A 230,686-nucleotide genomic window follows, 5' to 3' on the forward strand; every position below is an offset into this window, starting at 1 on the left:
CTCGCCCACAGGAGTGCCATGCTGCCGGCGAACGAGGCGCCGTCCGCGGCCACCCCCGTCCTGCCGACGTCCGGGGAAGGCAGCCGGCCTCGATCGACCTTGCCGTTCAGCGTGAGAGGCAGCTCGCGCAGCAGGATCAGCTGGCTCGGCATCATGTACGCCGGCAGCCGCTCCGCCGCGAACGCGAGGATGTCCTCCGCGGCCGGAGCGCCCTCGGAGCTCACCGGAACCGCATAGGCGACGATCCTCTCGCCCGCGGACGAGGCATGGAGCATGGCGAAGGCCGTCTTCAGTCCGGGGTGGGCGGCAAGGTTGACCTCGATGTCGCCGAGCTCGATCCGGTGCCCGCGCAGCTTGACCTGGTGATCGACGCGCCCGAGGAAATCGATGTTCCCGTCGGGCCGGAGGCGCGCGAGATCGCCGGTGCGGTAGAGGCGCCCCTCCTTCGGCGTCCCCGGCGGGCGGCCGTCGCGCGCCGAGCCGGTGTCGAATGGGTCGCGGATGAACCGGGACCGGGTGAGCTCAGGCCGGTTGTGGTAGCCCCGCGCGACCCCTGCGCCACCGATGTAGAGCTCCCCCACGGCTCCAGGGGGCACCGGCTGGAGTGCCTCATCGAGGAGGCGGATATGCACGTTGGCGATCGGCTTTCCGACGTGCGGAGGACGCTGGTCGCCGTCCGGTGCCTCCGCCACCCTGCCCCAGCTCGCGGCGATCGTCGCCTCCGTGGGCCCGTACAGGTTATGGAGCTCGAAGGGCACGCCCCGGGGCGCATAGGCGCGCAGGCGATCGCCCCCCACGAGCATCTTCTTCAGCGACAGCCTCGGCGGTGCGGGCTCTCGAAGCAGCGTCTCGGCGAGCGGCGTCGGCAAGCTGCAGCAGGTGATCGCCTCCTCCGCCAGCCAGCGATAGAGCGCGCCAGGCCTGCCGTAGTCGGCCCGATCAGCGAAATGCACGCTCGCCCCGCTCACGAGCGCGGGCCAGATCTCCCACACGCTCCCATCGAACGACGGCGCGAACACCTGACTCACGCGGTCGTGAGGACCGAGCCCGAAGGTCTCGATATCCCAGAGGACGAAATTGACGATCGCGCGGTGCTCGATCATCACCCCCTTGGGCTCTCCGGTCGATCCCGACGTATAGATGAGATAGGCCAGGTCCTCCGCGGCCGGCGGTCGCCATGGGTCTCGCGCTTTCGGCGCCGCCTCCTCCACCACCCCGCTCCCTTCCCCGTCGGGCCGGTCGATCCGCAAGACGACGTCGGCCTCGATCCCTCCGCGGTCCGCGAGGAGGATCTCCGCGCCTGAGTCCTCGAGCATGAACGACAGCCGCTGCTGCGGACACCGCGGATCCAGAGGGAGGTACGCGCCGCCCGCGAGCAGGACGGCGAGCTGGGCAATCACCATCTCCGGGCTCGGCGTACAGCAGACGGCCACGAAGCTCCCTGGCCGCACACCGCGGGCGCGCAGCGTCCGCGCGAGCCCGGAGGCCCGCGCCATGAGCTCGCGGTACGAGTAGGCCTTGCGGCGATCGGCGAGGGCCAGCTTGTCCGCGTGGCGGCGAGCGCTCTCTTCGACGAGCGCATGGAGCAGCCCGGTGCCTCCCGCGGCACGGGCGGCAAGTGGACGTGACGAGCCTGTGATCATGAGATCACCCGCTTTCCCTTCCTGATAGGCGTCGCCGCAGCTCAGCGCGCGCGCACGAGTCCTGTCACAAGCCCATTGATCAGGATCCCTTTCACGGGATCCGCTTCGACGCTCATGTCTTGTAACGTCGTCTCGCTGTAATCCGCGTTCGTGTCGGAGGCGAAAACACGGCTGTCCGTGCTCAAGTACTTCACGACCCCCGAGCCAGGCGGCACGCCCTCCACGACCGTCGCGGTCGTGAGCGATTCAAGGTCGATCTTCCACCACTTCCACGCAGCGGCAGCGTAGAGCGACAGCGCATCGGTCGTCGGGGAGATGGGGAACAAGCTCTCGTCGTACGCGCGCAGGTACGCCGTGCTGCCCGCGCCGGGCACGATCCCGCCGCCGGGGAAGCCCCCCGTGAGGTCCGAGACGTTGACGAAGAAGTCCGGGTCGAAGGCGTCCTCGCCCGCGCGCATGCGGATCAGGCACCCTGTCTTGCTGGCCTCGTCCCCACCGATGACGTTCAGCGCCGCGTTATAGGGGTCGCTCCCCAGGTAGAGATCGCCCGAGGGCGCGATCATCGAGTTCGAGACGCCGCCGCAGCGCTGGTCGTGCACGTAGGTCACCTCGTCCGTCTCGACGTCGATGAGGGCCGCCGAGGTCTCGGGGAGGATCTTGCTGAAGTTCTGGTCGTAGTAGAGCGCGATGACGACGAGCTGCTTGCCCCTGCGCTTGGGGATATAGTCGAAGTACGGGATCCACCCCTCGCGCTTCAACCCGCCGAGGTCGATGGCCTTCTGGATCGCCATCTCTTCGGGGTTCCAGGCGATGGCCTGGAGCGAGCTGTCATCGAGCAGGTAAGCCTTCGTCTCGGACACGAAGTGCAGCGATCGCGTCGATGCGCCCCCGGCGACGCCGTGACGATCGAAGCGGAGCTCCTGCGCCGCATCGAGCCTGCCCGACGGATCGAGATCATACCGCGTGAGCTGCGGGGTCTGCAGCAGCAGCGCATAGACCTTCTTCTCGCCGTCGATCCCGAAGAGGTGCACCTGGTCGGGGAGCTCGACGGCCTGCGCGTAGTCGACGGACTGCCCCTCATCGAGGGAGGGCGTCACGAAGAGCAGCGACGTCGCGTCCTGGCCCACCTGGAGGATCGTCGTCACCGCATAGAGCGGGCCGCTCGGGTACGCGCCGGCGCCCACCTGCTGCTCGTCGTCGGTCCCGCAACCGGCGACGCTTGCGGCGAGCGAGAGCGCCACAAGCGTCGCCTTGGTACAGCTTGTTCTGGGTGAGTCATTCATTGGCGTGTCCTCTTCGTCATCCAACGCATGGTCTCCTGCGATCCACGCGTCAAAGCTCGATCATTCCCTTGAAGTAAAATGCGCGCCCGGGCTTCTGAACACCGTAGAAATCCTGCGCCTTCGCGTCCGTCAGGTTCTGCACTTCCAACGTCGAGCTGACCGTCGTCGCGCCGTGGACCACGTACGTCAGGTCCGCCGTGTGGAGGAGCTGCGCCTCGATCACCGGTTTGTCCTCGCGACGCGCGACGCTCTCCCAGAACCGGAAGAACTCGTGCGTGTAGCGGGAAGTCCAGCCCAAGGCGAGCTGATCGCCTGGCGTCGCGACAGAGGAGAGCTGAGCGCGGGCCCTCGCGCTCCCGAACAGCCAGGGGAGGTTCGGGATGCGGTCCCCGGCCCTCTCGGCGAATTCCCCCTCGGTGGAGGTGTTGCGGAGGTCCTGATAGGTCGCGCTCGCCTCGACGCTGAAGTAGGAGCCAGGCGACACCCAGCCCGCTTGCCCCTCGATCCCGAGCGCGCGCACCGAATGCACGTTCTTGTGCTGGAAGTACATGTTGCCTCCGCGGAGGTAGACAAAATCCTCGGCCCACCGGGCGAAGGCGTTCACCTCTCCGCTGAACGCGCCGAGGCCTTTCTTCCGGCGGGAGAGCGCGAGCCCGAGGTTTCCATTGTGGCTGGTCTCCGGCTTGAGCTCGGGGTTCGGCTGGATGAGGATGCCGTTGCCAAAGATCTCGTCGGCGCCCGGCAGGCGCGTCGCGGCCTCGTACGACACCTTCGCGTAGAGCCAGTCGTTCAAATGGAGCCTCACCCCATCGCCGGCTCCCGCCCGGAGCGCGTCCATGCTCACAGGGACGAGCGCATTGCCCGCGAGCACCTGATCCGACGCGGCGTGCATCAGGTAGCCTTTCACGAAGGCGACGTTCTGCAGGCGGCCCCCGAGGAAGCTCGCGTCGAGCTCGAGGCCGCCCACGAGCTTGAGGAGATCGCGGCGGACCGCGAGGGGGTCGGGCTCGTCGGGGGCGAGCTTCGCGCGCTCCACCCCCGCACTTGTAACGAAGGTCGGCGAGACATTGAGCCGGAGAGCGCGCCGCGGTCCAGCGTGCCACGTGAGGAGCCCCCTGCCGAGAAAGCTCTCCTGCCAGATCGTTTGGTTCCGGGCCCGCCCGTCGATCTCGCCTGCCCTGCGCCGCACCCCCACGACGCGGCCCTCCCAGTCGTAGACGGCGCTGGAGATGTCCCGGAAGTCGGTCACGCGCCGCGAGCCGCTGGCGAGGAGATCGAGGTCCAGGCCATGCCACAGGGCCTCCGGCTGCGTGTAGCGGAGCGTTGCCCCGTAAAGCCCCTCACCGTAGGTGACCGCCCCATACGGCGTCGACATGAGCACGTCGTGCTGCAGGTCCTTGTCATAGTGGGAGGCGAACGCGCGGAGCGTCAGCCGCTTCACCCATGCGCGATCGACGAGGCCGACATCGAGTGAAGCGCCGCGCGCGCCGTAGGCATCGTGTCCCCGGTGCACGGTCGCGGCTCGAGGGCGTCCTGTCTCCTTGTCCGGGATCTCGGCGTCGGTAGGATAGTCGTTCCGCGCCGAGTCGATGAACGCGCTCACCGCAGCGAAGAAGCCGCTCTCCTCATGGCGGTAGCGAGCGCCCACGGTGGCACGGTAGGTCGCGAACGAGCCAACCTGGTACGATGCGTCGCCGCCCGTGTCGTAGTAGCTCTTTGGAGTGACCAGATCGACCGCGCCGCCGAGCGCGTCGGCTCCGAAGCGGATCGGGACGACCCCTCGGTAGATCTCGATGCGTTCGACGAGGTTGACCGGCACGCCGGCGAGACCAAGGGCGAGCCCCGCGAGCTCGAGCGGCACACCGTCCAGAAAGACACGGATCTGGTCGTTGTAGAATCCGTTGAGAGAGAAGCGCGCGCTGGTGCCGAGCCCGCCTGCGCGGGCGACGCTCACGCCTTGAGCCTGGTTCAAGACCTCGCCCATGTCCGCCGCCCGGCGCTTGGTGCGCGCGACCTCGAGGATCGAGACAGCCTCCGCGGACTCTCGATGCTCCTGCACTTCGCCCTTCTGCGCTCTCACCGTGACCTCTATCGGAGCGGCAGCGCCTGGCTCCGCGGCGTCACGAGCGGGTCCGGCCGGTTCGGGTCCAGGTGCAGCCTGCGCCAGCGCGACCCGAGCCGGGAGCGAGGCAGACACCGCGGCGATCACGAAACAAGCACGGGGAGACAAGGCGTTCCTCTCACGAGAGACGGTAGCACGATCTGCAACAAACGTGACACGCAATAATAGTGGTCATGGCGACGACCGCAAAACAAGGCAAAGAGAGATGATTTTCCGCTCCTTCTGAGCGGCGGGCATGGACGCACGTCGCGCGTACCGCTCCAACCGGACGGCCTCTCGGACCCGGGGATCCTCTCGAGGCCTCCAACAAAGCTGCCAAATCCGCGCGTGCGGCTGTGTCGAGCGTCACTGCCCCGGCGCGCACGCGCGCGCAACGATCCAGGCGACGCCCGTCATACCGTGTTGATTCTCTTGGCCAGTGTGCGCCTCCTCGTTTGCGTCGTCGTCTGGGGCGGGATCGAACCGCTCACGCCGAATTCGCGAGAAAGAGAGGCCTGCCGACCGCGTAGAGAACGCTGGACCCATCCAGCGGCGCGCATCTTCGTGCTCTACGGGCTCATCCACGTCGTTCGGCGCGCTGCGGCGTACCTTCGCACGCCTCACTCGACTGCCTAGCGGCTGAGCCCGTATCCCACGAATCTGCACCCCGCTATAGAAGGAGGCTTGGACAGACGCTTCGCCCCCGCGGGCGACTGGAAGACAACGCGGGGACGGGTCGGAACCGAGCCGGGCGCAGGACTACGCCGGATTCGGACCTACCCGCCTCCCTCGAGGCTTCCAGGTCGAACCGGCGTCGGATATCTCCCCGACGACCGGGCGCTGGTAGGTCTTCGGGCTCGTGAGCGTTCCGGCTACGCCGGGTTCCTACTGTCCACCGCTTCCCAGCCCGAGGGCCAGTGCTCGTCGTGGAGGTCGCTCTCACTTACCGCTGCGGGGCAGCCCCGGATTTCCACCGGGTTCCCTTTTAAGCCCGAGCCGAAGCTCAGGCACCAGCACGGGGCGGAGGATATCCTGATGCGCCTTGCACGTCAACCATGATCTCGGGCGAGGCCAAAATCTCGGGTACTGGAGCCATTGAGGAGGACGGCGCCACGTCCGGGCGATCGAGCCAGGAGCTCGGGCTCATCTCGGGAGGCCTCGACCGGTGTTCGCGTACCGAGCGGGTCGTCACGCAATGACAGTGGCAGCTCCCCGCTGCGACGCGGACATGCGGCGTACGTTTCTCTGTTCGTAAGCCGGAATCTATTCTAGAGCGACAAACACATTGAAAACCATTTAATTCCGTCAGGTTACGCTGCCTGCTGTATCAGGCGCTGGGCCGCCTCGAGATTCTGGATCGCTGCTGCGCGCCGGAGGTCGAAGAGATTTCGCCTGGCGCCGATGTAGCGTGCAGTGTGGCCCTTCCGTGCCGCGATGTGGGCGAGCGCATGCTCCACAGCTACCCGCTGGCGGAGCACGGCGCGACCTGCCCCCGTTTGCTGCAGCTTCCGGAATTTGCGCTGCAGAGTCTCGTCCTTCGCGATGGACACGGTCCGCCCCCGTCCCGAGGCGGCTTGGGTGCATCTGGCTCGGAGGGGGCACGCGCCGCACTCCTCAGGATCGAACTGGACCGTGTCGCCTGGCTCGAATACCTCGACCTGTCCTGCCGGACAGGTGATCGTCTTGGTGCGCAGGTCGATCTTGAAGTCGCGCTTGCTGAACAGGTTGGGGTTGCGAGCACGCTGTCCCCAGGGCTTCGAGAACACCTGGCCACCATCGCGGATCACATCGCCGACGACGGGACTGTTCACATAGGCGCGATCGATGTGGAGCTCGCCGACGTGCAGCCGCTGACGCCGGATGTCCTCGGCGATCGGTGCAGCCCCCTCTTCTTCGGGGCGATTCGCTGGCGTGACCGCACAGGCGACGATGACGGGAAGGTCCAGGTCGCGTGCGATGTGTTCCTTGTAGCCATCGAACCTCTTCGAGCGGCTCTTTCTGCCGTGGCGCATCTCGGCGTCCTCAATGGATACACGGCGGTCGGCTGCAACACCTTGACGGATGCGAACGGTCCCATCCTCACCCGTTTCCAGGTCTTGGTCCCGAACCTGTGTGACCGCATCCAAGTAGAAGCGGAGCGGCTGCTCGACGACGTCGTCCAGATGGCGGTCCACCCACTGATGCAGCGACGAGACCTGCCGCTCCAGGATCTGAATCGCCGCCGCCTTCTGTTTCGGGTCGCTCCAATCGAGGTCGAGCCCCGCCTTGATGCTGGGCGCCAGCAGCAGCGGAATGCCCGCCTTGCGGCAGATCTCCTCGGGCGGGCGCTCCATGATCTTCGACACGACGCGAACGATGCTGCGTGCTGCATGGCCGAGCAGGTTGATCGTGTCCTCAACCCGCCCGGCTCCCGCTAAAGGGCGGCTATCGACGGCCACGCGCAGCGCTTTGGACACCGCACGCCTCTCGCCCTCCGTCATCGCGCCGGACCGAACGAGCGCCACGGTCCGCTCCAGCAGCACCCGGTCCATCTCATGCTCGACCATCCGCTCTCGGAACCCCTGCAGCGCGCCCTGCGAGAACGCGGGCGTGGCCGCCCCCAGGCAGCCGAGCACCATCTGCCAGCGAAGGTCGACGATCGACAGCTCCACCGCCTCGGCATCCGATGCACCGACGTAGCCCTGGAGCAGCGTGACCATGCACATCAGCGCCGGCGGATGCGGCGGCTCACCTGCGCCCGTGGTCCGGTACATGCTCTCGAGCTGCTCCTGGAACGTCTCGTCGAATAGCTCGTGCCGGTGCAGCCTGAGAAAGCCGAACAGGGCTCGCACCCGGGTCAACCGCTTCATGAGCGCCTGTTCCTGCCGCGACAGCTCCACCGGTGGCAACCATCGTTCCATCCGTGCACCTCCGGATGCGGACGAGATCATGGTCCGACGAGACCGTCGAGCGCTTCCGTCGAAGCGCTCGGGATTACCACAAAATCAAACTGATCGGTCCTCTAGAAGCCGCGCTGCCGCCCCGCCGCGGCAACGTGCCGTGCTCCTTCGCGTTGCGGAAACGCGACCCTGCCCTACGTCCCGAGGCGAAATGACATCGGACACTCCAGGCCGCATCGAGCGGTGGCTTCGTCACCCGTATGCCTTCAGAGCGGTTCTTTTCGTCGCGTTCGCATTGGCGCTGCCGTCCATCGCGATCGGCTTCCACACCGACGATTACATGCTTCTCGGCTTCCTCGCGAGGTCATATCCTGGCAGTCCTCCATGGTACGATCTCTACAACTTTGCCCCTGGCGGCGCGCGCGACACACAGGCGCTCATCGAGGCATCAGGATTGCCCTGGTGGACACATCCTGAGCTCAAGCTCCACCTGTTCCCTCCCCTGGCGAGCGCCCTGCTCACCATCGAGCGCCTCGTCTTTGGCAGCGCTCCGCTCGGCTACCACCTCGTCTCTATCGCGCTCTACCTCGCGCTGGTCGTCGCCGTCGGACGGCTGTTCCGGAGGGTGCTGCCGGGCGCGACCGCCGCCCTTGCGCTGCTGCTCTTCGCCATCAACGAGGATCACGCGACCCCGTTCGGCTGGATCGCCTGCCAGCATCTGCTGCTCGCCACGCTCTCGACGGTGCTCGGGCTGCTGGCCTGGCTGCGCTACAGCGAAGCGGGATGGCGCCCGGGGCGTTACTGCGGCCCGCTCGGCATCGGCATCGGGCTCCTCGGCAGCGAGGCGGCGCTCGGGGGGGCGGCTTACTGGGTCGCCTATCAGCTCGCGGGTCCGGCGCGGCCCGGCTGCGTGGCCGGGTGGCGCGCCCGCCTCCTCCGCGCGTCCCCGGTGCTCGGCCTCCTCGCCTACTTCGCCGCCTACCGCGCGATCGATGGCGGCGCCGCGAACAGCAGCATGTACGTCGACCCGCTGTCGAGCCCCGGGGAGTTCGCGCGCGCTGCTGCCGAGCGCCTGCCCATACTCCTCGGCAATGCCCTGGCGCTCGTGCCCAGCGGCCTCTCGATCACGCAACCCAAGGTCCCTTTCATCCTCGCCGGGCTCACGGCCACCGCGTGCGTCGCGCTGCTTTACCGCGCGTGCCTACCCTCGATCCTCCACGAGGAACGGGCCGCGCTGCGCTGGCTCGTCCCGGGCGCCGTCATGGCGCTCGTCACGACCCTGGGAGGCTTTCCTGGAGCGCGCCTCCTCTTGCCGTCGAACATCGGCTTCGCGCCCTTGTTTGCCGTGCTCCTCGTGCGGGGACTCCGCCGCGGCCCTTCGCCCTGGACCTCGTCCTTGGGCCGCCGTGCCGGCGCCGCGCTCCTCGGCGTCTTGCACGTCGCGCTCGCGCCGTGCCTGTTGATCATCGGCACCCGCGCGCATGCTCAGCTCGCGCGGAAGGTCGAGGACGCCGCCCGCAACGCGGAGATCGGCGCCGCACCCGGACAGCGAGTCTTCGTCGCCGCTGCGTCCGATCCGATGGCGGCCGAGTATCCGCGGGCGGTGTTCGCCGTAAGGTCTCCGGGCGCGCTCTCCTGCTGGTCGAACCTGTCGATGGCCAAGGTCGCACACCACCTCACGCGCACGGGCCCCTCGTCGTTCACCCTCACGCCTGTCTCAAGCACCCTGCTGACTGGACCTTTCGAAACCGTCTATCGCGCTGCCGCCTCGCCGCTCGATGGGGGAGAGCGGGTCCTCCAGTGCGGCGCCACGATCCGGGTCTCGGCCGTCGAGGAAGGAAGACCGTCACGAATTGACGTCGATCTGGGCGCTCCTCTCGAAGATCCGGGACTCGTGCTCTTGGCATGGCGCGAGGGGAAGCTCCGCCGTGTCGCGCCGCCCCCCGTCGGCGCGACGGTGGAGCTCCCGTGGTCTCCAGGACCGCTCGGGCTCTAGCCTGGTTCGCGCGAGGATCGCAGACGCTCTCCCGCCGGTCGTAGAGGCCAGTGATCGGTCGGCTGCTCGGGCTGCCGGTCACCTGCTCGCGCCCTCATCGCGCCCCCGCCACGACGCGCGCGAACGCGTCGGGAGAGAGGCCCACCTCGGCCTCGCTGCGCGTCTCCAGCGTCTCGGGATCGAGCCGGAGCACCTTGCCCGGCGTCGCGGCCTGGTCGCCCTCGCAGACGATGAAGAGCCCGTGCTCCTCATCGAATTCGGCGAGGTGCGGCCTGAAGCATTCCTCGCTGATGTTCCGGGAGACGGCGTCGCGATCGTCCGAGGTCACGCCGATCCGCGCGATCGCGTCAGGCACCTGCGTCGGCACGTAGACGGCGCTGCCGCCAGGGGTCCACGCGCTGAAGTAGGGCGCGCCGATCGTGAGGATCGTCTTGGATTCGTCGAACGTTTCCGACGCGACATCGAAGAAGCGCACGTCCCTGCTCTGCGTGTTGCTCACGGCGATGGTCGTCCCATCAGGCGACATGACAGCGGTGTAGGGCCCGTAGCCCGAGGAGTGGGCGCCGGGCTTCAGGGGCGGGCCGACAGGGACGAGCCTTACCTCGGCGGCCGGGTCCGTCAGGTCGACGATCGCGAGGGCGTCCTCGCCATAACAAGCGACGTAGGCCCGGGCGCCATCCGGCCGCGAGAGGGCGATCCCGTTCGCGGCCTTGCAGACCGGGATGAGCGTCGGCTCGGCCGAGCCGCCAGGCAAGAACGCGTCTGGATCCATGACCGCGAGCGATGAGCGCGCCGCCTCGGGGTCCTCTGGGTTCTCAAGCATGCGCTTGAGATCGAAATGAGAGACGACCATGCGCCCGCCGTCCTCCGAGATCACGAGGTCGCCCGGGTTGGCCTCGACGCGCACCTGCCCGAGGACACGCAGATCGGCCAGCGCGAGCTTCTGGACATAGCCGGCCACCGTGCTCCCGCCGTGCTCCGCATGGGGGCCGCTCGAATCGGCGGTGGCAGGGTACGACAGCGTGATGTAGAGCGCGCCGCCCGCGGCGTCCACGGCCACGCGGTGAGGGCCATCGATCGTCACGGGATCGCGGCCCACGGGGTGGACGCCGAAGCGCTCCCCTGTCTCGAGCGCGATGAGGGAGATCGTATCGGAGAGGCTATCGGTCACCACACCCATCCCGCCGTCCGGAATCATGATCTCCGGACGCCGATTCGGATAGGGGTCGCCCTCGTAGACATCGTAGCGGTATTCGATGACGGGATCGGGATCGCTGCAGCTCGCCAGCGTCGCCGCCGCGAGCGCGCAACCCAGGAATCGCGCAATGACCATGGCTGACCTCGAGATGAGCGCCCCGCGGGTGCGCTCATGCATCGCGCTCCCGGAGCTCGTCGTCGAGACGCTCGTCGTACTCGTCGCGGGCAGCCGCGAGGGCGCCTCCGGACGGAGCGGCCTGCGCTGCGTTGCTCCGCCACGATCGCAGGAGGGCAAAGATCCCGAGGAAGGTCACCGCGATGCCCAGCATCAATCCCAGCGCGACCTTGCCGAGCGCGCCTGACGAGGGCGCCGCGCGGAGGCGTTCGCCGTATCGCGCCACGAGGTCCTGCTCGATGGCGTCGGCCGCCTCGCCCCGACGGAGACGCGCGTGGATCTCGCGACGAAGATCGCGCGCCACCTCCGATTCATGGACATCGAGCGTCTGATCCCAGCAGCAAGGCGCGAGCAGACGCGCCGCGAGGGCCCGCTCGCCGGGCGCCGGGGTCGAGTCGACGAGCTCGGAGGCCACCTGGCTGGGCGGCGCGGGCTCGGCCCTGCCGGTGAGCGCCATGCCAGCAACGGCCGCGGCCAGCGCCATCGCGCGGCGCCAGCGCCAGCTCCGCGGCGCTCGGACACGCAGAGGCGAACCCACGTCGCGCGCGCCGTGAGGGGAACGGACCGGGGCATTCGCAGCGCCGCGGTGCTCTCGCTGGCTCATGGCGAAACAGACTACCGCTACCGGCCTCCATGGCCCTGCGACACGATGTCGCGCTGGTCACCACGCGGCCACATGCGCGCCGGAGGTCGCGATAGGGCAGCATCGCTCGACGAGATGCGACACGGTGACGCATTGCTCGACCTGCACGGCTCGACCTACTGTCGCGCGCATGCCGCACGACGTTCTCTCCTCCTCCACATCTCCGGCGCCATCGCTGGCAGGCGCCGGAGCGCCGGTTCGCCGGCGCGGCCGCCTGCGCCCGGTGCGGATAGGGCTCTGCGTCTCCGCGCTCGCGGGGATCACCTTCGTCGGCGTGCTGTCGCGTGTGCGCGAGGCGCCCGCCTCGCCGCCCGTGCTCGGCGAGATGCCGGCGTTCTCGATGACGGATCAGGACGGTCGCCCCGTCACGCGGGAGTCGCTCCGCGAGAAGACGCTGATCGTCGACTTCTTCTATGCGAGCTGTCCCGTGTCGTGCCCGAGGCTCTCGGCGCAGATGGCAGCGTTCCAGGAGCGGATCGCCCAGCGCAGCGCGGCGCGCGGACAGGCGCTCCCCATCCACCTCGTCTCGATCACGCTGGACCCGGAGAACGACGCACCCGACGTGCTGCGACGCACGCCGCGTCCTTACGCGGGTCGAAAAGCGCAGGTGAGCCGACTGCGGGGCGGGGAGCGTGGATGGGTGGCCGCTCGATCGGAGGACTGGACGCCGGCGCCATGCACGAGCGTGGCGCCAGGAGGTCTGCAGCGCGGTAGCGCTCAATGCGCCGCTGCCCCGGTCTCCAGCATGTACTCGGCGATCTGCCGGAGGCGCTCGTCCCCGAGCGAGGCGAACGGTGGCATCTGAGGCGCATCAGCGCGCTTCTTCCCGGGTGCCCGGGCCCACGTCACGATGCCGTTCGGGTTGCCTGCGTAGATCTGAGCGATCTCGGTGAGCGACGGCCCGACGATCCGACGGTCGACGCCGTGACACGCGCCGCAGGTGTTGTGGAAGAGATGTTGCCCATCGCTGACGCCCGCGGCGGCGCGCTCACGTCCCACGCGGAGGTCGTACGCCGCTTGGGCCGAGTCATCGACCCACCGGCGAGTCACCTCCTGCATTTCCGCTCGATGCTCGGCGAGAGCCACGCCCCGGTACATGTGTCGACCGAGGGCCATGCAAAACACGGTGAGCGAGATGTACCCGACGATGAGCGGCAGACGTTTGCCATGCGGCTCAAAGACCGACAGCTCTCTCCACATCATCCAGACCGCGGGAACCGCGACGCCAGCGCCGATCAGGATCGGGGTTACGACCGACACGTGGAAGCCCTTCGAAGGGAGCGTGAATAGCACGAGCGGCCCTACGATGAACTGCGCCAGAGAGACGGCGAAGGCGACGGAGTAGAAGATGCGCCGAAGCCCCGGCCGCGTGAGCCGCTCGAAGGTCTCCTCGGCTGGAAACTTGCTCCGGCCGAAGTACCAGACTCCGAAGAGGCTCGTCAGGATGAGTGACGCGCAGAGGAAGTGAAAGTATCGAGGGAAGACGTTCGGCAGCAGAAGCGAGCTGAGAAAACCTCGAACCCCAGTCCAGCGCTCCGGGAACATCATCAGGTTCACGTTCGCCAGGAACACGAGCGGGATGACGAGAAAGAGCGCTACCGCGAGTCCGAGGATCGCGATGTGAAGCCGCTTCTGTGTCTCGAGCCGATCCCACGTGTACTTGTGGAGGTAGAGGAGGAGGAACGTCGTCGCGATCGCCGGGATCAACAGGATCCACGCCGTACCCGTGAGCGCGTTCGCTGTGTAGAAGTGGATCGTGTACAGGACGTTGATGAGCAGGAGCGGCGCGACGCCGAGCACCACGGCGAGGCTCTTGTTGACCGTGACGGTCGCCGCGAGCGCGCGTGCGAGCTTGTCGAAGTCGCGGTCACGAAGGCCACGGATCTCGAAGCCGAGCACGAGAAGCGAGCCGCCCACCATCAGGTTGACGAGCAGAATGTGGGCGATGAAGGCAATGACGAGCAGCCCCTCCAGCAGCCCCTGACTTGCTGGGAGCGGGAGGGGAATGTCTCTCGGGATGGGTGTCGGGTTCATGTCCTGCGAATCCTTGAATTCTTGAGGGGAGCGGTCACGGGTCGACGGCGAGCGTTCCGTCGCTTCGTCGCTTCGGCCGCGGTGGCGCCGCGACCCCCGTGACCTGCGCTCCTTCGATGACGTCGCGCTGGGTCTGAAGGCTCTCGAGCCACGCCGCGAGAGCCTGCTTCTCCTGTTCGTTCCCGGGGAACGGCGGCATGAAGGGCCGCGCGTTGTGCATCGCCCCGATGTAGCTGGCGATGGCATCACGCCGCCAGGGCTCCGCGTAGTCCCACGAATCGCGGTTGCTGTACATGCCTTCGAGGAGCCCGCGGATGCCGTTCACGCCGTCGACCGTGTGACATCGCGTGCATGCGAGGTTGAAGACCTCGCGCCCGGCCTCGAGCTCATTCTCCGGCGTGATCCGGCGGACCGCCGTGTACGTCGCGTGCGCGAGGAGCCCGTCGCGCTGCAGCAGCGGATAGTCTTCCTCACGGAGGCCGTTCGCGTACAGATACCCGGCGATCGCGTACGGCTTTCGAACGAACTCGCGCACGCGCTCGAACGTGCCGAGGAGCAGGACGGTGAGCACCGCGGGCACGACGAACGCCCAGCGACGGAGGCTGGCCGGACGAGCGGACCCCCAGGCCATCACGAGCGCGATAGCGATGCAGGCGCCACCTAGCACCCACAGCGCAGTGCGCGCCCATCCCTCGAGCATCTGCGTGAGGAGCGCGACGGGGATGTTCGCCTGCATCGCCGCGGGGACGACGCGCGCATACCACCAGCCGCCCGCGACGCACGGGAGCGTCCAGAACAGGGACCAGTGGGCGATCGACCTGACCGCTTGCGCGCGAAGCGCCGATCCGCGCTCGGTGACCCACAGCAACGCGGCGAGGCCGAACGCGCCTGCCATGACCATGGCGAGGGGGGTGCGGAACGCGAGCTGCGGCAGGTAGATCGGGTTGAACATCCCGCTAAAGAGCGTCCGGTCGGTGCGCCACGAGCCGGGGTCCATCATGAATCCGAGGATGGACACGATCAGCGCCATCGTGATCCATGAGGCGATGGAGAGCGCAGCGCCCAGCTTGACGTGCGCCCGCTTGCGCGGCCCGGTCCACCTCTTCCAGCTCAGGTAGTAGGCCAGGATGAGAACGACCTCGGTCACGAACACGAGCCATTCGGTGAACCATGTCCAGAAGAAGACCCGGATCAGGCTCCCGATGGCGTACGGGTTCACGAGCGACGCGGAGAGCCAGATGCCCACGCCGGTGAGCGCGCCGACGGTCGTCGTGACGATGAAGAAGAAGGAGAGGAGGCGGTGCGCCAGAGCGTCCCAGGACTCATCGCCGGTCTGGACGCCCCGTCGTTCGAGGTAAGCCACCAGCGGAATGCCACCGACTGCCATACCATGGTTGATGACCACGTGCAGCACCGCGATGATCGCGATGAGCATGCGGTTGTTGAGGAAGTCGAGGTGGAATACAGGCAGGTCCATGCCTCACCTATGTGCACGAGCTCGGCCGGCTTTTCAGCGTGGCCAAGGGTCGCGCGACGAAATGCCCATCACGGGCTCGGGCATCACGGGCTCGGGCGCTTACCGAGCTTGCGCTGCAGTGAACGACGATGCAGCCCGAGGAGCGCCGCCGCCTGGGTGATGTTGCCACCGCAGCTGACGAGCACCCGGTCGATGTGTTCCCACTCTACACGTTCAAGCGACGGGACCGAGGTCGGCGGCGGCTCGTCAGCGGGCGACCCGTCGTGGTCGAACGCCGCGACAATCTCGTCAATGTCGGCGGGTTTCGTCAGATAGTGGACGGCCCCCGACCGAACTGCGTCCAGGGCCGTCGCGATGCTGCCGTAGCCGGTCAAGACCACGACGCGGGTTGTGGGGTCGAGCTCGTGGAGCTTCCGCACGGCATGGAGGCCCGACGCGCGCGGCATGCGAAGGTCGACGACTGCGCACTCAGGAGTTTCGAGCTGAGCGCGGCGAATCGCCTCCTCGACGGAGGGCACTCCGACCGCCTCGAAGCCTCGCTCTGCGAGCGCGCGTACGAGACGGTCACGAAAGGCGTCTTCATCGTCGACGACGAGAACAGAGCGGCCCTCGTTCTCATGGGCGTGCTCACGATGCGCGGTCTGGCTCATGCTTCCCCCCGCAGGGCATCGGGAGCGAGGCAGAGCTCCACGTCGGAGCCTCCGCCTGGCCGAGCCTGGAAGAGGATGTATCCGCCGGTGCGCTCCGCGTAGGCCCGCGCGAGATAGACTCCGAGCCCCAAGCCGCCGCGGTCCGCCTTCGTCGTCACGAAGGGCTCACCTAGCTTCGCCTGGATGTCTGCCGGGAGCCCGCTCCCCCGGTCCAGCACATGAAAGCAGAGGCGCTCGCCCGCGACGATTCGCAGCTCGACAGGCGCTTCGACACCGGCGTCCTCCTGGGCGTCGAACGCGTTGCGGATCAGGTTGTGGAGCATCTGCGCGAGGGTCTTGACCGGGGCCACGAGCGCGGCAAGGCTGCTGGCGTCGTCGTCGTACGTGAGGCGAAGATGCGGGATGAGCGCCGGGGACATGAGACGAAGGAGCTCCGCAACTACCCGTTCAGGCGTCGCGCGGACCGGCATTTCGCCGACGGATTCGCCCGCGCGCGCGGAGATGTCGGCGAGGATCTCGCGACAACGAGCCACCTCGCGACACACCAGGTCGGCGTCCGCGGCCAGCCCGCTGCTCCGAGGCTCGCGTCGAAGCCCGATCGCCAGCTCCTTCGCGGCGAGGCCGATGGTGGCGAGCGGTGAACCGAGCTCGTGCGCCGCATTTGCGGAGAAGCTCGAGAGCGTGGCGAGGCGCTCGTTCTGCGCGGCGAGGCTTGCAATCTCTGCCAAGCGCTGATCCCGGCCCCGGATCGCTCGCGACACACGCCCGACGAAGTACGCCACGAACCCTGCCGCGAGGACATAGGCGATCCACATCCCGACCAGGTGCGTCGACCAAGGCCCGTGATCATGGAACGCCATGTGTTGTGACGGGATGAAGAAGAGCGCGGCGAAACCCGCGATGGTGAGGACGACAACCGTCCAGGCCAGCCGGGCCTCGAGCAACAGCGCCGCGAGCGCCACATGCACAAGGAAGAAGACCGTGAAGGGATTGCTCGCCCCTCCAGAGGCTGCCAGCATCAGCGTGAGGACGACGACATCGATCGCGAGGACCGCAGGGAGTCTCCAGGTGGTGGTAGACGGCTGTCCCCACAGCAGGAGGCCAGCGTTCGTCGCGGCGGTGAACGTCACCAAGCCGAGGAGCGGCACATACGGCAAGTCGAGCGCGAGGATCACCCGGACCAAGACCAGGGCCATGAGCTGTCCGGCAACCGCGCCCCAGCGCAGCTTGAGCAACCAGGAGAGCCCGAGTTGAAGCTCCGTTTCTTCTTCGGCAGGCGCGGCCTTCCTGCGCCGTGCCAGGATGGGAGCCGCCGAACCTGCTGTCGTGGGCGCGGCCGCATCCAAGCGGCCGACCCGCACGAGGACGCTCATGGGATGCTAGTACCGCAGGAGGTGGAGCAAGTCACCGCGGCGTTTCGTCGCGCCGGCGCGTCCCCGCGCGGCCCCTTCGCCGGCCTCGCCCCGCGAGGGCGGCGACCTCGACAGGCTCAAGCAGTGAGCGGGAGAGACTACGCCTGTCCAACAAGACGCGAGGCCGCTCCCCTCACCGCGCCTCCGCCACCACAAGCGCGCTCTTCCGCCCCATCCGGTACGTCCTTACCGGCTCTCCCCGGACGATCCGGTCGTGCTCGCTCCAGCGCGCGGCCTCCCCTTCCGCGACGCGCCGGGCGGCGCGCTCGGCGAGCCGCTCGGCGATGCGCTCCACCCCGCGGCGGACGTTCGCGCGCTGCGAGCGCTCATCGGCGACACGCACCGTGATCCCGCTCGGCCGGTGGTGGATCCGGACCGCCGACAGGGTCTTGTTCACGTGCTGCCCTCCTGGCCCGCTCGCGCGGCAGGCCGAGATCTCGAGTTCGCCGAGATCCACGCCCACGCCCACGCCCTCACCCGCCCCCGCGGCGTGGACCGCCACCCCCGCGAACCACCGCTTGCGCGCCGCCTTCCCCCGCGCCGCGCTCCGCTCGACCAGCGCGTGTGTCCCGAGCTCACCCTCCAGGCATCGCCGCGCGTCGCCCTCCACCAGGATCTCGACCGAGGCCGGCGCGTCCTCGTCGCCGTGCAGCGTGACGTCGACCACCGCGAGCCCCCGCTCCTGGCAGAGCGCCTCCATGCGCTCGGCGAGCCGCGCCACGAAGCGCCGCACCTCGACCGGCCCCCGCCCCGCGCTGATCTGCACCCACGACCGGCTCATCGCTTCACCGTGAGCACCGGCACGAGCGGCGCGACCGCCGTCGCCAGGCCGGCCTCGACGAGGCTCTCGATCACCGGCTCGATCGGCTTGTACGCGTCCGGGTGCTCCTCGAGCAGCAGCGCCGGATCGTCGCACACGACGCGGCCGCCGAGCTCCGTGCGGGTGAGCTCGCGCCGCCGGTACCTGGCCGCGATCTTCTCGCGCGCCTCGCTGCGCCCCATCTTGCGGCCCGCGCCGTGCGCGACGGAGCGCAGCCCCGCCTCGGCGTCGCGCGAGCGCATCACCCACGACGGCGCGCCGCGCGACCCGAGCACCACGGTGAAGTCGCTGCCCCGGGCGGGCGCCGCGCCCTTGCGGTGCACCCAGGCCAGCTCGCCGCCGACGGCCTCGCGCGCGACGTCGTTGTGGGTGAGGTCGAGCCCGCCCGTGATCGTCGACGCCCGCGAGGCGCCCAGCGCGCGCAGCATCCGGTAGGCGAGCAGGAGCCGGTTCGCCCGCGCGAAGCGGCACGCGCCGGCGAGCTCGCCGAGGTACGGCTCGGCCGCGTCCCCCTCGAGCACCGCGCCGCCCCAGCGCTGCCCGAGCGCGCCGCCGAGCCCGCGCGAGCCGGAGTGCGCCACGACGACGAGCTCCCCCGCGGAGAGGCCGAGGGCCTTCGCCGCGGCAGGGTCCCGCAGCGCGCCGACCCGGGCGACCTCGAGGAAGTGGTTCCCCCCGCCGACCGAGCCGAGCGCGCCCTCGTAGCCCGCGCGGTACGGCGAGGCGTCCCCGCTCGGGCGAAGGCCGTCCTCGGGCTCCGCCGCCGCGAGCCGCGCGAGCGCCTCGGGCACGCCGTCGACCTCGGCAAAGCCGCGCGCGCCGCGCTCCCAGACCCGCTCGAACACGGCCCGCGGGTCGCATTCGGCGAGCGGCTCGTCGTCCATCGCCTGCCGGGCGCGCCGCTCGAGGACGTCCGGCGCCATGCGGCCGATCGACGTCGCGACGAGCCGCACGCCGCAGCCGGCGTCGCCGCCGATGAGCTCCGGGACGACCCGGTCCGCGAAGGCGAAGGCCGCGCCGATGGGGATGCCCCGCCCGGCGTGCAGGTCCGGCATACCCACGGCGCGGACGCAGCCCGGCAGCGCGGCGACGCGCGCGAGCTGCTGGACGGCGTTGCCCTCGAGCCAGACGTCGTCGCGGGCGACCAGGCGGGCGTGGGCGGGAAGGACTGCGCTGTCAGCGGGGGCTTTCATCGAGATCTCCGGGGCAGGAGGCAAGGGCAGGCGCAAACGCGGATGCGAACGGGAATGCCCATGGGAATGCGGAGGAGACTTGCGGCTTCCGTGCCAGCGCGCGGCCCGCGGCGACGCCGGCAGAACGTCTCAACGTGGTGCGCAACGCACCAGATAACGTGGTACATAACGCACCACACCTGGTGTACGGTGCACCAGTGAATCGCCTTCTCCTCACCTGGTCGGACGCGGGCACGCTCGGGCCGGCGCCGGCGCACCACAGCCGCCGGCCCGAGGGCGATCGCGGGCCGGTGCTGCGGCTCCTCGACCAGGAAGAGAGCCGCTACGACGCCATCGTGGTCCTCACCATCCCGGCGGGCGAGGCGCCGTCGCGGGCGCTCGTCGAGCAGGCGCGGGCCCGCGCGCCGCGGATCGAGCTCCGGGTCGTGGACGTCGACGATCCGTCGGACCACGCGAAGCTCTTCCGGGCGCTCGGCAAGCTCTCGGCGCAGCTCAAGCGCGCCTTCCCGCCTGCGGCGTGGGCGACGGACGTCCTGCTCTCGGCCGGCACGCCGCAGGCGCAGACGCTCTGGGTCATCCTGGTGCAGGCGGGGATCCTGCCGGCGCGCATGCTCCAGGTGATCCCGGCGGCGTTCGTGCCGCACCCGCACCCGCGGCCGGTGCGCGAGGTCCGGCTCGATATCGAGGGTTTCCCCGAGATACGCGCCCTGCGCGAGGAGGTCGTGCGCCTGCGGGCCGAGGCGCGCACGCGCGACACGGTGCTCGTCGGCGAGAGCGAGCCGATGCGCTTCCTCCGCGCCCGCATCGCCCGGGTCGCCGCGACCGACGTGCCCGTGCTGATCGTCGGCGAGACCGGGACCGGAAAGGAGCTCGCGGCCAGGGCGATCCACGAGCACAGCCCGCGCGCGAGAGGGCCGTTCATCGCGGAGAACTGCAGCGTCTTCGCCGAGGGCGTGCTCGCGAGCGAGCTGTTCGGCCACGAGGCGGGGGCCTTCACCGGGGCCGCGGGGCGGCGGCGCGGCGTCTTCGAGCAGGCGCACGGCGGGACGCTGTTCCTCGACGAGATAGGCGAGCTGTCGCCGCGGGTGCAGGCGTCGCTGCTGCGCGTGCTCCAGGACGGGACGCTGCGGCGGGTGGGCGGCGAGGCGAAGATCGAGCTGGACGTCCGCGTCCTCGCCGCCACCCACCGCGACCTCGCGGCGATGGTCGAGGAAGGGACGTTCCGCGAGGACCTGTATTACCGCCTGCGCGGCGCCATCATCGAGGTTCCCCCGCTCCGTGCGCGGGGTGGCGACATCGAGGTGCTCGTCGGCGCGTTCCTCGACGAGGTGCAGTCGCGGCGCAAGGGGCGCGCGCTCGAGGTGACGCGCGAGGCGCTGAGGCGCCTTTACCAGCACGCCTGGCCGGGCAACGTGCGCGAGCTGCGCGCGGAGGTGCAGCGGTGGGGCGTGTTCTGCGAGCACACGGTCGACGTGGGCGATCTCGCGCCGGAGATCGCGTCGCCGGCGGCGCGGCCGGCGAGCGGCGGCGCAGGCGGGATCGCGCGAGCACCGGAGTCGGAGGCAGGCGGCGAGGAGGTCGCGCCGCTCGCGGAGGCCGTGGCGTCGGCCGAGCGCGCCGCTATCGGGCGCGCGCTCGATGTGCACGAGGGCAACCTCTCGCGCGCGGCGCGCGCGCTCGCCATCGACAGGAACACCCTGAAGCGCAAGATGGCGGCCTATCGCCTCGGCAAGGGGGCGCCTGCGCGCTCGACGATCCGAAGAAGCTGAAGCTGCCGCCGCCGCCGAACAAAGAGAAGAAGAAGACGAACGATCGCTGACAAGGCGAACGGCGCCCGGGCCGCAGGCTCCAGCATCGATGTCCTCGATGTCCCGAGGCCGGGCGCCCGAAGGCGCTCGAAGCCCGGAGAGCCGATGCCTACGCCGGGCGCACCCACGAGCGCGCGCGCCTGGTTCACCGCTTGCATTGCCCCCTCGAGCAAGCTGGGAGGTCGTGCGAATGCTGGCGCTCACATACCACGGGCCGAAGAACGTCCGCGTCGAGGAAAACCCGGAGCCTCGGGTTCAACACCCGAACGACGTGGTCCTGCGCGTGAGTCGCGCCACGATCTGCGGCTCGGATCTGCACCTCTATCATGGCTACGTGCCTGACACGCGCGTTGGGACCATCTTCGGCCATGAGTTCACCGGCGTCGTGGAGGAGCTCGGGGCCTCGGTGCAGACGCTGAAGCGCGGCGACCGCGTCGTGGTGCCGTTCAACATCGCCTGCGGGACGTGCTTCTTCTGCCAGCGAGAGCGCACCTCCGCCTGCGAGAACACGAACCCGCTCACCACGCTCGCCAGCGGGATCTTCGGTTATTCACACACGACCGGCGGCTACCAGGGCGGCCAGGCCGAGCGCGTCCGCGTCCCCTTCGCCGACGTCGGCCCCATGAAGATCCCCGACGACCTCTCGGACGAGGACGCGCTCTTTCTCTCGGATATCCTCCCCACGGGGTACCAGGCCGCGGAGATGGGGGACATCGGCCCAGCGGACACCGTGGCCGTCTTCGGCTGCGGGCCCGTGGGCCTCGTGGCGCAGCGGTGCGCATGGCTCCTCGGCGCGCGCCGGGTCATCGCCGTCGATTCGGTCGGTTACCGCCTCGATTTCGCGCGCCGGCACAACAAGGCAGAGACGCTCGATTTCAGCGAGACTACGGATGTCGTGTCCGCGCTCCGGGACATGACCGACGGCCGCGGGCCGGACGTCTGCATCGAGGCGGTCGGCCTCGAGGCGAACGGCTCGGCGCTGCACGACGTGCTTGGCAAGGCGCTCAAGCTCGAGGCCGGGTCGCCCGTCGCCCTCAACTGGGCGATCCAGTCGGTCCGCCGCGGCGGGAGGGTCTCGATCGTCGGCGTCTACGGGCCGCCCTGGAACCTCATCGACGTGGGCGCTGCCATGAACAAGGGCCTGACGATCAAGACCGGGCAGTGCGACGTGAAGCGGTACATGCCCCGCCTGCTCGAGCACATCCGCAGCGGGAACATCGACCCGAGGGCGCTCATCACCCACCGCGCCCCGCTCGAGTCGGCCGCGGAGATGTACCGGGTGTTCGCGGCGAGGACCGACGGGATCCTCAAATGCGTGCTCGTTCCGCGGGGGGCCAAGTGAGCTCTGCCATCGAGGAGGAGGCGATCATGGAAGCCGAGATCGTGCTGCCGAGGGAGCTGCCGTACTGGGGAGTCGACATTTGCCTCGAGGACAGGCCCGGCGTCCCCAGGGAGGTGCCGCCGCGCCTCCTGGAGAGCGCGCACTGGCTCGAGCCCGAGCAGCAGCCGATCGAGGGGCCGCTGCTCAGGCACCCCGGGCGCGCCCGCCCGACGCCGGTGTTCAGCACGGCATTGCCGCCGAGAGGAGCGAGCGGCGCGCTGCGCCGCATCGCCTACAAGGTCCCGGATCACCGGCTCTCCCACTGGGTCGCGCTGTTCATCGCGGATCGGGTCGACGTGATCGAGAGCCTCCCTCTCCTGTTGAAGAGGCGGGCCATCAGGGCAGGCAAGCCCAGGCGCACGGCGTCACAGCGCGCGTGACGAAAGGCGTGCTCGCGCCGATCCAGCGTGGCACACGCGATGCCGGATCGGGACCATGGCCCCCGGGGGCCATGGCAAGACGCGAGGAGCCGAGCGCATGCGCACTGGATGGATGGAAGCGGAAGGCCAGGAGAGCTCGGGCATGCGGCGCGTGATGTCCGGCGCCGCCGAGCAGGCGGCATGAACGCCGCCGACGCGCTCGTGCTCTTCGGAGCGACAGGCGACCTGGCCTTCAAGAAGATCTTCCCGGCGCTGGCCGGGCTGATCCGCCGCCGCAAGCTGGAGGTGCCGATCGTCGGCGTGGCCAAGAGCCCGTGGAGCCTCGATCAGCTCTGCGCCCGCGTCCGCGAGAGCCTCGAGCGGGCGAGCGCGTTCGAGGCCGGCGTGTACCGCGAGCTGTGCGCGCGGCTCTCGTACGTGAGCGGGGATTACGCGGATCCGGCGACGTTCCACCGCCTCCGCGAGCGGCTCGGCACCGCCCAGCGGCCGCTCCACTACATGGCCGTGCCCCCCGACCTGTTCGAAGAGGTCGTCAAGGCGCTCGACCGCTCCGGGTGCGTGCGGCGAGGGCGGCTCGTCGTCGAGAAGCCGTTCGGCCACGATCTGGAGTCCGCTCGGGCGCTCTACCGCACGCTCGCGAGCGTCTTTCCGGAAGAGGAGATCTTCCGGATCGATCACTTCCTCGGCAAAGAGCCTGTCCAGAACATCGTTTACTTCCGCTTCGCGAACGCGCTGCTCGAGCCGGTCTGGAACTCCCATCATGTCGAGAGCGTCCAGATCACCATGGCCGAGCGGTTCGGCATCGAGGGCCGCGGCCGGTTCTACGACGCCACAGGGTGCATCCGCGACGTCCTGCAAAACCACCTCCTGCAGGTGCTCGCGTGCCTCGCCATGGATCCACCCCCGTCCGGGGACGCCGACGCCGTGCGCGCGGAGCGTGTCCGGCTGCTGCGCGCCATCACGCCGCTCGATCCGGCGCACGTCGTCCGCGGTCAATACGACGGGTACCGCGGTGAGCCGGGCGTCGCGCCGGGGTCGCAGGTCGAGACGTTCTGCGCCGCGCGGCTCCGTATCCACACCTGGCGCTGGGCGGGCGTGCCATTCTGCATCCGCGCCGGCAAGCGCCTCGCGGTCACGGCGACCGAGGTGATCGTCCTGCTGCGGCGGCCTCCGCACGCCGTGTTCGACGATGTCGGGCGCGGGGATCCAGACTACGTGCGCATCCGGCTCGCCCCGGCGCCGGAGCTCGCCGTCGGCGTGCGGATCAAGGCGCCCGGCGAGCTGATGGCCGGACAGCCGACCGAGCTGCTCGTGGCGAGCGACCTGTCCGAGGCGCTGGGGCCTTACGAGCGGCTCCTCGGCGATGCGCTCGCCGGCGATCCGACCCTGTTCGCGAGCCAGGCCGAAGTGGAGGCGCAATGGGCCGTGGTCGATCCGGTGCTCGACCAGGCGACTCTGCTCTCGCCCTATGAGCCCGGCAGCTGGGGCCCAGCGGAAGCCGACCGCCTCGTCGCCGACCTCGGCGGGTGGCGGACGCCCGCCCTGGCCACCCCGGTGGCGAGGAAGGCCGCATGACCGGAATTCGCATGCTGCTCGCCGACGTGGACGGCGCGCTCCTCACGCCCGACGGCGTGCTCACCCCCAGGGCGGAGCAGGCGGTGAGTCGGCTCCGCGACGCGGGGATCGACCTCGCGCTGATGAGCAGGCGCTCGCCGCGCGGCCTGCGCGTCCTGCTCGGGCGGCTGGGGATCACGACGCCGGTCGCCGCGTTCGGCGGCGCCATGCTGGTGCGGCCGGATCTCTCGGTGATCGAGCAGCACCCGCTGGACAACGGCGCGGCCGCGGTCGTCATCGCGACCCTGGAGCGGCACGGCGCAGCGGTCTGGGTCTACCAGGGCGACGACTGGCTGGTGCGCCGCGCCGACGCGCCGCACGTCGCGCGCGAGAAGGCGGTCGCGCGGTGTGTCCCCAGGGTCGTCGAGCGCTGGGAAGGCGTCGTGGACAGGGCGGTCAAGATCGTCGGTGTCAGCGACGACGCCGAGGTGCTGGAGCGCGGCGAGTCGGACCTCCAGGGGGCCTGCGCGTTCTTCTCTGCGTCACGCCCCGTGTCGTATTGCATCGAGGTGATGCACCCGCGGGCCAACTCCGGAGAGGTCGCGAGGACGCTCTTGGCGCGCCTCGGCCTCTCCGGCGCGGCCATGGCCGCGATCGGCGAGCTGCCCGATCATGTGCTCATGTTCCGGGAGAGCGGGCTCAGCATCGCCATGGGGCAAGCGCGCGCCGTCGTGCAGCGGCAAGCCGACTTCATCACGCTGTCGAACGCCGACGAGGGCTTCGCGCACGCCGTGGAGACCTGGCTGCTCGCCACGAGCGGTGGTGGCCAGTGAGGGAGGAGCGTCAGCCGCGGTCTCCGGCCCGGGGCGCTGTCACATGCTGGCCACCGGCCGCTGTCGCGCGCTGGTCCCGATCAGCAACATCGACGTGCCGCTGACGAGGACGTTGACGCCGACGAGCAGCCCGATCGCCCACGCCGCGGTGCTCGGCCAGCGCCACCAGATCAGGACCCCGAGCGCCAGCGCGAGCAGCCCGTCGAACAGGAGCCAGCCCCAGGCGGGCATCTCGCGATGCTGGAGCGCGCGGACGATCTTGAGGAAGCCTTCCGAGAAGAAGAAGGCCGCGAGGATCAAGGTCAGCGTGACCGTGCCCGTCACCGGGAAGGCCACGATCAGGACGCCCGCGGCGATCTGGAGCAGGGCGCTCGCGAGCGACCAGCCGGCGTTGGCCCATTGCCGGTGCTGGATGGCGTGGAGGCCCTGAAAGAGGCCGCTCGCCACCAGCACGGCCCCGATGGCGACCGCCGTGACCAGCGAGGCGATCACGGGCATGAGGATCGCGAGCGCGCCAAGCACCAGAAGGGCGATGCCGAGCCCGATGAACGAGCCGCGGTTCTCCCGCAACGTATGGGGCTCGACCAGTTGCAATCCGAAGCTCGTCGTATGAACAGGGTCCTCCCAGCGATCAGCCATGTGTGCACCCTCCTCTTCCCGGAGCTGGAGTTTCGCCGTAACCGCAACCGCCAATGGAAGCCCAGCGCCTCACCGGCGTGACCGCTCGCCGCAACGAGCGCCACGCGCTCCGCCGAGAGCGCATGAGCCGGGCGGGGCACGGCAGGGGTCGGGCCACGGCGAACAAGGTGCCGCCCCCGAGCGGTGTCAAGTGACTCCCGGGCGGCCGGCCTCGCGCGCCCGTGATCGGGTGGCTCACCCCCTCACGCCCGGGGGATGGCGGGCGGCCCTCTCCGCGGCGCGGTTCTACCAGCGATCCGCGCGGCCGGGGCGCTCAGCCGGCGAGCCAGCGCAGGAGCGCCCGCCCGCGCTCACTCGTACCACGTCGGCACGATCTCCCGCACCTCGGGCAGCGCGGCGATACGACAGACCTGGTCCCATGCCGCGTCGTCGAGCGCGCCATGGCGCGCCGTGCACTCGGCGTCTCCCGTGGGGAAGAAGTACAGCGTCTCTGCCGGCACATCGCACCTGGCGCGCCCCCTCGACGAGCCGGCCCGGATCGCGGGCGCGATGCCCCGCACGCGCGCGAGGAGCGCCGCGTCGTCCGACGGCAGGCAGAACTCCAGGGATCCATCGTTCACGCACCCCGTTTCCCTGGTGAACGCGAGCTTCTGGGTCGGGCACGTCGGCGCAGGAGGCGGAGGCCCCTCGACGACCCCGTCCCCCGGCGTGGACGGCGGCGCCGACGTACAGCTCGCCAAGCACGCTATCAGCCAATGAGAGATCGCGAATCGTCGCATGAATCCACTCCCCGTGTGCTCCGGCGGCGCACCTGCAGCCGATATCATCGCAGAGACGCTGGCACTGTCAACCCGGAGGTCCTGCAGTTTGGGCTTGACGTCTCCAGGACGTTTGGGTGTGCTTTCCCCGGGCCTCGGCGGGCTTCAACCGTGACAACCGCGACGACCTCGGGCTGGTGCAAAAATGAACGAGCGACTCCTTCTCTCGCTGTCCGCGCTGGGCGCGCCGCTGCTCGTCGCGACGAGCGGCTGGGCCAAGGACTACTACGTGGCCCCGGCCCCCGCCGGCAACGACGACAACGCCGGCACCGAAGCCGCGCCGTTCGCGTCGATGGCCAAAGCGCAAAGCGTGGCCATGGCCGGCGACGTCGTCTACTTCAAAGGCGGCACGTACACGTACACGAAGGGCACCACGACCTGCTCGAGCGGGACGGCGATCATCAGCGGCGTGGTGCTGAACAAGAGCGGGAGCGCCGGCAACCTCATCAAGTACTGGGCCGCGCCCGGCGAGAAGCCCGTCTTCGATTTCGACGGCATCAAGGATTCCTGCCGTATCAAGGGCATCCTCGTCTCCGGGAATTACATTCACCTCAAGGGACTCGAGATCAAGGGCGTTCGGCAGAACAACAACCTGAACCACGAGTCCTGGGGCGTGTGGAACCAGGGCAGCAACAACATCTTCGAAGCGCTCGACGTCCACCACATCATGGGCGCCGGCATCTTCATCCAGCGCGGCAGCAACAACCTCGTGCTCAACTGCGACTCGCACGACAACTTCGACGAGCTCACGTCGAACGGCGCAGGCGAGAGCGCGGACGGATTCGGCTGTCACGTCGGCGCCCGGGAGACCGGCAATGTATTCCGAGGCTGCCGCGCCTGGTGGAACGCGGACGATGGCTACGATTTCATCAACTCCGGCGCCGCCTGCCTCGTCGAGCGCTCGTGGGCCTGGTACAACGGCTACAAGCCGGGGACGCAGACCGGCATCGGCAACGGCAACGGCTTCAAGGGCGGCGGCTACGGCGCCGATCCGGCGAAATTTCCGGCCGAGCCCGCGGCGCACACGGTGCAGAGCTGCCTCGCCGCCTTCAACAGGGCGGCAGGGTTTTACGCGAACCACCACCCGAGCACGCTCTACTTCTACAACAACACGTCGTACGGCAATCGCCCCGACTTCAACATGCTCGGGATGGATTCGAGCGGAAACGACATCACCGTCGGGGTTTACCGGAACAACCTGGCGTTCGGCGGGACGCTGTTCTCGAACCGCAACGGCGCCGACGACGCGAACAACTCCTGGACGGCGGGGGGTGTCACGGTCTCGGACGCGGACTTTCAGAATCCGTCCGAAATGGGGCTGGACGCTCCGCGACAGGCCGACGGCAGCTTGCCCGCGATCACGAATTTCCGCCTCGCGCCGGACAGCGACGCCATCGACAAGGGCGTCGACGTCGGGCTGCCCTACGCGGGCTCCGCTCCGGATTTTGGCTGCTTCGAGACGGGGATGGACGAGACCGAGACCGCCGGGGCTTCCGGCACCGGCGGAGCGGGGAGCGCTGGCTCAGGCAGCGGCGGTACCGCGGAACCGGGGTCGGGCGGCGTTAGCGCAAGCGCGAGCGGAGGAGCGGCAAGCGGAGGAGCGGTAAGCGGCGGCACGACGAGCGTCGGTAGCGGCGGAACCTCGGGCACCGGCGGCGATGGCGCCGATCCGAGCACGAGCAGCGCCGACGACTCGGCCGGCTGCGCGTGCAGCACGCCTGGCGGCCACCGGCCGGTTGGAGCGAGCCTCGCGCTCCTCAACCTCGTGCTCTGGTGCTTCAGGGCGCGCCGGAAGCGCCGAGTCCCGGCCAGCGCATGAGCGCTGCCGCGGCTCGCGTGTCGCAGCCCTTCGCCCCGTTCTCGAATTTCATACGAAGCGCGCGAGACGGCCTATTGCCGGCGTGGTAATGCTTCCACGGCATGAACCCGAGCTCCAAGCCCCAGTTCCAGACCCGACGCGGCCGCCTGTGGCGCCTCCTGTTGGCCCCGAGCGTGTTGCTGGCGAGTGCGGCCTGCTCGGACGGCGGCGCGGCTGACACTGACAATCCAGGGAGCGGCGGTGCTCCGACGAGCGGCGGCAGCTCGAGCGCAGGCGGCACCTTCGCGACGGGTGGCACGACGACGTCCGGCGGGGGCGCCACCGGCTCGGGCGGCGACGGAGCTGGCGGCGCCGGCGGGGGCGCCACCACGGGGGCGGGCGGCGGATCGGGGAGCGGCGGAGCGCCCGCGATCGATCCCGATGCGCTCTTCGCGGCTCCGGATGGCGCGGCGGACGCGTCGGGAACGATGCGTGATCCCATGACCTTGGCAGCTGCCCTCCTGCGGGCGAATGCGGGTGACACCATTTACCTGCGCGGGGGCGCCTACGCGCTCAACACGACCCTCAGCCTGAGCAAGGACGGCAGGAGCGGCTCGACCATCGAGCTGCGCGCCTACCCCCTGGACAGCGAGCGCCCCTTGCTCGACTTTTCCGCCATGGCGGAGAGCTCCAGCAATCGCGGGCTCGTCCTGTCCGGCGACTACTGGCACATCTACGGCATCGATGTTCTCCGAGCCGGCGACAACGGCATGTTCGTCAGCGGTTCACACAACGTGATCGAATACTCCACGTTCCTCGAATGCGCCGACACCGGGCTCCAGCTGGGCGGAGGGGCGGCCGACAACCTGGTGCTCAACTGCGACTCGTATTTCAACGCCGATTCCAGCCTGGAGAACGCCGACGGCTTCGCGGCCAAGCTCGACGTCGGCACGGGCAACAAGTTCGTGGGCTGCCGCGCCTGGAACAACCTGGATGATGGCTGGGACGGCTACCTGCGCCCTGCAAACAACGTCACCACGACCTACGACGACTGCTGGGCCATCGACAACGGGAAGCTCAAGAATGGCTCGGTCGGCGCAGGCGACGGCAACGGCTTCAAGTCCGGCGGCAGCGACGGCAAAGATCTGAGCCACAACGCCATCTACAGGCGGTGCATCGCCGCGGGGAACGTCAACGACGGCTTCGACCACAACAGCAACCGCGGCAGCGTCACGATCCTGAACAGCGCGGCGCACGCCAATGGCAGCAACATCAACTTCAGCGCCTCGAACATCGCGGCGTCGTTGACCATCAGAAACACGATCTCCCTGGGAACGAACGGGTCACTGTCGGCAACGACCACGAGCATCACGAACAACAGCTGGCAAGGTGGACTCTCGGCCACGAGCGGCGATTTCGTGAGCGTCGACACCAGCCTGCTCAAGGGCCCCCGCAAGGCCGATGGCAGCTTGCCGGACATCGACTATCTGAAGCTGGTGCCAGGCAGCGATCTCCGCAACGCGGGCGTCGACGTGGGCGTGGAGTTCAACGGATCCGCGCCGGATCTCGGTCCCTTCGAGAGCGAAGAATAGTCCCATCGGCGCAGGCGCGTGAGCCAATCTGCTTGGTGCCCTGAATCCATCAAGCCGGCTTGTCGCGGAGCGCGAGCCCGATCCCGACCGCGGCCGCGCCGATCACGAACGGCAGGACGCCCATCCAGGCGCCGATGTTGACGCACTGATTGGCCTCTTCCGTGCCGGCGCGCCGGATCAACTCGCGCTGCGTGGCGTCGATCTCGACGCCGGGATAACCAAGCGCCGCTTCCACGCGGGCAATTCCGATGGAGCGGCCGAGCAGCCCCACCGAGACGGCGCTGAGCCCCAGCAGCACGGCGATGGCGCCCGGGATCCAGGCCATGCCCCGCGCCTTCGTCGCCAGCATCCCCGCCCCCGCAAGGCTGATCGCGATGCCGGCTATCCCGGCCAGGAGGGCGAGCCACGCCGCCCACCCGCACTCCGTGAACGCTTCCAGCACGCTCTGCATGCTGCCTCACTAGCGCAGCGCCGGCCCGGAGAGAAGCGTCAGGTCCACCGCATGGGGCTCCTCGCTCACCCCTACCGGCATCGGTTCATCGGCGGAGTCGCGCGCGGGAGGTCGCCTCTCAGGTCGCGCGCGGCGTCCACCTGATGCGGAGCAGAGCCCCCCACCCTGCGAGTCTTCGCCTCCAGCTGACCACAGGAGGCGCCGGCGCCAGCGCCTGGCGCGTTGCCGCTGGGATTCGGCCCCGATTTCCACGAGGCAGCGCACCGGCTACGCTCCGCGCTCCGAGGTGCACCCGATGAAGGTTTGGCGAATCGAACGCATGATCGTGGTTCCAACAGCGCTCTTCGCTGCGGCGTGCGCCGCTCCAGGCCCGGACGAAGGACCGCTCGCGGCCGCGCGCGCGGCGCTCACCGTCACCGAGGATCAGAAGCTGACCGAGGAGACGCCGGCCCTCCAGCGCGTGTTCGGGTTCACGGTCGCGGGCAGCGGCGACACGGCGCTGATCGGAGCGCCGGACGAGAACAGCCTGACTCGCGGCGCCGCGCACGTCTACACCGTGACGGGCGGGGCCGCGACGCTCGACGCCACGCTCGTGCCCAGCGACGGCGAAAACGGCATGGCGTTCGGCCGTCAGGTGGCCCTCGACGGCGATACCGCCGCCGTCATGGCCAGCGCCAATTACGAGGTGCGGCCGTACGAAGAGCGCGTCTATGTGTTTGTCCGGAGCGAGGGCGCCTGGTCGGAACAAGCGAAGCTGACCGTCCCGGAGGATCCGGCGTTGAGCTTCTCGAGGATGGCTGTCGACGTCGGTGGGGACACGGTCGTCGCGAGCACGGTGGGAGAGGACATCGACATCGTGCTGGGCAAGGCATTTGCGTTCACGAGGACGGGCAACGCGTGGTCGCCGCGGGTGGAGCTCGTGCCTCAGGACAGCCCTCGGGGCTTCGGCTGGTCGGTCGCTGTGTCGGGCGACACGGCGATCGTGGGCGCGGCGGCGGATTCGCCCGAAGGCAGCGAGTTCGCCGGCTCGGCCTACGTGTTCGTGCGTGATGGGGGCAGCTGGACGCAACAGGCGAAGCTCGTGCCGCATGACATGAGCGCCCGCGCCTCGTTCGGCTTCTCGGTCGATCTCGCGGGAGACACCGCGGCGATCGGAGCCAAGAGCGCGGTGTACGTCTATACGCGGAGCGGCGGCACCTGGACCGAGCAGGCGAAGCTCGTGCCCGCCTTGAGAGGGAGCGAGGCGACAGGGGTGCAGCTCCTGGGCAACGCCGTGATCGCCGGGTTCGTCGGCGTGGCTGACAACAAGGGGATCGTGTCCGTGTTTCACGGAGGAGAAGGAACATGGACCGAGGCGCGAACGCTCGCGCCGTCGGATGGGCAAACGCTGGACTTTTTCGGGTGGAGCACGGGATACGCCGGCGAGAGCGTGGTCGTCGGGGCGCCGTACCACAGCGCCCCTCTGAACCGAAGCGGCGGAGCCTATGTGTACGCGCTCCCGTCCCTGGACGGCGCGGCGTGCGTGGCCGACGCGGATTGCCTGAGCGGCTCATGCGAGGCCGGCCAGTGCGCGCCCGGGGGCGGCAGCGGCGCGAGCAGCAGTGTTGCGGGCGGCGGCGGCTCTGGCGGTGAGGCGGGCAGCGGTGGCGCGAGCAGCACTGTTGCCGGCGGCGGCGGCTCTGGCGGTGAGGCGGGCGGCGGCGGCGCGAGCAGCACCGTTGCGGGCAGCGGCGGCTCTGGCGGTGAGGCGGGCGGCGGCGGCGGCGCGAGCAGCAGTGTTGCAGGCGGCGGCGTGAACGCGGGCAGTAGCACGGCGTCGTCTGGTACAGGCGGTCCTCGAACCGACGCCAGCGGTGGTGGCGGCTGCCGCATCGGCGGCCCAGGTCAGCCGACGCGCAGCGCTTCCACGTTCATGGCCTTCGCGCTCGCGCTCGCCGTCTTGCCGGCAAGGCGCCTCCGCGATGCGCGCCGCCGGCGGCAGGCGGCCCGGGATACGGCCCTCTCGACCTCTCCCGCATGGCGCCGACGACGCCCTCGGCGATCGCGCCGGAGCGGCTGGCGAGCTTCGCGCCCCTGCCCGCCGGCCCGGCGAATCCGCCGGACCCGACCGCCGCGGCGCAGATCAGGCTGGGCCGGATGCTCTTCCACGATCCTCACCTGTCCAGGAACCACGACCTCACCTGCGCCTCGTGCCACCCGCTCGAGGCCTGGGGCGTGGATCACAGGAAGTTATCGCGGGGGAGCGAGGGTCTCGAGCCCCCGCGAAACACGCTGAGCGTCTACAACGTCGCCGGCTACTCCACGCTGCTGTGGGATGGCCGGCAGAACAACCTCGTGGATCAGGCCAAGGAAGAGCTCCTGTCCCGGAGCGCGATGGCGTCGGCGCCCGAGGGCATCGAGGCGGCGCTGCGCTCGTCCAGAGGGTACAGGCAGGCGTTCGCGCTGGCGTTTCCCGGGCAGCCGCAGGCCGTGACGTTCGACAACGTCGCGCGGGCCCTCGCGGCGTTCGAGGCGATCGTGCTGGAACCCGGATACACAGGAAAATTGTGACCCACCTCAGCCCGGGGCTGGGATACCATCGCCCTGGAACGGTGATGGACGCGCAAAAGACCGTGGCGCTCGAGGCGGAGCTGGACGCGTTGCAGAAGGAAGTGCAGCACCTGCGCTCCCGCGTCGCCGAGCTGGAGGCGGCCGGCCGCGGCGCCCCGGAGCGCTTGCTCGACGCGCTGCCCAGCCTCGTTTACGTGCTCGATCTCGATGAGGGGCGGTACGTCTACTGGAACCGGGAGCTCGCCGATCTCCTCGGAGAGGGCGGCGGAGCCGCGGCGGGCTCGCCCCGCGGCGACGGCCTGTCCCCCCTGGTCCATCCGGACGATATCGGTCGCATCGAGGAGTACCGGGCTCGCGTGGCCGCCTCGGAGAGCGGGGAGCCGGCGACGGTGGAGTACCGCGTGCGCGGTCGCGACGGCGGCTGGCGATGGTTCGTCGAGCGAGGCGTCGCGCTCGGCCGCGATCCGGAGGGACCGGGTCGGCGGATGCTGGGGTCGGCGCACGACATCACCGCGCGCAAGCATATGGAGCAGGTGCTCGAGCGCAGTGAGAGCCTGCTCCATGGGTTCCTCGAATACACGCCGTCCATGATGGTCGCGGTGGACGCCGCGGGCCGGCTCCTCCTCGTGAACCGCGAAATCGAGTCGTATTACAAGATGAGCCGCGAGGAATTGCTGGGGCGGGTCGTCTACGACCTTCTCCCGGCGCCGGCGGCCGCCTCGATACGAAAGGCCAATGAAGAGGTGGCGGTCGCCGGACGCCCGGCCGCCTCCGAGCATGTGCTCTTCTTCCCGAACGGTCCGCGCACCTACCTGTCGACCAAGTTCCCCATCCGCGACGCCGAGGGGGAGATCTACGCGGTCGGGACGATCTCGGTGGACATCAGCCGAGCCAAGCAGGCCGAGGCCGAGCGCGCGGAGATGCAGCGGCAGCTCATCGAGATGCAGCAGGCGACGATCCAGGAGCTCATCACGCCGCTCCTGCCGCTGGCGCCCGGCGTCGTCGCGATGCCGATCGTCGGGAGCGTCGACCCCGCGCGCGCCGAGCAGATCCTGACGACGTTGCTTGAAGGGATCGCCGCCCAGCAGGCCAGGATCGCCATCCTCGACATCACCGGGGTGAAGGTCGTCGACGAGCGGGTGGCGCAATCCTTCGTCGACGCGGCCCGGGCCGCGGGATTGCTCGGCACCCGGGTCGTGCTCACCGGGATCAAGCCGCAGATCGCGCAGACCCTCACGACGATGGGCGCCGATCTGAGCGGCATCGTCACCAAAGGGACCCTGGAGAGCGGCATCGCCTACGCGCTCGGGCGCCGGCTCCGCTGGTGACCAAGCGCGCTCCCACCGAGCGACCGGGTGTACGCGGATACGCACAAGGCCTTCACCGCATTGGCGAAGCCCGCGATGACATCGGGAGAGCAGGTTCCTGGCGCCCCTGACGGTGTACTCTATGGATGACATGCGCCCGCGCCCATGACGGAGCGCGGGGCGCTGTCGGTACAACGTGCGATGTGACCCAGGAGGTTGCCTATGAAGCCTGGAGTGATGCCGTTGCGTGGCGCGATCGTGGTGACCATGGCCGTCAGCCTGGTCGCGGGGGCAGCGCTGGCCCGCGGCGTGCCGATGCTGGAGAGTTACGATCCGATGCCCGGGCCCTCGCCGTGGGGCCCTGACGACGAGGCGGGCGCCTCCAACACGCAGACGCCGGACAAGGTCCTCGAGGGCAAACGCCTCATCAAGGAGGGCAAGGTCTATCGCCTGGGTCACGTCTACGAGCCCGGGATGCCGACGTTCCCGGGCAACCAGGGGCTCTCCCTGGAGGCCGGGCCGACCGCGGTCATCCAGCAGCAGGTCACGAACTCCGAGGTGATGCACGGGGAGTTCGGCCAGATGGGGACGGAGTTCGACGCGCTGGGCCATTTCGGCTACATCCCGCCCGGGAGCACGGACCCCGCCGACGCGCTCTTCTACAACCAGTTCACCGGCGCCGAGATCCTCACGGAGGACGGGCTCGCGCACCTCGGCGTCGAGCACGTGAAGCCGCTCGTCACGCGCGGCGTGCTCCTCGACGTCAAGCGCTACGCGAACGGCGGGCAGACGCTCGCGTTCGGCCAGGAGATCACGCTGGCCATGGTGAAGAAGACGCTGCGCGCGCAGAAGATGGACGAGCGCGACATCGGCGTCGGCGACGTCGTGCTGATCTTCACGGGCTGGGAGGAGAACTGGGAGCTCGGCACCGAGGGGTATTACACGCAGCCGGGCGTGGGGCTGGCCCAGCCGGGGATCGGGATCGAGGTCGCGAAGTGGCTCTCCTCGAAGGGCATCGCCTGCGTCGGGTCGGACAACTTCGGCATCGAGGTCACCCCGCCGAAGCCTCCGGTGGCGCCGGGGGTGGTCTTCCCGGTGCACCATCACCTGCTGGTGAAGAGCGGAATCTTCATGCACGAGGTGATGGTGCTCTCGGAGCTGGCCGCGGATCTGGCCGCGGAGCTCCAGCAGCATCCCCACGGCCACAAGAGCCCCTACGAGTTCTTCTACGTCTACAGCCCGCTGCCCCTCCGGGGCGCGTCCGGATCACCGGGCATCCCGCTCGCGATCCGGTGAGCGGATCGGCGCGCCGGCGCTGAACGCGCCCGCGTCACACGGCGAAGAGTTAAGCCTCTGGACCATTCCGCCAGCCGAGCGATCCCTCGCCGCTCCTGCCCAGGATTTGCCACCGCGCGTCAGCGCGATTCATGCGGTGGAGCTCGCCGGGCAGGTTTCCAGTGCGTATCCAGGGCGTCTCTTCCGGCGGCGTCGAAGGGACAACCAGGCCACGCGGGTGAACTCGGCAGCTCCACCCGTGCTGCTCAGCTCGCTCGCTCGCTCGGCTGCTCTGGGTCTGTTAGAATGGTCGTTGGCCATGCTCGAGCTCCTCCGCAACGCGCACCACACGGTGACGATCGACCCGGTTTCGCAGATCGCGCGGGTCACGCGGAGCCCGCTGCCGTCCGAGTCTGTCGAGCAGTTCGAGGAGCTGTGGATGGAGGTGAGCCGCGCGCTCGACCGGGTCGACCGCCACCGGCTTTGTCTGCTCATCGATCTGCGCGCCGCGGTGGGGCGGAACGACCCGCAGTTCGAGGCGGCGATGCAGCGGATCCGGCCGCCCGTGATGGGCCGCTTCCGGCGCGTCGCCATCCTCGTGCGGACGACCGTGGGGGCGCTGCAGATCCAGCGCCATGTCCGCGAGGACGGCATCGATCGGATGATCGGCAGCGACGAGGCCCGGCTGCTCGACTACCTCCGAGAAGCACCCGCGCGCGTCCGTTGATGCGGGTGGCGCTCGGCGCAGCCCCCCAGACGCGCGCAGCTGCGCCGTCTGCGATCCGCATCGAGGTGTCCTCCGTCCGGCGATATCCATCGCGGTATCCCATGCTCCGTGAGGAGACGATGATCCGAAGTCGCCCCCGGCGCCGCCGCAGGGCGAACGGCCGCCAACCACGCTCCATCCCAGACCGACCCCCGGCCCGCCCTCTACAGTGCTCGGACGAGCCAGACGCGGCTCACCTTTCGTGAGCGGCCGGCGACGATTCTTGTAACCTCTCGAAAATAAACGACTTTGTTGGCCAGCGACCGGCCCGCCCACGCGGGCTCTCGGCGAGCACCTGGGCCGGCGAGAGCCGCGAGGGACGTGGCCAGTCGAAGACTGGGACGGATCACCGCTCCTGGGCCGCCGCCCATGTCCTTATGGAGCTTTGCGGCCCATTGCTCCGGTCTTCTCGTTTGTTGTGCGATGTGCTTGTCAGTTCGCGAATTCGCCGTATAGTGGACGCGAGTCGCGCCCCTGCCGTCCGCAATCTGGTCATGCGGCGTGTTGCAGCGCTCGTGTCGATCTGCCAGGTCGAGGCCCCATCCGTCCCGGTTTCGCGCTTGCGATGCCCTGGACGGTGTGTTCCGTACCGGAGAGCCACGGCGCGGTGGGAGGACAGCGAGGCATGCCTGGCGCTCGATGAGCGGCCGAGTCGAGAGATCGACAGTCTACTCGATGGGGGGAGAGGGGTATGGTGGCACAGACCGATTGCGGTATCGAGGCTCGTGTTCTCAAGGATTCACGGGCCTCCCGGCGGCTCGCCATCGCGCACGTGGTGAGCAGCTTCCAGATCGGCGGCGCCGAGCAGGTGGTCGTCGATCTCGCCGCGTCCCAGCGCGCCGCGGGTCATGACGTGCTGGCGGTCGCGATCGCCGAGGATCCAGACGGCCCGTGCGCCGAGCAGCTCCGGCGGCGCGGGGTCGAGGTGCACCTCGCGCCGAAATGCCCGGGGCTCGACGCGACGCTCACCGCCCACCTCGCCGCGCTGTTCGCGGCGAAGGGCGTCACGCTCGTCCACGCGCACAACCACCTTTCGCTCATCTACGCGGCGCCCGCCGGATGGCTGCACCGGGTCCCCGTCATCCACACGAAGCACGGCGTATCTCAGGACATGCAAGCACGGAGCTGGCTGCGCCGCGCCGCGTCCGCGTTCGTCGATGCCCATGTCGCGGTGTCGCAGCCGACCGCGGCGGTCGTCCTCGGCCGGCGCGAGGTCGACCCGCCGAAGCTGCATGTCGTCGTGAACGGCATCAATCTATCGCGGTTCGCGCCGGATCCGGTGGCGAGGGCGCGGGTGCGGGCCGAACGTGTTCGCGCTGCCGTCCCTCTCCGAGGGCCTGCCGCTCGCGAGCTGATCGCGCGGCGGAGCGCCGCCGTCGCCGAACGCTGCTGCTTTCAAACGCTCTCGAGGGGGGACGACTCATGTCGAACGCAATGCGATGGCTCTCGGATCTCCTGGCCTCGCCCTGGGCGACGCGGCCATTCACACCGATGATGCACGGCCATTCGACCATCATCGTGATGCATCGGCTCGCCGACCCGGATCGCGGGATCGAGGGCCTCGATCCGCGCGCCCTCCGGCGCGCGCTGCAGTTCCTGCGGCGCGAGCGGTATCCGCTCGTGTCGCTCGAGCGGGTGTTCCGGGGCCTCGCGGGCGAGGAGCCGCCCATCGACCGGGCCGTCGCCTTCACGATGGATGACGGCACGATCGACCAGGCGACGGTCGCGGCGCCGATCTTCGCGGAGTTCGATTGCCCGGCCACCATCTTCGTGGTGAGCGGCTATCTGGACGGCCATCTGTGGTGCTGGTGGCACCGCGTGGAGCACGTGTTCGAGGCGACGCGGCGCCGCGAGCTCAGCGTGATGGTGGGCGGCATCCACCACGTCATCCGCCTGGACGGCGGCGTCCCGCGGGCGCAGCTCGCGCGGCGCTTCATGGAGCGGTGCAAGCGCGTGCCCGAGACCGAGAAGCTCCGCGCCATCCAGCGGCTCGCCGCCGCGGCCGAGGTCGATCTCCCGGCGCGCCCTCCCGCGCGTTACGCGCCCATGTCGTGGGATGACGTCCGCGCGTGCGAGGCGCGCGGCATCACGTTCGGTCCGCACACGGTCACCCATCCGGTGCTCTCCAGGACGACCGACCCGCAATCGAAGCACGAGATCCACGCGTCCTGGGCGCGCCTGCGCGCCGAGGCCAGGCGCCCGGTCCCCATCTTCTGTTATCCGAGCGGGCACGTGGGGACGGACTTCGGTCCTCGCGAGTGCGCGACGCTTCGCCGGCTCGGCTTCCTGGGCGCCGTGACCAACTGGCCTGGCGACTACGCCACCGCCAGCGGATTCCGTAGCTCCGCGGACGCGCCGTTCTCGGTGCCGCGGATCGACTTCGGCGCGGATCACCGGAGCCTCATCCGCTCGGTGTCGGGCGTCCTGCGGACCAAGCAGCTATTGCAGCGGCAGCTCGCCCTGCGAAGCCCGGTGGCGCCGGTCGATCCGGGCCAGATGCTCGATGGGTCCCAGGACGAAGCCGAGGGCCCGCCGGCCCCGCTGGTCCAGTGATCGCGGAACCCGCGCGCGGCCGCTCATGCAGGTCGCGGACGGCGCGGCCCCCCGGCGCGCGCCCGAGCGCCAGGCGCTGCTCGGCGCGAGGGGATCGCCTGCGCCCAGGAAGCCCGGCCGGGCGCTCACTTCTTTCGATAGGCGCCCGGCGTCGTCCCCGTGCGGCGCTTGAACGCCGTCGTGAGGTGCCCCTGATTGGAAAAGCCGCACTCCAGCGCGATCTCCGCGATGGACAGCCGCTCGTCCTGGAGCATGGTCATCGCCTTCTCGATGCGGCGCGAGATGACGTACTGGTAGGGAGTCTGGTGGAAGGCGCTCTTGAACAAGCGCGAGAAATGGTCCGGCGAGTAGCCCACCAGCCCCGCCAGGTCGACGAGCCCGAAGTTCGAGGAGAGCTCGCTGTCCACGAACTTTTCGATCTGAGTTCGCTGGCTCCTCGAGAGGCTCGCGTTGCGCAGCGCGATCTCCGCCCCGGATCCCGCGCCGTACCGCGCCGACAGGTAGGAAGCCAGCGCCAGACAGAGCGACTGCACGTAGACGGCCCCGAAGTACTCCTGCCCCTCGGCCTGCGCTTGCAGGCGACGGACCAGATCGACGACATGGGCGTCGACCAGACCGAACCGCGGCTCCCGCTCCGGGACCAGCACGGCGGACGGAGACGCACAGAGCGCCAACATGGATGCTTCGGGGAAGTTCACCGACGTGCACACGGAGGGCCGCCCCAGCCACTCGACGCTGTACAGCCTGGTCCTCCGCGGCAAGAGGTCCATCATTCCCGAGAGCCGCTCGAAGGAATGCTCCCGGACCTCGCCCGAGGCCGGCTCCGCGAAGCGAATGTCGATCTGCGAGGGGCCTCCCGTCCACACAAGGACCGCGTCGCTCTGCGCCTCGAGCCCCTCGAGCCGGCCGCTCTCGGGCACATACCCGATGCGGAGGGGCAGCCCCACCCAGTCCGAGCCGGTGAGCGCCGCGCCGTACTTTGCCGAATACTCCGCGGTCATGCCTCGAGTCGCCCCGGAGCATCGTCGGCGTCGAGGAACAGGGGGGTCAAGCCCCTCGTGCGCTGGGCATGTGAGCGCACACACATCTCTGCCCACGGGCGCCGGGTGGATCGGGTCCCGCGCGTCGGGATCCTGAAAACCTTCGCCGGGAATTTGAACGACCTCTCTGCGAGCGCCACGTACCCTTCCCTTCACTTCCTCGCAGAGGCTGTGCGGGTGGTGTGGCACTGCGCCGAGCGCCCGCCCCCTCTGCTTACAACACAATTTTCTTCGGTCGCTGACCGGGAGCGGGGCTCACATGTCTACCTCGACCTCTTCGCTGCTCGTCCGCCTTGGCGCATTCGGCACCTTCGCCCGCGGGATTCCGCTCGTGGGCCTTCTCTTGGTCAGTTCCATGGCCTGCTCCAGCGCTTCCGATGGGTCGTCCGACGGCTCGGGCGGCACCGGAGGAGGTGCTTCTTCCTCCGGCGACGCCCAGACGACGAGCGCGGGTGAGGGCTCGGCAGTCTCCTCGACGACGAGCGGAGCGAGCAGCACGACGGCGACCAGCGGCTCGGGCGGTGGCGCTTCTTCCAGCAGCTCGAGCAGCGCCGGAGGGGCTGGGGGCGCGAGCAGCAGCAGCAGCTCTGCGGAGACCTCGAGCGGCAGCGGGGGCTCGCCCGAAACAGGGTTCCAGCCTTGCCCTGCGACGGGCCCTTGCAAGATCCTGCCCCTCGGGGACTCGATCACCGTCGGCCTCGGCTTCGACGGCGGGTACCGGGTCGAGCTCTTCCATCTTGCCACGCAAGACGGCCACGAGGTCACGTTCACGGGCACGCAGCAGATGAACGGCCCCGCGATGGTCGATGGCAAGCCGTTCCCCCGCAATCACGAGGGCATCAGCGGGGAGACCATCGAGCAGATCGCCAAGCGTATACCGACGGGGCTCCGGGAGATGCCGCACATCGTGCTGCTCCATGCCGGCACCAATGACATGTATCGAGAGCCGAACGGCGCCGACACCCGCCTGGGCGCGCTCATCGACAAGCTGATCGCCGAGGCGCCCGACGCGCTGCTCGTCGTGAGCAACATCATTCCTTTGCCGGGCAGCGCGAACGCCGTGAGCACGTACAACGCCAAGATCCCCGCGCTGGTCGAGGCGCGCGCCAGCAAGGGCGCGCACGTCCTCTTCGTCGATCAGTTCAAGGATTTCCCCACGTCCGAGCTCGGCGACGGGGTCCATCCCAACAAGGCTGGCTACGCCCGAATGGCGGGCCGCTGGTACGACGCGATCTCCGACTACCTGAGGTGATCCGGGCGCCAGCCCGATCGAGAGACCGCCGACCCGCTCGGGGCGCGCGGCGGGGCGATTGCCTGACATCATGAGCGTTCCGTCCCCGCGCGCGGGGCACGGCGCAGCAGTGGCCGACTGACGACCACGCTTGCGTGCGCCGGTGCGCGATGTGTACGCTCGTCCGGTGCGCGCCTCGGTCGGTGAGATGCAGGAGCACGGCGGGGCCGGCCATCTCGGCGCGTCCGTGCGGGTGTTCTTTCGCGAATTCCTGACGGACACGGGCGCGCAGCGCGCCACGCGCCAGCGGATCCGGACCGCCGCTTTCGTGAAGTTCCTCGTCGCTGCACCCATCCTGGTGCCGGCGGGACTGGCGTTATCGACATTCGCGGAGCGCGCGCCTCACCCGGTGCACGCACGCTTCGTCGTGGCCGCCTGGCTCGCCATGCTGGCGGTCTCCATCGTCACGAACGGGGCCTTGTTGGCGGTCACGCGGGGCGGAGGGCGGGACGCCTCGATCATCGCTCGCGCGCTGACGTATGTCACGCTGACCGCCGAGCTCGCATCGAATCAGCTGGCCATGCATGCCACCGGAACGCTGGTGTCACCGTCGGCCCTGTACATCGTCATGTTCGTCGCGCTGTACCGGATCTTCCTCGACTTTCGGTTCGGCCTCTTCGCTGCGGTCCTCGGCTCCTGTCTGTACTGTGGCGTGGGCACCCTCGAGCTCACCGGCGTGATCCGGCCGCATCCATTGTTCAGCTCATCTTCTCCACACCTCTTCTATGCTGAGCCGGCGGCGGCAGCGACCGTGATGGCCAACATGGCTGCCGGCATCTTCCTGGTTTTCTTTGCGTCGAACTACGCAGTGAACCAGACCGCCAAGCTCCATCGCTACCTCACGGAGTCCGTCCTCCGGCGCTACCTGCCGCCGTCGCTCGTCGAGCGCGCCGCCCACGGAGAGCTGCGGATGGACGCCGAGCCCGAGCGGCGGGTGGTGACCGTGATGTTCACCGACCTCGTGGGGTTCACATCGCTGTCGGAGAGGCTCGGCGCCGAGGCCGTCGGGCGGCTGCTCAATCGGTACCTGTCGACGGCGGCCGACGTGGCGCACGCGCACGGAGCCACGATCGACAAGTTCGTCGGTGACGCCGTCATGATCGTGTTTGGAGCCCCCGATGCCCTCGACCCGGCCGAGCAGGCGCGTCGCTGCGTCGCGCTCGCGCGCGAGCTTCAGGCCACGCTGCCGAGCGTGGGTGACGGTGTTCGCCTCGTCGCGCGCGCCGGCATCAACACGGGCGACGCCGTCGTGGGGAATTTCGGGTCGCTGGCGCGCTCGGACTACACCGTCATCGGACCTGCCGTGAACATCGCCGCGCGGCTCGAGACGGCGAGTGAGCCGGGCGGTATCCTCATCGGCGAGAGCACGGCGAAGCTGCTGGACGGCGCCGTACCGCTGGAAGCCGCTGGCGAGCTCCGGCTGAAGGGCGTAGCTGCGCCGGTACGAGCCTTCTATGTGAAGTGAGCGGTTGGCCGTCTGCGTGCCCGGTCCCGCCTGGTCCATCGATCGTCAGCGACATCGCAGGGAGTTGGATACCCCGCTCGTCGAGGAGTAGGCCGCCGCCCAGCATGAAAGGCTGACGGTGAGCCGGTGGATGCCAGCAAGCTCGGTCGTCCCCTGCTCGACCCGCTCCGACCGCGTCGTTTTCCTGCTGTGTGTGAAATCGCCACGCACATCAAAAATGTTGTTGAGCTTACGTTCTGCGCCGTGATAGGCATGCGCCGTCGTCTTGTCGTTCCTTCATCAATCGAAGAGGGGTTCATATGAACAAGGTGTCAGGCTCGGTGTCCCTGCTGTGTGCCGCCGTGGTGCTGGTGGCGTGTGGAGGAGAGCAAGGTGCGGAGCTCTCCGAGGAGATCGCGTCGAGCGAGGCGCCCCTGAGCGTCGCCGTGGCGCTCACGGTCGGCAGCACGCATGCCTGTTCTGCGCTGACCGACGGCACGGCGTATTGCTGGGGCTACAACGGCGGCGGCGAGCTCGGTGATGGGACGACCACGAGCTCGAGCAGCCCGGTGCAGGTCCCGGGGCTGTCGAGCGTCGTCGATATAGCGGTGAATTTCTACCACTCCTGCGCCGTCGCCGGCGGGGCCGTCTATTGCTGGGGGAGCAATGGTTACGGGAAGCTCGGCGACGGGACCCGTACAAGACGTTACTCGCCGACGGCGGTCTCGGGCCTCTCGTCTGGAGTCGTCGCCGTGACAACGGGATTCGAACACAGCTGCGCATTGCTCTCCGGGGGCTCCATCAAGTGCTGGGGATCGGACCTGCACGGGCAGATCGGGGATTCGAACACCGCGACCGACCAGCTCACGCCGGTGACGGTCTCCGGTATCACGGACGCGGTAGCCATCACAGCTGAGGCCTATTCCACCTGTGCCCTCCACAGCACGGGAGCCGTCTCGTGCTGGGGAGACAACTACCTCGGTCAGCTCGGAGACGGCACCCAGACGCTCAGGCAAACGCCTGTGAGCGTGTCAGGCATCTCGACGGCGACCGCCGTGACGCGCGGTAGCAATCACACTTGCGCCCTTCTGTCCGACGCGACGGTGAAGTGCTGGGGAAGCAACGGCTCAGGTCAGCTCGGGGTAGGCTCGTTGTCGCCCGTCTACAACACCACCCCGGTCACGGTCACCGGGATCAGCGACGCTGTGTCGATCAGCGCCGGTTACAGCCATGTCTGCGTGGTTCACGCCGGCGGGGGCGCGTCCTGCTGGGGCTTGAACGGTAACTATCAGCTGGGGGACGGCACATCGACCAGCAGGACGTCGCCGGTCTCCGTCTCGAGCCTCAGCAATCCGACGCTGATGGCTGGAGGATACGTGTCGACGTGCGCGGCCATCTCGGGCGGCGGAGCCAAGTGCTGGGGCACCGACACCGAGGGGCAGCTCGGCAATGGAGGCTCCATACCCGGCGCCGCGAGCAGCACGCCCGTCAGCGTGTTGCTCCCGTGAGCCGCCGGGGGGCCGGGCGGTTCGCCAAGACCTCCCGGCCGACCAAGGACGCGCTCAGGCGACCACCTGCGTGAGGGTGGCGGGCTCGCCGGTGCGGCGCGCGGCGGACGACACCCGCCCGAGGGCATCGGCGAGCGCGCCTGCCGGATCCTCCGGCAGATCGAGCGAGCGCCACGCCACGTAGCCGTCCGGGCGGACCAGCGACGCTCCCCCGGTCCCGAGGCCAAACGCCCTGCAGAACGCTCCTTCCTCGGATGGCAGCACATCCGCGCCGATGCGGATGCATTCGAGCTCGATGCCCAGCTGCTCGCCGACCTGCGCTGCGGCGGGGCGCCACCGCGCGTCCTCGGTGAGCAGCACCCAGCGTCGCTGGAGCAGATCGAGCGTCGACAGCCGCTCGCCGCCCCTCACCACCCACGCGTGCGGCGCGCGCGTGCCGGGCTGACCCGCCCATTGCTCGGGCCGCAACGCCGGCGGCAGCCCGTCGCCGGCGCCGAGCACCGCCGTCGATCGGTAGAGCTGCCCGAGCTCCATGGCGTCGTCGTCGATGATCGGCACGCCTCCGGCGGTCCCGCCCGCGTGCGCCTTGTAGTCTTCACGGGCGAAGATCTGGTGGTGCCGGAGCCACGCGATCGGGCGCCGCTCGGCGTCATACGTGTCGAGCAGATCCGGCGTCGACGCGCCGGAGAGGACCGCAGCGAGCTTCCACGCGAGGTTGTGGGCGTCCTCGATGCCGGTGTTCGCGCCGTAACCGCCCCGGTTGGGCGGCAGCGTGTGGGCGGCGTCCCCGGCGAGGAACACCCTGCCGGACGTGAATCGATCGGCGACGAGGGCGCTGATCTCCCAGCGCCCGGTGGTGACGATCTCGATCTCCAGGTCCGGCCTGCCGATCGCCCTGGAGATCAGCGCTCTCAACGTCGCCGCGTCGCGCTCCTCGTCATCCCAGAAGATCAGCACCCAGCGGCCATCGCCGTAGGTCGTGAGGAACGCGCTGAAGCCCGGCTGCTCGATCGCGAACTGCGTGACCCCCGTTCGAAGGTACTCCTCGAGCGGAGCCCGGAAGAGGACGCTGCGCGCCGTCCGGATGTGCCCTCTCCCGGCGCGCCCGATCCCGAGCGCCTCGCGGATCGCGCTGCGGTGGCCGTCCGCCGCCACCAGGTAGGAAGCGCGCAGCGCGACCTCTCGCCCGTCGCGCTCGCGCAGCCAGGCGGTCACGCCGCCTGAGTCCTGCTCGAAGCGGGTCAGCTCGGTCTCGAGCCTCACGTCGGCGCCGAGCTCGACCGCCCTGTCTCGAAGCCTGGGCTCGAGACGATCCTGGGCGATCGCGGCGCCCGAGCACGGCGAGCGCTCGATCGCCGGCGCCGCCTGCTCCCCGGGCGTCCACGGGACCTCCTCGAACCACTTCCCCGCGAGGCTCTCGACCCGAGCCCGGCGCAGCCGGAAGCCGGGCGGCACCTGCGGGATGTGCGGCCCAAGCCCGACCGCGCGGTAGAGCTCCAGCGTCCTCGGCGTGTAGCCGATCGCGCGTGGATGCGGCGAGCTGCCAGCGTGCCGTTCGACAAGCACCGTGCGCACACCTCGCCAGGCCAGGAACACCGCGGCCGACAGGCCGACAAGGCTGCCCCCGACCACGAGCACCGACGTCGATTCTACGTGCATGAGAACCGTCCTTTGATACAGTGCATTACTACGATACAGTGTATCGCGTCGGATTTGTTGTCAACCGGCTGCCGATGCGAACAAGACGAGCGATGACCGCACGGCAGAAAAAACCGCACGCGACCGGCGCCTCCCTCATCTGGGACCGCCCGGAGCCGGCGCTCCGTCCCGCTCCCGGGCCGCTGAGCAGAGACCGGATCGTGCGCGCGGCCATCGCGCTCGCCGACGCGGAAGGCCTCGCCGCGGTGTCCCTGCGCAAGATCGGGGCTTCGCTCGACGCCGGCCCGATGCGCCTCTACGGCTACCTGGACACCAAGGAGGAGCTGCTCGAGCTCATGGTGGACGCTGTGTACGGGGAGATGGCGTCCGCGGGGCCGATCCCCGGCGGCTGGCGCGAGGCCCTCCGGACGATCGCCCACCGCACCCGTCGGGCCGCCAGGGAGCACGGGTGGTTCATCGATCTGCTGGGAGGCCGTCCCCATCTGGGCCCGAACGCCCTCGCGCACCTCGAGGCCTCGCTCGCCGCGCTGAGCGGCGCTCCGGGCTTCGAGGACATCGATGCCGTCATGATGGCGGTCGGGACCGTCAACGCGTACGTGATCGGCGCCATGCGCAGCGAGGCGAACGAGCTGCGCGCCGAGGCCGCGAGTGGCATGGATCAGACCGAATGGCAGCGGGCGTCGGAGGCGTACATCCGCCGGATGATCGCCACCGGCCGCTTCCCGACGCTCGCCAAGGTGGTCAAGGACGCCACCCACCCGCCGGCCGATGCCGCGTTCGACAGGGGTCTCGACTGCGTGCTCGACGGCATCGCGGCGCGCCTCTCCTGCGGCGCGCCGTCGGGAAAAGGTCCCCGCGAGCGGCGATAGCCGCGGCCTTTCTAGAGGACCCGCAGGAACGCCGTGAGATCGGCCTTCTCCTGCGCCGTCAGCTTCGTGCCGAGCACGAGGTTGAAGAACTCCACGGTGTCCTCCAGCGTGAGCAGGCGCCCGTCGTGCAGGTAGGGCGGGCTGTCCTTGATGCCGCGCAGCGGGAACGTCTTGATGGGGCCGTCCGCGGTGGCCATCCGGCCGTTGATGAGCACGGGCTTGAAGAAGCGCTCCGCCCGCAGGTTGTGCATCAGGTTATCGGTGTAGTACGGCGCGGCATGGCACGTCGCGCACTGGCCCTTGCCGTTGAAGATCTGCTCTCCGCGGAGCTCCTCCGGCGTGGCCTTCGCGGGGTCGAGGCGCCCGTTCAACGCGAGCTTCGGCGCCGGGGGAAAGTCGAGGATCTCCTGGAACTCGGCCATCGGGTGCACCTGGTGCCCCCGGTCCAGGATGTTGATCCCCTTCTTCACGGCGATGACGATGTCACCGTCGAAGTACGCCGCTCGCTGCTCGAACTCGGTGAAATCCTCGACGGTCTTGAGCGCGCGCTGCGAGCCGAAGAGGCGCTGGATGTTCACGCCGCGCAGCGTGGGGGTGTCGAGCCGGTGACGGAACTCCTGCGGCCTTATGTCGCCCACGAGGTGGGTCGCGTTGTTCGTGTGCCCGTTCGCGTGGCAATCGAAGCAGGCGACGCCGAGGCTCGCTTTCTCCGAGCGCCGGTCCGCGGTCGCGTTGAACTGCATCTGCGGGAACGGCGTGACGAGGAGGCGGAGCCCCTCGAGCTGCTTCGGGTTCAGGATGCCGTTGAAGAGCTCGTAGAAGTTGTCGATGGTGACGAGCTGCCCCTTGGAGACGTCGCCGAGATCGGGCCGCGTCGTGAGGTAGATCGGCGGCGGGAACTCGGAGATCAGGTGATCCGGGATATCGAAGTCGAGATCGAAGCGCGTGAGATCCCTCCCCGTCTGGCGCTTCAGCTCCTCGATCTGGAGCTTCGGGAAGAGCATCCCGCCTTCCGGCTGGTTCGGGTGGGGCAGCGGCAGGAAGCCCTGCGGCCAGAGGCCCTGGTCGCGGATGGCGTCGGGCGTGAGCGCGGCGAGCGATTCCCACGTCGTCCCCTTCTCGAGCTTCACACGGACGCCCCCCTGGACGGGCTTTCCGCGCGACATGGTGACCCCGGGCGCGGGGCGGTTCGAGAGGTCGTACCGCGCGTCGAGCAGCGTCTGGTGGCGCTTCATCACCGCGGGTTTGTCGGCCTTCATCCGGGCGAGCAGCGCGGCGAACGGCTCCTTGTCGTCGACCGGCAGGTAGCTCGTGCGCGGCGTGGCGGGGCCGGGCGGCGGATACGCGTTCATGGGCGCCCTCGGGCCCGTCGGCGCGACCGCCTCGGGCGTCCCCGGCGGCGTGCCACGCGTGCTGTCCGGCTCCAGAGGTACCGCCCCCGGCGTCGAGGCGCAGTTCACGAGGCCGAGCGAGAGCGCGGCAGTGCACGCGACCACGCACGTGATATCCATTCTCTTCACAGGCATACGAGCGGCTCCTTCACGAGGAATACGTCGTCAGAAATGGCTGGCCGAGCGCCCCGCCTCCCGGCGCGCGGAGCTCCCGCCCGCTGCACACGAAGGACAGCTCGCCGGGCACACAGCCGAGGGGCCATGGGCGCTTCCGCCCGCAGGCGACTCCTGTGCCAGGGGCGCGCCCGCTGTGCGCTCCGTTCCTGATCAGGCCCGGAGCGGGGCAATTTGCGCGGGAGATCGTGCCTCCTCGCTCGGATCGGCGAACGAGCACGCCTCGCGCCATCGCGGGTCACCGCGCCCACGGAGCTCACGAGCGTGCTCCGTCCAGCCGATGTGCGGGCGGCGCGAGGCAAACTGCCACGATCCGTGGCATCATGGCTCGCGTCGCGCCGCGTGCGCGACCGGGGCGCGCGCACGCGGCGCGAGCGCGCGCCCCACGGCGGTCCGTTCAGCCGCCCTGTTCGTCCCGCTCCGCCCTGACGCGGAAGAACGGCGCCCTGACGTCCTTCGCCTCGAAGAAGAACACCCGATCCCAGACGGGGACCCGCTCCCGCTCCGTCAAATCGTACACCTCGCCTCGGGACAGGCTGCCGACGAGCTTCGCGCTCGAGTGGCCTCGCATCCTCCACCGGAACTCGTACGGGAGCAGGACGCTGGCGTCACCGAACATGCCGCGGCGCTCGGCGAAGCTCCGCCGCGCGGCCTCGGAGAGCTCCCGGGCATACCGGAGGTTCGGGGCGACGATGTAGGTCGCCGCAAGGCCCTCCTCCAGCATCTGCCGGTTGATGAGCCGACCGCGCGACAGGACGTACCCGAGGACGCGACCGTAGGCGTCGAACGGCTGTTCGTCCGTCTGGATCTCGACCTCGACGCCGTCAGGGAGCAGCTCGGACAGCCGCTCGGCGGCCAGCTCGGCCCAGTAACCTTGCGAGGCACCGAGGAAGTGCGTCTCCGGCGTATCGATGGAGAGCATACGGACAGGATGGATCACGCCGTTCTCGTCGCGCACGCGGAGCGTGTCGCCGTCGACCGTCCTCACCACCTCGGCGAGGAACTTGTCGCCCGGCAGCTCCCGGCGCAGCCCCCGCCTCCAGGCGACAAGAGACACGTAGTCGATGAACCTCCGGAACTCCGGAAGCAATCCTGCCATCGCCCCCTCCTATCATGGATAGCCGCACAGAAACCGCCGTTCGCGCATCGCAGGGACGTTCGCCCTGCCCAGGCGGACTGTTCCATGAAGATATAGAGAGGGCCCTGGCCCTAGGAAAGCGCTCGCCGCGCCTGACCCGGGGAGCGCGAGGTGGCCTGAAGCGCCGGTCGGATGGGGAGGGAGATTTGAACGCAAAGGCGCAAAGACGCAAAGGCGCAAAAAGACAAGAGGGAATATTTTTGCCTTCGCTCCCTTGGAGCGCCGGCGTTGCAATCTCCTCCTGGCGCCTTCACGAGCTTTTCTCTCTTCTCTTGGCGTCTTTGCGCCTTTGCGCCTTTGCGTTCAATTCTTCTTCATAGCACCGCTCATCCCGCCGCTTTCCGGGCGCCGCCGGCGCCGATCTCCTCCAGCAAATCATCCTCGTCCTCCCCCGCGGACACCCTCTCCAGCGCCAGCCTCAGCTTGGGCTCGGCGCTCGCCTCGGCGGCGACGCGGATCCGCTTCTCCACCGCTTCGCCCCCGTGCGGGCGCGCCGCGAGCGCGGCGGCGACGCGCTGCTCGGGCGGCGCAGAACCGTCCTCGACGATGCGCAGCACCTCTTCGAGGTCGTTCCCCGCCGTCCGGTAGCCTGCCCTGGCCACCAGCGACTCCAGCGCTCTCTTCCACTCGGCGAGCGGCCGGCCATTGCGCGCGATGACCTCCAGCAGCCGCGCCCGATCCTGCATCGCGACGGCGGCCTGAGCGGCCTGGATACGCGCGATCAGCGCCGCGGCCTCGGCGGGGCTGGCCGCCGGGACGGTGATCGACCTGCCGTCCCGCAGGCCGATCTTCACGAAATGATAGGCGCCGCCAACGCCCCCGTGGGTGAAAGTGACGTGGACGATCGCCCTGTGCGGGAAGAACCGCCGCCGGAACGCGCCCTTGACCATCACCCCGTCGGTGCCGATATGCACCCAGGTCGGCGTCACCTTGGACCAGAGCCAGGCCGCGACGCCCAGGAGCGGCGCGAGCCCGCCCATTGCCGTCATCGGACCGAGGGGCGCGATTGACCACTCCGCGATGGCCATGAACAGCAGGATCAGCAGCGCCAGCACACCCGGGGCGAGGATCAGGACGAAGATGGCCAGGAGACAGCCCGCGATCTTGCGACCGCTGGAGTCCTCGCGGTACGTGCGCATCCGCACCGCGCGCGCCTGCGCCCCCGCCCCGGCCCGCGACAAGAGGTCGATCGCCTCCTCCTCCGAGGCCTGCTCGACGGCGGCGACGCGCCCATCGGAGAACGACAGCACCGCGGCGTGGCCGTTCGGCGTCCGCTCCGTCCAGCCGCCGGCGAGGCGCGCGAGCGGCAGACGGCTCTCCTTCGCTCCCTCCGCGATCAGCAGTTGCTCGCCCTCGATCTTCACCCTGCCGTCGCGGAGGCGGCGCTCGCCCGGTCCGCGGTCCGCGCCGGCGAACGACAGCGCGCTGACGAAGTAGCTGCCAAGGCCGATCAGCGCGGCGAAGAGCGAGGCACTCTCCATCCCGAGCACGGCCAGCCCCCACGGAGCGGCGAACGTGCCGACGAGCGATGCGACGACCACGGACCCGAGGAGACGCTTGTCGCGGCGGGCGTCCTGCACCTCGACCTTGCAGAGTCGCTCGGGCAAGGCCGCGCCGGGAGCGTCCCGGCTCATCGCTTCGGCCGCATCGCCAGGATGTGCTCCCCGTGGTCCGCGGTGGTCATCGGTCGAGGTTAACCCGAGGTCAAAGAGATCAGAGAGCGAATCGCGGGCGCAGCAGGCGCGGAGAGCGGGGGAGGCCTGCGCGCAAGGGCTGCGCCGTCACGAGCGACGGTGGCACACCCGCCCACCGGGCGAGCGTCGCCACCGCGGCTTCCCTGTCGGCCGGGGCGAGGCCGCCGATGTGCGCGCCGTGGTTGGCGCCCGGCGCGAAATAACGATACGAGTCCACCGCCGCGCCGAGCTCGAGGGCCCCGGCAGACCACGGGTCGTTCTCGCCGTAGATGAACAGGAGCTCGCTGCCTTCGGTGGCGACCCAGCGCGCGACGTCCTCCATCGCGGCAGGCGAGAACTCCGGCTCGACGGGGATGCTCGGCAGGCGGTCGACCGACCCCCAGTCGAACGTGAGCAGGTCAGCGATATCATCGGTGTCGGGCAGGGGGGCGCCGAGCTCTGTATAGCATTGCCAGTAGTACGGCTCGAAGGCGAGGTACGCAGCATCGGCGCCGGCGCTCACGGGAGAGATCTGGCCGAGGGCCAGCCACAGGTCGTCGTCGGACGCCGACACATCCGGGATCTGGCCGCAGGTGGCCTCGTGCGAGTAGAGCCAGAAGTAGGATGGGAGCCAGATCACAGCGCTCTCGAGCTGCGCCTCCACGCCGAACAGGTCGTAGGTCAAGCCCAGCGCGTCCGCTTCCGTCTCCGCGCGCTCGAGCATGGCCGGGCGCCGGAGCAGCACCTCGCGCCGGAACGCGGCGATGCGCTCGCGGCAGTCGGCCTCGCCGACCTGGTTCAGGAAATCGATGTAGCGTGGATCCTCCACGCCGTGGCTGAGCGGAGTCACGTAGGCCACCGTGCCGTCGACGTCATCGGGGTAGAAACGACGATGGTAGACGGAGGTCATTCCCCCCTTGCTCGCCCCCGTGGAGATCCATCTCCCGGTGTAGATCGTGCGGAACGCCTCGACGACGCGGTGGTGATCGGCGGCCGCCGCTTCGATCGTCATCTTCGTCCAATCCGCGGGCTCCGGGCGTGACGGCGTGAAGAACCGGTGCTCGACGTAGATCTGGTTTGCGTTCAGGAGCGCGGTGGGCTCTTCGATGTACTGGTCGGGGAGAAACAGCGAGTAGCCGGTCGCGGCGAGCACGAGCGGCGCGCTCGAGTCGCGGTGGTGCAGCGCGAGCCGCTGCCGGAAGCGCTCGCCGCCCGGGGCATCGTGATCGACAGGCTGTTCAATCTCGATGACGAAGAACCGATAGCCGGGGATCTTGGACGCCTCTTCCGTGACCTCGGCGACATCGAGCGCGCGCAGCTGATCCAGGAGTTCCACTGCATCGCCGCCGCCGCCGGCCGACCCGCCCACGCCGCCAGCGCCGCCGCCACCTGTCACGCCGCTGCTGCCGTCCGTTGCGCCGCCCTCGCCGGTCGAGCCGCCGCCGGTCCCGGCGCTCGCGCTTGTGCCCGAGCTCGCGGAAGATGTCGTCGAGGCGCTCGCCTCTCCGCTGCCGTCGTCTCCGCAGGCGGCGACGGCCGCCAGCGCGAGCGATATCAAGAAGGCCGCCCTGCTGTTCTGCATCGCCCGGTCGGCCATCGTGGCGGCAGCGTGCCCGATCGGCGTGCGGAGCGGCGCAGCGCAGCAAGATTTCCACCGAGCGGGATGGGATCGAACTCTCCCTCCGAAGGGATGATCCCGCCGCCAAAGTCCGGGTCCCGGGCGTCATCCCGGCCTCCAGTGCCGCCCGAGACGTCCGGAACATCCGTGCCGCCGGCGCTGACGCCTTCCTCGGGGCCGCTCGTTTCACAGCCGAGACAGCTCACGACGGGAATTACAAGCAATCGATGTGTCCATAGCATGGACAGAGCATAGAGAGCTTCCATGCGGATCACAACGCGCCCCGCCGCGCAGGGCCCCCGGCCCCAACCCAGGTTTGGGCGACCCGGACCCGCGGTTGGGCGAGGCGAGTCACGTCGCGGATTTTCACGCTGCCCAGGCGACCTGTTTCATGAAGATAGAGAGAGAGTTCTGGCCGTCTGAAAGCGCTCGCCGCACCTGCCCCACAGGGCGCGAGGTAGTCTGAAGCGCCGGTCGGATGGAGAGGAAGAGTTGAACGCAAAGACGCAAAGGCGCAAAGACGCCAAAAGACAAGAGGGAATATTTTCTCCATCGTTCCCTTGGAGCGCGGGCGCTGCAATCTCCTCCTGGCGGCTTCACGAGCTTTTCTCTCTTCTCTTTGCGCCTTTGCGCCTTTGCGCCTTTGCGCCTTTGCGTTTAATTCTTCTTCTCTTGGCGTCTGTGCGGCTCGCAGTTCGTCCCCACACCAGGCGGCAGCCGGATGCGCGCCGCTCGCCATCCCGCTCCGGCTTGGGGCTACGCTTCCTCCGCGCTTTCCCGTTACGATGACCAGCGCGATCGCTTCAGCAGATCGCCGGGGGGGCATGGGACGTCTGCATGCGGCCCCGCGCAGGGCTCCCGGGGGCGAGGGCCACCGCGGCGAGGAGGTCTTGGATGTCGTCGCACGAACAGGTAGAGCCGGCCGATACGCCGGCAGAAGAGGGCGCAGCGAGGGCGGGGGCCGAGCTTGCGCGGCGCAGGCGCGGCCTGCGCTTCCGGCTCGCGCTCGGGGCGCTCGCGCTCGCCGCCAGCGTGACCGCGCTCGTCTTGACCCACGAGACGAAGCCCGAGAAGACAAGCTCCATCGGCGCGCGGCTCGAGCTGTCCTCGGGGGAGGTCACGCTCGCGGCGAACGCTCAGGGCGAAAGGAAGTCGACGGTGGTGTCCGGGATCCCGGTCCCGGTCGGGGCAAAGCTCGCGACCGGAAAGGGCGCGCGGGCGCTCGTCCGGCTCGCCGACGGCTCGGCGGTGTTCCTCCGCGCCGACTCGGAGATCGCGCTCCGCGCAGAGGGGCTCTCGATCGCCCAGGGTGAGGTCTGGCTCGACGCGCCGCCCGAAGGGCGCAGCGGGCTCTCGCACGCGCTCGGGGACGTCAACGTCTCGGCGGCCGACGCCGGCCTGTCGATGAGGCGCTCGGGCGACGCCGTGAGCGTGTACGTGGCGCGCGGGCTCGCCGTCGTCGCGGCCCCCGGCGGGCGCGTCGAGGTGCACGCAGGGGAACAGGCGACGGTCGCCGGCAGCGCCGCGCCCAAGGTGGCGCCGCTCGCGTACTGGGAGGACTGGACCGGAGGCATGGGCGACCACCGGCCGCTCGCAGGCGAAGGCAGCGGATCGGGCCGGATCTACGGCGTCGACCTGCAGGGCGCCCCCGGGACACAGGCGCGCACGCTCGAGATCAGCCGGCAAGCCGTGCGGGCCGTCCTGCGCGACGGCATCGCCGAGACCGAGGTGGACCAGACCTTCTCGAACCCGGGCGGACGCCAGGTCGAGGGCTGGTACTGGTTCACCGTGCCCGAGCGGGCGATCGTGAGCTCGTTCGCCGTGGAGACCAACGGCGTGCTCGTCGAGGGCGAGGTCATCGAGCGGAAGGAAGCGGCGCAGCGGTACCAGACCGCCGTGCAGACCGGCCACGAGCCGGCCCTGCTCGAGTGGGTCGACGGGCACAGCTACCGCGCCCGCATCTTCCCCGTGCCCGCCAGCGGCTCCCGGCGCGTCGTGCTGCGCTACGTGGAGCTGCTCGGCGCGCCATCAGGCAAGCTTGCTTATGTTTACCCGATGCGCGCGAGCGATCCCGTGCAGATCGGCGAGTTCTCCCTGTCCGTGGATCTCGGCCAGGCCGGCCAGGGGCTGCAGATCGCGACGCTCGCCGACGCGGTCATCGAGGACGGCGGGCGGCGGGTGAGCATGCGGCGGAGCGGCTACGAGCCGCGCGCGGACTTCCAGCTCGAGGCCTCCGTCAAGGTGAAGCCGTCGCCGCTGCGGGTGTCGCGCTTCGCCGCGGGCGAGGACCGCGCGGACTACGTGATGGCCAGGTACGTGCCCGACGTGGACTGGGCCGAGCTCAAGGAGCTGCCCGCCGACCTGGTCGTCGTGGTGGACACGTCGGCGTCGGCCGACGAGTCGGCGCGGCAGCAGAAGGCGGCGGCCGCCGAGGCGATCCTGCGGGCGATGTCGCCGTCGGACGGCTTCGCGCTGATCGCGCTCGACTCGGCGCCGGCGGTCCTGCACCCGAAGGACGGGCTGGCCGAGGCGTCGGACAAGGAGATCTCCGCCGCGCTCACGCGGCTGGCCGAGCACGCGACGGGGGGCGCGACCGACCTCGGCGCGCTGTTCGAGTCGGCGCTCGGGCGGGTGCACGGCAAGGAGCAGCCGGCGGTCATCTACATCGGCGACGGGCTCGCGACGAGCGGCGAGGTGACGGGCGCGCGCCTCGCGGAGCGGCTCCGGCGCTCGCTCACGGGCTCGCGCGCGCGCTTCTTCACCGTCGGCGTCGGCGAGAACTCGAACCACGCGCTGCTCCGCGAGCTCGCGCGCGCCGGGGGAGGACAGGCGTTCCGGATCGACGAGGCCGAGGGCTCGACGTCCGAGGTGCTGCGCCTCGCCGGCGCGATCAAGACGCCGACCATCACCGATCTCGCGATCGACCTCGGCGCGGGGCTCGACGAGCCGATGCTCACCGCGAGCGGCAAGGTGTCGCGCGGCGAGGAGGTGGTGCTGCTCGCGCGCACGCACCACGCGCTGCCCACGAAGGCGATCGTGAAGGGGCGGCTCGCGGGGAAGGAGTACACCCGCGAGCACCCCATCGAGCTCGATCGGGGCGTCGGCGCGGCGCTGGTGCCGCGCTTCTGGGCGGCCGAGAAGATGCGGCGGCTGCTCGCGGACGGCGACGACATCGAGGCGCACCGGGGCAAGGTGGTCGAGCTCGGGCTCGACTACGGGCTGATCACGCCGTTCACGAGCACGCTGGCGCTCGAGAGCGAGCAGGCCTACGTGAACCAGGGGATCCGGCGGCGGCGCTCGCCGCTCCGGGGCGAACGGCTGACGGCGCTCACGCCCCAGCGAGAGCGCGAGCTCGCGGCGCTGCTCGCGCCGCCCTCCGCGGCCGTCGCCGCCGGGTGCGGGAGGAGCGAGCCGAGCGCGGCCTACGAGGAGAGCCCGGCGAAAGAAGGCGGCCACGGCGCGAGGGCGCAGGCGGCGGCGCCGGCGCCGGCGACGGCGCCGGCGATCGCGGAGCAGGCCAACGAGCGGGACCAGAGCCTCAAGGGAAATGTCGCCGCGCCCAGCGCCACGCTGGCGGCCCCGCCCCCCGCGCCCGAGGCGGCGCGCCCGGCCGAGGAGGCGGAGCAAGAGCCCCTGCTGCAGAAGCAGGAGGCCGCAGCGAACAAGCCGGCCGCCCCCCGCCGGCTGGCTGCGCCCATGAGCGCACCGGCGGCCGACAAGCCGTCCGAGCTCGCCTCGATCGGCTCGGCCGACGCCAAGCGCGCGACGGGCGGGGGCGGTGCGATCGCGCCGTCCGACGCCATCCCGCGCCTGGAGAAGGCCCGCAAGGCAGCGCCCGCGGCGGTGCGCCCCGCTCCCCGGACCTCGCCGCCGCCGAGGCGCCCGCAGGTCGCGATGGCGCCGTGCAGCGACACCGCGCGGCGGCCGCTCGCCGAGCGCATCGTCGTCTGGTCGAAGCGCCTCGCCCGCGCCACGACGGCCGAGCAGCTCATCGCGCGCTACGAGGGCGCGCTCACGACCTGCGAGCTGCCGGACTGGCGATCGAGGGGCGCGCTCCTCTCGCTCCTCCAGGCGAGGGTGTCGACCGAGGGCGGCGCCGAGGCGCTGCTCGCCCGGTTCGACGGCGAGCCGGAGGCGCAGCGGTTCATCGCGCACGCGCTCCTCAGGCGGAGCGTGGACCCCGCGGTCTCGGCGGCGGTGCGGCGCACGCTCTTCGGGGGCGTCGATCCCAGGGCGAGCTGGGCGCTCCTCGACGAGCGGCTCGCGGCGATCCCGGCGGTGGACGACCGGCTCGCGCTGGTGCGGCAGGCGCTCACCGACCGGCCCGACGATCCGGAGGGGGAGATCCGGCGGGTGCGCCTGCTCGCGGAGGCGGGCCGGAAGGACGAGGCGCTCGCCTACGGGCGGCGGCTGCGCGACCGCGGCTTCATGAGCCCGGCGCTCGCGCTCGATCTCGGCGACGTGCTCGCGTCGAGCGGCTTCGAGGCGGACGCGCTGCGCACGTACTCGGAGGTCGTCGAGTTCGATCCGGCGAGCCCCGCGTCGCGCGCGATGCTCGGCGACGTCTACCTCCGGCACGGCTGGTACGCGGCGGCGTACCGCCAGTACACGACGCTCACGGACCTCGCGCCGGCCGAGCCCCAGGGATGGCTGCGGCTCGCCGCGGCGGCCGCCGGCGGCGGGCGCGTCGACGAGGCGCTCCGCATCCAGCGCAAGGTCGCCGCCGCGGAGGGCACGCCGGGGCCCGACGATCCGCGCGCGTGGGCGCGGCTCCTGTCGGCGGCGCGCATCGGCCGGCTGCTCGCCGGGGGCGACGGCGCGGCCCCCGCGGCCGGCGCCGAGGCCGAGAGCCTCGCCCGCAAGCTGAAGGAGCTCCAGCTCTTCAGCGGCCCCGGGGCGCTGCGCGTCGTGCTCTGGGAGGACTACGCGGCGGAGCTCGCCCTCGCGGCGCGGGACGGCCAGGTGGACGCGGCGCTCGGCGACGGCACCTTCGCGCCGGCGGTCGGGCTCGCGGCGGTGCAGCTGCCCGCCTCGGAGCTCGCGCGCCTCGACTGGCGCGTCCGGTTCCGCAGCGATCCGCCGGGGAGGGACGTGCGCTTCGTGGTGACGACGATCGTGTGGGACGGGGCGTCGTTCCAGGTGACGAGCGCGCCGGGGTCGATCGGCGCGAAGGACCTGGAGGTCGCGCTGGCGAGCGGCGCGCTGCCATGATCGAGGTCTCGCTGCTCGGCTGGCTCCTCGTCACGCTGACGTCGCCGCTGGCGCTCGTCCTGCTGCTCGTGGCGCTCGGCTCGGTGGCCTACCTCGGCGTGACGGCGCTCGAGGCCGCGCCGCGCCGGCGCGGCGCGCGCGCGGTCGGCACGGGCGCGGCAGCCTGCGCGCTCGCGGCCGGGATGGTCGGGCTGCGCGTGGGCGCGGGCGCGGGCGCGACCGTCCCCACGGCCGCCGTGGGGATCGCCGCCGCGGCCGCGATCGGGGCGACCGCGGCCTGCGCGTGGACCTTCGGCGCCCGCGCCGCGGCCGCGCTCGGGGCGGCGCAGGCCCGCCGGAGCGCCGCGGCGCTGCGGGCCGGCGACGAGCGGCGCCGGCTGCTCGCGGCGAGCCAGCGCGCGTACGCCGAGGGAGACGACCTCGCCGCCGAGACGGCGGCGGCCGACGACGCCGTCGCGCGGCTGCGCGCCGCGGTGGGCGCGCTGGCCTGCGCGCGCGCCGCGCTCGAGGCGAAGCGCGCCGGCGCGCAGGACGCGCCGCCATCGGAGGAGCGACCGGAGGCGAGCGCGCTCGCCGAGGACCTCGCGCGCGCGTGCGACGAGGCCGCGCTGAAGCTGTCGATGGGCCAGCGGGTGCTCGCCGCCGCGGAGGCCGCGGCGCTGCGGATCGCGTGCAACGCGCCGCTCCGGCGGCTGCTGCGGCGGCGGCCGCGCGAGGCGACGCAGGCGCTCGCGACCCTGGGCGCGGGCGCGCTCGCGCCGGCGGCGGCGTCGATCGAGGCGTTCCTCGGCGAGGTGCGGGCGGCGCGCGTCGAGGTCGCGGAGATCGCGGAGCGGCGCGCGCCGGGCGCGCCCGGTGCGCCCGGTGAAGACGGTGCGACCGGTCCAGAGGGAGCGGAGGGCCCGGCGGCGCTCGCGTTGCGCGAGCTCGCCGCGATGGAGTCAGCCTACGGCGCGCTGCTCGAGCGGCTGCGCCTGGCGGAGCTCCACGCTTCGGCGCGCGCCTCTGTCGAGCAGGTCGAGAGCGCCGCGGGCGCGCTCTCCGCGACGGCGAGGGCGGCGGCGATCGACCCTGGGGCGATCGGCGCGCTCGTGACGGAGATAGCGCGCGCCGAGTCGGCCGTCGCCGCCGCCGCGCCGGAGGCCGGGGGCTCGCGCGCGCTCGCCGAGGCCCTCGCTGCGGGCTCGGTCGCGCTCGATCGGAGCGACGCGACGTCGCTGGCGGAGCTCATCGCAGCGCTGCGCGAGCTCCGCTGAGGCGCTGAGCGGCGGCCGCCCCTGAAAATCGAACGGAATTCGAACGGAATTCGATGCCTGGCCGTAAGGAGTGCCCTTGGCGCGCGGCGCCCTGAGAGCCTCCCCGAGCGAGGTGGGTTGAGCTAGGCTTTGCGTGTGGTTCAAGCCCTCCCCGCCGGTTATCTCTTCGACCCCGCGGACCCGCGCGCGCCGACGAGCGAGCAGTGGGCGCGGATGACCCCGTCCGAGCGCGCGCGCGTCGTCGACATGCTCCCCGCCGAGGTCCCGCTGGAGCTCATGCCTCCCGAGGGAGACCCGCACCGAAAGGCGAAGCGCGACGCGCTCGACGCCCTGGACGGCTTCTTCCGCCGCACCGCCCGCAAGATCTACCTCTCTTCCGAGCTCGCCGTCTTCTACCCCGGCGAGCCGCGGTTCGCGCCCGACCTGCTCGCCGTGGTCGACGTCGAGCCCCACGAGCGCATGCGTTGGGTGGTCGACCACGAGGGCAAGGGGCTCGATCTCGTGATCGAGGTCCACGTCGCCGGCAGCCGGACGAAGGATCACAAGCTCAACGTCGACCGCTACGCCCGGCTCGGCATTCACGAGTACTTCCTCTTCGACCGCGCCCGCCTGCGCCTGCACGCCTACAGGCTGCCCGCGACCCAGGAGAGCGACCCGTCACGCCCGCGCGCCTACCAGCGCATCGTGCCTCAGGCTGGTCGGTTCGCCTCCGAGGTGCTCGGCCTCGATCTGCTGCTCGACGGCATGCGCCTCCGCTTCTTCGCGGGCAACGCCCCTCTCGAGGACGCCGACGAGAGGATCGCGCGCCTTGGCGGGATGCTCGATCAGGTCATCTCCCACCAGGAGGAAGCGCAGCGCGTCGCCGAGGAGCTGGCCGCGGAGCTCGACAGCGAGCGGCGCCTGCGCGAGGAGGAGCAGCGCCTGCGCGAGGAGGAGCAGCGCCTGCGCGAGGAGACAGAGAAGGAGCTGGCGCAGGCGCGCGCGGAGATCGAGCGGCTCAAGTCGCGCTGAGCGCCTGGCCGGCGAGGGGGACGGCCGCTCGAGCCCTCCTCGCCAGCCCCGCCGCTCCTTACCCCTTCAGCTTCGCCGCCAGGAACCGCCGCGCCTTCTCCCACGCGTCCGCCGCGGCCTTCGTGTCGTACCGCTCTCCCGACGGGTTCGCGAAGGCGTGGTCGGCGTCGTACCGGAGCACCTCGTGCTCGATACCCGCGTCGTGGAGCGCCTTGTCGAAGTCGTTCACGACCTCGGGCGGGATGCCCTTGTCCTGGTTGCCGAAGATGCCGAGCACGGGCGCCTTGATCGCCTTGAGCTGCGCGGGGTCGGTGACGAGCCGGCCGTAGTAGATCACGGCCGCGTCGAGCTCGGGCTCGTTCAGCGCGAGCTTGAGCGACCACGCGCCGCCGAAGCACCACCCGATCGAGGCCGTGCGCGGCGCGAGGACGCGCGCGTCCGTCGTGAGGAAGCGGTGCGCCGCGCGCACGACCTCGATCCCCTTCGCCTCGTCGACCGCCTTCATCGCCGCCATCGCGTCGTCCGGCGTGGTCGCGACCTTGCCGCCGTAGAGGTCCACGGCGAGCGCCGCATACCCGTCCTCCGCGAGGCGATCGGTCCAGTGCTTGATGTGCTCGTTCAGGCCCCACCACTCGTGGATGACGACGACGCCCGCGATCGGCGGCTTCGCGTCCCGCGGCAGGCTCAGGTACGCCTTCGTGCCAGCCACCTCGACCGTCTGTCCTCGCGCGGGCGGGGCCTTGTCCGCCCTGAGCTGGTGGAGGGCCTTGAAGTCCTCCTCCGAGAGCAGCCCGGTCGGACCGACTTCACCGGGCGCGCCGGACGACGCCGGCGTCGCGGCCGCGGGCGGCGGCTCGACGCGGGGCGCGGGAGACGAGGCAGAGCAGGCGGTCGCGGCGAGCAGCGCCAGCGACGCAGCCACGCGGAAGCGGCGTAGGTGGGACAGGAGCGTCATGGCCCGCACCCTACCAGCTCGGAGCAGCGCGCCGGAAGCCTCGCCGCGAGGCGTCGCGCCCGCCTACGTCGCGACGCGCAGGCCCATCTGGCTCGACGCGACCCCCCGCCGGACGGCGGCCGCCAGCGTATCCGGGGCGAACGGCTTGGCGACGAACGCATGGGCGCCGAGCCGGAACGCCCGCTCCCGCTCGCGCGGCGAGGACATCGACGACACGATGACGACCGCGACGTCGCGATGGTGCCGGCTCTGCCGGATGAAACGGATGAGCTCGAGGCCGTCGATGTCCGGCAGGTGGATGTCGATGATCACCGCGTCGTAGGCGCCCCCGTGCATCCACCGGAGCGCCTCGAACCCGCTCGCCGCCTCGGCGACCTCGACCGCCGCCCCGAGCTCTGACGCCCCCTCCAGCGCGGCTCGCATGTACGTCCGCATCGCGGCGGAGTCGTCGATGAGGAGGATGCGGGTCATGCGGCGGGTCCGGCTCGAGCTCTCGAGGGGGCGCCTAGTACACCACAAACGGCAAAATCGGAAGTGTTTGTCGGCCTTCCGACAGGAGAGCGCGTCCCCGGCGGCGCCCCTGAGCCCTCCAGGCCCGGCTGCGCGCTGGTCAGGTGCCCCGCGGCGGCCTCCAAGGACCGGCCTGGCCCCTCCTCGAGCCCGTGCCGTGATCACATCGGCGCGTTCCGGGAATTCGTCAGAGTCACACAGGAAACCTTGTGCGCACCGCGCGCACTGCACTTCTTCGCCAGAGCTGCTTCGATGAGAGCCCTGGCTCTGCCACGCTAGAGCTGGACGGGGCGAGAGCTTCCCATTTGCGGTAGCGTGCCAGTCCGAGACCCGGAACAGCGATGACGCACCCGATGACGCGGCGTCGACGAGCGCCTCCTCGGAGACCAGCGGCGCTGGCGGCGTCGACCACGGCCCCACCGTCAGCCACGGCGCCGGCATGGGCAGCGCCGGGGCGGGACGCCGCTCCCTCTCCGGTCGAGCCAGGGTGATTGCACGGGCCAGAGCAGCGATGCATCGAAGGAGACCGTTGTATGCGCAATAGCCAAGGAGCCGTGCCGCGAGAGCTGCTCGACTGGGTCTTCAACCGTCGGCAGCCCCTCGTCAAGCTCGGGGCGTTCGCCATCACCAGGCCCGTACTCGTGTCCTGCAGGGAGGACGACGAGAGGGGCGGCGACCTGAGCGGGAGCGGCACCGGCGGCGGAGGGGGCACGTGGAGCGACCCTGGTAACACGGACAGCTGCACCGCCGGCCCCTTGACCACCAGCTCGAGCAGCGCCGGCGCGGGCGCATGCGGCGCCGACGCGCAGGATCCGGCGATCTTCAAGGGCGCCGGCAGCTGCCGGCTGACCGCCAAGGACATCGGGGGTCCGTTCTTCATCGACAACAGCGAGATCCCGAACGACATCAGCCTGTTTCGCAGCGACATCCGGGACGACCACCCCGGCTGCGAGCTCCGGCTCCATGTCCGCCTGCTCGACGCCCGGAACAACAACGAGCCCATCCCCGACGCCGAGGTCTACCTCTGGCACTGTGACGCGGATGGACAAACCAGCGGCTCCGAGCATCAGAGCCCCTCCGCGCCGTCCACGGGCGCGGCCGAGCGCACGCCGGAGAGCCAGGATCGGTTCTGCCGCGGCGTGCAGCTCTCCGATCGCAACGGGATCGTGGGCTTCAAGTCGATCTATCCCGGGTCGGACGCGGGGCAGCCGGTCCACGTCCGCATGGTCGTTCGCATCAACGGAGCCACGACCAGGCTGATCACGACGCAGCTCTATTTCGACGCGGACCTCGGCGCGGAGGTCTTCCAGAAGGAGGCGGCGTACGCGGCTCGCTCGGCGAACCTCCCGGTGTCCAGCCTCGATCCGCCGCCTGGCAACGTGGTCATGCCGGCCACGTACACCTCGGGGCTGGTCACCAGCATTCTCAACATCATCGTCGATGCCTGAGCGCACGGGTGTCCCGCCCAGGCGGCCGTGCGTCACGCCCCGGCTCGACCCGGGCCACCCCTCGGCGAGCCGGGACGGCGCCTGCCCGCTGCCTGCCGAGCGTCACGAAATTTCGAGGAAACAGGGCACCTCTGCCGTTCTCCGCGCCGGCGCGGGGCGGACAACCGCCCTCCGGGGCGCCAGACTGCGGCAGGGAGGTTCCATGAGCGACACGGATCGGCTGGATCCCGGGAGCATGGCGCGCGCGTTCCGCGAGGCGCGGCGCCGCGGGATGGATGTGGAGCCGGCGGTCCTGTTCCACGACCTGGGGCGCATGCGAGCGCGCATCGGACGGATCGGCGCGGCGTTTCCGCCGGGCGCCCTCCACACCGTGGCGATCAAGGCGAACCCCCTCGTCGAGGTCCTGCGGGCGGCGGTCGACTCCGGCGCGGGGCTCGAGGCGGCCTCGCTGGAGGAGGTGAAGCTCGCGCTCGCCGCCGGCTGCCCGCCCGACCGCATCGTCTACGACTCTCCCGCGAAGTCCCGCGCCGACATCGCGGAGGCGCTCCGCCTGGGCGTGCGGCTCAACGCCGACAACCTCGACGAGCTCGGACGCATCGACGAGCTCGTCCGTCATGGGGGCGTGGCCAGCCGCATCGGGCTGCGCATCAACCCGCAGGTCGGGGCCTCGAGCATCGCCCTGACCAGCGTCGCGGATCGGCGCTCCAAGTTCGGGGTCCCCCTCGAACAGGCCGACGCCGTGCGCGCCGCCTTTGCGCGGTACCCGTGGCTCGCCGGGCTGCACGTGCACGTCGGCTCGCAGGGGTGCGCGCTCTCGCAGCTCATCGACGGGATCGGCCGCGTCGAGGCGCTGCGCCAGGAGCTCCGGCGCGCGATGGGCCCGCTCGCCGCCGGCACCATGGATATCGGCGGCGGTCTGCCGGTCGCCTACCGGAGCACGGACCGCCCTCCGGCGCTCGAGGACTACGCAGCCGCGCTGCGGCGCGGGGTGCCGACGCTCTTCGAGGAGGGGACCACGCTGATCACCGAGTTCGGGCGCTGGATCCAGGCGGGCTGCGGCTTCGCGGTCTCGCGGGTGGAGTATGTGAAGAAGGACTCGGCCGGGCGCACCGCGATCCTTCACCTCGGCGCCGACTTTCTGCTGCGCCGCGCGTATCACCCGGACGACTGGCACCATGACTTCATGGCGCTCGATCCCGAGGCCGAACCCAAGGGGGGGCCGCTCTCGCCGTGCACCCTCGGCGGCCCGCTCTGTTTCGGCGGCGACGTGCTGGCCCGCGAGCTCGCGTTTCCGGAGCTGTCGCCCGGCGATCTCGTGCTCATCCGCGACACGGGGGCTTACACGCTGAGCATGTGGTCCCGCCACTGCAGCCGCGGCATCCCTGCTGTGCTCGGCGTCGACGCCGATGACATCCGGGTCCTGCGCGAGCGCGAGCTGCCAGAGGACGTCGTCGCGTTCTGGAGCCGCGGCCGCGGCCGGCCATGAGCCCGCCGCGCGGCGTTCACACGACCGTTTCCACGGGAATCCAGCATGTGGCACCATGGAGCGGCGAGCGCTTCGACGTGGAGGAGCAAAGATGAGATCGAGTGGAGCTTCGTGGGTCCTCGGGCCATGCGCACAAGCGTGGCGGGTCACGCTCCTCGGAGCCGCGCTGTGCGTGCCGCCGGTCGCCAGCGCGGGCTGCGGCGATGACGGGGCGACGACCACCGCCTCGGTGTCCAGCGGCAGCGGCGGCGCGACGAGTACCAGCTCGGGCGGTGGCGCTGCCGGCTCCGGCGGCGACGCAGCCGGCTCAGGTGGCTCCGGCGGCAGCGGCGCTGCCGGCTCGGGCGGCTCCGGTGGAACCGGCGCTGCCGGCTCCGGTGGTTCCGGTGGCACCGGCGGCGCTGGCGGTTCCGGTGGCACCGGCGCTGCCGGCTCCGGTGGTTCCGGTGGCACCGGCGCTGCCGGCTCCGGTGGCACAGGCGGCTCGGATGGCACCGGCGGCGCTGGCGGCTCCGGCGGCTCCGGCGGCGACACCGTGAGCGTGCAGATCATCGCCTTCAACGACTTCCACGGCAACCTGGAGCCCCCCACAGGCAGCAGCGGCAGGATCACCGTACCTGCCACACCCGCCAACACCACCGTGGACGCCGGCGGCGTCACTTACCTGGCGTCCCGCGTCGCCGCGCTCCGCGCCACGAACCCGAACACCGTGGTGGTCTCGGCCGGCGATCTCATCGGCGCGAGCCCGCTCGTGTCGGCGCTGTTTCACGATGAGCCCACGATCGAGGCCATGAACCTCCTCGGCCTCGACATCAACGGTGTCGGCAACCACGAGTTCGACAAGGGCACAGCGGAGCTCCTCCGGATGCAGTACGGCGGGTGCAGCCCGGCCGACGGCTGCACGGACGGCACCTTCTTCCCGGGCGCGAACTTCAAGTTCCTCGCCGCCAACGTCGTCGTGGACACGACGAGCGGCAGGACGCTCTTCCCGCGCTACGACATCCGCGAGTTCGACGGCGTGAAGGTCGCCTTCATCGGCATGACGCTCGAGGCCACACCGTCCATCGTGACGCCGATCGGCGTCGCGGGGCTGTCGTTCATGGATGAGGTCGACACGGTGAACGACATCGTCCCGGAGCTCCAGGCGCAGGGCATCGAGGCGATCGTCGTGTTGCTCCACGAGGGAGGGCTCCCCACCGGCCTCTTCAACGAGTGCCCGGGCCTCTCTGGTCCCATCATCGACATCGCCACGAACATCGACCCCGCCGTGGACGTGATCGTCTCAGGCCACACCCATCAGGCGTACAACTGCATCCTCGGCGACAAGATCGTGACGAGCGCGGCGTCGTTCGGCCGTCTGGTGACGGACATCGATCTGGAGATCAGCAAGTCCACGGGCGACGTGACGGCGAAGACGGCGAACAACGTCATCGTGACGCGCGAAGCGCCCGACGCGGGCGTGAGCACCCTGGTGACGCGCTACAAGGACCTCGCGGCGCCGCTGGCCAGCGTGCAGGTCGGCACCATCACCGCGAATCTCGACCGCGCGGTCCCGGCCATGGGCGCCGGGCTGTTCACGATGGGCGCGGTGATCGCCGACGCCCAGCTCGCCGCCACGCACGACCCGAGGACCGGCGGTGCCGAGATCGCGTTCATGAACCCGGGCGGCATCCGCGCGGACCTCACCTATGCGGCCTCGTCCACCGAGGTCAGCGACGGGGTGGTCACGTTCGGTGAGGTGTTCACGGTGCAGCCCTTCGGCAATAGCCTTGTCGTGATGACCCTCAAGGGGGCGGAGATCGACACGCTGCTGGAGCAGCAGTTCCGGCTGGACACGGGGGGAGTGCGGCAGAGCCTGATCCTGCAGGTCTCGAACGGCTTCACGTACACCTACAGCCAGAGCGCGCCCATCGGCGCGAAGGTCGACATCGCCTCGATCCGGATCAACGGCGTCCCGATCGAGGCGGAGCGGACCTACCGGGTGACGGTGAACAGCTTCCTGGCGACGGGCGGAGACGGCTTCACCGTGCTCAAGGACGGCACCGATCGGCTCGGCGGCGCGCTGGATCTCGACGCGCTGCGGGACTACTTCGCGGCGAACTCGCCCGTCTCCCCGCCCGCGCTCGACCGGATCACGGTCGTGCCCTGATCGGGCCTCCTGGAGCCGCGCAAGCTCGCCCCCTAGCTGCGCGGCCTTCGTGCGTAGAGGAAGCGTGCATAGCCGATCTCGGCGGCGTTCTTCGTGAGCTCGACGTTGGCCCACGCGACGACATCACCGAACGGGCGGTCCTGGAAAGGCCATCGCGTCCGTCGTGTCGAGCGCAGGTCGTCGTCGGTGACCTGCTCGAGCACCGCTCGCCACTTGCCCTGAAGCCCTCCGAGCCACGCGCGCACGTCGTCGGCGTCGCCAGGCCACGTCACGTCCTCGCGGGTGAGCGCGCCGTCGCCGAAGGCGTGGTCGAGCGCCATGGACCACCAGAAGCCGAGATGCCACGTCAGCCACGCGATGCTCGGCGGGCCGAGATCGTAGCCCTCGTGCTCCGGCCAGTCGGCGCGCCACTGGCCATCGGGGGTTTGACGAACGTGCAGCCCCTCGTCAGCAGGGCGCCACAAGCACTCTTCGGTGGAGAGCCCGTCGAGGTGAAAGCTGGTGAGCTGCCAGGCTATCTCGAACTGCCGTAGCAAGTAGCCGCCGACTTCGCTGGGCATCGACGAGGGAGCGGCGTCAGGGCCATCATGTCTCATGGCCCCGACCCTAGCACGCCCGCCGCCCCTTATCCCGCGCGCGCCGTGCACCGAGGTACGACCGCGCGGCCGCGCAGTCCCTTCCGTACTGTTCTTCGAGGGAGCGAGCCCGCCCTGCCTAGCCCGGATTCACCGCGATCTGCATCTGGGCGATCACGATGTCCCCATCCATCACGGCCTTGGCACGAAGGCCGCTGTTGCCCGCTTCGTCGGCCTTGATGGCGCCCTGGTAGTAATTCGCCAGGCTGCCGGTGGTGCGCGCCTTGTACGGCTCGTACTTGGTATGGACGGAGTCGGTGAAGGCGGGTTCGAAGTAGAACTGCGTCGTGAAGATGTGGTCTCCACCCTGGTACGTGGTGCGACCCTTCGACATCGACCCCTTCTTGAAGCAGACGAAGTGGATGTGAACGTCGCGGCCGTTGTACCAGCCGGGGAAGATGCTGCGGAACGAGACGACGCCGTTCGCGTCCGTGGTCTGCACGCCGCGACAGAAGCGATCCGCGTTGTTGAGATCGTTCTGACCCGGCCTGCCCGCATAGGGCGAGTCGGGCTTCTGCTCGCTGGCAGCACCCCTCGTCCCGAAGCCGCTGTAGAACCCCTGCCCGTCCGTGTGCCAGATGTAGACCTCCACACCGGCCAGACCGACGCCCTTGCCATCGCAGCTCGGCGCGCTCAGGTCGATCACGCGCAGGTGGAGATGCATCTCCACACCCTCCGGGGCGCTCTCATTGTAGCGACCACGAATGTCCTGCCGGATCAGGGAGACGTCGTCGTTCTTCTCGAGCTCGTGAATGAAGAAGGGGCCCTGACCGGCGCCGTCCGTCTTGTTGATCGCCCTGCACGTCGGCACATCGTCGAACGGCGGTGCCTGGAGGCCGTCGCCGTCGCCGCCGCTGCCGCCACTGCCTCCCGCGCCTCCCGCGCCCGGCTCGGAGCCTCCCTCGCCCGAGCCGCCCGTGCCCGCCGTGGTGGAGCTGGCCGGTCCCGCGCCGCTCGAGCTCGACGTGGCGGTGCCGGGGTCGGACCCGCCGCCTCCGGTACCCGAGGCCGTGGTCCCATTGCCCCCGGAGCTCGCAGAGCCCCCGCCGGCGCCGCTGGGGTCCTCCGACTCGCTACCATCTCCGCACGACACGGTGACGGCAATCACGCCCAGCCCCAGGAGCGCCTGCCGCCGGTCAACGACCTTGAACAACGGGCCCTGGGTCTCGGTATCTCGTTCCTTGCTCATAAAGCAGCTCTCCTCAGGTGGTCGATGACCTGTCCGTCCGGCGGACAAGGCGCCGAAAAGGCGGCAACATCTTCCCAAGAACGGCGACAGTAAAGCATGGCGGCGCGGGGCGTGGAAGACAGGACCCGAGCTGATCCCATATTCCCGCCTTCATGTAGTTATCCTCTGCTGTTTCACGCGCATCGGCGCGTCAGGTATCGAGGGTGACGAGGGCCTGCGCGCCACCCTGGATCCACGTGCAAAGAGCCTCGATCAACGCCGGGAATCCCATGGCTCAGGCCGGCATCGGTCGCTTGTTGCACGTCGCCTTGTAGAAGGCCCCGCAGGCAGCGGCTGTGGCGTGAGACGAGGCATCCTTCGATGCATGAGTGCGCTGTGGATACAGCGCACTTTTCCAGGAGGGATGTGAGTCGCGCAAGCGACCTTTCACCGCACGATCGCGGGCCGGGGCGGCCACACCATCCGCTGCTCGGCCGCGAGCGCGGGCGCGGGCGAACGATGGATGGCGGGCGGCGCCGCGAACGACGCCTCCGACGTGCCGCCGCCGGCCGCGGTCTTCTTCGGCCACCAGTCCATGCTGAGGTGGATGTGGTGGTGGTGATACGGCCACCCCTCGCCGTACGCCATCCGGTCCGAGAAGCTCGCGAGCTCGTCGTCGGTGATCTTCCGCCGATCCCGGTCCGGAAGGGCGTTCAGCTTGGTCGCGGTCCTCGACAGGAACGGCGCGATGACCTTGTCCACGCCGATGACGCGCGTGCGGGGCGAGCGGAACAGCCTGGCCATGAAGAACGCCTCCCGCTCGAGGTCGACGATGTGCTTCCGCTTCGCCGCCGAAGAGCAGTACCCGTCCTCGTGCTTCGACCCGTCTCCGCAGATGATCTCCCCATCGTTCGATCCGTCCGTCTGGAAATAGGCGATGTCGATGTTGCCCCCCTGGTCGTGCGTCGACTCGGGGTGACGGGGGCTGTCGATGTCGTAGCCGGGCGTGACGCCGTTGATCTGGCAGACGTCGATCAGCGAGAGCGGCGTCGTGCCCGGGAACGCATGCAGCGTCTCCGCGAGGGCGTCCCGGACGAGCATGATGAGCTCGCGCCGGGCAAAGCGGTAATTGCTGAACGTCTCCCAGATGTAACCGCCGCCGACCACCGAGTCGTCGGGGTCGGGGAACGGGAACGGCAAGAGCCCGCCGCCGCGCTCGCCGAAGCCGGCGCACTCGTCGAACGAGAAGCCGGCGTCCACGCAGCTCGGGCCGTCGACATACGGAGTCGACGTCACGTCCAGGCCATAGACGTTCTGCGCGCCGTCGTGGCCGACGACCCGGACGAAGTACTCGGCGCCACCCCGCTCGGAGTAGAACCCGTAGAACTCGGTGTCCGTCTCCTGATCGCGGTACGAGTACGGGTACTGCGCGCCGTCGCGCGCGCCGAGCAGGCGGCCCACGCCGTCATAGACGACCAGATCGATGTCCCCCGCGGCCTGACGGAACCGGATGCCCACGCGGACGATGGTCCGCTCCGGCACCACGATCTTGAACCAGTCCTCGTCCCCCTCGCAGAGGGTGAGGTCCTTCGTGACGCCCATGGGCGCGGCCACCGCGGCTCCCAGGTCGTCGTTGGGCTCGAGGGCGTCGCCCTCGGCGCCGCAGGCGGCGGGGCCCTTGCGGCACGCGCCGCCGTCGCAGGAGCTGCCCTCCGGACACCAGCCGGACGGGACGTCAAGTGAGCACGCGACATCGTCCGATACGCAGAGCTCCCCGAGGCAGGTCGTGCCCTCCGGGCAGGTCGACGCGCCGTCGCAGCCGGCGTAGCAGGCCGACCTGCCCTCGCCGTCGACGGTGTGACACACGTAGCCAGGCCGGCAGTCGAGATCGCTGCCGCAGGTGCTCATGCACACCGGCGAGCCGCCCTCCGCCGCGGGGAAGCAGCCCGCGCCTGGCCCGCACTCGTCGTCGCTCTCGCAGTCGAAGGCGAGGCAGTACCCCTCCACCCAGCCGTTCGGCGCCGAGGGATCCTCGTCACGATAGCAGGTCGCGCCGCGCAGCGAGCACGCCTCGTCGGCGTCGCAGGCCGCGCCGATCTCCCCCGCGCCGACCGTGTCCTCCGCGCACGCCGCGCCGCAGGCCCCGTTGCACCCGTCGCCGCGCCGAGGAGAGCACAGGCCATGACGGCTCTGTACGCCATCGCAGGTCTCTGGATCATAGAGGGGATAACACACCCCCGAGCCGGTCAGGGTGTCCGTGTTGAAGCAGCGAGCGCCGGGCGCGCAGCCCTGCTCGCTGTTCGGCGCCGTACACGGCCCCTCCGCGCGCTGCATGCAGATGCCGAGCATGCAGACGGCCGCCTCGCCGTCGCAGTCCGCATCGCAGCTGCAGCTCGCGCCGGCGGGGAGGCGCTTCTGGCTCGCCCCGCCGCTCTGCACCTCGCTCTCGACCGTCAACTCCGATTCCCATGGGTCCACATCACACGCTTCCAGAGAACCCATGAGCGCCGGCACCACCACGAAGAGCCATCGCCAATGTAGATCCATGCCACCCTGCCTCGTGAGGAGTGCGAGACCGCACCTGTCGAGCGTTCTAGTCACAGGCGAGGGGTAAGTGGTTATTGAAAAGAGCGCGTGAGTCACGCCGGATACCCCGCGCGAAGATATTCCCATCTTCGCAGCGGCGTTGTCCTCGCCGCGCGTGGGGGCGCCCACGCGACGAGCGGCTGGCGCGCGTCCGCCGCGGTGGACTCGCGGTCATCCGGCGCGCCGGCCGCGCCGCGCGTACGTCCGATGACCGCGCGGATCGGCGATCGTCGCCGGGTCGGCCCGGGGCGCCTACTCGTACTTCTGGCTGACGCGGAACGAGCCGAGCGAGCGTACGCCCGTCGCGTGCTGCTCGAGCAGCGCGAGGGCTTCCTTGAACGCGGGCTCCTCCGTGCTGCCCTCGCACTCGACGAGGAAGAGGTACTCTTCAGGGCTGTCCGGCAGCGCGCGAGAGACGATGCGCGTGAGGTTGATGTGGTGTCTCCCGAGCGCGGAGAGCGCCGCGACGAGGGCGCCCGGGCGGTGGTCCAGCCCGAACAGGAGCAGCGTCCGCCCCCCCGAGGCCGGCGGCTCCGCGGCCCTCCCGACGATGAAGAAGCGCGTGATGTTCTCGCCCTTCGCGCCGAGCTTCGGCACGAGGATCTCCAGCTTGTAGATGGCCGCCGCGCCCTTGTTGCCGATCGCGCAGGCCTCGCCGTCCTGCGCCGCGCGCTCGACCGCCTCGGCGGTGCTCTCGGCCTCGAGGATCTGCGCGTCAGGGTAGGTCTCGCGCAGCCAGTCGCTGCAGTGCTTGAGCGGGACGAAGTGCGAATAGATGCGCTTCGGCGCCACGCCCGCCCTGCCGAGGAGCGACAGCGTGACGTGCAGCGAGAGCTCCTCGCACACGGCGAGCGCGGCGCCCGTGCCCTCGCGGCGGATCAGCTGATCGACGGTGTCGTAGATCGGACCGCCCAACGCGTTCTCGATCGGCACGACGCCGTAGGTCGCCGCGCCGCCGGCCACGGCGTCGAACACCTCCGAGATGGTGCGCCGGGGCGTCAGGTCCGCGCTCGCGCCGAAGCGCCGGGACGCGACCTCGTGGCTGAACGTCCCGGGCCGCCCGAAGTAGGCGACCCGCTGGCGCGGCGCCGGGGCCCCTGCCGCGTCGCTCGCCCCGGGCGCCACGTCGTCGCCGCGCGCCGTCCCTGGCCTCCCCGCGTCAGCCGACATGAGCGATGGGCGCCTCGCCAGCGCCCGCGCGGACGGTCGCCACACGCCCCCCGCAGGGCGCGCCGCTCCGCCGTGGGGCCGGCATCCTTCGATGGAAGCTGTGCATCGAGCGCCGCCTGTCTACCGGCGCGATGCGGCGGCGTCCAGCGAGGAAAGCGGCGGCGTCTCGCCTCCCTACCCGCGCAAGGAGGCGCCCGCCGCCGCGGCGCACCAGGCAGCCGCCGAGCCCGCCCGCGCGTCGATCGCGCCCCAGCAGCCGGGCGGGAGCACCATCGTTGCCGACGATGCCGGAAGGCCCCCTGGAGCAGGTTCGGGTGAGGAACGATCGTTACATCCCGAGAACCATCGTCGAGCGGCGCTTTCCCGAGCGATTCGGCCTGCATGCGCGCGATTGTGCAAGGGGAGGGTGGCGCAGGAGATAACCACACGCGCACACAGTCAACCACATTTTCGATCAAATTTTGCCTGTGATCGCCCCGACCAGTTTTTGCAAGTTCCGTTTCTTGTGATAACGATCGTTACGCGATGTCGGGAACGGGGCGTGGAGGCCACGGTTCAGGGCCGCCGAACGACAGAGAAGGCGCCTACTGGCGGATCTTCAACAAGAAAACGATCGTGCTCGTGCGCCGATGGCTTCGCCTCCTGGGGGTTCCGCGCCGGGATCGCTGGGACATCGCCCAGAACGTGATGCTCGCGGCGCATGAGAGCTTCGGGAACTACGATCCGGACCTCGGGCCGTCCGACCGCTGGCTGAACAAGATCGCTGTCCACGCCGCGTCCCACTACGGGCTGCGCGAGCGGCGCCGGAGGGAGGATCCGTTGCCTGACGACTTCGACGCAGAGCTCGACGAGCCCTCGGCCGAGGAGCAGATGATCTCGGAGTGCGATCGCCTCTTCGTGCGCGCGGTCCTGCGCGAGCTCGACGCCGAGTTCGGCGCGCTCCTCATGGCCCACGACATCGAGGGCGTCCCCATGGCGGACTTCGCGGGCCGGGCCGGAATCCCCCTCTCGACGGCGTACAAGCGGCGGAGCCGAGCGCTCGCCGCGTTTCAGCAGCTGGCCACGCGGCGCCTCGCGTCGATGCCCGGCGCAGAGGCGGGGGGCGGCGGCCTGCCGGAGTCCGGCGCCGGGCCACCTCGCGTCACGGGCTGGTCCGCGCGGACGTGAGGGCTCAGGGGCTCATCGCCCGCGCCGGTTCGATGACGAGGGAGCGGAGCCGCGCGACCCGCGCTCCTCGGACCGAGGCCGCGAGCGGAGCCGCGCGCGCTCCGGATCCTCGTTGATGAGCGCGAGGATGGCCTGCTTCTTCGGCGAGTCGTCGGGCTCGATCAGCAGGAAGAGGAGCGCCTCCTGGAGAGCCTCGGGCGCGCGATCGAAGCGATCGGCGACGACCGCGGAGACCGGGCTCCTCCCGTCGCCGGGCAGGAGGAGCCGAGCATCGCAGTTGAGCCCCTGTGCGATGAGCGCCAGCGCGCCGAGCCCGAGATCGCGCTCGCCGCGCTCGACCTGCCGGAGGTAGGTCGCCGAGAGGCGCGCTTTCTCGGCGAACTCGGCGTAAGTGAGCCCGTGCAGCTGCCGGAGCACGCGAATGGCTCGACCGACCTCCTTGGGAAGCGCATCGCTCATGGCCGGCGCAGCCTATCAACTCCCGCCGCGGCCGGAAAAGGACGATCGCACGTTTCTCCCTGCATTCGCGCGGGGGCGCACGTCGATGTTCGTTACTTACTATAACTGATTCAGCTCCTCCAAGAGCGCCCGGGAGTGCGAGTTCTCGCGCTGCTCGATCGCTATGCCGGTGAGGAGGGGCGCTTGGCCGCCGCTCGGATCGACGCGGGGTCAGCGTCGCTTGTGTCGGTTGCGTCGGTTGCGTCGGTTGCGTCGGTTGCGTCGGTTGCGTCGGTTGCGTCGGTTGCAGCCGCTCGGCGCTTCTGTCATTCCTGGCGCGTTCGCTGGCAGGATGTGCGCTGGTTCGAGCGTGTGTCTCGACCCCTTCGGGGGACGGCAAGGGGTTCGATGATCCGTCTGGAGCTTTCAGGAGAGCACACCCGGCTGCACTCGACGCTGTGCGCCCAGTGCCCGCAGGGCCCCGCGGGGTGCTGCGTCAGCCCGCCCGAGCTCGACTGGACGGACATCGGGCGCATCGTCTCCCTCGACGGCCGCGGCTGGCTGCTCGAGCAGATCGCCGCAGGCAACCTGCTCCCCGTGAGCCGCGGACTCGAGCTCCGGCGCGTGCGGAAGCGGGAGGAGCGCACGGCCCCGCGGCAGTCGAAGTGCGTCTATCACGGCGCCCGCGGGTGCTCCGTCCCCGCCGAGCGGCGGGCCGCGACATGCAATTACTTCCTCTGCGAGGACGCCTTCGCCGAGCGCACGGACGGCCAGGCGGATCCCGCGTCCGCCGAGAGCCGCCGGGCGCACGCGCTCCTCCGGGACGTCTACGGCCGCTGGGACCGTGAGCTCGCCGAGGCGGTCGCGTCCCGCCCGGAAGGGCCGACGTGGGACGCGCCGTTCCTCGAGTGGCTCGGCGCGGAGTTCGAGCGGCTCTCGCGCGCGTCGCGCGACGCGCTCGGCGCGCTCACCGCGCCTGGATCTGGAGGATAGAGAGCGCCGCCGGCGCGGCGAGCGCGCCCGTCTCCCGGGGATCGCCCGTCACAGCATGGCGACCGGATCCACGTCGATGATCACCCGGGCGTTCCGATCAAGGCCATCCCTTATCAGCCCGGCCAGCGCCGCGAGCGCCCCCCGGAGCGGACCGCGATCGCGCGCCCGGAGGAGCACCCGGAACCGGTAGCGCCCGCGCAGGCGCGCGATCGGCGCCGCCGACGGGCCGAGCACCTCGACGCGCCGGGCGGCCCCCTCGGGGCAGGTCCGGGCGTGGGCCGCGAGCTTCGCCGCGGCGCCGCGCCCCACGCCCTCGTCGACAGCGTCGATCCGGAGCAGCGCGAGCCGCGTGGCGGGCGGATAACCCACCTCCTCGCGCTCGCGGATCTCCCGCTCGAGAAAGCCAGGCACGTCGTGCGCCGCGGCGAACGCGATGGCCGGGTGCTCGGGGTTGCGCGTCTGGATGAGCACGCGGCCGGGGCGGTCGCGCCGCCCCGCGCGCCCGGCGACCTGCACGAGCAGCTGGAAGCCGCGCTCGGCCGCGCGGAAGTCGGGCAGCCCGAGCGCGGCGTCGGCGTTCACAACGCCGACCAGGGTCACGTTGGGCAGGTCATGGCCCTTCGTGACCATCTGCGTGCCGACAAGGATGTCGATCTTGCCCTCGCGCATCCTCGCGAGGATCGCCTGCGAGCGATCCTTGCCGGCGACGTCGCGATCGAGGCGCGCCACGCGCGCCTCCGGGAACGAGCCGGCGATCGTGGCCTCGAGCCGCTCGGTGCCGAGCCCCTCGAGCAGCAGGTTCCGCGCGCCGCACGCGCCGCAGCGGTCCGGCAGCGGCCCCGCATAGTCGCAGTAGTGGCAGCGCAGCCGCCCCCCCTCCGGCCGCTCGTCGAGCGGCGCCGCGGGCGCGGGCGCGCCGCCCGGCGAAGGCGGGCGCATGTCGCGGCGCCGCCCGCGGTGGTACGTCAGCGCGACCGAGCAGGCCTCGCACGTGGTCAGCGTCCCGCACGAGCCGCAGACGACGCTCGGCGCGAAGCCGCGGCGGTTCAGGAAGAGGATCGCCTGCTCCTTCGCCGCGAGCGTCTTCTCGAGCGCGCGGTGCAGCGGCAAGGAGATCAGCGGATCGCCCGAGGGGCCCGCGCGGAAGCGGCGGAGATCGACGAGCGAGACCTCGGGGAGGCTGGCCTCGCGGTGCGCGCGGTCCGGCAGGCGCAGCTCGGCGAGCTTGCCGCGGCGCACCAGCGCGACGGACTCGATGGAAGGGGTCGCGGAGCCGAGCACACACACCGCCCCCGCGCGGTGGGCACGGAGCAGCGCCATGTCGCGCGCGTGGTAACGCACGCCCTCCTCCTGCTTGAACGAGCCGTCGTGCTCCTCGTCGACGAGGATGAGGCCGAGGTCCGGCACCGGCGCGAACAGCGCGGAGCGCGCCCCGATGGCGACGCGCACCTTGCCGACGTGGAGGCTCGCCCACATCGCGTGGCGATCGGCGTCGCTCAGCCCGCTGTGCAGCACGGCGAGCTCGTCGCCGAAGCGGGCGCGGAAGCGGGCGACGAGCTGCGGGGTGAGGGCGATCTCCGGCACCATGACGAGCGCGCCGCGGCCCCGGTCGAGGCAGCTCTTGATGGCGCGCAGGTACACCTCGGTCTTGCCGGAGCCGGTCACGCCGAAGAGGAGGAACGCGCTCGGCCGCGGCTCCTGCCCGGCGGGCCGCGGCTCCTGGTGGGCGCTCGCGGCGTGCTCCCCTCCCCCGGACGGCGCGAGCGCCGCGAGCGCGGCGTCGATGCGCGCCGCGGCCTCGGCCTGCGCCGCGTTGAGCTCGGGGGGCACGTCGCGCTCCTCGGCGCGGCGGAAGAACGGGTCGCGCGGCGGCTCGCGCTCGTCCAGGGCGACGAGGTTGCGCTCGGCGAGCTTCTTCAGGGCGCTGCGCGCGTTGCCGAAGCGCTCCTCGATCCGCGCGACCGGCTGCTCGCCGTTCGCCCGGAGCAGCGCGAGCACCGCCGCGGCCTGCCCGCGGAGCGTGCCGGGCTCCTCGACGACGTCGGTCGCGCTCGCGTACGCGACCTTGCGGCCGCCGACCTGCTTGGCGCGGCCGAGGTCGAGGACGCCGCCGAGCTCCCCCTGGGCCTTGAGCGCGCGCACCTGCTCGCGCTCGATCGCCGGCAGCGCGAGGCGGAGCACCTCGCCGATCGGCGCGAAGTAGTAGGCGGCGAGCTCCTGCAGGAAGGCGAGCAGCTCCGCCGGCAGCGCCGGGCGCGCGTCGACGAGGGCCGTGAGCGGCTTGATCTTGGACGGATCGATGGCCGCGCTGCGCTCGCTGACGGCGAGCACCACGCCGAGCAGCTTGCGCCGATGGAACTCGCAGAGGACGCGCGCCCCCGGCCTCACCTCGCCGGCGAGCGCGGCGGGGACCTCGTAGGTGAAGGCCTGCGAGAGCGGGACGGGCACCGCGACGTCGGCGAGGAGGGGCATCGCTCCGGGAGGGCCGCGCGTGGCGCGGCACGGGCGAGATACCAGAGAACGCCGCCCAGGACGAGGAACGCAGGGCGCGCGCGCGGGCGCCGCGCCGGGCCCGAAAGGAAAGACTCCAAAAAAAAAGCGCCGCCGGGGCCTCGGGGGGGGAAGGCCGCGCCGGCAGCGCTGGCCGGACATAGAGCACCGTCCATGCCATCCGCGGGATTCGCGATTCGAACGTATTTCACTTCAGATGGGGCGCTCGCCGATTTCGAACCTGAAATTTCGGTAAAGCACCATTGCAAAAACGCACTGCGTGGCCTGCTCGAGCGTCGCAGCGGCACGCGCCGCGGGAGGACATGGGAACGCCCGACCCGCTCCCGCGGGGTCCGCCGATTGCTCGGGATCCGGTCAGGGGTTCACCGCTGGACGGCCGGCGGGGCGGGCGCCATGCGCCGGAAATCCGCGCAGCCACGCGCCTCGGAGGAGGGGAACATGATCGGAACCGCAGTCTTGGGGGGAATCGAGGAGCAGGACTGGATCGACCGGATGGCCGACCCGCTTCAGCGCGGCATCCAATCCGTCCTGAGGCGGGCGCCGACGGTCGCCAAGGTGCTGCATGGCAAGTTCCTCGGGCACCCCTTGCACCCGGTGCTGGTGACCATCCCCATCGGCGCCTGGTCCTGCGCGCTGGTGCTCGATCTCGCCGGCGTCGGCCGCAGGCGGCGTCGTCTCCATCGGGGAGCGGACGCGACCGCGGCCATCGGCCTCGGCGGGGCGCTCGTGGCCACCTTCGCCGGGCTCGCCGACTGGAGCACCACCCTCGGCCCCGCGAAGCGGATCGGCTTCGTCCACGGCGCCGTGAACCTCGCGATCGCCGGCCTGTACGGCGCCTCGCTCGCCTCCCGGGCGATCGGGCTGCGGCCGCTCGGGATCGCGCTGTCGACCGCGGGGTTCGGCCTCGCGGGGGCGAGCGGCTGGCTCGGCGGAGAGCTCATCTACCGCTACGGCGTCGGCATCGGCACCGATGCGTGCGAGCGGAGGCCGGAGATGCAGGTGCCCGTGCCCGAAGCGCCGATCGCCGACGCGGGCTGACCGCGACGGGCGCCGGCGCGCCGGACGGGAGCGAGGCGCGGCGTTCTCCTCGCCCGAGCGGGCGCTGGAACGCCGATCACGTTGTAACCCGGAGCATTTTCACAGGGAGGCGGGGAGGAAGAAAAATGAATTTCTCCCTCTTGCCGTCTCTCGCTCCCCGCCTCCCCGACTCCCTGTGAAACTCTCGCTTTTTCTCGTGGTTTCAACCCGTTTGTTGCTTCTAGCGCGCCGCGAGATAGCAGCCCACGATGACGAGCGCGGCGAGGGCGAACAGCAGCGCGTTGTGCACGAGCCAGCGCTGCCGCGGTCGAGCGAGCGGAGGCTGCGCCCTGACCCAGGGCGGGGGCTCGGCCAGGGCCGGCGCGGCGGGCTCTGCGCCCTGCGCGCCGATGTCCATCGCGCTCGGCGTGACGACCTCCCTCGCGCTCGGCGGGATGGCCGCGGTCGCGATGGGCTCGATCACCGCAGGCGGACCGAGCTCCAGGGCGCGCACCGCGCGCTCGCGCGCCCGGCGGGGCGCGACAAGCTCCGCGCCGAAGTTGTCGCGCAGCCACGCCCCGAAGCGCAGCGGGCTCGCCGTCAGCTCGGCCGCCGCCGCGTAGGCGGCGAGGTCCTGGAGCATCGCCGCCGCGCTCGGGTAGCGCTCGTCGGGCGCGACCGCGAGCGCCCGCGCCACGATCGCGTGGAGCGCCGCCTCGTCGGGGAGCCCGCGCTCCACGAGCGGCGGGATCGACGCGCGCCGCGCGAGCTCGAGCAGATCGCCCCGCGCCGCTTCCTTGGAGAGCGCGGCGCTGGCGCTGTACATCCGCCGGCCGGCGAGCAGCTCCCAGAGCAGGATGCCCGCCGCGAAGACGTCGGATCGCGCGTCGAGCGCCTCGCCCCGGGCCTGCTCGGGGCTCATGTAGCCGGCCTTGCCCTGCAGCGCCTCGTCCATGGCTCCGCAGCGCTCGTGCGCGCGGGCGATGCCGAAGTCGCAGAGCTTGATCTCGCCCTCGAAGCTCAGGAGCACGTTCGACGGCGAGACGTCGCGGTGCACGACGCCCTTCCGGTGGGCGTACGCGAGCGCCTGGAGCGCCTCGGCGATGATCAGCAGCGAGAACGCGACCGGGAACTTCACCTTCTGGCGCGCGCAGCGGCGGAGCAGCTCGCGCAGGTCGAGGCCCTCGACGTACTCCATCGCGATGAAGAGCGAGCCGTCCTCGCGGCAGAGGTCCTCGACCTGCACGATGGACGCGTGGCGCAGCCCCGCCGCGAGCCTGGCCTCGCTCGCGAGCATCTCGACGAAGCGCGGGTCATGCGCGAACCTCGGGGCGACCTCCTTGATGGCGACGAGGCGCGCGGCGCCGAGGTCCGTGCGCACCCGGGCCAGGTAAAGATCGGCCATCCCTCCCTGGCCGATGTGATCGAACAGCGTGTAGCGGCCGATCTGGCACGGCAGAAGCCGCCCCCCGCGGGGCGCCGCCCGGCGGCGGGGTGTCTCCTCGCGCGCGGCGCCGAGGGGGAGAGCGGGCAGGCCGGAAGGCGGGTACGGGAGCGTGCCTCCGCGACGCACATCGAGGCGATCGATCTGCACGAGCCGTCGTCGCAGACTTCGCCCGGGCGGGCCAACTAAGTGGACGCGGCGCTGTTCAGGCCCCGGGGCGCGCAGCTCGGGCGCGGCGCGGTCCACGTCAGTCCTCGTCAGTCAACGTCAGTTCACGTGCAGCGCGCGCGGCGGCGGGCTACATCCGGCGCATGGCGTTCAGCGCAGGCTGGGGAGCGGCCTTTGCCGGGTCGTTCATCCGCATCGTCGACGACCGGGGGCGCAAGCACGAGTGGCGCTCCCCTCCGCGGCGCATCGTCTCGCTCGTGCCGAGCGACACCTACTCGCTCCTCCGGCTCGGCGCCCGGGACCGGCTCGTCGGCCGCACCCGCTACTGCGTCGCGCCCGCCGAGGACGTCGAGGGCATCGAGCTCGTCGGCGGCACGAAGGACGCCGACGTCGACCGCATCGCCGCGCTCGAGCCCGACGTCGTCGTCGCGAACCAGGAGGAGAACAGCAAGCGCGACATCGAGCGCCTCGACGCCGCGGGGCTCCGGGTGCTCGTCTCGTTCCCGAAGCGGGTCGCCGACGGGGTGGCGCACCTCGCCCGGCTGGCCCGCCTGCTCGGGCACGCCGCGGCGAAGCCCGGCGCGCCCGCCACCACGGCGAACGTGGAGCACGGCGCCCCGGGCCAGCCGCCGCCGGCCGCGGCGCGCGAGCTGGTCGCGGCCGCCTACCGCGCCCACGCCGCCGCCGAGGCGCAGCGCCGCGAGCGCCCGCCGATCCGCGTCTTCGTCCCGATCTGGATGGACCCGCTGATGACCGTCCACGGCGACACGTTCCTCTCCGACGTGCTCGATCTCGTGGGCGCGCAGAACGTCTTCGAGGATCGGCCCCGGCGCTACCCGCTCGCGGCCGACCTGGGCAAGGCGCCGCCGCTGCCCCCCGAGCGCGTCGAGGGCCGCGACCTCCGCTACCCCCGCGTGACCCTCGACGAGGTGATCGCCCGCGCCCCGGAGCTCGTCCTGCTGCCCGATGAGCCGCACGCCTTCACCGACGCCGACGCGGCAATATTTCGCTCCCTCGACATCCCCGCTGCCCGCCGTCGCCACGTGATCAGGTGCGACGGCAAGGACCTCATGTGGTACGGCGCGAGGGCGCTCGAGGGGCTCAGTCGGCTGCGCGCGATCGTCGACGCCGCCCGTCCCTGATGCACGCGCCAGCGTCGGGTCAGGGGGTGCGACGCCGAATTCCCGCGGCCTTGCGGCCGAGCAAGCCCCTCCTCGCCACGCCGCAGTTGGGGTAGGAACGTAGGATGACGTGGACACGGGAGACGTTGCGGGCAGAGATCATCCAGCTCCTGGAAGGACACACGGCCGGCGAGGTAAAGATCGAGGAGTCGAGCCACCTCGTCGCCGACCTCAGCCTCGACTCGCTGGGAGTGATGGAGATCGTCGCGGATATGGAGGATAAGTTCGACCTCTCGATCCCCGACGACATGTTGCGCGAGGTCGACACGGTCGCCGACGTCGTGAAGGCCATCGAGCTCCGGCTCAAGAACGAAGGAAGGCTCTCGGGATGACGGCTGTTTGGAAACCGCGGACGGTCGCGCAGGCGATCGAGGACGCAGCGGCGAGCACGAAGACGGGCTATCGCTTCATCGAGGAGTCCAGCGAGAACGAGCCGTTCTTCACGCACGGGGGCATCGAGCGGGCCAGCGCGCGCTTCGGCGGCGCGCTCCAGGCGCTCGGGCTCCAGAAGGGCGATCGCGTCGCGTTGATCCTGCCGGACAACGCCGACTTCATCTTCGCCTTCCTGGGCGCGATCCGCGCGGGCGTCATCCCGGTGCCCATCTACCCGCCGACCGGCCTCGGCAAGCTGACCGGCTACCTCGAGAACACGCTGCACATCGTCGCGAAGAGCGGCGCCAAGGTGCTGCTCACGAGCGGCGAGATCAAGCGGATGCTCGGCACGATCCAGGCGCAGGCGCCGGAGCTCGAGCAGATCGTGGCGGTGGAGGGCCTCCGGGGCGCCCGGGAGGAGCTCAAGCCGGTCAAGGTCGAGCTCGACGACGTGTGCTTCCTCCAGTTCACGAGCGGCTCGACGTCGCGCCCGAAGGGCGTGGTGCTCACGCACGCGAACCTGGCGGCGAACGTCCGGGCGATCGTGGATCTCGGCCTGGCGGTGCGCGAGTCGGTCGACACGGGCGTGTCGTGGCTGCCGCTCTACCACGACATGGGGCTCATCGGCTTCGTGATCGCCCCGCTCTACTACGTCAACACGATCACGTTCCTGCCGCCGCTCCTGTTCCTGAAGCGCCCGGTGCGCTGGCTGGAGACGATCACGCGCCACCGGGGCAACGTCTCGTTCGGCCCGAACTTCGCCTATGCGCTCTGCGTGAAGCGGATCCGAGAGCAGGAGATGGCGGGGCTGGATCTCTCGACGTGGCGGGTCGCCGGGTGCGGCGCCGAGCCGATCCGGGCCGACAACCTGCGCGCGTTCGCCGAGAAGTTCGCGCCGGTCGGCTTCGACGAGAAGGCGTTCGTCTGCTCGTACGGGATGGCCGAGAGCACGCTGGCGGTGTCGTTCAGCGCGCTCGGGGCCGGGCTGCAGATCGACGCGGTGGACGGCGAGACGCTCTGGAAGGAGGGCAAGGCGACGCCCGTGCCGGCCGACAGCGAGGGCGCCTCGTCGCTCGTGCAGTGCGGGTCGGCGTTCGAGGGGCACGAGATCGCGGCCTTCGCGTCGGACGACGCGGAGAGCGCCCGCCCGCTCGGCGATCGGGAGGTCGGGGAGCTCCGGCTGCGGGGCCCGAGCGTGATGCCCGGCTATTTCAACGACCCGGATCTCACGAAGGAGGCGTTCGCGGGCGGCTGGCTGCGGACCGGCGATCTCGGGTACCTCGCGGAGGGCAAGGTCTATATCTGCGGGCGCTCGAAGGAGGTCATCATCGTCAACGGGCGCAACTACTACCCGCAGGATCTCGAGTGGGAGGCGAGCCGCGTCTCCGGGGTCCGGAAGGGCAACGTGATCGCGTTCGGGACGATGAAGCCGCACAACGACCGCGAGCGCGTGGTCATCGTCTTCGAGACCCCGGCGTCGGACGAGCAGGAGAAGCAGGCGCTGAAGGGCGAGGTGCGCCGCGTCGTCCAGCAGGCCATGGGGCTCACCGTCGATGACGTGGTGGCGGTCGGGTCGGGCATCCTGCCGAAGACCTCGAGCGGGAAGCTCCAGCGGAGCAAGACGCGGGAGCTCTACGAGAACGGGGAGCTCTTGATCCGCAGCTCGTCGCGCGAAGGGGACCGGCTGGATGCGGCGAAGGAGTTCGCCAAGAGCCAGATCAACTTCTTCCGCCACGCGATCTTCCGCGGGCGCGGGGGATGATCCTGGAGGGGGCCCGGAAGGGCCCCTGGAGATGTCCGGGGCTGCCTCACTGCAGCTGACCGCGGCGCTCGCTGGTAGCTCTCAGGACAGCAACACGTCACTGCACGCGCTTCGACCTCACGGACGGAGTTCGAGCGAGCGGGCGCGCGGGGGAAGCGCGAAGGCATGGCCGCTCGTGCGGGCGGCCGTTATCGTCGAAGGGCGTCCATGCCCGTGTGGCTCAATCAGCTGCTGCCGATCGTGCTCCTGCTCGCGGCCATCGCGGTCGTCATGCGGCGGCTGCCGAAGATCGATCTCGGGCACTCGGAGGAGTTCCGGCGCCGGCGGTTCTTCAACTGGTTTCCGCTCGGGCTCACGTACGCCTTCCTCTACATGGGGCGGTACAACCTCTCCGCCAACGCGCCGGAGCTCGACGCGCTGCACCTCGTCAGCAAGCACGAGTTCGGGAACATCGACGGCTGGGGCTCGGCCGTTTATGGGGTCGCCTTCCTGCTGAACGGGCCGCTCACCGACCGCTGGGGCGGACGCGCCACGATCCTGATCGCCGCGGGCGGATCCGCGCTCATGAACGTCCTGATGGGCGTGGCCGTCCGCCTCGCCCAGGAAGGGCGGCTCGACCACGGCGCCGCCATCACCGCGATGACGTTGCTCTTCTCCGCCAACATGTACTTCCAGAGCTTCGGCGCCGTATCCATCGTCAAGGTCAACGCGCCCTGGTTCCACGTCCGCGAGCGCGGGATGCTCGGCGGCGTCTTTGGTATCCTGATCTCGCTCGGGCTCTACTTCGCCTACGACTGGAGTCGATTCGTCGCCAACCACCTGCCGATGCCGTGGGTGTTCCACGTCCCCGCCCTGCTGCTGCTCGGTTTTCTGGCGCTCGACGTCTTCCTCATCCGCGATACGCCGGGCCAGGCGGGGTTCCAGGACTTCGACACAGCCGACGCCTCCTCGGGCGACACCGGCGAGCGACTGGGGGCCATCGCTGTCGCGCGGCGCATGTTCTCGCAGCGGGTCATCTGGATCATCGTCGCCATCGAGTTCTGCAGCGGCTTCCTCCGCAACGCCGTCATGAAGTGGTACCTCGTCTTCGCCGACAAGACCGGGCTCAAGGGCTTCGTGTCGGCGCACTGGGGCGTGCTCCTCTGCATCGCCGGCATCCTGGGCGGCGTGTTCGCCGGGTTCATCTCCGATCATGTCTTCGACTCGCGCCGGGGCCCGGTGGCCTCGGTGCTGTATGCGGGCCTCGTGCTCGGCGCGTTCGTCGTCCTCTTCACGCTGAGCTTCCCCATCGCCGGGTGGACCGTCGTGTTCATGTCCCTCTGCGTGATCGGGGTCCACGGCATGCTGTCCGGGACCGCGAGCATGGATTTCGGCGGGAGGAAGAACGCCGGCGTCGCGACTGGCATCATCGACGGCTTCGTCTACCTGGGCACCGCGGCGCAATCGTTCCTTTACGCGAGCATCCTGCCCTCGGGCGACGCGGCGAAGCACCCGGGCAACTGGATGCCATGGCCCGCGGCCATGCTCCCGGTCGCGCTCGTCGGCTTCGCGCTGGCGACGCGGGTGTGGAACGCGCGGCCCGAGCGGCGCGCGGAGGCCCACTGACGCGCGGCCTCCACGCGCGCCAGGCGAGGTATCCCCCGCCGGCCCTCTCCGCCCCGCTCACCCACGCTCGGCCGCGAGCGCCCGGGGATCGACGAAGACCCACGGCATGCCCGCCGCCTGCGCGGACTGGATCCCCAGCGTGGCGTCCTCGAAGACCAGGCACCGCGCGGGCTCGACGCCCAGGCGCTTCGCCGCCTCGAGGAACGGGTCGGGCGCCGGCTTGGGCCGCGCGTAATCCTCCGCCGCGACGACCGTGTCGATGTACCCGCGGAGGCCCAGGAACTCGAGCGTCTGTTCCACCGACGCCCGCGGGCTCCCCGAGACGACGGCGCGCTTCACGCCCGGAGGAGCGTCGCGGAGCGCGGCCACGACCTCGGGCACGCCTCGCACCGTCGGTATCAGGCGGTGGTACGCCGCTTCCTTCACCGCGAAGACCTCGGCCACCGGCATCCGCAGCCCGTACTTCCCGTTCAGGCGCTCGACGATCCGGTCGGTCGGCATACCCGCCCAGCCGTAGAAATCTTCGTCGGAGAACTCGCACCCATGCGGGGCGAGCGCCTCGAGCCAGGCCTGATAGTGGAGCGGCATGGAGTCCGCGATCGTCCCGTCGCAATCAAAGAGATAAGCGACAAATGAGCCTGAGGGGAATACGAGTCCTGGCATGGGCCGCACCTCGTAGCACATCGGCAGGCCTCCCGCTGGTGCACCGGCCATCCCGGAGAGCTCGCGGCTCAAGACCTCATGCTTCGCCCGCAGGCGAACATTCCTCGAAGACGCCCCGATACACCTCGTCGAGCGGAAGACGGCACCCGATCGACGACAGCTCCGCGACGCCGCTCTCCCGCACGTCGTGGAGCGTCCAGGTGCCATCGTCATTGCGGCGCAACACCTCGACGCGCCTCCTCTGGTACGAGACGAGCACGTACTCGCGCAGCGAGGGGACGGCCTGGTAATGGGCGAACTTGTCGCCACGGTCGTAGGCCTCGGTGTTCGGCGATAACACCTCCACCAGCACGACCGGGTTCAGAATGCTGTTCTCGTCCTCCGGATCGCGCTCCAGCCCCCCGCACACCACGCTGACGTCCGGGTACGTCGCGAGCCCTGTCGCCGGGATACGCACCCGTACATCGGAGTTGTACACACGGCAGCGTCGCTCGAGCAGCTGGCTGCGGAGCACGCTGGCCACGTTGACCGCCATGAGCCCATGCTCCGGCGTGCCCCCGGCCATCGCGAAGATCTCGCCGTTCACATGCTCGTGCTTCGCCTCGCTCGCCTGCTCGCGGGCGAGGTACTCGGCGAACGTGAACGTCAGCTTTCGCGCGGGCTCGGCCATGGTCGACCTCGTTCCTCGTAGTCTAACGCGCTGTCACGCGGCGAGCGAGCCGCCCTTCCCGCCGGCTCGGACGACGATGCGCCAGCGACAGCGGAGGGGGCGGCCGCCTTCACCACCTGTCCTCGACCGCCTCCACCCGCACCTCGCACGCGCCATCCCCCCTGAGGGGCGACTTCGTCTCTTGCACGCGGAACCGCGTCCCCATCTTGAACAGCCCACCGTACGTCTCGGCGTCGATCGGCCGCACCGTCCCGAAATCGACGCGGTGCAGGAGCTGCATGATGGCCAGCGCCGTCCCCTGCTGGAACAGGAGCCGCCCGCGCGCCGTGGACCCATGCTTCATGGCGTAATACGCGCTCTCGTGCGTGATCGGCGCCCGCAGCACGAGCGCCCGGCCCGGCTGGAACTCCGGCGCGGAGAGCGCCCCCCAGCCGAGCGTGCGGGCGAGCCCGAGCAGCTGCTCCAGGCGCTCGTGCTGGTCCCTGCCCACCGGACCGCACGCCGCCTCGAACGACGAGGACGAGAGCATCCCCCCGAGCAGGTGGAACGCGCCCGTCTGCGCCGCCTCCCGCACGAGCGCCTCGAACACAGGGACCAGCTCGGGAGACCGCCGCTCGATGAGGTGCACCGTGTCGAACGTCTTCTGATCGATGTACCCCACCGGCACGAGCGCCACGTTCACCCCGTACGCCGAGATGAGCCCGCGCTCGTCGGACCGCAGCGCCCCGAGCTCCTCGAGCATCGCGCCCTCGACGCGCTGCGCCCGCGAGAGAGGCCCGCCCTCCGCCTCCCAGCGCACCCGCGCCGCCTCGATCTGCTTGCGCGTCAGCGCCTCGCCGAAGCGCGGCCGCTCCGACCGCCGCGTCAGCAGGAAGGTGCAGGCCGCGTCGCCCCGCGCGACGCACGTCACCTCGTCGGCGTCGAGCCGCCCCCAGTCGGACGGGAACGCGAGGCTCGCCGCGGCCGCGCAGTAGCCCGAGGCGAACGCGTCCACCGCCAGCCGGTTCTGGATCCGACCGCCGTACTTCGCGAGGAAGCTCGTCCCGTGGAAGAGCGCGTCCGCGTGCACCGCGCCGCCCTCCGCGCTCACCTCGAACCGCAGCCGCCCCTGCCCCATCGCGGCGAACAGCTCGCCCGCGAGCTCGAGCTTCTCCCGCGGCGACGCCCCGTGGCGGTCCTCGTACAGCGGCCCGAGCAGCGCGTGCGCCGCCTCGAACGCCGCCTGCCGGCGCACGCCGCGGCTCTCCCCGCCGAGCGCGTCGAAGATCGTCTGCTCCAGGAAGAGCGCGAAGTGGTGGGAGTGCGCGATCACCAGCTGATCCGCCACGTGGAGCAGCCCGTGCGGGACGATCGGGCCGACCAGATCGCCGAGCGGGCCGTCGATGCGGCCCCGCAGGCCGTGCCGGAGCGCCGTCACAGGAGCCTCCGCAGCGCGGCGCGCTCCAGGCCGAGGATGTCCGCGACCGCCGTCTCGACGAGCACCATCGCCTCCGCGCCGAGCCCGTCGGGGTGCTCGAGCGCGAGCGGCGTCAGCCCGGCGCGCAGGGCGAGCCGGAGCCGCGCCACGTGAGGCTCGGGCGCGCGCGCCTCGAGCAGCGCGAGCAGCCGCTGGATCCGCGTGACCTCGGCCGACGGCGGATCGACGGGCGGCGGCGTCCCGCTGGTCCGGCGCGACGGGATGCTGGACGAGCCCCTCGGCGGCGCCGATCGCGCGACGCCCCGCACGAGATCGTCCACCGTGTCCGCGCTGAGCGGCTCCTCGAAGAGCCCCGAGGGGTCGCTCAGCATCTCCTCGGGCGGCTCCTCGAGCGGCAGCTCGGGCGCGAGCGTCGCGGCGAGCCGCTGCGCCACGAGCCGCGCCATGCCGAGCGGCATCGTGCCGTCGAACAGGCTCGCCACGACGCACGCGCGGACGCGGCGCAGGAGGACGGTCCGACCGCTCAGCTCCAGCGTGACCACGGGGTCCGGGAGCTCCTCCGCGCGGCCCTGCGAGCGCGGCGGCTTGCTCGACGAGCGCGCGCCGCGGCCGCGGGCGGGGCGGATCGAGCCCTCCCGCTCCGGGACGAGCCGCTGCGCGGCGAGCTGGCTCCCGAGGTACGCGTCGCGCAGCCCCGCGGCCACGTCGCCCGGGGAGAGGGCCGCGCCCTCGCGGACGAACACGGCGTGGACGCGCGCGTCGCCGAGGTGGAACACGACGATGGCGTCGAGGCCGCCGACGCCGTAGCCGATGCCGTCGAGCGCGATCGGCGCGAGCGGGTCGTCGTCGTCCAGCGCGCCCGCGCCGGCCGCGACGCCACGGCCGAACGAGGGCTCGCCGTGCTCCGCGCTCACCCGACGACCCCGACCGCGGCGTCGATCGCGTGCCGGCACGCGATCCGGACGGCGTGCGCCTCGCGCGGCGTGAGCGGGCCTGGGCGCATCAGGCCGACGATGTACGCGGCGGAGCGCACCTGGAACCCGATGAGCTGGAAGAACGGCCCGTCGCCGACGCAGAGCTCGAAGCGCTGCGACGGGGCGCCGGGCAGCGCCGCGACGAGCGAGCCGATCGCCGACGCGATGAGGCCCGAGGCGGCGAGCCTCGCCTCCGTGTCGCGGATCGCGCCGGCGAACGGGAGCCCGGCCGCGTCCGCGAGGAACACGTCCGTCGCGCCCGTCGCCTCGGCGATCCACTCGATCACCCGCTCGCAGCGCGCGACCGGCCCGCCCGCGGCGGCGAGCTCCGGGAAGCGCGGCGGGCGGCCCGCCGAGAGCGCCTCGATGGCGCCGTCGAGCCGCTCCTCGAGGGGCTCGCGCGCCGCCGCGAACGAGGGCGGCGAGCCCAGAGGCCGCAGGTCGAGCGGCGCGCCGCGCGGCGAGTCGACGTCGTCGGCCGACGAGGGCAGCGCGCCCCGGAGCCCGAGCTCGCCGCCGACGCCCGCGCTCGACAGGGGGCTCGACAGGGGCAGGAGGTCGCTCGAGGGCGCGAGCTCCTCGAACGACGGCGAGAGCGGCGACGAGGACATCGGCTCCGGCTCCGCCCGCGAGGACGGCGGCCGGGACTCGAACGACACGAGCGGCTCGGCCGCGGGCGCGACCGACGCCGCCCGCGGCCTCCGCGACCTCGACCGCTTGACCAGCGCCGCCGCGGTGACGACGGCGCCGTCGACATCAAAGGAGGAGCGAGATCGGGCCATCGTCATCGTCCGGCGAGGTGGGATCCAGGCGAACCAGCACGTCGTTCGCGAGCTGATCGAAGACGCGCGCGAGCGGCGGAGGGCGCTTCTGCATGAGCAGGAGCGGCGCCCCGCGGAGAGACGCCTCGAGGAACGCCTCGTCGCGCGGGATGACCGTGTCGAGGATGATCCCGTCGGGGAACTTCGTCCAGAGCGTCTCGGCGACGTCGAGCGACGCGGACGCCTGCCGGTCGAACATCGACAGCACCATGCCGAGCAGCGACAGCTGCGGGTTCTTCTCGGCGCGGACGCGATCGATCACCGCGAGCAGCTGGCCGATCGAGCGGAGCGCGAGCGGCTCGGCCTGGAGCGGAAGGAGCGCGTGCGTCGCCACCTCGAGCGCCCGCGTCGTGACCTTGCCGAGCCCGGCGGGGCAATCGACGACCACGATGTCGAAGTCCGGCGAGAGCCGCGCGAGCACGCTCGGGAGCACGGGCCCGCGGGCGAGCGCGTCCTCGAAGCCGGCGACGGTCGTGGGATCGACCCGGCCGACGGTGAGCACCTGGAGCTGCGGCTCGCGCGTCCGGAGCAGCACCGACTCGAGCCGCTCGGCGCCCGTGAGCAGCTCCGCGACGCCCGGCCGCGCGCGGTCGGCGAGGCCCAGCGACAGCCCGAGGCTCCCCTGCGCGTCGAGCTCCAGGATCAACGCGCGGTTGCCCGCGCGCCCGAGGGCGAGCCCCAGGTTGAGGGAAATCGTGGTCTTTCCGACGCCGCCCTTCTGGCTCGCGACCGCGATGACGTGCATGGACTCCCTGACGGCGCGCTGCCATGGCGCCCGGGGGGCATCCTAACAGGATGGAAGCCGCCCGAAACCAGTCTCGACTCCGGGTCGTGGCACGGGCGCGACCGGCCACGCCCGCGGGGGCGGCGCTGGTCGGTCCGCGCGCTCACTCGGGGATCGATTGACAGGGGGATATCAGCGTCGGCTCACCGACTTTCAGCGAAGCTCCGTCATTCTCGACCAGCAAATAGCTGATCTGTCGACCACAGGAGTTATACTCCGCGAGGTCGATCACGACCTCCTCCGAGGCCCCGCTGCCCTTCAGGGTCAGGGTCAGCGTCATCGTGCTGTCTTTCGGGCTCGCCAGGATGCCGTACGAGCAGAGATACCGCGCCGGGAGCGACGTAGGGCACCCTTGCAGGCGGGCTTCGCGTTCGCCCGAGCGGTCTCCCTCCGCCAGAACGACCACGTCGAGCTCCGCCTCTGGCGTCGAGCCGCTGATCCCGAGGATGAGCCTCGGCCAGATGTCGCGCTCACATCCGCCATTGCAGCGGCTCGACCCTCCCGCGGAACCGTCTCCGTCCGACGGCCCCGCGCCGCAACCGACGACCCAAATACAAGCAAGGGCACTCCACCCAATTTTCATGTTCACCTGACGCGTGGTTAGGGTCTTCTTCAGCGCTTGGCGGTACGGGCGACCCGGAGCAAGCGAAGACAGTCCGCCAAGGCATCACGCTCCCCCGACTCTCAGTTCCCATCCTTCAGCGCCCGGCAGTGCCTGGCCAGCCCCGCATCGGTGAAGCTGCACATGTCTGGGCATTGCTGGGCCACTGCGTTCAGCCGGACCTGCGGTCCCGCGCTCGAACCGGCGTCGCGCAGGCAGCAGTCCTGTCCTGGCACATCCGGCGTGCAGGTGACCGTCGTGCCGTCTTCCCTGCCGCACTCGCATCGGTGGACAGACATGCTCCCGTCGCCGCTCCCCCCCCCGGAGCAGCCGAGGCTCTGCATGGGCTGGTCCGGGAACGAGGCGGAGATGTCCATCACCGCCGGCCGCCCCGCCGCCCATTCCTCCAGGTCCAGCGGGACGTCGGCCAGCGTGACCGTCCCCGAAATCCCCGTGTAGACCCGCCTCTTCTCCCAGCCGCGCACTTCGATCAAGCGCACGAGCGCGCTGTCCCTGTGCTCGGGCAAGCCGTCCTCTCCGCTCATCTGAGGGACGATGTTGAAGTCGCCGGAGCGCGCGCTGTTCGCCGTCACGGAGAGATACCAGAAGTCCCCCTTGGTGGTCTCCGATCCAGAGTACAAGCTGCACGGCGCGTCGATCCCCCCCTGATGAACGGCAGCGCGCACGATCGCTCCATCCGGCGGCTCGGCCCTGTAGGAGAGGGAGAAGGTCGCCGCCTCGCCATCGAGCGACGCAAGCGCCTGCTTCCAGTCTCCCGGCGACGTTTCAGCACCACCGCAGCCGGCCAAACAGCCATAGAACACCATACCCGCCGCCGTCCACCCGTTCTTCATGAGGTCACCCTAACGCGGAGACTCGCCGGGGAGAAGGGCCTCGGAGATCTCGGAGACCGCGCACACGTCCCCGTATTTCCTGAGCGCCTGAGCGTGCGGCCAGGCCGCGTCCTCCAGCACATGAACCCCCACCGGGATGGCGTCGGAGATCGCCGTGACCACGGCTCCGCTGTCCGGAGCGGCAGGGTCCGCGGCGACCTCCTGGACCTGCCGCCGACCGACGTAGTGCACGACGCATGCGGCCTGGATCGGCGCGGCCACGTCTCGCTTCCTCTTCGCTCCCCGATCGAAGTACCCGCACTCGAACCGCTTGACCTCGACCTCCGACGCTCCGAAGCGCATGGACGCGAGAGCGGACATGCGCTCGCTGATGACCGGCATGTCGTGCACGTCCTGCCGCTCGCCGAGCGCGGCGTACTCAGGCCAGTCGTAGGAGAACGCCACCGGGGTGCGATCATTGGCAAATGTCACCGCGATCTTCGAGCCGGCGCCGAGGACGGCGATCCCGTTCACCGTGCGCCCGAAGACGATGGTGTTGGCCGCGACGCTCTCGTACTGCCTGGGCCCCGCGCCCTCACCGCCTCCGTGGACCTCGTACTCGCTCTTCAGCGGGACCAGCTCCTCGCCGGCCTTCGTCGTGACCAGGCCCCCGAGCGTCGTCGAGATGAAGCTCTTGCCGATTTGCTCGAGCTCCTCGTGCGGGATACGGTCCTTCACCGCCACTTTGCCCGCCGCCGCCTGCTCCAGATAACCGCGGTTGTCGAACTCCACCCTGGTGCCATCCTGCCTCACTCGAATGGACCACCCGCTCGTCGAGGTGACCTGCAGGCGGCTCCCGTCGACGCTCTGCTGCTCGCTCCCCTCCGCGAGCCGCAGGACGCCGGCCGACGCTCGCAGCCGGGACGTCACGAGGCTCGCCACTTCAGCATTGCCCCTGCCGGGCAGGCGCTGCAGCAGCTCCACCGTCTTGGCGCCGAGCCCGCTCGCGCGCGAACGAGCCCCGAGCTCCGCCCGGTACGCGCTCTCACGAGCTTGAGCGCCGGACGACAGCACCGCGATGGACGCGACCAGGGCCGCGACCGCTGACCTTTTCATCATTTGTCGATTCACTGTAGCTCCTCCTCTATACCAGCCGGCGTCAATCAAACATCTTCCCAGGCCACGAAGCACCAGTGGGTCACGCTCGCGTCGGTTCGCCTCGGGAAAGTCGTGTAGTTGTTCCACGTCATGCCGTCGCGACGAGACTCGCAGTCCGCGAGGCTATTACCGAAGGAGACAGCGGCAACGTCGTTGTCGTAGTACCAGTCGGTCAGCGCGTCCTTCCACGCGTTCCTGAGGGACTGGCCGCCCTGGATGTTGTCGGCGAAGTCCTCTCCAACCTCGTCTGTCGTATCGGAGTTCCAGACTTCGTCATGGCTGCCCAGAATGATGCGCAGCCCGCCCTTCATCGTCGCGTTCCAGCGATGCCACGTGCGGTCATCGGAGTACTTCAACGTCTTGCAGGCGTACGAGGCGAAGATGCTCAGGCCAACCCCCTCGTTTCCCCATCGCAGATCCGTCGAGTCCACGAGATCGAGATCGTCCCACATCGCGTAGATCGCGTCGTTGGTCGAGACGCCGCCGTGGGTATTGGCGAACATGAGGTCCACGTCTTCGACGTAGTTCTGGTCCCACGTCTGCTCCCAGAAGGGCTTGGCACCATGGAGGTTGTTGTAAAAGACCTTGGTATCGGTGTCGTCGAGCTCGTCGTTGAACGCGGAGCAGCGATCCCACGCGTCAATCACCTCGGCCTGCCAACCGTTCTCGAAGGTCTCCTGGCACCACGAGCCGAACCGCTTGTCACTGATAGATGCCTGCGGCGCCTCGCCCAGCTCCTCCGGCGCCCCGACCGCCTCGACGGTGCATCCGGCCGCGGCGAGCAGCGATAGACCAAGAAACCTAGATATCGACTTCCACGATGCCTGTGTCATTTCACCACCTCGATCGAATCCAGCTGATCCAAGGACAAACGCAGCCGCCATGGAGGCCGGGCGCGCCGGCACAGCCCATCGGATGCATGCGCCAGAAGGCGCGCCGTCTCTTCTCGCCCCAGGTGCGAGGCAGCGACGGCGTTCTGAACGGAACAAAGCAAGCGGCTTGCCATCGCCACACGCCGCGCGAAGTCCTCGTCCGGCAGATCGGCTCTCGTGAAGAAAAACCTCGCCGGCAGCGGCAAAGCCGCGATCCGGACGCGAACGTCCCACGCTACGAAGCGAGGAGCTCACGCCGCGTGAGCACGAGGAGCGGCGCCGTGACATGTCACACGCGTGTGACGTGTCACGCGCGTGTGACATGTCACGGCGGGCGGCCTGCGAGCCCCCCAGGGGAGCGCCCCTCCGCCGTCGCCCGCGCTACCGTGCAGGCTCGGTGCTCAGCGTGGATCCAGACCGCTATAGGCGCCCCGCAGCGAAGCGAGGCGCCTCGAGGCACGCGGCACGGCACCCCCTCGATCGGACGCGCTGAACCGGACGTACGGAGCTAGAGCAGCGAGATCCGCTTCATCAGCGTGCCGCACAGATCGCTCTGCGGGTTGCGCTCGCGCTCGATCTTGAGGCCGGCGCGGAAGATCTTGTCGGCGCTCTCGACGTTGCCGAGCACGACGTGGCAGAGCCCGAGGAGCTCGTGGTCGCCGGGATCTCCGTGGATCGACACGAGCTCGGTCAGCGCGGGGACCGCGGCGCGGTGGGCCTCGATCATCGCCTCGGTCGGCGTCGACGGGACGCCCTTGGCGAGGATCATGAGGCGCAGCACCTGGCGCTGATCCTCGGGGCGCTGCTTGAGGAACTCCGGCTTCTGGAAGAGGTCGCGGTATCCCTTGTAGGCCGCGTCGAGGTCGCCACCGCGCGCGAGGGCGACGATGGTCTTGACCGCCTGGACGAGCGTCTCATTCGGCATGATGAGACCATACACGGCCCCGCGCCCCGCGGCGAGACCGCCGCTGCACCGGCGCGACTTGTCGCCGGAAAGCCGCGCGCATGGACGTCACGCGCTTCCGTCACCGTCATCTGTGCGCGCCGCGCGGCGGTGCGCCGCTTGCGGCGCCGCTGTGCGGCGTGGTAGTCGCGTTGAGCTCGGTTGCTCATGCGCAGGCTGTCCTTCCTCTGCTGCCTCTCGGCGGTCGCCCTCGCCGCACCTCCGGCGCTCGGGCAGCCTGAGCCGCGGCCCGAAGCGCCCGTGGCGCCGCAGATCCTCGAGCACGTGGATCCGGAGTACCCGCCCGAGCGGCTCGCGGAGGGCATCGACACGACGGTCACGCTGTTCGTCACGGTCGAGAAGGACGGCACGGTCAGCGACGCGGCCGTGGCCGAGTCCGGGGGCGCGGCGTTCGATGACGCGGCCATGAAGGCCGTGCGGCGGTGGCGTTTCTCGCCGGCCATGCGCAGCGGCGCGCCGCTGCGGGCGCGGATCCGGGTGCCGTTCCACTTCGCGCCGGGCCCCCACGAGGAGCGGCCCGCGCCGGCGCCGGCCGAGCCCGCGCCGCCCGCGTCCGCGCCGGCGCCGCCGCCGAAGGCCCCGCCGGCCCCGGTGGAGGAGTTCGCCGGCGGCGTCGCCGGCCCGCACGCCGTCGCCGAGCCCGGCAAGCCGATCGAGATCCACGTGCAGGGCCGGCCGAACCCGCCGCGGCGCGCGTCGAGCGACTTCCGGATCGGCCGCGCGGCGCTGTCCGCCGCGCCCCACGCGACCGCCGCCGACCTGCTCCGCACCGCGCCCGGCGTCCACATCGCGCACCCCGAGGGCGACGCGGTCGCGCAGCGCATCTTCCTGCGCGGCTTCGAGGCCGAGCACGGCCAGGACGTCGAGCTCCGGGTCGGGCCGATCCCGCTGAACCAGCGCTCGCACGTGCACGGCCAGGGCTACGCCGACCTCGGCGTGATCATCCCGGAGGTGGTGCGGTCGCTGCGCGTCGTCGAGGGCGTCTACGATCCGCAGCAGGGCGACTTCGCGATCGCGGGCAGCGCGTACTTCGACCTCGGCGTCGAGGAGCGCGGGCTCTTGCTGAAAGGCACGCTCGGCTCGTTCGGCACGCGGCGGCTGCTCGCGATCTGGGCCCCGGAGGCGCAGTCCGAGGACACGTTCGGGGCCGCCGTGGTGCGCGCGACCGACGGCTTCGGCGACGGCACGCGCGGGGCGGTCTCGGGCGGCGCGGTCGGCCAGTACCGCGTGCCGCTGCCGGACGAGTACTCGGCGCTGCTCCACGTGGCGGCGCACGGCGCCCGCGCGAACCTCGCGGGCGTGCTCCGGCGGGACGACATCGAGGCGGGGCGCGTCGACTTCCACGGCGCCTACCCCGACGTCTCGGCGCGCTCGCAGTCGGCCGCGTCGACCCGGCTCCAGCTCGCGCTCCTCGTCGAGCGGGCGGACGACGACGGCTCCCGGAAGAGCGCGTGGCTCTGGACGATGGCGTCCGGGTACCGGAGCCGGATGAACTTCACCGGCTTCATGCAGCGCTCGCGCGAGCGCCCCGCGTGGACCGGCCGCGGCGACCTCTTCGAGCAGTCGAACCACGACGCCGCGCTCGGCGGGGGCTTCACCTACAGCACGCCCGAGGCCCCGGTCACCTCCTGGCTCAACGGCCAGGCAGCGCTCGGCGCCGAGGTGCAGACCGACTGGATCGATCAGGCGCAGAACCTCGTCCAGCAACCCCAGAACGAGACGTGGGATCGGCGCATCGACGCATCGATCCAGCTGACCGGGATCGGCGTGCACGGCGACGTGCTGCTCGAGCCGGCGCGCTGGGCGCGCCTGCGCGGCGGCCTCCGCGCCGATCTGCTCGTGTTCGACGTGGACGACCGCCTCGGCAACTTCATCCCGGCGGCCCAGAAGGAGACGCACATCGTGGGGTTCCGGCGCACGGCGGCGGGCGTGGCCTTCGGCCCGCGGGCGACGCTGGAGGTCGATCCGCTGCCCCGGCTGCGCCTCTCGGCGTCCTACGGCCACGGCTACCGCTCGCCGCAGGCGCTGTGGCTCGAGGACGGAGAGAACGCGCCGTTCACGGCCGTGAAGAGCTACGAGGTCGGCGCGACGTGGCGCCCCGGCGGGGGCCTCAGCGCGACCGCGGCCGCTTACGAGACGCGCCTCTCCGAGGACGTCGAGGCCGACCCGAGCGAGGGCGGGAGGATGCGCCTCATCGGGCCGACGACCCGCCGCGGGGTCGTCCTGTACGTTCAGGCGGCGCCGAGCCCGATGCTGGTCTCGACCGTCAGCGCGACGTTCACCCACGCCACGAAGGACGCGCCGCCCGCGCCGACGCCCGAGGACCCGAGCCCGTCGTACGTCCCGGGGGAGCCGCTGCCGTTCGTGCCGCCCGTGGTGGTGCGCGCGGACCTCTCGCTCCGGCGGGAGCTCGTCGCGATCGCCGGCGCGCCCGTCGAGGGGCGGCTCGGCTACGGCGCGACGTTCCTCTCGCCGCAGCCGCTGCCGAGGGCGCAGCGCGCCGCGCCGGTCTTCGTGATGGACGCGTCCCTCGCCTTCCGGCGGCGCCTTGGCGCGGGGGGCGGCGACGCGCCGTCCCGGCCCTGGATCGAGGTCGGGGTCGAGGCGCAGAACCTGCTCGACGCCGAGTACGCCGACGCCGAGTACTCGTTCGTCTCCAGCTGGCCGACCACGCCGGTCCCGTCGCGGCTGCCGGCGCGGCACATCAGCGCCGGGCCGCCGCTGACGATCCTCGGCAACGTGACGCTCTCCCTATGAACGACCGCCTGGCAGCGCCGAGCGCCCTCCTCCTGCTCCTCGCGGCGCCCGCGATCGGCTGCGCCGACACGAGCCAGCCCGAGGTCTCCTACGATGCGATCGCCGAGGCCGCGCCTCCCGGCGCGATCGCCGCGCGCGCGTGGACGGTCGAGCTCGAGGAGGCGACGGTCGCCTTCGGGCCTGTGTACTTCTGCGCCGCGTCCGGCGGTGCGGCGACGCTCTGCGACGCCGCCGTCGCCGAGATGCTCTCGATCGCGCGCGTCGACCTGCTCGATCCCGCCCCCCAGCCGCTCGGCCGGGTCCACGGCTTCGAGGGGCGGATCCGGAGCGCGTCGTTCGATTACGGCGTCCACTGGTTCCTGACCGAGGCGTCGCCCACGCCGGCGCCCGAGGCCCCCGGCGGCCACTCCGCTCGCCTGCGCGGGCGCGCGACGCGGGGCGCGCAGGTGCTCGACTTCGTGGCCGAGGTCGACGCCGTCCCGCAGAACCCGGGGCAGAACGCCGTGCCGAGCATCGGGCTCGACGCGCGCGTCGGCGCCGAGCCGGTCCGCCTGGTGGTCCGCTTCGACGTGGCCGCGTGGATCGCGCGCGTCGACTTCGACGAGCTGGCCGCGGGCGGCGCGGCCAAGGTCGCGATCGCGCCGGGCTCGCGGGCGCACAACGTGCTGGTCAAGGCCATGACCGCGCAGGATCTGCCGGAGCTCCGCTGGATCGACGCGGCGGTCGCGCCATGAGGCGCCGTCGCGGCGGCGGCGCCGGCCCGGCGCGGGCGCTCCCCCGCGCCGGCTGGGGCGCCCGCTGGCTCGTGGTGCTCGCGTTGCTCGCGCAGCTGTGCGGCCTCTCGCACGCGCTGCTCGTCCGCCACGCGCGCTGCGAGCACGGCGAGCTCGTGCACGTCGCCGTCGCCGCGCTGCACGAGGCCGCGCGCCACCCGCCCGGAGCGGAGGTCGCCGCGCGCCGTTCGCCCGGAGCGGAGGTCGCCGAGCGTGCCGCGGAGGGCCACCTCGACGACGACCACTGCGATGTGTTCACCCTGCGCGGCCAGCTCGGCGCGCCCGTGCACCCCGTGGCCGAGGCCACGCTGCTCGAGGTGCTCTGTCCGGCCTCGCTCCGGTCCTCGTCCGAGGTCCGGCCCATCCCGCTGCTGATCCTGGCGCCGAAGAGCTCCCCGCCCGCGGCCTGATCCCCCTGGGCCTCATCACAAGAGACGACGCGGGCGCAGGGCGCGCGACGCAGCGCGGGCCTGTGCTCGCCGGGCGCGCCCGTGCGCGCTCGCTCGGATCACGGCGGATTCCGGACGATTCAGGAGCTCGATCATGCAGAGAATGAGAGAAACAGGGTTCGTGGTGGCGGCCTGCGCGCTCGCGCTCGTCGCCGGGTGCGGCGACGACGGCGCGACGTCGGAGACCGGCACGGTGCAGGTGTTCGTGGAGCCGGAGGACACGATCCCGGAGGGCCTCGAGCCGGGCACGGGAGAGGAGAACATCGCCGACGGCTGGAAGGTCACGTACACGCAGTTCCTCGTGACGGTGGGCAACGTGCGCGCGGGGCGCACGGACGCGGGCGAGACGCTCGTCGACCCCTCGGTGTTCGTCCTCGACCTCAAGAACGCCCCGGCCACGCGGTACGTGATCGCGGAGTTCCAGGACGTGAGCGCGGTGCGCTGGAACCACTTCGGGTTCGACCTCCCGAACGCGCGTGAGGGGGTGAAGACGTTGCCTCCGACCAAGGAGGACGACGTGGCCCTGATGGTGGAGAATGGCTATTCCGTGTTCTTCGAGGGCGTCATCGAGAAGGCGGGCGGCGAGTCGTGCCCGCCGCCCGGGGACACGTGTGTCCCCGCGGAGGAGGTGCGCTTCCGCTGGGGTTTCTCGGCCGGGACGTCGTTCGACGACTGCGCGACCGAGGACGGGTTGACGGGCTTCGGCGTGCCGACCAGCGGCACGGTCGCCGTGAAGCCGACCATCCACGGCGATCACTGGTTCTTCGACAACATCACCACCGGCGTGGAGCTGACGAAGCGCTACGCGCAGTACATCGCCGACTGCGACCTCGACGGGGACGGCGAGACGACGATCGAGGAGCTCAGGCAGGTGAGCGCCACCGACGTGTTCGGCGACGAGTACAACATCACCGTGCCCGGGGACCCGATCGAGACGGCGTACGACTACGTCGTCGCGCAGGCGCGCACGCTCGGCGACTTCCAGGGCGACGGCGAGTGCCCGACGCGCAAGGTGCTGCCGTGATCGGCTGAAGGCGGCGGGCCGGGCCGCCCCACGAGGCTCACGGCGCTATGCCGGGCCGATCTGACAATCGCTCGTACACCCGTCGCCGTCAGCCGTGTTGCCGTCGTCGCATTGCTCCCGCGGCGGCTCCGCCACGCCGTCTCCGCACACCGCGCCCGCGCTCCCCGCTGCGCGGAGCTGGCAGTCGCTCGAGCAGGCGTCTCCGTCAGCCGTGTTGCCGTCGTCGCACTGCTCCCACTCCGGGTCCACAACGCCGTCTCCGCACACCGCGCCCGCGCTCACCCCGCCCGCGCCCCCCGCTGCGCGGAGCTGACAGTCGCTCGAGCAGGCGTCTCCGTCAGCCGTGTTGCCGTCGTCGCACTGCTCCCACTCCGGGTCCACAACGCCGTCTCCGCACACCGCGCCGGCGCTCGACCCGCCCGCGCCCCCCGCTGCGAGGAGCTGGCAGTCGCTCGAGCACGCGTCTCCATCGGCCGTGTTGCCGTCGTCGCATTGCTCCCACTCCGGGTCCACAACGCCGTCTCCGCACACCGCACCGACGCTCGCTCCGCCCACGGCGCTCGAACCGCCCACGGCGCTCGAACCGCCCACAGCGCTGCCTCCGGACGCGCAGTCCGTCGAGGAGGAACAACATTCGACACACGCCCCCGTGCTCGAGCTCTCCTCTGGCGAGTCGACCCCTTCGATGAAGCGCACCTCGCACGCGGCCTGCATCAAGAACAGCCCTGCGACGGCGAGCAGCGGACGGCGCGAAAGAAGATGATGACGCATGACTCTCCCTCTCGAAGCGAAGCCGGGATGTGCCTCGCTCTGGTAAGTGGGCGCGAGCTCCTCTCCGTGGCTCATCAAAATCAACGATTCAGAAGGATCCGGCGACTCAGAAGCTCACCTGCAGGCCGAGGCTCGGGAGCAGCGCCGGGCGCCCCGTGCGGCCCACCTCCGCACCGGCGATGGTGAAGACAGGCTCTCTTGCGAGCACGACGACGTCGAGCGCCGCGTGGACGGCGAGGTACGGTAAGACGCGGACGCCGACGCCGCCCCCTGCGGAGACGCCGGCGGTGAGCCAGCTCTGACGCCGGTCGCGATAAGGAGGGTTCGCCCGGCCGGCGACCGTCACATGGTAGACGCCCGCGCCGAGCGAGATCACCGGATGGATCCGCCACGCCTCGGGGCCGGCGGCGTACGCCAGGCCGATCATGGCCGCGGTCTGCCGCAGCACCACGCGCCCGCCGGGAGCGTCGAGGTTCCTGGCCACGACGGCCGGCACGAGGGTCCCGCGCAGCGAGACGCTCGCCGTCAGATCGTGCCCCACACGGAAGTAGGGCCCGGGGACGATCCCGACGCCGCCGGCGAGCGCCGCGAGCCCCGCCTCGACGCTCAGCCGGCGTTCGTCGGACGTGGGCGCGGTGGGGGCCCGGGGCGCGGCGCTCGCGGGGTCGGGCCGCCCGGGCGCGGCCGACCCGCGCGCCTCCCGGGATCCGCCCGCAGGAGCGGCCGGCCCGCGCGCCGCCGTGGATCGCTCCGCGGGCGCGACCGCCGCTCGCGGCTGCAGCGGCGCCGCGTCGAGCGCGATGGCCTCGCGCCCCGCCGGGGCGGCCGCGTCGGCGATCCATTGCGCCACCCGCTCGGGCAGCTCGCGCCGCTGCTCGCCGCTCAGCTCGAGCAGGCTGGCCCGGAGCAACTCCGCCGACCGCACGGCGAGATCGCTCGCCGCGTTGCTGGCGCCGGGGATGCCGAGCTCCACGCGGCGGACCAGCGTCTCCTTCGTCGCGTGATCCGCGATCCACGCGTCGGCGACGGCGCCGCCGTCGGTCTCGAGGATGGCGATGGCCGCGAACACGCCGCCCGCGCCCTCGATCTGCGCGCGTCCGTCGACGCCCGGCGCGCCCTCCAGGGAGCGGACCGAGAAGCCCACGGCGCGCAGCTCGCCCTCGAGGCGCACCGTGGCCTCCTCGACGACCTTCCCGGCGTGCGGCGCGCGCACCACGATCACGCCGATCTCCTCCGCGGCGCTCGCCTCCCGGGACACGAAGAGCGCGGCGCACAGCGCAAGGGCGACCCCGAACCCGCTGCGCCTCATGGGCGGCGGAGGATCTCCGCCGCGGCGGCCGCGAACGCCCCGCGCGGGTGGCGCGCGAGGTACTGCTCGGCGATCGGCCGGGCCGCGCCGTCGCCCTGAGCGGCGCGCAGTACGACCATCTTCCGCCCGAGCGCCTCGGCGGCCAGCGAGCCGACCGGCGACTCGGCGAGGTACCGATCGTACCAGTCGATGGCCGCCGCGGGCGAGCCCGCCTCCGCCATGCGACCGAGGAGGAACGCCGCCGAGCGCGCCTCGGGCGAGCCGGGGAAGCGCGAGCGCTCGGCGAGCAGCGCGCGCCGCGCGAGGTCGTTCCGCCCCGTGTAGCGCGCGGCGTCGGCCAGCGCCGCGATCTCGGGCAGCGGGCTCGCGGCGATCGTCGCGTCGATGCCCCGCGCCTCCGCCACCGCGATCGCCCCGGCGAAGTCGCCGCGGGCGAGATGCTCGCTGCAGCTCCCCGAGGCGGGCGCAGGCGCCGCGGGCGAAGCGACCGCGGCCGAAGCTGGTGCGAGCGTCGCCATCGGATCGGTCGTGACCGGCGATCCCGCCGCGGCCGTTGCTCCCGCCGCGGCGGCTCCGCCCGTCTCTGCCGGCGCCCCGGCGCCTTCCGGCATGCCCATCTCGGCCGGCGCCCCGGCGTCCTCCAGCACGCCGGTCCTCGCCGGCGCGCCGGCTTCGCGCAGTGCGCCGCCTCCTGGCGCGCGCGCGCCGGCGGCGCTCAGGTCCGCGATCGTGAGCTCGCCGCGGACCACGTCGGCGACCAGGCGCTGGCCGCCCTGGAGCGCGACGCCACCCGCGACGAGCGGGCCGCGGACCACGACCGAGCCGCTCTGCATGGTCAGCTCGAGCCGCTCGCGCTCCCAGCTCAGGTCGAACTCGGTGCCCGTCACCCTGACGGTGAACGGCCCTGCCGCCGCGACCCACTCGGCCTCGGGCAGGTGCGCGACCCGGAAGTGCACGGCGCCGCCCTCGATGTGGATCTGCGCGCCGCGCGCCGTCACGGCGGCGATGCGCCCGCGCGCCCCCGGGGCGAAGCCGACGGTCGTCCCCTCGCTGAAGCGCGCCGTCGCTCCGCTGGTCCCCCCGCGCACGTAGGTGTCCGCGAGCGCCGCGCCCTCGGCGCGGTCTCCCGGCGCGACACCGTCGACCTGGTACGCCAGGCGCGCCGCCGGGCGCAGCGCCCAGAGGCCCAGGATCACGAGCAGCGGCGCCAGCGCCGCCGGCAGGAGCCAGCGACGCCGCGGCGCCAGCGGCAGCACGGGGCGCTCGACCTCGTCGATCAGCCGCGCGCGGCCGCGGGCGAGCGCGCGGTCCGCCGGCGAGGCCGCCCCCGCCTCGCGCGCCAGCGTCGCGAGCCGCCGCAGGGCGACCTCCGGGGGAACCCCGGGCCTCGGATCAGCCATCGCTCGCCTCCTCCACGGGCTCGACGTACGCCGCGAGGAGCGGATCCCGCTCGGCCATCGCGTGGACGCGCGCGGTCACCTTGGCCAGGTGGCGCTTGGCCGTGGCCAGGGACATCCCGCTCGCCTGCGCGGTCTCCGCGAGCTCCAGCCCCTCGATGTGGCGCAGCACGAAGAGGAGCCGCGCCCTGTCGTCCAGCCTGTCGAGCAGCGCGTAGAGCCGCGCGACCGCCTCGCGCGCGCCCTCGTCGACGCCCTCGGCCGGCTCGTCCGGCAGCGCGCCGCTGTCGGTGAGCGAGAACCAGCGCCGGAGCCGCCGGCGCCGCAGCGCCGACCGCGCGACGCGCACGGCGATGCCGAGGAGGAACGGCCGCAGCGCCGCGGGATCCCGCAGGTTCTTCACCTCCCGGAAGAACTGCAGGAACGTCTCCTGGGCGTGGTCCTCGACGTCGCCGCCCGGTCCGAGCACGCGGCGGAGCAGGCCGTGCACCACGGCGCCGTAGCGGTCCCAGACGGCGCCGGCGGCACCTGGCTGGCCCTCGGCAGCCGCGCGGGCGAGGCCGGCGTCGTCCAGGCCGGCCAGGGGGCTCGGGCGGACGAGGGTGAGCCGGGGGGCGAGGGCTGCGCTGGGCAAGACCACGGGAACTGGACTAGGTGGTCGCGAGGGGGTCCCGGTGGCTCACAAAAGCGACGGGGGCGAAGCGAACGCAGCGCGCACCTCGCGAAGGGCGATCCGGATCTCTCGACGGGAACGGGACAGGCGACATCGAGGGGGGGAGGCTGACGCCGGAGCGCCGGCGAGAAGGACCGGCCAGGGATCGCGGGGTCGGAGAGCGGCGTCTCCGGCGCGGAGACGGATGCCACCCGTCTTTTCTTGGAGCCACGTCCACCGGGACACGAGTGCCACTCGTCTTTTCTTGGAGCCGCGTCCACCGGGACACGAGTGCCACTCGTCTTTTCTTGGAGGAACGAATTTGCGGTAGCGAACCGTCCCTTCTCCAGGGATTTTGGGGGCACCAGACCACTGATCTCACCCGTTGAAAGGCATGGGCCCAACCCGAACAAGACCGACGAGGGGCGCGAGCGGCTCGTCCGGTATTGCGCGCGTCCCTGCTTCGCTGTGGAGCGGCTCAGCATCCTCCGCGACGCTCGGGTGGCCTATCAGGTGAAGTACCCGCGGCGAAAAGGAACGCATCGGATGATGACGCCGATTGTGTCTCTCGCGAGGCTCGCCGCGCTGGTGCCGCCGCCGCGCCATCCGCTGGTGCGCTACCACGGTGTGCTCGCGCCGCATGTGAAGCAACGCAGCGTCGTGGTACCGAAGGCGACGGCAAAGGCGTGTAAGGGCGATCAGCGCGCCGGAGCTGATAGCGCGGGCAGCGATGACAAGAAGACGACGAGCACGCCCATGCCGACGAGGCCAGCGCCGAAGCGGCGGGCGAGAGCCATGGCGAAGCTGTCGCGCAGAGGAGACGAGCGAAGCGAGGCGGCGCCGTCGGCGGTGTCGGAGCGAGGCGCTCGGGACGTGGCGGTTGGGGCGCTGCTGACGATGGTGCATGGCGAGGTCGAGCGCGAGCCGGTGTCGACTGCGCTGGGCGCTGTGCTGCCGTGGGCTGATGCTGGATTCGTGTCGGAGGGGATCTCGGTCCGGCACCTCGATCGGCTGCTGCCCTGAGGTGCGTGCGCCGGCCATCACGACGCGCCGCGAACCGCGACGGCGGCCGTTTGGACGAGCTCAGTAGGGTACAGCTATACGGTAGGAGGCGTTCCGCCTGGTGCTACGTCGCGGTAATCCCGCACGTTTCAGGCGTGGAAGACCTGCCTGAGCGCATTGTCCTGGACCACGTTGTGTTCTACACCTTTGTATCAGCTGCCAGATGCTGGCTACTCGCACAGCAATTCTGTGCAACTTCTCTTTCTCCTTTCTTTGACGACGGAGCCATCCTGTGGTCGCACACCTCGAATCCTTGTGCCCTCACGCCTCATCGAGCGCATCCATCGACGCGGCCTCGCCCGTGAGCGCGCCGTGCTCCGCGCGCTCGCCGTTGCCGCCGCGAACCGTCGATGTCCTTGCCGGTATCCTCGCAGACATGGGCGTACGGACCGTCTTCGGCCTGCCCGGCGGCACGATCGCCCCCGTCTATGACGCGCTCCTCGACCGGCCCGAAATCCAGATCGTCACCACGCGCCACGAATCGAGCGCGGTCTTCGCCGCCGCCGGCCAGGCCCGCGTGACCGGGAAGCTCGGCGTCGTGCTCGTCACGTCGGGGCCGGGCATCACCAACGCGATGACCGGGATCGCCGCGGCCCATTGCGAGGGGCTCCCCGTGCTCATCCTCGTCGGCGAGGTGTCGCGGCGGGCCGTCGGGCGGCGCGCTCTGCAGGAGGGCTCGCCGCATCACCTCGACGTCGTGGCCATGACCCGCAGCATCAGCAAGAGGTCCATGGAGATCCCGAGCCCGAGCGCGGCGCCGGGAATGCTGTGCGAGGCGATCGCCGCGGCGCGCTCGGGCCGACCGGGACCGGTGGTGCTGACGCTCCCGCTCGACGTGGCCGCCGCCCCCGCGCCGCCGGCCCCGGTTCGTGCCGCGGAGCCGACCTCGTTTCAGGTGCCGCCGGAGGCGATCGAGGAGGTGGCCTCGCTCGTGCGCCATAAACATCGCGCGGTCCTGCTGGCGGGCTCGGGCGTGCGTGGCGGCGGGGGAGCACAGCGGCTCTTCGCGTTCGCCGAGCGCGCGCAGATCCCCGTCATCACCACGCCGAAGGGCAAGGGGGTCTTCCCGGAGGATCACCCGCTCAGCGCGGGCGTCTTCGGGCTGGGTGGCCACCCCTCCGCGACGGCGTTGCTGGAGTCCGGCGTCGACGTGCTGCTGGCGATCGGCACCAGCCTCGGCGACCTCGCGACCAACGACTGGAGCAAGCTCCTCGAGCCGCGAAGGGCGCTGGTTCACGTCGACGTGGACCCGAGCCGGATCGGCCGCGCTTATGCGACGCACGTCGGCGTCGTTGCCCCGGCCGCAGCGTTCCTGGAGCAGCTCGCGGAGCGGATCCCACAGGCGGCGGAGCGGCGCACCTTCGGGATCCGCCGCCATCCAGAGCCCGTCCTCGGCGCGGCGGGCGCGGAGGACCGGATCGCGCCGCACCGGGCCTTGCGGGAGCTGCAAAGGGTGCTGCCCGCGGACACGATCTACACGGTGGATATCGGCGAGCACCTCGTTCACGCCGTCCACCACCTCGAGATCACGCGCCCGGATGCGTTCGTCGTTTTCCTGGGGCTGGGATCCATGGGCTCGGGCATGGGCGCTGCGCTGGGGATCAAGCTGGCGAGCCCGGATCGCGCGGTCGTCGCCGTCTGCGGCGACGGCGGCTTCGCCATGGCTGGCACCGAGGTGTCGACCGCCGCGGCGCTGGGGCTACCCCTGATCTATGCCGTCATGAACGACGAGCGGCTGGGCATGGTGGAGCTGGGGAACGAGGCCATCTACGGCCGCACCCCGCGGTTCTCGACGGGACCCCTCGACGTCGTCGCGATGGCGCGCGGGCTGGGCGCGGAGGCGCTCACGATCCGGCATCCCGGTCAGCTGCTCGCGTGCGCCTCCACCCTCGCCGCGCTGCGCGGGCCGATGGTGCTCGACGTGCGCGTCGATCCGGCCGCACGTTTGCCGGTGAGCGGCCGATTCGCGGCGCTCGGCAACGTCGCGCGGAGGGGAATCCCAGGAAGGAACGGGGACGGCGGGCCCCATGGCCTGTCCGCGTCCCGTTCGGAATGACGGTGGCGCTCCTTGCAGGGTGAACCCCAATCTCAACGTCTCGGTGGACATTCATGCATGAACAAGAAGGTCCTGGCCACGGGGGTGGTTCCGCGTCCTCTCCTCTTCGCCGGGAGGGACGGCCGGTGAACCGCGTCCCATCGGTTGGCATCCTCGGAATCGGCGTCTTCCTGCCCGAGGAGGTGCGGACGAACGACTGGTGGCCCGAGCCTGTCGTCGAGCGCTGGCGGGCGCAGGCGCGCGAGAGCTTGCTGCGCCCGGAGCGCGAGCCGGAGCTCCCGGACCTCGGGCCCGGCGCCCGGGCGATCCTCGCGGGCATGGCCTCGGTGGAAGCCGACCCGTTCCGCGGCGTGCGCGAGCGACGCGTGAAGGCCCCCGGCACGGAGGCGTCCGACATGGAGGCGGCCGCCGCGCGGCGAGCGCTCGCCGCGGCCGGGGTGTCGCCGGGCGAGGTGGACCTCCTGCTCTCCAATAGCCAGCTACCGGACTACCTCGGGCAGCCGACGGCCGCCCGAGTGCACCACCTGCTCGGACTCTCCCCGCGCTGCTTCACCTTCGGCGTGGACGCCTCCAGCAACGGCTTCCTCTCGCAGCTCAGTGTGGCCGAGCAGCTCGTCCGCAGCGGACGGGCCCGCTGCGCGCTGCTCGTGCAGTCCTCCGGCTGGCAACACCTCGTCCCGAGAGAGCTGGCCCATTCCGCCTGGTTCGGCGACGCTGCCACGGCCGTCGTGGTGGGGCCTGTCCGCGACGGCCTGGGGTTGCTGGGTCAGGCCCACGGCACGGACGGCACCCTCTTCGAGGCGATGGTGGTGGGCACGCCGGGGGCACGCTGGTACGAGGGCAAGCCGGTGACGCTTTACCCGGCCGAGCTCCGGCAGGCGCGCGAGATGCTGATCGGCATCGCGGATCGCGGAAAGTGGGTGCTGGACGCCGCGCTGACGGAGGCCGCCCTGGGGCCCGAGGACGTCGGGTTCTATGCCTGCCACCAGAGCACCGCGTGGTTCAGGGCGGTCACCCAGGCGTTCTTCGGGCTCACGAACGCGGCCTCGTACGATTTCTTCCCACGGACGGGCAGCCTCTCGGCCTGCAACATCCCCTTCGCTCTGGCCATGGCCGAACGCGAAGGCCACCTTCAGGAGGGGGACGTGGTGGCGACCCACGCCGGCGGAAGCGGCATTTGTTTTTCCTCCGTCGTGCTGCGCTGGGGTCGATGACCCATTCACGCCGGCTCGGCATACGCGCCGCGCGGGCGCGATGACGGAATCCCGCAAGGCGCCTGGAACCACGACAACGCGACGAAGCCAGTAGGGTACAACTATACGGTAGGATGCCTTCCGCTTGGTGCTACGTCGCGGTAATAGAAAATCACCAGCGGCATGACGGCGGCATTGAAGCGGTCGTCGTCATAGGGCAGCGCCATGGATGGGGGTAGCGCTCATGGGAATCCCCGGGAGTCAATGAGGGGGCAGGGCATCCCGGTCGCCGGCCAGCAGTGCCGTGCCCCGGTCGATCCCCGCACGGACGCCGGCGCCATGGTCGGAGGCCAGGTAGCCAAGGCCGGCGACGTTCAGGGCCAGCGTCAGCCAGAAGACGACGCGGAAGGGGCGCTTGCTGGATTTGTGGCGCAGCAACTGCTGCGCATACAGCGCGCCTGGCCAACCGCCGACCAGCGCCAGCAGGTGCAGGGTCTGCTCCGGCGTGCGCCAGGCGCCGCGCTCGGCGGCGCGCTTGTCCTTGTAATAGACCAGCAGGGTCACCAGGCTGGCGCCGAGGTAGAGCCAGGGCAGCACACGCGGCACCCGCCCCAGGGCGGCCAGCGCTGTCACCAGCGCGAGGAAGGGCAGCGCCACCAGCAGGGCGCGGCTCGCCGGGCCCAGGCTGGCGCTGGCGCCGGCCAGTTCGACGTCCTCGGCGCGGACGCGGCCCTGCGCGTCGCGAGCCGCACGATAGCGGACCGTGGCGCCCACCGAGGGGCGCTGGCCGCGCGGCAGCGACTTGATGTGCACAAAGGCCTCGGGGCCGCCGTCGGCCGGCGCGATAAAGCCAAAGCCCTTGTCGTCCAGCCAGCGGACGACTTTTCCGGTGTTGCGCATGGGGTCTCCTCGAAGTACGGGCGCCGGGTCAGCTCGGTGCGGCGGGGCCGTCAGCGGCGCCACCGGGGTCACCGGATGGGGCCGTGTTCCGTGCACCATCATAACGCGGCCAGCGGGGGCGGCGGCACATCAAGCGGAAGCTCGAGGGTCTGAGCGCTGTCGGCGCCCTCGATTCCGGCGGCCTGAGCGGCCATGAGGGGGAAGACGTTCTGATGCGCGCCTGATGCGTTTCCCCGGAGCGCTTGGCTCACGTTCCCGCTCCACCAGCCCTTTTGCCCTGGCGCTGTCGCGCCGCGCAAGACGTGCGAGCCCCAGCGGCCGGCCCAGCCGCGCGAGGAGGGCGCGCACGCCATCTTGCCCTCGCGCGCGGTGGAGATCACCACGCCACGGAAGGTGATCGGCTCACCGTCGGTCGTCGTACCGATCATCTCCCACGCTGACCAGGTCTGACCGGACTCCGCGTCGAAGACGGCGCGCTGAATCTGCGCCCGGAGGTCCGGCACGCGGGCCCGCAGCTCGATGGTGGCCGCGGTGAAGCCCTCCGCCACGGAGCGCCGGGCCCGGGCCACCAGTCGGGGGTACATCCTGTGCAGTCCGCCGAGGTGGCCGAGCGCCCCCTGCGTCGCCCTTCGCGGCCGGCAGGGATGCGAGCGGCGACTTGCCGATCACACCTCGACGGCGCCGGGCTCGACGCTGAAGCCCGCCCCCAGCCGATTCCACGCGTTGATGAGGGAGATCGCCATGGTCAGGTCCACGAGCTCCTTGTCGTTGAAGACCGCCCGCACCTCCGCGAAGACATCATCCGGCGCGTGCGTCTCCGACAGGCGGGTGAGGGACTCCGTCCAGGCGAGGGCGGCGCGCTCGCGCGCGGAGTACAAGGGCGCTTCCCGGAACGCGGGGAGGCACGCGAGCCGCTGGATCGTCTCTCCGTCCTTGACTGCGTACCGGGTGTGCAGATCGAGGCAGAAGGCGCAGCCGTTGAGCTGGGAGGCCCTGAGCGCGATGAGGTCCAGCAGCCTGGGCTCCAGCCCGCAGTGGCTCACGTAATGTTGGAGGTTCATCAGATGTCGGTAGCCATCGGGGGATACGTGCCCGTAGTACTCGGGAATGCGCAATTGCTTTACCTTGACCTTCGTTCGAGCGCTTCGGGCAGGAGGTGGGGCTCGCCGGGGGCCGCCGAGCGCTGTCCTTGGCGCAGATGCACGTCACGCCTCCCTGTGCCCCTCGGACCCCTTCAGCGTCAGTTCGCCGCGGTGAGTTTGTACGTGATGTCGATGCTGAAGGGAAATTTCGGGACGCTGGCGGCGAAGGTGGTTAGGGGGTCCAAACGCCTTTGCGAAGGCAAGTGCCCACTTGCCCCAACGTTCGGTTGACGTCATCGCACAACCACGACGTGGTCGTGCCATCCAGAAAACCCTAGTAATTTTGGCGGGTAAGCGTGTCCCGTTGGGCTCAGCGGTTCCCGCTCTACTGTACGCGCCCGGAGTGAGCCAGTAGGGTACAGCTATACGGTAGGATGCCTTCCGCTTGGTGGGCGGCGCGCGTGCTGGGTGGAGGCCGAGGTTCGGTACCACTCTCCGGGGGCGCGTAGAGCTCGGGGGGCCGGCAGCCTCGAGTGGTCGAGGACTGTCTACCTCAACCTGGGTCGGGGTTGAGGCACCGTGAAGCCGCGTCAGCGCGGAGTCCGCCGCGCGCGCCGGCGGCGGGTCGCGGCGGCCAGCGCAAGGAGCGCGGCGCCCGCGATCGACGCGCTGGCGCGCCCGCTCTGCCCGGGCGTCGCGCACCCGCAGCCGCCGTCCGAGCCCGCGTCCCCGGAGTCGCCCGGGGGCGCCGCGCCCGCGCCCCCCTCGCCCGCGCTGCCCGCCTCGCCGCCCGTGCCCGAGGACACACCCTTGCCGCCTCCCCCGCCTCCCCCGCCGCCCTCGCCGCCCCCGCCGGTCTCTCCCTCGAAGCGGACGGTCGCGAAGTTGCCGTAGCTCTCGCTCAGCGGCGGCTCGCCCTGGCAGGAGACGAACTCGTAGCCCCATGTTGGGTGGAGCGAGAACGCGCTCCCCTGCGGCGGGCCCACCACGTCGAGCTCGAGGACGACCGTGCGCTGCTCGCCCGGCTCCGCGCCAGGCCCGTTCGCACCGAGTTGCTTGCTGAGCCCCAGCGTGTTCCCGGTGGCGACGATGCCGCCCGGCGCCGTCGTCGTGAAGCGGAGCTGGGTCGCCGAGGCGGGCTGGGCGTGCCCGAGGCCCAGGGCGGCGAGCCCGGCGAGGGCCGCCGTGCGGGGGCGGAGGCGACGCATCGTTGCCTTCGTCTCCAGCGGCCGCGCGGCCCACCGATCCCATCGCGCTCGATTCGTCATGGCTCCTGCCGCCCTGGATCGGGCCCACCGCGCAGAGGCCACGCCCTCCGCGCTCCGGGTGTGCTGCCGGCCCCGCGTCCGCGCGCAGGATACCCACGCGACGCCGGGCGCTCCAGGGCGTCCACGCGAAGGGACGGCCGTCCTTCCTGGTGCGAGCGCTCAGCGGGCGGCGACCTCCCGCTCGTGGATAGCGCGCACCTTCTCCAGCGCCCTCGGACCCTGCTCCCGGAACGGGAGATCCCTCGCGCGGTGCTTCCTCAAGTAGATGCCCGAGAGAAGCGGTTGGGTTTCGTACCTACGAACACGCGGAGATTGCCCTCTACCACGCGCTCGGGGACCTGCCGGAGCCCGGATGGCTCACCACAATCTCTACTGATGCTACTGAGGAGGCAGGATAACTAGTCTCTGATGCCGACGCACGAGCCGTCGACGCACGCGGCGTCGCGCTACTTCCTCTTCGCGTCGTCGACGTAGGGGGCGGGCACCCAGCGGTAGGACGCTCCGTCTCTCCGGACGCGGCCCAGACCGGGAAACGGGGCGTGGGTGTGGGCGACGAGGTATCCCTTGTCGGCCGCGTCGGCGAGCGCCTTCTTGCGCGTTTCCACGGCCATCGGCGCGTTCACGTCGAAGGCCACCGCCACCGAGGGATCGTCGAACTGAACGGCCATGATGTGAACGAGGTCGCCCCACAGGAGGAGCCTCTGGCCGCCGCTCTCGAGAGCGTACAGCGTGTGGCCGGGCGTGTGGCCGTACGCCGGCTCGGCGCGGAACCCCGGAAAGAACTCGGCCGCTCCGGTGAACGCCTTCACTTGCCCGGCGTCGAGGTACGGCTGCAACGTGGCTTGCGCCGCGGCGAAGAACTGGGCTTGCATCCCCGAGGACTTCGCGGCGGTCGCCTTGTCCATCCAGTAGTCGAGATCCTTCTGGTTCAGGTGGACGGTCGCGTTCGGGAAGGCTCTCTTCCCGCCGATCACGAGCCCGCCGGCGTGATCCGGGTGAACGTGCGTGAGGAAGACGTCGGTGACGCTCTCGGCGCTCACGCCCACCGCAGCGAGCGACGCGGGGAGCTTCCCGGTCGTGGGGCCCATGAGCTCTGCGCACCCGGTGTCGACGAGGATCGTCCTGCCGTTCCTGTGGATCAGGAAGGTGTTGAAGGACACGTCGATCGGCGACCTCTGGAAGGATTGCGCGAGGAGCTTGTCGACCTCACCCGGCTTGGCGTTGACGACGAGGCCATTCGAGATATCCAGGCCGAACGTGCCGTCGGAGAGCACGGTCACGTCGATGTCGCCCACGCGCGTGTGATAGAAGCCGGCCTGGCGCCTCTCGCCGCCGGACGGAATGAGCGCGCTCGCCGCCGGAGACGGCGCCGGCGTCGCCGGCGTCGCCGGCGTCGCTGCGGGCTGCTCCGGAGCGACCGGGCTCTTCGGAGCGCTGCTGCTCGGCGAGGCCGGGGCGGCGCACGCGGCGGGGAGGGTGAGAGCGCCTCCGAGCAGCAGGAGTGAGGCCGCGATGGACGCGATTCGCCGCGTGGAAATCATCCGCATGATCGTTCTTCTCTCCGGGCTCTCTTCGGTCGTTGGCGGCGCGCGAGCGCGGATTGCCGCCCGTCGGCGGGACGGCGGCCCGTGTTCGCCGCCCGTTCGCCGTTGCACTGTACGTCCATCCATGTAGACTTTCTATGCCTTAAGCATCATAAAAATAAACCGATCGTCCAGATGGAGCGCCTGACGGGCGCCGGAGGAGCGAGGCGATGGACGCCCTCAGCCGACTCTTTCATTCGCTGCACGTCGAGAGCGCCCTGTGCACGCGGTTCGAGGCGTCGGCGCCGTGGGGACACCGCGTCGCGCACCGCGGCCCCATCAAGTTCGTGCTCATCGCCTCGGGATCGTGCTGGCTGCGAACGCGCGCGCTCCCCGAGCCGAGGCTGCTCGGCGCACACGATCTCTTCCTCGTTCTGGACGGCGAACCCTACGTGGTGTCCGATTCGCTGGACTCCGCGACCGTGGACTGCACCGATCTCGAGGATCGCCGGGACGGCTATCTGATCCGCTACGGAGGCGGAGGCGCGCGCTCCACGCTGGTGAGCGTGGCCTTCGACGTGGATCCGACGGAGGGCGAGCCTCTGCTCGTCGCGCTCCCGCGCTTCATCCACCTGCGCATCGATCAGAACCGGAGCCACGGCCTCCAGTCGCTCATCGAGCTGTTGCGCCTCGAGGTCTGCTCGTCGGAGATCGGATCGATCCCGATCATCCGCCGCCTCGCCGAGGCGCTCTTCATCTCGGCGGTCCGGGCCTACCTCCAGACCGGCGAGGGGCCGAGGAGGGGCGTCCTCGCGGCGATCGCGGACACGCAGCTCGCGCGCCCGCTCGGCGACATGCACGAGGACCTCGCGCGCGGCTGGACGATCGACGATCTCGCGCGCAGCGCGCGGATGTCTCGCTCCGCTTTCGCGGAGAGGTTCCGGAGCACGGTGGGCCAGACGCCGCTCGAGTATCTGACGCGGATCCGGATGGACCGCGCGCGTGGGCTCCTGCGGGAGGGCATCCCCATCGCCGAGGTTGCCCCTCGCGTCGGCTACGACTCGGCCATTTCGTTCACGCGCGCCTTCCGGCGCGTGACCGGCGGCACCCCGGGGGCGTACCAGCGCGGACCCGAAAGCGGAGCGAGGCCGGAAGACGCGCACGGGAAGGAGTCGAGGCGGCCCTCGTCATGACGGTGGCGCCTCGCCGGCTCCCGGCGCCACGTCGCCGGACGACAGGCCCGCCATGAATCGACGGCGCGGTTCTTCGATGCCTGGCGGTGCAGCCCTGGCGCGGCGGCGCATGAGAGACCGTGTTCGAGCCTCCCGACGCCGAACCCCGGCCAGGAAGACAGCGACTGGAACGGCCACGGCGACGCGTGCGACCCCTGCGTGACGATCCAGCGGGGCACCTTCGGCCAGGTGACGGACACGGCGATCTGGGCGCTGTACCCGAGCTACAACGAGGGCAGCTCTTCCTATGTCCACACGGGCCTGAGCAACGGCGCGGAGCGATCCAAAATCTTGAGGTGCTCCACCGCTCGGAGAGCGGAGGTCGCATGAGCGCCGAGAATCAATGACAGCTTGACCTATTCTGCGCTCTGGCGGCAGAGTCCCCGAGTCCTTCGCGTTCGCCCGCGCGCTGTAACGCCGATACGCCGATACGCCGATACGCCGATACGCCGATACGCCGGCGCGCCCGTCGAACTTGACACAGTGTAAACTGTGTCCCATGCTTGACACCATGTCAAGCAAGGACGGGGAAACCCGCGCCGCGATCCTCGAGGCCGCGCGCCGGCTGGTGACCGAGCCGGGGCGCCGCGGCGTCTCGATGGCGGAGATCGCTTCGGCGGCCGGGGTGTCGCGCCAGGCGGTCTATCTGCACTTCGAGACCAGGACCCAGCTCCTGGTCGCGCTGGTGCGTCACGTCGACGAGGTGCACGGGTTCGCCGCCCTGGTCCGGAAGTGCGAGCGCCTCCCGGACGCGCGCGCGATCCTCTCCGAGTTCATCGGTGCGTGGGCGGGCTACGTCGCCCACATCAGCGACGTGGCGCGGGCCATGCGGGCGGCACGGGCCACGGACGAGGACGCGGAGCTCGCGTGGCGCGACCGCATGCGCGGCTTCACGGGCGTCTGCGCGGGCTTCGTGGCGCGGCTCCAGGCCGAAGGCGCGCTGGCCGAGGAATGGTCGGCGTCGGATGCGGCGGACTTCCTGGCCACCCTCCTGTCGATCGGGAACTGGCAGGAGCTCATCGAGGAGCGGAGCTGGTCCAGGCCGCGCTACGTCCGCGCGATGCGTCGGATCGTGGAGCAGAGCCTGCTCAAGCCGGTGGAGATCAAGACGGCACCGAGGAGACGCTCGTGAGCGGCGCGCAGACGGAGCTCCTGGCGCAGGGCTCGGTGGAGATCGGCCGGCCCCTGCACGAAACGTTCGCGTACGTGTCCAACATGGAGAACTTCCCGACCTGGTTCCCGGGCGTCGCAGCCATGCGCGAGCTCGACACGCTGGAGCACGGGCAGGTCGGCAAGCGCTACCAGGAGACCGTGCGCATGCCCTTCGGGCGCACCGGCACGATCGACATCGAGGTGAAGGAGGCGCGGGTCGGGGAGCGTCTGGTGACCGAAGGTCAGGGCTTCCTCTTGCCCCGCATGAGCGTGGACTTCGCGGCGCTCTCCGGCGACGAGACGCGCGTCGCGTGGCGCATGGTCAGCCGCAATCAGCGGTGGTGGTTTCGCTGGCTCGTGGTCCCACTCCTGCGCCGCGTGATGTGCGGCCGAGCGCGCGACGGACTGCGCAAGCTGCGCGAGAACCTGGAGCGCTAGCGGTCGTGAAGGGCGCCGACGTTCGAGCGCACCTCGGCGCAGCCCTGCGCGCCGAGGCCTGGCCCGCGCCGGTTCCTACTCCGCCAGCACCGGCGCCATCCACGGAACATCGACCGGCGGATCCAGAACCAGCTTCTGAGCCCATTCCTGGTCGGTGAGTCGGGTGAAGCCCTCTGCCAGGTGCTCGTGGTAGGCGAACACCGCGCCCGCGTACGCGCGAGGCCCCTGACATGTATCGACCGTCATGACCATCATGCGTGGATTGCCGGTGCCCACGTGCAACACCGACGGAGATCGCGGGACCGGCAGGTCGCCTCCGATGTCGGTGTGCACATCGGCGATGGTCGGGTCGCTCTTCAAGCCGTCGACGGGATCGAAGAACAGATCCTTGTACCAGCCCGTTTGCCAGGGGTCACCGCTGCCACCGCCCTCGATGTGAATTGCCTGCTTGATGAAGGTCAGGTGCTCTTCCGAGTGCGGCATACCCGTCCGCTGCGCTTCCGCCATTTCACTCAAGGTGGTCGCGATACGCGACAGGGTGCCGAAGTAGGCGCTCACCTGGTTCGCCAACGCGTCGTTCCCGTTCAAGCTGAAATCGAGGGTATCGACCAGGGCCTGGCCCTGGCCGGCGAACCTGGCGATCCGTTGAAACAGCTCGGGGTAGGGCTCGACGTACGCATCCGGAAAGTCGCAGCCCTGGCTGCCGGTATACGACTGCTTGGCATACAAGATCGTGTCGTGCCTGAGCTGCGCCCACGATCCGAGCTGGGTGTTCAGCAAACGGCGCCCCCACGCCTCGCTGCGCGCCACGCTGGGTAGACCTTCCGCGGCTGGCCCCAGGGTCGTGGCGTTCGCCGAGAGCGTCTGCAGCGCCCCGAGCCAGGACGTGTACAGGCTGCCTTCCCAGTACGACGGCGGGTGGGCGTCGGCGATGACGCGAACGGCCGCCAGATCGCCGGCGTAGTTCCATTCTTCGAGCTCGCTCGCGAGCAAGCTCACCGCGTGGTCGTTCTTCAGGGCGGCGAACGCGGCGTCGAGCGGGTTCGGGACCACGCGCGTCGCGGTCCGGTCGTACACAACGTTGGAGAACACGTGGCTGTCGATCACGTAGCGCTGCCCGAAGAACGCGAAGCTCGCATTGAGCGGGAACGTGGAATCGCCGCCGTTCTTTCGCATGATGTGACTCGCGATGCGCTGCTCGCCGTAGCGCCCGTCGATGATCGCCTGAGCGATCGTCGAGTCATCGATGGCAGCAAGCCCGCTCGCATCGGACACCCCCAGGCCTTTCAACAGCCCGTCCAGCTCGGGCACGATCATGTAGTCGTGCTCACCCACGAACGCGGTGACGGTCCGATCGATGCCCGACCAGTCTTCCAGCGCCGCGGCATCCATCAAGTCACGCAGCGCCAGCGCTGCCTCGAGCTGACGGCGCCAGAAGACGCGCGAGCCGTCGGGCATGGTCTCGATGAGCCGAAAGTCGATGCGTCCCATCCACATCATGGCGCGGAAATAGCGCTCGAGCGCCACCGTGTCCGTGTAGTGGCCCCGAGGCTTGAACTGCGAGAAGTCGAAGCGGCGCGGAACGCCGAACATGGACTTTTGCTGTTCTCCGTCGGCCGCTTCGGCGTGCGTCAGGAAGGACGCGATCTCGGCGTTGCTGGCTCCCGCCACGGGGGCGCTCGGCGCTCCCATCAGCAGGCTGCGCGCGACGGTCAGGTAGAAGTCCGCGTCGGCTGCAGCCTGCTGCGAGAGCCCGGAATCTCCGGACGCCAGGCGAGCACGCATCGTGTCGAGCAAGCGGGTGACACGCGGGATCAAGACGGCCTGTTCCAGGGCCTGCAAGATGTCGTCGTACGAGCGGTGCATGGCCTCGAGCACCATGTCGCCGCTCACGAAGACCGGCAAATCGTGCACGTAGATGGCCGCGTAGGCGTAGGGAAAGCTCGGATAGGCAAGTCGACTGGAAACCACGAAGCCGTTCGCGGCCAGGACCTCGAGCTCCGCGTCATTCAGGCCCAGCTCTGATCTCTGGATCAGATCGAGGTTCTGAACGTCCGTGAGACCGTAGCCCAGATCGTTCGAGAACGAGACAGCGTAGGCCTCCTGGAGGGATGCCGCGTCGTGTTGTTTGGCGGTGGCCACCTGGGCTTCGACTTCGGTCGCGGCGACCGAGCTGAGCTCGAGCTGCACCTGGGTTCCGACGTCTGCGGGACGCTCGTCGCCGGGACCGGCGGGGCCCGGCCCCCCCGGCTCGGTGGAACCAGAACACGCCGCCAGCAAGCCGACGCTGATCAGGGTGGAGAGAATTCGTCGGGTGTGCACGGGTTTCCCTGCTCCTTTGGCGGCACGGGGGCTGGTGTGCCGGTGTGCCAAACCCGGATCGTTGTGCCGCGGCCCCGGGCCGAACGACGCTCGAATCGCGGGTTTCATCCACTCCATGTGTGCCAACGCCACAGACAGGCAACCAGCGTGCCAGCCCTCCCAGCCGACAAGCGGCTTCCGGGCTTCCCTCGGGCTCGAGGCACGCGTGTCGGCATCGCCCGCGAGGGCGCGAGGGCGCGAGGGGCGAAGTGCGCCGCGGGGGCGATCTCGCGCGGGCGTGGAGGGCGCGGCGGCGTGGTCCTTCCGTGGTTGGCGCGAGGGGGGAGGCGCGCTCGGCGGGGTCGGGCTTGCAGGATCGGCCTTGCTCGTCTTATCGTTCTTGACACGGGTTGACGAAGCCGTCGTAATTGCGTCGTGCTGACCATCCGGCGCGAGCAAATGAGGCTCCTGGCCCGGCGCTCGGACGCCGAGCTCATGCCGCGCCTGCTCGAACGCGTGCGGGTGATGTATCCGGAACAGGTCTGGAGCACGAACGACGAGACGCTGATTGAGCGCCTGAAGGCGCAGCTCCAGCGGGCGGCGGGCCATGGGCTTCACCTCGAGGCTCACGTGACCAGCTATGTGGATCTGTGCTTCGAGCTCGGCGACACGTTCGAGGAACAGCCTGAGTACGGGGCGCTCGTCGCCACGCTCCGCGCCGGGAATGTGACCAGCGAGGCCAAGGCGCAGGCCATCGCGGACGAGCTGGTGATCGGGTAAGCGATGCGACGGCGCCCGATCGCGGCTGCGTGGGCAAGTGTCGCTGCGGCTCGGGTGCGCGCGTGCCGTTGAACGTGGCGACGTTGTTGCGGGCAGCCGCGCGCTGCCAGCGGCGCATCGACCGGATCGACGAGGAGCTCGTCCGTCTCGACCACACAACGGCCCCGCCCGGCAACACCGACTGGCCCGCAGAGCGCCAGCACATCCGCCGTGTGCTCAACAGGGCGCGAAAGCTCCAGAACGAGCGGCGCATCCTGCTCCGGCGCCTGGCCAAGGTCGAGGAAGGTCAAATCCCGCCCCAGTACGCGGACCGGGCCTGGCTGTATCGCCGCAAGTTGCTCGTGGGCTTGGCCAGAAACCACGCCCGCTCGAAGCCCATGCAAGGCCGGGCACGCGACCTGGTCGACATCGTCCGCACCTGCGTGGTCGAGCACCGAGAGGCTCTGTTCGGCCAATGGATGATCGCCAGCCTCCGCGAGCTCAACACCGCGCGACGTCCGGGCCAGGATCGACGCTTCATCTACGCCAACGAATGGGATGGCGGTGTCTATCGCTTCCCGGAGCGGTCGTGGATGGCGGACGCGCCCGTCAATGACGACCACCCCGCCCACTCCACCACCATGAATTTCGCCAACACCGAGGACTTCAGCGCGTCCGCCGCCCTCGAGGATCTGTTCACCTGGGACGCCCATCCCATCGCCATCGAGTGCATGAGCGCGCTGCACATCTGCTTCTTGCGCGCCTTCATGAAGACGGTCGGCACGGCGGCGCTCGACGGGGTCACCGAGGACATCGTGCAGGTCGCTCCGGGAGACGAGGGCAGCGTGAGCAAGCTGCGGGTGGCGCTGGCCGTGGACTCCGTCGACCAGCTGCGCCCCGGCGATTGGGTGTATTTCTACAATCATCCGGACTACGTCAAGCGCCACCACGACAGCTCCTTCGCCACCTGGCGGGGTGCCAACGCCATCTATCTCGGCAACGTCGGCGGCGAGCCGCGCTTCACCACGTTCGATTCGCAAGACCCGGCGTGGACCGAAGCCGAGTTCGTGACGTTCCTGCTGAAGGAATACAACCGCAAACCGGACGGCCCGAACAGGGGCCAGCTGGCGAACCGGTTCCCCCGGCTGGCTTCGTCCGACGCCATCCCCGGTCTGCGTTGCCCGAATCCCGAGCAGCAGGGCAAGATCAGCCCGGTCTATCGCATCGACGTCAAGGAGCTGGCGCGCTGGCGCTGAGGCGACGTCGAGCTACCCAGGGAGCTTGGCAGCATTCGTCAGTCATGAGCTGCCCTTCAGAGTCGCGGCGCCCCTTCTGACGCGCTGGGCAGCACAGGATCGCCACCGAAAAGACGATCGAGAGGAAGGCATAGGCAGCAGCCGTTCGATAACATCCGGCGCAGGAGGAGGAGCCCAGAGCTCGGCCACATGCGGTGATAATCCACGAGCAAAGCCCGTCAGATTCATCGCCTTGTCGGGTTGTTGGGCCAGATCCGTCAACCGTCAGGAGAGCACGTCGGCGGCGGTCTTCGCCCCGAGGACGTTATCAAGCCAGCGGTCGAGGGTCGCGATGTCCGTGCATGCGTGAATGCGCGCGCTCTCGTTCGCGTTCAGCGCGATCCCTGCGCGCGCAAGCAGCCGCAGCAGCGTGTCCCTCTTGCCCTTGAGCTCGCCCTCACGTAGACCCTTGAGCTCGCTGCGATCCATGAGCTCCCGCACGAACGGAAACCTCGCCTCGTCTTCGATCTGCCGTTCCATGGCCAACGCCTCCAGAGCCCGCCGCATGGGCTCACGCAACCCTTTCCAGATGACCTGAAAGTAGACCATCGCGTGCTCTTGGTCGAGCCGGCCAAGCGCAACGAGCGCGGCCTTGAGCACGGTGAGCCCGTTCGGCCCATTGCCGTGCGCCACCGCCGAGAGCACCGCCAGCTCGGTGTCCTTCTCCGCCTTGGCTGGGTCGGTGATCTCGGGGACGACGGCCGGACCGAGCACCAGCGGCTCGACGTGGCCGCGGCCCAGGCCGAGGTCGATGTTCTCCGCCGACCAGGCGGCCACGCCGGCGTCCGGTGCGATCACGAGGACGACCGTGCCGCAGCGCTTCCTGGCACGCACGACCGTGACGTACGTCGGCCACGAGAACTTCTTGTCCGGATCCATGTCGCGCTGGACCTCGATGACAATCGCAAGCACCAGCGCGCCGCTCGCGTCTCGAAGCTCGAGCACCAGGTCAGCGCGGAACTCCATCGGGATAAGCTGGTCGAGCGACGACTCGACCACCCCGACCGAGGTGTGTGGCGGCACCTCGAGGTGGAAGAGCGTCGCGAGCCAGTGGGGCGCGAGCTCGGGGTGCTCGCGGAACATCTCGACGAGGGCGTTGTGCTCGAGCGTCGGCATGGCGCTCGACCTCGAGCACACCCCATGCCGGCGCGAAAATACGGCAGGACCCGAGGAGCGCTCCACCTCAGGGGGTGGCGCCGCCATGGCGGAAAGTCGCAGTCGCCCCCATCAGAGCTCACGACACATCCACACGCTGGGAATTTCGACGTTCGATCGGCTGCTGCTCACGCTGAATGATATCAACGCGGAGAGCCGCGCAAGCGAAGAGCTCGGGGGCGGCACGCTCGTCCAGGGGCCCCTCACGCGCCTGGACCGGCGTGGTGATGGGCACCCCGGGCTACCTGGCCCCGGAGCAGGCCCGCGGCGAGCGCGCCGACGGGTTCGCGCTGGGGCCCTGCTCTTCGAGCGCCTCACCGGCCAGCCGGCCTTCGCGGGGGCGAACCTCCTCGCGGTGCTGGCGCGGCTGCTGCGCGAGCCCGCGCCGCGGGTGCGCGAGCTCCGGCCCGACGCCCCGCCAGCGCTCGATGCCCCGGTCCGCGCATGCTCGCCAAGGACCCGGCGGCCCGGCCAGCAAGCGCCGCCGAGGTCGCCCCGAGCGCGAGACAAGCAAACATCTCCTCATCGCCTGACGTCGATCCCTTTCTCTCTCAGGCGCCGGAGGATGTCCTGACCGTTCATCTCCCAGAGATCACCCGGGTCGATCTCTCGCGTCTGGCCGTCCCTCCCCTTCACAATCCACACCTCGATCTCGCGATTCTTTCTATCCCTGGCGGTGCCAATCGCGACGGACTCGACCTCGGCGAGACGAAATCCCTTCACGGTCGGCGCGAACCAGAAACCTGTCGTCTGCTCCAGCTTCTCGTCGTCGAGAACGACCCGATCCATCGCCAGCATCGGTGCGACGAGGCCACCGGCTACCGCAGAAACCCCGAATGCGATCAAGGCAACCACCAGCGGCTGACGCCTCCACAGCAGGAGCACGCCGATCGACGCAGCGAGCACCGCGATGGCAATGGCAATGCCGGGCACATAGCTTGGGAAGCTGTAGGTCATGCTGTCTTACCTCACGAACCTCGCGTTCTACCGCGAGCCCCGGGCGAATGTAAGAACGCCGAGCGCGCCATCCCACGGAAGCCCCCCGTGCAGGCTACGTCGGAGCGCGCAAGAGCACTTTCGCGGACGCCGCGCCGACGACCGGGCCTCGCCGGTGCAAAGGAGATGCGTCTTTCAGGTGCACAGAGCGGCGTGGCGCGGCGCACCCCCCGGGGGAGCGCCGCGAGGGTGCGGCGCGCCGCGTCGCTCCTCACGCGGTTCGCCCGCGCTCGTGACCGTGGAGGATCGCTCCACCGCACGGGTCGTGATAGATCCGAGGGGCAACGGGAACTCCGGGGGGCCGGTCTGTCTGGCGTACGTGGCGCTGAGCGCATGCTCTGTACCTCGCGCTGCTCCCCTCGGCTTTCCCGCTCCGGGAGTCACCGGTCACGATCCTTCAGCTTGCGGGTGGTTGGCATGAACAAGAACCGTTCTTCTCGATGGCTGTGCGGCACGACCTCGATCGCACTCGGGATCGCGGCCCTCTCCGGCTGCTCTGGCAAGGTGGACAAGGCTGACGATGGCCCGAGCGGCTCGTCGAGCGCGGGGGGCACGACGGGAGCGGGGGGCCATGGCGCCAGCGCCAGCGCCGGCGCAACGGGCGCCGGCGGAGCCGGCACGGGCAGCACGGGCGCTCTGGGCTCTGGTACGGGCGGCTCCGGCGACGGGGGCAACGGAGGCGCCGGAGCCGCCGGAGGCGCTGGACCGAGCAGCTCCGGGGCCGGCGGTTCCAGCGACGGGTCGGGTGGCTCGAGCGGCAGCACCGGCAAGTTCGTCGGCAACATCACGACGAGGGGCCAGGTGCGCGACGGCTTCATCCAGCACTGGAACCAGATCGCGCCCGAGAACGAGGGCAAATGGCCCTCTGTCGAGAGGACCCGCGGCGTTCGAGACTGGAGCAGGCTCGACGCGATCTACGAGTACGCGCAGGACAACGACATCCCCTTCATGCAGCACAGCTTCGTGTGGGGTGCCTCGCAGGCGGCCTGGCTCGTGAGTCTCCCGGCGGAGGAGCAGCGGCAGGCCGTGAGGGACTGGATGCAGGCGTTCTGCGAGCGGTACCCCGACACGAAGTACATCGTCGTCGTCAACGAGCCGCCGCCCCACACCGTGCCTCCCTTCATGAACGCCATCGGAGGCGCCGGCGAGAGCGGCTATGACTGGATCGTCAACTCCTTCAAGTGGGCTCGCGAGTTCTGCCCGGACGCGACCTTGATCCTCAACGACTACAACAACATCGAGTACGAGAGCGATCACAACCACTTCGTCGAGATCGTGAAGGCGGCGCTGGAGGCGGGCGCCCCGATCGACGGCCTCGGCGCGGAGGCCCACGACGCGTACAAGATCAGCACCAGAACCGTGATGCACTACATCAACAGGCTCGCCGCCACGGGCCTGCCCGTGTACATCACCGAGTACGACATCAGCCTCGCGGACGACGACGAGCAACGCAGGGTGATGGAGGAGCAGTTCCCGATGTTCTACAACCACAGCGCCGTGAAGGGCATCACCCTCTGGGGCTACGTCGTCGGCTCCACCTGGAGGGACAGCACGGGCCTCCTGTACCCGGACGGCACGATGCGGCCGGCAATGACCTGGCTGATGGACTTCCTCGGTCGCGGCGAGTGATCTCCCTCGCACGACCGTGCCGCGGCGCTCCTCGGCGCGCACGACCGTGACCTACCTCTACTGCGGGAAGTTGCCCCGGATCAGCAGAAAAACCGCCAAGGCGCCGAGGCCGCCAAGAGAAGAAGGGGAGGGCCGTCCCGGCATTCCCCCTCTTATTCCCCTGGTTTCTTGGCGCCCTTGGCGCCTTGGCGGTTCGCCTCTCAGGGCGACCTCCCGCAGTAGTGCTACGTCTCGGAGTCAGAGACGGCATCGCCGGAGCCCCTCGATGGCGGGCTGTCGTGGGTCGAGGACACGCTCGGGATCTAGTTCTGACCCGCGGGATCAGCGCGCCTCGTGCTCGCGCCAGAAGGCGAACGCCTCGTCCAGGTACACCTCCTTCGCGCCGTGGCCGAACGGGTGCTCGGCGACGCGCACGGGCCAGCCAGCGCCGCGCAGGACATCCGCGAGGGCGCGGGCCGAGCCGCCCACCGTGTCGTGGGCGCCGAAGCCGATGTAGAACGGCCTCGGGGCGAGCGTCGCGAGCTCGGGCGTCGCGCGGCCTCCCCCGCCGGACATCGCGCCGAACCCGTCGGCGTCGATCCCGCCGCGCAGCGCGAGCGCCGCGGCGAAGTACGCGCCCGACGACGAGCCGGCGACGTACACCCGCGAGAACGAGGCCCCGGCGATCTCCTCGAGCCTCCTCCGCTTCTCCGCGAACACCGCGACGAACGAAGCTGCGTGCTCGTCGTACGCCCTCCCGCCCGTCGGCCAGCCCCACCAGCTCGCGTAGCCCTTCGGCGCGAGGCCGACCTTGCCGCGCGGCATCAGCGCGGCGACGCCCGCGCGCCGCGCGGCGCGGGACACGACCGTCTCGAAGTTGGTCTTCTGCTGGCTCTCCTTCCCCGGCGGGACGATGCCGTGAAGGTAGAGCAGCAGCGTCCGGGTCGGCGCGTCGGGCAGGACGTAGCAGGTCTCCTCGTCGAGCGCGTCGACGCCGTCGATGCACCAGTCCGTCTCGACACGCGGCGGGCGCGCTCGGGGCCACGGCGCCGGCTCGGACGGCGCGGTCGCGGCCGCGGAGATGGCCGGGGCCGGCGCTGCAGGCACGAGGCCGGGCTCCGCTGGCTCGAGCGCCGCCCCGTCGCCCGCCGGCGCCCGCGCTCTCCTCGGAGCGTCTGCCGTGTTGCCGCACGCGCAGAGCGCGACCGCGAGCGCGCCGAGCAACGCCGCGATCCACCGCGCCGCGCCGCGCGACGACGAGCCGCTGGCGCTGCCACCAGCGCCGGCCAGCGCGCCGCTCGCCGACCGCCGCCCCATCACCCCGCGCGCGCGTCGCTCACCGCGATCAGCGCCCCGAGCGCCGCCGCGCACACCGTCTCCGTGCGCAGCGTCAGCGCGCCGAGGCGCACCCGCTCGAACCCGAGCGCCGCGCACATGCCGAGCTCCTCCGGCGTGAACCCGCCCTCCGGCCCGACAGCGAACGCCGCCTCCATGCCCGGCGACAGCGCGGCGAGCCGCGCGCCGAGCGGCGTCTCCGCGTAGGGATCCAGGCACATCCCCAGCGCGCCCCCCTCGGTCGACGGCGCCGCCTGCGCCTCGGCGAGCGCCGCCGCGAGGCTCATCGGCGCCTCCACCCGGGGCGCGTCCCCGCGGCCGCACTGGCGCGCCGCCTCGACCGCGATCCGGCGCCAGCGCTGGCTCTTTTCCTCCGCGGGCCGCGCCACGCTCCGCGCCGAGATCGCCGGGATGATCCGCGTCGCCCCGAGCTCGGTCGCGTCGCGCACCACCGCGTCCATCTTGTCACCCTTGCCCACCGCCTGGATCCACGTCACGCGCCGGCCTGGCCGCAGCGCGGCCGGGCGGGGCGCGTCGATGCGCGCCTCCGCCCCGCGGCGGCCGATCGACTCGAGCGTGGCCTCCGCCTCGACCCCGAGCTCCGGATCGAACACGACGAACCGATCGCCCTCGCGGAGGCGGTGCACCCGCACGACGTAGCTCGCCGCCTCGGGCGGCAGCGCGATCACGCCGGCCGCGATCGCGCCGAGCGGCACCCGCAAGAGCCCCGGGCCGCTCATCCGGGCGAGGACGCCGCGCCGCCCGGCGCGCGGAACAGGAGCGCCACCCAGCCCTCGCCGCCCGCGTCGCCCCGCCCCGCCCTGCGATCGCCGCCCGGCGACGCGGGATCCGGCCGGGTCGCGACGTGCTCGAGCTGGCGCGGCAGCGACGTGTACCGCGCGATCAGATCGTCGCGCTCGCTCTCGAGGATGCCCGACAGGATCAGCCAGCCGCCCGGCTCGAGCACGCGCGCGAGCTCCGGCGCCAGGGGCCGCAGCACCCGCGCCTCGATGTTCGCGACGACCCACGGGAACCGCCGCGTCACCCCCTCGACGACGCCGGCGCTCGCCTCGATGCGGCCCTCGAGGCCGTTGCGCGCCGCGTTCTCGAGCACCACCTCGATCACGTCCTCGTCGTTGTCGATCGCGACCGCCCGCTCCGCGCCGAGCAGCAGCGCGACGAGCGCGAGGATGCCGCTGCCCGTGCCCACGTCGAGGATCTCGCGGCCGCGGAGCTCCGCCGCGTGCTCGTCGAGGAGCTCCGCCACGAGCGCCGTCGTCGCGTGGAGCCCCGTGCCGAACGCCCTGCCCGGCTCGAGCAGGAGCACCCGCTCGCCCTCGCGCTCGGGCGCGCGCTCCTCCCACGGCGGCACGACCGTGATCGTGGGCGTCAGCGCGAACGGCGCGAAGTGCTCCTTCCACGCGTCGCGCCAGGCGTCGCCCACCACCTCCTCGAGCCGCGCGGCGAGCGGCGGCGACAGCTCCCCGAGCGCCGCGATGGCCTCCATCGCCTCGCCGTGCTCCTCGAAGCTGGCGACGAGCGTCACCTGGCCCGAGCGCGCGCCGCGGACGAGGGTCTGCTCGTCGCGCTGCTCGACGCCGCTGGCGCCCAGCTCGAAGAGCAGGGCGCCGATCTCGTCGGCCTCCGGCTCGGGGACATCGACTGCAACGAACGGGTATCGAGGCTCCACCTGGCTTGCTCCGTGACGGGCCGCCGGCCTGGAGAGCGGCCGCGGCGCGGACGGGAGCCTAACGAAATTCCCGCAGAGAGGCGCGGCCGATCGCGCGGAACCGCTGGAAGACGCGGAGCATTTTTAACGCCCCACGTAGCGGCGCCGCGCCGGGACCGAGACGAGCACCTCGTTGCGCGCCGCCGGCGGCGGGACGCGCTCGCCGTCGTGGAGCACCATCGCGGTCAAGCGCCCCCCGTAGACAGCGCCCGTGTCGATCCCGGTCGCCCACGCGTGCATCTGCGGCTCGCTCCGCGCGTTGTGACCGAACACGACGTGCGGCGGGCCCTGGTACGTCTGGCCCCACAGCGTCTTGCCCCCGCGGCGCTCGACCGGCTCGCCGTAGCGGCCGAGGCAGCGCACGTACATCAACGTGTGTGGATCCTGTCGCTCGATCGGCAGCCCGGGGATCAACCCTGCATGGACCACACGGAGCCCGTGCTCCGGCAGATCCAGCCAGTACGGCAGCGTCTCGAGCCACGCCCAGTCCCGCTTGCGCAGCTGCTGCGCGGTCTCCTTCGAGAGCTCCCCCAGCGGCTCGCCGCGAGGATCGCTCCGCCCGGCACGCCAGCGGAGCAGCCGATCCTCGTGGTTGCCCCGCACGGAGATCGCGCCGACCTCACGGAGCAGATCGAGCGTTCCGCACGGATCAGGGCCGCGCACGATCAGATCGCCGACCATGACGACCCGATCGCCCGATACGAGGCCCACGTGCTCGATCAGCCGCGCCAGCTCGTCCCGGCAGCCGTGAACGTCACCGATGATGATCGTGCGCGGCATCGCACACCCAACGTAGCAGGGACGCCCGTTCCATGGGGGCGCCCTGGCCCGTCCCCGCGGACGCGGCAGGACCGCGCGGCCCGACCGGCGAGCGCGCCGCGATCGGCAGGCGCAGCCGCGCGCCGCGATCGGAATTTTACATGCAATTCAGGAGAGTTACGCGCCGGCCACCCGGAGGGCGCCGCGCTGGGCCCTGGTCAGGCGCATTACGGGGAGTCGATCTTGGCGCGCTTCGGGATCACGACGATCCCGCCCTCGCTGACGAACCACTTCTTGCGGTCCTCCTCGAGGTTGAAGCCGATCTCGGCGCCGGCGGGGATCTCGACGTCCTTGTCGATGATGCAGCGGCGGAGCTTGACGTGGCGCCCGATCTTGACGTCCTCGAACAGCACGCACTCCTCGATGTGGCTGAAGGAGTTCACGCGGACCCGGTTCGAGAGCACGCTCCGGTGGATCCTGCCGCCGGAGATGATGCACCCGAGCGAGACCAGGCTGTCCGTGGCGATGCCGACGCGCGCGTTCGCCTCGTCGCGGAAGACGAACTTGGCGGGCGGGTCGTGGCTGATCCCGGTGCGGATCGGCCAGCGCGGGTTGTAGAAATTGAACGCCGGCTGGATGCTCACGAGATCCATCTGGGCCGCCCAGTACGCGTCGATCGTCCCGATGTCGCGCCAGTACCCCGCGCCCTCGTCCTCGCCGGGGACGAGGTTCTCGTGGAAATCGTAGACGTAGACGCGGCTGCCGCTCTGGACCATGCGCGGGATGATGTCGCGCCCGAAATCGTGCGCGCTGTCCTCGGTCGCCGCGTCGTGCTCGAGGACGTCGAGCAGCGCCTTCGTCTTGAAGATGTAGTTGCCCATCGACGCGAGGCACATGCCCGGCCTGCCGGGCATGCTCGGCGGATCCTGCACCTTCTCGTGGAAGGCGAGGATGCGCCCCGACTCGTCGCACTCGATGACGCCGAAGGACCTAGCCTCCTCCTTCGTCACCGGGATGGCGGCGACGGTCACCTCCGCGTCGCGCGACAGGTGATCGTGCAGCATCTGGCGCACGTCCATCTTGTAGACGTGGTCGCCGCCGAAGATGCAGAGGTGCTCGGGCGACTCGTCCGTGATGACGTGCTGGGTCTGGTAGACGGCGTCCGCCGACCCCTTGAACCAGCTCTTGCCCGTGCGCTGCTGCGCGGGGACGGTCTCGATGAAGCTGTCGAGCATCGGCGAGAGGCGCCAAGCTCGGGCGATGTGCTCGTCTAGCGACGCGCTCTTGTACTGCGTGAGGATCTTGATGCGGTGCAGCCCGGAGTTGACGAAGTTCGAGAGGACGATGTCGATGATCCGGTACCGGCCGCCGAACGGCACGGCGGGCTTCGCCCGGTCGTGCGTCAACGGGCCGAGCCGGCGGCCCTCGCCGCCAGCAAGGATCATCACCAAAACCTTCGAGGCTTCGAAAGCGGTGCGCAGGGTCGTCTCGCGCATGGGACGGAGAGGGTACTCGATCGATGTTGCCATCGCGAAGAGCGGAAACACGTCCTTCGCGTATTCGAGGCAACCCCGGGACCTGGAGAACGCCGCGGAGGCCCGCGCAACCCGGCCTCGGGGCGCCGGGCGGAGCCCGGGCGGGTCGCGCGGCGCGCATCGCCGAGCCCGCCTCTCGCGCCCTCCCGCCCGGCGATCGGGCGGCGCCGGCAGCGGCCCGTCGCGCTCTGCCGTCCCTCGCCCGCCCTCCGCCGCGGCGCGCTGCCGCGTGATCGCGCGATCGCGCGACGAGGATCGATGAAGAGAGGGGGACGTCTCCGTTTCTCTTTACGATCGACTCGCGGCCGTGTTAGCCGTTTCCGCCGTCGCGCGCGCATGCGAGAGGCGCCTGACCCGCACGCGGCGCACCGCTGTCCGAAGGCTACTCCAGCGCTGGATCTTTCCTGCTGGGGGTGCCCGTCACGCTGACCTTGGAGATGCCATGAACGCCCGATTCGGTCGAACCCTCCTCGCCGCTATCCTCCTCGTCGCGGGCACTTCAGGGTGCGGAACGGACGAGCAGCCCTACCAGGCAAAGCCCGCCTTCAGCGGCCGCAAAGCGACCCTGCCCGCGGTGCCGACGCTGCCCGCGAAGAACAAGAAGCAGGGCGACGCTTACACGGTCTGGGGCGTCACGCACGATCTCCGGAGCCGCGTCCACTTCGAGGACGTGAACGGCAAGAAGCTCTCGATCGTCGGCTACATCGTCAAGACGAACCTGGCGGAGGCCCCCGCCTGTGCCGTGCACAAGACGGGCAAGGGGGACCCGCCGGACTGCAAGGCGCCGGTCCCGAGCTTCGCGATCGCCGACGAGAAGGGCGAGACGAAGGACATGATCGACGTCATGGGCTGGGCGTCGAACTTCGCGCAGATCTACAGCATGATCGAGGCGATCGACAAAGCGCCGCGCGGCAAGGAGGGCGAGGCCAAGCTCACGGACGAGTTCTGGGGCCAGGAGCTGCCGAACCCGATCCCGGGCGTCGGCGCGAAGGTCAAGGTCACCGGCACCTACGGCGTGACGTTCACGAAGTCGACCGGCGGCGCGGCGGCCAACCCGAAGTACGGCATCCTGTCCGCGGAGCAGATCGAGTACCTCGAGCCGCCGCCCGAGAAGGCCACCCTCCCGGGCATGAAGCGCAAGCCCTGACGCAGCCGGCGGCGGCGGCGCACCATCGCGCCGCGCCCCGCCGCTTCACGTCAGGATGGACCGGATCCCGCTGCTCGGCTCGGCCGCCGCCGACTCGAAGACGGCCTCGACGAGCAGCCGCCGCGCCGATTCGTCGTCCGCTTCCCGGCGATCGACGCGCACCAGCGACGCCGGCGCCTGACGGGTGATCGCGTCGAACACCTCCCGATCGAACCGGTACAGCTCCTCCCCCACGATCACGGCGTACAGCTGCGACGCCGCGCTCGTCGCCCGGAGCGAGCGCAGATCGCACTCGCGCACCGTCACCCCGAGCCGGGCCCCCGCCTCCCGGCACACGGCGACGAGCTCGGCAGGACAACCGGCCACGATCACGAGCGGAGCGGGTGGAGCGCTCGGGACCACGGCCTTGCGCGGCTTCGTACCGTCCTCCATAGGCGCCTCAGCGTAGGCCACGAGTCGAGTACGCCGGCAAGGGAATTGTTTCGTCAGGCACCACCGGCGAGCCCGTCTTTCTGCGCGGGACAGCGGTGATCAACGCACCCCCGCTCCCTGCTGGATGTGCCACCCCCGGCCCTCTGCCACGCCGATGAAACGGATCCGCCCCGACCGCTCCATGTCGTCGACAAGCTCCTCCGCCTCGAGCTGCGAGATGTCGATCCGGTCGCAGAGCACGTCCCGGAACCGGGTCTTGCCCTGCACGTAATCCTCGTCGATCAGCGGGCCGAGCGAGCCCGCCAGGATCTCGGCGGCCAGCTCGAGCGCCACCACGGGCGTGACAACGGTCTCGGCGGTCGTGCGGACGCTCTCGTCCGTCGTCTGGACGGCCGCGTCGCCCATCGTGACGCTCGCGTCTCCGGTAATGAGGGTGCCGTACTCGACGGTGCTCCGATCGGTCGTCATGACTCCACCTCGTCCGGGCTCGGGCGGGTCCGGATGCCGCGCCCGCGCCAGGCTTCCTTCCTGGCTCATGGAGCGCGGGAGGCCCGAACGGAAGCCGAGGGAAGACCGAGCGGAGACCGACACCGCGGGGGCGCCTCCGGGACATCGATCCTGGCGGCGATTTCAGGCGGCAACCCGACGAAGATCAGGGAAGCTACCGCTCCTGCCAGGCCCATCGCTCGAGGGGGGAGGCCCTGGGCCACGAGATCATGATGTCGTCCCGCGAATACTCCCCATCACGCCCCAGCCGCACGGGGGCGGCGCGCACACCGATGCCCCGCGCGCGGGGGCTGATCCCGTTCCAGCTCGTCGGTCGGGTGCTGCTCCACGCGATCCTCGTCGGCGTCACGGCCGGCATCGCCGGCTCGCTGTTCTTCGCCGCCCTCGAGCTCGCAGAGCACGAGCTCTTCATCGCGGTCACCGGCTACGAGCCGCTCCGCGCCAAGGGCGAGTCGGTGCTCTCGAGCGCGCACATCGGCGCGTTCCGGCCGTGGCTCGTCCTCGTCCTGCCGGCGTTCGGCGCCCTCGTCGGCGGGGTGCTCACGACGAAGCTCGCGCCCGAGACCCGCGGCGGCGGCGGCGACGCCTTCATCCGGGCGTTCCACCACCTGGACGGCAACTTCCGCCGCCGCGTCCCGGTGGTGAAGGCGCTCGCCTCCATCTTCACGCTCGGCTGCGGCGGCGCCGGCGGGCGCGAGGGGCCGACGATGCAGATCGGCGGCGCGATCGGCTCGATCATCGGGCGCGCCCTCCGGGTGGACACGCGCGAGCGGCGGATCCTGCTCATCGCGGGCGCGGCCGCGGGCATGGCGGCCGTGTTCCGGACGCCGCTCGGGGCCGCGCTCCTCGCCGTCGAGGTGCTGCACCGCGACGACTTCGAGGCCGACGCGCTCATCCCCTCCATCCTCGCGAGCGTCGTCTCGTACTCCGTCTTCATTTACTTCTTCGGCGAGTCGACCCTCTTCGCGCACGCGCCCCGCTACCCGTTCATCCCGAGCCACCTCCCCCTCTACGCCGCGCTCGCGCTCGTCGTCTCGCTCGTGGCCACGCTCTTCCTCCGGACGCTGCACGCCGTCGAGCACACGGTGCACAGGATCCCGCTGCCACCCTGGGCGAAGCCCGCGCTCGGCGGCCTCGCGCTCGGCGCGCTCGTGACCCCGCTGCTCATGCTCCTCGGGCCGCGCTTCGCCAGGCCGGGGGAGGGGTTCGGGATGCTGGGCGCGGGGTATGGCGCGGCCCAGATCGCGATCACGGGGGCCTCGTGGCTGCCGGGCGGGTGGACCGCGGTGCAGCTCCTGCTCGTGCTGCTCGCCACGAAGATCGTCGCGACCTCGCTCACCGTCGGCTCGGGCGGCAGCGCGGGGGACTTCGGCCCGTCGCTCGTGCTCGGCGCGCTCACGGGCGGGGCCTTCGGGCGCGCGGCGGAGCTCCTCCTCGGCGACCCGCGCATCGACCCCGGCGCGTTCGCGCTCGTCGGGATGGGCACGTTCTACGGCGGGATCGCGCACGTGCCGATCGCCTCGCTCGTCATGGTCTGCGAGCTCGCCGGCAGCTACGACCTGCTCGTGCCGCTCATGCTCTGCGAGGGCATCGCCTTCGTGGCGCTCCGGCACAGCACCCTTTACCGCGCGCAGGTCGCGACCAAGCGCGAGTCCCCGGCGCACCGGGGTGAGCTCATCGTCGACGTGCTCCGCAGCATCCGCGTCGCCGACATCGTCATCCGCAGCCGGCCGTTCGTGTCGTTCGAGACGCGGACCCCCGCCTCGATCGTCGTCGAGCGCATCGCGGCGTGCGAGTGGCAGGACACCTTCCCCGTGCTCTCCGAGGACGGCAAGGTCGTCGGCACCATCGACGCCGAGATCCTGCGCGCCACCGCGACGAGCCCCGAGCTCTCGGGGCTCGCGATCGCGCACGACATGATGGCGAGCCCCGCCTCGGTCAGCGAAGCGGAGGACCTGCACCACGCGCTCCAGGTGCTGCTGGAGCTGCGCGTGCGAGAGCTCCTGGTCACCGACGGCGAGGGCAAGATCGTCGGCATCCTGGACGAATCCGACGTCACGCGCGCCTACCACGACGCGACGGCGGAGCTGGAGAGCGCGGGTCAGTAGGAATCTCGGAACAGGCGCGCGACGACGACGCACAACGCACGGCGGACGGCGGACGCAGGGCGCGCTCGTCCTGGAAATTCGGGAATGGCCAGCTTTCCCGCGTTCGCGAGGCCCCGCGGCGAACGCGCGCGTGTCATGGGCGTGCGCGCGCGGATGTCCCGGTCGCGCCGCGCGCCCGATCGTGGTTCGGGCGTAATGACGCAAGCGTGCGGCCCCCACCGCTTTCGGGAGTCTCCTGAGCTTTCAATCTTGGATTCCACGCAGCGACGGAACGGAGCGCGTGGGGAATACTCTCGTTCATCCGGAGAATTCGCGGTCCGGAGAGCGCAGGGGAGAACGGCATGCTTGTCGATACGCTCGGAGGTCGGACGGTGCGGCGCAACGCGGAAGTACGAACACGATCGAGCGCGCCGAACAGCCGCGCCAAGCTCGTGGTCGTCGTGGACGACGAGCCGAACATCCAGGAGGTCGTGAGCATGATCTTGGAGAGCGAGGGCGGCTACGAGGTGCGCTGCGCCTCGAACGGCGAGGAGGCGCTGGCGTTGCTCGACCAGATCGCGCCGCCGGATCTGCTCGTCGTCGACATCATGATGCCGGTGATGGACGGCTGGGGCCTGCTCACGGCGCTCCGGCACAACGAGAAGACGGCCCGTATACCAGTCATTGTTTCATCCGCGTCTTCAAAACATGACGCGACGAGCCTCGGTGTCGCTCGGGTGCTGCCCAAGCCGATCGACTACGACGCCTTCCTCGCCGCGGTCGACGAGCTCACGCGCTCCAGAGAGCGGCAAATCCTCGACGCCGAGTAGGCCGCGTCGATCAGCCGACCGCGCCACTGCCTCCATCGCGGCAGAAACCGCAAATGGCCCATGGACCTCCAGGGCCGTCCGGCGGTAGCTTCACTCCAGTGTTGTTAGAGAACCCGGGTGCCGGCCTCTTCGCCGGCTACACTCCCCTCCCCGGCGCCTACGACGAGCTGTTTGGTCGAGACGGCGCTCCTCGCCCCGAGTTCCTGCGCACTGCCACGCTCCTCGGCGCGCTCGCGCCGAACGAGTTCGCGCGCGCGCAGCACCTCGCGGAGCTCGCCCTGCTCAACCAGGGCGTCACCTTCTCCGTCTACGCGGATCAGCGCGGCGCGGAGAAGATCTTCCCGCTCTGCCTCGTCCCCCGGATGCTCTCCGCGGCGGACTGGGCCCACATGGAGCGTGGCCTCGAGCAGCGCGTCCGCGCGCTCGGCCTCTTCCTCGACGACGTCTACGGGGACCAGCGCATCCTCAAGGAGGAGCGCGTCCCCCGGGACCTCGTGCTCGGCTCCGGGCAGTACCTGAAGCAGGTCCACGGCCTGCGGCCCCCGGGCGGCGTGCGCATCCACATCGCGGGCGTCGATATCATCCGCGATCCGGCCGGGACCTTCCGGGTCCTCGAGGACAACCTCCGCACGCCGTCCGGCGTCTCCTACGTCCTGGAGAACCGGCTCATCAGCAAGCGCGTCCTGCCGCACCTGCTGGACAAGGCGCGCGTGCAGCGGGTCGACCATTACCCGGCCCGGCTCGCCGAGACGCTGCGCTCGGTGTCGCCCGCGAGCCCGAGCGGCACGAGCGCCGTCGTGCTCACGCCGGGGCCCTACAACTCGGCCTATTTCGAGCACAGCTTCCTCGCGCGCACGATGGGGCTCGAGCTCGTGCAGGCCCCCGACCTGTTCGTCGATCAGGACCAGGTCTTCGTCCGGACGACGCGCGGCCCGCGCCGGGTCCACGTCATCTACCGCCGCATCGACGAGGCGTTCCTCGACCCCGAGGCCTTCCGCCCCGACAGCATGCTCGGCGTGCGCGGCCTGATGCGCGCCTACGCCGCCGGCAACGTCGCGCTCGCGAACGCGCCCGGCAACGGCGTGGCGGACGACAAGGCCGTGTACCCCTTCGTGCCGGAGATGATCCGCTACTACCTCGGCGAGGAGCCGGTCCTCGAGCAGGTCCCCACCTACCTCTGCATGCGCGACGACGACCGGCGCTATGTGCTCGACCACCTCGACCAGCTGGTCGTCAAGGCGGTCGACGAGGCCGGCGGCTACGGCATGCTGATGGGGCCGCAGTCGACCGCCGCGCAGCGGGACGAGTTCCGGGCGCGCATCCAGGCGACGCCGCGCCGCTACATCGCCCAGCACCGGATCGAGCTCTCGACGAGCCCCACCTGGGACCCGACCGCGAAGACCGCGGTCCCGAGGAGGCTCGACCTGCGCCCCTACGTGCTGACGGGCCGCGACGGCGCGTGGGTGCTGCCCGGCGGGCTCACGCGCGTCGCCCTGGTGGCGGGCTCCTACGTCGTCAACTCGAGCCAGGGCGGGGGCTCGAAGGACACCTGGGTCCTGAAGGGCCCAGGCGAGAACGGGCAGCGCACGCCCACGGTCGGCGCTCCCGACGCGGGCCCCGCCGCTGCGAACAACGACCCTCCCGGCGCGGCGCCGGGCTCTGACCCCCCGGAGGCCCCGTGATCTCCCGCGTCGCCGATCACTGCTTCTGGTTCGGCCGCTACCTCGAGCGGACCGAGAACATGGCCCGCATCCTCGCCGTCACGCAGAACCTCGCGCTCGACGCCGAGATCCCGACGCAGCAGTGCTGGCTTCCGGTCATCATCGTGGCCGGGCAGAAGGAGCACTTCGGGGCCGAGCACGGCGAGGAGGCCGCGGCCGACGGCGAGCTCGTGCAGCGCTACATGAGCTTCGACGAGGACAACCCGACGAGCCTCCGCAGCTCGATCTCGGCCGCGCGCTGGAACGCGCGGTCGATCCGGGAGGTCATCAGCCTCGAGGTGTGGGAGACCGTCAACGAGCTCCACCTCTGGGTGAACAGCGACGAGGCGCGGGAGGAGTTCGGGGCGAGCCGCTACGCCTTCTACCGGCGCGTACGCCAGCTCACACAGCTCTGCCTCGGGCTGACGCAGAGCACGATGCTCAACGACACGCCGCTCGATTTCATCTGGCTCGGCGTGCTGCTCGAGCGCGTCGGGCAGACAGCGCGCACGCTCGACGTGCACCACCACGCCCTGACCAACTTGCCGCCGCCGCCGCCGTCGGAGATGAGCGCCCAGGCGCAGGGCGCGCTGCGCAGGCAGCACCGGGTCGTGGAGACGGCGCTCTGGCTCTCGCTCCTCCGCGCCTGCTCCGGGTTCGAGCCGTTCATGAAGCTCAACCAGGGTCAGGTGAGCGAGGAGGCCGTCGCCCAGTTCCTCCTGTACGAGCCGCGCTTCCCGCGCTCGATCCGGCACTGCGTCCACGCGGCGTTCGCGCGCCTCTGCGAGATCCGGCCGCCGGACAGCGTGGCGCTCCCCGGCGGCGAGAGCCTCGAGCGGCTCCAGCTCCTGCACCAGTGGGTGGCCGACAGGGCGACCGAGGCGTTCGACCCGATGGCGGTCCACGCGGCGCTCACCCATGTGGTCGACGAGACGGCGATGATCTGCGACGGTATCGGTCGCGAGCTGCTCGGTTACGGGCCGCCCGACAGCAACCCCACGGTCACCAGCCAGTAGCCGCCAGAGTCGCCGACGTACCCATGCCGAATCTCCTCGCGATGTCGTTCGAGGGCGAGCTCGCCCCGTGTTTCGATCTCACCTGCCTGCAGCCCGGACGCAAACTGCCTGACGGCTGGGGCATCGGTTACTACCCCGGCGGCGAGCCGAGCGCCTCGGTGCTCAAGGAGCCGGCGCCGCCGCAGGGGAGCATCCGCAGCGAGCTCGTGAAGGCGTGGGAGCACCTCGAGTCGTCGCTGCTCGTGCTGCACATCCGCACGGCGACGTGGGGCAGCGTCAACGACGCCAACACGCAGCCGTTCAGCCGGAGCTGGGGCGGGCGCGACTGGCTGTTCGCGCACAGCGGCAGCCTCGTCGACCGGATCGAGGTCGATCCGAAATCGCTCTTCCAGCCGGTCGGCTCGACGGACACGGAGCTCATCCTGTGCGAGCTCATGCGCTGGATGGCTTCGGAGGGCCTCCGGAGCATCGGCGACGTCGATCCGGCGGTGCTGCGCGACTGGTTCGACGAGATGAACGAGCACGGCCCCCTCACGTCGGTCCTGGCCGACGGCCGCGATCTGGTGGTCTACGCGGATCGCGATCGCGAGGGGGACGCGTTCCTGTGGGAGGTGCTGCCGCCGTACGAGCGCCTCGCGTTCGGGGACGACGATCTGGAGGTCGACCTGACGCGCCGGGGGGTCAAGAGCCGCAAGGGCGTCATCGTCTCGTCGGAGGAGCTCAAGGTCCACGCGGGCGGGCGGGCGGCGGCCTGGAAGCGCGTGCCGCCGGGGCACCTCGTGGTGCTGCGGCAGGGGGCGCTCCGGGCCACGGCGTCGCCGCGCACCGACCGGCGCAAGCCGTCGTCGTCCACGCCGCCGCTCTCGTCGCGGCCGGTCCGGCGCCCCGTGCACGCGGCGATCCGCCGCTTCCAGGTGGTGCACCGCACGTCGTACCACTACGCGACCGCGGTGGAGCGCAGCACGCACCTCCTGCGGCTGACGCCTGCGCACGACCGGCTCCAGTCGCTGCTGCACAACGAGATCGAGGTGTCGGTCGAGGGCCAGCAGCGCGAGTACGACGACGTCTTCGGCAACCGCGCGCGGCGGGTGCTGCTCGACACGCCGTTCCATGATCTCGTCATCGAGTCGAGGTCGCGGGTGGAGCTGCTCGACACCGATCCGCTGAGCTTCCGCCCGCTGCGCGCGCGGTCGACGATCCCGCTCGTGTGGATGCCGTGGCAGCGCCAGATCCTGCAGCCGTTCCTCCTGCCGCCGGAGCTGGCCGAGAGCGAGCTCTCGGAGCTCATCGAGTACGCGATGACCTTCGTGGAGCGGAACGGCTACGATCTGCTCGACACGCTGCTCGACCTGAACGCGTCGATCTTCGAGGAGTACGAGTACAAGCAGGGGTCGACCAACCTGTTCACGACGGCGTTCGACGTGTACGCGAACCGCCGCGGCGTGTGCCAGGACTTCACGAACCTGTTCATCTGCCTGACGCGGCTGCTCGGCGTGCCGTCGCGCTACGTGTGCGGGTACATCTACACGGGGCCGAAGCACGAGAACCAGCGGCAGAGCGAGGCGTCGCACGCCTGGGTCCAGGTGTACCTGCCGGAGATCGGGTGGAAGGGCTTCGACCCGACGAACGGGATCCTGACGCAGACCGATCACATCCGCGTCGCGGTCGGCCGCAACTACGTGGACGCGACGCCGACCTCGGGCACGATCTACGTGGGCGGCGGGGCGGAGCGCCTCGCGGTCGACGTGCGGGTCGAGCCGATCGACTGAGGGGCGGCCGGCGCAGGGACGCGGGTGGTAGGGTACTTTGGCTGAAGGTGGGGGTCTTTTGAACCGCCAAGGACGCCAAGGACGCCAAGGACGCCAAGAAAATAAGATTCTTGGCGTCTTATGGCGCCTTGGCGGTTCCATCATGCCGGCCCGGTCGGGGTAAACTGTGCTGTCCGCGGTGATCTGCCAGTAGGTCTGCGCAGAGGCCGTCTCCATGGCGAGGAGCACCCGGCCGAGGTTCTCCACGTCCTTGTTCTCGAGCGCCTCGCCGAGGAGCTGCATGCTGTACCAGGCGTTGACTGCCTCGGAGGTCGACTCCTGGTTGCGGCCGTCCGCGAACGGGAACAGCCCCGACGCCCACGAGCGGCCCCTGAACCAATCCATGCTGCGGAACGGCGTGAAGAACGTGTCCTTGGTGCTCGGGTTCGCGATGTCCCGGACAAGCCAGAGCGCCTTGTCCCCGTACTCCTCGCGCCACGCCTCATCGCTCTTCGCCAGCACGGCCGCGGCATAACCCTGGTTGCGTCGACGCTCCACGTGAAGTGATCGCTCCAGCGATGGAGGCGCGGATTGAAGAGCGGCACGATCTCTCCCGTCAGCGGGTCGACCGATTCCGTGGCGCCTGCCTTGAACTCGTTGCATGGGCGGCATGCGAGGCATACGTTCTCGAACGAGGTCGGCCCGCCCTTCGAGACCGGCGTGATATGATCGTAAGTCAGGGGAATTACGCTATTGGCCTCGCTTGTCAGGCAGTATTGACAGCGGCGCCGATCGGCCTCCTCGATACGAGAGCGGAGCAGTTCGGAGACGTAGGTTGACACCGCAGTCCGTCTTCCATCTCGTGGAGGGCGCGCGCTACGGCGAAGCGACGGCGTGCCCGCGCCATCGCAGGAGCGCCGCAGCGTGGGCCTTGCGGAGCATGAACAGGTCGCTCTCGTGCCGGAGACGCTCGAGCTCGATGCGCTCCGCCGGCGTGAGGAGCCCCTGGGTGTTCCGGTCGAGCAGCTCGTCGTAGCGCGCGAGCTCTGCTTCGGACCTGTGGTTCTTCGCGATTTGCCAGAGCGCCTGGTCGTCCATCTTGTCGAGGCAGGCGAGGTCGACCTGGAACTCCGGGGGCGCGTCGTCCCAGGCGGGAGGGCTGCCGAGGCTCAGCGCGCGTAGCATCACGGCTTCGAGCGGCTGTCGGGTCGCGAGCGCAGTCCCCCTCAGCCGCTGGTAGAGCGCTTCGGGGAGAGCGAGGGTGACGGTGGCGGTCATCGCGTCGTCCTCGCGGGTCGGCGTCGGGTCGCCGCTCGAGGCCGCACCGGATGCTGGCCGGTCCTGGGAACAGGTCGAGGCCGACCTTCGTGCGCGCCTCGCAGCGCGTCGATGAGCCGGCACATTGTTCTCCCGTCTGCCGAGCTGGACATCCGGGAGGGGGCCCCCGCGCTCGTTTCCATGCGCACTTCGACCTTTCCACCACCGGGCGCTCGCGGTCGTCGGCGCGCACGACTGGAGCATGTCCCAGCTCCTACCCGCCCGCTGCCGGCACGCAGGCAAGGCACGTGCGACGCGCCGCAAGTTCTCGCGAGCATGCTACGGAGTTCGAGCTGTCCTGCTCAAGAACCATGCTCTCGTGCAAGGTAGGAAAGGCCGGCCGTTGCCCCGGTGCTCCCAGCCTGGTATGGCCAGGATGGCTGGTATGAGCTGGAGCAAGGATGACCAGAGCAAGCTCGACCGCCTCCGTGGCAAGGAGCTCTCCGGCACGCTGACGGAGCCCGAGCAGGCGGAGCTGGCGGCGCTCATGGCGCGGATCGAGGCGGAGGAGGCGGCGCTGCTTGCCCCGGAAATGGCTCGGCTGCGTGCCGAGGCCGGAGACGTAGCGGCCGAGCTGGCTCGGGTCGAGAGCGAGAACGAACAGCTGGCCCAGCTCATGGCCCAGCAACAGGCCCTCGTGGCCGACACGCGCAGGTTCCTCGAGGAGTTCGACCGGCGCCGCGCCTCCATCCTCGACGGATTTGCCCGCATCGCCGGCGGCCCGCTGCACGCTGCGTGAATGGCCGTCTCGACGGAAGCGCGCCATCGTCCGGGTCGCCTTCGGTGGCCAATGTGGTGACTGCGGCGTTTCCGAGACGTCCGTGGGGGGCGAGCTGGAGGTTGATCACTTCCACCCGCTGGCATCGGGTGGGTCCGATGACATCGAGAACCTCGTCTACGCTTGCACCGCGTGCAACCGGTTCAAGGGCGACTATGCGCCCGCACACGATGCACCGGAGAGCTTGCGGCTCCTTCGCCCTCAGCGTGACGACTTCGGCGCGCACGTCGAGGAGACGGTCCTCGGCCGGCTGATCGGGCTCACGCCTCGTGGCTGGTTTCACATCCAGCGACTGCACCTCAACCGCCCGCAGCTCGTCGAGAGACGCCATTTGCTCCACGTCCTGGAGGCGCAGAGATCCTATCTCTCGCGTTCACGGGAGGCGGAGGCGCGTCTGCGGCGGGAAAACGAGGCGCTCCAAGGCGAGATCACACGTCTTCGGGCAGCCGTGGCCGCTTTGAGCGGTGGAAGCGAGCGCTGAACGCCCGGCGGTTCGCGATGCCGCTACATCCGTGCTGGAGGTTGACCGAGCCTTGCTCCGGGCGTGATCCCGCAGGGGCGCGGCGCCCCTCCGCAGGGGTGCTGCGCGTGGCGAGGGCCTACTCGTGGACGGCGGCGTAGCGGCCGCTGGGGGTGACGATGACGTGGGCGGTGAGCGGGACGTGCAGCTCCGCGCCCAGGTGGCGCAGCTCCAGGGTCATGTCTTCGTCCTCGCGGGTGGGCGTCGGGTCGCCGCTGGGGTGGTTGTGGGCCAGCACGAAGCTGTGGGCGGCCATGTCCAGCGCGGTGCGCAGAACGGTGGAGCGGCCGACGTAGAGGGCGTCGTCGGAACCGCGGGCGAGCAGGCGGGTCTCGCGGACGCGGCCGTGGGTGTCGAGGGCGGCGATCCAGAGCTCCTCGTGGACCAGGGAGGCGAGCCTCGGGCCGAAGTACCGCGCCACGCGGGCGGCGTCGGTGAGGAGCGCGCCCCGGCGGGCGCGGGCGGCATGGTAGCGGCGGCCGAGCTCGAAGGCGGCGGCGAGGCGAGTGGCGTCGAACAACGCTATCTGGGTGCGCTCGGCCAGCGCCGCGGGCGAGAGGCGCCCGAGCGAGGGGAGAGCGGCCGTGCCGAGCAGGCGCGGCCCGACGCCGGGCAGGCCGAGCACCATCTCGAGGAGGGCGGCCTCGGTCGCGGTCGGGAGATCGGCCCCCGTCTCGGCGGGGGCGTCGACGGGGGCGCGGCTCATCGGGCTTGTCGGGATCATCGGAGCCACCTCCGAGAGCGGGTGAGGGCGCGGGCGAAGAGGCGGCGCGCGAGGCGCAGGCGGGTGGCGACCGTGGGGCGCGGGAGCGAGAGGGAGGCGGCGATCTCGAGCGAGGAAAGGCCGGTGGCGGCGAGCGACAGGATCTCGCGCAGCTCGGGGCGGAGACGGTGGAAGGCGCGGAGGGGGCCGCGGGCGACGAGGCGGGCCTCGGGCGAGGGGGCGGCGAAGGCGGAGAGGCGGTCCGGGTCGACCGCGGGGAGCTCGTGGCGGCGGTGGGCCTTGTCGCGGTCGTGCGAGGCCTGCCGCGAGGCGATGCCGGCGAGCCAGCGGCGGAGGGCGTCGGTGGGAGGAAGCGCGGGGGACGGGCGGAAGCGGCCGGCGCGCAGGCTGCGCCAGGCGCCGAGGAGGGTGTCCTGGGTGAGGTCGTCGAGGTCGGCGGGGAGAACGCCGCGGGCGCGGAGGGTGCGGCGGATGAAGGGGGTGTGAGCGAGGAGCGCGGTGGGGTCGAGGTAGACGGCGGGGTGCGGGGATTGCTGACGGAGGGGTTTGGGCGGGCGGGCGAGCCGGTTGAGAGCAGCGGGACGGGGACGACGGCGGGAGGGCGGATCGATCTCTTGGCCCTGGTCAGGGCGTAGACGTACGGTTTCCATGTCGGACCTCGTGTATGCGGGGTTCGGCCACGCCTCCGGACGGTGCCAGCCGTCGCGGGGGCACTTTGTGTTTTGTTCAGGGTACGTGCGAGGCGCGATCCGAGTCAAGGAAAGTCGCAATCCACGACTACTTTTGGCCCTCCCAGGTTCAGCCCGTGGCGATGGAACCCATCGAGACTGATACGGTTTTTCGGTACATCGCGGCGAACGTGCAGCGGCTTCGGGTCAGGCGAGGGCTGACCCAAGACGAGCTGGCGGCAGCGGCGGACGTGAGCCCTGGCCTTCTCCATCGCCTCGAACGCGCCAAGACCAACGTCAGCGTCGCGGCTCTTGTAGCGATCGCCAATGCCCTCGGCGTGACACCAGCAGCACTGTTCCGGCCGGCCGCGATGCCGGAGACGACGCGCGGTAGGCCGCGCAAGCGTCCTGCCGGCCCTTGACGGCCATCCCTCGCTGCCCGCAGTCGACCGCCTGCGGCTATCTCCGGTGCTCCTCACCGTGACGCAGAACTGGCGCATGCTTTGCGCAGACGCTGCACCGCGCCGCGGCGAACTCTACAGGCCGTAGCAACTTGAGGGCCCCAGCCGATGACTGGCCGGGCCATTGCAGGGCCACTTCTTCGCTTCGGAGGGGTAGGGCATCGAGGAACCGCTCGCGCCTTCGTCCATTGGAGAGCCCGCTCGGTCCTGCGCTGGCCTCCTTGACAAGGTGGGCCAGCCGTCGGCTAGGCTACTTTTCCACGATGCATGGGGGCGGCACGAGGGGGTGGGGGCGGAGTTCAAGGCGCTCCACGCGGAAGTGGCGATCAGCGGTCGAGAGGGCTGATCACGGCGAGAGGGCCGCGGTCGACGATGTGGGTGTAGATCATCGTGGTCCGCACATCCTTGTGGCCGAGCAATGTCTGGATCGTCCGGATGTCGGTGCCCGCCTCGAGCAGGTGGGTCGCGAAGCTGTGGCGGAGGGTATGGCATGTCGCGCGCTTGGTGAGCCCCGACGCCCGTCCGGCATTGTTCACGGCCCTTTGCACCGCCGATTCGTGCAGGTGGTAGAGGACCTGTCGACCCGTCGCTGGATCGGTGCAAGGGCGAGAGGCGGGGAAGAGGTACTGCCAGGGGAGGCTCGTGGCTGCTCCTGGCATCTTCGCTCGCAGAGCGTGGGGCAGGTCGACCTCGCCGCGGCCAGCCGCGAGTTCCTTCTTGTGCCGTTGCGCCACGGCGTCGAGCTGGGCCTGCAGCTCGTCGCGCGCCCGAGCGGGGAGCAAGGCCGGCCGATCGTGCTGTCCTTTCCCGCGGCGCACCATGATTTGCCGTCGATCAAGGTCGACGTCTTTGACGCGAATCGAAAGCGCTTCGAGGAGGCGGAGGCCGCTTCCGTAGAGGAGCTCGCCGATAAGCCGAAAAGGTGGGATCAGGTGCTCGAGCAAGGTGAGAGCGTCCTGTCGCGAGAGGACCGTGGGGAGGTGCTCCGGCCGGCGGGCACGCTCGAGCGCTTCGAGCCGGGGTATCTGCAGGTCGAGGACCCGTTTGTAAAAGAAGAGGAGCGCGCACAGCGCTTGGTTCTGCGTGGACGCCGCGCTGCGGCGCGCGACCGCAAGATCGTTGAGGAAGGCCGTGACCTCTTCCGCGCCCATCTGCCGTGGATGCTTGCCGTGATGAAAGCGAATAAATGCCCGAATCCAGTGGACATACGCCTCTTCGGTACGCGGCGAGTAATGCAGGCGCCGGATGGTGGCGCGTACGGCCTCGATGAGGGTCATGGGGGTGCTTCCAAGTGGTTAGGGCCGGTTCGTCGGACCCGCATTGACCCTTATCGGCGCAGGGCGGGCGCGAGTTGCGGCGGCCAGCGGATATTTGGGCCGCACATCAGTCGCTCGAGGCAATCAATTACAGGCACGCATTTTGCTTCTCGGCGCACCGTCGCCGTCCGAAGCCCCTCAACGGCGATACGTAGTTGTGCAGCGGCGGCCTATCTCCGGAGATGCGCACATAGCCTGCGGAAGATCGCGACCTATCCGCGGGGATATCTAGATATGCTGCGGGGTGCCGCGACTCATCCGCGAGAACACGGTGATCGGGCACCGCGGTTCGCAGCCTACATGCAAAAATGCGAAGATATGTCGCGCGGCACAGATGATTGCGACGTTCGGCGGGTTCTCTCGGAGGGCGACGACGACGCGCGACCGTGCGCGGCCATCCTTGATACAGTGGCGCCTTCCAGTGTGTTTCTAGATGGGAGCCGAGCAGATGTACGAGCCCGTGATCACGACGCAATGGGACCCTAGTCGCCACACGACTGCCAACGCCGATGTGGCCGCAGCGGTAGCGCTCATTCGCGTGCCAGGCAGCCACGGCACCGGCTGGCTTGTCTCGCCCACGCATGTGGTGACGAACCATCACGTTGTGGCAGGAGCGGAGGCGTCTCAGGTATATGTGCTCTTCCCGGATGATGAAATGCGAGTGGGCACGAAAATCGATGCTGATCCGCTGACTGATCTTGCAGTCGTACACGTTGATAGCTGTGCGCCAAGGCTCGCAATGGCGATTGATGTTGACGAGCCAATCATCGGGACCGAATTGTGCACTTGGGGCCACCCGACCCCATATGCGGGTCCGTCTCCGCTCCTCATCTCTGGGCACCTGGCCGGGTTCAGCAGATACCAGCCGCCGGGCGGTATTGCCCAGCGCCGCCTCGTGCTCAATGCTGCCATCAACCCAGGGAACTCGGGCGGGCCGGTCATGGCGGCCCGCAAGACGACCGTTTGTGGTGTGGTTGCAACCAAGGCACTATACCTACCCCCGCATCTCCAGGCGGCCATCGTCGCCATGCATGCACAGCAGGGGATTACGACGCGCTACCCCGTACCAATGCCGGACGGAAGCACGCGCATCATGATCGAAGGACAGATCGTGGCAGAATGCCTTGAGCACTTCCGCAAGATGACCCAAATGGTTCTGGGCGAGGCCATCGTGGCCAGCGACTTGGTCGCCTTTCTCGATCAGAACGGGATTCCGTGGACGCGGGCTTGAAGCTCTTGTCGGCCGTACCGCCGAACAAGCCGGTGGATCTGACGGTCCAGGCAGGTTCGCTTCGCTCACCAGCCCGGCCCGCAGCTCACCGGCCAGCCGTTGGGCCGGCGGAGGATTTGGATGAAGGTGACCATGCCATGGCTTGAGGCGCCGACCGCAGGTGAAAGCCGACGGGCATGCCAGTAGGACGCCAAGTGAGAAACGTGAACGAACACGCTCTGGACAAGCTGCGCTCGTTGAGCGAGGAATTGGAGAAACTCGCCCCTTACCCCTGGGAACGCGTCGAAGAGTGGATTGCCTCGACTCGGCCCTTGATCAGAGCACATTACAGCAAGCACCTCAGCGACTTCAGTGCTGTGACGGCCGCCCCCGAGTGGTTCCCGCGCGTTTACGGCGTGCCGAGCCGATATGACGAAACCCCGCGAGACGAGCGCGCCGAAGAAGCTGAGGCTGACCGTGAGGATCGAGCGATTGCACGAAGAGCCAAACGCAGAATCCTTGGGTTTGTGAAAGGCCTACTGGATCTTCCTGTCCCTGCTGTCAAGAACGCCCGAACCACGATGAAGCCCCGCGAGCAGCGAACCAATAAGGAAGGCTCCGACTCGATGAACAAGGTGAAAACGCTCTTCGTTGCAGCCAATCCCACGAATACGTCGCGTCTTGCCATTGCTGAAGAGTTTCGGGACATTCAGGAAAAAATTCGGGCAGCCGAACATCGCGATGCGTTCGAGATGATCGTCGCACCTGCGGCACGACCTGACGACATTGAGCAGGCGCTCCTTCAACACAAGCCGGTGATTGTCCACTTCAGCGGCCATGGGTCTGATGCGGGCGGCCTTGTGTTTCACGAAGAAAGTGGACGAAAGGCGAAGCTCGTCAATGCCAGGGCGCTCGGAGAACTGTTTAGGCTTCTCAAAAAGAATGTGCGCATCGTCGTCCTGAATGCCTGCTACAGCAAGGCGCAGGCGAAGGCCATCGTTCGCGAGATTGATTTTGTCGTCGGGATGAAGGATACGATCAGCGACCTTGCGGCGCGGAAGTTTGCGGCTTCGTTCTATCGCGGCCTCGGTTTTGGGCAGACGATTAGTACTGCGTTCGGGCTGGGCGTCAACGCTCTCAAGCGCGAGGGTTTGGTCGACGACGAGAACGTTCCGGTGTTGTTGGTGCGAAGCGGCATATCTGCCGATGTCGTGCTCCTGGACTTCGCCGACGGGAAACGATTGATGCCTGAAGGTTCAAGCGCGATCGAAGTAGGTTCTCGCCCTCAATCGCGACGCAACGCAAGCGTCGGTGCGATCCCCATCGTCATCGACGGAGACGACTACATGCGTCGTCTTCTCAATATCAAGATCGACGCTGTGCACCTCGCGCGCCAGGTGTCCTGTCGCGCACTCATGCAGCTGTTGAATGCTCGGCTGGCGACCATTCCCGGCGTCTCGGGTGCCTGTGAGTCCGTTGAGTTCCTGTGTTCGAAGCGACGCATCGGCAGCGGCGGCCGCACCTTCTCCGCAACGCAGCGGTCAGCTCTCCTGAATCGCATCGGCGGGGAGGTGGGTGTCTACGTTGAGGCTACTGGGCTGACCTCGAAGGAGATTGTTACGTCAATTGGGACACGCATCGAGGACCTCGCTGGTAGCGCAAACTGCGTGGTTCTCGTTTCGTCTGAGCCCCGTCTCGCCCCGATTCTACGAAAAAATAGGCACCTGAAGGTGGTGGTGCTTGACTTGTACGGCGATCTGCCGAACGAGCTTCGCAACGAGGCGTACGCCGCTCTTGAGCTGGAGAACGACGTTCCCGGGCTCTTCTCCTACTCCTATTCGCGGTTTGATATTCGTAAGCTCGATGAGGCAGCCTGTGCGGAGCTTTACGCGGAAGCCGATGACAACCACCACAATCAATTGCGGGTGACCAGGGATGGAACCGTCTTCATGTCGAAAGATGATGTCGGCGCGGAGAACGTCGATAATCTTCGTTTTCGCTTTGAGACCTACTGTGCAGGCAATGGGTACGTCGGACCCGTGGTGGCTAGCAAGCCGCCCTATGTGCAAGAGCAACTCGCGGACATCAGAAATGCCTGGGAGACGGGGCGCAGGGGGTACATTGACTACTGACATCTGGCGTCTGCGACGTTTGCGGCCCAACAAGGCGCTGCACACCGACGGTGCACCTGTGCCGGGCTGCGCCCGGCACGGCGCCCCGCGGGTGAGCGCCAGATCGTTGGCCAGACCAAGTCGCCCTGCGGTCTCATGACGTTCATGCTTGAGATGACAAGATGAGCCTTGCGAACAAACGGCATCTACCAAAGGACTCTCCGTTCACTGAGAGCGAATTCGCCCTGATACTGCAGGCAGTCGCGACCAATTTCAGTCTCGGCTGGCTCGAAGCATCGTCAGGCGCACATCCTCTTCAACGGCTTTGGCGACGTCTTGATCATTTTGCCACCCTTGAGCTCGTAAGCCTAGGTGTAGCTCTCCGCCGCTTAAGCTCACACACTCGTTGGCTTCGTCAGCAAGTGGCGCTTATTAAGGGCAAGGATTCCAACAACTCCGCAGGCGCGCTTTTCGAGATTCTAGGCCTCGCCCACTTCGATCACGGCGACAACACGGTCGTCCCAGCAAACCAGTCGCAGCCTGGCTTTGATGGGTTGCTGCGCTTGCGCAACGGGGCCACAATCACTCTCTCCTTGAAGCGGTATGGCCCCTCCGACGCCAGGCGTGAATTCTTTCGACAGGCCGAAGTGATTCGTCATCGCTTGCAGAGCATCCTGCCTCAAATTCCGCTACCAGGTTTTCGTTTCAATGCGCTCGCAGGCGCCTACCCTTCCGCCGCCCACTGGAAGCAACTAGCCTCTTACATTACTGCAACTCCCGAGCAGCTCATCGCCACGACGCAGGAGCGTTGTGGAGATATCTGGTCGGTTCAAACTGCTTCGTTGGCCGCGGAGGTTGAGCATTTATCTTCTGTACGCCAGTCCCTGTTCGTTTTGCTAATCGCGCCGCAGCACCCCAACGATCCGAGTGGATTTTTCTCCAAGATCGAAGACGCGTGTCGCAACCTCGCTCGTCACGGACCTGAAGAGACAGATCGCGCCGTAAATGCGGTTTACATTCACCTTGCGCCGAACGCCCCGTTCAGCCAGTGTAAGCAATGGGCGACAGAGTGGTTGCAAACGCATCCGAACCGCCCCGTCTCTCTCGTCCTGCTATACCAGGCCAGCATCGTAAGAGCAGGCGACAAGAGCTTCGTTCTTCATTGCTTTGATAACGCGGTCGGTCCGCAGTACCTTCGGTGGATCTCATCGTCTGGTGGCGCCCTTCCCCACATCCTCATACCAATTGGTCGGGTTGGGAATGCGCCCGCAACTACCATTATTCACTCCGCAAATGGGGCTTTCGTCTCCGCCGACTTACTCTATGTCTTCCAAGGCGGAGACATCTACCAGGATGCGGTCAATGAAGGTGAAACACAGGTCGGTTTCGTAGAAGACTTTCGCTCTGGTGTCCACATCCATAGCGTTCTTGAGCCGCTCCGAGATGGCCGCAAGATAATCGCATCCGGTCACTTTTCACCGGAAGATGAGCTGCTGATTCTATGAGAAGGCTGGCCAACGTTGCGCTGGATCTGTCGACCTGCTCGCTGCGTGCCCGGCGTTGCCGGGCACTTGCGTCGCGGACGGCCGGAGCTCAGCGCAACGTTATGCGGCGAGAGTGCGAGTGCACAAGTGACTGCTGACGTAGAACATGTTTCATGAGTTTCATCGGTCCAAATTGGACGGCAACCTCATTCGCAAGTTTTTAGCCACGGGATAGACAGAGAATGAAACTCACAAAAGTCCGCGTCCAAAACTATCGGTCCGTCGAGGACAGCGAAGAGTTCGAGATTGGCGACCTCACATGCCTTGTCGGCAAGAACGAGGCTGGAAAAACGGCGCTGCTCAGCGCGATGCGTGGCATCAAGCCCTCGCAGCCGTTCGAATTCGACGAGACCATCGACTACCCAAGGCGATTCGCGACCCGGTTCAACGACCGCCATCCAGACGGCACGGCCGAAGTAATTCGGACGTGGTGGCGCCTCGAAGATGCGGACAAGGCGGCAGTCGAAAAACGATTCGGTGCTGGGGTGCTGAAGGGCGACACGATCCAAGCCCACTTCGGCTTTCGGTATGACGACGGATGCATATGGACCATTGAAGTCGATAGTGCCAAGGTCGTCGAAAATCTAGTCAGCAGGCACGCCCTCGATGCGACGGAACGCAACGTCTTGCATGGCGTGAGCGACGGCCCTGCCGCCGACAAGGCTCTATCGGGTTTGGCTGAAAGAACGCCCAAACAAGACGCCCTATTGCAGGACATCAAGAAGTGCAGAGAGTCGTGCTTCACCCATGGTGTGATCGACGTTCTATCGGCGCGCCAGCCCAAGTTCTTCTTCACCTCGCACTTCGAGCGGATGTCGGGCATGGTCTCGATTCAGAAGCTTCAGCAGGACAAGCAGAACAACATGGTGTCGGTCGGCGACAAGATATTCCTCGCCTTTTTGGAATACGCTGGCACGACGGTGGAAGAGCTGCTCAATGCGGATCGCCGCGAAGCACTGAAGGCCAGATGCGAGGCGGCCAGCAACGAGATCACTGAGGAAATATTTCAATTTTGGAGCCAGAACAATGCCTTAGAAGTCGTGATCGAGATCGACAATGCCAAGCCCAAGGACCCGGCGCCATTCAACGCCGGCATGGTGGCGGACATCCGTATCAAAAACACCAACCACAAAGCCACATTGCCGCTGTCCGAGCGCAGCGCGGGCTTCGTCTGGTTTTTCTCCTTTCTGGCCCAGTTCAAGCAACTCAAAAAGACGCCGGGCAATGACAACGCCATCATTCTGTTGGATGAGCCAGGTCTGACCTTGCACGGCAAGGCACAAGGCGACTTGTTGCGCTACATCATCGAGCGACTGCTTCCCGACCACCAAGTCATATTCACCACCCATTCGCCGTTCATGGTTCCAATGGATCGCCTGGCGGATGTGCGCATCGTGGAGGACCTGATCATCGAGAAGCCGGGCAAGCGCCTAGAGGTCAAGGGGACCAAGGTTCGATCGGACGTGCTCGAAGTGAGCGGCGACACGCTCTTCCCGCTGCAAGGTGCGTTGGGCTACGAGGTGACCCAGTCGCTCTTCATCGGCGCGAACACATGGCTGGTCGAAGGCCCGTCCGACATCCTATATCTGAAAGTGCTGTCGCAGGCGTTGACCAAGCGCAGCCGCGTGGGCCTCGATCCTAAGTGGACGCTGTGCCCATCGGGCGGTATCGACAAGATCGCGCCCTTCGTGAGGCTCTTCGGAGGCAATCGCATCAATCTGGCGGTACTCTCCGACATTGCGAACGGCGACAGGACTAAAATCGATAACTTGAAGAAGGCCAACATTCTCAAGGCCGGGCACTTCTACACCTGCGCAGACTTCACGGTTCAATCGGAGGCTGACGTGGAGGACCTGTTCGAGGCAGATTTGTTCGTCGAGATGCTCAACGGAGCCTATAAGCCGCCCGCCGCCAATCTTGTGACCACGGCTTCGCTGACGGCTGCGAGTCCGATCCCGCGCATCGTCAAGAAGGCCGAGGCCTTGTTCAAGCTCATGCCGGCGTCGGTGGCCGAATTCGATCACTTTGGCGCGTCTCGCTGGCTTTTGGAGAACCCATCCGTGCTCGAGGCCGATACGCCTGCGGTCAACGCGACCCTTGACCGATTTGAGGCAGTGTTCAAGGCTTTCAATGCATTGCTGGCCTAGTCGAGATGACTCCGCCCACAAGCACTATTCGTCGTACCACTGGTGGCTTACAGCCGCATAACAACAGCATGCAGCTGACGGAGCTTCGCGCCGCAGCTGATGCTGGACGTCCGGCGGGCAGGCGTGAGCCGAGGCAGTTATGGCTCCAGCGGAGTACAGCCTCCCAGGCCCGCTCGTGCCCGCTCGCGTCTGCCCGGGCCTGGGCAGGCGCCGCCCCGCGCCCAGTATCGTCGACCCCGGCGAGAGCCGCAAGGGGTTGCGCCCATGGCGACGGCTGGGCGGTTACGTCCCGGCGGACGTCGCTCCCGACGACAATCGCACCGACGATGAGTGAGCTGCGTCGATGCGACATTCGCGTGGCGTGGACCCGGGGTCACGTGAGCGTTCGCCCGGCCGTCGACCCGGGCAGCGTGGGGCGGGGAGCATCTCGGCCTTGCAGGCCACGGCGTCGGGTGGGATCCTCGGCGTGCACCGGCAGGACGTGAGGCAGCATGGGATCGTTCAACCTCGAAATTTCGGACGACATCCTCGACGAGGCACGCATTCCACCAGCCGAGAGGGAGGCCGTGCTCAAGCGAGAGCTGGCCGTGCAGCTGTACGCTCGCGAGCTCTTGCCCAAGGCCGCCGCTCGCCGGCTGTCGGGGATGGATCGGGTTGCCTTCGACGACCTCCTCGGGCAGCGCGGGATCCCGTCACGGCTCACGGTCGAGGACTTCGATCAGGATCTCGCCGACCTCGCTGCGTTCCGGCGAGCCGCGGGCAGTGGCGGGCTCCCATGACGACGCCGCTGGTGGTGACGAACAACACGCCTGTGTCGCACCTCCTCCGGATCGGACAGCTTCCGTTGCTCGGGCTTCTGTTCGGGCGCGTGCTCGTCCCCGCCCAGGTGGTCGACGAACTCGATCGAGGCCAGCACGTCCTCGGCGCCTGGCGTGAGGCGCCAGGTGCCGATGCGCTGGTCGTGGCCGCGCCGCTCGATGGGCCTTTTCTGCGGCAGCTCCTCGTGCAGCTCGACCCCGGAGAGGCTGCGGCCATCGCGCTGGCGGTTGAGAGGAGCGCGTCGCTGTTGCTCATCGACGAGGTTGACGGCAGAAAGGTGGGCCGGCGACATGGGCTACGGATGACGGGGACCCTCGGCGTCCTGCTCGAGGGGAAACGTCAGGGGCACCTTGACGAGGTCCGAGCGTGGATGGACGCGCTCAGTCGTCAAGGTTTTCACATCGGCGCCGCGCTCAAGCAGCACGTCCTCGCGGCCGCCGGAGAAGCCTGAGAATGGGCGTGAAGCTCAAGAAACTTACAAATCCGCATGAACGATAAATCTGCATGAACGAGGCTTTGACCAACTTCCACGTGAGCGCGCTATACACGCAGAGCCGCCCAGCGAGTCAATGCTGCCGACGGTCGGGCAGCGCGCTTCGCGCGGTGCCCGGACCGCGGCAGACCGGCAGGGCGTTAGCCAGATCAGGCCCAGATTGAGTAGAAGACGCAGACCATGTCACCAGATCATCTGATGGCGGCGCGGTCCGCCGGAACCTGAACGAGCGATGCCGCAACGGTTCGTCCGACGGCCCGCTCGTGGCGACGGCGATGGGCGATGGGGCTATCTTCGCCCGCACGCTCACCCCACCACGAGCGCCGCGCCGAAGCACGCTGTCGCGACCAGCATGGTCACCATCGGCGGCGGCGGAAACGCGCGGACGGCGAGGACCAGCAGCGCCAGCGACACCGCCGCGTTCAGCGCCACGACAGCAGGGAGCGCGGCGAGGGCGGGCGCGGCGAGCACGCACACGGCGCCGTGCAGCGCGAGCACCAGGCCCATGGCCACGCTGAACCCCCTGAAGAGGCCGAGCAGGTCGCGCGACAGCCCCATCATGGTCATCCGGTGCGCCCGCATCGCGCCGAGGACCGCGGTCTCCGCGGCGGGCGGCGCGGGGCGACCGAGCAGCAGCGCGGTGATCGCGAGGTGCCCGATCCCGGTGACGACCCACGCCCTCGCGCCCACCTGAAACAGCACCTGTGCTCGGCCACTCATGACAGCCGTCGTTTCTTTGCCGCCGGTCCCTGGCGGGGGCGCTCCACATGCCGCCGTGTGGACCTGGAGCACGGCCCTGGAGATTTCAATACGGCACCGGATGGTCTCCGGTGCGCTTGTCGCCGTGACCGACAGCTCAGCCGGATCCTCTGCGGGCGGCGTCTGGCATCAACTCGAACCGCGCGATCCGGACACCGCCGCCATGCACGATTCGGCCCTCGTCGACTTGTCTTGCACCGACAAAGTCGATCTGGGCCAGCTCCGCCACCGCCAACGCTTCGCGTTCGGCGCCGGCGAATCCAGCAGCGGGCTGATCTCGGACGTCGAGGGGCGCCCCGGAGTCCAACCCCACTGGCTCTTCTTCTTCTCCGTCCCGTACGTCGACGTCGCAGTCGACCGTGTGCGCAGGCACGGCGGGAACGTCATCGGGCCCATCGCGCTTCCGAACGGCGTGCGGATCGCGGCATGTGACGACGCGCAGGACGCGGCGTTCGGCCTCGTCGAGCCTGAGGACGCAGGGCGACTGGCGAGCCGTGGAGCGTAGGGCGCGGACGAACTCGCTGCTGCATCCGACGCTGCGCGCAGCCTCGCTCCGCTCGGCAGCGCGCCGCGCGGGTGAGCTGCGTCGTTGGACCGGCGGACCTCGTGCTGAGAAGCCGCATCGGCGCGAGATGGTTCGCACAGGGGACCGCAAACGCCGGAGCTCGCGACCGCCCGACGTGCTACCCTGCCCGCACACCTACGAGCGAGGAGGTCGACGTGCACGAGAAGGACGAGGTAGCTGCAAGCCTGATCGCCTGGCATTTCAGGATCGAGCCGGAACTCCGCGCGGTCTACCGGATCATCGCGACGGATGAGAACGCAGCCGGCGAGCCGATAAAGCTCCTTGAGGTGAACGCGGCGAGTGTTGAGACTGGACGCGTGGTACCCTTCGCGTTCGGGGCCGCAGGAGACATCACCTACCCGAGCGTGGTCGCCGAGGTCACGCCGGCCGAGATGGACGCCATTCGTCAGCGCAAGATCCCGCTGCCTGCGGGGTGGTCGCTCGAGACCGCACGAGAGTTCCTCCGGCCTCGGGATGCCGATGCCGCGTGACGTCGCGACGTCCGTCCCCGACCGGGCGAGCTGGGCACTTGCCTATATCAAGCAAGGCGGCAGCGATTTCGAGATCTATCGGCTCCTGTCGAGTATTCCAGGTGTCCCGATCTGTCATCTGCTCCACTACCTCCAGATGGCCGGCGAGAAGGTTGCGAAGGCGTACAGATTCCGGGACACGGACACGGACGAGGATCGGCTCACCACCGAACACGTGGCATTCTCCCGGTTCATGCAGAGTTATCTCGGGTCGCCCGAGATCAAGCAGCGCTACGCAGGAAAAGATGAGCTGCTCCGAGAGACCGTGAAGGTTGCGCGAAAGCTGGCCCGCGAGATCGAGAAACTGGCGCCCGCGGTCGATCGTGAGATCTCGCCCGCGAATGCGGAGTACCCTTGGTCCGATGACGGTCGTGTGGTCGTGCCGTGCGAGTTCACGTATCCCAACCTCACGCTGCTGACAGAGCCCGGAGGTAGGACGTTTCTGCGGCTCTTGGAGATGGCCATCGCCGATTTTGAACGAATCCGAATCTACTAACCCACCTGGGCCTGTGGACGCGCCGGCTTCCACCGACGCGGCTCGCTGGGCGAGCTCCAATCCAGCGATTCAGCAAACCGGAGCGTCTCCAGAGCGACGCCGTCCTCGCCCGAGACCATCCATGGGCGTCGACCGCGGCGAGCGCCGCATGTGGGGCCTGGGCCGCCTGGAGGGCGCGCGGCGGCCGAGCAGCCGCCAGCGACACCGCCGCGTTCAGCGCCACGACCGCAGGGAGCGCGGCGAGCGCGGCGAGCGCGCAGACGGCGCCGTGCAGCGCGAGCACAAGGCCCATGGCCACGCTGAACCCCCTGAAGAGGCCGAGCAGGTCGCGCGACAGCCCCATCATGGTCATCCGGTGCGCCCGCATCGCGCCGAGGACCGCGGTCTCCGCGGCGGGCGACGCGGGGCGACCGAGCAGCAGCGCGGTGATCGCGAGGTGCCCGATCCCGGTGACGACCCACGCCCTCGCGCCCACCTGAAACAGCACCTGTGCTCGGCCACTCATGACAGCCGTCGTTTCTTTGCCGCCGGTCCCTGGCGGGGGCGCTCCACATGCCGCCGTGTGGACCTGGAGCACGGCCCTGGAGATTTCAATACGGCACCGGATGGTCTCACCGGCCGACCGCGCCGGGCCGCCGTCGCGTCCGTCCTCCGCGCCGCCGGGCAATCCGTCAGCCCCCTTGCCGCCGACGCTCGAGAGCCCGTCGTCCGCCTCGCTGGGGCTCGCCGCCGTCGCCGCCCTGGCCACCGTCGGACGTCTCGATCTCGCTGTCGCGCACGGTCACCCCGCCGTGCAGCGCGACGAGGCCGATGCTCGGGTAGCAGGACGACGGAACGGAAGACGGCGAGCCGGAAGGGAGAAAGTGTTGCGCAGCAACCACAAAAACGTGGCGCCCCGAGCTGCGGTTTGACGCCCTCCGTCCACGTGACTTCACCCACGAACACGCGGAGATCGCCCTCTACAACGCGCTCGGGAACCTGCCGGAGCCCGAAGGGCTCACCCGCAAATTGTTCCGAGGAGGAGGGCCAATTTCCGCTCGGCTGCCGCCGGGACCCCAGCTTGACAAGACCAAGACGCAGGCGTCTCCTGTCGTCCAGGCGCGCATATCGGCCGACGATGCAATGGAAGAGTACGCCGTGACCGGCGCCGCCACAGCCTTCGAACGGCTCTATGACGCGCTCGCCCCGCGGCTGCTCGCCTACCTGCGGCGCCGGACGCGCGACCTCGCGCACGCCGAGGATCTGCTGCAGCAGTGCTTCCTTCAGATCCACCGCGCTCGCGGTTGCTTCGTGCGCGGGTCCAAGGTGGCGCCGTGGGCGTTCGCGATCGCACGGCGCCTGGCCGTCGATCATGCGCGGCGCGCCCATCTCGACGCGCTCCAGGGCGCCGACGACGGCTCCGAGCAGGTCCCGAGCCCGGGCGGAGCGCTCGACGAGCAGCTGGCGCCCCGAGAGCTGCTGCGCCGCCTGGACCGCGCGCTCCAGACCTTGCCCGCCAAAAACCGCGTGGCCTTCGAGATGGTCGCCCTCGACGGGCTGTCGCTGGAAGAAGCCGCGCAGGTGCTCGACACGACCGTCAACACCGTCAAGATGCGGAAGTTTTACGCCATGACCGCGCTTCGCGAGATGCTCGGCGACGATCTCGTGGAGTTCGTGCGATGACGCCTCCCGATCTCAAGCCCGATCTGAAGCGGCGCGTCCTCGCAGCCGCACAGGCCGAGCCCTCCCCGACCCGGGGCGAGGCGCAGCGGCGCGCTGCCTGGCTCATCGCGGGCGCGGCGATCGGCATGGTGGCCGCCTACTTGCTCGTCGTCTCCGTCATCGACGCGCCGTTCGAGCGCCCCGGCGTTCTCTCTCTCGGCGCGTTCGCCGGCGCGCTGTCGATCGCGGCCTCTGCGCTCTGGATCTCGCTCGCCCGCGGGCGCTCGACGCTCGGCCGCCCGCGCGGCGCGCTGATCGCCTCCGCCGCCTCGGCGCCGGCCCTGCTGCTCGGCTGGAAGCTCGGCTGGAGCGGCGCCCTCGGCGCCGTCGCCGAAGCGCCGGCGAGGCTCGGGCTGCGCTGCCTCCTCTTGTGCCTGATCACCTCCGCGCTCCCCCTCACCTTGCTCCTGCTCGCGCGCCGCGGCACCGATCCACGACACCCCGCGGTCACGGGCGCTGCGCTCGGCGCCGCGGTGGGGGCTCTCGCCTGGGGGCTCACCGATCTGTGGTGCCCGGTCACGGGGCCTCGTCACCTCCTGCTCGGCCACGTCCTGCCGGTGCTCGTGGTCACTGCGGTGGGCGCCGTCGTGGGATGGTGGCTGATGCCGCCGCCGAGCCGCCCGCCGCGGGCATGATCGCGGCAGCGTAGCCGCCCTCGCGCCCGCCAGCATCCTCCCGGGGCGCTCACCTTTCGGCTCGGGCACCACGGGCGGCGGGCCACCATCATCGCGCCGCCAGGTCGGGTGACTCCGTCGTGGGCGGCGCGTCGCGAGGCACCTCCAGGGCGACTCGCAGGATCGGCGGCCTCCTCGGCGAGCTCGTCGCTTTTCTTGAAACGCACGCCGTCGACGATCCGTAAACACGGATGTGGACCGCGGGGCCGTGCCTCGCCGAGAGGCGGCGCGGCGATAGCTCCACGCTTCGATGAAGGCCGGCGACGCCTCGCAGCGCGCCATGGCCCCGCAGGTCACGTCAACCACGAGGAGGCCACATGACCAAGCGTAGGTTTATGAATCTCTCGCACGTTGCTTCGATCTCCTTCATCGCTTCTGTGCTCGCCGGCTGCGTCGCCGGCGCAGACGTGACCGACGAGGACACGGCCACGGACGGCGAGGCCGGCGAGGCCGGCGAGGCCGGGGAGATCGGCGAGTCGCGCGAAGCCCTCACCGCCCCGCAGGGCCGGATCGCGAGTTTCTTCCGCTCCGAGAGTCAAGTCGCCGGCGGCGTCACTGCCAGCGGCGTCGCCATTCCGGCGACGTCGTACGGGCGCGGCGCTGGGGTGCCGCTGAATACGTGCGATCCAGGCTTCGAGCAGCAGGGCTCGCTGTGCTACCCCAAGTGCAACAGCGGCTATGTGGGCGTCGGCCCCGTCTGCTGGCAGGTCTGCCCTGCCGGTTATTCCGACGACGGCGCGACCTGCCGTCGCGACGCGCGGATCATCAGCGCCAACAATTCGTCGTGCCCCTGGTACGATAAGTGTGGTGTCACCCTCGCGAAGGGGTGCTCCGTGTGCCCGCCCGGCTACACCAACGACGGTTGCACCTGCCGGATCAACGCGCACATCTTCGGGAAGAGCTCCTATGGGCGGGGCGCGGGCGTCACGCCCCATTGCCGCGCTGACCAAGACCAGAACGGCGCGCTCTGCTATCCGAAGTGCGAGACGGGCTACCAGGGAGTGGGGCCGGTGTGCTGGCTGCAGAACCTCGACGTCAACAGCTGCCAGGAGCTCTATGACGCCACGCTGGCAGGCGCCGCCTGGTCGAGCGGGACGACGATGACCTACGGCTTCGGCGTGGGGATCGAGGCCGGCGCGACGCTGGGAGCCGAGACCGGCGTCGTCTATGGCCGTGACGGAGAGTTCGGCTGCTATCTCACGACCTGCGCCGGCGTGGCGACCAACATCAGCATCGGCGCGTGGGGCGGCTTCTCCCTCCTGGACGTGCCGTTCAGCGGTGTCCAGGGGCAGTCGCTCGTCGTCAGCGCGGCCGCCGGGGAGATCGTGGGCTTTCAGACCTCGGAGATCCTCACCACCAGCGGGCAGTTCGTGGGCACCGCGAACAACATCTCGCTGAGCGCGGGCGTGCTCCCGATCGAGGTCGGCTTCTCCTCCTGCAACACCTGGGTGCAGCAGCTCTGAAGGGCAGCGCGCGCCTCGTTCTACGGATGCGACAACAGGACTTCCGCAGCCTGATGGGGAGCAATCCCGACGAGGCGCGCAGGGCGCTCGAGCGCTCCTCGACGGACCCCTGCACTCTACCCCGATCGAGGCGCCCGAGGGCAAACGCTACCGGATCGAGGGGGAGGTCGGGCTCGAGGCGATGGCCGGCTCGCGGCCGTGGGGCGATCCACGGAGAGCGCCGGCGGCTCACGGCCGCCGGGCGCTCGATGGAGAGGGCGGCCGCTCAGGGCCGCGTGGCGATCCAGTAGAGGAGCGCGGTCCGGCTGAGGCCGTCGTCGAGCGCGGTGAGCGCCTGCGCGTCCTCCCAGGCGGCCTCCTTGTCGACGGTCGCGTGCGCCGCGATCAGGAACGCCTTCCAGGGGTCCTCCGCGTCCGCGGTGGTCTCCGAGATCACGGGCCACGCGTCCTGGACCCAGTCCTTGGAGATGAGCGACTCCGAGATGGGCGTGATCGGGAGCAGCTGGATCCCATAGACGTACTCGGGGTTGGGACCGAACCACGTCCCGAAGTCGGCCTTCGTGGACCAGAGCACGCCGACGGCGCCGTTGTTCTTGAACGGCTCGGGGTAGACGGTGCTGTCCGCGGTCACCTGCCAGTACGTCTGCGCCGAGGCCGTCTCCAGGGCGAGGAGCACCCGGCCGAGGTTCTGCACGTCCTTGTTCTCGAGCGCCTCGCCGAGGAGCTGCATGCTGTACCAGGCGTTGACGGCCTCGGAGGTCGACTCCTGGTTGCGGCCGTCCGCGAACGGGAACAGCCCTGACGCCCACGAGTGGCCCCTGAACCAATCCATGTTGCGGAACGGCGTGAAGAACTTGTCCTTGGCGCTCGGGTTCGCGATGTCCCGGACGAGCCAGAGCGCCTTGTCCCCGTACTCCTCGCGCCACGCCTCATCGCTCTTGGCGAGCACGGCCGCCGCGTAGAGGAAGTAGCCGTAGTGGAAGTGGTGATCGTTGTAATACCCCTGGCCGAAGTCGGCGGCCTCGTCCGTCAGGCCCTTGGTCGTCACGAGGCCGCCCCAGGTCGTGTCGTAGACGAGGGGGTTGGCGTTCTGGCCGTTGAGCCACGGGTTGAGGCGCGACTTGAGCCGCGCCCTGAGCTCCTCCGCGAGATCCGCCTTGCCGACCACCTCGGCGATCTGCGCGAGGCGCGCGAGCTTCGCGAGCTGCTTGCCCCCGAAATAGGGGTCAGTCCCGGCGACCTCCTCGTCGGGCATGAACCCCTTGTCCTCCTCGAGGGCGGCGATGATGGCCTCGCCCCACTCGTCCGAGGCGCGGCGCGGCGCGTCCCAGCCGATCGTGCTGAGCGGGTACTCGAGCTCCCAGCTCGCACCGGAGATGCCCTTCATCTGGCCGATCACGGTCGGGTACGAGACGTCCGCCGTCTTGAACATATCGAGGTGATCCAGATGGTGCGGCAGCGCCATGGTCAGGAGATCGCCCTCGCCCTCGGTCTTCCAGACGAAGCGCACGGTGGCGGTGTCCTCGGTGACCGAGGCCTCGATGTCGCCGCCGACCGGGATGACGGCGGCGTGGTCGTCGAGCGCGGCCGCGGCGTTCGGCCCGGGGACGAGCGCGAGGCGGAGCGAGCCCTCGTACGGCTCGTCCGCCGTCATGGAGAGGGCGTCCCACTCGAGGCTGATCTCGGGGAACGCATAGAGCACCCACGTCTGGCCGTTGTTGAGCGAGATCTCGAATCGGTCGCCCGTGACCGTTGTGGGGCTCGTCGACTCCCCGTTGACCTCGGTGATCGCCACGCCGTCGCCGGCGCGGACAGAGGGGGCGAGCCCGTCGTACGTGGCCGTCACGTACGGCATCCCGTACACGATGGGCGCCGTCATCGTGCCGCCCTGCGCCGCCCACTCCACGGTGACCGACAGGAGATCGGCCGACTTGACGGTGTGGCCGGAGAAGGCCTGGCGCGCGCTGAGCGCGAGCTGCGTCAGGTCCGCCGAGGTGACGGACGTGCTCTCCACCACGACGTTGGGCCGGGAGATCGACAGCGCCTGTCCGACCGCCTTGAGGTCGTACGGCGCGGCGTTGATCCGCTGATCGCCCTGGCCGAGCGCGAAGTTCATCCAGGTGGCGTTCGTGGGGAGCGGGGCCTTGAGATCGGCCAGCACGGCGCCCGGCGCGAGCGGGTGCTCCGCCTCCGTGAACTCCGGAGCGACGTCCGAGAGCGGCTTGCTGCGGTCGAGATCCCACGTCTCGACCGGCACGCCGCCGGTGCCGCCGGTGCCGCCGCCGCCGTCCCCCCCGCTGCCTCCGCCGCCGTCGCCCTCGGTCACCTTGGGCGGCGGCTCGTCATCGCCGCACGCGACGATCGCGGAGAGGCAGCTCAGCAAAGCAAAAGTCCGTAGCATCGGATGCTTCAACATCATAATCCAGCTCCCTCGCTCCCTCGCTCCAGCGCTCATCGCTCCACCTGCCACGAAGCGGATCGAGAGATGAGCCCTGGTGTCGTGGTAGTTTCATCGATTTGCAAGCAACGGTACAGATTCTTTCATGAAGCGCCGGGCCCGTCCAGCTTGGCGAGCCCGCCGTCCCCGCGCCGGAGGCCCTCGCGATGCCATCCATCAGGCGATCGACGGCCCGCACGCCCCGAGTCGGCTATGTCGTTGTCCGACGGTTCCTGGGGTCCTTTATCGCCCTTTATCGCGTCTTCGCGGGCGCCTTGGCCGCGCTCTTCGCAGGCGCCTTGGCCGCGCTCTTCGCAGGCGCCTTGGCCGCGCTCTTCGCGGGCGCCTTGGCCGCGCTCTTCGCAGGCGCCTTGGCCGCGCTCTTCGCGGGCGCCCGTGCTCCAGGCGCGGGCGGCGCCTCGCCTCTGCCGCCTCCGCGCACGAGCGCGAGCACCTCGTCCGCGTGTCCGTCGACCTTCACGGCGCTGAAGGCGTGCTTCACCGCGCGATCGGGGCCGATGATGAAGGTGCTGCGGATGGTGCCCATCACCTTCTTGCCGTACATCGACTTCTCGCCGTAGACGCCGTAGGCGTTGTGCGCGGCGAGATCCGGATCGCTGAGGAGCGTCACCCCGAGATCGTACTTGTCCCTGAACTTCCGGTGGCGTTCGACGGAGTCGCGGGAGACGCCGAGCACGACGGCGCCGGCCTCGGCGAAGGCGCGCAGGGCCGCGGAGAAGGCCTGGGCCTCCCGCGTGCAGCCGGGGGTGTCGTCCTTTGGATAGAAGTAGAGGACGACCGTCTTGCCCGGGAAATCCGCGAGGCCCACCGTCTTACCGCTGTCGCTTTCGAGAGAGAAATCGGGGGCACGATCGCCTGCATTCACCATCGCTCGTTCGCTCCTTGTCCGCCCGGGCGCAGGAGGACAGCCCCCCTTCCCCATCGGCGCGCACGTTATCACGCGACGTCCCCGGCGTACCACATAGCGCCCCCCGGCCCGCGCCAGCGTCGCCGCGCGCCGCGGGCAGGCGACCAGTCGGCGGGGCCTCGGCCCGGAGGGCGCGGGCGCTCAGGGCCAGCCTGGATCCGGCTCGGGCGGAGCTTGGATTCCGTCCGAGAGCGTCCGCACGACGACTGCGCTCCACTCCCGGTTTCCCCCGCCTGCGCGCGGCCGCGGCGCCCCTCCCGCGAGGCGCGGCGCGCGGGCGCGGCGGACGACTGCGTGGTGACATACGATCTCGAGGGGACCGCGAAGAGCCCGGTCGCGAAGAGCCCGGCCGGCGGAGCGACGCAGGGGGCGCTCGATGAGGATGTGAACCCGCGAACCGCGCGAACCGAACGAACCGCGCGCGCGACCGCGCAGGCAGCGGAGCGTCGCCGGGGGCGGCTTGCCCCCCCAGGGCAACCGAGGTACCCAAGGCACATTCGCAAGGCGCATGGCTGGCGTCATCGAATGAAATGGCATCAGCGCTGCTGGAGGAGATCATGACCCTGCCCGTCCCCGTGTACATCGTCGCAGCGGCCCGGACGCCGATCGGCGCGTTCCAGGGCGCACTCTCGCCCTTGCCCGCCCCCCGCCTGGGTGAGGTCGCCATCCGGGCGGCGCTCGAGCGGGCAAAGCTGTCTCCGGAGGCCGTCGAGGAGGTGTTCCTCGGCAATGTCCTGTCCGCCGGTATCGGGCAGGCTCCGGCCCGGCAGGCCGCCATCTTCGCCGGCATCCCGAGCAAGGTGCCGGCCACCACCGTGAGCAAGGTCTGCGGCTCGGGCCTCCAGGCCGTGATCTTCGGCGCGAAGACGGTGGCGCTCGGCGACGCGGACGTCGTCGTCGCCGGCGGCATGGAGTCGATGTCGAACGTGCCCTACTACCTCCCGCAGGCGCGCTCCGGCTACCGCATGGGCGACGGCAAGCTCGTGGACGGCATGATCCACGATGGCCTGTGGGATCCGTACGGCAACTTCCACATGGGCACCGCGGGCGACGCGTGCGCCAGGGAGCACGGCTTCTCGCGGGAGGCGCAGGACGAGTACGCGAAGGAGAGCTTCCGCCGCGCGGTCGCGGCCCAGCGCGAGGGGCTCTTCGCCGCGGAGATCGCGCCCGTCTCCGTCCCGCAGAAGAAGGGCGACGCGGTGGTCGTGAAGGAGGACGAGGGCCCGCCCGCCGGCAAGCCCGAGAAGTTCGCGTCCCTGAAGCCCGCGTTCCAGAAGGACGGGACGATCACCGCGGCCAACGCGTCGTCGATCAACGACGGCGCGAGCGCGCTCGTCCTGGCGAGCGAGCGGGCCGTCAAGGAGCACAAGCTCACGCCGCTCGCGCGGATCGTCGGCTACGGCGGCGCCGCGCAGGCGCCCGAGTGGTTCACGACGGCGCCGGCCGCGGCCATCGCGAACACGACGAAGAAGCTCGGCATCCCGACGGACCAGATCGACCTCTTCGAGGTGAACGAGGCGTTCGCGGTGGTGGCGCTCGCGGTGAACAAGCTCTCCGGGCTCGACGCCCAGAAGGTCAACGTCCGCGGCGGCGCTGTCGCGCTCGGCCACCCGATCGGCGCGAGCGGGGCGCGCATCCTGACGACGCTGCTCTTCGCCATGAAGGACCGGAACGCGAAGCGCGGCCTGGCCACGCTCTGCATCGGCGGCGGCGAGGCGCTCGCGGTCGTCGTGGAGCGGTGATCCGCCCGCAGCCCGTCGGGCCCGGCGTGCGCGGCGTGGAGGCCTTCCCCGCGCGCACGCCGACCCTGCCGCCCGCGACCCACACGAACAGCTACGCGCTCGGCGGCGGCGAGGTGCTGCTCGTCGAGCCGGCCACGCCGTACGAGGACGAGCGCCGCGAGTGGCTCGCCTGGGCGCGCGGCTTCGCCTCCCAGGGGCGGTCGCTCGTGGCGATCGCGGTGACCCACCACCACGCCGACCACGTCGGGGGCGCGCGCTTCTTCGCGGCCGAGCTCGGCTTGCCGGTCTGGGGGCACGCCGAGGCGGCCCCGCGCCTCCCGGGCGTCCCGCTCGCGCGCCGCCTCGCGGACGGGGAGGTGGTGCGGCTCGGCGGGCCGGAGCCGACGGCGCTGCGGGTGCTCCACACGCCGGGGCACGCGCCCGACCACCTCTGCTTCCTCGACGAGGCGCAGGGCGCCCTGGTCTGCGGCGACATGGTGGCCGGCGAGGGGACCATCCTGATCGATCCCCGGGAGGGCGACATGGCGGAGTACCTCGCGCAGCTCGATCGGCTCGCGGGGCTCGGTGCGCGGGTCACGCTGCCGGCGCACGGCGGGCCGATCGGCGCGCCGGAAGCGCTGTTCCGGCGCTACATCGCGCACCGCCTGGGAAGGGAGCGGCTGGTGGTCGCGGCGCTCGAGGCGGCCAGCGAGGCCGGCGCAGGCAGCGAGGCCGGCGCGGGCGGCGCGGGCGGCACGTCGATCGAGGCGCTCTTGCCGGTCGTCTATGCGGACACGGCGCCGCTCGTCTGGCCGCTCGCGCGGCTGAGCCTCGAGGCTCACCTGATCAAGCTGGAGCGCGAGGGGCGGGTGGTGCGCCGCGAGGACCGCTGGCGGCGCGCGGCGGGGACGGGCGCCTGAGCGTACGGCCGCGCGGAGCGGGGGTCGCTTCGTGGAGGCGTCGCCCTTCGCGCGCCCCGTGTCGCGGCCTCGTGCACCGCCTCTCCCATCAGGACGCGCGCGGCAGCTCGACCCGGAACACCGAGCCGGCGCCCGGCTCGCTCTCGACGAGGAGGCGGCCGCCGTGCGCCTCGACGATGCGCTTCGCCACCGCGAGCCCGAGGCCCGTCCCCGGGATCGCGCCCGCCGACGCCTTGAGGCGCTGAAACGGCTCGAAGAGGTGCGCCAGATCCGCCGGATCGATCCCGACCCCGCGGTCGCGCACCGCGATCTCGGCGCAGCCGCCGCCGCCGTGGACCACCACGTCGACCTGGCCGCCTGCGGGAGAGTACTTGAGCGCGTTCGACAGGAGGTTGTTGAGCACCTGCTGGATCCGCGTCGCATCGCAGCGGACGAGCACCGGCGCCTCGGGGAGCGAGAGCTCGATCGGGTGCCCCGGCGAGACCGGACGGTAGAGCTCGGCCGCCTCCTGCACGAGCTCGCGCAGGTCGCGCTCCTCGACCCGGAGGTCGAGCTTGCACGCCTCGATCTGCGATGCGTCAAGGAGGTCCCCGACCATGCGCTCGAGGCGATCGACCTGCCGTCCGACGAGCGCCATGGTCCGCTGCACGCGCGGCTCCGACGGGGGGCCTCCGTCGTTGAGGAAGCCGACGGACAGCCGCAGCGCCGAGAGCGGGTTCCTGAGGTCGTGCGCCACGCCGCCGAGGAACGCGAACTGCGCCTCACGCTGGCGCTCCAGCGACTCCGCCGTGCTGTTGAAGGCCCGCGCGATGTCCCCGAGCTCGCGCGGCCCGACGAGCGGCGCGCGCGCGGCGCGGTCCCCCGCGCCGTAGCGGCCGATCGCCTCCTGGATCGCGACGACGGGGCCGTAGACGAGCCGCCGCGCGCTGATGAGGACCAGGGACGCGCCGGCCATGAAGAAGATGACGGCCGCGACGCCGGCGGTGGTCGCGCGCCGGCCCAGACGCTCGATGAGCGCCTGGGACTCACGGGCCTGATGGAGGTTGATCTCGACAAGGCGGTCCAGGGCCTTGAACGCCTCGTCGAAAGCGAGCGAATCGGTGGCCGGCGCCGGCGCGTCCGGCGAGGGGGGTGAGCCGCCGGCATCGCCGGATCGACGCCCGACGAGGTATTCGTCGACGCGCCGCTCTGCGTCGACGAGCACGCCGCTCTCTTCCTGGCTGCTCACGTAGCGGTGAGCCTCCGCAAGGCCCTCCCTTAGCTCGATCTCCCACTCGTGGAAGGTGGAGATCGGCCCGCCGCCGGCGGACCCGGCGCCGCGGTGGGTCTGATGTGCATCGAGCAGGAGGTCGATCTGCAGGCTGTGCACCAGGCGGACGCTCTCGATCGCGTCGCCGAGGATCCCGGTGGCCTGCTGCATGGTCGCCGAGGCGGCCATGAGCGCGGCGACCACGGCGATCGCCGCGCCCGTGAGGAGAAATGTCGCGACCCCGAGGAGCGTGCTCAGGCTTGGCTGCCTCGAGGAGCCGAGCTCTGGCGCGCGCCGCGCCGCTGCTGATTCCATGGCGTCGATTGATCCGATTTCGCGTCCGAGGCAACTCGTACGCACCGCCGCCCCCGAGCGGCGCGGCCCTCCACGCTCGCCCGCGGGCGCGGCGCGTCTCCGCGGCGGCTGGTGACGGCGCCATGGCGGAGGGTGGAGGCCGGCCAGGCGGCAGCGCCGGCGAGCTCGGCTCAACAGCGCTGGCCGAGGATGGGCGGCGTCACGGCGCGGGTGTCACTGGCACGCCTGGGCGGCCGTGTTCCGGCGGAGCCCGCAGGCGAAGGTGCCGCCGCCGCAGCTGAAGACGGTGCAGTACTCGTGCACCTCCCTGCGCCCGTCGCGGTAGGTTTTTACCTCGCAGTCCGCAGGGCTGTAGTCGCACACCCCCTGGCAGCGGATCGGGCCGGTCGTGCCGTCGTTCGCGTCCGTGCACGGCCGCTCGTCGAGCTGGGTGCCCGCCGTGAACCCCACGTCGGCCTGATCATCGAAGTGCCCCGTGCAGAAGTGCGTGTCGGTGACGGTGCCCTCGAGGTAGCTCCGGAGGTCCGGCGAGAAGAAGGGCACCGGGTTCGGCGCCTTGTTGTCGGCGACGCGGCGGACCTCGAAGTGCAGGTGATCGTTGCCCGGCCAGTCCGACGACTCGCCGATCTCCTGCCCCGGGACGACGAGATCGCCCTCGGCGACCAGGCTCGACGCGGCGTGCCCGTAGATGACGTACACCGAGCCATAGCGGATCGTGAGATCGATCTGGGAAGGCGCGCCCTGGGCAGTGGGGTACCTGCCTGTGCAGGCGTTTCGCCCGGCGCACATGACCTTTCCGTAGCCGACCGAGTACAAGGGGCTGCGCGCCGGGACGGAGAAATCGAGCCCGCTGTGGTTGCCGGAGGTGTGCGTGTAATAGACGGTCTGCAGCACGACCGAAGTGCACGTATGGCCGAAGTACTGCCCCATGGGCGGCGCATCCCCGTTCGGCATCGTGGTGGGGTGATTGCAGAACGTGGGCACCTTCGTGTCGCTGAGCTCGTCGCCGGGCCCCACCTGGCCGCAGCCGGTGGTCGGGTCCCCCCCGCCGCCGGCGCCGGACACCGACGCGTTCGTGATGGTCGCGCCGTCGTCGTACAGGCTGGTATCCAGCTCGAGCGGGTACGTGGGCGCCGCGCTGCTCGTGTGGAACACCGCCCCGTTCTTCAGGTAGCTCACCTGGCCGTTCTGCACCTCGACGCGGAAGACGTCGCCGGCCTGGTAGGTGCCGAAGTAGCCCTTTCCGTAGCCTTGCTCCACGACCTCCAGCCCCCCGTCGCCGCGCAGGTAGATCGCGTAATCGATGTCTCCGTAGCCCTGATCGGCGTCGCCGTGGCCAAGGCCCGCCATCTTGTACCGGTCCGTCTCGTTCGTGGAGAACTCCACGTACCCGTCGCCCGACGCGATCTGCTGGACCGACGAGGCCCCTGCGTGCCAGCCCCAGCCAGCGGCGCGCGTCAGCGAGCCCCCGCTCGCCGGCGCATGGCGGACGTTCTTCCAGAACCCCGGCGGCATGCAGCTCGTGTCCCCGGCCGCGCAGCTCACGACCTGGGCGCCGGTGACGGTCGCGCCCTCGTGGTTCAGGCTTGTATCGAGCCCGAGCGGGTAGGTGGGCGCCGTCAGGCTCGTATGGAACGCCAGCCCGTTCTTGCGGTACCGCACCTGGCCATTGAACACCTCGACACGGAAGACGTCGCCGGCCTGGTAGGTCCCGAAGTACCCCTGTCCAACCCCTTGCTCGTAGATCTCCAGGCCCCCATCGGCGCGCAGGTAGATCGCATAATCGATGTCTCCGAAGCCCTGATCGGCGTCGCCGTGGCCGAGGCCCGCCATCTTCGCGAGGTTCGCCTCGTTCGTGGAGAACTCAGCATAGCCGTCGCCCGCCTCGATCTGCTCGGCCGACGAGGCTCCGGCGTGCCAGCCCCAGCCGGCGGTGCGCGTCAGCACGCCTCCGTTGGCGGTGGCATAGCGGACGTTCTGCCATGGCCCGGGGGGCATGCAGCTCGTGTCCCCGGCCGCGCAGCTCGCGACCTGGGCGCCGGCGACGGTCGCGCCCTCGTGGTTCAGGCTGGTGTCCAGCCCGAGCGGGTAGGTGGGCGCCGTGGCGCTCGTGTGGAACACCATCCCGTTCTTGCGGTAGCGCACCTGGCCATTGAACACCTCGACGCGGAAGACGTCCCCGACCTCGTAGGTCCCGAAGTATCCCTGTCCAGCGCCCTGCTCGTAGACCTCCAGGCCCCCGTCGTCGCGCAGGTAGATCGCGTAATCGATGTCTCCGAAGCCCTGGTCCGTGTCGCCGTGGCCGAGGCCCGCCATCTTCTGGAGGTCCGCCTCGTTCGTGGAGAACTCCACGTAGCCGTCGCCCGCCTCGATCTGCTCGGCCGACGAGGCCCCGGCGTGCCAGCCCCAGCCGGCGTCGCGGGTCAGCAGGCTTCCGTTCGCCGTGGCGTAGCGGACGTTCTTCCACTCCTGCGGCGGCATGCAGCCCTCGTCCCCGGCCGCGCAGCTCATGATCTGGGCGCCGGTGACGGTCGCGCCGTCGTGGTTCAGGCTTGTGTCGAGCCCGAGCGGATAGGTGGGCGCCGTGTTGCTCGAGTGGAACACCATCCCGTTCTGCCGGTAACGCACCTGGCCATTGAACACCTCGACGCGGAAGATGTCGCCCGGCTGGTACGTCCCGAAGTACCCCTGTCCAACCCCCTGTTCGACGATCTCCAGGCCTCCATCGGCGCGCAGAAAGACCGCATAGTCGATGTCCCCGAAGCCCTGATCGGCGTCGCCGTGGCCGAGGCCCGCCATCTTGTCGAGATTGGCCTCGTTCGTGGAGAACTCCACGAACCCGTCGCCCGCCTCGATCTGCTCGGCCGACGAGGCCCCGGCGTGCCAGCCCCAGCCGGCGCTTCGCGTCAGCACGCCTCCGTTGGCGGTGACATAACGGACGTTCCTCCACAGCCCCGGCGGCATGCAGCTCGTGTCCCCGGCCGCGCAGCTCGCGACCTGGGCGCTGGTGAGGGTCGCGCCCTCGTGGTTCAGGCTTGTGTCGAGCCCGAGCGGGTAGGTGGGCGCCGTGGCGCTCGTGTAGAACACGAGCCCGTTCTTGCGGTAACGCACCTGGCCGCTGAACGCCTCCACGCGGAAGACGTCGCCGGCCTGGTACGTCCCGAAGTAGCCCTTCCCGTACCCCTGCTCGACGATCTCCAGGCCTCCATCGGCGCGCAGAAAGACCGCATAGTCGATGTCTCCGAAGCCCTGGTCCGTGTCGCCGTTGCCGAGGCCCGCCATCTTGTCGAGGCTCGCCTCGTTCGTGGAGAACTCCACGAACCCATCGCCGGCCTCGATCTGCTGGACCGACGAGGCCCCGGCGTGCCAGCCCCAGCCCGGGCTGCGCGTCAGCAAGGTCCCGTTCGCCGGGGCGTAGCGGACGTTCTTCCAGAACCCCGGCGGCATGCAGCTCTCGTCGCCGGCCGCGCAGCTCGTGACCTGGGCGCCGGTGACTGTCGCGCCCTCGTCGTGCAGGCTGGCGTCGAGCGCGAGCGGGTAGGTGGGCTCCGTTGCGCTCGTATAGAATACGACCCCATTCTTGCGATAACGCACCTGGCCATTGAACACCTCGACGCGGAAGACGTCGCCGGCCTGGTAGGTCCCGAAGTAGCCCTTCCCGTACCCCTGCTCGAGGATCTCCATGCCCCCGTCGGCGCGAAGGAGCACCCCGTGATCGATGTCCCAGAACGATTGGCTCTCATCGCCGCGGCTCAACCCGGCGAGCTTGGTCCGGTTCGCCTCGTTCGTGGAGAACTCGACGAACCCGTCGCCCGCCTCGATCTGCTGGACCGACGAGGCGCCGGCGCTCCAGCCCCAGCCCGGGCCGCGGGTGAGGGCGCCGCCCGACACCTGGACCTCGACGGCGTTGCTCCAGAAGGCGCTGGCGCCCTCTGCAGCCCGCGCGTCTCTCGCGCTCGCGATGGTGCTCCCGACGGCGAGCGCCGCGAGGAGCGCGCCTTTGCAGAGCCTCCTCATGATGCGCCCGTCCTCCCGCGGCCCGCGACGAGCGCGGCGGCGAGGCATGGCGCAGGGTACCGGATGGATCTGTCGAATGCGTGTTGAAGCACGGTGTTGATCTCCTCTGGACATGGATCGTTGATGAGAAGCCGGGCAGACAAAGCCCTTCGGCCAGCGCGCCGCCGCGGGTCGCGCGTCGCCCGTCGCGCGGCCGACGCGCGTGCGTCTCCGCTCACCAGCGCGCAACGGCGGCTGGCCCTGGCGCGCGGGAGGGCGCGGGGGCGCGGACCGGGTGTGGCTCGACGGCCACCCCCGTTCCTACGCCGCGGCCGTCCGGCTTCTGACAGGCACCGATCCTCTTTTCCCGCGCGCGCCGCCGGCCAACCCCGGCGAGGGGCGTCGCCGGGCATGGCGGGGGGCCGGGGAGGCGGGCGTGCTCCGGCCGGGGGGCGGCCAGGAGGCGCCCGCGCGGCGCGGCGCCGCCGTGCTATGTCGAGCGGCATGGCAGCGCCGCGCATCGCCGTCGTGGGTCACGTCGAGCACGTGACGCTCGGCCGCACCGAGGGCGTCCCCCAGCCGGGCGACATCGTTCACCTGCTCGACGCGCGCTTCCTGCCCGGCGGGGGCGGCGGCCTCGCCTTCGCGCAGCTCTGCCGGAGCGACGCCGAGATCCACCTCTTCACCGCGCTCGGGCACGACGCGGCGGCGCGCGCCGTCGAGGAGCGCATCCGCGTCGCGCCGGGGCGCGTGCACGTCCACGCGGCGGTGCGCGCCGTGGACCACCCGCGCGTGGTGGTCGTCGTGGACGCCGAGGGCCGTCGCACCATCCTCGTCACCGGGGCCCCGCTCCAGCCCGCCGCGACCGACCCGCTCCCGTGGTCGATCCTCGCCGGCTGCGACGCCGTGTACTTCACCGGCGCCGACCCCGAGAGCCTGCGCCTCGCGCGCGCCGCGCGTCGCCTCGTGGTGACGGCCCGCAGGGGCGCGGCGCTCCGAACGGCGGCGATCGCCGCCGACGTGGTCATCGGCAGCGCCTCTGATCCGCGCGAGAACGCCCCGCTCGACGCGTACGACCCCTGCCCCGGCGCGCTGGTGCTCACCGACGGGCCGCGGCCCGTCCGCATCCTCCGCCCGGGGAGCGCCGCGCTGGTCGACGCGCCGCCCGCGCCGGACCGCGTCCTCGGCGAGTACGGCGCCGGCGACAGCTTCGCCGGGGCGCTCACCTTCTATCTCGCCCACGGCCTCCCGATCGAGGAAGCCTGTCGCCTCGCTGGACCGCACGGCGCCGCCGTGCTGCGCGGGATCGATCCGCTCGAGACGCAGACGGCGCTTACCGCGCCGTGACTCGGGTCCACCTCCGCGGGGCGGGACCGCGGCGCTCGTTACCTAGATGCAGCACCAGGGGTAGAGCGTTGATGCAACCCATGTCTTGTCGTGCTTGCAGCGCATCGCCCCACCGCAGTTGCCGCCCCCGGAGTCGTTCTCGCAAGCATAGCCGACAGCATCGCACGGTTCGCCTGGGCTGGCGCCCTCGCACGGAACGCAGCTCGCGCTGGCCCCGGAGCATCCACCGCACGCCGATTGCTCCGTCTTGAGCCAGGCTGCCGGCCGCGCCGTTCCGCGGCGATCCTTGCCTTGTTTCATGCAGCTACGTCGAGCGCAGGAGTTCCCCTGTGGCCCAGGTTGGCACGCTTCGGCAGGCCCCCATGGCGCACCGACCTCCGTCCAGCAAGCGTGCTCCTGCTCCAGCCTGCCCGGTCCAGCCTGACCAGGCTGCCGGGCGGGCGGCGCGGACTCCGCTTTCATGGCGACGTCGCCCCTGTCATCGCCGCCATCCTCGCGTCATGGCGGCGTCAGGAGAGCCACTCCGCGCGCGCCCGGGCGACATCCGGCGGGGCGCATCCCTCCGCCGGGGCGCGCAGGCGCTCCCATGCCTGCTCGATATAAGCGAGGCACTCCATGATGGATCCCTGCTTGCCGGCCTCCCGCGACCCGCTCGGGATCGCGCGCTCGACAGGGCAGACGGTGTACTGCTTCTCGTGATCGACGACGACGCGATAGGTGGCTGCGTCCTGCCGCTCTTCCTGGTTCATCTTCCCCTCCGCGGGTCGGCCCGATTGCGCTGCGGGGTCGCACCATAACCTTGGTCCCCGCGCCGTCGAGCCGGAATCTCCGAGCACGGATCGCAGGATCAGGCCGTCTCCGCCCGAGACGGCATCACGCCGGGATCGATGCCCGTGTCACGACATCGCGCCAGCGACTTGGCGAGCCTCGCGTCGCTCTCATCGTCGACGCCATCGTCGACGCCATCGTCGAACAGCCAGTCGAGCGTCGCTGTGATCTCGTCAAGGACGAGCTGCCCGCGCTCGAACGGGCTGGGTCTTCTTGGGGTCCACGGCGAGCAGGTAGGGCGTGCCCGCCTCCACGGCGGCGCGCTGGAGAGAGGATCTCCTCGCGTGTCTTCGCGGTCAGCGCGTTCCAGTCAGGAGAGCACGTCGGTGGCAGTCTTCGCCCCGAGCACGTTATCGATCCAGCGGTCGAGGGTCGCGAGGTCCGTGCATGCGTGAATGCGCGCGCTCTCGTTCGCGTTCAGCGCGATCCCTGCGCGCGCAAGCAGCCGCAGCAGCGTGTCCCTCTTGCCCTTGAGCTCGCCCTCGCGTAGCCCCTCGAGCTTGCCCTCACGTAGGCCCTTGAGCTCGCTGCGATCCATCAGCTCCCGCACGAACGGAAACCTCTCCTCGCCTTCGATCTGCCGTTCCATGACCAACGCCTCCAGAGCCCGCCGCATGGGCTCACGCAACCCTTTCCAGATGACCTGAAAGTAGACCATCGCGTGCTCCTGGTCGAGCCGGCCAAGCGCAACGAGCGCGGCCTTGAGCACGATGAGCCCGTTCGGCCCATTGCCGTGCGCCACCGCCGAGAGGAGCGCTCCACCTCAGGGGGTGGCGCCGCCATGGCGGCGGTCGCGGCCATCCCGCCGGTGAAGCGCCCATCCACGGCGCTGATGGATCCATCCAGAACATCGAATGGTCGGCCGGACGCCGATCGTTACAACTCTCTTCACCGAAGCGCGGCGCGCCGTGCGCCGCCGAATGAGGAGGATCTCATGACCGCTGCTTCCCCGACCGCCGTGACACTCTCCCTCCTGGCCCGCATCGAGGCCAAGCCCGGCAAGGAGGCCGAGGTCGAGGCCCTCCTCCGCTCCGCCGTCGGCCTGGCCGTCGAGGAGCCGCGGACGGTTCACTGGTTCGCGCTGCGCATCGGGACGTCGACGTTCGGCATCTTCGATACCTTCGCGGACGAGGTGGGGCGCAAGGAGCACCTCGCGGGCCGCATCGCGGCAGCGCTCATGGCCAAGGCGCCGGAGCTGCTCGCCGCGCCGCCCGTCATCGAGCACGTGGACATCATCGCCGCGAAGGGTTGACCGGCCGCGCCCGGACAGCGCGCGAGAGCAGCGCGTCCCAGAAGAGCTGCAAGCCCGGCGCCGGCGTGCGATCACCCGAGCGCACCAGCGCGACGGTGCGACGGAGGGCCGGATCGACGAGCGGGCGCTGCGACGCGCCCGTCAGGAGCACCGAGTGCTCGGGCATGAAGGCAAAACCCAGCCCCGCGTGCACCAGGCTCTGGACCCAGTCCTCCCGGTCGGTGCGGTACGCCGCATACAGGTCCACGCGCCGCGCAGCGCACACGCCCGTCACCTGCTCGCGCATCTCGCAGGCGAGCCGGTCGAGGTAAGGCTCGCCGTCCAGATCCTCGAGCCGCAGGCCCTCGCGCGCGGCCAGGTGGTGGCCGGGCGGGAGGACCACCACGTAGCGCTCCTCGTAGAGGGGCGCCACCACGCACCAGTCCGGGACAGCGTCGCCGAGGTTCGAGACGATGACGTCGACCTCGGCCTCCTCCAGCCGCCGCAGGAGCTCCCCCTGCACGGCCACCGCGATCTCCAGCTCCACCCCCGGCGCCTCCGCGCGGAACGCCGCCAGCGAGCCCGCGAGCCGCGCGGGCCCGATGGTGCAGAGGATGCCCACCCGGAGCGGCACCTGCTTGAGGCGGCGGTGGTTGTCCGCGATCACCTGGACGGCCTGCATCTCGTCCCGCAGCCGCTGGAGCCGCGGCAGCACGCGCTGCCCCAGCGCCGTGAGCTTGGCGCCGCCGCGCTCGCGCAGGACGAGCGGCCCGCCCAGCTCCTCCTCGAGCTTCTTGATGGCGGCCGTGAGCGCAGGCTGCGAGACCGCGCACCGCTCTGCCGCGCGCGTGAAGCTGCGGGTCTCGGTCACCGCAAGGAAATACCGGACCTGATGCATCTCCATGGCCGCGCATCTTCGCCCGGCGACGCCGCCCGCGCCAGGGAGGGCGGCGCGTTCGCTCGGCTCCGATCAGGGCTGCCGAGGGAAGACGAGGGAGAAGACGACCGGCGGCCCCTCTCCTCGGGAGGGCCAGGGTCACCGCAGCGCGGTGGTGATCACATAGCGCGTCTCGCCGAACTCCGGATCATCGCATTCCTTGTAATACTCCCCGGAGCGGTTGAGCTTGCCGCAGTACTCCTTGCAACGCCCGACGATCTCGATCATCCCGCAGCCCTCGAGATCGCCGTCCGCGGCAAGCTGGCCCGCGGCGCAGTCGCGCTTCGCCGCGCGCGCGACATCGACGTTCGCCGGGTTGTAACAGGCGCGCAGGTACGGCGTCTCCGTGAAGAGGTTCCCCCAGAAGGCCCCTTCGACATGAGGGTACTCGTCCAGCTCGCCGCACCCGACCTCGTGATGCAGCGGGTTCTGTCGGGAGCGCATCGAGATGCTGACCGAGACTCCATAACGGTTCGTGTGGGCGGCGAGGCACGCGGAGACCATCCGCTTGCCCTCGTCGTCGAGCGGGCGCCGGTCCCACCGGGGCGCGAGGCCGAGGTGTCCGGGATAGACCTCCTTGTGGGTCGCGCCCGCGCTGTCGGTCCAGGAGAAACGGAACGACTGGGACTCCTTGAGCGCACAGCTGACCGTGTACTTCACGAGCGACCGGAAGAGATCGCCCCTCGCGCCGGGATCCCTGAGAGCGGAGGCCGCCACCGGGCTCAACGCGTTCACGCTCAGCGCGTTGGCGCTCAGCGCATTCGCGCTCAGCGCGTTGGCGCTCAGCGCATTCGCGCTCAGCGCATTGGCGGTCGCAAGCTCGTCAGCGCTCGATCCGAGCTCCTCTGTTTCATCCCCCGCTTCGAGCGCCTGCTCGGGCGCGATGCAGCCGGTAGCCACGAAGAGGATGCCTGCGCACCCAAGTACAGCCCTGGTTTTCACGTGATGAGACCTCAGGTAGCGAGCCAAGGGGAGCGCCCACGCTCCCCGATCACAGCACGCCCTCCGGCGCGTCGCTCAACACAACGACAGCCGGGAACTCTCCACGTCAACGATCAGGGTACGGCAAACCACTTCGACTGTCAGCTATTAAATTGCACGTCCTCCGCGGATTCCTCCGCGGGACAGCAACGATTAGTCACGTTCGGCCACGTTGAGTCACGTTCCGTCACGTTGAGTCACGTTCCGTCACGTTCGGCCACGTTCGGCTACATTCAGTTCTGACCGTTCCGCCCAGCTCCGACAGCTCCGACCCACTGCGATGCGAGCTCCAGGGTGCGGGCGTTGTCCGGAACGTGTGAGAGAAAGCGCCCGCGCCACTCGGGATCGCGGACGCCGGCGGCCCGGTCGAGCAGCTTGTCGCGCGCCGAGGAGATGGCGACCGCCGCCCTGGCCGCGTCGCCGACCGCGGAGAACGCCTCTGCGTGGACCAGTCGGATCATCGACTCGCCCTCTTCGATCCCGCCGAGCGACTCGAGCGCTGCCAGGGCCTCGCCGGCGGCCACGAGCGCCTCCGCGGCGCGCCCCAGCCCGATCAGCGCCCGGGCGCGGATCGCCATGGCCGTGACGCGGAACGGCGACGCGCTCTCCAGCGCCTCGGCGAGGCGCGCCTCGCGCTCCGCGCCCGCGAGATCGCCGGCGAGCAGGGCGATCTTTGCGAGGTACGAGCGCGACACCACCTCGGCGCGCGGGTCGCCCAGCCGCTGGCTCGAGGCGAGGGCCGCCTCCTCGACGGCCCGCGCCTCGGCGAGCCTGCCGCAGTAGGCGAGGACCTGCCCGAGGCTGGCCTGCGCCGCCGCCGCCACCTCGTGCAAACCCATCCGCTCCGTGGCCTCCAGCACGGAGCGGAGCGCCGCCTCGGCGCCGCCGAAGTCGCCGAGCTCGCCGTAGGAATAGCCCAGGTTCGCGCGGGTGATGCACGCGTTGCGCCGGTCGCCGACCTGCTCGAACGCCACGAGCGCGGCCTCCAGGCCGGTGACGCAGGCGCCGGGATCGCCCCCGCTCATGGCGCGGAAGGCGCGCGCCTGGTGCAGCCCCGCGACCACCTCGGCCCCCGTGCCGGCGCCGGTCGACGCCCCGTCGCCCATGGCGCGCTCCACCTCGGCGATGAGCCCGTCGACGATCGCAGGCCGTCCGGCGAAGGCCAGCGTCGAGGCGCCCATGCAGAGACAGGTGCTCCTCGCGCTCTCCGCGCCTTGCGAGGCGGTGACGACGACCGCCGCGCCCATCCACCGCTCCACGCGGTCGAAGCCACCCAGCTTGCTCGCGGCCGCGACGGCCTGCGTGACGGCCGCGAACCACGGCGCCGAGCCGGGCGCGAGGTGCCGCGCCGCGTCCGTCCCCCGCTGCTCGGCCAGCGCGAGGTCGCCCCGCCATACGTGCGCCTCGGCCTGGACCAGCCGGAGCGCCCCCACCACCGCCGGCTCCGGCGCGCACTCGAGCCCGCGCTCGGCCCGCGCGATCGCGGCGCCGAGATCGTTGCCCTCCAGGGCGTGCTGCGCCGCGCGCAGGTACGCCGCCGCGGCCCGCGCGGGCACGGCGCCGCGCTCGAAGTGCTCCGCGAGCGCCATCGCGTCCGGCTCGCCCGCGCCCTCCAGCCAGGCGCCCGCCAGCGCGTGGCCCAGCCGCCGGTCGGCCTCCGTCAGCATCCCGTACGCCGCCTCGCGCACCAGCGCGTGCCGGAAGCGGTACTCGACCTCTCCGCGCAGCCGCCCGGGGCCGCGCCGGTGGACCACCTCGCGGCGCTCCAGCTCCGAGAGCCAGCGCGTCACCACCGCGCCCCCGAGCAGCGCGCTCACCGCGCTCGGCCAGAACGCCTGGCCGAACACGCTCGCCGCCCGCAGCACGCGCCGCGCCTCGGCGTCGAGCGCCTCGATGCGCGCCTGCACCATCGCCAGCACCGTCTCCGGCAGGTCCGCCCCGTGGCCGGCCGCCACCGCGCGGACCTGCTCCTCCAGGTAGAACGGGTTGCCGTCCGCCCGGTCCACCAGCGTGGCCACGAGCTCCGCGCGCGCCTCGTCCCCCAGCGCGGCCCGCACCAGCCGCTCGCTCGCCCGGCGCGTCAGCGGCGGCAGCATCATCTGGTTGCCGAAGCGCCCCTGCGACAGCCCCGGAAAGGCCTCGTGCACCTCGGGTCGGGCCAGCCCCAGCACCAGGAACGGCAGATCCCGCAGGCTCCGGAGCGCCGCCTCCACCATCGTCAGGGTGGGCAGGTCGCCCCACTGCAGGTCCTCGAGGATCAGCAGCACGGGCTGCCTCGCGCACTCGGCCCGGATGAACTCCTCCCACGACAGCCGCAGCTGATCGCCCATCAGCTGCCGGTTGCGCCGCGCCGCGCCGACCCGGATGTCGTCGTCCGGGAACGGCGCGCCCAGGAGCTCACCAAGGAAGGCGCTGACGCGCCCCACGTCGAGCTCCGGGTGCCGCTCGACCCGCGCCCTCACCTTGCGCCGCCGCTCCTCCAGCGGCTCGCCGTCGACGATGCCCATCGCGCTCCGCAGCGCGCGCGACAGGAGGCCGAACGCCGAGCCCGAGCTCATCGGGTCCCCCTGGCCGATCCACACCTCCGCGGGGGCACCGTCCGCCAGGTCCGCGCCGCCCCCGCCGCGCGCGCGGTCGGCCGCTCGGGCGTTGCGCGCCGACACCGTCTCGAGGAACTCCTGCCGCAGCCGCGATTTGCCCATGCCGGCCGCCGCGACCACCAGCAGCGCGCCGGAGGTCGACTCCTCGGTGCTCCGATCGAGCTCCGCGGTCAGCACCGCGAGCTCCCGCTCCCGCCCGAAGCACGCCACCGGCTTGCCCAGCAGCGCCGGCGCCGACGTCACCCTGAGATCGTCCCGCGCCCCGTGGAGGAAGCGCGCGCCGCCCTCGCAGCTCGTCTCGAACCGGCCGCCCAGCAGCCCCGCCGTCACCTCGTCGATGCGGACGGCGGCGACCGCGCCCGGCTCGCCGCGCGACGGCAGCAGCTGGACCGCCCGGTCGATGAGCTCGCCCATCGGGATGCGCGACGTCAGCTCGGCCCGGCCGGTCACGAGCGAGACCTGCGCGCCCCCGAGCAACGCGCGCAGCGACAGCGCGCAGCGCGCGGCCTGCGCGGCGAGATCCGTGGCCGCCTCGGCGCTCGTCAGCACCAGCAGCGGCGATCTCGCGTCGATGAGCTCGAGCTGACCCTGGTAGCGCTCGGCGAGCGCGTAGAGCTCGTCGGCGCGGCCCGTCGCCCGCGCCTGCTCCTCCTCCTGCGAGCGCGTCACGTCCTCGGGCGCCGAGCGCTCGTGCGCGAGCACGAGGCACGTGACGCGCCGCTCGCTGCTCGTGAGCTCCAGGACGGGCGCCAGCGCGGCAGGGTGGGCGCCGTCCGCCGCGCCGTCGCGGCTGAGGTCGATCGCGCGGAGCTCCTCGGCGACGGCCGCGCCGTCGCGGGGCCGCCCGTCTGGCTGCTTCGCGAGCATCCTGGCGACGAGGGCGTCGAGCTCGCCCGGCAGGTCCGGGCGGACCTCGCGGAGGCGCGGCGGCTCGTCGAGCAGCACCTTGACCATCACGGCGAGCGCGCCGGCACCCTGGAAGGCGGCGCGCCCGGTGAGGCACTTGAAGAGCACGCAGCCGAGCGCGAACACGTCGGCGCGGGCGTCGACGCGCCGCTCGCCGCGCGCCTGCTCGGGCGCCATGTACTCCGGGGTCCCGAGGACGGTGCCCGGCAGCGTGAGCTGCTGGTCGATCCGGAAGCGCGCGATCCCGAAGTCGAGCACCATCGCGCGATCGAGCCGCCCCTCGACGAGGAGCAGGTTGCTCGGCTTGAGGTCGCGGTGCACGACGCCCTGCGCGTGGAGGGCGCCGAGCGTCTCCGCGATCCGCGCGACGACGTCGACGCTCTCGGCGGGGGTGAGCCCTCGCCGCGCGATGCGCTCGGCGAGCGTCTCCCCGGCGAGCCACTCCATCACCAGATACGGCTTGCCGCCCGCCGCGACGCCGTGGGCGATGTACCGGACGACGCCGGGGACGCGCAGCGCCGAGAGCGCCTCCACCTCGCAGGAGAAGCGGCTGAGCTCCCCCTTGTCGGCGCGGCGAAGCACCTTGAGAGCCACCGTGTCGCCGCTTCGCCTGTCGCGCGCCCGGTAGACGTGCCCCATCCCGCCCGAGCCCGCGAGGCCCTCGATCTGGAACCGCTCGTCGACGATCTCTCCGACGCGCATCAACGGCCGTGAATCCAGCGATATCACGCGCGCCGCCCTCCTGGTCTGGATACAGGCCCGGGATGGTAGGGCGACTCACCTCCACGGTGGTCGCGACCGGATCGAACGCGCGATGCGGCGCGTCAGGGCTGGAGTCTCACGAAGAACACGCCGGGGCGCTCGGGGAGGACCGGCTCCGCGCACGCGCTGGCCGCCCGCCGGCGCGAACGGGGGGTTCTCGACGGATACGAGCGAGTGCGCAGACCGTCCGGCTGGTGTGCCGAGCGCCGGTAAGCCATCGACGACGAGGGCGCCCGTGATGGGCGAACGGCGCCGGCGCGGGAGAGGGCGCCGCCGGGTGCCGTGTTCTGCGGGCTCGCGTCAAGGCATCTGAAAAGCCATCGAGGAGCGCATCTCGCCATGTCGATAAGCTACGTAGTCGCTTCATGTCGATGGGTGGGTCTGGCGCATCGCGGACCTCGTCCTCGCGCCGGCGAAGAGACCTGCCTGCGCCATCGACGAACGCGAGACCCCGCCGACGGCGCGCAGGGTGGGCGCGCTCGAGCGGCGCGGAGGCGGCACGCGTCCGGAGGGCGGCCCTGAGGCGCGCTCGCCGGCGGCCCGGCACCTCCGGCCGCCGCATGGCGTGAGGACGTCCGCGCGGCGCGAGCGCGGACGGAGACGGCGCTGGGCGGACATCATGAATGAAGTTTTTCTCTCCTGACGTTATCTTCGCCTCGGCGGCGTCTGTGATGAAGATCTTGTCCCCCGACTCCGTCTCCGCCTGGGCGGCGTTCGCGAGCTGGCTCGGCGACCAAGGTGGCTGTTGACTTCCACCCGCGGAACTGCAATGTCTCTCGCTGCGCTTGCCCTTACCCACAGGAGACGTCGGATGTCGATGAGCAAGAAGCTGATGAGTGCCGTGTTGATGACCGTCGGCATTGGCTTTGCTGGAGCCGCGTGGGCCGCTGGCGGGACCGCGGACCTCCCCGCATCCGTCGCCGAGAAGAAGGATTTCGGCTGCGGCGCAAAAGGACAGAAGGCCTGTCCGATGCAGGGCTGGATGAAGTCGGTGATGCAGTCGGCGACCACGAGCGGCGACGGCGCGAAGATCGCGGAGGCGCTGAAGTACGTGGCGGCGAGGCCGCCCAAGGGCATGGACAAGTGGGTCGCGATCTCGAACGACGGCATCGAGAAGGCCAAGAAGGGCGACATCGACGGTGCCAAGGCGAGCTGCAAGGCCTGCCATGATCTGTACAAGGCGGAGTACAAAGAGAAGCTCCGCGACGCCGCTTTCTGAGGCGGTTCTCTCCTCTCCCGCCCTCTTCCCTCCCTCCACTCTTCCTTGCGCGCGCCGAGAGCGCGCCTTCTTGCGGCAGCCCTGGCCGGTCACGCCGGGGCTCGTCTGCCGCTGTGCGGCGACGGCCATGAAGCCGGCCCGCGGCGACGGCCATGAGCCGACCCGCGGACCGGAGCCCCCGTCGGGTGCGTGCCGGACGGCGCAGCTCAGCAGCCGCCGCCGGCAGCCGCGCAGATCTCCTGGGGCGTGAGCGTCCGGCCGAAGATGCGGAGGCTGTCGAGCAGCCCGTTGAACTCGTCTTCCCCCGAGGGCTCGTCCGAGCCGATGTGGACGGGCTGTTCGCCGGAGGCGATCACCGGGCCAGAGGGGCTCCGGTCGACCTCGACGCCGTTCACGTAGAGGCTCTGCGTCTGGCCATCGGAGAGACAGGCGACGTGCGTCCACTGCCCGGGAACGATGGGGTAAGTCACGTTCCGCTCGACGCCCATGGTGCAGCGGATCTGTCCGCCCGGCATCAGGAAGAGCGAGGGCTTCCCGCCGCTGTCGATCACGGTGTATCGCCGCTTCTCGGGGAGAGAGGCGGGGTTGATCCAGACATCGATGGTCATCGCGGAGGCGGTCCATGCGGCGTCGTGGCGGAAGTAGAGTTTGCTCCCCATCTTCACCGAGAGCGCCTGGCCGGCACGGCCAGGCGCGTAGTGCAGGCTGCGCACCCGCTCGGGCGTGAAGTGATGCTGCGAGGCGTCGTCGGGGTTGCCCTCGAACGCGAAGCACGCGATCAGCGATGGCGCCGCCGCCCCGCACAGCGGCTTGGGAGCGCCGCCGGGCTCTTCGGCCGGATCCCCGCCGGGTTCTTCGACCGGATCGCCGCCGGGCTCTTCGACGGGAGCGCCGCCGGGTTCTTCCGTCGGCGTTCCGCCGGGTTCTTCCGTCGGCGTTCCGCCGGGTTCTTCCGCCGGGCCGCCGCCAGGCTCTTCGACGGGAGCGCCGTCAGGCTGTCCGGCGATGGCTCCGCCGGGTTCTCCAGCGGGAGCGCCGCCAGGTCCTCCGGGTTGAGCTTCGGATTCACCTGACCCGCCTGTGCCTCTCGTGTCGAGGGCGCAACCAGGCAGCGACAGAAGAAGCACGGCGACGGCGGCCAGGCGATGTGCAGAGTGATAAGATTTGCAAAGCATGCTGCGTTTCCTGCGGGGCGCTCAGCGTAGCTCAGAACGCCGCTCCCTGTCACCGTGCCTCGCACGAAGGCTCGACTCGCGCCGCACGCCGATGCAGTGAGAAGAAAAATGCACGACAGAGGCGCAGAAGAAAGAAGTGGCGCGGAGTGCATGGCGGTCGCTCGCTGCGCTCTCCTGTGAAGCCTCCGCGTCTCCTGGGTCGCGTTCGAGCAAAGAGAAGAGCGTGAGCGCGGACGGGTCGGCGTTTTTTTACGGTGGCGGACGACAAGTAGACTGTTGCTCGACGTCGTGGTCCGCTTCATGGACGGATTCATCGACCGACACGGGGCTCCGCTCCTGCTGCTCACGGCGACGTGGCTCCTGGCTGGCTGCGACAGGGAGGTCCCCCCCACGTCAGCCGGACGTGACGCCTGACGGAGGAGGGGCGGCCGCGCCGGGGTGCGCGGCCGGCGAGCGCACGACCGATTCTGGATGCGAGCCCGCGGGCATCCCGCCCGGGGCCTGCGGCGCCGGCTTCACGCCGGGCGACCGAGCGTGCGCGCCTGTCCTGCCGGATGCCCCCTGCCCTGCGGGGACGATGGCCGTGCCGGGGGAGACCGCCTGTCGCGAGGTCGCGCCGTGCGGTGAGGCGCCCTGGGGCGACATCGCCCTGGACGAGGAGACCCAGCACGTCGACGGCGCCTATGCAGGGGGCGACTCCGATGGCACGCCGGAGAGGCCTTGGACGACCGTCGGCGAGGGCCTCCGCGCGGCCGCGCCCGGCGCGGTCGTCGCGATCGCCGCGGGGACGTATCCAGAGGACGTCATCGTCGACAGGCCAGTACGGCTGTGGGGGAGGTGCTTGGCGCTCGTCGAGATCGCCGGGGCGGGGCCGGACACCGCAGCGGCCATCGAAGTCGACGCGGGCGCCGACGCGGCCGAGATACGGGGCGTCGCGATCCGCGGCGCGGGGCAAGGTATCCTGGTCTCGGGCTCGGGCGGCGTCGTGATCGACGGCGCGAACAGGGGAGAGGGCGACACGCCCGCCTCGATCACGATACGCGCCTCCATCATCGAGCAGAGCCACGGAACCGGCGTGTACCTCATCGCCTCCGAGGCGCTCGTCGAGGACAGCGTGATCCGCGACAGCACCGGAATCGACACCAACGCCGCCGGCATGGGCGTGCTCGCCATCCGGAACAGCCGGGGCCAGCTGAGCCAGGTGGCCTTGAAGCGGAGCGTCCTCGAGGCCAATGAGGAGGCGGGGATCTGGGTTCAGGGCTCGTCCGCCGTCGTCGAGGATACCGTCGTGCGCGACACGCGGCCTTACCCGGACAAGCTGGCGACGGGGTGGGGCATCTATATTGCCGCCGACCTCGAGGAAGGCCTGCGCTCCGAGGCGACCCTGCAGCGCGTGGTCGTCGAGCAGAGCCGCTACGTGGGCGTCGCGATCCTGAGCTCCGACGCCTCGCTTGACGGCGTGCTCGTGCGCGACACCCTGCCGCGCGACGGGGACGGGAAGCACGGCGTCGGGCTCGCGGTGGCCTCCCGCGGCCCGCTGCGCGGCGACGTCACGGCGCGCGGCTCCGTGGTCGAGGGGAGCCGCACCGCGGGTGTCTTCATCGAGGGCGCCGACGCGACGCTGGAGCGGGTCGCGGTCCGCCGCACGCTCCCGCAGGCGTCGGACGGGCGTTTCGGCCGGGGGATCGAGGTTCACGCGCTCGGCGCGCAGGACGGGCGGAGCGGCCTCGTGCTCCGGTCGTCGCTCGTCGAGGAGAGCGTCGATTCGGGGCTCGCCCTCTTCGGATCGGTGGCCACCCTGGAGGAGACCACGGTCCGCGGCACGCGGAGCTCAGCCGATGGGCTCCAGGGAAACGGCGTCACGATCGTCAAGGACCCCGGCGACTCGGAGGCCACGTTGACCGGGGTGCGCATCGAGGCGAGCGACGGCGCCGCCGTCGCGAGCTTCGGCGCCTCGGTGGCGCTCGCGCGCAGCACCATCGAGTGCAACTTCATCGATCTCAACGTCGAGGCGGAGAGCGGCACGGCGGGCAAGATCACCGACGGCGGCCAGAACCAGTGCGGCTGTCAGGGCGTGAGCATCCCGTGCAGGGCGAAGAGCGCGGGGCTCGCGCCGCCGGAGCCGCTGCCGGAAGCGCTGTAGCGGCAACGCGGCGCGCCGGGCAGGCGGGCGCAATACGCCGTCGCTCCCTGCTCGTGCTCGTGAGGTTGATGGAGGTGCTTGCCTCCTCACGGAACGCCGCCTCCCCTACGGAGAGAGGAGGACGCTCCTGCTCACCTCTCCGCCCAGGAGTCGTCCTGCGTCCACGCGGGATATCCAGCTTTGACTTGCGGGAAGAGCACATCATCATATGTCGCGGAGGGCGGTCGCAGCAGTCATGAGCCAGCGACCAGGACATCGATGGAATTCACCAGCGCACAAGCACCCGACTACAAGTATTTCAGCGAGCACTTCAGCGGAGTGTGCGAGCAAAGGACATTGTAAATATCCTACACGAAGAGCTCCCGAGCGATCGGGAGCTCATCGATCGGATGGTGAAGGCGAAACTGGGAATGTACGACCAGAAGGCTGCGTCGTTGCTGGCATCCGCCGCCACCTGGGCCTACTCGGACGCCGACACCATGGCCAGGATGCTGCGCATCCGGGGAATTCCCAACAACAAAACCGTAGCCATGCACATAAAGGCGCGATCGCGAACGCCTCCGAGGCGAGGCAGCTCGCCGAGTCGCAGGGGCTGATGAGCTACCACGCGTACGCGACGGCCATCGAGGCGGCGGCGCGGGTGGACGCCGGGGAGGTGCACTCGGGGGTGCTGCTCGCCCGGACGGCGCTCGGCGCGGTCGAGGCGGGCAGCTCGGAGTACGGTATCGAGGTGCGCGACCTCTGCTGCGAGGCGCTGCAGAAGGGCGCGCCGGCGAGCGCCGGGGACGCGTACCACCGCGCCGGGATGCGCGTGCGGAAGGTGGCGAGCTACATCCGCGACGCGCGGCTCCGGGCGCTGTTCCTGGAGCGCACCGTGGTGCGGCGCATCCTCGCCGCGGAGGCCGAGGGTCCGGCGGCCGGGCAGGACCCGCTCCGCCGCGGGGAGATGGCATGAGCGGTACCGGCGGAAGGACAGGGACGAAGCCGCGGCGCAAGGTCGCGGTGATCCTCTCGGGCGGCGGCGCGCGGGGCGCGTACGAGGTCGGGGTGATGTCGTACGTGCTCGACGCGTTCGCTCGGCTCCGCGGGGCGCCGCCGCGCATCGACATCCTGTGCGGGACGTCGGTCGGGGCGGTGAACGCGTGCTACCTCGCGGCGCACCTCGACGATCCGACGCTGGGCGTGCGGCGGCTCGTCAACCTGTGGACGCAGCTGAAGCTCGAGACGGTGCTCGGCTTCGGGGTCCGGCAGGCGATCTCCTTGCCGAAGCTCATGTTCGGCGGCGGCTCGGAGGGCGTGGGCCTGTTCGACGTCTCGCCGATGCAGAAGCTCGTCGAGCGCGAGATCCCGTGGCGCGCGATCGCGCGCACGCTTCGCCACGGCTACCTCTCGGCGGTCAGCGTGTCGGCGACGGAGATCGCGACGGGCCGCACGGTGATCTTCATGCAGACCGGCCCGGACGGCGCGCTGCCGACGATCGCGCCGCCGCGCACGATCATCCGCGGCGCGCTGGTCGGCCCGCAGCACGCGCTCGCGTCCGCGGCGATCCCGATCCTGTTCCCGCCGGTGCGCATCGGCCGGGATCTCTACATGGACGGGGGCGTGCGGCAGAACACGCCGATCGCGCCGGCGCTCCGGCTCGGGGCGACGCACGTGCTGGCGATCGGCCTGTCGCGGGAGGTGCGGAGCATCGACGCGGGGGACAGCGGCAAGCCGCCGGGGATGGCGCTTGTGCTCGGCAAGGTGCTGAACGCGTTCCTGCTCGATCACATCCAGACCGACTTCGAGGTGCTGACGCGGGTGAACCACATGATCGAGGACGGCGAGCAGGCGTTCGGCCCGGATTTCCTGCACTCGATCAACGCGGCGGCGGCGCGGCGCGGGGCGCTGCCGTACCGGCGGGTGGAGACCCTGGTCGTGCGGCCGAGCGTGGATCTCGGGCGCCTCGCGGCGGAGCACGTGAAGGCGGGCAAGGTGCAGGGCGGGCCGGCGATGATGCGGCGGCTGCTCTCGCTCGTGGACGTGGGAGCGGAGAACGACGCGGATCTGGCGAGCTACCTCTTGTTCGACGGGTCGTTCACGCGGAAGCTGATCGAGCTCGGGCGGGCGGACGCGGAGGCGAGGCGGCACGACGTGGCGGATTTCTTCGGGAGCGCGGCGGAGGAGGCGGAGCCGAGGCTCTCGGACAGCGCGGAGTGGTCGATCCCGCCGCCGGTGGGGCCGGGGGGGGCCATCTAGGGCTGCCCGGCCCTCGGAGGGGGTGTTCGTCGCGCGGTGTGGGGCCCCGCCGAACTCGCCTGGGTCATCCCCACGCCGCGCGACGAACACCCCCTCCGAGGGCCTACACCCTTTGTGATTCAGGCCGAACCGGACCTACACCGCGCCACGAACGCGCTGGCGCCCTACTGCGGCGTTGCAAGCTCTTCCAGCAGCAACGCCAGCTCTTCTTGGTGCTTCTTTACCCCGGGTTCGCCGTAATACGATTCCATGTCCCTGAAGGCGTGCTCGGCCTGCTTGGCCGCGCGCGCCGCAGCTTCTCCAAGGTTGCGCTGCCCCGTCTTACGAAACGCGTCCAGCATGCGCCACGCACGACGAATATGGTAGGTCGCCACGGTGTCCGTGAAACGGGCCGGTAGGAAGCGAGAGGGCGTTGCTGCCGGCCACGCCGTGCCCGGGGCCCGTCCTCCGCGGTGCTGAGGGCGTCGACGGTGGCGCTCAACCCCCGAGCGCCACCACGACGCCGAGCCGTGGACGCACCGCGGCCACCACGCCCTCGTAGCGGAGCACGTCGTGGCTCGCCGCGGCTACGCGGCGTCGAAGTCGAACGTCATCTGCCCGTCGGTTGGGTCGTGCGCAGCGGCGCGCGGGGGCGGCGCGGTCGGCAGCCCGAGGTGGGCCAAGATCTTGGTAACAGCCCCGCGGTCGGTCCCGGTCGCGAGGATCGTCAAGCGCCCCTCGCACTTCGGACACTGGAGCGAGTCGGCGCCGAAGGTTCGGCGGAGAAGAAGATACCAGTCGATGCGGCGCGACACGGCCAAGAGCTCGCCGTCGAGCAGGCGCTCCCAATGCGCGACCGTGATGCTCGTGGGCATCGCGACGTCGGGGGTCGGCGACAGCAGCGACGCGGCGGGCGGCGCCGGCGCTTCGTTCTCCGTCTCCTTCGACGCCTTGGCGGGCTCGTCCTTCGGCGCTTTCGCGTCGTCGCACGCCTTTTTCTTCGCGGGCCGCGGGCCGCCCGCGGGCGGCTTCGGCGTCACGAGGGGGCGCCACGTCGAGCGGGCAGCGAAGACGCCGTGGTAGGTGATGATCGGGTAGAAGGGTGGGGGTATCAAGGCCGCGAGCCGGGCCATGAACTCGATGGGCGTCATCACGCGGAGCGTGCTGCCGCGACGCGCGGTCTTCATGAGGTAGGCCACGCGCCCGTCCTTCAGCACCTCGATGCGGTCGGTCGCGAAGGGCGGGCGCGCGCAATACCGGAGCAGACGCTCCGGTCCCGCGTCGTCGTTCACGGCGATGCGCACGGCACAGTGCACGTCGAAGCCGTCGTACGACGCGGCGAAGCGGCTCGGCTTGTCGGCGAAGGGCTCGTCGTCGTCCTTGCCCTTGCGCGCGACGTTCGAGAGGCGCTTTTGGGCGCGCGCAATCTCCTCCGCGAAGATGCGCCCCAAGGCCGTCCGCGCGTCGGGTTTGGTGGCGACGAGGGCACGCAGGTCGAAGGGGACGGACAGCACCCACTGGCGCACCGGAACGTTCGGGAGGATGCGATCGGTGATGCGCGCGGCCTCGTTGCACATGCGCCGCCCAGCGCAGATCGGGCACACGCCACGACCCTTGCAGGAGAAGGCGACGAGGACGTCGTGGCCGCAGGCGTCGAAGGGGCAGCGCACGAAGCCTCGCGAGAAGTCGCCGCACGCGAGGTAGCGCTCGAGGGCCTCGACGACGTAGCGCGGCAGCGGGGCGGCGTACGTGGTGCGCGCCTGCTCGAGGAAGGTCGCTAGGTGCTCGCGGACGAGGCGATGGAGGGCTGTGTCCTGCGGCCGTCGAGGGACGTAGCGGGGCGCGGTGGGCACGCGCGCCCGTGCGCACCGGGTGTGCCCGCGCGGTCATGCCGAAATTCGGCCGGCTCGGTGCCCCGCGGGGGTGGCGCCGCCATGGCGGGGGCGGCCCGTTCACGCGGGTTCATGCCCGCCATGATCACGCCCATGTTCCGTGGCGGGCAAGATCACCGACGGCGGCCAGAACCAGTGCGGCTGTCAGGGCGTGAGCATCCCGTGCAGGGCGAAGAGCGCGGGGCTCGCGCCGCCGGAGCCGCTGCCGGAAGCGCTGTAGCGGCAACGCGGCGCGCCGGGCAGGCGGGCGCAATACGCCGTCGCTCCCTGCTCGTGCTCGTGAGGTTGATGGAGGCGCTTGCCTCCTCACGGAACGCCGCCTCCCCTACGGAGAGAGGAAGACGCTCCTGCTCGCCTCTCGGCCCATGAGTCGTCCTGCGTCCACGCGGGATATCCAACTTTGACTTGCGGGAAGAGCACATCATCATACGTCGCGGAGGGCGGTCGCAGCAGTCATGAGCCAGCGACCAGGACATCGATGGAATTCACCAGCGCACAAGCACCCGACTACAAGTATTTCAGCGAGCACTTCAGCAGAGTGTGCGAGGAAAAGGAGATTGTAAATATCCTACACGAAGAGCTCCCGAGCGATCAGGAGCTCATCGATCGGATGGTGAAGGCGAAACTGGGAACGTACGACCATAAGGCTGCGTCGTTGCTGGCATCCGCCGCCACCTGGGCCTACTCGGACGCCGACACCATGGCCAGGATGCTGCGCATCCGGGGAATTCCCAACAACAAAACCGTAGCCATGCACATAAAGAACGACCCGCTCTTTCTGGAGTGCAGCGCGCACGTGGTCCAGAGCAAGGACGGGAGACTGGCCTTGCTTTGCTTCGGGGGAACCCAGCCGACCAATACCATCCAGCTGATGCTGGACGCGAGCATGAAGCCCGACTCTTTCTTCTCCTCGGGGCTCGTACACGGCGGCTTTTTCCGTGCGTTCCTGGCGATGTGGCCCCTCGTCCGGATCCTCCTCAGGGGCGCCGAAAAGAGCTACTCCGTCTGTGACATACACGAGATCGACAGGAGGGCACACCATTGCGAATCGACATTCGACAAGGAAGTCACAAAATCAGAGAACTCGAACACCTGTCCGACCAAGGAAGACAGGTTCCCGATGGATAGACTCTATATCGCCGGGCACAGCCTGGGCGGCGCGCTGGCGGTCCTGGCTGCAGCCGCGATATGCACGGAGAGCCCTCTCGAAGAGGTCAAGAAAAAGCTGTGCGGCATCTACACGTTCGGGCAGCCGATGGTCGGTGACGACGTCTTCGCCGGAGTGTTCGAGCCCATCTTCGGGAGCCGGCTCTTTCGGCACGTCTACAGGAGAGACCTCGTGCCGCACCTGCCACCCAGGACGTCGGGCAAGTTCGCGCACTTTGGACGCGAGTATACCGCGCCGCAAACGACCTGGGAGCTGCAGCACACGCACGCGCTCCAGGCCCCGCTCGGGCTGGCGGCGCTCGCCTCTGGTGCGGCGTCGTGGATCAAAGAACAGATCTACCCCGGCCTTCGCGTTCAATTCGAGTATTCGCTCAGCGATCATTCCCCGCTCAACTACGTGCGCACGTCGATGGCGTCCGCCGCCGGCGCCGAGTTCCTCCCCTGAACGAGGCTGTCCGGCGCTCGTGCGGCAGAGGGCGCCCCTGGCGAGCGGGCGCGGCGGCGTCGGCCGCGCTACGAACCGTGATCGTCGCCGCGCTCGGCGACGTCCAGCCGCGACGCTCTCGCCGCGCGCAGGCCTCCCGGGCGGAGAACCGATGGAGGGCGCTGATACGGTCATGACCCCGGAACCCCCGAGCAGTCTGAGGTATCATGACGATCCCGTGTGCCGGAGTTCCCGGCGTGCCGCTCGACGCACCTGGCAAGCCGCGCGAGCCGGTGATCCGCCGTCTCACGGTCGAGCGTGGCCTGCACCGTCGCCCGGACGCGGGCGGCGAATTGGTGGTATCTGCGCTCTTGCGAGGCTGGGTCGCGGCTGAAGGGGCCGGCGCCGAGGGGCTCGATGTCCACCGGCTCGTGAAAGATGAACTTCCAGCGAGACGGAAGCGGGAAGAGGCAGAGCGGCACCGGCAGGATCGTCCCCAGGAGCGGCTTGAGCGTGCGGAGGGTCATGGCGACGGGCAGACACTCCTCGCCGCCGATCGCGGCCACCGGCACGACGCGCGCGAGGCGCGCAGCGGCGAGGCGAGCGAAGCCGGTCCGCCACGCCTGCATCCGGTACGCGCGCCAGAACGGCTTGCAGTTGCCCTCGGTGCCCTCTGGGTAGATGGTGAAGTGCTGCATCTCGGGAGGCATGTCCAGTGGGTCTCGCAGCCACGACGCCGGAAAGCCGCCGATGCGCTCGAAGAATCGCCCGACCCAGGGGACCTTCAGCAGCTGATCCTGAACCGCCCCATAAGGGAGGCGCTCGGCACCGACGGAGTCCGCCAGGACCAGGCCGCCGAGGATTGCGTCGAGCGCGAACCAGCCCGAGTGATTCCAGACGTACACGACCGGGCCGTGCCTCGGAATAAGGGACGTCCCCTCGACGCTCAACTCGAAATAGCCCATTCTGGCGAGCGCACGGAGCGCCGGGAAGACCTCCGTGAGCAACAACGACATATCCCGGCGCGGCAAAGGTCTCAACGCAGCCACGGCTGTCACCTCCAGCCGCATCTTGTACCGTGCCGGGGAGCTCGCAAGGCATGGATCGCCAAAGGCGCTTCATCCATCACGGACGTGGCGAATCATCGCGTGATGCGCCTGGATATCGCGAATCGCAACGTTCTCAGGGACGCAGCCGCTCGCGCCCGATCAGGGAAGAGCGGCCCTTCGGCGTGAGCGAGCACCGCGCGTCACATCGCAGGGCGCCGGCGATGCGGCGCATGCCCGCGATGGGCCGGTGTTCGCTCGAGGCAGCCACGTCGTCGGGCGACGAGACGTCGTTGGGCGACGAGTTCCTATCAGCCTCGCCTCAGCCCGGCTCCCGCCGGGCGCGGCGCGGATCCCCCGCTGTGCTCCGCCGCGCCTCCGGCTGGCAGGCCGGGCAGAAGATCGCGTCGTGCCCGTGGACGCTCGCGCGACGGAGCTTGTCGCCGCAGCGCGGGCACGGCTGGCCCGGACGCCCGCGGACCTTGAGGAAGTCGCGCAGCCGCTCGTCCAGCGCCGGCGCGCGCCGGGCGATCGTCCGGGTCGCGTCGCCGAGGACACGGGCGATCGCCGCGTGCAGGCGGTCGGTCTCCTCCTCGGAGAGGCTCTGGACCGTCGCCTTCGGGTGGATCCTTGCCTCGAAGAGCACCTCGTCGGCGTACGAGTCTCCCATGGAGTCGAGCGCCGTCCCGTCCATCAGGAAATCCTTGGCGAGGTCGCGCCGCCCGCGCGCCGCGGCGCGGAACGCCTCCTGCGTGAACACCCGCGGATCGAGGACGTCGAGGCCGACGCGCTGGAGCCCGGGGATCCTGTCGAAATCGCCCCGCGCGAGCACGTAGACCTTGCTCATCTGCACGTCGTCTCGGACCCTCAGCTCGCGGCCGTCCCCGAGGATCAGCGAGAAGGCGAGATCGGTTGGAATCCGCGTCTCTCCTGGCCGCGTGATCGAGAACCGCCCTGCCAGCATCGGGGAGATCACGAGATCGAGCGCGCGCGCCCCGTCGAGCTCGAAGACCACGGCGTGCGCCCGCCGCGCCACGCGCCGGATCGCCGCGCCCGGCAAGAGCGCGTCGACGCGCTCCGGGAGCAGCACGTGCAGCACCACCGAGTTCTCGGCCCGCGCCGCGGCAACGGCCGCGCCCGCGAGCTCGCGCGCGAGGATCGGAACGACGTACTCCAGGTCCGGGCGCTCGGGCACGCCTCCAGGATACAGATCTCGCCGCGAAGATCGCGCGACTTCGGGCGAGGCGCGAAAAAGAGGCGCGGCGGCGCGCTGATTACGCGCTGATTACGCGCTGATTACGCGCTGATCACGCGCTGATCCGCGGGGACTCCTCGCCGAGCGCGGCCTCGCCGGCGTCGCCCCGCCTCGGCCGCTGCGCCCCCTGCATCACGAGATCCTGGCGCCGTGCGAGCGCGTACACGACGCGGATGAGCGCCGTTTTGAAGGCCTTCTCCGGCGGCGGGTTCAGGTGCACGACCCTGCGCTCGCCCGGCTGCGCGACATGGCTCGCGCCCCGAGGCTCGCCCCGCTGCGCGACGGGGCTCGCGCCGCCCGGCTGGTCCTCCTTCGGCTCCTCGACCTCCAGCGCGATGGGGATGGCGCCCCGGGACTCGAGCGCCGTCCGGATGTCGTCGAAGCGGAGCTCGCCGCCCGCCTGCCCCGCCGCGTCGGGCGGCGGCGCCTCGATGCGGACGAGGTCCTGCCCGCCCTCGCCGAGGAGCTCATCGTAAAGAGCCGTTACTCCCGGCACGAAGGCGCTGTGGACCATGAAGTAGTTCTTGATGCGCTCGGTGCTGACGAGGCTGACCCGCACGGCCAAGCCGCACTTGTCGGGGGCAAGGAGGCTCCGGACGTGCTCGCCCTTCGCCACCGAGGAGAACTCCGCGAGCACATGCAGCGCCCTGCCGTGCGCGAGCTCCCGGCTCGCCAGCGCCCGCGCGAAGCGGATGACCCGCATCGCCGTGCGGGCGTCGCGATCGAGCCCCTCGGGCTCGCTCAGGAACACCGCCGCGGAGAGCGGCGCGCCGCGCGCCACGCAGCGCACCGCGAGCGAGGCGAGGTCGTGCCCGTGCTGCGTGTACACCGTCGCGCTGCCCCCGCGCGGGAGCGAGAGCACCGCCCCGTCCGAGCCCGGCGGCGCGCCGCCAGGGCCGGGCGTCACGCCGAGCGAGGCGAGCCGATCGGGGAGCGGCATCCGCTCGTCCCCGCGCTCCCCGAGGACCAGCGTCACCTCGATGCCCGGCACGAACCGCGCGAGCGCGTGCAGCAGCGAGGGCAGCGCGGGGCTGTACCCGACGATCAGCACCCGCTCGATCTCGTCGAGGTGCAGCGAGAGCTTCGCCGCCCACGCGTGCGCCGCCGTCGCGCCGTCCGACGCCGCGGCGCGCTCGATCCCCCGCCCCCTGTAAAGCTCTCGCCCGTAGTCCAGGAGCGGCGCGTAGGTCGCCGAGACGCCGATGAGCCCCCTGAGCCGCTGCGCCGGCACCCGGCCCGCCCGCGCGCCGAGCGCCCACGCCGGCGACCCCTCGGGCGGATCGAGCAGCGGATTCAGCCACGGCACGAGGCCCTCGACCGACACGAGCTTGCCCTCCTCGCGCTTCGGCACCGCCGCCTCGTTCCCGAGGAACACCCCCGCGAGGATCACCTGCTTCTCGTAGGCGGCGCGCGCCATGTCCGAGAACGAGAGCTCGTGCGTCGGCGCCTTGCCGAGCTTGCCGACGGCTCCGGCCGCCTCTTCGCCCAGGAAGATGTGCGTGTAGAACTCGGAGCCGTCCGCCGTCATGAGGTCGGTGTAGAGGGACTCCACGCCCGGCGTGAGCAGGTGCTGGCAGAGGAAGAAGCCGAGGAACCGCTGCATGTCGAGCGGATGTGTCCCGGGCCCGCCCACCTCCTGGATGAGATCGCGGTTCTTGCTCTCCTGCACCTCGACGAACACGTGGCCGTGCGGGTTCTGCGTCCGGAACGAGGAGAGCGTCATCGCCGTCAGGGCGTCGGCGTCGGGCCCCGCGTCGGGCCGCGCGAGGATCAGCGCTCGCTTCGCCTCGGCGGCGCCCACGAGCTCGAGCGCCTCCGGCTGCGCGCTGTCCCCTTGGCGGTAGCTCACCCAGCGCATCCCCGGCGCGTAGAGGTAGGCGGGCGGGTCGTCCTCGGTGCCGAGGAGCGCCATCCGCGGCAGCGCGTGGCGGGTCGGCGGAGGCCCGCGGCGGATGAGCCACAGCCAGAGCTCCGCGAGCCGGATGCTCCGGAGCGCGCGGTGGCGCTCGTACAGCCGGACGAACTCCTGCACCAGCATCTCGGCCTCGTGCACCGGGCCGATCACGAGCGCGTGCCCCGCGTAGCGGACCGGCCGCCGCCGCGCCGCGCGCACGACCTGGTCGACCACGTTGGCGCCGATGCCGATGATGAACGACGTGATGAAGACGCCCACCATGGTGAGGCCGAGCGAGACGACGGCCACGACGGGGTGAACCCGGAGGTTCTCGACGAGGTTGTCGGCGCTCTCGATCTGCCGGAAAGACCACCAGATCCGGTCGATGAAGTCGGTGTCCGGGGTCGGGCCGCGGCCATCGAAGTCGTGCGTGATCGCGAGGTGGCTGAGCAGCACGGAAGAGCCGAACGCGAGCCCCCAGACGGCCAGCGTGACGAGCCCGAACTGCTCGAGCAGCTCGCGCCGCGTCATGATCGCGTAGAGGTCGATCGCGATCTCGCGCGTGAAGCGCAGGAGCAGGAAGAGCCGCGAGAGCCGCAGCATGGGGAGGGCGTGGGCGGCGTGCGCGTCGAGGATCCGCTCGAGCGGCAGGAAGCTGATCCAGGCGATGATATCGAAGGCGAAGAGGAGCACGTCGAGGCGCGACCGCCCGTCCCCGCGCTGGTGGAGGAGGACGGCCCGGAAGAGGAGCTCGACGCCGAAGATCGCCAGGAAATACGGGCGGAGCTGCTCGTCGAGGCCCTGGATGGGCAGGACCGAGACGAGGATCAGGAGCGAGATCGCGGCCTTGACGGGGCGGGTCTCCAGCCCGCCGGCGAGGCGGTGGAGCAGGGGCGGGCGGGGCGCCATGGGCGGCAAGGATAGGCGACCTCGCGCGCGGCTGCTGTAAGCTCGCCGGGTGCCTGCTCGCCGACCGCGCGCCGGTCACGCGCGCGGAGGCCGCGGCGGCGCTCGCGGGGCCGGGTCCGGGCTCGGAAGAACGCCCAGCCCGCGGTGGCGCTCAGGCGCGCGGCGCGAAGGCGAGAACCGCCGCGACGGCCACGCCGGCACCGGCATGCGCGGGAGGGCGGGCGCCGCGGTGGCCGGGCGACGGACGGGCCCACCTCAGATCGCTGGTAGCGTCCACCGACGCACGGTCGGACGAGCAAAGGTGTAGAGGGCGTCGATCGTGCGACGCGGCGGAGCCCGAAGGTACGTTGCGCGGTGAATCGACCACGCGTGGAAGATACACGCGTCTCCGGCGCGCAACGCGATGCGCGCGGCGTTCGGCATGTCCGGCGTGGTCCGGTCGGCGCCCCGGCGGATCCGGAGCTCGTCCGGGGTGTCCCAGCGGGCGTGGGAGCCGGGGACGATCTCGAGCCGATCGTCGTCTTCCAGCGCCACCCTGAAGTGGACCGATGTCGTCGTCGCGACGATCGCGCGCTCGATTTCTGGATCGGAATGGCCGAACTGGCTGTCTCGGTGCCAGTCCCCGTCCCAGTCGCGCCGGGTCTGCTCATGGTAGTAATGCGCGTCCTTCAGCCGCGGGGCGTCTTCCTCTGCCGGGCGGGAGAGGCCGGCGAGCAGCTCGCAGACACGCCGGGAGCCGACGAACGCGGAGATGAGCTCCATCGCGCAGGGATCGTCCTGAAAGCAGGTCGCGCCGTCCGTGAGGAGCGAGATCCCGGGGGTCGAGTGACCCGTCTCCCGGGAGAGCGCTCGTGTGCGGAGGAGCGCGGCGTCGCACGCGCGGCGGAGCTCGGCGCGCTCGGCGATGTCGAGGAAAGCGCGCATGATGAAGAAGCCTTGCGCGCGAAAGGCGTCGATTCGATCTCTCGTTGACGTGCTCATCATGACCTCGCGACACACGGGATCGCGGAGATCACTCAATGGATGGCCCGAGGCCCACGCATCGCCAGGGCGACGAGGGGGCTCTGAGGGAACGGCCGCGGGCGATGGCGGCTCGAGACGACGAGACACGCGAGCCTTCCAGCGATCTCGAAGGTCGCGAGCGCGGCCGGCGCGCCGAAGTAATCGATCGGCACGAGATCGATGTTTCGCGCCGCCTTCGTCGTGGAACGCTCGTCGAGGATCAGCGCGAGCGCCTTCTGGTAGCTCTCGCCGGTCCGGGCCATCCTGGCACGGACGTCGGCGCGCAGCTTCTTGTGGTGGTGGCGGTTCCCCATCGGCCCTGTCCAGGTGATCTGCCGAGATCGGTCCTTGTCGGCCGGCACCGACGGAAGAGCGGCAGCATCACGAGCGAAGACCGCCGAAGGGCAGCGCCCTCTTCACCCCTCGCGGAGCCGTGCCGGCGGCGAGCGAGGAGCCGGGCCCGGAGCAGCCCGTGAGGCGAAGTGTTCGCGGGAGCACGGCCGCTGTCAAGCAGGCGCCGGAGGCCCCCGCGCCGGGTGGGGCCGTCCGCGCTGCGTCGTCTAGCAGGTCAGCTAGCAGGTCAGCGCTGCGTCTCGCTGACGGGGTGCTCGGGGCCGGGGCGCCCGTCGGCCAGCGTCTCTCGGAGGCGCTCCTGCGTCAGCCCCGGGCTGCTGGACAGCTTGGTATCCGCGTGGGGGTCATCGGATCGGGCGACCGACTGCGCATGGGCCGTCTCGGGGCGCGCCTCGCTCAAGGGGTGGCGGCTTCCAGGCCGGCCCGTCGCGAGCGTCGAGCCCTGGCCGGTCTCGGGTGAGGACGCGGCGTGCGCCGGCCGCGGCGGGGGCGCTCCGGCCGAGCGCGGCGCGAAGAGGTCCGCCCAGTCCGGCAGGTGACGCTGGAGCCGCACGCGCTCGGCCTCGGGCAGCGCCTCGCCGATGGCCTGGCACACGGCCTGGGCGTGCTCCATGCCAAAGCCGCGCGGCGCGCCCTCGCGGCGGGCGATGCGGTCGTAGAGCTCGTCACGATCGAAGTCGCCCTGGTATGTGGCGCCGCGCACCACGGCGGCGACCGGACCCGGCAGCCCACCGGCGATCGCGGCCGCCTCCTCCACGAGCAGCCGCTCGCCGAGCGTCCGTGCTGTCACCGAGATCGCACGCTCGGCCTCATCGCGGCCCTCGAAGCCGGCGCGGCGCTGCACCTCCTCGACGAAGCGGTCGTAATCCATGAGGGGCCTCCTTCCGGAGACGATCCTCTGCGAGGCCCGTGCCAGGCGCGTGCCCGAGGAGGCGGCGACCTCAACCTGGGTCGGATCGCCCGACCTCAACCTGGGTCGGGTCGCCCGCACATCTCGTCGCGGCGCTGCCGTGGATCCAACACGTGTGTAATGTTCGTGGCAACCCGATGCCGCGCTAGCCCTCACCGGCGCGACCCGCGCGCGCCTTGAGCTGCACCCGCAGCGCCTCGACCACGTGATCGCGCAGCGCGACGGTCTTCCTCGGCAAGTGCTGGCCGCTCGGGAACACGAGGAAGACGCCGCCCGTCGGCGCCGTCCAGCGCGGGAGCACGCGGACGAGCGCTCCGGCGAGCACGTCCTGCTGGACGAGGAAGGTCGGGAGCAGGCCGATCCCACCGCCGTTGCGCACCACCTCGCGCGCGAAGAACCCGTCGTCCACGAGCCACCGGACGCGGAGCCGCGCGCGGGCGCGCGACACCTCGTCTCGCCCGAACGGGCTCGTCTTGATGAGCGACACGCCATCGTGCCCCGCGAGATCCTCCAGCGTCCTCGGCGTCCCCCGCGCGGCCAGGTACGCGGGCGAGGCGTAGAATTGCAGGTGCAGCTCGCCCACCTTGCGCGCGACCAGCGTCGAGTCTCGCGGCTGCTTCGCGAGGAACCGGAACGCAGCGTCGTACCCCTCTTTCACCAGATCCACGGGCTGCGTCGACAGGTGCATCTCCACCGTGATGCGCGGGTAGCGGCGGCAGAAGGCGGCGAGGATCTCCGCCAGCACCTCGGTGCCGAAGTCGGCCGTCGCGGTGAGGCGCAGCGTGCCCGACGGCTCGTCCTCGAGCTCCGGGAGCCCCTCGATCGCCTCCGTCAGCGCCTTGAGCCGCGAGCCGAGGCGGTCCACCAGCGCGTGCCCGGCCGTCGTCAGCGCCACGCTGCGCGTCGTCCGCTGCAAGAGCCGCACGCCGAGCGACGCCTCCAGCGACGCGACGCCCCGGCTGACCGTCGATTTGGGCACCCCCAGCCGGCGCGCCGCCTCCGTGAAGCTCGCCGTCTCGGCGACCGCCGCGAAGACGGAGAGGTGGTTCAGATCCATTGTTCCCATTCCGGCACACAGTAGCCAGTTTCTGCGTGTTGCACCAGATTCGAGACAGAGGCAAACATCCGCTCAACCTCGTCACAAGGAGCTCTCACCATGTCTCAGCCTCTCCTCGTCACCGGCGCGAACGGCCAGCTCGGGCGGCGCGTCGTCGATCTCTTGCTCGCGCAGGGCGCAGGGCCGCTCATCGTCACGACCCGGCACCCGGAGAAGCTCGGCGAGCTCCGCGCCCGCGGCGTCGAGGTGCGGCGCGCAGACTTCGATGCACCCGCGTCGCTCGCGGAGGCGTTCGCCGGCGCGGCGCGCCTCTTGCTCATCAGCACCGACGCGCTGGACCGCCCGGGCCGGCGCATCGCGCAGCACCGGAGCGCGCTCGAGGCCGCGGTGAAGGCGGGCGTGCGGCACGTGGTCTACACGTCGCTGACCAACCCCGGGCCGGGCTCGCCGATCACGATCGCGCCCGACCATCAGGTCACCGAGGACGCCCTTGTGGAGAGCGGCCTCGGCGCGACCGTCCTGCGCAACAACCTCTATACGGACTTCCTCGTGCCCTCGCTGCGGCGCGCGCTGGCGACGGGCCAGCTGATCGCTGCGGCCGGCGACGGCAAGGCCGGGTACGTCACGCGCGAGGACTGCGCCCGCGCCGCCGCCGCGGCGCTGGCGGCCGATTTCGACGGCAAGCGCGTGCTCGATATCACCGGGCCGGCGGCCGTGTCCCAGCGCGAGCTCGCGCAGATCGCCTCGACCGTCACAGGCAAGTCGATCGAGTACGTCCCCGTGCCGCGTGATGCGCTGGAGCAAGGCATGCAGAAGGCCGGGATGCCCGCGGCGATCGCCGGGCTGCTCGCCTCCTTCGACGAGGCGATCGCCCGCGGAACGCTCGACGTGGCGACGAGGGCCGTGGAGGAGCTCACCGGCACGCCCGCGGAGGACGTGCGGAGCTACCTTTCACGCCACCGGGCAGCGCTGCTCGCGCCGGCCGAGGCCTGATCAGGAAGCGAGTCGTCTCCCTGCCAATCGAGGAGCGGCAGCTCCAATCGGTTGCTCCATGCGAGCATGAACGCGTCGCGCTCGATGACCTCCATCAGCGCGCTGAACGCAGCCTCTTCCAGCGTACCGCCCAGCGCAGCCCCGCTGCTGGTCGAGTAGGCGATCTGCGGCTCGCCGCGCGCGAGGTGGGAGCCCATGAAGGTCAGCTGGGCCGGCAGCCACGCGGGCATCCCATCCTGGATGGACCAGCCACGCACCCACCGGACCCGGGTGCCGGAGGTGAAGGGCACATAGGAAACGTCGCTCGACGCGTACTGCGATGGATGAAACAGGGCGAAGCTGTCCGGCTCCGGCGCTGCCCCGTCCAGCTCCTCATACGAAGAGAACAGAAGATCCCCCGCAGGCACGTAAAACGACGAATACCGCTCGACGGCTTCGGCGACCGCCGCCACCCTGGCCGCCTCTCGATCGGGATGCACGGCGTTGGACATGATCTCGCCCGGCGCGCCGACCAGATCCGAGATGTCGCCCGTGTGGGCGCCAAAGTTGAAGAAGCGGCAGTCATCACCGCATCGTCCGTGATCGCGACCCGATACCAGGTCTTGACGCAGGGGAACTCAGGAACGTCGTCTAGCTTGTTCATACTCGCTCGTCAGCTTCTTCGCGCTGCGGAGCTACAACCACGCGCAACCTCCTGCGCGATCGAGCAATGCCCCACCGGTGCGCTGCGCGCCCGGTGGGAGACGCGCTTGCGTCAGCCAGGATCGCCAACCTGAGCCGCGGCGCGAGCGAGCCAGACGGGCGAGCACCTCGCGCTCCTGCACCTCGCCCACGGAGACCGGCAGCGAGAGCGCCTCCTCGACCTCGGCGTGCCCGCCGCTGTAGAGCGGGCGAACGGCCCCTGGGAGAGCGCAGTGCAATCCGCTTCGCAGATTTCCTGAAATTGGACGCGAAACTCCCTTACGCTGGCCTCCCGGGATCTGCCTGGAGGAGGAATGTTCATGCGTCGATGGTCCGCTCTGCTGTGCGCTTCAGCTGTCGTTGCATGTGGTTCGGGGGACGACTCGCCGGGGTACGACGCGTCGGGCGGCGGCGACATCAGCTCCGGGGGAGGCGGAAGCGGGGGAGACGGGGGAAGCGGGGGGGACGAGGGAAGCGGCGGAAACGGCGGGCTCCCTCACGCGTTTCGCTATGGCGCCAACCTCGGCCACCGCAACGCGGACTGGGGCGACGACAAGGAGGCCACGCTCGCGGCGCGAGCGGGCGTACGCAGCCTCCGCATCAAGCTGCCAGCGGCCCACCTCGCGAGGTGGGGATACGAGATCGAGGTCGGGGACATTCAATCGTACGCGTCCCTGGGCATGGCGGACCATATCGGATTTCTCATCGGCTCCGAGTCGGTCGATCTGACGGTGGCGCCGGCTGACGCGGAGGACTGGCAGAACGAGTACTATATCCCGAATAGCCTTTACGAGCCGATCTTCTCGGCCGATGGAACGGTGAATCCGGGCAACGCGTGGGCCTCTTACGTGTATCGGACCGTCGACACCTACAAGCCCTGGGTCAAGCTGTGGCACGTGTGGAACGAGCCCGATTGGGTGGCCGACTGGCGCGTCACCGAGACGTGGAGGACCGAACCGCCGAAGGCCGCCGATCTCCCCCGGTTCAACGGATCGATATTTGACTATATACGAATGCTGCGCGTCACGAAGGAGGCCGCGCGCAAGGCGGATCCGGACGCGCGGATCGCGACGGGGGGGATCGGATACCCCTCGTTCCTCTCGGCGATCCTGCGCTACACCGACAACCCCGACGGGGGGGCGGTCACGTCAGATTACCCGGAGAAGGGCGGCGCCTACATCGACGTGCTCGATTTTCACTATTATCCGATCTTCAGCCCGAAGAGCTCGGATGCGTCCGTCGACGATTTCCTCGCGTCGAAGGACGCTTTCGCCGCGACGCTCGCCGACGCCGGGGCGGAGGTGCAGGGGTGGAATGTCTCGGAGAACGGCGCGCCGCTCACGCGGACGCCGGAGTACCCGGAGGTGGGGAGCCCGGAGTACGCGCGGAACTACCTCATCAAGATGATGACCATGGCGCAGGCGCACGGCATCGGCGGCGTCGACTGGTTCATTCTATCGAACGGCGAGGACGGGAGCGACGACGTGTTCGCGCACATGGGGCTCTACAACGATGTCGGCGCCCTCGCCAGCGTGGACGAGGCGACGAAGACCGACCTCGGCAAGGCGTATACCACGCTCAACGAGGTCCTCTTCGGCGCGTCCTACGATGACAGCGCGACCAGGGAGCTCGCGCTGCCGGGGGGCGCTCGGGGCGCCGTCTTCACGAAGGACGGCAAGCGCCGGATCGCCCTCTGGGCCGTGACGGCGAGCAGCACGGAGGACGCGTCCGCGAGCGTCGAGCTCGCGACGGCAACCGGGTTCGAGGTCCACGCGTGGGACGGCGCGAAGACCTCCGCCGACGCGAGCGGTGGCAAGGTGACGCTCGCCCTCTCGGGCAGCCCGGTGCTGCTGATCGAGCGGTGACTGCCGGAGGTAGATCGGGTAGACCCGACCGGCGAGCGGCTCATGCGCCGCTGGGGGTCGCGATGGCGGCGATCGCCTTCCGGAGCTCCTCGTCGAACTGCTGAAACGCCGCGAGGCGCCGCAGAGCACGGAGGCGCACCTCGGCCCCGAGGACCGCATAGTACTCCTCCACTCCTCGACCCATCCGGGCACCCAGACCACAAAGCGCCGTCTCCAGGACAGCTTTCGGATCGGACTCCGCTTCTGGATCGGGAGGCAGCAGCGGCATCCGGTCGGTCTCGAAGATCCGACAGAACGCCTCGGGGTCGGCCAGCATCCACGCTTCGGTCTCCCGCACGGGGATGCAGGCCGCTACGGCGAGATCGGGGCGCGCGCGCCGCGCGCGGGCGAGGCCCGGCTCGATCCGCTGGCGCCGCACCTCATCGGGCGCGCCCTCGCCGTCGCTGTGCACGACGAACAGGTTGCACTCGCTCCAGCTCTCCTCGACCGCCGCGGCGATCCGCTCTTCCCGGCTGGCTCCCCGCATTCGTCGCGGCTCGCTGATGCGCCGGGCATCATCTATATAGAAGCCGCCTTTGCAGATCTCGACGGCGAGCGGCGGCAAGATCCGGTTGATCAAATTGCAGAGGAACCGGTCATCGGTGGGGCCCTCGGCATAAACCCCTGCACATAGCCAGATCACGCCTCGTCCTCCGGGCGCGCGGCATCCAGGATGCGCTCGATCTCCCGCCGGGAGACCGTGCCCGGATCGCGCTCCGGGCCGTCGGCAGCGCGCACGTGGCGCATGCGCGTGGAGCGGAGGTCGTCTCCCCGCCGGACGAGATCCGCAAAGACGAGCGACTCGGACCTCCCGTGGAGCGCTGCGACGAGCGCCGGCGAGTGGCTCGTGAGCAGCACCTGCGGCGGGAGCACGTCGCCCTCGGGCGTCGTGGCGTCGACGAGCTTGTCGATCAGAGCGCGCAGCCGGCCGGGATAGATGCCATTCTCCGGCTCCTCGACGGCGATCAGCGCGCCGGGCGGCGAGCCGCGCAGGAGCGTAAGCAGCGCGATGAGGCGCAGCGTGCCGTCCGAGAGGACGCGGGCGGGCACGCGGGCGCCGTCCGTGAACTCGACTTCCAGCCGGAGCTCTTCATCGAGTGGCACCACCTCGAACGAGCGAAAACCCGGGATGAGCTCCGCGAGATCGGCCCGGATCTGCGCGCGCGCCGCGGGCGCAAGCGCAGCGAGCGCCGTCGGCAGGTTGGAGCCGTCCGCTGCGAGGGCCGCGCCTGCGGCGCGCTCGCTGGGGAGGCGAAGCCTGGAAGGCTCGAATTGAACGACACGGATGGCGCTGAGCTCATGCTCAATCCTGCGGAGCTTCAGCGCTCGATCCTTGACCTTACCGGCCGGGTCGCCATGACGTGCCAGCGCCGGATGCCGAGCCATCCACGTGTCCGGCACGGCCGGGTCATCGATGACGTCGCTGTGTTCCTCGAGCGTGATGTCCTCGATTCCAGAGGAGAGGGCGACTCGCTCGATTTCCGCCGTGTACCAATACCGCGTCGCGAGCTGATCTTGTGAAGCATCCCTGTCGGCGACGAGAAGCATCTCCACACCTATCCTGATCCTCCCCGCCGCTCCATCCCGCAGCCGCGAGAACTGATCCCGGATCGCGCCGCGCCCCCCCTTCAGCGCCTCCGTGGCGCTGGTCTGGGCGAGCCGTGACAGGAGGTGCAGCGCGTCGAGCAGGTTCGACTTGCCCGCGCCGTTGGGGCCCACGATCGCCGTCAGCGGCTCCAGGTCCAGCGCGAAGCCGCGGAGCGACTTGAACCCGTCGACCTCGATCCGCGTGATCATCGGCGGTCACCGTACCGCAGCCGCCCCCCCAGCGCACCGGTACACCCCAAAGGATCCGCCGCGCACCACCGCCTCACCCTGGCCGAGCCCCTCCAGAGCGACCTCCGCCTGGCAACGACGGCCGCACGGTACGTCCAGCACGAGCCCGCTCGGCCCCGGATTCCCGCGTGATAGCGTCCTCGCATGGAGCTCCGCCTGCGCGGCCTCACCCACCTCGATCCGCTCGCCGTCCCGCTGCCCCACGGCACCGAGGTGACAACCCGGGTCGACCGCGTCCTCGGGGAGCGCCGCGTCCCGCAGGGCGCCGTCGGGCGCGTCGTCGGCTCGGCGGGCGCCGAGCTCGACGTGATGCTCGTCGGCGTGGGCGTCGTCCGCTACCGCCGGGACGAGCTCGTCCCGCGCAAGACCGGCCAGGTGCGGCACGCGGAGCGGCGCAGCGCCGCCTGGGACGCGCTCCTGCCCGCCGTCGTCCTCGAGGCCGTCGTCGGGTCGCGCGCCTGGGGGCTCGCGAACGAGGGGTCCGACACCGACCGGCGCGGCGTCTTCGCCCTCCCCTTCCCCTGGACCACGGGCCTCGCCGAGCCGCCGCGGGACCTCGTGAGCGCCGACGGCAGCGCGTCGTACTGGGAGGTCGAGAAGGCCATCCGGCAGGCCCTGCGCGCCGACCCGAACACCCTCGAGCTGCTCTTCGTCCGCACCGCCGAGGCGCGCGACGAGATCGGCGCCTGGATCCTCGAGGCGCGCGACGCCTTCGTCTCCTCCGCCATCTACGGCAGCTTCGGCCGCTACGCGCTCTCGCAGCTCAAGCGGCTCTCGCAGGCGCACCGGCTGGCCGAGCACCGGGAGCGCGTGCTCGACTGGCTCGCGAACGACCCCGCGATGTCGCTCGACGACGTCGCCCGGAAGCTCGCCGCCATCAGCCCGCGCGCCGCGCCGACCGAGGCCGACGGGGAGCTCCAGGCGAAGGAGTACGTCAAGCAGCTCTACCGCTCGCTCCACGACCAGGGCCTGCTGCCCGCGCGCGACTTCGCCTCGCTCGCGGCCTTCGCCCGGGCCGACAGGACGTCGCTCGACCTCTCCCGCGACCTCCGCCCCAAGAACGCCTACAACCTGGTTCGCCTGATCGCGACCGCCATCCGCTGGCTGCGCCACGGCGAGGTCGATCTCGTGGTGCAGGGAGACCTGCGCGAGACGCTCCTCGCCATCAAGAGCGGCGCCTGGCCGCTCGATCGCACCATCGAGCTCGCCGAGTCGATGACGCCCGAGCTCGAGGCCGCGCGGCTCGCAACCAGGTTGCCGCCGCACCCCGACGTCCCCCGCGCCGACGTGCTCCTCCGGCGGGTCCGCCAGGAGATCGCCCGCCGGCACCTCGCGGCGGAGCCCGGCCCCCTCGGCAAGGGCGCTCCCCCCGCGCCGGTCGCAACCTGGGACGACGGAGACGCTGCCCCCACGCCCGGCGACGGCCCCACGCCCGGCGACGACCCCGCGCCCGGCAACGAGGAGAGAAAGGACGACCGATGAACCCCCAGGTGCTCGAAGCAAAGCAGCAGGAGGTCGCGGCGCGCGTCATCGCCGAGGAAGAGGCCAAGCGTTCGCACCTCGTCATCGCCCTGAGCGGCGCCCACGCGTACGGCTTCCCCTCGCCGGACAGCGACCTCGACCTCAAGGCGGTTCACGTCGAGCCGACCGAGAAGCTGCTCGGCCTCCACCGCGGCAACGCGAGCCCCGAGCGGATGCAGGTCATCGACGGCGTCGAGATCGACTACACGTCGAACGAGCTCCACCCCGTCCTCATCGGCGTCCTCCAGGGCAACGGCAACTACATCGAGCGGATCCTCGGCCCCCTCCAGCTCCACGTCGATCCCGACCTCGCCTCCCTTCGCCCGCTCGTCGCCGCCGCGCTCTCGCGCCGGATCTTCCGCCACTACGTCGGCTTCGCCACGAGCCAGCTCCGGGCCTGGGAAGCGGGAGGCCGCTCGTCGGCGAAGAAGCTCCTCTATGTCCTCAGGACCACGTTGACCGGCGCCCACGCCCTCCGGACGGGCGAGATCGTCACCGACGTCACCGCGCTCCTCGACCTCTACGGCTTCAGCGACGCGCGCGAGCTGGTCGAGGCCAAGCGCGCCGGGGAGCAGGCGCCGCTCGCTCCCGACGTCGCCGAGCGCTGGGCCGAGCAGATCGCCCGCGCCTTCACGACCCTCGAGGCGGCCCGCGATCACGCCGCGCTTCCGGAGGAGCCGCCCAACCAGGGAGAGCTCAACGACTGGCTTCTCGCGCTGCGCAAGGCGCGGCTCTGACGCGCGGCGAGGGCGCGCGGGCACGCCAGCCCGGTCTCACCGCGGCAGCGAGCAGCCGTCCCCGCACGCGTTGCGGCCGTCGCCGCACTTCACCGCGCGCCCCTGCCCCACGCAGGTCACCTGGCATCCTGCCCCGGCGTTGGAGCACGCCACCGCGCACGAGCCCATGCACATCACCTGGCACCCTCCGACCCGATTGCACCTCACGACGCTCCTGTCGCCCACGACGTGGGCGCACTTGTTCACGTCCTCGCAGGTGATCGAGCACCCCGCGCCGCAGGTCACCTGGCACGTCTCCGCGCTGCGGCAGTCGGTGGAGCAGCCGTCAGCGCACGTCGTGCTGCACCCCTTGCTCCTCGCGCAGGAAGACTGGCACTCACCGGCGCAGTGGCTCGCGCAGCTCTCTCGATCGGAGCAGCTCGGCCTGCAGCCGGGCGCGTCGCCGCACGTCAGCAGGCAGCTCGCCGGCACGTTTCCCGGACTGCCGCCCGGGCAGGTGCAAGGCGCGCCCGGCGGGCAGCCGGCGGGGTCGACAGCGAGCGCCGCAGCGCTCCGGGCCTGCGCGACATCCGGCAGGGACACCGGCGCGCCGCTGTCGCCAGCGTCGCCGCCGCCCCGATCGCGGGAGGGCCAGAGCAGCAGCACCATGCCGACGCCCACGAAGAAGAGGAGCGCCCCCACCCCGCCGACGACGGCGATCTGCGTCGCTCCCGGTGCGCGCGGCCCCCGCCCCCGGGGCGCGGCCCCCGCCCCCGCCACCCCCGGATAAGGCTGCCCCGGAGGAGCCCCCGTCGAGGCCGCCACCGCCGCCGGCATCACCCCCCCCGGCGGGCTCGCGCTCGGGAACTGCGCCCCCACCGGCGGCCCATCGGGGATGGCCCGGCCGTACGCGCGCGTGCGCTCGTCCATCCTGGCCAGCTCCCCCGTCGCGAAGGGCGGCTCCTCGCCCCGTCGCAGCGCGCGCACGTCGGCGAGCATCGTTTGCGCGTCCGGGTAGCGCCGCTCGACCTGGAAGGCGAGCGCGCGGTCCACGACGCGCGCGACCCGCGGATCCACGCCCGGCGCCACCGTCGACAGCGGAGGAGCCGGCGTCGTGCTCCTCCTCACGAGGAGCTCTCCCTCGGTGAGCCCATCGTCGTCGTGGACTCGACGGTTCGCGAGGATGGTGAACATCGTCGCGCCCACCGCGTAGAGGTCGGCCCGCCCGTCCACGTTCCTCCCCAGGATCTGCTCGGGCGCCATGTAGCTCGTCGTGCCCAGCACCGCGCCCGTCCGCGTCTTCAGCCCCGAGCCGCCCTGCTTCATGCGCGCGATCCCGAAATCGAGCACCTTGAGCCGCCCATCGCGGGTCACGAAGAGGTTGTCGGGCTTGATGTCCCGGTGGACGATCCCGGCGTCGTGCGCCGCCTTGATGACCTCGAGGAGCGTGTCCATGTGGGCGAGGAGCTCGATCGAATCGATCGTACCGAGCCGCAACACGCGCTCGCGGAGGCTCTCTCCGTCGAGCAGCTCCATGACGAGGAACGGCTCTCCTCGCTCGGTCACGTCGATGTCGTGGACCTGCACCGCGGCCGGGTGCCCGAGCCGCGCGGCGGCGAGCGCCTCCTGCTCGAAGCGGGCGCGGAGCTCCCGGGACACGGCGCCCTCCGGGTGCAGGATCTTGATGGCCACGCGGTGCCCCACGTGATGGGTGGCCGCGTAGACGGCCGCCATCCCCCCCGCCCCGATCAGCGCGTCAATCCGCCATTTTCCGTGGAGGATCGTCCCGACGCGGGCTCTCAGCCGCTGGATCTCGTCCTCTTCCGCTTCCGACATCGGCGCGGAGGCTAGCACGGGCTACCGCGCGGCCGGCTCGCGCGGAGGCCGCGCCGCGCGCGCGGCGCCCTGTCACGCCCCCCGGCCGCGGCCGCGGCCCGCCGTCTCCCACGCCGTCGCCACCGCCTCTTCCGCGCTCGCGACCGACACGATCCGATCCGAGCGCCGGTCGTCCACGCGCCCCCCGGCGAGCTGCCTCGCCCAGCCCCCGCTCGTCGCGAGCGCGATCACCGGCTTGCCGAGCTGCCAGGCGACGGCGATCTCGCTCAGCGTGCCCGCGCCGCCGCCGACGACCACGACAACGTCGGCCATGGCGACGACCAGGATGTTGCGCCCGATCTGCATGCCGGTCGGGATGACGATGTCCACGTACGGGTTGGCCGTGGACGCCTCGTACCCTGGCAGGATCCCCAGGATATCGCCGTCGCGCCACGTCGTCGCCTCGCGCCCGCCGCGCGACACGGCGGCCATGACGCCCCCCAGCCCCCCGGTGACCAGCCGGAACCCCGCCTCCACGGCGCGCCGCCCGAGCTCGACGCACACAACCTCGGTCGCCGCGTCCACCGCGAGGCCGTTGCCGATCACCGCCATCACGGGGCGGCGCGGCACGTAGGGAGCGATGTCCCGCTTCGTGTCCTCGTCTTCTCGCTCGTCCCGATCGTCGTCCATCACGGCTCCGCTCCGGCGCCCGCTACTTCTTCAGCCGGCCGAGGAGCTGATCGCCCAGCTTGGGCTGCTCGATCTTCCCGAACACCTTCTTGGGAACGAGCTTCATCGGAGACCCCCTGGAGGGCGCGGGCCGGCCGAGCCCACCCGAGGGCGCTGCTCCCCGGGCCGCCGTTCGTGCGCCGGATCGAGCTAGCCCCCGCGGCCGCGTGGAGTCAAGGCTCGCGCCGGCGCCGCGAGCGCGCTCGGTCGCGTGGTCGCGTGTCGCCCGGTCGCGCTACCGCTGGGCCGGGTAGAGGCCGTCCACGGCGTCGGCCCAGAGCTTGTTCATGGCCACCCGCCCGGCGGGATCCGGGTGCACCTTGTCGGTGAACCGGTCGGGGTGGTCCTTGAACCACGTATACAGGTCCGGCCCAGCAGGGAGGCCGTTCTCCTCCGCCAGCGCGTCGATCGCCTCGTTGAACACAGGGACCGCGTCGTGGTTGCCGTCAGGCGAGAACGGAATGTGCGCGAGCACCGGTACGCGGCCCGCCGCCTCGATCTTGTCGATGATCTGCTGCAGGTTCGCCTTGAAGGTGCTCGGGTCGGTCTGGCCCCAGGAATCGTTGGTGCCGTAACCGATGGCGAAGTAGTGGAAGTCGGGGTTCAGCTCCAGGACGTCATCGATTCGATCGAGCGCGCTGGGCTTGTCGCTGCTCTTCGTGAGCTCGCTCCCGATGCCTCCGTTGATCATCGCCGGATAGTGGGCCGGGTGCGCCGCGTGCACGTTCTCGGCGAAGCTCGGCTGCGTGGCCGGGGTGTCGCGGTCATAGGCGAACGCCGTGATGCTGTCGCCGAGGAAGAACCACGTGTCCTCCGCGCCCTTCGAGATGTCGTGCACGTCGATCTCGTCGAGCTGCACGCCGGTGTCGTCGGTCGTCGCGGGGGCCGCGGTCACGACGAGCCGGACCCAGCTCTTGCCGCCGAAATCGAAGCTGTGGGCGCGCGTGCGGACCGGGTTGTTGGTCACCTCCGCGACCTGGGTCCAGGTGCCGTCCGAGCCGTTCGTCGAGTCGCTCGACGTCTCCACGCGGTAGGCGCCCGGCGCCCCGTATTGCACGTCCGTGTAGTTGTAGTTGTACGAGGCCGTCCAGCTCAGGAGCAGCCGCTCGTACCCGGTCCCGACCTGGATGGCGACCCAGGCGGGCGCGGCCGAGGTGGGCTTGCCCGCGATCCAGGTCCCCGCCGACCTGTACTTGCCGTCGTTGATCACCGACGCCGTCCCCCCCGAGGCGAAGGCCGGCTTGCCGCGAGAGATGATGGGATTGGGCACGATCCCCTGCGCGTCCGCACCGCCGCCGGTGCCGCCACCGCCACCGCCGGTGCCGCCGCCGCCGGTGCCGCCGCCACCCGTGTCCCCGGCGCCGCCCGTACCACCGCCCGCGCCGCCCGTGCCCTGCGCGGTGGTGCTCCCGGAGCCCCCGGAGCTCGCCGACGAGCCGCCCGTGCCCCCGGAGCTCGCTGACGAGCCGCCGCCGCCGTCGTCATCCGAGCAGGCCGACAGGAGGACTACCGCCCCCAGCGCAAGAACCAGGAAAGGTGACTGGTGAGTTGAACGCAAAGTCATCGAAACCGACCTCCAGCGCCGGGCACTCTGGGGCAGTTCGGCGCCACGATCAACCACCTCCGTCCTCGATCCACGTCGACAAATGAACCGGTAAAGTCAAGTTCGCTGCGCCATAGATCGCGTCAGCCCAGGCAAGTGCCTCGACGAGTGAAACCATCAACTGAAACGGTAAATATCCAGAGATGTTACCCGTCGCGACGGGGGCATGGCAGATCCTCGCGACGGACCGCGCCCACGGTCGGGATCAACCGTCCGGGCAGGTGACCGCAGCGCGGGTCGCGCTGTACCGGCGGCTGCTCGCGGCCGCCGGCGCCCGGCCCGACGAGGCCCTCCGCCACGAGGCGCCCGGCGGGCTGAGCCTTACTTGATGGTCCGGACGAGACGGAAGCCGACGCCTCGGGACACCGCGTCCGACGCGGGGTAATTCTGGCCGGCCACTCGCAGCATATCCCGCGAGCCCGCGGCGTTGCCACCCCGAGCCACGCGGAGATCCGCCGCGTCGGTCCTCAGCGCGATCTCCGTGGCAGGGTTCGTCACGGGCCCCTCGGCGTCATGAAAGACGGGTCGATCGCTGGTCCATTCGAAGACGTTGCCGAGCATGTCGAACAGGAGCCAGCGGTTGGGCCGCTTCGTCCCCACGGGGTGCGTGCGCCCCCCCGAATTCACGTCATACCATGCGATGGGCTCGAGGCTCGGCTCGGGGTCGTAGCGCGCATCCGGATTCGCTCCGGTGATGTCACCTCCGTAGTAGGCCGTCCTCGTCCCCGCGCGCGCGGCGTACTCCCATTCTGCCTCCGTTGGCAGGCGATAGCCCTCGCACTCGTAGACGCTCGTCGCGCCGCCGGTGAGGTCCACGCGGCCGCAGATCACGCCGCGGCCCAGCTCGCCTTGACATTCGGAGAGCTCGAAGCAGGGCGCGAGCGGCGGCTCGTGACGTGCGGAGAGCAGGTTCGCGAAGAGCAGGGCTTCGAACCACGTCGCATAGCGGAGCGGGCACGCGTCGTCCTTGCAGGTCACCGGACCTTCCTGCACCTTCTCCGGCTTCTCCGGCATGACGCTGACGAGCTCCGACCACTGCTTGCGCGTCAGCTCGAACTGCCCGATCTCGAACCCGCGCTCGAGCGTGACCGCCCTTGGGATCTCGGAGCTCTCACCACGCCAGAGCTCGCTCTCTGGCGAGCCCATGATGAAGCAGCCCGGCGGAATGCGACACCAGCCGTCCGCGCACTCGGCCACCACCGCCGGATGGCGACACACGGATCCATCGGCGGAGGCGACTTCCCAGCCAGCCACCTCCGGACCGGCCGGATCCACGTTGCTGGCCGGCACGACGGAGGGCTCCCGGCGCTCCGCCTCGGGCTGGCAGCCGAGGGGGACGATCAGGAGGGCCCAGAGAGCGACACCGAGCGCGCACGTCATCGAACCGCTTGTGTTCATGGCTCGTCGCTGACCCCGAGGTCCGCGCCCACGACCTCGAATCGATCCGCTGCGGGCTGAGTCTTGAGCCCCTCCGTCACGAGCAAGGCGACGCCGCCGAGCAGGCTCTCGTGGCCCAGTCCGCCATTCCAGCTGACGCGCTTGCCGGTGCAAGGTTCGACGTTCTCTGCCGATTCACTGCACGCGGCGACGTAGGCGTTGAAGAGATCCTTCATCGTCCAGCGCAACTCCGGCGTCGGATGGTTGTCGACCCCGTAGAGGAACTCCAGCCAGTCGTACTCGGTGCCGAACGAGAGGAGGTCGGGGGACGAGCTCCCGTCGATGCAGTGCGTGTTGCGCCACCGGACCGCCTGCTTGCAGCTCACCGGGACCGGCGGCTGATTGATGTAGAGGCCGGTGTCCTCATCGAACGCGCAATCGGTCACTCCCGGCATGCACTCCGTGTTCGACATCGGCTTGTAGTAGACGAACGTGCAGTCGGATTCCATGTCGGCGTTGAAGGCCTTGGCCGCGAAGTACTGAGCAAACCCCTCGACCTGCGCGGCGTTCGGCTCCTCCAGCGATTGCAGGCAGTGGAGCCGCTGATCGGGGGGGACGCCATCGCAGCGGCAGAGCGCGAGCTGGTCGGCTTCGCCCGTGCCGCAGCCGTACTCCGGCCTCATCAGCCCTTGACCATTGCCCTGAATGAAATGACCGAACTCGTGCGCGACGACGTACTTGAAGCGGGTCGACGAAGCGGCCAGCCCGTCTGGCTCGAGAAACAATGTGTTGCCGCTCCTGCAGCTCGTCTGGAGCTGCTCCCCCGTGCACGGATCGCTGGTGAGACAATATTCGTCGACGACGATCTCGATTCGACCATTGCCCTCGTAGCGATGATCGATCATCGCACGCACGATGCCGAGCTCGCCATCGCTCTCGTGTTCACGTTTGAGCATCTGGCTGATCGCCGCGCCGGCTCGGGTGATCGAGTTGTGCTCGACGAAGGCCGGGCGGAGGGGCGCCGGGGGCGTCGTGGGCCAATCGATCGGGTGGGCCGAGCACGTCGCGTCGGTGACGCTCCCGAGGTCCTCCGCGTAGATCGCGCACATGGAGGCCGGCCCGCTCTGCCCGGTTTGCCGCACGACGACGTTGGCCCCGGTGAACGCTGAGCCGTTGATGGCGCAGTGGGTCCCCGAAGGGTCCAGGCAGTGCTGGCTGATGACGCGGGTCGCGATCTGGAGGTCGGTGCCCAGCTGCCAGTGCGAGCGAACGGGGAGCTTGGGCCTCGGAACGCAGCCGTCGCCGTCGAGCACGCCGCCGCGGTCGAAGAGCACGCCGGTCGAGTTCGTCATCGTGATCTGGTAGCGCGCAAAGCTCGCCGGGACCGGCTGCATCTCCTTGCCGGGAAGGTAGTCCTCGCTGCCGATGCCGGTCCAGGGGCCAGAGTCGATGAACTGCGCGTTCCAGTCGAAGCAGATGTCCGGGCTCGCGATCGGCGTCGCGGTGAAGCACATGCGGCCGCCGTCGATGCACGTCTCGTTCGCGCCGGTAGCGCCTGTAACCAGGTCGACGTCGAACGCGTAGTCCCGGAGGTCGTCGTCCCCGAGGCAGAACCATGCGTCGTCGTCGTCCACGTCGACCGAGACGTGGACAGTGGCCCGATCGCGAGCGACCTGCACCGTGCCGCTGCTCGTCTGACCCTTGTCCTGGCCGTCGATGACGAGCTTGGCGACGAACGGATCGACCGTGCCACACAGCCCCTCGCCCTCATCGAAGCTGAGCGAGGTGACCGTGAACGTGAAGGCGGCGGGGCCGGCCTCCTCGTTGCTCGTGTTGCCCACCTGAGGGCCCACGAAGTCGCCATACACCTCCGAGGCCAGGTGGGACGTGGCAGACGTCGTCACCTCCGGCGCGAGCTGTACGTTCAAGGACGCGAGCGACACGCCCGGACGCTCGATGGGGACGAGGGCGGGCGGCGGGTCGGGCTCTGGCTCCGGGGGTACATCTCCCAGATCGCAAGCGGGGCTGGACGAATTCGCGGTCGCCGTCTCTCCGGCGAGCTGCCACGAGAGGCTGCCGCTCAGGTCGAAGGGCGCAAAGAACACCTTGTCGTGCACCCCGGGCAAGAGCGTCGTGGGCGGCGCCACGCCTCCCGCGGGGACGAGCTGGTTCTGGGGGCCGAGCGGCACCGTGACCGGGAAGTCGCTCTCGTTCTCGTAGCCGAAGAGCGCGGCCCCCGCAGGGTGCTTGAAGCGTCGCACGCACTCGACAACCGGGTGGATGTTCAAAACATCGTACCAGTGGTCGAAGGGATCGAACGTGATGGTGGAGCCCGCCTCGGCGGCCTCGACCGTTTGCCCGAAGAACGACCCTCGATGTCCGGGCGACCCGACCGGCGCGAGGCGCAGGGTCGCGCTGGGCGCCACGAGGGTCCCGTTGAACGCGGACTCGAGCGAGACGGTCCCGGTCCCGAGGTAGGCCAGGAAGAAGCTGCTGTCCGGGCCGACGAACTGAACTCTACCCTTGAAATCGAGCAGCTGGCGTACATAGACGATCACCGGGCCTGCCGACGTGTCGAGGCGGGCGATCGACTGAGGCTGCATCTGGAGCTGATCGAGATAGTACGTGCCCGAGCTGAGATCCAGCGTGCTCCGGGAGCCGACGGAGACGTTCGCGTAACCTCCCGGGGCCAGCGACGAGGTCGTGTCCGGTCCGACGGGCGGTACGCTGACGAGCGACGGAAAGTCGACAGTGAAGCGCAGGTTCCCGAGGGGGCCGAGGGGCGTCGCCGGAAGCTCGGTCCCGACGATCGCTGCCCCGGCTTGCTTGGTGATGGTGCCTGCCGCCTGGACCGTGCCGGTGGCCTGCGTCTGACTCCCGAGCCAGACATTGCCTCCGCTGACGAGCGCCCCTGTCTTCGTCGCGGCGTTGACCTCGAGGAGGCCGGTGCCGACGTTCACCGCCGGCGCTGGCGCGCCGTTCACGTCGCGCAGCGTGACCCCGCCGGCGATGTGCAGCGACTGCGATGCATGGAGGGCGACGTTGCTCTGTGAAAAGCCAGCTGGGAACCCGAGCGCGATCTCGAACTGGTTCGAGAGCGCCTGCCTGGCCGTGGAGATCGCGGCCTGCTCGGGAGCCTCCCCCGCGGGCGTACCACAAGCTACCACGCTCACGCTCGCCGCCAGCGCCAGGGCCCGTGAGAGTCTCGCCTGGATCCTTGAACCGTCGTTCGTCGTGCTTCCCCCTCTGCCACCGGCAGAAGGACACAACCTGGTGCGCTCCGGTAGATTGATGTTCTCGTGTTTTGCCATGGTCGTCCCGTGAGCACAGGCCGCTGTGGAAAACGCTGTTTCTCGGCCGCTCGGACTGGCACGTAGCACTCCATGTGCCAGGCGCAGAGGACGCGAGAAGTCTCGATCCGTCGCGTTCCACGCGCTGGACGACGGGCCGCCCGCCGCGCTGTGAGGCCCGTTCTCCATGACATGTCACGGGCTGCAGCGTGACATGTCACGGCTCGCGGCATGACATGTCACGGCCCGCAGCGCGGCACTGCCCGCGGGAGCGTCGCGCATCGGTCGCGCGCGGCTCTCGACGGTTCGGCGCCGCAACATCGTTGCCCAGACTCGGTCCTGGCCCCGTGATAGGGAGACCCCTCTCTACGCGCCCCCCGCCACCTCGCTCCAGTCGATGTCGAACCGCGCCAGGTACTTCCGCAGCCGGTCCGCGTCGTTGACGCTCTTCTTCTTCGCCCGCGACGCCGCGAACAGCACCCGTCCCGCCTCCGACAGCGACCGCGCGCCCTTCAGCACCCGCAGCACCTCGGCCAGCTGCACCCGGTCGAACGGGTCGAGCGCCGCCGCCCGGCGCGCGCCGAGCGCCGCGACAACGAGCTCGTCCCCGTCGCCCCCCTCCCCCGCCATGCCGCCCCTCACGCCGCTGGCCGCCGGCGCTCGCCGCCAGGCCTCCACCAGCCGCCCGATCTCCTCCTCCACGATCGGCCCCCCGATCCTCCCCCCGGGCGCGAGCGTCGCCATCCGCGTCACGGCCGCGTTGAAGTCCCGGAAGTTGCCCGGCCACACCGCCTCTCGCGACGTCGCGAACGCGAGGAACCGCGCGCGCGCGTCGCGGCTCATCGTGATCCGCACGCCGAGCAGCCGCGCCGAGGCGTCGAGCTCGTATTCGAGGTTCGGCTCGATGTCCTCGACCCGCTCCCTGAGGCCCGGGAGCCGGAAGGTCCACAGGTTGATCCTCGCCAGGAGGTCCTCCCGGAAGCGCCCCGCCAGAACCTCCAGCGCGAGATCCCGGTTCGTGCCGGCGAGCAGCTGGAACTCGCTCTTCACCTCCCTGTCCGAGCCGACCGGCAAGAACGCCTTCTCCTCGATCGCCCGCAGCAGCATCGCCTGCTCGTCCGCGCCGAGCTCGCCTATCTCGTCGAGGAACAAAACCCCCTCGTGCGCCTTGCGCAGGAGCCCCGGGCGGTCCTGGAGCGCCCCCGTGAACGACCCCTTCGTGTGCCCGAACAGCGCCGACATCGCCCCGTCGCCGCGGATCGTCGCGCAGTTCAGATCCACGAAGTCGCCGCCCACCTGCCGGCGCCCCTTCTTGAGGTCGTAGATCTTCCGCGCGAGCTGCGATTTCCCCGCCCCCGTCGGGCCCATCAGCAGGATGGGCGCCCGCGACGCGATCGCCACGTGCTCTATCCGCTCGATCAGCTTGTTGTACGCCGCGTTGCGCGTCTCGATACCGCTCTTCAGGAACGACACCCCCTCGCGCTGCTCCTTCTGGAAGCGCGACGCGATGCGGTCGTACTTCGAGAGGTCGAGATCGATGATCGTGAACGACCCGGCCGCGAGCTCCTCTCGGTCGCGCTTCGGCGGCGACGTCTGGATGAGCCGACCCGGGAAGTACCGCGACTCCGTGAGCAAGAACAGGCAGATCTGCGCGACGTGCGTGCCCGTCGTGATGTGGACGAGGTAGTCCTCCCGGTCCGGCGCGAACGGGTAGGCCCTCGCGAAGTCGTGGAGCGCGCCGTACACCGCCTCGAAGTCCCACGGATCGTCCACCTCGACCACGTGACCGCGGATGTCCGTCTCCGGCGAGGCGCGCCGCACGTCACCCATCACCGTCTCCGCCAGGCCCTCGAAGCGGCGCTGGTAGAGCAGCTCGAACCGGTCGACGATCAGGTCCTCGTGCTGGCACAGCGCCACGCTCGGGCGCCAGCGCGACCAGCGCTCCTGCGTCTTCCCGGTGTCCAGCGTCGGGCCCAGCATGCCGAGGACCACGGTCGTCTTGCGCGTCATAGAATGCTCTCTAACCGTTTTATACACAGGTCTAATCCGCAGGGCCAGCAGCCCGTGATCGCCTGGATTTCGAGTGGCACGGGCCGTGCGATACGCAGACGCAGACGCAGACGCAGACGCAGACGCAGACGCAGACGCAGAACGCAGGAACGACAGAGACCGACGGACCCCGCCGCGAACGCGAGCCGCGGCGCGCGCCGGACGGCTCGACCCCTCACCGGAGATCTTGCCATGGAGCGAAGCTACAACGTCATCCCCACGGACTCGGGCGTGCCCATCAAGGCGTGGACGGTCGGCGTGCCGTTCGAGACCGCCGCGGAGGCGCAGCTCAAGAACCTCGCCGCGCTGCCGTTCATCCACAAGTGGATCGCCGTGATGCCCGACGCGCACCAGGGCATCGGCGCGACCGTGGGGAGCGTCGTCGCGACGCACGGCGCGGTCATCCCGGCGGCCGTCGGCGTCGACATCGGCTGCGGGATGATGGCGGCGCGCACGAGCCTCTCCGCGTCGCAGCTGCCGGACGCGCTGCGCGGGCTCCGGTCGGCCATCGAGGGCGCGGTGCCGCACGGCCGCACCGACAACGGCGGGAAGAACGACCGCGGCGCGTGGCGCTCGCCGCCCCCGGCCCAGGTCGCGGCGTGGGCCGAGCTCGAGCCGCGGTACCGGCAGATCGTCGAGAAGCACCCGCGCATCGGGCGCGGCCACGCCATCGAGCACCTCGGCACGCTCGGGACCGGCAACCACTTCATCGAGCTCTGCCTCGACGAGGAGGACCGCGTCTGGGTCATGCTGCACAGCGGGTCGCGCGGCGTCGGCAACCGGGTCGGGAGCTACTTCATCGAGCTCGCCAAGCAGGAGATGAGGCGCTTCTTCATCCACCTGCCCGACGCCGACCTCGCGTACCTGCCGGACGGGACGAGGCACTTCCACGACTACATGCAGGCCGTGTCGTGGGCGCAGGACTTCGCGGCGGTGAACCGCGAGCTGATGATGGCGCAGGTGATCGAGGCGCTCCGCGGCTCGGGCGAGCTGCCGCCCTTCGACGCGACGGTGGAGGCGGTGAACTGCCACCACAACTACGTGGCGCGCGAGCACCACTACGGGAAGGACGTGCTCGTGACCCGCAAGGGCGCCGTCCGCGCGCAGGCGGGTGATCTCGGGATCATCCCGGGCAGCATGGGCGCGCGCTCGTTCATCGTCCGCGGGCTCGGCAACCCGGAGAGCTTCTGCAGCTCGAGCCACGGCGCGGGCCGCGTCATGTCGCGAGGCGAGGCGCGCCGCCGCTTCTCCGTCGCGGACCACGAGGCGGCGACCGCGGGCGTCGAGTGCCGCAAGGACGAGGACGTGATCGACGAGACGCCGGCGGCCTACAAGCCGATCGACGACGTGATGCGGGCGCAGGAGGATCTCGTCGAGATCGTCCACACCCTGCGGCAGGTCGTCTGCGTGAAGGGGTGAGCCGCGCGCCGCGGGGCCGTGATATCGCTGATCCAGGAGAGAGCCGATCGCCATGCTGACCATCGATGGATCCATCGGAGAGGGAGGGGGCCAGATCCTCCGCACGACGCTCGGCCTCTCGCTGATCACCCAGACGCCCGTCCGTATCACCTCGATCCGCAAGGGCCGCGCGCGCCCGGGCCTGATGCGGCAACACCTGACCTCGGTCCGGGCCGCTGCCCAGATCGGCCGCGCCGAGGTGTCGGGCGCCGCGCTCGGGTCGCAGGAGATCGTGTTTCGACCGACCGCGATCGTCCCCGGCGAGCACACGTTCCAGGTCGGGAGCGCGGGGAGCACGACGCTCGTGCTGCAGACCGTCCTGCCCGCGCTGCTCCGCGCGCCCGCGCCGTCGGCGCTCACGCTCGAGGGCGGCACGCACAACCCGCTGGCGCCGCCGTTCGACTTCCTGGACCTCGCCTACCTGCCGCTCGTGCGGAGGATGGGGCCGGACGTCACCGCGACCCTCGTGACGCCCGGCTTCTACCCGGCCGGCGGCGGGGTGGCCCGCGTCTCGATCGCGCCGGCGCCGGCGCTCGCGCCGCTCGAGCTCCTCGAGCGCGGGGAGATCCGCGGCCGGCGGGCGGTCGCGACGGTGTCGAACCTCCCGGGCGCCATCGCGGCGCGCGAGCTCGACGCGGCGGCGGCGGTGCTCGGCTGGGAGCCGGACTGCTTCAAGCCCAGCGTGCTGAGGGGCGGGAACGGCCCGGGCAACGTGCTCACCATCGCCGTCGAGAGCGAGCACGTGACCGAGGTCTTCACCGGGTTCGGGGTGAAGGGCGTGCGCGCGGAGTCCGTCGCCACGAAGGCGGCCGAGGAGGCGCGCGACTACCTCGCGGCGGGCGTCCCCGTGGGCGAGCACCTGGCCGATCAGCTGCTCTTGCCGATCGCCCTCGCGGGCCGCGGCGCCTTCCGGACCGTGCGCCCGTCATCCCACACGACAACCCACCTCGGGCTGCTCCGAGATCTCCTCGGGATCCGCGCGTCCGTCGAGCAGATCTCGGACGCGGCGTGGCAGATCGAGATCTGGCGCTGAGCGCGGTCCACGGCGGATCCGCGGCCGATTGACGTCGGCGTCCCGGTTGTGCCACATCACGACGGGCGTACGGCGCGCCCTGCGCCGCGGGCTGCCCGCGGCGCGGCGGCGCGCCCGGACGGCGGCGACGCGGAAGGCGGGACAATGGCGAAGCGCGATTACCTCAAGATCACGGACACGACCCTGGCCGAAGCGCACCGCGTGCTCAGGCTCGCCGCTCGCCTGAAGGAGGAGCCGAAAGGGCGGCGCACGACGATCCTCGCCGGCCGGGCCATCGCGGTCGTCCTGGAGAAGGCGAGCACGCGCACGCGCGTGTCGTTCGAGGTCGGCATCGCGCAGCTCGGCGCGCAGCCGGTCGTGCTGAGCACCCAGGGCAGCCAGATCGCCCGCGGCGAGCCGATCCGCGACACGGCGCGCGTCCTCGCCCGGTACTGCGACGCGATCGCGTTCCGCACGTCGTCGACCGCGCGCCTGCTCGAGATGGCCGAGGCGAGCGTGCCGGTGATCAACGCGCTCTCGGACGACGGCCACCCGGTGCAGGTGCTCAGCGACGTCTTCACGATCCAGGAGGCGCTCGCGGCGAGCGGGGACAGGAGCGGCATCGCCGGCCGGCGCATCGCGTTCCTCGGCGACTGCGCGAGCAACATGGCGCGCTCGTGGCTCGAGGCGGCGCAGCTCTTCGATTTCCACCTCGTGCTCGCGGGGCCCGAGGGGTACATGCCGCCCGCCGACGAGGTCGAGCGCGCGCGGAAGACGGGCCACGTCACGATCACCCACGACCCGCGCGAGGGCGCGGCGGGCGCGGACGTTGTGAACACGGACGTGTGGGCGAGCATGGGACACGAGGCCGAGGCGGAGAAGCGCCGCGCCGCGTTCGCCGGCTGGACGGTGGACGCGAAGGTGATGGCGAAGGCCGCGCAGCACTCCATCGTGCTGCACTGCCTGCCGGCGCACCGCGGCGAGGAGATCGACGACGAGACGCTCGAAGGGCCGCGCTCGCGCGTGTGGGATCAGGCCGAGAACCGGCTGCACGTGCAGAAGGCACTCATGCTGTGGCTGCTCGGCGTCGAGCTGGCCTAGAGCGTCCGCCCGCCACGCGGGATCAACCGAGGAGCGCGCCGCGCCGGGAGCGGGCGGGGGGCCCGTCGCCGCCCGAGCGGCCCGTGAGGTCCGCGACGACCTGCACCAGATCGGCAGGGTCGATCGGCTTGGCGACGTGCTTCTGGAAGCCGGCCGCCAGCGCCCTCCTCCGGTCCTCGAGCCGGGCATAAGCGGTCAGGGCCACGGCGGGGATACGCCGGATCTCGTCCCGGCCCGCCGCGCGGAGCTGGTGGATCAGCGCATAACCGCTCTCCCCCGGCATACCGATGTCGCTGAGCAGGACATCGGGCCTCAGCCGCTCCAGGACGCTCATGGCCTCGCTCGCCGAGCCGGCCGTTGTGACCCGCGCGCCCGCTCCCTCCAGCAAGAACGCGATCATCTCCCGGGCGTCCGGCTCGTCCTCGACGACGAGGACGTGAACGCCGAAGAGCGGCGGCGGCTCCCCGCTCCGCAGCGGGGCGCGCCCCGGCGCGGACGGCGGCCCCTCGTGCGCGGCGGAGGGCACAGCGGGCAGGGGGAGCGTCACCGTGAACGTCGCGCCTCCCCCCTCGCCCGGGCTCTCCGCCTCCACCGTGCCGCCGTGCAGCTCGACGAGGTGGCGGACGATCGCGAGGCCCAGCCCGAGCCCGCCGTGCGCCCTCGTCGGGGAGGAGTCGCCCTGGCGGAAGCGGTCGAACACATACGGCAGGAACGACGTGGTGATGCCCTTGCCGCTGTCCGTGACCGAGATCGCGACCTGGGCGTCGCTCCGCCCCACCCGGACGGTGACAAGCCCTCGCTTCGGGGTGAATTTCACCGCGTTGGAGAGCAGGTTCCACATGACCTGCTGGAGGCGATCCGGGTCGCCGCACACGTGGCTGAGCCCCTCGCCCGGCTCGACGCGGATCTCGATCTCCTTCGCCTTCGCCGTCGGCGTGATGGTGTCCACGGCGGCCGCGATGACGGCGGCGAGATCCACCGCGATCGTGCGGAGCCGCAGCTTGCCCGTGATGATCCGGGAGACCGTCAGGATATCGTCGACGATCTGCGCCTGCGCGTGGGCGTTGCGCTCGATCGACGCCATGCCCTGCTTGACGCGCTCCGGGGCGAGGCCCTTGTCCTTGATCAGCCTCGCCCAGCCCAGGATCGCCGTGAGCGGCGTCCGCAGCTCGTGGGAGACCGTCGCGAGGAACTCGTCCTTCATGCGGTTCGCGTCCTCGGCCCGGAGGCGGTCCTTCTCCGACTGGGCGAGCGCCTGCTGCTCGCGGCGGAGCAGCTCCGTGCGCTCGTGCTCGAGCTGCTTCAGCTCGGTGATGTCGACCACGGCGCCCGTCAGGAACAGCGGGGAGCCGTCCCGATCGGCGACGATGCGCCCGCGATCGTGGACCCACCGGATCGACCCGTCGGCGCGGACGACGCGGTGGATGAGGTCGTAGATGCACCGCTCGCGGATGCTCTTCTCCGTCATGGCGCTCACCGCGTCGAGATCCTCCGGGTGGACGCGGCTCAGCCAGTCGCTGACGGGCTGCGTCGTCTCGCGCTCGTCCAGGCCCAGGATGCGGTTCAGGCTCGCGTCCCTCGTGTCGTAGTTCGTCTCCAGGTCGACTCGCCACGTGCCCACGTCCGCCGCCCACGTGGCCAGCCGGAGCCGATCCTCCCGGTCCTGGAGCGCGCTCTCGATCCGGAACCGCTCGGTCAGGTCGACCGAGGCGCCGACCATGCGGATCGCCTTGCCGGACGCGTCCCGGAGCACCGCGCCGCGATCGAACACGCGGGCGACGGAGCCGTCGCCGCGGTAGACGCGGTACTGCGCCGACCAGGTGTCGGCGTCCCCGTGGATGAGCTCCTCCAACGCGCGCGCAATGCGGTCGCGATCCTCGGGCAGCACGCGGTCCACCCACCACGCGCCGGTCGGGGCCGTCTGCTCGGGCGTGTAGCGGAAGACCTCGTGAAATGTCGCGTTGCGCTCGACCCGGTCCGTCCGGATATCCCAGTCCCAGATCGGGTCCTTGATCGCTCGACCGAGGAGGCGATAGCGCTCGTCCTGTACGTCCGCCTCCAGGCGGGCTTGCTGCTCCCGGGCGTCTGCGTGCGCGGCGCCTTCGGCGAGGCCTGCGAGCGCGACCGCGGCCTGATCGGCGAGCGCCTCGATCAGCCAGGCATCCTCGCCGGAGGCCGGGGCGCCCCGCTCGACCGCGAGCACGCCAGAGACACGGCCGCTGACGATCAGCGGCGCGGCGGCGACGTGGACCGCCCCGTCCAGCGCTCGCGCCATCCCGTCGTCGGCCCTCGGGAGCGGGCGGCCGCAGAGCTCGGCGAGCAGCGCCGGATCGAGCCCCAGCGCCGCTCGCACGACCGGACGGCCGTCCTCGTCGTTCAGGATCAGGACGGCCCTGCCGGAGCCGCTCAGGCGCGCCGCCGCGGAGAGGACGATCTCTTGAATCGCGGGCGCCGAACACGCCGACGCGAGCGCGCGGCTGGCCTCGGTCAGCGCGCGGATCTGCCAACGGTGCCTCTCCTCGTGTTCGATCACAGGCAGACGACCCTCGGATCCAGCAGGAGGGTGCTCTCGCGGACGATGGGTGTACATCCCTGACCAGATCGGCCGGGCACGCTCTTGGAACACGGCGCGCCACCACACCAGAGCACGAGCAGGCGGTATGCCTCTTGCGGCCCTGTCATAGGAGCGCGCGGACATGCGCGCCAGCCAAGCCGCGGCGGCCCGGCGCAGAAAACTTGGCCCGGTATCCCGATTCCTGAGCAAACCCACGCAGCGTGGATTTCCGCGACATGCCGCCCGAGCTCCTCCTGGCCGTGGCCGGCGCGGCGCTCGCCTTCGGGCTGGTCCAGACGCTCCGGCTCGCGTGGAGGCGCGCATGGCAGCGGCGCCGGCTCTCGCGGTGGCGGGAGCAGGGCGCCGCGGGAGAGGCCCGCGCCGAGGTGCTCCTCCGCGAGCTCGGCTATACCATCGTCGGCCGGCAGGTCGCGGTCTCGTACGGAGTCCAGATCGACGGCGAGCCGGTCAGCGTCGGGCTCCGCGCCGACTACCTCGTGGCGCACGGTCCCAGGCGGTATGTCGCCGAGGTGAAGACGGGCCGGCTCGCGCCGCGCATCGACACGCCCGCGACGCGGCGGCAGCTGCTCGAGTACCGCGTCGCGTTCGACGTCGACGGCGTGCTCCTCGTCGACGCGGAGTCCCGGCGGGTGCGGTCGGTGGTGTTCCCGCTGCCCGCCGGCGCCGCGGCCCCGTCACCGTACGGCGCGCGCCTCGCGTGGGTCCTGGCGGCCATCGTGGGGGGCCTCGTCGCGGCGATGGCCGCGCGCTCCGCGGGGTGACGCGGGCGCGCGGCGGGCCAGGGCGCGGCTTGCGGAGGGCGCGCGGACGGCCCGCGGCGCGCGCCGGGGCGATGCCTACGGGCGGCTCGCGGCGCGGCGCGCGCGGCGCCTGCGGCCGGCGAGCAGCAGGAGACCGAGCCCGAGCAGACCGACCCTGGCCGGCGAGGCCTCCGAGGTCGCGCCCGCGCGGCACGCGCAGGACGTGTCGGGCTTGTTGCCGCCCGAGCCGCCGCCGCTGGCGCCGCCGGAGCCGGAGCCGGAGCCGGAGCCGGAGCCGGTCGTCAGATCCACCGGATCGTCGAGCCCCACGTCGGGTCCGATCGACCCGGTCGCGGCCGAGGCGGCGCCGCCGTGGACGACCGGCTCGCCGCAGACCCCGTTGACGCACGGCGCGTTGCCGGGGCAGACGGCGCCCGCGCACGCGTCGGCGCAGTTCCCGGCGACGCAGACCTGCCCGTCAGCGCACGTCTTGCCGTCGCAGCCGGTGTCGACGCAACGGCCGTCCCCCCCGCACACCTTGCCGGCGGGGCAGGTGCGGCACCCGCAGTTGGACTGGCAGATGCCGCGCTCGCAGACCGCGCCCTCCTCGCACTCGATGTGGGCGCAGAGATCCACGCACCGCCCGAGCTGGCACTCCTGGTTCGCGGGGCAGACGACGCCGTCACACCCGCCCACGCAGTTGCCGCCGACGCAGATCTGGCCGCCGGTGCACTCCTTGTCGACGCACGCCGGCTCCACGCAGAAGCCGTCGTCGTTGCAGACGAGGCCGACGTCGCAGACCACCTCGCCGCGCCCGCAGTACGGCACGCACGACCCGCGGTTGCACACGAAGCCCTCGTTGCAGAGCCCCTCGCCGTTATCGACCTCGCCGTCGCAGTCGTTGTCGATGTTGTCGCAGGTCTCTTTCTGCTCGCCGGGCTCGAGCACGGGCAGGCACTCGACGTCGCCCTCGGTCGCGCAGCCCGTCCTGCCCACGGCGCACGCGCCCTGCAGGCCCGTGTCGCAGACCTCGCCGCCGCCTTTGCAGGTCACGCCCGTGATGTAGTAGACGAAATCGTTGAAATCGCCGTCGTTCTCGTACCCGCCCTGGCTCCCCTTCCAGCTCGTCGCGGTCACGGGCAGGTCCTCGAAGGCGACATAGAACGCGTCGGGCTCGGCGGTCGACGTGTAGATCAGCGTCGTCACCCACGGCGCGTTCGGCGTGCAGTTCGTGCAGACGGTGTTCAGCTCGCGCTGCGAGAACTTCGTCTGGGTGCAGTACGTGCCCGTCTTGCCGATCAGCGCGAAGCCGACCAGGCCGCCCTGGTACCGCCGGTCGCTCCGGATGTCCGCCGCCGAGAACTGCCGCGGCGTCCAGCCGTGCTGCCCCGTCTGGGTGGTGTTCATCGTGGCCAGCGGGCAGAAATCGTCGTCCTGGCACTGGAACGCCGTTTTGACGTCCGCGGGAATCAGCTCGTAGATCTGGTTGTCCGGCGGGCGCACGCCGCTCGCGGTCGCGTTGTACCAGCCGAACGCGACCTTGCACCCGCCCCCGCGCAGCACCAGTTCTCCCGAGAACCCGCAGAGCGGCGAGAAGACACCTGGCTCCGTGCTCGCGTCGGCCACGGGATCGATGTCTTCCCCCCGGTACATGAAGAGCCCCTCGAGCGTGACGGCGTTCTGGGGGAAGCCCCGGCTCGTCACGAGGCCAAGCTCGTTCTCCTTGACCGCCGTGGGCAGGCGCGTGCCGTCCAGCTGCGTCACAGCAGCGCTCGCGGGCACGGCCCCCGCGAGCGGGGCAAGCGACAGGAACAAGGAAAAGGCGGCTCGAGCCGCGCGGCGGCGAGACGTCATGAAATAAGGCGTTTGCGGCATGAACACCACTCTACACCTCCCGAGGAGACCAGGGTGGATGAGATTACACATCTCCACACCGCCAGAATTATGCAGCACGGTTGTTCATGCGTCGCGGCGCGCAGCCGTCTTGACGCACGCCGTCACCACGGCGCCTGGAGTTGATCTGACGTTGAGTTGACCGTCAGCGTATTCCTGCGCCGCGCCACCTCGCGCCGGGACAGGCCTCCTCGGGCGCTGCGCGAACGACTGCGGCGGAATCGCCACAATGGCTCAATGAAAGAGCGGAGCAATGAAACGACGGCGCGCGCAACGAAACAACCAGCAGCGCGGCCGAGCAACGCGGCGACGCTCCCGGCGCGGGGCGTTGCCTCGGTGTGGTAGGCTCGCGCGGTCAGGCTGCGCGTTTCCACCGCCACCGTATGACCAAGAAATCGCTCCGCGTCTATTTCATCGCCCACCACGACGGCCGCTTCACCGGGATCCTCCTGCGCACGTGGGCATTCCTCTTCGATCGGCCGGCGCCGTCCGCCTATGGCGCCTCCGAGGACGAGGTGCTGCGCGCGATCGAGGTCGAGCTCCACGCGAGGCTCGCCACGGACGAGGACGATCTCGATCGCTACCTGTGGGACGAGTCGTTCGAGGTCCGCTCGCTGGACGTCGACGTCCACCCGCAGACAACGGTCAAGCGGACCGCCGTCGTCGGCCGGCGCCAGATCCCGCTGCGGCTCACGTACCTCGCGAGCAAGCTCGCCGAGGGCGGCGTCCGCGTGATGCTCCCCCGCTTCGGCTGGTCGGTGGTCCTCGAGGATCTCTCGATCGCGCCCGACGTGCTCCGCCAGCTCGTCACGAGCGCGCTGCTCGGCGAGTCCCCTCGGTCGCTCTTCGATTTTCGCCGGGAGGGAGACGAGTACGTGCGCCCGTGGTCGCCGCGCCGGATGGAGCGCGCCGGGCGGAGCGCTCGGCGCCCGGAGGACGAGCGCCCCACGCTGCACGCCGTCTCCGAGGATCTCGTCGAGAAGGCCGCGCGCCAGCGGCTGCCGCTCGCGGTGGGCGAGTCCGAGGAGCTGGAGCAGGCGCTGCCGCTGTTCGACGCGGCGCGCGCCGCGCGCGCCGCGTCGATGCCGTCGATCCTGCTGGTGGGCGGCCCGGGCGTCGGCAAGACGACCTGGGTCCACCGGCTGGCGCGGCGGTTCGCGGCGTGGCGAAGGGACAAGGCGCGCGCGAGCTCGCCGGGCCTGTTCAGCACCTCGGCCGATCGGCTGCTCGCCGGGATGAAGTACCTCGGCATGTGGCAGGCGAGGTGCCTGAGGCTCGTGAGCGAGCTGTCGCACGAGGGGGACCTGCTCCACGTCGGCGCGCTCCTGCCGCTGCTGCGGCCGCAGCCGGACGGCGCGTCGATCGGCGACGTGTTCCTGCCGGCGCTCCGGACCGGGGAGGTGAGCCTCATCGCGGAGTGCACCGAGCCGGAGCTCGAGGCGTGCCAGCGCCGCGCGGCCTCGCTCGTGGCGTGCTTCCAGATCGTCCGGCTGCGCGAGCCGGACGCGGCCGCGGTGCCGGCGCTGCTCGCGGAGTACGAGGCGCGGAAGGACACGCGCGTCCGGCTGCACCCGGCGGGCAAGAAGCGGCTTGTGCAGCACCTCGCGATGTTCCGGCGCGACGTGCTCTTCCCCGGCAAAGCGTTCCGCTTCTTCGACTGGCTCGCGCAGGAGGCCGGTACGCGGGCCGGCGGGGAGGCGGAGGCGGCCGGAGCGGCGCCTTCGCGCGTGCTGTACCCGCGGGACGTGTCCGAGGCCTACGCGCGCCATTCGGGGCTGCCGATCGAGCTCATCGCCGACGAGATCCCCGCGAGCGCCGAGACGATCGCGCGCGGGCTGAAGCGGCGCGTGATCGGGCAGGACGAGGCGTGCGACACGGCGGCGCGGGTGCTGGCGCGCTTCAAGGCCGGGATGAACGACCCCGAGCGCCCGTGCGGAACGCTGCTGTTCGTCGGCCCGACCGGCGTGGGCAAGACGGAGCTCGCCAAGGAGCTCACGCGGTCGATGTTCGGCGACGAGGGGCGGATGATCCGGCTCGACATGAGCGAGTACAGGCTCCCGGGCTCGTCGGCGCGCCTGCTCGCGGCGGGGCCGGACGCGACGACGCTGGCGCAGCGCGTGCGGCAGGAGCCGCTGTCGCTCGTGCTGCTCGACGAGATCGAGAAGGCGCACCGCGAGGTGTTCGACCTCCTGCTCGCGATCCTCGGCGAGGGGCGGCTGACGGACGAGGACGGGCGCCACGTGGATTTCCGGATGGTGCTCATCGTGATGACCTCGAACCTCGGCGTCGCCGACAGGGCGCCTGTCGGCTTCGGCGGCGACGACGAGCGCGCCCTGCCCCCGGGCGCGCGGCGCGCGGCGCCGGCGGGCGTGCGCGAGCACTTCCGGCCGGAGTTCGTGAACCGCATCGACCACGTCGTGCAGTTCCAGGGCCTCGGGCGGGACAGCGTGCTCAGGATCGTCGATCTCGAGCTCGCCAAGGCCGAGGCGCGCACCGGGCTCGTGCGGCGCAACCTGAGGCTCCGTGTGCTGCCCGAGGCGCGCTCCTTCCTGGCCGAGGCGGGGTTCGATCCGAGGCGCGGGGCGCGGCCGCTGAAGCGGGTGATCGAGGAGCGGGTGATCACGCCGATCGCGGCGCGCATGGCGGAGGATCCGGGGTGCAGGGATCGAGAGGTCGTGGTGGCGGGCGGCGGCGCGGGGCTCGAGGTGCGGTTCGGGTAGACGTGAGGAGGGAGCGGCGGTCGGCCGGCGCTCAGCCCGCTTCGACGGGCTCGTCGGCCGCGGCCCCGGGCTCCTCGTGCAAGATGGCCCAGACGAACTCCGGGATGAGCGCGAGCGAGTGCGGGTCCTGTGTGACGCCGATGAGCCCGCTGACGAGCTCCAGGGAGTGCTCCTGGCGGTGCGCATCGACGAGCCGCAGCGGCGCGCTCGCCAGCGCCGGCGGGAGCCGAGCGAACCCCGGCCCCTGCGGATCCGCCAGCGCCAAGAGCGGGTTGCGCCGAGTATCCGCCGCCGTCCACCGCTCGAGCCAGCCGTCGAGGTGTGTATTCGGGACGAAGTGATCCGCGGGCCACGCGCGGAGGTAGGGGAAGAGCACGTGAATCCAGCCGGTGAGCTCGTCCGCCGCGTTCTCGTACCGGAAGAAGGCGCGCCAGAACGCCGGATCCGGGGGCTTTTGCCCCTCCGCCGAGGCGATGATCTGGTCCAGCACGGGCAGGAGCGCGCGGGTCCAGCGCTCCGCGCCGAGCTGTCCGAACGCTTCCGCGCGCTGCCGCACAGAGCGCCAGTCATCCGCCGTACCCATCAGGTAGATGCGCGGGATTCCGGGTGTCGGAAACACCATGTCGGCCGGGAACGGCGGCTCCCACGCGAAGTGCGGCGCGAGCGGGGTTGTCACCGTGAGCTCCGAGGCCACCCGCTCGACCGGCCCTGTCGTCGAGAAGCTGGCTGCCAGGAGCTCCCTTAGCTCGCCGACCTGCGCTGCGGTCTGGGCGGAGAGCTCCGAGAACGTGACGGGCCACGGGTTCACCTGGCCGAGCGTGAAATCAGGCCGGTCGAGCGTCAGCTCGAAATCGCGGTCCTCCCGGATGAACTTGCGCCGCTGCGCCTCGTTCGAGGCGATGTGGAGCGTGAGCCCCCGCGCCAGGCACAGCCATATCACGTCGGGCGAGAGAACGAGCGGATAGCGCTGGGTGAAGGCCATGTACGCTGCCTGGACGAGCGGGTGCACGTCCGTGCGCCCGACGAGCGGCAAGCGATGGCGGTAGGCGGCCTCGATCGGCGAGACGAGCAGGCTCTGCACCGAAGCTTCTTCGTCGAACGCGGGCAGGAGCTCCGTCGAAGGTGCGATCCCGGCAACGTCGATCGTCGTAACGCTCATGGCTCCTCGTCCTCCTGGCCCTGCGCGAAGGCTCCATGGGCCAGCGCTGCCGTAGATAGAACCTCGTACACAAGCGCGCCGCGCGAGACAACTCGCGCCGGCGGCAGCCGCGCAGCGGGCTCAACCTTGGAATCGCCCCGGCAGCACCTCGATCTCGTCGGGCGCGCCGACGCACGGCCGTGCGTCAGACGCGTGAGCGGAGAGGCAGCAAACGCACACCCACAGCGGAACATTCCAGCAAAAAAATGACACATCCGTGCCTGCAATCAGAGCGCCAGGCTACCTGCTCGGCGGACCGACCGCAATCGCGATGCTTGTCGCCGCGTCGCCCTGGAGGCATGCGCGGACTCGGTCCCGGGGGACCGCCACGAGGACGCGAAGGTGCAGGGCATTTGCCGGTCCACAA

General features: G+C 70.4%; 186 protein-coding genes, 2 pseudogenes and 1 riboswitch (1 of these 189 cut by a window edge). Of the genes and pseudogenes, 87 read left to right on the forward strand and 101 right to left on the reverse strand.

Going from position 1 to position 230,686, the window contains the following annotated elements:
• The 4 genes from WMF45_RS38425 to WMF45_RS38440 all read right to left on the reverse strand — a co-directional run.
• Positions 1-1,643, reverse strand: partial view of an amino acid adenylation domain-containing protein gene (locus tag WMF45_RS38425; protein ID WP_437710907.1) — the start only. Its footprint begins 3,499 nt before the window's first position; 1,643 of the gene's 5,142 nt are visible here — the first part of the coding sequence; its start codon is at positions 1,641-1,643; its stop codon lies beyond the left edge, outside the window.
• Positions 1,644-1,684: 41 nt separating this feature from the next.
• The gene (locus WMF45_RS38430; protein ID WP_437710908.1) at positions 1,685-2,926 is read right to left on the reverse strand and encodes a hypothetical protein; all 1,242 of its coding nucleotides are present in this window, start codon (positions 2,924-2,926) and stop codon (positions 1,685-1,687) included.
• A 49-nt stretch (positions 2,927-2,975) separates the two neighbouring features.
• The gene (locus WMF45_RS38435) at positions 2,976-5,006 is read right to left on the reverse strand and encodes a TonB-dependent receptor domain-containing protein (protein ID WP_437710909.1); all 2,031 of its coding nucleotides are present in this window, start codon (positions 5,004-5,006) and stop codon (positions 2,976-2,978) included.
• Between the two features lie 846 nt (positions 5,007-5,852).
• Positions 5,853-6,057: riboswitch (cobalamin riboswitch) on the reverse strand.
• A 280-nt stretch (positions 6,058-6,337) separates the two neighbouring features.
• On the reverse strand, positions 6,338-7,927 hold the full coding sequence (locus WMF45_RS38440; protein WP_437710910.1) for an IS1182 family transposase: 1,590 nt from the start codon (positions 7,925-7,927) through the stop codon (positions 6,338-6,340).
• 190 nt (positions 7,928-8,117) lie between these two features.
• Here WMF45_RS38440 and WMF45_RS38445 point away from each other — a divergent pair, with 190 nt between their 5' ends.
• A complete protein-coding gene (locus WMF45_RS38445; RefSeq protein WP_437710911.1) occupies positions 8,118-9,902 on the forward strand; it encodes a hypothetical protein in 1,785 nt (594 codons plus the stop codon).
• A gap of 94 nt (positions 9,903-9,996) precedes the next feature.
• Here the strand turns inward: WMF45_RS38445 and WMF45_RS38450 are convergent, their stop codons facing one another.
• Positions 9,997-11,235 (reverse strand): YncE family protein, encoded by a 1,239-nt coding sequence (locus WMF45_RS38450; RefSeq protein WP_437710912.1) that lies wholly within the window; start codon positions 11,233-11,235, stop codon positions 9,997-9,999.
• A gap of 34 nt (positions 11,236-11,269) precedes the next feature.
• Positions 11,270-11,758 carry a cytochrome c-type biogenesis protein gene (locus WMF45_RS38455; protein WP_437710913.1) on the reverse strand — a complete coding sequence of 163 codons (489 nt, stop codon included), beginning with the start codon at positions 11,756-11,758 and terminating at the stop codon, positions 11,270-11,272.
• A gap of 289 nt (positions 11,759-12,047) precedes the next feature.
• Between WMF45_RS38455 and WMF45_RS38460 the strand changes: the two genes are divergently transcribed.
• A complete protein-coding gene (locus tag WMF45_RS38460; protein WP_437710914.1) occupies positions 12,048-12,722 on the forward strand; it encodes an SCO family protein in 675 nt (224 codons plus the stop codon).
• Here WMF45_RS38460 and WMF45_RS38465 read toward each other — a convergent pair.
• From WMF45_RS38465 to WMF45_RS38490, 6 genes are all read right to left on the reverse strand, one after another.
• Positions 12,635-13,951 (reverse strand): c-type cytochrome, encoded by a 1,317-nt coding sequence (locus WMF45_RS38465; protein ID WP_437710915.1) that lies wholly within the window; start codon positions 13,949-13,951, stop codon positions 12,635-12,637. The two genes, WMF45_RS38460 and WMF45_RS38465, sit on opposite strands and share 88 nt — an antisense overlap.
• Positions 13,952-13,985: 34 nt before the next feature.
• Positions 13,986-15,428 (reverse strand): c-type cytochrome, encoded by a 1,443-nt coding sequence (locus tag WMF45_RS38470; protein WP_437710916.1) that lies wholly within the window; start codon positions 15,426-15,428, stop codon positions 13,986-13,988.
• Positions 15,429-15,511: 83 nt separating this feature from the next.
• Positions 15,512-16,078 (reverse strand): response regulator transcription factor, encoded by a 567-nt coding sequence (locus tag WMF45_RS38475; protein ID WP_437710917.1) that lies wholly within the window; start codon positions 16,076-16,078, stop codon positions 15,512-15,514.
• Positions 16,075-17,274 carry a sensor histidine kinase gene (locus tag WMF45_RS38480; RefSeq protein ID WP_437710918.1) on the reverse strand — a complete coding sequence of 400 codons (1,200 nt, stop codon included), beginning with the start codon at positions 17,272-17,274 and terminating at the stop codon, positions 16,075-16,077. Before WMF45_RS38480 ends, WMF45_RS38475 begins: the two co-directional genes overlap by 4 nt.
• 349 nt (positions 17,275-17,623) lie before the next feature.
• Positions 17,624-18,271 carry a peptide chain release factor-like protein gene (locus WMF45_RS38485; RefSeq protein ID WP_437710919.1) on the reverse strand — a complete coding sequence of 216 codons (648 nt, stop codon included), beginning with the start codon at positions 18,269-18,271 and terminating at the stop codon, positions 17,624-17,626.
• A complete protein-coding gene (locus tag WMF45_RS38490; RefSeq protein ID WP_437710920.1) occupies positions 18,268-19,503 on the reverse strand; it encodes an RtcB family protein in 1,236 nt (411 codons plus the stop codon). Before WMF45_RS38490 ends, WMF45_RS38485 begins: the two co-directional genes overlap by 4 nt.
• A 197-nt stretch (positions 19,504-19,700) precedes the next feature.
• Between WMF45_RS38490 and WMF45_RS38495 the strand changes: the two genes are divergently transcribed.
• The 5 genes from WMF45_RS38495 (at position 19,701) to WMF45_RS38515 (ending at position 25,459) form a co-directional block, all read left to right on the forward strand.
• Complete coding sequence (locus tag WMF45_RS38495; protein ID WP_437710921.1) at positions 19,701-21,272, forward strand: sigma-54 interaction domain-containing protein; 1,572 nt, start codon at positions 19,701-19,703, stop codon at positions 21,270-21,272.
• A 229-nt stretch (positions 21,273-21,501) separates the two neighbouring features.
• Entirely contained in the window at positions 21,502-22,653 is a 1,152-nt protein-coding gene (locus tag WMF45_RS38500; protein ID WP_437710922.1) for a zinc-dependent alcohol dehydrogenase, read from the forward strand.
• A gap of 26 nt (positions 22,654-22,679) precedes the next feature.
• Positions 22,680-23,072, forward strand: coding sequence for a hypothetical protein (locus tag WMF45_RS38505; protein WP_437710923.1), 393 nt, complete (start codon positions 22,680-22,682; stop codon positions 23,070-23,072).
• A gap of 180 nt (positions 23,073-23,252) precedes the next feature.
• Complete coding sequence (zwf, locus tag WMF45_RS38510) at positions 23,253-24,647, forward strand: glucose-6-phosphate dehydrogenase (protein ID WP_437710924.1); 1,395 nt, start codon at positions 23,253-23,255, stop codon at positions 24,645-24,647.
• Positions 24,644-25,459 carry an HAD hydrolase family protein gene (locus WMF45_RS38515; protein WP_437710925.1) on the forward strand — a complete coding sequence of 272 codons (816 nt, stop codon included), beginning with the start codon at positions 24,644-24,646 and terminating at the stop codon, positions 25,457-25,459. The genes zwf and WMF45_RS38515 overlap by 4 nt, the downstream gene beginning before the upstream one ends.
• A 39-nt stretch (positions 25,460-25,498) precedes the next feature.
• Here the strand turns inward: WMF45_RS38515 and WMF45_RS38520 are convergent, their stop codons facing one another.
• Complete coding sequence (locus WMF45_RS38520; protein WP_437710926.1) at positions 25,499-26,098, reverse strand: HdeD family acid-resistance protein; 600 nt, start codon at positions 26,096-26,098, stop codon at positions 25,499-25,501.
• 350 nt (positions 26,099-26,448) lie between these two features.
• Positions 26,449-26,877, reverse strand: coding sequence for a hypothetical protein (locus WMF45_RS38525; protein WP_437710927.1), 429 nt, complete (start codon positions 26,875-26,877; stop codon positions 26,449-26,451).
• Positions 26,878-27,061: 184 nt separating this feature from the next.
• Between WMF45_RS38525 and WMF45_RS38530 the strand changes: the two genes are divergently transcribed.
• Both WMF45_RS38530 and WMF45_RS38535 read left to right on the forward strand, forming a co-directional pair.
• Positions 27,062-28,735, forward strand: a complete 1,674-nt coding sequence (locus WMF45_RS38530) for a right-handed parallel beta-helix repeat-containing protein (protein ID WP_437710928.1) — start codon at positions 27,062-27,064, stop codon at positions 28,733-28,735.
• 101 nt (positions 28,736-28,836) lie between these two features.
• Positions 28,837-30,306, forward strand: a complete 1,470-nt coding sequence (locus tag WMF45_RS38535; protein WP_437710929.1) for a right-handed parallel beta-helix repeat-containing protein — start codon at positions 28,837-28,839, stop codon at positions 30,304-30,306.
• A 49-nt stretch (positions 30,307-30,355) separates the two neighbouring features.
• Here the strand turns inward: WMF45_RS38535 and WMF45_RS38540 are convergent, their stop codons facing one another.
• Positions 30,356-30,757 carry a hypothetical protein gene (locus WMF45_RS38540; protein WP_437710930.1) on the reverse strand — a complete coding sequence of 134 codons (402 nt, stop codon included), beginning with the start codon at positions 30,755-30,757 and terminating at the stop codon, positions 30,356-30,358.
• Positions 30,758-31,052: 295 nt separating this feature from the next.
• On the opposite strand from WMF45_RS38540, the gene WMF45_RS38545 reads away from it, so the two are divergent.
• The 7 genes from WMF45_RS38545 (at position 31,053) to WMF45_RS38575 (ending at position 39,208) form a co-directional block, all read left to right on the forward strand.
• Positions 31,053-33,032, forward strand: a complete 1,980-nt coding sequence (locus WMF45_RS38545; protein WP_437710931.1) for a hypothetical protein — start codon at positions 31,053-31,055, stop codon at positions 33,030-33,032.
• Entirely contained in the window at positions 32,915-33,307 is a 393-nt protein-coding gene (locus tag WMF45_RS38550) for a cytochrome-c peroxidase (RefSeq protein WP_437719620.1), read from the forward strand. Before WMF45_RS38545 ends, WMF45_RS38550 begins: the two co-directional genes overlap by 118 nt.
• Positions 33,308-33,351: 44 nt before the next feature.
• Complete coding sequence (locus WMF45_RS38555; RefSeq protein ID WP_437710932.1) at positions 33,352-34,635, forward strand: PAS domain-containing protein; 1,284 nt, start codon at positions 33,352-33,354, stop codon at positions 34,633-34,635.
• Between the two features lie 201 nt (positions 34,636-34,836).
• Complete coding sequence (locus WMF45_RS38560) at positions 34,837-35,910, forward strand: cyclase family protein (RefSeq protein WP_437710933.1); 1,074 nt, start codon at positions 34,837-34,839, stop codon at positions 35,908-35,910.
• Between the two features lie 298 nt (positions 35,911-36,208).
• Positions 36,209-36,616, forward strand: a complete 408-nt coding sequence (locus WMF45_RS38565) for a hypothetical protein (RefSeq protein WP_437710934.1) — start codon at positions 36,209-36,211, stop codon at positions 36,614-36,616.
• A 730-nt stretch (positions 36,617-37,346) separates the two neighbouring features.
• Complete coding sequence (locus WMF45_RS38570; RefSeq protein ID WP_437710935.1) at positions 37,347-38,150, forward strand: glycosyltransferase; 804 nt, start codon at positions 37,347-37,349, stop codon at positions 38,148-38,150.
• Positions 38,078-39,208, forward strand: coding sequence for a polysaccharide deacetylase family protein (locus tag WMF45_RS38575; RefSeq protein ID WP_437710936.1), 1,131 nt, complete (start codon positions 38,078-38,080; stop codon positions 39,206-39,208). The genes WMF45_RS38570 and WMF45_RS38575 overlap by 73 nt, the downstream gene beginning before the upstream one ends.
• Positions 39,209-39,333: 125 nt before the next feature.
• Here the strand turns inward: WMF45_RS38575 and WMF45_RS38580 are convergent, their stop codons facing one another.
• Both WMF45_RS38580 and WMF45_RS38585 read right to left on the reverse strand, forming a co-directional pair.
• Positions 39,334-40,209: a helix-turn-helix domain-containing protein gene (locus WMF45_RS38580; protein WP_437710937.1), complete on the reverse strand. Its 876-nt coding sequence runs from the start codon at positions 40,207-40,209 to the stop codon at positions 39,334-39,336.
• Positions 40,210-40,503: 294 nt separating this feature from the next.
• Positions 40,504-40,992: a hypothetical protein gene (locus tag WMF45_RS38585; RefSeq protein WP_437719687.1), complete on the reverse strand. Its 489-nt coding sequence runs from the start codon at positions 40,990-40,992 to the stop codon at positions 40,504-40,506.
• On the opposite strand from WMF45_RS38585, the gene WMF45_RS38590 reads away from it, so the two are divergent.
• From WMF45_RS38590 to WMF45_RS38605, 4 genes are all read left to right on the forward strand, one after another.
• On the forward strand, positions 40,934-41,500 hold the full coding sequence (locus WMF45_RS38590) for an SGNH/GDSL hydrolase family protein (protein ID WP_437719621.1): 567 nt from the start codon (positions 40,934-40,936) through the stop codon (positions 41,498-41,500). The genes WMF45_RS38585 and WMF45_RS38590 overlap by 59 nt on opposite strands.
• A 166-nt stretch (positions 41,501-41,666) precedes the next feature.
• Positions 41,667-43,004 carry an adenylate/guanylate cyclase domain-containing protein gene (locus tag WMF45_RS38595; protein WP_437710938.1) on the forward strand — a complete coding sequence of 446 codons (1,338 nt, stop codon included), beginning with the start codon at positions 41,667-41,669 and terminating at the stop codon, positions 43,002-43,004.
• A gap of 126 nt (positions 43,005-43,130) precedes the next feature.
• On the forward strand, positions 43,131-43,307 hold the full coding sequence (locus WMF45_RS38600; protein ID WP_437710939.1) for a hypothetical protein: 177 nt from the start codon (positions 43,131-43,133) through the stop codon (positions 43,305-43,307).
• A complete protein-coding gene (locus WMF45_RS38605) occupies positions 43,304-44,491 on the forward strand; it encodes an RCC1 domain-containing protein (protein ID WP_437710940.1) in 1,188 nt (395 codons plus the stop codon). The genes WMF45_RS38600 and WMF45_RS38605 overlap by 4 nt, the downstream gene beginning before the upstream one ends.
• 54 nt (positions 44,492-44,545) lie before the next feature.
• On the opposite strand, the gene WMF45_RS38610 is transcribed toward WMF45_RS38605, so the two are convergent.
• Complete coding sequence (locus tag WMF45_RS38610; RefSeq protein ID WP_437710941.1) at positions 44,546-46,150, reverse strand: FAD-dependent monooxygenase; 1,605 nt, start codon at positions 46,148-46,150, stop codon at positions 44,546-44,548.
• A gap of 92 nt (positions 46,151-46,242) precedes the next feature.
• On the opposite strand from WMF45_RS38610, the gene WMF45_RS38615 reads away from it, so the two are divergent.
• Positions 46,243-47,019 carry a TetR/AcrR family transcriptional regulator gene (locus WMF45_RS38615; RefSeq protein WP_437710942.1) on the forward strand — a complete coding sequence of 259 codons (777 nt, stop codon included), beginning with the start codon at positions 46,243-46,245 and terminating at the stop codon, positions 47,017-47,019.
• A gap of 11 nt (positions 47,020-47,030) precedes the next feature.
• On the opposite strand, the gene WMF45_RS38620 is transcribed toward WMF45_RS38615, so the two are convergent.
• From WMF45_RS38620 to WMF45_RS38635, 4 genes are all read right to left on the reverse strand, one after another.
• Complete coding sequence (locus tag WMF45_RS38620) at positions 47,031-48,371, reverse strand: cytochrome B6 (protein ID WP_437719622.1); 1,341 nt, start codon at positions 48,369-48,371, stop codon at positions 47,031-47,033.
• Between the two features lie 610 nt (positions 48,372-48,981).
• Positions 48,982-49,683: a thermonuclease family protein gene (locus WMF45_RS38625; protein ID WP_437710943.1), complete on the reverse strand. Its 702-nt coding sequence runs from the start codon at positions 49,681-49,683 to the stop codon at positions 48,982-48,984.
• A gap of 365 nt (positions 49,684-50,048) precedes the next feature.
• Positions 50,049-51,356: a PH domain-containing protein gene (locus tag WMF45_RS38630; RefSeq protein ID WP_437710944.1), complete on the reverse strand. Its 1,308-nt coding sequence runs from the start codon at positions 51,354-51,356 to the stop codon at positions 50,049-50,051.
• 79 nt (positions 51,357-51,435) lie between these two features.
• Positions 51,436-52,992 carry a S28 family serine protease gene (locus tag WMF45_RS38635; RefSeq protein WP_437710945.1) on the reverse strand — a complete coding sequence of 519 codons (1,557 nt, stop codon included), beginning with the start codon at positions 52,990-52,992 and terminating at the stop codon, positions 51,436-51,438.
• A 915-nt stretch (positions 52,993-53,907) separates the two neighbouring features.
• On the opposite strand from WMF45_RS38635, the gene WMF45_RS38640 reads away from it, so the two are divergent.
• The 3 genes from WMF45_RS38640 (at position 53,908) to WMF45_RS38650 (ending at position 60,491) form a co-directional block, all read left to right on the forward strand.
• Entirely contained in the window at positions 53,908-58,224 is a 4,317-nt protein-coding gene (locus WMF45_RS38640; RefSeq protein ID WP_437710946.1) for a VIT domain-containing protein, read from the forward strand.
• Positions 58,221-59,480, forward strand: a complete 1,260-nt coding sequence (locus tag WMF45_RS38645; protein ID WP_437710947.1) for a hypothetical protein — start codon at positions 58,221-58,223, stop codon at positions 59,478-59,480. Before WMF45_RS38640 ends, WMF45_RS38645 begins: the two co-directional genes overlap by 4 nt.
• A 135-nt stretch (positions 59,481-59,615) precedes the next feature.
• On the forward strand, positions 59,616-60,491 hold the full coding sequence (locus tag WMF45_RS38650) for a Uma2 family endonuclease (RefSeq protein ID WP_437710948.1): 876 nt from the start codon (positions 59,616-59,618) through the stop codon (positions 60,489-60,491).
• Positions 60,492-60,549: 58 nt separating this feature from the next.
• Here WMF45_RS38650 and WMF45_RS38655 read toward each other — a convergent pair whose 3' ends face one another.
• Together WMF45_RS38655 and WMF45_RS38660 are read right to left on the reverse strand one after the other, a co-directional pair.
• Entirely contained in the window at positions 60,550-61,446 is an 897-nt protein-coding gene (locus WMF45_RS38655) for a dienelactone hydrolase family protein (RefSeq protein WP_437710949.1), read from the reverse strand.
• A 63-nt stretch (positions 61,447-61,509) separates the two neighbouring features.
• The gene (locus WMF45_RS38660) at positions 61,510-61,917 is read right to left on the reverse strand and encodes a response regulator (RefSeq protein WP_437710950.1); all 408 of its coding nucleotides are present in this window, start codon (positions 61,915-61,917) and stop codon (positions 61,510-61,512) included.
• Positions 61,918-62,489: 572 nt separating this feature from the next.
• Here WMF45_RS38660 and WMF45_RS38665 point away from each other — a divergent pair.
• The 3 genes from WMF45_RS38665 (at position 62,490) to WMF45_RS38675 (ending at position 67,039) form a co-directional block, all read left to right on the forward strand.
• Complete coding sequence (locus WMF45_RS38665; protein WP_437710951.1) at positions 62,490-63,404, forward strand: protocatechuate 3,4-dioxygenase; 915 nt, start codon at positions 62,490-62,492, stop codon at positions 63,402-63,404.
• A 202-nt stretch (positions 63,405-63,606) separates the two neighbouring features.
• Entirely contained in the window at positions 63,607-64,890 is a 1,284-nt protein-coding gene (locus WMF45_RS38670; protein WP_437710952.1) for a diaminopimelate decarboxylase, read from the forward strand.
• Between the two features lie 91 nt (positions 64,891-64,981).
• On the forward strand, positions 64,982-67,039 hold the full coding sequence (locus WMF45_RS38675; RefSeq protein WP_437710953.1) for a bifunctional metallophosphatase/5'-nucleotidase: 2,058 nt from the start codon (positions 64,982-64,984) through the stop codon (positions 67,037-67,039).
• Positions 67,040-67,071: 32 nt separating this feature from the next.
• On the opposite strand, the gene WMF45_RS38680 is transcribed toward WMF45_RS38675, so the two are convergent.
• The 4 genes from WMF45_RS38680 to WMF45_RS38695 form a co-directional block, all read right to left on the reverse strand.
• Positions 67,072-67,635 carry a DinB family protein gene (locus WMF45_RS38680; RefSeq protein WP_437710954.1) on the reverse strand — a complete coding sequence of 188 codons (564 nt, stop codon included), beginning with the start codon at positions 67,633-67,635 and terminating at the stop codon, positions 67,072-67,074.
• A gap of 118 nt (positions 67,636-67,753) precedes the next feature.
• Positions 67,754-68,863: a hypothetical protein gene (locus WMF45_RS38685; RefSeq protein WP_437710955.1), complete on the reverse strand. Its 1,110-nt coding sequence runs from the start codon at positions 68,861-68,863 to the stop codon at positions 67,754-67,756.
• A 426-nt stretch (positions 68,864-69,289) separates the two neighbouring features.
• A complete protein-coding gene (locus WMF45_RS38690) occupies positions 69,290-71,389 on the reverse strand; it encodes a PPC domain-containing protein (RefSeq protein ID WP_437710956.1) in 2,100 nt (699 codons plus the stop codon).
• A 291-nt stretch (positions 71,390-71,680) separates the two neighbouring features.
• Positions 71,681-72,598, reverse strand: a complete 918-nt coding sequence (locus WMF45_RS38695) for a prephenate dehydratase (RefSeq protein ID WP_437710957.1) — start codon at positions 72,596-72,598, stop codon at positions 71,681-71,683.
• 621 nt (positions 72,599-73,219) lie between these two features.
• Here WMF45_RS38695 and WMF45_RS38700 point away from each other — a divergent pair.
• Complete coding sequence (locus tag WMF45_RS38700; RefSeq protein WP_437710958.1) at positions 73,220-73,765, forward strand: RNA polymerase sigma factor; 546 nt, start codon at positions 73,220-73,222, stop codon at positions 73,763-73,765.
• A gap of 12 nt (positions 73,766-73,777) precedes the next feature.
• Here the strand turns inward: WMF45_RS38700 and WMF45_RS38705 are convergent, their stop codons facing one another.
• Positions 73,778-74,224 carry a helix-turn-helix domain-containing protein gene (locus WMF45_RS38705; protein WP_437276749.1) on the reverse strand — a complete coding sequence of 149 codons (447 nt, stop codon included), beginning with the start codon at positions 74,222-74,224 and terminating at the stop codon, positions 73,778-73,780.
• 387 nt (positions 74,225-74,611) lie between these two features.
• On the opposite strand from WMF45_RS38705, the gene WMF45_RS38710 reads away from it, so the two are divergent.
• Positions 74,612-75,196 carry a hypothetical protein gene (locus tag WMF45_RS38710; protein WP_437710959.1) on the forward strand — a complete coding sequence of 195 codons (585 nt, stop codon included), beginning with the start codon at positions 74,612-74,614 and terminating at the stop codon, positions 75,194-75,196.
• A 48-nt stretch (positions 75,197-75,244) separates the two neighbouring features.
• On the opposite strand, the gene priA is transcribed toward WMF45_RS38710, so the two are convergent.
• Positions 75,245-77,668 (reverse strand): replication restart helicase PriA, encoded by a 2,424-nt coding sequence (gene priA / locus WMF45_RS38715; protein WP_437710960.1) that lies wholly within the window; start codon positions 77,666-77,668, stop codon positions 75,245-75,247.
• Positions 77,669-78,145: 477 nt separating this feature from the next.
• On the opposite strand from priA, the gene WMF45_RS38720 reads away from it, so the two are divergent.
• On the forward strand, positions 78,146-78,745 hold the full coding sequence (locus WMF45_RS38720) for a DUF2231 domain-containing protein (RefSeq protein ID WP_437710961.1): 600 nt from the start codon (positions 78,146-78,148) through the stop codon (positions 78,743-78,745).
• 220 nt (positions 78,746-78,965) lie between these two features.
• Here WMF45_RS38720 and WMF45_RS38725 read toward each other — a convergent pair whose 3' ends face one another.
• On the reverse strand, positions 78,966-80,318 hold the full coding sequence (locus tag WMF45_RS38725) for a serine/threonine-protein kinase (RefSeq protein ID WP_437710962.1): 1,353 nt from the start codon (positions 80,316-80,318) through the stop codon (positions 78,966-78,968).
• A 161-nt stretch (positions 80,319-80,479) separates the two neighbouring features.
• Here WMF45_RS38725 and WMF45_RS38730 point away from each other — a divergent pair, with 161 nt between their 5' ends.
• The 4 genes from WMF45_RS38730 to WMF45_RS38745 all read left to right on the forward strand — a co-directional run bounded on the left by WMF45_RS38730 (position 80,480) and on the right by WMF45_RS38745 (position 85,256).
• Positions 80,480-81,478: a helical backbone metal receptor gene (locus WMF45_RS38730; RefSeq protein ID WP_437710963.1), complete on the forward strand. Its 999-nt coding sequence runs from the start codon at positions 80,480-80,482 to the stop codon at positions 81,476-81,478.
• A 104-nt stretch (positions 81,479-81,582) separates the two neighbouring features.
• The gene (locus WMF45_RS38735; protein WP_012239660.1) at positions 81,583-81,849 is read left to right on the forward strand and encodes an acyl carrier protein; all 267 of its coding nucleotides are present in this window, start codon (positions 81,583-81,585) and stop codon (positions 81,847-81,849) included.
• Entirely contained in the window at positions 81,846-83,651 is a 1,806-nt protein-coding gene (locus WMF45_RS38740) for a fatty acyl-AMP ligase (protein WP_437710964.1), read from the forward strand. Before WMF45_RS38735 ends, WMF45_RS38740 begins: the two co-directional genes overlap by 4 nt.
• Before the next feature lie 207 nt (positions 83,652-83,858).
• On the forward strand, positions 83,859-85,256 hold the full coding sequence (locus tag WMF45_RS38745) for an MFS transporter (protein WP_437710965.1): 1,398 nt from the start codon (positions 83,859-83,861) through the stop codon (positions 85,254-85,256).
• A gap of 57 nt (positions 85,257-85,313) precedes the next feature.
• Here the strand turns inward: WMF45_RS38745 and WMF45_RS38750 are convergent, their stop codons facing one another.
• The 11 genes from WMF45_RS38750 to WMF45_RS38800 form a co-directional block, all read right to left on the reverse strand.
• On the reverse strand, positions 85,314-85,919 hold the full coding sequence (locus WMF45_RS38750) for an HAD family hydrolase (protein WP_437710966.1): 606 nt from the start codon (positions 85,917-85,919) through the stop codon (positions 85,314-85,316).
• Positions 85,920-85,995: 76 nt separating this feature from the next.
• Complete coding sequence (locus WMF45_RS38755; protein ID WP_437710967.1) at positions 85,996-86,589, reverse strand: Uma2 family endonuclease; 594 nt, start codon at positions 86,587-86,589, stop codon at positions 85,996-85,998.
• 109 nt (positions 86,590-86,698) lie between these two features.
• Positions 86,699-88,006, reverse strand: coding sequence for a hypothetical protein (locus WMF45_RS38760; RefSeq protein WP_437710968.1), 1,308 nt, complete (start codon positions 88,004-88,006; stop codon positions 86,699-86,701).
• Positions 88,003-88,920, reverse strand: coding sequence for a hypothetical protein (locus WMF45_RS38765; protein WP_437710969.1), 918 nt, complete (start codon positions 88,918-88,920; stop codon positions 88,003-88,005). Before WMF45_RS38765 ends, WMF45_RS38760 begins: the two co-directional genes overlap by 4 nt.
• On the reverse strand, positions 88,917-89,762 hold the full coding sequence (locus WMF45_RS38770) for a hypothetical protein (RefSeq protein ID WP_437710970.1): 846 nt from the start codon (positions 89,760-89,762) through the stop codon (positions 88,917-88,919). Before WMF45_RS38770 ends, WMF45_RS38765 begins: the two co-directional genes overlap by 4 nt.
• A complete protein-coding gene (locus WMF45_RS38775; protein ID WP_437710971.1) occupies positions 89,737-90,546 on the reverse strand; it encodes a ParA family protein in 810 nt (269 codons plus the stop codon). Before WMF45_RS38775 ends, WMF45_RS38770 begins: the two co-directional genes overlap by 26 nt.
• A 142-nt stretch (positions 90,547-90,688) precedes the next feature.
• Positions 90,689-90,991 (reverse strand): hypothetical protein, encoded by a 303-nt coding sequence (locus tag WMF45_RS38780; RefSeq protein ID WP_437710972.1) that lies wholly within the window; start codon positions 90,989-90,991, stop codon positions 90,689-90,691.
• 278 nt (positions 90,992-91,269) lie between these two features.
• A complete protein-coding gene (locus WMF45_RS38785) occupies positions 91,270-92,040 on the reverse strand; it encodes a hypothetical protein (protein ID WP_437710973.1) in 771 nt (256 codons plus the stop codon).
• 9 nt (positions 92,041-92,049) lie between these two features.
• On the reverse strand, positions 92,050-93,138 hold the full coding sequence (locus WMF45_RS38790) for a hypothetical protein (protein WP_437710974.1): 1,089 nt from the start codon (positions 93,136-93,138) through the stop codon (positions 92,050-92,052).
• Positions 93,139-93,182: 44 nt separating this feature from the next.
• Positions 93,183-94,010: a DUF6345 domain-containing protein gene (locus WMF45_RS38795; RefSeq protein ID WP_437710975.1), complete on the reverse strand. Its 828-nt coding sequence runs from the start codon at positions 94,008-94,010 to the stop codon at positions 93,183-93,185.
• A gap of 547 nt (positions 94,011-94,557) precedes the next feature.
• Complete coding sequence (locus tag WMF45_RS38800) at positions 94,558-94,974, reverse strand: hypothetical protein (RefSeq protein WP_437710976.1); 417 nt, start codon at positions 94,972-94,974, stop codon at positions 94,558-94,560.
• Between the two features lie 186 nt (positions 94,975-95,160).
• Here WMF45_RS38800 and WMF45_RS38805 point away from each other — a divergent pair, with 186 nt between their 5' ends.
• The 4 genes from WMF45_RS38805 to WMF45_RS38820 all read left to right on the forward strand — a co-directional run bounded on the left by WMF45_RS38805 (position 95,161) and on the right by WMF45_RS38820 (position 100,016).
• Complete coding sequence (locus WMF45_RS38805) at positions 95,161-97,770, forward strand: TonB family protein (RefSeq protein WP_437710977.1); 2,610 nt, start codon at positions 95,161-95,163, stop codon at positions 97,768-97,770.
• Entirely contained in the window at positions 97,767-98,504 is a 738-nt protein-coding gene (locus WMF45_RS38810; protein WP_437710978.1) for a hypothetical protein, read from the forward strand. The genes WMF45_RS38805 and WMF45_RS38810 overlap by 4 nt, the downstream gene beginning before the upstream one ends.
• Entirely contained in the window at positions 98,501-98,953 is a 453-nt protein-coding gene (locus WMF45_RS38815) for a hypothetical protein (protein ID WP_437710979.1), read from the forward strand. Before WMF45_RS38810 ends, WMF45_RS38815 begins: the two co-directional genes overlap by 4 nt.
• Before the next feature lie 133 nt (positions 98,954-99,086).
• Positions 99,087-100,016, forward strand: a complete 930-nt coding sequence (locus WMF45_RS38820) for a hypothetical protein (protein WP_437710980.1) — start codon at positions 99,087-99,089, stop codon at positions 100,014-100,016.
• A gap of 45 nt (positions 100,017-100,061) precedes the next feature.
• Here WMF45_RS38820 and WMF45_RS38825 read toward each other — a convergent pair whose 3' ends face one another.
• From WMF45_RS38825 to WMF45_RS38840, 4 genes are all read right to left on the reverse strand, one after another.
• Positions 100,062-100,787 carry a DUF4215 domain-containing protein gene (locus tag WMF45_RS38825; RefSeq protein WP_437710981.1) on the reverse strand — a complete coding sequence of 242 codons (726 nt, stop codon included), beginning with the start codon at positions 100,785-100,787 and terminating at the stop codon, positions 100,062-100,064.
• A gap of 106 nt (positions 100,788-100,893) precedes the next feature.
• Entirely contained in the window at positions 100,894-102,096 is a 1,203-nt protein-coding gene (locus WMF45_RS38830; protein ID WP_437710982.1) for a hypothetical protein, read from the reverse strand.
• Entirely contained in the window at positions 102,093-103,496 is a 1,404-nt protein-coding gene (locus WMF45_RS38835; protein ID WP_437710983.1) for a tetratricopeptide repeat protein, read from the reverse strand. The genes WMF45_RS38830 and WMF45_RS38835 overlap by 4 nt, the downstream gene beginning before the upstream one ends.
• Entirely contained in the window at positions 103,489-104,133 is a 645-nt protein-coding gene (locus WMF45_RS38840; RefSeq protein ID WP_437710984.1) for an RNA polymerase sigma factor, read from the reverse strand. The genes WMF45_RS38835 and WMF45_RS38840 overlap by 8 nt, the downstream gene beginning before the upstream one ends.
• Positions 104,134-104,436: 303 nt before the next feature.
• Here WMF45_RS38840 and WMF45_RS38845 point away from each other — a divergent pair, with 303 nt between their 5' ends.
• The 3 genes from WMF45_RS38845 (at position 104,437) to WMF45_RS38855 (ending at position 108,477) form a co-directional block, all read left to right on the forward strand.
• Positions 104,437-105,168 (forward strand): transposase, encoded by a 732-nt coding sequence (locus tag WMF45_RS38845; protein ID WP_437710985.1) that lies wholly within the window; start codon positions 104,437-104,439, stop codon positions 105,166-105,168.
• Positions 105,169-105,583: 415 nt separating this feature from the next.
• Positions 105,584-107,263, forward strand: a complete 1,680-nt coding sequence (locus WMF45_RS38850; protein ID WP_437710986.1) for a thiamine pyrophosphate-binding protein — start codon at positions 105,584-105,586, stop codon at positions 107,261-107,263.
• 125 nt (positions 107,264-107,388) lie between these two features.
• Complete coding sequence (locus tag WMF45_RS38855) at positions 107,389-108,477, forward strand: 3-oxoacyl-ACP synthase III family protein (protein WP_437710987.1); 1,089 nt, start codon at positions 107,389-107,391, stop codon at positions 108,475-108,477.
• Positions 108,478-108,717: 240 nt separating this feature from the next.
• Here the strand turns inward: WMF45_RS38855 and WMF45_RS38860 are convergent, their stop codons facing one another.
• The 5 genes from WMF45_RS38860 to WMF45_RS38880 all read right to left on the reverse strand — a co-directional run bounded on the left by WMF45_RS38860 (position 108,718) and on the right by WMF45_RS38880 (position 113,253).
• A complete protein-coding gene (locus tag WMF45_RS38860) occupies positions 108,718-109,356 on the reverse strand; it encodes a DUF1294 domain-containing protein (protein WP_437710988.1) in 639 nt (212 codons plus the stop codon).
• Between the two features lie 98 nt (positions 109,357-109,454).
• Positions 109,455-109,940 (reverse strand): hypothetical protein, encoded by a 486-nt coding sequence (locus WMF45_RS38865; RefSeq protein WP_437710989.1) that lies wholly within the window; start codon positions 109,938-109,940, stop codon positions 109,455-109,457.
• An 81-nt stretch (positions 109,941-110,021) separates the two neighbouring features.
• A complete protein-coding gene (locus WMF45_RS38870) occupies positions 110,022-110,465 on the reverse strand; it encodes a carboxymuconolactone decarboxylase family protein (protein ID WP_437719623.1) in 444 nt (147 codons plus the stop codon).
• A 563-nt stretch (positions 110,466-111,028) separates the two neighbouring features.
• Entirely contained in the window at positions 111,029-111,646 is a 618-nt protein-coding gene (locus WMF45_RS38875; protein WP_437710990.1) for an MYXO-CTERM sorting domain-containing protein, read from the reverse strand.
• 506 nt (positions 111,647-112,152) lie between these two features.
• Positions 112,153-113,253 (reverse strand): MBL fold metallo-hydrolase, encoded by a 1,101-nt coding sequence (locus WMF45_RS38880; protein ID WP_437710991.1) that lies wholly within the window; start codon positions 113,251-113,253, stop codon positions 112,153-112,155.
• A 206-nt stretch (positions 113,254-113,459) separates the two neighbouring features.
• Between WMF45_RS38880 and WMF45_RS38885 the strand changes: the two genes are divergently transcribed.
• From WMF45_RS38885 to WMF45_RS38895, 3 genes are all read left to right on the forward strand, one after another.
• Positions 113,460-114,422 carry an AraC family transcriptional regulator gene (locus WMF45_RS38885; RefSeq protein WP_437710992.1) on the forward strand — a complete coding sequence of 321 codons (963 nt, stop codon included), beginning with the start codon at positions 113,460-113,462 and terminating at the stop codon, positions 114,420-114,422.
• Positions 114,423-114,972: 550 nt separating this feature from the next.
• The gene (locus WMF45_RS38890) at positions 114,973-115,593 is read left to right on the forward strand and encodes a TetR/AcrR family transcriptional regulator (protein ID WP_437710993.1); all 621 of its coding nucleotides are present in this window, start codon (positions 114,973-114,975) and stop codon (positions 115,591-115,593) included.
• Complete coding sequence (locus WMF45_RS38895) at positions 115,590-116,051, forward strand: SRPBCC family protein (protein WP_437710994.1); 462 nt, start codon at positions 115,590-115,592, stop codon at positions 116,049-116,051. Before WMF45_RS38890 ends, WMF45_RS38895 begins: the two co-directional genes overlap by 4 nt.
• A 75-nt stretch (positions 116,052-116,126) precedes the next feature.
• On the opposite strand, the gene WMF45_RS38900 is transcribed toward WMF45_RS38895, so the two are convergent.
• A complete protein-coding gene (locus tag WMF45_RS38900) occupies positions 116,127-118,481 on the reverse strand; it encodes a DUF3160 domain-containing protein (RefSeq protein WP_437710995.1) in 2,355 nt (784 codons plus the stop codon).
• A gap of 330 nt (positions 118,482-118,811) precedes the next feature.
• Between WMF45_RS38900 and WMF45_RS38905 the strand changes: the two genes are divergently transcribed.
• On the forward strand, positions 118,812-119,132 hold the full coding sequence (locus tag WMF45_RS38905) for a hypothetical protein (protein ID WP_437710996.1): 321 nt from the start codon (positions 118,812-118,814) through the stop codon (positions 119,130-119,132).
• A gap of 62 nt (positions 119,133-119,194) precedes the next feature.
• Positions 119,195-120,367, forward strand: coding sequence for a hypothetical protein (locus tag WMF45_RS38910; RefSeq protein ID WP_437710997.1), 1,173 nt, complete (start codon positions 119,195-119,197; stop codon positions 120,365-120,367).
• A gap of 264 nt (positions 120,368-120,631) precedes the next feature.
• Here the strand turns inward: WMF45_RS38910 and WMF45_RS38915 are convergent, their stop codons facing one another.
• Together WMF45_RS38915 and WMF45_RS38920 are read right to left on the reverse strand one after the other, a co-directional pair.
• Positions 120,632-121,522, reverse strand: a complete 891-nt coding sequence (locus WMF45_RS38915; RefSeq protein WP_437710998.1) for a hypothetical protein — start codon at positions 121,520-121,522, stop codon at positions 120,632-120,634.
• A gap of 561 nt (positions 121,523-122,083) precedes the next feature.
• Entirely contained in the window at positions 122,084-122,518 is a 435-nt protein-coding gene (locus WMF45_RS38920) for a hypothetical protein (protein WP_437710999.1), read from the reverse strand.
• 456 nt (positions 122,519-122,974) lie between these two features.
• On the opposite strand from WMF45_RS38920, the gene WMF45_RS38925 reads away from it, so the two are divergent.
• Positions 122,975-124,186, forward strand: a complete 1,212-nt coding sequence (locus WMF45_RS38925; RefSeq protein WP_437711000.1) for an endo-1,4-beta-xylanase — start codon at positions 122,975-122,977, stop codon at positions 124,184-124,186.
• Between the two features lie 321 nt (positions 124,187-124,507).
• Here the strand turns inward: WMF45_RS38925 and WMF45_RS38930 are convergent, their stop codons facing one another.
• The 5 genes from WMF45_RS38930 to glgC form a co-directional block, all read right to left on the reverse strand.
• Positions 124,508-125,482, reverse strand: a complete 975-nt coding sequence (locus WMF45_RS38930; protein ID WP_437711001.1) for an alpha/beta hydrolase — start codon at positions 125,480-125,482, stop codon at positions 124,508-124,510.
• Complete coding sequence (locus tag WMF45_RS38935; protein WP_437711002.1) at positions 125,482-126,240, reverse strand: RsmE family RNA methyltransferase; 759 nt, start codon at positions 126,238-126,240, stop codon at positions 125,482-125,484. The genes WMF45_RS38930 and WMF45_RS38935 overlap by 1 nt, the downstream gene beginning before the upstream one ends.
• Positions 126,237-127,190, reverse strand: a complete 954-nt coding sequence (locus WMF45_RS38940; RefSeq protein ID WP_437711003.1) for a 50S ribosomal protein L11 methyltransferase — start codon at positions 127,188-127,190, stop codon at positions 126,237-126,239. Before WMF45_RS38940 ends, WMF45_RS38935 begins: the two co-directional genes overlap by 4 nt.
• Positions 127,191-127,313: 123 nt before the next feature.
• Positions 127,314-128,009: a metallophosphoesterase gene (locus tag WMF45_RS38945; protein WP_437711004.1), complete on the reverse strand. Its 696-nt coding sequence runs from the start codon at positions 128,007-128,009 to the stop codon at positions 127,314-127,316.
• A 206-nt stretch (positions 128,010-128,215) separates the two neighbouring features.
• Positions 128,216-129,484, reverse strand: a complete 1,269-nt coding sequence (gene glgC / locus WMF45_RS38950) for a glucose-1-phosphate adenylyltransferase (protein ID WP_437544951.1) — start codon at positions 129,482-129,484, stop codon at positions 128,216-128,218.
• A gap of 481 nt (positions 129,485-129,965) precedes the next feature.
• Between glgC and WMF45_RS38955 the strand changes: the two genes are divergently transcribed.
• Positions 129,966-130,670 carry a hypothetical protein gene (locus tag WMF45_RS38955; RefSeq protein ID WP_437711005.1) on the forward strand — a complete coding sequence of 235 codons (705 nt, stop codon included), beginning with the start codon at positions 129,966-129,968 and terminating at the stop codon, positions 130,668-130,670.
• Between the two features lie 45 nt (positions 130,671-130,715).
• Here WMF45_RS38955 and WMF45_RS38960 read toward each other — a convergent pair whose 3' ends face one another.
• Together WMF45_RS38960 and WMF45_RS38965 are read right to left on the reverse strand one after the other, a co-directional pair.
• Complete coding sequence (locus WMF45_RS38960) at positions 130,716-131,102, reverse strand: hypothetical protein (RefSeq protein ID WP_437711006.1); 387 nt, start codon at positions 131,100-131,102, stop codon at positions 130,716-130,718.
• A gap of 99 nt (positions 131,103-131,201) precedes the next feature.
• The gene (locus WMF45_RS38965) at positions 131,202-131,570 is read right to left on the reverse strand and encodes a hypothetical protein (protein WP_437544954.1); all 369 of its coding nucleotides are present in this window, start codon (positions 131,568-131,570) and stop codon (positions 131,202-131,204) included.
• A gap of 311 nt (positions 131,571-131,881) precedes the next feature.
• Between WMF45_RS38965 and WMF45_RS38970 the strand changes: the two genes are divergently transcribed.
• The 5 genes from WMF45_RS38970 to WMF45_RS38990 all read left to right on the forward strand — a co-directional run bounded on the left by WMF45_RS38970 (position 131,882) and on the right by WMF45_RS38990 (position 139,011).
• Positions 131,882-133,717: a chloride channel protein gene (locus WMF45_RS38970; protein ID WP_437711007.1), complete on the forward strand. Its 1,836-nt coding sequence runs from the start codon at positions 131,882-131,884 to the stop codon at positions 133,715-133,717.
• A 341-nt stretch (positions 133,718-134,058) separates the two neighbouring features.
• On the forward strand, positions 134,059-134,526 hold the full coding sequence (locus tag WMF45_RS38975; protein ID WP_012239707.1) for a response regulator: 468 nt from the start codon (positions 134,059-134,061) through the stop codon (positions 134,524-134,526).
• A gap of 53 nt (positions 134,527-134,579) precedes the next feature.
• Entirely contained in the window at positions 134,580-136,208 is a 1,629-nt protein-coding gene (locus WMF45_RS38980; RefSeq protein ID WP_437711008.1) for a circularly permuted type 2 ATP-grasp protein, read from the forward strand.
• Positions 136,205-137,242, forward strand: coding sequence for an alpha-E domain-containing protein (locus WMF45_RS38985; protein ID WP_437711009.1), 1,038 nt, complete (start codon positions 136,205-136,207; stop codon positions 137,240-137,242). Before WMF45_RS38980 ends, WMF45_RS38985 begins: the two co-directional genes overlap by 4 nt.
• A 23-nt stretch (positions 137,243-137,265) precedes the next feature.
• Positions 137,266-139,011, forward strand: a complete 1,746-nt coding sequence (locus WMF45_RS38990) for a class II glutamine amidotransferase (protein ID WP_437711010.1) — start codon at positions 137,266-137,268, stop codon at positions 139,009-139,011.
• Between the two features lie 210 nt (positions 139,012-139,221).
• Here the strand turns inward: WMF45_RS38990 and WMF45_RS38995 are convergent.
• The 3 genes and pseudogenes from WMF45_RS38995 to WMF45_RS39005 all read right to left on the reverse strand — a co-directional run.
• Positions 139,222-139,671 (reverse strand): annotated as a pseudogene (locus WMF45_RS38995) (glycosyl hydrolase); the annotation flags it as partial.
• A pseudogene (locus WMF45_RS39000) lies at positions 139,650-139,832 on the reverse strand (HNH endonuclease); the annotation flags it as partial. The pseudogenes WMF45_RS38995 and WMF45_RS39000, both read right to left, overlap by 22 nt.
• A gap of 34 nt (positions 139,833-139,866) precedes the next feature.
• Positions 139,867-140,268: a hypothetical protein gene (locus tag WMF45_RS39005; RefSeq protein WP_437711011.1), complete on the reverse strand. Its 402-nt coding sequence runs from the start codon at positions 140,266-140,268 to the stop codon at positions 139,867-139,869.
• Positions 140,269-140,692: 424 nt separating this feature from the next.
• Between WMF45_RS39005 and WMF45_RS39010 the strand changes: the two genes are divergently transcribed.
• Together WMF45_RS39010 and WMF45_RS39015 are read left to right on the forward strand one after the other, a co-directional pair.
• The gene (locus tag WMF45_RS39010; protein ID WP_437711012.1) at positions 140,693-141,046 is read left to right on the forward strand and encodes a hypothetical protein; all 354 of its coding nucleotides are present in this window, start codon (positions 140,693-140,695) and stop codon (positions 141,044-141,046) included.
• Positions 141,009-141,566 (forward strand): HNH endonuclease, encoded by a 558-nt coding sequence (locus WMF45_RS39015; RefSeq protein WP_437711013.1) that lies wholly within the window; start codon positions 141,009-141,011, stop codon positions 141,564-141,566. Before WMF45_RS39010 ends, WMF45_RS39015 begins: the two co-directional genes overlap by 38 nt.
• 118 nt (positions 141,567-141,684) lie before the next feature.
• Here the strand turns inward: WMF45_RS39015 and WMF45_RS39020 are convergent, their stop codons facing one another.
• Both WMF45_RS39020 and WMF45_RS39025 read right to left on the reverse strand, forming a co-directional pair.
• On the reverse strand, positions 141,685-142,311 hold the full coding sequence (locus WMF45_RS39020) for a JAB domain-containing protein (RefSeq protein WP_437719624.1): 627 nt from the start codon (positions 142,309-142,311) through the stop codon (positions 141,685-141,687).
• A 14-nt stretch (positions 142,312-142,325) separates the two neighbouring features.
• The gene (locus WMF45_RS39025; RefSeq protein WP_437711014.1) at positions 142,326-142,979 is read right to left on the reverse strand and encodes an RNA polymerase sigma factor; all 654 of its coding nucleotides are present in this window, start codon (positions 142,977-142,979) and stop codon (positions 142,326-142,328) included.
• Between the two features lie 161 nt (positions 142,980-143,140).
• Here WMF45_RS39025 and WMF45_RS39030 point away from each other — a divergent pair, with 161 nt between their 5' ends.
• The gene (locus WMF45_RS39030; protein ID WP_437711015.1) at positions 143,141-143,419 is read left to right on the forward strand and encodes a helix-turn-helix domain-containing protein; all 279 of its coding nucleotides are present in this window, start codon (positions 143,141-143,143) and stop codon (positions 143,417-143,419) included.
• A 365-nt stretch (positions 143,420-143,784) separates the two neighbouring features.
• Here the strand turns inward: WMF45_RS39030 and WMF45_RS39035 are convergent, their stop codons facing one another.
• Positions 143,785-144,735 (reverse strand): integron integrase, encoded by a 951-nt coding sequence (locus WMF45_RS39035; RefSeq protein WP_437711016.1) that lies wholly within the window; start codon positions 144,733-144,735, stop codon positions 143,785-143,787.
• Positions 144,736-145,222: 487 nt separating this feature from the next.
• Between WMF45_RS39035 and WMF45_RS39040 the strand changes: the two genes are divergently transcribed.
• From WMF45_RS39040 to WMF45_RS39065, 6 genes are all read left to right on the forward strand, one after another.
• Positions 145,223-146,005: a S1 family peptidase gene (locus WMF45_RS39040; RefSeq protein ID WP_437711017.1), complete on the forward strand. Its 783-nt coding sequence runs from the start codon at positions 145,223-145,225 to the stop codon at positions 146,003-146,005.
• Between the two features lie 203 nt (positions 146,006-146,208).
• Positions 146,209-148,116: a CHAT domain-containing protein gene (locus tag WMF45_RS39045; protein WP_437711018.1), complete on the forward strand. Its 1,908-nt coding sequence runs from the start codon at positions 146,209-146,211 to the stop codon at positions 148,114-148,116.
• Positions 148,117-148,277: 161 nt separating this feature from the next.
• Positions 148,278-149,600, forward strand: coding sequence for a hypothetical protein (locus WMF45_RS39050; protein ID WP_437711019.1), 1,323 nt, complete (start codon positions 148,278-148,280; stop codon positions 149,598-149,600).
• A 221-nt stretch (positions 149,601-149,821) separates the two neighbouring features.
• Positions 149,822-151,786 (forward strand): ATP-dependent nuclease, encoded by a 1,965-nt coding sequence (locus tag WMF45_RS39055; protein ID WP_437711020.1) that lies wholly within the window; start codon positions 149,822-149,824, stop codon positions 151,784-151,786.
• A 491-nt stretch (positions 151,787-152,277) separates the two neighbouring features.
• Positions 152,278-152,565 carry a UPF0175 family protein gene (locus tag WMF45_RS39060; protein WP_437711021.1) on the forward strand — a complete coding sequence of 96 codons (288 nt, stop codon included), beginning with the start codon at positions 152,278-152,280 and terminating at the stop codon, positions 152,563-152,565.
• A complete protein-coding gene (locus tag WMF45_RS39065) occupies positions 152,562-153,056 on the forward strand; it encodes a DUF3368 domain-containing protein (protein ID WP_437711022.1) in 495 nt (164 codons plus the stop codon). The genes WMF45_RS39060 and WMF45_RS39065 overlap by 4 nt, the downstream gene beginning before the upstream one ends.
• Before the next feature lie 348 nt (positions 153,057-153,404).
• Here WMF45_RS39065 and WMF45_RS39070 read toward each other — a convergent pair whose 3' ends face one another.
• The gene (locus WMF45_RS39070) at positions 153,405-153,818 is read right to left on the reverse strand and encodes an LIC_13387 family protein (protein WP_437711023.1); all 414 of its coding nucleotides are present in this window, start codon (positions 153,816-153,818) and stop codon (positions 153,405-153,407) included.
• Between the two features lie 55 nt (positions 153,819-153,873).
• Here WMF45_RS39070 and WMF45_RS39075 point away from each other — a divergent pair, with 55 nt between their 5' ends.
• The 3 genes from WMF45_RS39075 to WMF45_RS39085 all read left to right on the forward strand — a co-directional run bounded on the left by WMF45_RS39075 (position 153,874) and on the right by WMF45_RS39085 (position 155,448).
• Entirely contained in the window at positions 153,874-154,362 is a 489-nt protein-coding gene (locus WMF45_RS39075; protein ID WP_437711024.1) for a hypothetical protein, read from the forward strand.
• A 215-nt stretch (positions 154,363-154,577) separates the two neighbouring features.
• A complete protein-coding gene (locus tag WMF45_RS39080) occupies positions 154,578-154,913 on the forward strand; it encodes a hypothetical protein (RefSeq protein WP_433926599.1) in 336 nt (111 codons plus the stop codon).
• On the forward strand, positions 154,903-155,448 hold the full coding sequence (locus WMF45_RS39085) for a hypothetical protein (RefSeq protein ID WP_437711025.1): 546 nt from the start codon (positions 154,903-154,905) through the stop codon (positions 155,446-155,448). The genes WMF45_RS39080 and WMF45_RS39085 overlap by 11 nt, the downstream gene beginning before the upstream one ends.
• On the opposite strand, the gene WMF45_RS39090 is transcribed toward WMF45_RS39085, so the two are convergent.
• Positions 155,360-155,953 (reverse strand): LIC_13387 family protein, encoded by a 594-nt coding sequence (locus tag WMF45_RS39090; RefSeq protein WP_437711026.1) that lies wholly within the window; start codon positions 155,951-155,953, stop codon positions 155,360-155,362. The genes WMF45_RS39085 and WMF45_RS39090 overlap by 89 nt on opposite strands.
• A gap of 617 nt (positions 155,954-156,570) precedes the next feature.
• Here WMF45_RS39090 and WMF45_RS39095 point away from each other — a divergent pair.
• The 3 genes from WMF45_RS39095 to WMF45_RS39105 all read left to right on the forward strand — a co-directional run bounded on the left by WMF45_RS39095 (position 156,571) and on the right by WMF45_RS39105 (position 159,286).
• On the forward strand, positions 156,571-157,110 hold the full coding sequence (locus WMF45_RS39095; RefSeq protein ID WP_437711027.1) for an RNA polymerase sigma factor: 540 nt from the start codon (positions 156,571-156,573) through the stop codon (positions 157,108-157,110).
• Entirely contained in the window at positions 157,107-157,784 is a 678-nt protein-coding gene (locus WMF45_RS39100; RefSeq protein ID WP_437711028.1) for an NrsF family protein, read from the forward strand. Before WMF45_RS39095 ends, WMF45_RS39100 begins: the two co-directional genes overlap by 4 nt.
• A 374-nt stretch (positions 157,785-158,158) precedes the next feature.
• A complete protein-coding gene (locus WMF45_RS39105) occupies positions 158,159-159,286 on the forward strand; it encodes a hypothetical protein (RefSeq protein ID WP_437711029.1) in 1,128 nt (375 codons plus the stop codon).
• Between the two features lie 265 nt (positions 159,287-159,551).
• Here WMF45_RS39105 and WMF45_RS39110 read toward each other — a convergent pair whose 3' ends face one another.
• Complete coding sequence (locus WMF45_RS39110; RefSeq protein ID WP_437711030.1) at positions 159,552-161,705, reverse strand: glucan endo-1,3-beta-D-glucosidase; 2,154 nt, start codon at positions 161,703-161,705, stop codon at positions 159,552-159,554.
• Between the two features lie 271 nt (positions 161,706-161,976).
• Entirely contained in the window at positions 161,977-162,612 is a 636-nt protein-coding gene (locus WMF45_RS39115; protein ID WP_437711031.1) for a peroxiredoxin, read from the reverse strand.
• A gap of 596 nt (positions 162,613-163,208) precedes the next feature.
• Here WMF45_RS39115 and WMF45_RS39120 point away from each other — a divergent pair.
• Both WMF45_RS39120 and WMF45_RS39125 read left to right on the forward strand, forming a co-directional pair.
• On the forward strand, positions 163,209-164,393 hold the full coding sequence (locus tag WMF45_RS39120; RefSeq protein ID WP_437711032.1) for a thiolase family protein: 1,185 nt from the start codon (positions 163,209-163,211) through the stop codon (positions 164,391-164,393).
• Complete coding sequence (locus tag WMF45_RS39125) at positions 164,390-165,292, forward strand: MBL fold metallo-hydrolase (RefSeq protein WP_437711033.1); 903 nt, start codon at positions 164,390-164,392, stop codon at positions 165,290-165,292. The genes WMF45_RS39120 and WMF45_RS39125 overlap by 4 nt, the downstream gene beginning before the upstream one ends.
• 88 nt (positions 165,293-165,380) lie before the next feature.
• On the opposite strand, the gene WMF45_RS39130 is transcribed toward WMF45_RS39125, so the two are convergent.
• A complete protein-coding gene (locus tag WMF45_RS39130) occupies positions 165,381-166,856 on the reverse strand; it encodes an ATP-binding protein (protein ID WP_437711034.1) in 1,476 nt (491 codons plus the stop codon).
• 213 nt (positions 166,857-167,069) lie between these two features.
• Positions 167,070-170,873, reverse strand: coding sequence for a M23 family metallopeptidase (locus WMF45_RS39135; protein WP_437711035.1), 3,804 nt, complete (start codon positions 170,871-170,873; stop codon positions 167,070-167,072).
• Between the two features lie 483 nt (positions 170,874-171,356).
• On the opposite strand from WMF45_RS39135, the gene WMF45_RS39140 reads away from it, so the two are divergent.
• Complete coding sequence (locus WMF45_RS39140) at positions 171,357-172,199, forward strand: PfkB family carbohydrate kinase (protein WP_437711036.1); 843 nt, start codon at positions 171,357-171,359, stop codon at positions 172,197-172,199.
• A gap of 509 nt (positions 172,200-172,708) precedes the next feature.
• Here WMF45_RS39140 and WMF45_RS39145 read toward each other — a convergent pair.
• Positions 172,709-172,948, reverse strand: a complete 240-nt coding sequence (locus WMF45_RS39145) for an MbtH family protein (RefSeq protein WP_437711037.1) — start codon at positions 172,946-172,948, stop codon at positions 172,709-172,711.
• A 389-nt stretch (positions 172,949-173,337) separates the two neighbouring features.
• The gene (locus WMF45_RS39150; protein ID WP_437711038.1) at positions 173,338-173,736 is read right to left on the reverse strand and encodes a hypothetical protein; all 399 of its coding nucleotides are present in this window, start codon (positions 173,734-173,736) and stop codon (positions 173,338-173,340) included.
• A 225-nt stretch (positions 173,737-173,961) separates the two neighbouring features.
• Between WMF45_RS39150 and WMF45_RS39155 the strand changes: the two genes are divergently transcribed.
• Positions 173,962-174,279, forward strand: a complete 318-nt coding sequence (locus tag WMF45_RS39155; RefSeq protein WP_437711039.1) for a putative quinol monooxygenase — start codon at positions 173,962-173,964, stop codon at positions 174,277-174,279.
• On the opposite strand, the gene WMF45_RS39160 is transcribed toward WMF45_RS39155, so the two are convergent.
• The 3 genes from WMF45_RS39160 to WMF45_RS39170 form a co-directional block, all read right to left on the reverse strand.
• A complete protein-coding gene (locus tag WMF45_RS39160) occupies positions 174,260-175,162 on the reverse strand; it encodes a LysR family transcriptional regulator (protein WP_437711040.1) in 903 nt (300 codons plus the stop codon). The genes WMF45_RS39155 and WMF45_RS39160 overlap by 20 nt on opposite strands.
• Before the next feature lie 132 nt (positions 175,163-175,294).
• Positions 175,295-176,095, reverse strand: coding sequence for a hypothetical protein (locus tag WMF45_RS39165; protein ID WP_437711041.1), 801 nt, complete (start codon positions 176,093-176,095; stop codon positions 175,295-175,297).
• Between the two features lie 314 nt (positions 176,096-176,409).
• A complete protein-coding gene (locus WMF45_RS39170; RefSeq protein ID WP_437719625.1) occupies positions 176,410-180,384 on the reverse strand; it encodes a serine/threonine-protein kinase in 3,975 nt (1,324 codons plus the stop codon).
• Positions 180,385-181,261: 877 nt separating this feature from the next.
• On the opposite strand from WMF45_RS39170, the gene WMF45_RS39175 reads away from it, so the two are divergent.
• Complete coding sequence (locus WMF45_RS39175; protein WP_437711042.1) at positions 181,262-181,663, forward strand: hypothetical protein; 402 nt, start codon at positions 181,262-181,264, stop codon at positions 181,661-181,663.
• A gap of 206 nt (positions 181,664-181,869) precedes the next feature.
• Here the strand turns inward: WMF45_RS39175 and WMF45_RS39180 are convergent, their stop codons facing one another.
• Both WMF45_RS39180 and WMF45_RS39185 read right to left on the reverse strand, forming a co-directional pair.
• Entirely contained in the window at positions 181,870-182,322 is a 453-nt protein-coding gene (locus WMF45_RS39180) for a LamG domain-containing protein (protein ID WP_437711043.1), read from the reverse strand.
• A gap of 119 nt (positions 182,323-182,441) precedes the next feature.
• Positions 182,442-182,732 (reverse strand): hypothetical protein, encoded by a 291-nt coding sequence (locus tag WMF45_RS39185; protein WP_437711044.1) that lies wholly within the window; start codon positions 182,730-182,732, stop codon positions 182,442-182,444.
• A gap of 509 nt (positions 182,733-183,241) precedes the next feature.
• Between WMF45_RS39185 and WMF45_RS39190 the strand changes: the two genes are divergently transcribed.
• From WMF45_RS39190 to WMF45_RS39200, 3 genes are all read left to right on the forward strand, one after another.
• Positions 183,242-184,981 (forward strand): right-handed parallel beta-helix repeat-containing protein, encoded by a 1,740-nt coding sequence (locus WMF45_RS39190; protein WP_437711045.1) that lies wholly within the window; start codon positions 183,242-183,244, stop codon positions 184,979-184,981.
• A 595-nt stretch (positions 184,982-185,576) separates the two neighbouring features.
• Positions 185,577-185,936, forward strand: coding sequence for a hypothetical protein (locus WMF45_RS39195; protein ID WP_437711046.1), 360 nt, complete (start codon positions 185,577-185,579; stop codon positions 185,934-185,936).
• On the forward strand, positions 185,933-187,219 hold the full coding sequence (locus tag WMF45_RS39200) for a patatin-like phospholipase family protein (protein WP_437711047.1): 1,287 nt from the start codon (positions 185,933-185,935) through the stop codon (positions 187,217-187,219). The genes WMF45_RS39195 and WMF45_RS39200 overlap by 4 nt, the downstream gene beginning before the upstream one ends.
• A 164-nt stretch (positions 187,220-187,383) precedes the next feature.
• Here WMF45_RS39200 and WMF45_RS39205 read toward each other — a convergent pair whose 3' ends face one another.
• Entirely contained in the window at positions 187,384-187,593 is a 210-nt protein-coding gene (locus WMF45_RS39205) for a hypothetical protein (RefSeq protein ID WP_437711048.1), read from the reverse strand.
• A 192-nt stretch (positions 187,594-187,785) separates the two neighbouring features.
• The gene (locus tag WMF45_RS39210; protein ID WP_437711049.1) at positions 187,786-189,051 is read right to left on the reverse strand and encodes a transposase; all 1,266 of its coding nucleotides are present in this window, start codon (positions 189,049-189,051) and stop codon (positions 187,786-187,788) included.
• Positions 189,052-189,568: 517 nt separating this feature from the next.
• On the opposite strand from WMF45_RS39210, the gene WMF45_RS39215 reads away from it, so the two are divergent.
• Positions 189,569-190,702, forward strand: coding sequence for a lipase family protein (locus WMF45_RS39215; RefSeq protein ID WP_437711050.1), 1,134 nt, complete (start codon positions 189,569-189,571; stop codon positions 190,700-190,702).
• 170 nt (positions 190,703-190,872) lie between these two features.
• On the opposite strand, the gene WMF45_RS39220 is transcribed toward WMF45_RS39215, so the two are convergent.
• The 7 genes from WMF45_RS39220 to WMF45_RS39250 all read right to left on the reverse strand — a co-directional run bounded on the left by WMF45_RS39220 (position 190,873) and on the right by WMF45_RS39250 (position 199,117).
• Positions 190,873-191,730 (reverse strand): 1-acyl-sn-glycerol-3-phosphate acyltransferase, encoded by an 858-nt coding sequence (locus WMF45_RS39220; protein ID WP_437711051.1) that lies wholly within the window; start codon positions 191,728-191,730, stop codon positions 190,873-190,875.
• A gap of 319 nt (positions 191,731-192,049) precedes the next feature.
• Positions 192,050-192,922 (reverse strand): DNA-formamidopyrimidine glycosylase family protein, encoded by an 873-nt coding sequence (locus tag WMF45_RS39225; RefSeq protein ID WP_437711052.1) that lies wholly within the window; start codon positions 192,920-192,922, stop codon positions 192,050-192,052.
• 112 nt (positions 192,923-193,034) lie between these two features.
• The gene (locus WMF45_RS39230; protein WP_437711053.1) at positions 193,035-195,785 is read right to left on the reverse strand and encodes a hypothetical protein; all 2,751 of its coding nucleotides are present in this window, start codon (positions 195,783-195,785) and stop codon (positions 193,035-193,037) included.
• Positions 195,786-196,040: 255 nt separating this feature from the next.
• Positions 196,041-196,769: a phytanoyl-CoA dioxygenase family protein gene (locus WMF45_RS39235; protein WP_437711054.1), complete on the reverse strand. Its 729-nt coding sequence runs from the start codon at positions 196,767-196,769 to the stop codon at positions 196,041-196,043.
• 32 nt (positions 196,770-196,801) lie between these two features.
• The gene (locus WMF45_RS39240; RefSeq protein ID WP_437711055.1) at positions 196,802-197,101 is read right to left on the reverse strand and encodes a hypothetical protein; all 300 of its coding nucleotides are present in this window, start codon (positions 197,099-197,101) and stop codon (positions 196,802-196,804) included.
• A 266-nt stretch (positions 197,102-197,367) separates the two neighbouring features.
• Positions 197,368-198,012 carry a DUF2267 domain-containing protein gene (locus WMF45_RS39245; RefSeq protein ID WP_437711056.1) on the reverse strand — a complete coding sequence of 215 codons (645 nt, stop codon included), beginning with the start codon at positions 198,010-198,012 and terminating at the stop codon, positions 197,368-197,370.
• A gap of 184 nt (positions 198,013-198,196) precedes the next feature.
• Positions 198,197-199,117: a LysR substrate-binding domain-containing protein gene (locus tag WMF45_RS39250; RefSeq protein ID WP_437711057.1), complete on the reverse strand. Its 921-nt coding sequence runs from the start codon at positions 199,115-199,117 to the stop codon at positions 198,197-198,199.
• A gap of 90 nt (positions 199,118-199,207) precedes the next feature.
• Between WMF45_RS39250 and WMF45_RS39255 the strand changes: the two genes are divergently transcribed.
• Positions 199,208-200,101, forward strand: coding sequence for an SDR family oxidoreductase (locus tag WMF45_RS39255; RefSeq protein ID WP_437711058.1), 894 nt, complete (start codon positions 199,208-199,210; stop codon positions 200,099-200,101).
• Here the strand turns inward: WMF45_RS39255 and WMF45_RS39260 are convergent.
• Positions 200,053-200,592, reverse strand: a complete 540-nt coding sequence (locus WMF45_RS39260; protein WP_437711059.1) for a YcaO-like family protein — start codon at positions 200,590-200,592, stop codon at positions 200,053-200,055. The genes WMF45_RS39255 and WMF45_RS39260 overlap by 49 nt on opposite strands.
• Before the next feature lie 510 nt (positions 200,593-201,102).
• Here WMF45_RS39260 and WMF45_RS39265 point away from each other — a divergent pair.
• Positions 201,103-202,647 (forward strand): hypothetical protein, encoded by a 1,545-nt coding sequence (locus tag WMF45_RS39265; protein WP_437711060.1) that lies wholly within the window; start codon positions 201,103-201,105, stop codon positions 202,645-202,647.
• A gap of 40 nt (positions 202,648-202,687) precedes the next feature.
• On the opposite strand, the gene WMF45_RS39270 is transcribed toward WMF45_RS39265, so the two are convergent.
• Entirely contained in the window at positions 202,688-203,329 is a 642-nt protein-coding gene (locus WMF45_RS39270) for a DUF4276 family protein (protein WP_437711061.1), read from the reverse strand.
• Complete coding sequence (locus tag WMF45_RS39275) at positions 203,326-204,483, reverse strand: AAA family ATPase (RefSeq protein ID WP_437711062.1); 1,158 nt, start codon at positions 204,481-204,483, stop codon at positions 203,326-203,328. Before WMF45_RS39275 ends, WMF45_RS39270 begins: the two co-directional genes overlap by 4 nt.
• 183 nt (positions 204,484-204,666) lie before the next feature.
• Here WMF45_RS39275 and WMF45_RS39280 point away from each other — a divergent pair, with 183 nt between their 5' ends.
• Positions 204,667-206,004 (forward strand): DNA polymerase beta superfamily protein, encoded by a 1,338-nt coding sequence (locus tag WMF45_RS39280; protein WP_437711063.1) that lies wholly within the window; start codon positions 204,667-204,669, stop codon positions 206,002-206,004.
• Positions 206,001-206,780, forward strand: coding sequence for a nucleotidyltransferase domain-containing protein (locus tag WMF45_RS39285; protein WP_437711064.1), 780 nt, complete (start codon positions 206,001-206,003; stop codon positions 206,778-206,780). The genes WMF45_RS39280 and WMF45_RS39285 overlap by 4 nt, the downstream gene beginning before the upstream one ends.
• Before the next feature lie 36 nt (positions 206,781-206,816).
• On the opposite strand, the gene WMF45_RS39290 is transcribed toward WMF45_RS39285, so the two are convergent.
• From WMF45_RS39290 to WMF45_RS39300, 3 genes are all read right to left on the reverse strand, one after another.
• Positions 206,817-208,595 carry a protein kinase domain-containing protein gene (locus WMF45_RS39290; RefSeq protein WP_437711065.1) on the reverse strand — a complete coding sequence of 593 codons (1,779 nt, stop codon included), beginning with the start codon at positions 208,593-208,595 and terminating at the stop codon, positions 206,817-206,819.
• Between the two features lie 72 nt (positions 208,596-208,667).
• On the reverse strand, positions 208,668-209,264 hold the full coding sequence (locus tag WMF45_RS39295) for a TIGR00725 family protein (RefSeq protein WP_437711066.1): 597 nt from the start codon (positions 209,262-209,264) through the stop codon (positions 208,668-208,670).
• A gap of 274 nt (positions 209,265-209,538) precedes the next feature.
• On the reverse strand, positions 209,539-210,867 hold the full coding sequence (locus tag WMF45_RS39300) for a GDSL-type esterase/lipase family protein (RefSeq protein ID WP_437711067.1): 1,329 nt from the start codon (positions 210,865-210,867) through the stop codon (positions 209,539-209,541).
• Between the two features lie 182 nt (positions 210,868-211,049).
• Here WMF45_RS39300 and WMF45_RS39305 point away from each other — a divergent pair, with 182 nt between their 5' ends.
• Positions 211,050-211,235: a hypothetical protein gene (locus WMF45_RS39305; RefSeq protein WP_437711068.1), complete on the forward strand. Its 186-nt coding sequence runs from the start codon at positions 211,050-211,052 to the stop codon at positions 211,233-211,235.
• Here the strand turns inward: WMF45_RS39305 and WMF45_RS39310 are convergent.
• The 3 genes from WMF45_RS39310 to rtcR all read right to left on the reverse strand — a co-directional run bounded on the left by WMF45_RS39310 (position 211,228) and on the right by rtcR (position 217,583).
• A complete protein-coding gene (locus WMF45_RS39310) occupies positions 211,228-212,304 on the reverse strand; it encodes a formylglycine-generating enzyme family protein (protein ID WP_437711069.1) in 1,077 nt (358 codons plus the stop codon). The two genes, WMF45_RS39305 and WMF45_RS39310, sit on opposite strands and share 8 nt — an antisense overlap.
• Positions 212,301-215,456, reverse strand: coding sequence for a hypothetical protein (locus WMF45_RS39315; RefSeq protein WP_437711070.1), 3,156 nt, complete (start codon positions 215,454-215,456; stop codon positions 212,301-212,303). Before WMF45_RS39315 ends, WMF45_RS39310 begins: the two co-directional genes overlap by 4 nt.
• Positions 215,457-215,939: 483 nt before the next feature.
• Positions 215,940-217,583: an RNA repair transcriptional activator RtcR gene (rtcR, locus tag WMF45_RS39320; RefSeq protein WP_437711071.1), complete on the reverse strand. Its 1,644-nt coding sequence runs from the start codon at positions 217,581-217,583 to the stop codon at positions 215,940-215,942.
• 231 nt (positions 217,584-217,814) lie between these two features.
• Between rtcR and WMF45_RS39325 the strand changes: the two genes are divergently transcribed.
• The 3 genes from WMF45_RS39325 to argF all read left to right on the forward strand — a co-directional run bounded on the left by WMF45_RS39325 (position 217,815) and on the right by argF (position 221,193).
• A complete protein-coding gene (locus tag WMF45_RS39325; protein ID WP_437711072.1) occupies positions 217,815-219,041 on the forward strand; it encodes an RtcB family protein in 1,227 nt (408 codons plus the stop codon).
• Between the two features lie 52 nt (positions 219,042-219,093).
• Positions 219,094-220,113: an RNA 3'-terminal phosphate cyclase gene (gene rtcA / locus WMF45_RS39330; protein WP_437711073.1), complete on the forward strand. Its 1,020-nt coding sequence runs from the start codon at positions 219,094-219,096 to the stop codon at positions 220,111-220,113.
• 144 nt (positions 220,114-220,257) lie between these two features.
• The gene (argF, locus tag WMF45_RS39335; RefSeq protein ID WP_437711074.1) at positions 220,258-221,193 is read left to right on the forward strand and encodes an ornithine carbamoyltransferase; all 936 of its coding nucleotides are present in this window, start codon (positions 220,258-220,260) and stop codon (positions 221,191-221,193) included.
• A gap of 22 nt (positions 221,194-221,215) precedes the next feature.
• Here argF and WMF45_RS39340 read toward each other — a convergent pair whose 3' ends face one another.
• A complete protein-coding gene (locus WMF45_RS39340; RefSeq protein ID WP_437711075.1) occupies positions 221,216-223,726 on the reverse strand; it encodes a PAS domain-containing protein in 2,511 nt (836 codons plus the stop codon).
• 257 nt (positions 223,727-223,983) lie between these two features.
• Between WMF45_RS39340 and WMF45_RS39345 the strand changes: the two genes are divergently transcribed.
• A complete protein-coding gene (locus WMF45_RS39345) occupies positions 223,984-224,529 on the forward strand; it encodes a hypothetical protein (protein WP_437711076.1) in 546 nt (181 codons plus the stop codon).
• Positions 224,530-224,604: 75 nt separating this feature from the next.
• Here WMF45_RS39345 and WMF45_RS39350 read toward each other — a convergent pair whose 3' ends face one another.
• Positions 224,605-226,383, reverse strand: coding sequence for a hypothetical protein (locus WMF45_RS39350; protein ID WP_437711077.1), 1,779 nt, complete (start codon positions 226,381-226,383; stop codon positions 224,605-224,607).
• Positions 226,384-226,784: 401 nt separating this feature from the next.
• On the opposite strand from WMF45_RS39350, the gene WMF45_RS39355 reads away from it, so the two are divergent.
• A complete protein-coding gene (locus WMF45_RS39355; RefSeq protein ID WP_437711078.1) occupies positions 226,785-229,121 on the forward strand; it encodes an AAA family ATPase in 2,337 nt (778 codons plus the stop codon).
• Between the two features lie 31 nt (positions 229,122-229,152).
• Here WMF45_RS39355 and WMF45_RS39360 read toward each other — a convergent pair whose 3' ends face one another.
• Positions 229,153-230,280, reverse strand: coding sequence for a DUF4419 domain-containing protein (locus tag WMF45_RS39360; protein ID WP_437711079.1), 1,128 nt, complete (start codon positions 230,278-230,280; stop codon positions 229,153-229,155).
• Positions 230,281-230,686 lie beyond the last annotated feature (406 nt).

The organism is Sorangium sp. So ce448 (genome assembly GCF_051520915.1).
Lineage (GTDB): Bacteria > Myxococcota_A > Polyangia > Polyangiales > Polyangiaceae > Sorangium > Sorangium cellulosum_B.

Bases quoted from the DNA above. Each gene is read 5' to 3' on its own strand.
- WMF45_RS38430 (WP_437710908.1), bottom strand. From the start codon at position 2,926: ATGAATGACTCACCCAGAACAAGCTGTACCAAGGCGACGCTTGTGGCG.
- WMF45_RS38440 (WP_437710910.1), bottom strand. From the start codon at position 7,927: ATGGAACGATGGTTGCCACCGGTGGAGCTGTCGCGGCAGGAACAGGCG.
- WMF45_RS38445 (WP_437710911.1), top strand. From the start codon at position 8,118: ATGACATCGGACACTCCAGGCCGCATCGAGCGGTGGCTTCGTCACCCG.
- WMF45_RS38450 (WP_437710912.1), bottom strand. From the start codon at position 11,235: ATGGTCATTGCGCGATTCCTGGGTTGCGCGCTCGCGGCGGCGACGCTG.
- WMF45_RS38455 (WP_437710913.1), bottom strand. From the start codon at position 11,758: ATGGCGCTGGCCGCGGCCGTTGCTGGCATGGCGCTCACCGGCAGGGCC.
- WMF45_RS38460 (WP_437710914.1), top strand. From the start codon at position 12,048: ATGCCGCACGACGTTCTCTCCTCCTCCACATCTCCGGCGCCATCGCTG.
- WMF45_RS38465 (WP_437710915.1), bottom strand. From the start codon at position 13,951: ATGAACCCGACACCCATCCCGAGAGACATTCCCCTCCCGCTCCCAGCA.
- WMF45_RS38470 (WP_437710916.1), bottom strand. From the start codon at position 15,428: ATGGACCTGCCTGTATTCCACCTCGACTTCCTCAACAACCGCATGCTC.
- WMF45_RS38475 (WP_437710917.1), bottom strand. From the start codon at position 16,078: ATGAGCCAGACCGCGCATCGTGAGCACGCCCATGAGAACGAGGGCCGC.
- WMF45_RS38480 (WP_437710918.1), bottom strand. From the start codon at position 17,274: ATGGCCCTGGTCTTGGTCCGGGTGATCCTCGCGCTCGACTTGCCGTAT.
- WMF45_RS38485 (WP_437710919.1), bottom strand. From the start codon at position 18,271: ATGAGCCGGTCGTGGGTGCAGATCAGCGCGGGGCGGGGGCCGGTCGAG.
- WMF45_RS38490 (WP_437710920.1), bottom strand. From the start codon at position 19,503: ATGAAAGCCCCCGCTGACAGCGCAGTCCTTCCCGCCCACGCCCGCCTG.
- WMF45_RS38500 (WP_437710922.1), top strand. From the start codon at position 21,502: ATGCTGGCGCTCACATACCACGGGCCGAAGAACGTCCGCGTCGAGGAA.
- WMF45_RS38505 (WP_437710923.1), top strand. From the start codon at position 22,680: ATGGAAGCCGAGATCGTGCTGCCGAGGGAGCTGCCGTACTGGGGAGTC.
- zwf (WP_437710924.1), top strand. From the start codon at position 23,253: ATGAACGCCGCCGACGCGCTCGTGCTCTTCGGAGCGACAGGCGACCTG.
- WMF45_RS38515 (WP_437710925.1), top strand. From the start codon at position 24,644: ATGACCGGAATTCGCATGCTGCTCGCCGACGTGGACGGCGCGCTCCTC.
- WMF45_RS38520 (WP_437710926.1), bottom strand. From the start codon at position 26,098: ATGGCTGATCGCTGGGAGGACCCTGTTCATACGACGAGCTTCGGATTG.
- WMF45_RS38525 (WP_437710927.1), bottom strand. From the start codon at position 26,877: ATGCGACGATTCGCGATCTCTCATTGGCTGATAGCGTGCTTGGCGAGC.
- WMF45_RS38530 (WP_437710928.1), top strand. From the start codon at position 27,062: ATGAACGAGCGACTCCTTCTCTCGCTGTCCGCGCTGGGCGCGCCGCTG.
- WMF45_RS38535 (WP_437710929.1), top strand. From the start codon at position 28,837: ATGAACCCGAGCTCCAAGCCCCAGTTCCAGACCCGACGCGGCCGCCTG.
- WMF45_RS38540 (WP_437710930.1), bottom strand. From the start codon at position 30,757: ATGCAGAGCGTGCTGGAAGCGTTCACGGAGTGCGGGTGGGCGGCGTGG.
- WMF45_RS38545 (WP_437710931.1), top strand. From the start codon at position 31,053: ATGAAGGTTTGGCGAATCGAACGCATGATCGTGGTTCCAACAGCGCTC.
- WMF45_RS38555 (WP_437710932.1), top strand. From the start codon at position 33,352: ATGGACGCGCAAAAGACCGTGGCGCTCGAGGCGGAGCTGGACGCGTTG.
- WMF45_RS38560 (WP_437710933.1), top strand. From the start codon at position 34,837: ATGAAGCCTGGAGTGATGCCGTTGCGTGGCGCGATCGTGGTGACCATG.
- WMF45_RS38565 (WP_437710934.1), top strand. From the start codon at position 36,209: ATGCTCGAGCTCCTCCGCAACGCGCACCACACGGTGACGATCGACCCG.
- WMF45_RS38570 (WP_437710935.1), top strand. From the start codon at position 37,347: ATGGTGGCACAGACCGATTGCGGTATCGAGGCTCGTGTTCTCAAGGAT.
- WMF45_RS38575 (WP_437710936.1), top strand. From the start codon at position 38,078: ATGTCGAACGCAATGCGATGGCTCTCGGATCTCCTGGCCTCGCCCTGG.
- WMF45_RS38580 (WP_437710937.1), bottom strand. From the start codon at position 40,209: ATGACCGCGGAGTATTCGGCAAAGTACGGCGCGGCGCTCACCGGCTCG.
- WMF45_RS38605 (WP_437710940.1), top strand. From the start codon at position 43,304: ATGAACAAGGTGTCAGGCTCGGTGTCCCTGCTGTGTGCCGCCGTGGTG.
- WMF45_RS38610 (WP_437710941.1), bottom strand. From the start codon at position 46,150: ATGCACGTAGAATCGACGTCGGTGCTCGTGGTCGGGGGCAGCCTTGTC.
- WMF45_RS38615 (WP_437710942.1), top strand. From the start codon at position 46,243: ATGACCGCACGGCAGAAAAAACCGCACGCGACCGGCGCCTCCCTCATC.
- WMF45_RS38620 (WP_437719622.1), bottom strand. From the start codon at position 48,371: ATGAACGCGTATCCGCCGCCCGGCCCCGCCACGCCGCGCACGAGCTAC.
- WMF45_RS38625 (WP_437710943.1), bottom strand. From the start codon at position 49,683: ATGGCAGGATTGCTTCCGGAGTTCCGGAGGTTCATCGACTACGTGTCT.
- WMF45_RS38630 (WP_437710944.1), bottom strand. From the start codon at position 51,356: ATGAGCCGGGACGCTCCCGGCGCGGCCTTGCCCGAGCGACTCTGCAAG.
- WMF45_RS38635 (WP_437710945.1), bottom strand. From the start codon at position 52,992: ATGGCCGACCGGGCGATGCAGAACAGCAGGGCGGCCTTCTTGATATCG.
- WMF45_RS38640 (WP_437710946.1), top strand. From the start codon at position 53,908: ATGTCGTCGCACGAACAGGTAGAGCCGGCCGATACGCCGGCAGAAGAG.
- WMF45_RS38645 (WP_437710947.1), top strand. From the start codon at position 58,221: ATGATCGAGGTCTCGCTGCTCGGCTGGCTCCTCGTCACGCTGACGTCG.
- WMF45_RS38655 (WP_437710949.1), bottom strand. From the start codon at position 61,446: ATGACGCTCCTGTCCCACCTACGCCGCTTCCGCGTGGCTGCGTCGCTG.
- WMF45_RS38660 (WP_437710950.1), bottom strand. From the start codon at position 61,917: ATGACCCGCATCCTCCTCATCGACGACTCCGCCGCGATGCGGACGTAC.
- WMF45_RS38665 (WP_437710951.1), top strand. From the start codon at position 62,490: ATGCGCAATAGCCAAGGAGCCGTGCCGCGAGAGCTGCTCGACTGGGTC.
- WMF45_RS38670 (WP_437710952.1), top strand. From the start codon at position 63,607: ATGAGCGACACGGATCGGCTGGATCCCGGGAGCATGGCGCGCGCGTTC.
- WMF45_RS38675 (WP_437710953.1), top strand. From the start codon at position 64,982: ATGAGATCGAGTGGAGCTTCGTGGGTCCTCGGGCCATGCGCACAAGCG.
- WMF45_RS38680 (WP_437710954.1), bottom strand. From the start codon at position 67,635: ATGAGACATGATGGCCCTGACGCCGCTCCCTCGTCGATGCCCAGCGAA.
- WMF45_RS38685 (WP_437710955.1), bottom strand. From the start codon at position 68,863: ATGAGCAAGGAACGAGATACCGAGACCCAGGGCCCGTTGTTCAAGGTC.
- WMF45_RS38690 (WP_437710956.1), bottom strand. From the start codon at position 71,389: ATGGATCTACATTGGCGATGGCTCTTCGTGGTGGTGCCGGCGCTCATG.
- WMF45_RS38695 (WP_437710957.1), bottom strand. From the start codon at position 72,598: ATGTCGGCTGACGCGGGGAGGCCAGGGACGGCGCGCGGCGACGACGTG.
- WMF45_RS38705 (WP_437276749.1), bottom strand. From the start codon at position 74,224: ATGAGCGATGCGCTTCCCAAGGAGGTCGGTCGAGCCATTCGCGTGCTC.
- WMF45_RS38710 (WP_437710959.1), top strand. From the start codon at position 74,612: ATGATCCGTCTGGAGCTTTCAGGAGAGCACACCCGGCTGCACTCGACG.
- priA (WP_437710960.1), bottom strand. From the start codon at position 77,668: ATGCCCCTCCTCGCCGACGTCGCGGTGCCCGTCCCGCTCTCGCAGGCC.
- WMF45_RS38720 (WP_437710961.1), top strand. From the start codon at position 78,146: ATGATCGGAACCGCAGTCTTGGGGGGAATCGAGGAGCAGGACTGGATC.
- WMF45_RS38730 (WP_437710963.1), top strand. From the start codon at position 80,480: ATGGCGTTCAGCGCAGGCTGGGGAGCGGCCTTTGCCGGGTCGTTCATC.
- WMF45_RS38735 (WP_012239660.1), top strand. From the start codon at position 81,583: ATGACGTGGACACGGGAGACGTTGCGGGCAGAGATCATCCAGCTCCTG.
- WMF45_RS38740 (WP_437710964.1), top strand. From the start codon at position 81,846: ATGACGGCTGTTTGGAAACCGCGGACGGTCGCGCAGGCGATCGAGGAC.
- WMF45_RS38745 (WP_437710965.1), top strand. From the start codon at position 83,859: ATGCCCGTGTGGCTCAATCAGCTGCTGCCGATCGTGCTCCTGCTCGCG.
- WMF45_RS38750 (WP_437710966.1), bottom strand. From the start codon at position 85,919: ATGCCAGGACTCGTATTCCCCTCAGGCTCATTTGTCGCTTATCTCTTT.
- WMF45_RS38755 (WP_437710967.1), bottom strand. From the start codon at position 86,589: ATGGCCGAGCCCGCGCGAAAGCTGACGTTCACGTTCGCCGAGTACCTC.
- WMF45_RS38770 (WP_437710970.1), bottom strand. From the start codon at position 89,762: ATGGCCCGATCTCGCTCCTCCTTTGATGTCGACGGCGCCGTCGTCACC.
- WMF45_RS38775 (WP_437710971.1), bottom strand. From the start codon at position 90,546: ATGCACGTCATCGCGGTCGCGAGCCAGAAGGGCGGCGTCGGAAAGACC.
- WMF45_RS38785 (WP_437710973.1), bottom strand. From the start codon at position 92,040: ATGAAGAACGGGTGGACGGCGGCGGGTATGGTGTTCTATGGCTGTTTG.
- WMF45_RS38790 (WP_437710974.1), bottom strand. From the start codon at position 93,138: ATGATGAAAAGGTCAGCGGTCGCGGCCCTGGTCGCGTCCATCGCGGTG.
- WMF45_RS38795 (WP_437710975.1), bottom strand. From the start codon at position 94,010: ATGACACAGGCATCGTGGAAGTCGATATCTAGGTTTCTTGGTCTATCG.
- WMF45_RS38800 (WP_437710976.1), bottom strand. From the start codon at position 94,974: ATGCCGAATGAGACGCTCGTCCAGGCGGTCAAGACCATCGTCGCCCTC.
- WMF45_RS38805 (WP_437710977.1), top strand. From the start codon at position 95,161: ATGCGCAGGCTGTCCTTCCTCTGCTGCCTCTCGGCGGTCGCCCTCGCC.
- WMF45_RS38810 (WP_437710978.1), top strand. From the start codon at position 97,767: ATGAACGACCGCCTGGCAGCGCCGAGCGCCCTCCTCCTGCTCCTCGCG.
- WMF45_RS38815 (WP_437710979.1), top strand. From the start codon at position 98,501: ATGAGGCGCCGTCGCGGCGGCGGCGCCGGCCCGGCGCGGGCGCTCCCC.
- WMF45_RS38820 (WP_437710980.1), top strand. From the start codon at position 99,087: ATGCAGAGAATGAGAGAAACAGGGTTCGTGGTGGCGGCCTGCGCGCTC.
- WMF45_RS38825 (WP_437710981.1), bottom strand. From the start codon at position 100,787: ATGCGTCATCATCTTCTTTCGCGCCGTCCGCTGCTCGCCGTCGCAGGG.
- WMF45_RS38830 (WP_437710982.1), bottom strand. From the start codon at position 102,096: ATGAGGCGCAGCGGGTTCGGGGTCGCCCTTGCGCTGTGCGCCGCGCTC.
- WMF45_RS38835 (WP_437710983.1), bottom strand. From the start codon at position 103,496: ATGGCTGATCCGAGGCCCGGGGTTCCCCCGGAGGTCGCCCTGCGGCGG.
- WMF45_RS38850 (WP_437710986.1), top strand. From the start codon at position 105,584: ATGGGCGTACGGACCGTCTTCGGCCTGCCCGGCGGCACGATCGCCCCC.
- WMF45_RS38860 (WP_437710988.1), bottom strand. From the start codon at position 109,356: ATGCGCAACACCGGAAAAGTCGTCCGCTGGCTGGACGACAAGGGCTTT.
- WMF45_RS38865 (WP_437710989.1), bottom strand. From the start codon at position 109,940: ATGTACCCCCGACTGGTGGCCCGGGCCCGGCGCTCCGTGGCGGAGGGC.
- WMF45_RS38875 (WP_437710990.1), bottom strand. From the start codon at position 111,646: ATGCGTCGCCTCCGCCCCCGCACGGCGGCCCTCGCCGGGCTCGCCGCC.
- WMF45_RS38880 (WP_437710991.1), bottom strand. From the start codon at position 113,253: ATGCGGATGATTTCCACGCGGCGAATCGCGTCCATCGCGGCCTCACTC.
- WMF45_RS38885 (WP_437710992.1), top strand. From the start codon at position 113,460: ATGGACGCCCTCAGCCGACTCTTTCATTCGCTGCACGTCGAGAGCGCC.
- WMF45_RS38890 (WP_437710993.1), top strand. From the start codon at position 114,973: ATGTCAAGCAAGGACGGGGAAACCCGCGCCGCGATCCTCGAGGCCGCG.
- WMF45_RS38900 (WP_437710995.1), bottom strand. From the start codon at position 118,481: ATGAAACCCGCGATTCGAGCGTCGTTCGGCCCGGGGCCGCGGCACAAC.
- WMF45_RS38905 (WP_437710996.1), top strand. From the start codon at position 118,812: ATGAGGCTCCTGGCCCGGCGCTCGGACGCCGAGCTCATGCCGCGCCTG.
- WMF45_RS38915 (WP_437710998.1), bottom strand. From the start codon at position 121,522: ATGCCGACGCTCGAGCACAACGCCCTCGTCGAGATGTTCCGCGAGCAC.
- WMF45_RS38920 (WP_437710999.1), bottom strand. From the start codon at position 122,518: ATGACCTACAGCTTCCCAAGCTATGTGCCCGGCATTGCCATTGCCATC.
- WMF45_RS38925 (WP_437711000.1), top strand. From the start codon at position 122,975: ATGAACAAGAACCGTTCTTCTCGATGGCTGTGCGGCACGACCTCGATC.
- WMF45_RS38930 (WP_437711001.1), bottom strand. From the start codon at position 125,482: ATGGGGCGGCGGTCGGCGAGCGGCGCGCTGGCCGGCGCTGGTGGCAGC.
- WMF45_RS38935 (WP_437711002.1), bottom strand. From the start codon at position 126,240: ATGAGCGGCCCGGGGCTCTTGCGGGTGCCGCTCGGCGCGATCGCGGCC.
- WMF45_RS38945 (WP_437711004.1), bottom strand. From the start codon at position 128,009: ATGCCGCGCACGATCATCATCGGTGACGTTCACGGCTGCCGGGACGAG.
- glgC (WP_437544951.1), bottom strand. From the start codon at position 129,484: ATGCGCGAGACGACCCTGCGCACCGCTTTCGAAGCCTCGAAGGTTTTG.
- WMF45_RS38955 (WP_437711005.1), top strand. From the start codon at position 129,966: ATGAACGCCCGATTCGGTCGAACCCTCCTCGCCGCTATCCTCCTCGTC.
- WMF45_RS38960 (WP_437711006.1), bottom strand. From the start codon at position 131,102: ATGGAGGACGGTACGAAGCCGCGCAAGGCCGTGGTCCCGAGCGCTCCA.
- WMF45_RS38965 (WP_437544954.1), bottom strand. From the start codon at position 131,570: ATGACGACCGATCGGAGCACCGTCGAGTACGGCACCCTCATTACCGGA.
- WMF45_RS38970 (WP_437711007.1), top strand. From the start codon at position 131,882: ATGCCCCGCGCGCGGGGGCTGATCCCGTTCCAGCTCGTCGGTCGGGTG.
- WMF45_RS38975 (WP_012239707.1), top strand. From the start codon at position 134,059: ATGCTTGTCGATACGCTCGGAGGTCGGACGGTGCGGCGCAACGCGGAA.
- WMF45_RS38980 (WP_437711008.1), top strand. From the start codon at position 134,580: ATGGCCCATGGACCTCCAGGGCCGTCCGGCGGTAGCTTCACTCCAGTG.
- WMF45_RS38990 (WP_437711010.1), top strand. From the start codon at position 137,266: ATGCCGAATCTCCTCGCGATGTCGTTCGAGGGCGAGCTCGCCCCGTGT.
- WMF45_RS39005 (WP_437711011.1), bottom strand. From the start codon at position 140,268: ATGACCGCCACCGTCACCCTCGCTCTCCCCGAAGCGCTCTACCAGCGG.
- WMF45_RS39010 (WP_437711012.1), top strand. From the start codon at position 140,693: ATGAGCTGGAGCAAGGATGACCAGAGCAAGCTCGACCGCCTCCGTGGC.
- WMF45_RS39020 (WP_437719624.1), bottom strand. From the start codon at position 142,311: ATGAGCCGCGCCCCCGTCGACGCCCCCGCCGAGACGGGGGCCGATCTC.
- WMF45_RS39025 (WP_437711014.1), bottom strand. From the start codon at position 142,979: ATGGAAACCGTACGTCTACGCCCTGACCAGGGCCAAGAGATCGATCCG.
- WMF45_RS39030 (WP_437711015.1), top strand. From the start codon at position 143,141: ATGGAACCCATCGAGACTGATACGGTTTTTCGGTACATCGCGGCGAAC.
- WMF45_RS39035 (WP_437711016.1), bottom strand. From the start codon at position 144,735: ATGACCCTCATCGAGGCCGTACGCGCCACCATCCGGCGCCTGCATTAC.
- WMF45_RS39040 (WP_437711017.1), top strand. From the start codon at position 145,223: ATGTACGAGCCCGTGATCACGACGCAATGGGACCCTAGTCGCCACACG.
- WMF45_RS39050 (WP_437711019.1), top strand. From the start codon at position 148,278: ATGAGCCTTGCGAACAAACGGCATCTACCAAAGGACTCTCCGTTCACT.
- WMF45_RS39055 (WP_437711020.1), top strand. From the start codon at position 149,822: ATGAAACTCACAAAAGTCCGCGTCCAAAACTATCGGTCCGTCGAGGAC.
- WMF45_RS39060 (WP_437711021.1), top strand. From the start codon at position 152,278: ATGGGATCGTTCAACCTCGAAATTTCGGACGACATCCTCGACGAGGCA.
- WMF45_RS39065 (WP_437711022.1), top strand. From the start codon at position 152,562: ATGACGACGCCGCTGGTGGTGACGAACAACACGCCTGTGTCGCACCTC.
- WMF45_RS39070 (WP_437711023.1), bottom strand. From the start codon at position 153,818: ATGAGTGGCCGAGCACAGGTGCTGTTTCAGGTGGGCGCGAGGGCGTGG.
- WMF45_RS39085 (WP_437711025.1), top strand. From the start codon at position 154,903: ATGCCGCGTGACGTCGCGACGTCCGTCCCCGACCGGGCGAGCTGGGCA.
- WMF45_RS39090 (WP_437711026.1), bottom strand. From the start codon at position 155,953: ATGAGTGGCCGAGCACAGGTGCTGTTTCAGGTGGGCGCGAGGGCGTGG.
- WMF45_RS39095 (WP_437711027.1), top strand. From the start codon at position 156,571: ATGGAAGAGTACGCCGTGACCGGCGCCGCCACAGCCTTCGAACGGCTC.
- WMF45_RS39100 (WP_437711028.1), top strand. From the start codon at position 157,107: ATGACGCCTCCCGATCTCAAGCCCGATCTGAAGCGGCGCGTCCTCGCA.
- WMF45_RS39105 (WP_437711029.1), top strand. From the start codon at position 158,159: ATGAATCTCTCGCACGTTGCTTCGATCTCCTTCATCGCTTCTGTGCTC.
- WMF45_RS39110 (WP_437711030.1), bottom strand. From the start codon at position 161,705: ATGATGTTGAAGCATCCGATGCTACGGACTTTTGCTTTGCTGAGCTGC.
- WMF45_RS39115 (WP_437711031.1), bottom strand. From the start codon at position 162,612: ATGGTGAATGCAGGCGATCGTGCCCCCGATTTCTCTCTCGAAAGCGAC.
- WMF45_RS39120 (WP_437711032.1), top strand. From the start codon at position 163,209: ATGACCCTGCCCGTCCCCGTGTACATCGTCGCAGCGGCCCGGACGCCG.
- WMF45_RS39130 (WP_437711034.1), bottom strand. From the start codon at position 166,856: ATGGAATCAGCAGCGGCGCGGCGCGCGCCAGAGCTCGGCTCCTCGAGG.
- WMF45_RS39135 (WP_437711035.1), bottom strand. From the start codon at position 170,873: ATGAGGAGGCTCTGCAAAGGCGCGCTCCTCGCGGCGCTCGCCGTCGGG.
- WMF45_RS39140 (WP_437711036.1), top strand. From the start codon at position 171,357: ATGGCAGCGCCGCGCATCGCCGTCGTGGGTCACGTCGAGCACGTGACG.
- WMF45_RS39145 (WP_437711037.1), bottom strand. From the start codon at position 172,948: ATGAACCAGGAAGAGCGGCAGGACGCAGCCACCTATCGCGTCGTCGTC.
- WMF45_RS39155 (WP_437711039.1), top strand. From the start codon at position 173,962: ATGACCGCTGCTTCCCCGACCGCCGTGACACTCTCCCTCCTGGCCCGC.
- WMF45_RS39160 (WP_437711040.1), bottom strand. From the start codon at position 175,162: ATGGAGATGCATCAGGTCCGGTATTTCCTTGCGGTGACCGAGACCCGC.
- WMF45_RS39170 (WP_437719625.1), bottom strand. From the start codon at position 180,384: ATGCGCGTCGGAGAGATCGTCGACGAGCGGTTCCAGATCGAGGGCCTC.
- WMF45_RS39175 (WP_437711042.1), top strand. From the start codon at position 181,262: ATGAGCAAGAAGCTGATGAGTGCCGTGTTGATGACCGTCGGCATTGGC.
- WMF45_RS39180 (WP_437711043.1), bottom strand. From the start codon at position 182,322: ATGGGGAGCAAACTCTACTTCCGCCACGACGCCGCATGGACCGCCTCC.
- WMF45_RS39195 (WP_437711046.1), top strand. From the start codon at position 185,577: ATGAGCTACCACGCGTACGCGACGGCCATCGAGGCGGCGGCGCGGGTG.
- WMF45_RS39200 (WP_437711047.1), top strand. From the start codon at position 185,933: ATGAGCGGTACCGGCGGAAGGACAGGGACGAAGCCGCGGCGCAAGGTC.
- WMF45_RS39215 (WP_437711050.1), top strand. From the start codon at position 189,569: ATGGAATTCACCAGCGCACAAGCACCCGACTACAAGTATTTCAGCGAG.
- WMF45_RS39230 (WP_437711053.1), bottom strand. From the start codon at position 195,785: ATGGCGCCCCGCCCGCCCCTGCTCCACCGCCTCGCCGGCGGGCTGGAG.
- WMF45_RS39235 (WP_437711054.1), bottom strand. From the start codon at position 196,769: ATGATGAGCACGTCAACGAGAGATCGAATCGACGCCTTTCGCGCGCAA.
- WMF45_RS39240 (WP_437711055.1), bottom strand. From the start codon at position 197,101: ATGGGGAACCGCCACCACCACAAGAAGCTGCGCGCCGACGTCCGTGCC.
- WMF45_RS39245 (WP_437711056.1), bottom strand. From the start codon at position 198,012: ATGGATTACGACCGCTTCGTCGAGGAGGTGCAGCGCCGCGCCGGCTTC.
- WMF45_RS39250 (WP_437711057.1), bottom strand. From the start codon at position 199,117: ATGGGAACAATGGATCTGAACCACCTCTCCGTCTTCGCGGCGGTCGCC.
- WMF45_RS39255 (WP_437711058.1), top strand. From the start codon at position 199,208: ATGTCTCAGCCTCTCCTCGTCACCGGCGCGAACGGCCAGCTCGGGCGG.
- WMF45_RS39260 (WP_437711059.1), bottom strand. From the start codon at position 200,592: ATGTCCAACGCCGTGCATCCCGATCGAGAGGCGGCCAGGGTGGCGGCG.
- WMF45_RS39265 (WP_437711060.1), top strand. From the start codon at position 201,103: ATGCGTCGATGGTCCGCTCTGCTGTGCGCTTCAGCTGTCGTTGCATGT.
- WMF45_RS39275 (WP_437711062.1), bottom strand. From the start codon at position 204,483: ATGATCACGCGGATCGAGGTCGACGGGTTCAAGTCGCTCCGCGGCTTC.
- WMF45_RS39280 (WP_437711063.1), top strand. From the start codon at position 204,667: ATGGAGCTCCGCCTGCGCGGCCTCACCCACCTCGATCCGCTCGCCGTC.
- WMF45_RS39285 (WP_437711064.1), top strand. From the start codon at position 206,001: ATGAACCCCCAGGTGCTCGAAGCAAAGCAGCAGGAGGTCGCGGCGCGC.
- WMF45_RS39290 (WP_437711065.1), bottom strand. From the start codon at position 208,595: ATGTCGGAAGCGGAAGAGGACGAGATCCAGCGGCTGAGAGCCCGCGTC.
- WMF45_RS39295 (WP_437711066.1), bottom strand. From the start codon at position 209,264: ATGGACGACGATCGGGACGAGCGAGAAGACGAGGACACGAAGCGGGAC.
- WMF45_RS39300 (WP_437711067.1), bottom strand. From the start codon at position 210,867: ATGACTTTGCGTTCAACTCACCAGTCACCTTTCCTGGTTCTTGCGCTG.
- WMF45_RS39305 (WP_437711068.1), top strand. From the start codon at position 211,050: ATGTTACCCGTCGCGACGGGGGCATGGCAGATCCTCGCGACGGACCGC.
- WMF45_RS39310 (WP_437711069.1), bottom strand. From the start codon at position 212,304: ATGAACACAAGCGGTTCGATGACGTGCGCGCTCGGTGTCGCTCTCTGG.
- rtcR (WP_437711071.1), bottom strand. From the start codon at position 217,583: ATGACGCGCAAGACGACCGTGGTCCTCGGCATGCTGGGCCCGACGCTG.
- WMF45_RS39325 (WP_437711072.1), top strand. From the start codon at position 217,815: ATGGAGCGAAGCTACAACGTCATCCCCACGGACTCGGGCGTGCCCATC.
- rtcA (WP_437711073.1), top strand. From the start codon at position 219,094: ATGCTGACCATCGATGGATCCATCGGAGAGGGAGGGGGCCAGATCCTC.
- argF (WP_437711074.1), top strand. From the start codon at position 220,258: ATGGCGAAGCGCGATTACCTCAAGATCACGGACACGACCCTGGCCGAA.
- WMF45_RS39345 (WP_437711076.1), top strand. From the start codon at position 223,984: ATGCCGCCCGAGCTCCTCCTGGCCGTGGCCGGCGCGGCGCTCGCCTTC.
- WMF45_RS39350 (WP_437711077.1), bottom strand. From the start codon at position 226,383: ATGCCGCAAACGCCTTATTTCATGACGTCTCGCCGCCGCGCGGCTCGA.
- WMF45_RS39355 (WP_437711078.1), top strand. From the start codon at position 226,785: ATGACCAAGAAATCGCTCCGCGTCTATTTCATCGCCCACCACGACGGC.
- WMF45_RS39360 (WP_437711079.1), bottom strand. From the start codon at position 230,280: ATGAGCGTTACGACGATCGACGTTGCCGGGATCGCACCTTCGACGGAG.